174 protein-coding genes, 1 pseudogene and 1 riboswitch (1 of these 176 cut by a window edge) are annotated in these 204,157 nt (G+C 62.1%); of the genes and pseudogenes, 96 read left to right on the forward strand and 79 right to left on the reverse strand.

Annotation, left to right across the window (positions count from 1 at the left end; genetic code table 11):
* The 13 genes from NCT03_RS26895 to NCT03_RS26955 all read left to right on the forward strand — a co-directional run.
* On the forward strand, positions 1-159 hold the 3' portion of the coding sequence (locus NCT03_RS26895; protein WP_244830831.1) for a Flp family type IVb pilin. It extends 18 nt beyond the left edge of the window; only the last 159 of its 177 coding nucleotides appear in the window; its start codon lies off the left edge, out of view; it ends in the stop codon at positions 157-159.
* Positions 160-301: 142 nt separating this feature from the next.
* On the forward strand, positions 302-811 hold the full coding sequence (locus NCT03_RS26900; RefSeq protein ID WP_250469325.1) for an A24 family peptidase: 510 nt from the start codon (positions 302-304) through the stop codon (positions 809-811).
* Complete coding sequence (locus NCT03_RS26905; protein WP_250494552.1) at positions 808-1,284, forward strand: TadE/TadG family type IV pilus assembly protein; 477 nt, start codon at positions 808-810, stop codon at positions 1,282-1,284. Before NCT03_RS26900 ends, NCT03_RS26905 begins: the two co-directional genes overlap by 4 nt.
* Before the next feature lie 32 nt (positions 1,285-1,316).
* Positions 1,317-2,267: a Flp pilus assembly protein CpaB gene (gene cpaB / locus NCT03_RS26910; protein ID WP_250469327.1), complete on the forward strand. Its 951-nt coding sequence runs from the start codon at positions 1,317-1,319 to the stop codon at positions 2,265-2,267.
* A gap of 100 nt (positions 2,268-2,367) precedes the next feature.
* Complete coding sequence (locus tag NCT03_RS26915; RefSeq protein ID WP_250494683.1) at positions 2,368-3,726, forward strand: type II and III secretion system protein family protein; 1,359 nt, start codon at positions 2,368-2,370, stop codon at positions 3,724-3,726.
* The gene (locus NCT03_RS26920) at positions 3,723-5,015 is read left to right on the forward strand and encodes a P-loop NTPase family protein (protein ID WP_250494553.1); all 1,293 of its coding nucleotides are present in this window, start codon (positions 3,723-3,725) and stop codon (positions 5,013-5,015) included. Before NCT03_RS26915 ends, NCT03_RS26920 begins: the two co-directional genes overlap by 4 nt.
* Before the next feature lie 2 nt (positions 5,016-5,017).
* Positions 5,018-6,403 (forward strand): TadA family conjugal transfer-associated ATPase, encoded by a 1,386-nt coding sequence (locus tag NCT03_RS26925; RefSeq protein ID WP_244831002.1) that lies wholly within the window; start codon positions 5,018-5,020, stop codon positions 6,401-6,403.
* Positions 6,396-7,376, forward strand: a complete 981-nt coding sequence (locus NCT03_RS26930) for a type II secretion system F family protein (RefSeq protein ID WP_502800425.1) — start codon at positions 6,396-6,398, stop codon at positions 7,374-7,376. The genes NCT03_RS26925 and NCT03_RS26930 overlap by 8 nt, the downstream gene beginning before the upstream one ends.
* Positions 7,377-7,413: 37 nt before the next feature.
* Positions 7,414-8,382, forward strand: a complete 969-nt coding sequence (locus tag NCT03_RS26935) for a type II secretion system F family protein (RefSeq protein ID WP_502800432.1) — start codon at positions 7,414-7,416, stop codon at positions 8,380-8,382.
* Positions 8,379-9,161: a pilus assembly protein gene (locus tag NCT03_RS26940; protein WP_502800426.1), complete on the forward strand. Its 783-nt coding sequence runs from the start codon at positions 8,379-8,381 to the stop codon at positions 9,159-9,161. The genes NCT03_RS26935 and NCT03_RS26940 overlap by 4 nt, the downstream gene beginning before the upstream one ends.
* 26 nt (positions 9,162-9,187) lie before the next feature.
* Positions 9,188-9,487 carry a DUF3613 domain-containing protein gene (locus NCT03_RS26945; protein WP_250494555.1) on the forward strand — a complete coding sequence of 100 codons (300 nt, stop codon included), beginning with the start codon at positions 9,188-9,190 and terminating at the stop codon, positions 9,485-9,487.
* A 7-nt stretch (positions 9,488-9,494) separates the two neighbouring features.
* Positions 9,495-11,210 carry a TadG family pilus assembly protein gene (locus NCT03_RS26950; RefSeq protein WP_250494556.1) on the forward strand — a complete coding sequence of 572 codons (1,716 nt, stop codon included), beginning with the start codon at positions 9,495-9,497 and terminating at the stop codon, positions 11,208-11,210.
* 5 nt (positions 11,211-11,215) lie between these two features.
* Entirely contained in the window at positions 11,216-12,598 is a 1,383-nt protein-coding gene (locus tag NCT03_RS26955) for a sigma 54-interacting transcriptional regulator (RefSeq protein WP_244830823.1), read from the forward strand.
* Between the two features lie 169 nt (positions 12,599-12,767).
* Here NCT03_RS26955 and NCT03_RS26960 read toward each other — a convergent pair whose 3' ends face one another.
* The 7 genes from NCT03_RS26960 to NCT03_RS26990 form a co-directional block, all read right to left on the reverse strand.
* Positions 12,768-13,667, reverse strand: coding sequence for an EAL domain-containing protein (locus tag NCT03_RS26960; RefSeq protein WP_250494557.1), 900 nt, complete (start codon positions 13,665-13,667; stop codon positions 12,768-12,770).
* Between the two features lie 293 nt (positions 13,668-13,960).
* Positions 13,961-14,932, reverse strand: coding sequence for a Csu type fimbrial protein (locus NCT03_RS26965; RefSeq protein WP_250494558.1), 972 nt, complete (start codon positions 14,930-14,932; stop codon positions 13,961-13,963).
* Positions 14,929-17,358, reverse strand: coding sequence for a fimbria/pilus outer membrane usher protein (locus NCT03_RS26970; protein ID WP_250494559.1), 2,430 nt, complete (start codon positions 17,356-17,358; stop codon positions 14,929-14,931). The genes NCT03_RS26965 and NCT03_RS26970 overlap by 4 nt, the downstream gene beginning before the upstream one ends.
* Before the next feature lie 49 nt (positions 17,359-17,407).
* Positions 17,408-18,202, reverse strand: coding sequence for a fimbrial biogenesis chaperone (locus NCT03_RS26975; RefSeq protein ID WP_250494560.1), 795 nt, complete (start codon positions 18,200-18,202; stop codon positions 17,408-17,410).
* 1 nt (position 18,203) lies between these two features.
* Positions 18,204-18,713, reverse strand: a complete 510-nt coding sequence (locus tag NCT03_RS26980; RefSeq protein ID WP_244830818.1) for a Csu type fimbrial protein — start codon at positions 18,711-18,713, stop codon at positions 18,204-18,206.
* A gap of 152 nt (positions 18,714-18,865) precedes the next feature.
* Entirely contained in the window at positions 18,866-19,150 is a 285-nt protein-coding gene (locus NCT03_RS26985) for a hypothetical protein (protein WP_250494561.1), read from the reverse strand.
* 120 nt (positions 19,151-19,270) lie between these two features.
* Complete coding sequence (locus tag NCT03_RS26990; protein ID WP_250494562.1) at positions 19,271-20,392, reverse strand: ABC transporter ATP-binding protein; 1,122 nt, start codon at positions 20,390-20,392, stop codon at positions 19,271-19,273.
* 261 nt (positions 20,393-20,653) lie between these two features.
* Between NCT03_RS26990 and NCT03_RS26995 the strand changes: the two genes are divergently transcribed.
* The 11 genes from NCT03_RS26995 to NCT03_RS27045 all read left to right on the forward strand — a co-directional run bounded on the left by NCT03_RS26995 (position 20,654) and on the right by NCT03_RS27045 (position 33,027).
* Positions 20,654-22,024 (forward strand): ABC transporter substrate-binding protein, encoded by a 1,371-nt coding sequence (locus NCT03_RS26995; protein WP_250494563.1) that lies wholly within the window; start codon positions 20,654-20,656, stop codon positions 22,022-22,024.
* 39 nt (positions 22,025-22,063) lie between these two features.
* Entirely contained in the window at positions 22,064-22,990 is a 927-nt protein-coding gene (locus NCT03_RS27000; protein ID WP_244830813.1) for a carbohydrate ABC transporter permease, read from the forward strand.
* A 32-nt stretch (positions 22,991-23,022) separates the two neighbouring features.
* Entirely contained in the window at positions 23,023-23,868 is an 846-nt protein-coding gene (locus NCT03_RS27005; protein ID WP_284503485.1) for a carbohydrate ABC transporter permease, read from the forward strand.
* 36 nt (positions 23,869-23,904) lie between these two features.
* Entirely contained in the window at positions 23,905-24,885 is a 981-nt protein-coding gene (locus tag NCT03_RS27010; protein ID WP_244830810.1) for a sugar-binding transcriptional regulator, read from the forward strand.
* 7 nt (positions 24,886-24,892) lie between these two features.
* Positions 24,893-25,642, forward strand: coding sequence for an SDR family oxidoreductase (locus tag NCT03_RS27015; protein WP_250494565.1), 750 nt, complete (start codon positions 24,893-24,895; stop codon positions 25,640-25,642).
* A gap of 32 nt (positions 25,643-25,674) precedes the next feature.
* A complete protein-coding gene (locus NCT03_RS27020; protein WP_250469350.1) occupies positions 25,675-26,712 on the forward strand; it encodes an NAD(P)-dependent alcohol dehydrogenase in 1,038 nt (345 codons plus the stop codon).
* A gap of 32 nt (positions 26,713-26,744) precedes the next feature.
* Positions 26,745-27,818, forward strand: coding sequence for an alcohol dehydrogenase catalytic domain-containing protein (locus tag NCT03_RS27025; protein WP_250494566.1), 1,074 nt, complete (start codon positions 26,745-26,747; stop codon positions 27,816-27,818).
* A 105-nt stretch (positions 27,819-27,923) separates the two neighbouring features.
* Positions 27,924-28,712 (forward strand): aspartyl/asparaginyl beta-hydroxylase domain-containing protein, encoded by a 789-nt coding sequence (locus NCT03_RS34210; protein WP_250494567.1) that lies wholly within the window; start codon positions 27,924-27,926, stop codon positions 28,710-28,712.
* 322 nt (positions 28,713-29,034) lie between these two features.
* Complete coding sequence (locus NCT03_RS27035; RefSeq protein WP_250494568.1) at positions 29,035-29,490, forward strand: (2Fe-2S)-binding protein; 456 nt, start codon at positions 29,035-29,037, stop codon at positions 29,488-29,490.
* Position 29,491: 1 nt separating this feature from the next.
* Positions 29,492-31,726 (forward strand): xanthine dehydrogenase family protein molybdopterin-binding subunit, encoded by a 2,235-nt coding sequence (locus tag NCT03_RS27040; RefSeq protein WP_250494569.1) that lies wholly within the window; start codon positions 29,492-29,494, stop codon positions 31,724-31,726.
* 11 nt (positions 31,727-31,737) lie between these two features.
* Positions 31,738-33,027, forward strand: a complete 1,290-nt coding sequence (locus NCT03_RS27045) for a c-type cytochrome (protein ID WP_250494570.1) — start codon at positions 31,738-31,740, stop codon at positions 33,025-33,027.
* A gap of 6 nt (positions 33,028-33,033) precedes the next feature.
* On the opposite strand, the gene NCT03_RS27050 is transcribed toward NCT03_RS27045, so the two are convergent.
* Positions 33,034-33,303 carry a DUF1488 family protein gene (locus NCT03_RS27050; protein WP_244830795.1) on the reverse strand — a complete coding sequence of 90 codons (270 nt, stop codon included), beginning with the start codon at positions 33,301-33,303 and terminating at the stop codon, positions 33,034-33,036.
* A 478-nt stretch (positions 33,304-33,781) separates the two neighbouring features.
* Here NCT03_RS27050 and NCT03_RS27055 point away from each other — a divergent pair, with 478 nt between their 5' ends.
* On the forward strand, positions 33,782-34,222 hold the full coding sequence (locus NCT03_RS27055) for a DUF3331 domain-containing protein (protein WP_250469359.1): 441 nt from the start codon (positions 33,782-33,784) through the stop codon (positions 34,220-34,222).
* A gap of 307 nt (positions 34,223-34,529) precedes the next feature.
* Positions 34,530-35,003 carry an H-NS histone family protein gene (locus NCT03_RS27060; RefSeq protein ID WP_250494571.1) on the forward strand — a complete coding sequence of 158 codons (474 nt, stop codon included), beginning with the start codon at positions 34,530-34,532 and terminating at the stop codon, positions 35,001-35,003.
* 26 nt (positions 35,004-35,029) lie between these two features.
* Here the strand turns inward: NCT03_RS27060 and NCT03_RS27065 are convergent, their stop codons facing one another.
* From NCT03_RS27065 to NCT03_RS27085, 5 genes are all read right to left on the reverse strand, one after another.
* Positions 35,030-36,490, reverse strand: a complete 1,461-nt coding sequence (locus NCT03_RS27065) for an amidase (protein WP_250494572.1) — start codon at positions 36,488-36,490, stop codon at positions 35,030-35,032.
* 6 nt (positions 36,491-36,496) lie between these two features.
* Complete coding sequence (locus NCT03_RS27070) at positions 36,497-37,435, reverse strand: LLM class oxidoreductase (RefSeq protein WP_250494573.1); 939 nt, start codon at positions 37,433-37,435, stop codon at positions 36,497-36,499.
* 95 nt (positions 37,436-37,530) lie between these two features.
* Entirely contained in the window at positions 37,531-39,012 is a 1,482-nt protein-coding gene (gene mctP, locus NCT03_RS27075) for a monocarboxylate uptake permease MctP (protein ID WP_250469364.1), read from the reverse strand.
* Positions 39,009-39,215: a DUF3311 domain-containing protein gene (locus NCT03_RS27080; protein WP_370652249.1), complete on the reverse strand. Its 207-nt coding sequence runs from the start codon at positions 39,213-39,215 to the stop codon at positions 39,009-39,011. The genes mctP and NCT03_RS27080 overlap by 4 nt, the downstream gene beginning before the upstream one ends.
* A gap of 282 nt (positions 39,216-39,497) precedes the next feature.
* Entirely contained in the window at positions 39,498-40,205 is a 708-nt protein-coding gene (locus NCT03_RS27085) for a YceH family protein (protein ID WP_244830789.1), read from the reverse strand.
* A gap of 422 nt (positions 40,206-40,627) precedes the next feature.
* Here NCT03_RS27085 and NCT03_RS27090 point away from each other — a divergent pair, with 422 nt between their 5' ends.
* Together NCT03_RS27090 and NCT03_RS27095 are read left to right on the forward strand one after the other, a co-directional pair.
* Positions 40,628-42,100: a circularly permuted type 2 ATP-grasp protein gene (locus tag NCT03_RS27090; protein ID WP_244830788.1), complete on the forward strand. Its 1,473-nt coding sequence runs from the start codon at positions 40,628-40,630 to the stop codon at positions 42,098-42,100.
* 56 nt (positions 42,101-42,156) lie between these two features.
* Positions 42,157-43,194 (forward strand): alpha-E domain-containing protein, encoded by a 1,038-nt coding sequence (locus NCT03_RS27095; protein ID WP_250469366.1) that lies wholly within the window; start codon positions 42,157-42,159, stop codon positions 43,192-43,194.
* Positions 43,195-43,202: 8 nt separating this feature from the next.
* Here the strand turns inward: NCT03_RS27095 and NCT03_RS27100 are convergent, their stop codons facing one another.
* Positions 43,203-44,264: a zinc-binding metallopeptidase family protein gene (locus NCT03_RS27100; protein ID WP_244830786.1), complete on the reverse strand. Its 1,062-nt coding sequence runs from the start codon at positions 44,262-44,264 to the stop codon at positions 43,203-43,205.
* Positions 44,265-44,454: 190 nt separating this feature from the next.
* Between NCT03_RS27100 and NCT03_RS27105 the strand changes: the two genes are divergently transcribed.
* The 3 genes from NCT03_RS27105 to NCT03_RS27115 are packed head-to-tail and all read left to right on the forward strand — an operon-like array spanning position 44,455 to position 51,508.
* A complete protein-coding gene (locus tag NCT03_RS27105) occupies positions 44,455-47,946 on the forward strand; it encodes a transglutaminase family protein (RefSeq protein ID WP_250494574.1) in 3,492 nt (1,163 codons plus the stop codon).
* A 29-nt stretch (positions 47,947-47,975) separates the two neighbouring features.
* A complete protein-coding gene (locus NCT03_RS27110; RefSeq protein WP_250494575.1) occupies positions 47,976-50,609 on the forward strand; it encodes a circularly permuted type 2 ATP-grasp protein in 2,634 nt (877 codons plus the stop codon).
* Complete coding sequence (locus NCT03_RS27115; protein ID WP_250494576.1) at positions 50,606-51,508, forward strand: transglutaminase family protein; 903 nt, start codon at positions 50,606-50,608, stop codon at positions 51,506-51,508. The genes NCT03_RS27110 and NCT03_RS27115 overlap by 4 nt, the downstream gene beginning before the upstream one ends.
* 56 nt (positions 51,509-51,564) lie before the next feature.
* On the opposite strand, the gene NCT03_RS27120 is transcribed toward NCT03_RS27115, so the two are convergent.
* Positions 51,565-52,419 carry an oxidoreductase gene (locus tag NCT03_RS27120; protein ID WP_250494577.1) on the reverse strand — a complete coding sequence of 285 codons (855 nt, stop codon included), beginning with the start codon at positions 52,417-52,419 and terminating at the stop codon, positions 51,565-51,567.
* Between the two features lie 121 nt (positions 52,420-52,540).
* Positions 52,541-53,506 carry a LysR family transcriptional regulator gene (locus NCT03_RS27125; RefSeq protein WP_250494578.1) on the reverse strand — a complete coding sequence of 322 codons (966 nt, stop codon included), beginning with the start codon at positions 53,504-53,506 and terminating at the stop codon, positions 52,541-52,543.
* A 248-nt stretch (positions 53,507-53,754) separates the two neighbouring features.
* On the opposite strand from NCT03_RS27125, the gene NCT03_RS27130 reads away from it, so the two are divergent.
* Positions 53,755-54,732: an aldo/keto reductase gene (locus tag NCT03_RS27130; protein WP_250494579.1), complete on the forward strand. Its 978-nt coding sequence runs from the start codon at positions 53,755-53,757 to the stop codon at positions 54,730-54,732.
* Positions 54,733-54,790: 58 nt separating this feature from the next.
* Here NCT03_RS27130 and NCT03_RS27135 read toward each other — a convergent pair whose 3' ends face one another.
* Together NCT03_RS27135 and NCT03_RS27140 are read right to left on the reverse strand one after the other, a co-directional pair.
* Complete coding sequence (locus NCT03_RS27135; protein ID WP_244830774.1) at positions 54,791-56,146, reverse strand: TAXI family TRAP transporter solute-binding subunit; 1,356 nt, start codon at positions 56,144-56,146, stop codon at positions 54,791-54,793.
* Between the two features lie 127 nt (positions 56,147-56,273).
* Positions 56,274-57,131 carry a hypothetical protein gene (locus NCT03_RS27140; RefSeq protein ID WP_250494580.1) on the reverse strand — a complete coding sequence of 286 codons (858 nt, stop codon included), beginning with the start codon at positions 57,129-57,131 and terminating at the stop codon, positions 56,274-56,276.
* Positions 57,132-57,288: 157 nt separating this feature from the next.
* Between NCT03_RS27140 and NCT03_RS27145 the strand changes: the two genes are divergently transcribed.
* On the forward strand, positions 57,289-58,251 hold the full coding sequence (locus NCT03_RS27145) for a D-2-hydroxyacid dehydrogenase family protein (protein WP_250494581.1): 963 nt from the start codon (positions 57,289-57,291) through the stop codon (positions 58,249-58,251).
* On the opposite strand, the gene NCT03_RS27150 is transcribed toward NCT03_RS27145, so the two are convergent.
* Positions 58,252-58,671, reverse strand: a complete 420-nt coding sequence (locus NCT03_RS27150) for a hypothetical protein (protein ID WP_250494582.1) — start codon at positions 58,669-58,671, stop codon at positions 58,252-58,254.
* Positions 58,672-58,826: 155 nt separating this feature from the next.
* On the opposite strand from NCT03_RS27150, the gene NCT03_RS27155 reads away from it, so the two are divergent.
* Entirely contained in the window at positions 58,827-59,978 is a 1,152-nt protein-coding gene (locus tag NCT03_RS27155; protein WP_250494583.1) for a peptidyl-alpha-hydroxyglycine alpha-amidating lyase family protein, read from the forward strand.
* A 9-nt stretch (positions 59,979-59,987) separates the two neighbouring features.
* Here the strand turns inward: NCT03_RS27155 and NCT03_RS27160 are convergent, their stop codons facing one another.
* A complete protein-coding gene (locus NCT03_RS27160) occupies positions 59,988-61,967 on the reverse strand; it encodes an MFS transporter (RefSeq protein ID WP_250494584.1) in 1,980 nt (659 codons plus the stop codon).
* A gap of 254 nt (positions 61,968-62,221) precedes the next feature.
* Between NCT03_RS27160 and rtcA the strand changes: the two genes are divergently transcribed.
* From rtcA to NCT03_RS27175, 3 genes are all read left to right on the forward strand, one after another.
* A complete protein-coding gene (gene rtcA, locus NCT03_RS27165; protein ID WP_250494585.1) occupies positions 62,222-63,247 on the forward strand; it encodes an RNA 3'-terminal phosphate cyclase in 1,026 nt (341 codons plus the stop codon).
* 265 nt (positions 63,248-63,512) lie between these two features.
* The gene (locus NCT03_RS27170) at positions 63,513-65,282 is read left to right on the forward strand and encodes a bifunctional alpha/beta hydrolase/class I SAM-dependent methyltransferase (RefSeq protein ID WP_250494586.1); all 1,770 of its coding nucleotides are present in this window, start codon (positions 63,513-63,515) and stop codon (positions 65,280-65,282) included.
* Positions 65,283-65,505: 223 nt separating this feature from the next.
* Positions 65,506-66,156, forward strand: a complete 651-nt coding sequence (locus tag NCT03_RS27175) for a hypothetical protein (RefSeq protein ID WP_250494587.1) — start codon at positions 65,506-65,508, stop codon at positions 66,154-66,156.
* A gap of 271 nt (positions 66,157-66,427) precedes the next feature.
* Here NCT03_RS27175 and NCT03_RS27180 read toward each other — a convergent pair whose 3' ends face one another.
* Complete coding sequence (locus NCT03_RS27180; protein WP_244830998.1) at positions 66,428-66,802, reverse strand: DUF4148 domain-containing protein; 375 nt, start codon at positions 66,800-66,802, stop codon at positions 66,428-66,430.
* A gap of 216 nt (positions 66,803-67,018) precedes the next feature.
* Here NCT03_RS27180 and NCT03_RS27185 point away from each other — a divergent pair, with 216 nt between their 5' ends.
* Positions 67,019-68,146 carry a YbdK family carboxylate-amine ligase gene (locus NCT03_RS27185; protein WP_250494588.1) on the forward strand — a complete coding sequence of 376 codons (1,128 nt, stop codon included), beginning with the start codon at positions 67,019-67,021 and terminating at the stop codon, positions 68,144-68,146.
* Positions 68,147-68,160: 14 nt separating this feature from the next.
* Here the strand turns inward: NCT03_RS27185 and NCT03_RS27190 are convergent, their stop codons facing one another.
* Together NCT03_RS27190 and NCT03_RS27195 are read right to left on the reverse strand one after the other, a co-directional pair.
* Positions 68,161-69,501, reverse strand: a complete 1,341-nt coding sequence (locus NCT03_RS27190) for a TldD/PmbA family protein (protein ID WP_250494589.1) — start codon at positions 69,499-69,501, stop codon at positions 68,161-68,163.
* On the reverse strand, positions 69,498-70,937 hold the full coding sequence (locus NCT03_RS27195) for a TldD/PmbA family protein (protein WP_250494590.1): 1,440 nt from the start codon (positions 70,935-70,937) through the stop codon (positions 69,498-69,500). The genes NCT03_RS27190 and NCT03_RS27195 overlap by 4 nt, the downstream gene beginning before the upstream one ends.
* Before the next feature lie 131 nt (positions 70,938-71,068).
* Between NCT03_RS27195 and NCT03_RS27200 the strand changes: the two genes are divergently transcribed.
* Together NCT03_RS27200 and NCT03_RS27205 are read left to right on the forward strand one after the other, a co-directional pair.
* Positions 71,069-72,559 carry a mechanosensitive ion channel domain-containing protein gene (locus NCT03_RS27200; RefSeq protein WP_250469393.1) on the forward strand — a complete coding sequence of 497 codons (1,491 nt, stop codon included), beginning with the start codon at positions 71,069-71,071 and terminating at the stop codon, positions 72,557-72,559.
* Between the two features lie 84 nt (positions 72,560-72,643).
* A complete protein-coding gene (locus tag NCT03_RS27205; protein WP_250494591.1) occupies positions 72,644-73,345 on the forward strand; it encodes a dienelactone hydrolase family protein in 702 nt (233 codons plus the stop codon).
* 99 nt (positions 73,346-73,444) lie between these two features.
* Here the strand turns inward: NCT03_RS27205 and NCT03_RS27210 are convergent, their stop codons facing one another.
* The gene (locus tag NCT03_RS27210) at positions 73,445-74,383 is read right to left on the reverse strand and encodes a LysR family transcriptional regulator (RefSeq protein WP_250469397.1); all 939 of its coding nucleotides are present in this window, start codon (positions 74,381-74,383) and stop codon (positions 73,445-73,447) included.
* Positions 74,384-74,575: 192 nt separating this feature from the next.
* On the opposite strand from NCT03_RS27210, the gene NCT03_RS27215 reads away from it, so the two are divergent.
* From NCT03_RS27215 to NCT03_RS27240, 6 genes are read left to right on the forward strand one after another with little or no spacing between them, the layout of a single operon-like run.
* A complete protein-coding gene (locus NCT03_RS27215) occupies positions 74,576-76,621 on the forward strand; it encodes a hydantoinase/oxoprolinase family protein (RefSeq protein ID WP_250494592.1) in 2,046 nt (681 codons plus the stop codon).
* 17 nt (positions 76,622-76,638) lie between these two features.
* On the forward strand, positions 76,639-78,387 hold the full coding sequence (locus tag NCT03_RS27220) for a hydantoinase B/oxoprolinase family protein (protein ID WP_244830748.1): 1,749 nt from the start codon (positions 76,639-76,641) through the stop codon (positions 78,385-78,387).
* Positions 78,384-79,553 (forward strand): CaiB/BaiF CoA transferase family protein, encoded by a 1,170-nt coding sequence (locus tag NCT03_RS27225; protein WP_250494593.1) that lies wholly within the window; start codon positions 78,384-78,386, stop codon positions 79,551-79,553. Before NCT03_RS27220 ends, NCT03_RS27225 begins: the two co-directional genes overlap by 4 nt.
* Positions 79,550-80,362 (forward strand): enoyl-CoA hydratase-related protein, encoded by an 813-nt coding sequence (locus NCT03_RS27230; protein ID WP_244830744.1) that lies wholly within the window; start codon positions 79,550-79,552, stop codon positions 80,360-80,362. Before NCT03_RS27225 ends, NCT03_RS27230 begins: the two co-directional genes overlap by 4 nt.
* A 52-nt stretch (positions 80,363-80,414) precedes the next feature.
* Complete coding sequence (locus NCT03_RS27235; protein ID WP_244830742.1) at positions 80,415-81,776, forward strand: MFS transporter; 1,362 nt, start codon at positions 80,415-80,417, stop codon at positions 81,774-81,776.
* Between the two features lie 15 nt (positions 81,777-81,791).
* A complete protein-coding gene (locus NCT03_RS27240) occupies positions 81,792-82,730 on the forward strand; it encodes a hydroxymethylglutaryl-CoA lyase (protein WP_250494594.1) in 939 nt (312 codons plus the stop codon).
* A gap of 22 nt (positions 82,731-82,752) precedes the next feature.
* Here the strand turns inward: NCT03_RS27240 and NCT03_RS27245 are convergent, their stop codons facing one another.
* Positions 82,753-83,517, reverse strand: a complete 765-nt coding sequence (locus NCT03_RS27245; RefSeq protein ID WP_250494595.1) for an alpha/beta fold hydrolase — start codon at positions 83,515-83,517, stop codon at positions 82,753-82,755.
* A gap of 302 nt (positions 83,518-83,819) precedes the next feature.
* Between NCT03_RS27245 and NCT03_RS27250 the strand changes: the two genes are divergently transcribed.
* Positions 83,820-85,181 carry an MFS transporter gene (locus NCT03_RS27250; RefSeq protein ID WP_244830737.1) on the forward strand — a complete coding sequence of 454 codons (1,362 nt, stop codon included), beginning with the start codon at positions 83,820-83,822 and terminating at the stop codon, positions 85,179-85,181.
* A 46-nt stretch (positions 85,182-85,227) separates the two neighbouring features.
* Complete coding sequence (locus tag NCT03_RS27255; RefSeq protein ID WP_250494685.1) at positions 85,228-86,220, forward strand: D-2-hydroxyacid dehydrogenase family protein; 993 nt, start codon at positions 85,228-85,230, stop codon at positions 86,218-86,220.
* Positions 86,221-86,286: 66 nt separating this feature from the next.
* Here the strand turns inward: NCT03_RS27255 and NCT03_RS27260 are convergent, their stop codons facing one another.
* From NCT03_RS27260 to NCT03_RS27310, 11 genes are all read right to left on the reverse strand, one after another.
* Complete coding sequence (locus NCT03_RS27260; RefSeq protein ID WP_250494596.1) at positions 86,287-87,012, reverse strand: class II aldolase and adducin N-terminal domain-containing protein; 726 nt, start codon at positions 87,010-87,012, stop codon at positions 86,287-86,289.
* Positions 87,013-87,195: 183 nt separating this feature from the next.
* Positions 87,196-88,014, reverse strand: a complete 819-nt coding sequence (locus tag NCT03_RS27265; RefSeq protein WP_250494597.1) for an SHOCT domain-containing protein — start codon at positions 88,012-88,014, stop codon at positions 87,196-87,198.
* A gap of 185 nt (positions 88,015-88,199) precedes the next feature.
* On the reverse strand, positions 88,200-89,399 hold the full coding sequence (locus tag NCT03_RS27270; protein ID WP_250494598.1) for an acyl-CoA dehydrogenase family protein: 1,200 nt from the start codon (positions 89,397-89,399) through the stop codon (positions 88,200-88,202).
* A 19-nt stretch (positions 89,400-89,418) separates the two neighbouring features.
* The gene (locus NCT03_RS27275) at positions 89,419-90,783 is read right to left on the reverse strand and encodes an LLM class flavin-dependent oxidoreductase (RefSeq protein WP_370652258.1); all 1,365 of its coding nucleotides are present in this window, start codon (positions 90,781-90,783) and stop codon (positions 89,419-89,421) included.
* A 17-nt stretch (positions 90,784-90,800) separates the two neighbouring features.
* Positions 90,801-91,640 (reverse strand): TauD/TfdA dioxygenase family protein, encoded by an 840-nt coding sequence (locus NCT03_RS27280; protein ID WP_250494599.1) that lies wholly within the window; start codon positions 91,638-91,640, stop codon positions 90,801-90,803.
* Positions 91,633-93,036 carry an LLM class flavin-dependent oxidoreductase gene (locus NCT03_RS27285; protein ID WP_244830695.1) on the reverse strand — a complete coding sequence of 468 codons (1,404 nt, stop codon included), beginning with the start codon at positions 93,034-93,036 and terminating at the stop codon, positions 91,633-91,635. Before NCT03_RS27285 ends, NCT03_RS27280 begins: the two co-directional genes overlap by 8 nt.
* 10 nt (positions 93,037-93,046) lie before the next feature.
* A complete protein-coding gene (locus tag NCT03_RS27290) occupies positions 93,047-94,036 on the reverse strand; it encodes an oligopeptide/dipeptide ABC transporter ATP-binding protein (protein ID WP_250494600.1) in 990 nt (329 codons plus the stop codon).
* Positions 94,033-95,049, reverse strand: coding sequence for an ABC transporter ATP-binding protein (locus NCT03_RS27295; RefSeq protein ID WP_250494601.1), 1,017 nt, complete (start codon positions 95,047-95,049; stop codon positions 94,033-94,035). The genes NCT03_RS27290 and NCT03_RS27295 overlap by 4 nt, the downstream gene beginning before the upstream one ends.
* A complete protein-coding gene (locus NCT03_RS27300) occupies positions 95,046-95,909 on the reverse strand; it encodes an ABC transporter permease (RefSeq protein ID WP_250494602.1) in 864 nt (287 codons plus the stop codon). Before NCT03_RS27300 ends, NCT03_RS27295 begins: the two co-directional genes overlap by 4 nt.
* Positions 95,906-96,826, reverse strand: coding sequence for an ABC transporter permease (locus tag NCT03_RS27305; protein ID WP_250494603.1), 921 nt, complete (start codon positions 96,824-96,826; stop codon positions 95,906-95,908). Before NCT03_RS27305 ends, NCT03_RS27300 begins: the two co-directional genes overlap by 4 nt.
* A gap of 1 nt (position 96,827) precedes the next feature.
* Positions 96,828-98,396 (reverse strand): ABC transporter substrate-binding protein, encoded by a 1,569-nt coding sequence (locus NCT03_RS27310; protein WP_250494604.1) that lies wholly within the window; start codon positions 98,394-98,396, stop codon positions 96,828-96,830.
* Between the two features lie 251 nt (positions 98,397-98,647).
* Here NCT03_RS27310 and NCT03_RS27315 point away from each other — a divergent pair, with 251 nt between their 5' ends.
* A complete protein-coding gene (locus NCT03_RS27315; RefSeq protein WP_250494605.1) occupies positions 98,648-99,709 on the forward strand; it encodes an LLM class flavin-dependent oxidoreductase in 1,062 nt (353 codons plus the stop codon).
* Positions 99,710-99,830: 121 nt separating this feature from the next.
* Here the strand turns inward: NCT03_RS27315 and NCT03_RS27320 are convergent, their stop codons facing one another.
* From NCT03_RS27320 to NCT03_RS27335, 4 genes are all read right to left on the reverse strand, one after another.
* A complete protein-coding gene (locus tag NCT03_RS27320; protein WP_250494606.1) occupies positions 99,831-101,072 on the reverse strand; it encodes an acyl-CoA dehydrogenase family protein in 1,242 nt (413 codons plus the stop codon).
* A gap of 96 nt (positions 101,073-101,168) precedes the next feature.
* Positions 101,169-102,173 carry an NrtA/SsuA/CpmA family ABC transporter substrate-binding protein gene (locus tag NCT03_RS27325; RefSeq protein ID WP_244830685.1) on the reverse strand — a complete coding sequence of 335 codons (1,005 nt, stop codon included), beginning with the start codon at positions 102,171-102,173 and terminating at the stop codon, positions 101,169-101,171.
* A gap of 43 nt (positions 102,174-102,216) precedes the next feature.
* Entirely contained in the window at positions 102,217-102,960 is a 744-nt protein-coding gene (locus NCT03_RS27330; protein WP_244830683.1) for an ABC transporter ATP-binding protein, read from the reverse strand.
* A complete protein-coding gene (locus NCT03_RS27335) occupies positions 102,957-103,796 on the reverse strand; it encodes an ABC transporter permease subunit (protein ID WP_250494607.1) in 840 nt (279 codons plus the stop codon). The genes NCT03_RS27330 and NCT03_RS27335 overlap by 4 nt, the downstream gene beginning before the upstream one ends.
* Positions 103,797-104,106: 310 nt before the next feature.
* On the opposite strand from NCT03_RS27335, the gene NCT03_RS27340 reads away from it, so the two are divergent.
* Positions 104,107-105,054, forward strand: coding sequence for a dioxygenase family protein (locus NCT03_RS27340; protein WP_250494608.1), 948 nt, complete (start codon positions 104,107-104,109; stop codon positions 105,052-105,054).
* 9 nt (positions 105,055-105,063) lie between these two features.
* Positions 105,064-105,282, forward strand: a complete 219-nt coding sequence (locus NCT03_RS27345) for a tautomerase family protein (RefSeq protein ID WP_244830680.1) — start codon at positions 105,064-105,066, stop codon at positions 105,280-105,282.
* Between the two features lie 283 nt (positions 105,283-105,565).
* Here the strand turns inward: NCT03_RS27345 and NCT03_RS27350 are convergent, their stop codons facing one another.
* Together NCT03_RS27350 and NCT03_RS27355 are read right to left on the reverse strand one after the other, a co-directional pair.
* A complete protein-coding gene (locus NCT03_RS27350; RefSeq protein WP_244830996.1) occupies positions 105,566-106,894 on the reverse strand; it encodes a hypothetical protein in 1,329 nt (442 codons plus the stop codon).
* 559 nt (positions 106,895-107,453) lie between these two features.
* Entirely contained in the window at positions 107,454-109,025 is a 1,572-nt protein-coding gene (locus tag NCT03_RS27355) for a methyl-accepting chemotaxis protein (RefSeq protein ID WP_250494609.1), read from the reverse strand.
* A gap of 335 nt (positions 109,026-109,360) precedes the next feature.
* Here NCT03_RS27355 and NCT03_RS27360 point away from each other — a divergent pair, with 335 nt between their 5' ends.
* The 6 genes from NCT03_RS27360 (at position 109,361) to NCT03_RS27385 (ending at position 115,404) form a co-directional block, all read left to right on the forward strand.
* The gene (locus tag NCT03_RS27360; protein WP_250494610.1) at positions 109,361-111,442 is read left to right on the forward strand and encodes a putative bifunctional diguanylate cyclase/phosphodiesterase; all 2,082 of its coding nucleotides are present in this window, start codon (positions 109,361-109,363) and stop codon (positions 111,440-111,442) included.
* 163 nt (positions 111,443-111,605) lie between these two features.
* On the forward strand, positions 111,606-112,571 hold the full coding sequence (locus NCT03_RS27365) for an O-fucosyltransferase family protein (protein WP_250469430.1): 966 nt from the start codon (positions 111,606-111,608) through the stop codon (positions 112,569-112,571).
* Between the two features lie 155 nt (positions 112,572-112,726).
* A complete protein-coding gene (locus NCT03_RS27370) occupies positions 112,727-113,395 on the forward strand; it encodes an aspartate/glutamate racemase family protein (protein WP_250494611.1) in 669 nt (222 codons plus the stop codon).
* Positions 113,396-113,421: 26 nt separating this feature from the next.
* Positions 113,422-114,129 (forward strand): substrate-binding domain-containing protein, encoded by a 708-nt coding sequence (locus NCT03_RS27375; RefSeq protein ID WP_250494612.1) that lies wholly within the window; start codon positions 113,422-113,424, stop codon positions 114,127-114,129.
* A 13-nt stretch (positions 114,130-114,142) separates the two neighbouring features.
* Entirely contained in the window at positions 114,143-114,571 is a 429-nt protein-coding gene (locus tag NCT03_RS27380) for a RidA family protein (RefSeq protein WP_250494613.1), read from the forward strand.
* Entirely contained in the window at positions 114,568-115,404 is an 837-nt protein-coding gene (locus NCT03_RS27385; protein ID WP_250494614.1) for a hydroxypyruvate isomerase family protein, read from the forward strand. Before NCT03_RS27380 ends, NCT03_RS27385 begins: the two co-directional genes overlap by 4 nt.
* Here NCT03_RS27385 and NCT03_RS27390 read toward each other — a convergent pair.
* The 15 genes from NCT03_RS27390 to NCT03_RS27460 all read right to left on the reverse strand — a co-directional run bounded on the left by NCT03_RS27390 (position 115,387) and on the right by NCT03_RS27460 (position 133,829).
* A complete protein-coding gene (locus tag NCT03_RS27390) occupies positions 115,387-116,349 on the reverse strand; it encodes a LysR substrate-binding domain-containing protein (protein WP_250494615.1) in 963 nt (320 codons plus the stop codon). The two genes, NCT03_RS27385 and NCT03_RS27390, sit on opposite strands and share 18 nt — an antisense overlap.
* A 74-nt stretch (positions 116,350-116,423) precedes the next feature.
* On the reverse strand, positions 116,424-117,311 hold the full coding sequence (locus NCT03_RS27395) for an alpha/beta fold hydrolase (RefSeq protein ID WP_250494616.1): 888 nt from the start codon (positions 117,309-117,311) through the stop codon (positions 116,424-116,426).
* 61 nt (positions 117,312-117,372) lie between these two features.
* On the reverse strand, positions 117,373-119,049 hold the full coding sequence (locus NCT03_RS27400; protein ID WP_250494617.1) for a hydantoinase B/oxoprolinase family protein: 1,677 nt from the start codon (positions 119,047-119,049) through the stop codon (positions 117,373-117,375).
* Positions 119,046-121,166: a hydantoinase/oxoprolinase family protein gene (locus tag NCT03_RS27405; protein ID WP_250494618.1), complete on the reverse strand. Its 2,121-nt coding sequence runs from the start codon at positions 121,164-121,166 to the stop codon at positions 119,046-119,048. Before NCT03_RS27405 ends, NCT03_RS27400 begins: the two co-directional genes overlap by 4 nt.
* 36 nt (positions 121,167-121,202) lie before the next feature.
* Positions 121,203-122,507, reverse strand: a complete 1,305-nt coding sequence (locus NCT03_RS27410) for a TRAP transporter large permease (RefSeq protein WP_250494619.1) — start codon at positions 122,505-122,507, stop codon at positions 121,203-121,205.
* 12 nt (positions 122,508-122,519) lie between these two features.
* Positions 122,520-123,098, reverse strand: a complete 579-nt coding sequence (locus tag NCT03_RS27415) for a TRAP transporter small permease subunit (protein WP_244830655.1) — start codon at positions 123,096-123,098, stop codon at positions 122,520-122,522.
* Between the two features lie 47 nt (positions 123,099-123,145).
* Positions 123,146-124,138 carry a TRAP transporter substrate-binding protein gene (locus tag NCT03_RS27420; protein WP_250494620.1) on the reverse strand — a complete coding sequence of 331 codons (993 nt, stop codon included), beginning with the start codon at positions 124,136-124,138 and terminating at the stop codon, positions 123,146-123,148.
* A 160-nt stretch (positions 124,139-124,298) separates the two neighbouring features.
* On the reverse strand, positions 124,299-127,904 hold the full coding sequence (uca, locus tag NCT03_RS27425) for an urea carboxylase (protein WP_250494622.1): 3,606 nt from the start codon (positions 127,902-127,904) through the stop codon (positions 124,299-124,301).
* Between the two features lie 184 nt (positions 127,905-128,088).
* Positions 128,089-128,730, reverse strand: a complete 642-nt coding sequence (locus NCT03_RS27430) for an urea amidolyase associated protein UAAP2 (protein WP_244830645.1) — start codon at positions 128,728-128,730, stop codon at positions 128,089-128,091.
* Between the two features lie 16 nt (positions 128,731-128,746).
* A complete protein-coding gene (locus NCT03_RS27435) occupies positions 128,747-129,451 on the reverse strand; it encodes an urea amidolyase associated protein UAAP1 (RefSeq protein WP_250494623.1) in 705 nt (234 codons plus the stop codon).
* Positions 129,452-129,465: 14 nt separating this feature from the next.
* Positions 129,466-130,257, reverse strand: coding sequence for an ABC transporter ATP-binding protein (locus tag NCT03_RS27440; RefSeq protein WP_250469446.1), 792 nt, complete (start codon positions 130,255-130,257; stop codon positions 129,466-129,468).
* On the reverse strand, positions 130,254-131,069 hold the full coding sequence (locus tag NCT03_RS27445; RefSeq protein ID WP_244830640.1) for an ABC transporter permease: 816 nt from the start codon (positions 131,067-131,069) through the stop codon (positions 130,254-130,256). The genes NCT03_RS27440 and NCT03_RS27445 overlap by 4 nt, the downstream gene beginning before the upstream one ends.
* 24 nt (positions 131,070-131,093) lie before the next feature.
* Positions 131,094-132,170, reverse strand: a complete 1,077-nt coding sequence (locus NCT03_RS27450) for a putative urea ABC transporter substrate-binding protein (RefSeq protein ID WP_250494624.1) — start codon at positions 132,168-132,170, stop codon at positions 131,094-131,096.
* A 58-nt stretch (positions 132,171-132,228) separates the two neighbouring features.
* A riboswitch (guanidine-I (ykkC/yxkD leader) is annotated at positions 132,229-132,359 on the reverse strand.
* A gap of 189 nt (positions 132,360-132,548) precedes the next feature.
* Complete coding sequence (locus tag NCT03_RS27455) at positions 132,549-132,869, reverse strand: chaperone modulator CbpM (RefSeq protein WP_250494625.1); 321 nt, start codon at positions 132,867-132,869, stop codon at positions 132,549-132,551.
* Between the two features lie 6 nt (positions 132,870-132,875).
* Positions 132,876-133,829 (reverse strand): DnaJ C-terminal domain-containing protein, encoded by a 954-nt coding sequence (locus NCT03_RS27460; RefSeq protein WP_250494626.1) that lies wholly within the window; start codon positions 133,827-133,829, stop codon positions 132,876-132,878.
* Between the two features lie 420 nt (positions 133,830-134,249).
* On the opposite strand from NCT03_RS27460, the gene NCT03_RS27465 reads away from it, so the two are divergent.
* Complete coding sequence (locus NCT03_RS27465) at positions 134,250-136,616, forward strand: sensor domain-containing protein (RefSeq protein ID WP_250494627.1); 2,367 nt, start codon at positions 134,250-134,252, stop codon at positions 136,614-136,616.
* Between the two features lie 133 nt (positions 136,617-136,749).
* A complete protein-coding gene (locus tag NCT03_RS27470; RefSeq protein WP_284503470.1) occupies positions 136,750-138,435 on the forward strand; it encodes a methyl-accepting chemotaxis protein in 1,686 nt (561 codons plus the stop codon).
* Between the two features lie 22 nt (positions 138,436-138,457).
* On the opposite strand, the gene NCT03_RS27475 is transcribed toward NCT03_RS27470, so the two are convergent.
* Positions 138,458-139,396: an SMP-30/gluconolactonase/LRE family protein gene (locus tag NCT03_RS27475; protein WP_250494628.1), complete on the reverse strand. Its 939-nt coding sequence runs from the start codon at positions 139,394-139,396 to the stop codon at positions 138,458-138,460.
* A gap of 219 nt (positions 139,397-139,615) precedes the next feature.
* Between NCT03_RS27475 and NCT03_RS27480 the strand changes: the two genes are divergently transcribed.
* The 4 genes from NCT03_RS27480 (at position 139,616) to NCT03_RS27495 (ending at position 144,384) form a co-directional block, all read left to right on the forward strand.
* Positions 139,616-141,163, forward strand: coding sequence for a UxaA family hydrolase (locus NCT03_RS27480; RefSeq protein WP_250494629.1), 1,548 nt, complete (start codon positions 139,616-139,618; stop codon positions 141,161-141,163).
* A gap of 95 nt (positions 141,164-141,258) precedes the next feature.
* A complete protein-coding gene (locus NCT03_RS27485) occupies positions 141,259-142,551 on the forward strand; it encodes an MFS transporter (protein WP_244830629.1) in 1,293 nt (430 codons plus the stop codon).
* Positions 142,552-142,568: 17 nt separating this feature from the next.
* Positions 142,569-143,375 carry an NAD-dependent epimerase/dehydratase family protein gene (locus NCT03_RS27490; RefSeq protein WP_250494630.1) on the forward strand — a complete coding sequence of 269 codons (807 nt, stop codon included), beginning with the start codon at positions 142,569-142,571 and terminating at the stop codon, positions 143,373-143,375.
* A gap of 37 nt (positions 143,376-143,412) precedes the next feature.
* Complete coding sequence (locus tag NCT03_RS27495) at positions 143,413-144,384, forward strand: amidohydrolase family protein (protein WP_250494631.1); 972 nt, start codon at positions 143,413-143,415, stop codon at positions 144,382-144,384.
* Here NCT03_RS27495 and NCT03_RS27500 read toward each other — a convergent pair whose 3' ends face one another.
* From NCT03_RS27500 to NCT03_RS27520, 5 genes are all read right to left on the reverse strand, one after another.
* Entirely contained in the window at positions 144,385-145,332 is a 948-nt protein-coding gene (locus tag NCT03_RS27500) for a 2-hydroxyacid dehydrogenase (protein WP_250494632.1), read from the reverse strand.
* Between the two features lie 10 nt (positions 145,333-145,342).
* Positions 145,343-146,650, reverse strand: coding sequence for an MFS transporter (locus NCT03_RS27505; protein WP_250494633.1), 1,308 nt, complete (start codon positions 146,648-146,650; stop codon positions 145,343-145,345).
* 39 nt (positions 146,651-146,689) lie between these two features.
* The gene (locus tag NCT03_RS27510) at positions 146,690-147,637 is read right to left on the reverse strand and encodes a dihydrodipicolinate synthase family protein (RefSeq protein WP_250494634.1); all 948 of its coding nucleotides are present in this window, start codon (positions 147,635-147,637) and stop codon (positions 146,690-146,692) included.
* Between the two features lie 177 nt (positions 147,638-147,814).
* The gene (locus tag NCT03_RS27515; protein ID WP_250494635.1) at positions 147,815-149,575 is read right to left on the reverse strand and encodes an IlvD/Edd family dehydratase; all 1,761 of its coding nucleotides are present in this window, start codon (positions 149,573-149,575) and stop codon (positions 147,815-147,817) included.
* A gap of 108 nt (positions 149,576-149,683) precedes the next feature.
* Positions 149,684-150,586, reverse strand: coding sequence for a LysR family transcriptional regulator (locus NCT03_RS27520; RefSeq protein WP_244830616.1), 903 nt, complete (start codon positions 150,584-150,586; stop codon positions 149,684-149,686).
* A gap of 106 nt (positions 150,587-150,692) precedes the next feature.
* On the opposite strand from NCT03_RS27520, the gene NCT03_RS27525 reads away from it, so the two are divergent.
* The gene (locus NCT03_RS27525; RefSeq protein ID WP_250494636.1) at positions 150,693-151,814 is read left to right on the forward strand and encodes a mandelate racemase/muconate lactonizing enzyme family protein; all 1,122 of its coding nucleotides are present in this window, start codon (positions 150,693-150,695) and stop codon (positions 151,812-151,814) included.
* A gap of 61 nt (positions 151,815-151,875) precedes the next feature.
* On the opposite strand, the gene NCT03_RS27530 is transcribed toward NCT03_RS27525, so the two are convergent.
* Positions 151,876-153,120: a DUF1479 domain-containing protein gene (locus NCT03_RS27530; protein ID WP_250494637.1), complete on the reverse strand. Its 1,245-nt coding sequence runs from the start codon at positions 153,118-153,120 to the stop codon at positions 151,876-151,878.
* A gap of 95 nt (positions 153,121-153,215) precedes the next feature.
* On the opposite strand from NCT03_RS27530, the gene NCT03_RS27535 reads away from it, so the two are divergent.
* From NCT03_RS27535 to NCT03_RS27550, 4 genes are all read left to right on the forward strand, one after another.
* Positions 153,216-154,172, forward strand: coding sequence for a helix-turn-helix domain-containing protein (locus tag NCT03_RS27535; RefSeq protein ID WP_250494638.1), 957 nt, complete (start codon positions 153,216-153,218; stop codon positions 154,170-154,172).
* Between the two features lie 85 nt (positions 154,173-154,257).
* Complete coding sequence (locus NCT03_RS27540; protein WP_250494639.1) at positions 154,258-154,905, forward strand: glucose-6-phosphate isomerase; 648 nt, start codon at positions 154,258-154,260, stop codon at positions 154,903-154,905.
* On the forward strand, positions 154,902-155,873 hold the full coding sequence (locus NCT03_RS27545) for a shikimate dehydrogenase family protein (RefSeq protein WP_250494640.1): 972 nt from the start codon (positions 154,902-154,904) through the stop codon (positions 155,871-155,873). Before NCT03_RS27540 ends, NCT03_RS27545 begins: the two co-directional genes overlap by 4 nt.
* Positions 155,873-156,151: a DUF3253 domain-containing protein gene (locus tag NCT03_RS27550; RefSeq protein WP_250494641.1), complete on the forward strand. Its 279-nt coding sequence runs from the start codon at positions 155,873-155,875 to the stop codon at positions 156,149-156,151. Before NCT03_RS27545 ends, NCT03_RS27550 begins: the two co-directional genes overlap by 1 nt.
* Positions 156,152-156,204: 53 nt before the next feature.
* Here the strand turns inward: NCT03_RS27550 and NCT03_RS27555 are convergent, their stop codons facing one another.
* Both NCT03_RS27555 and NCT03_RS27560 read right to left on the reverse strand, forming a co-directional pair.
* Positions 156,205-158,478 (reverse strand): phosphocholine-specific phospholipase C, encoded by a 2,274-nt coding sequence (locus NCT03_RS27555; protein WP_250494642.1) that lies wholly within the window; start codon positions 158,476-158,478, stop codon positions 156,205-156,207.
* A 33-nt stretch (positions 158,479-158,511) separates the two neighbouring features.
* The gene (locus NCT03_RS27560; RefSeq protein ID WP_244830596.1) at positions 158,512-158,670 is read right to left on the reverse strand and encodes a hypothetical protein; all 159 of its coding nucleotides are present in this window, start codon (positions 158,668-158,670) and stop codon (positions 158,512-158,514) included.
* A gap of 257 nt (positions 158,671-158,927) precedes the next feature.
* Between NCT03_RS27560 and NCT03_RS27565 the strand changes: the two genes are divergently transcribed.
* From NCT03_RS27565 to NCT03_RS27575, 3 genes are all read left to right on the forward strand, one after another.
* Positions 158,928-159,569, forward strand: a complete 642-nt coding sequence (locus NCT03_RS27565) for a glutathione S-transferase family protein (RefSeq protein ID WP_250494643.1) — start codon at positions 158,928-158,930, stop codon at positions 159,567-159,569.
* A 178-nt stretch (positions 159,570-159,747) separates the two neighbouring features.
* Positions 159,748-160,527 (forward strand): SDR family NAD(P)-dependent oxidoreductase, encoded by a 780-nt coding sequence (locus NCT03_RS27570; protein ID WP_250494644.1) that lies wholly within the window; start codon positions 159,748-159,750, stop codon positions 160,525-160,527.
* 126 nt (positions 160,528-160,653) lie between these two features.
* A complete protein-coding gene (locus NCT03_RS27575; protein ID WP_250494645.1) occupies positions 160,654-162,189 on the forward strand; it encodes an amino acid permease in 1,536 nt (511 codons plus the stop codon).
* A 25-nt stretch (positions 162,190-162,214) separates the two neighbouring features.
* On the opposite strand, the gene NCT03_RS27580 is transcribed toward NCT03_RS27575, so the two are convergent.
* Complete coding sequence (locus NCT03_RS27580; protein WP_250494646.1) at positions 162,215-163,237, reverse strand: LacI family DNA-binding transcriptional regulator; 1,023 nt, start codon at positions 163,235-163,237, stop codon at positions 162,215-162,217.
* A gap of 148 nt (positions 163,238-163,385) precedes the next feature.
* On the opposite strand from NCT03_RS27580, the gene NCT03_RS27585 reads away from it, so the two are divergent.
* The 5 genes from NCT03_RS27585 (at position 163,386) to NCT03_RS27605 (ending at position 168,666) form a co-directional block, all read left to right on the forward strand.
* Positions 163,386-164,354, forward strand: a complete 969-nt coding sequence (locus tag NCT03_RS27585) for a phytanoyl-CoA dioxygenase family protein (RefSeq protein WP_250494647.1) — start codon at positions 163,386-163,388, stop codon at positions 164,352-164,354.
* 23 nt (positions 164,355-164,377) lie between these two features.
* Positions 164,378-165,229 carry a sugar phosphate isomerase/epimerase family protein gene (locus NCT03_RS27590; RefSeq protein WP_250494648.1) on the forward strand — a complete coding sequence of 284 codons (852 nt, stop codon included), beginning with the start codon at positions 164,378-164,380 and terminating at the stop codon, positions 165,227-165,229.
* Positions 165,230-165,306: 77 nt separating this feature from the next.
* The gene (locus NCT03_RS27595) at positions 165,307-166,662 is read left to right on the forward strand and encodes an MFS transporter (RefSeq protein ID WP_350030178.1); all 1,356 of its coding nucleotides are present in this window, start codon (positions 165,307-165,309) and stop codon (positions 166,660-166,662) included.
* Between the two features lie 22 nt (positions 166,663-166,684).
* Positions 166,685-167,503: a DeoR/GlpR family DNA-binding transcription regulator gene (locus NCT03_RS27600; RefSeq protein ID WP_250494650.1), complete on the forward strand. Its 819-nt coding sequence runs from the start codon at positions 166,685-166,687 to the stop codon at positions 167,501-167,503.
* 17 nt (positions 167,504-167,520) lie between these two features.
* The gene (locus NCT03_RS27605) at positions 167,521-168,666 is read left to right on the forward strand and encodes an MFS transporter (RefSeq protein ID WP_250494686.1); all 1,146 of its coding nucleotides are present in this window, start codon (positions 167,521-167,523) and stop codon (positions 168,664-168,666) included.
* A gap of 48 nt (positions 168,667-168,714) precedes the next feature.
* Here NCT03_RS27605 and NCT03_RS27610 read toward each other — a convergent pair whose 3' ends face one another.
* The 3 genes and pseudogenes from NCT03_RS27610 to NCT03_RS27620 form a co-directional block, all read right to left on the reverse strand.
* Positions 168,715-169,863 (reverse strand): porin, encoded by a 1,149-nt coding sequence (locus NCT03_RS27610; RefSeq protein WP_250494651.1) that lies wholly within the window; start codon positions 169,861-169,863, stop codon positions 168,715-168,717.
* Positions 169,864-170,187: 324 nt separating this feature from the next.
* Positions 170,188-171,693, reverse strand: a pseudogene (locus tag NCT03_RS27615) (argininosuccinate lyase).
* 112 nt (positions 171,694-171,805) lie between these two features.
* On the reverse strand, positions 171,806-172,822 hold the full coding sequence (locus NCT03_RS27620) for a sugar-binding transcriptional regulator (protein WP_250494652.1): 1,017 nt from the start codon (positions 172,820-172,822) through the stop codon (positions 171,806-171,808).
* Positions 172,823-172,945: 123 nt separating this feature from the next.
* Here NCT03_RS27620 and NCT03_RS27625 point away from each other — a divergent pair, with 123 nt between their 5' ends.
* The 9 genes from NCT03_RS27625 to NCT03_RS27665 all read left to right on the forward strand — a co-directional run bounded on the left by NCT03_RS27625 (position 172,946) and on the right by NCT03_RS27665 (position 183,161).
* Positions 172,946-174,448 carry an FGGY-family carbohydrate kinase gene (locus tag NCT03_RS27625; protein ID WP_250494653.1) on the forward strand — a complete coding sequence of 501 codons (1,503 nt, stop codon included), beginning with the start codon at positions 172,946-172,948 and terminating at the stop codon, positions 174,446-174,448.
* Positions 174,449-174,524: 76 nt separating this feature from the next.
* Positions 174,525-175,547: a thiamine pyrophosphate-dependent dehydrogenase E1 component subunit alpha gene (locus NCT03_RS27630; protein ID WP_244830572.1), complete on the forward strand. Its 1,023-nt coding sequence runs from the start codon at positions 174,525-174,527 to the stop codon at positions 175,545-175,547.
* A 1-nt stretch (position 175,548) separates the two neighbouring features.
* Positions 175,549-176,535, forward strand: a complete 987-nt coding sequence (locus NCT03_RS27635; RefSeq protein ID WP_250494654.1) for an alpha-ketoacid dehydrogenase subunit beta — start codon at positions 175,549-175,551, stop codon at positions 176,533-176,535.
* Positions 176,532-177,824, forward strand: coding sequence for an acetoin dehydrogenase dihydrolipoyllysine-residue acetyltransferase subunit (locus NCT03_RS27640; RefSeq protein WP_250494655.1), 1,293 nt, complete (start codon positions 176,532-176,534; stop codon positions 177,822-177,824). Before NCT03_RS27635 ends, NCT03_RS27640 begins: the two co-directional genes overlap by 4 nt.
* 29 nt (positions 177,825-177,853) lie before the next feature.
* Entirely contained in the window at positions 177,854-178,963 is a 1,110-nt protein-coding gene (locus tag NCT03_RS27645) for a sugar ABC transporter substrate-binding protein (protein ID WP_250469709.1), read from the forward strand.
* A gap of 58 nt (positions 178,964-179,021) precedes the next feature.
* Positions 179,022-180,539 (forward strand): sugar ABC transporter ATP-binding protein, encoded by a 1,518-nt coding sequence (locus NCT03_RS27650; RefSeq protein ID WP_250494656.1) that lies wholly within the window; start codon positions 179,022-179,024, stop codon positions 180,537-180,539.
* A gap of 16 nt (positions 180,540-180,555) precedes the next feature.
* Positions 180,556-181,554 (forward strand): ABC transporter permease, encoded by a 999-nt coding sequence (locus tag NCT03_RS27655; RefSeq protein WP_250494657.1) that lies wholly within the window; start codon positions 180,556-180,558, stop codon positions 181,552-181,554.
* A 49-nt stretch (positions 181,555-181,603) separates the two neighbouring features.
* On the forward strand, positions 181,604-182,365 hold the full coding sequence (locus NCT03_RS27660; protein WP_250494658.1) for an SDR family NAD(P)-dependent oxidoreductase: 762 nt from the start codon (positions 181,604-181,606) through the stop codon (positions 182,363-182,365).
* Between the two features lie 22 nt (positions 182,366-182,387).
* Positions 182,388-183,161, forward strand: coding sequence for an SDR family NAD(P)-dependent oxidoreductase (locus NCT03_RS27665; protein WP_250469711.1), 774 nt, complete (start codon positions 182,388-182,390; stop codon positions 183,159-183,161).
* A gap of 74 nt (positions 183,162-183,235) precedes the next feature.
* On the opposite strand, the gene NCT03_RS27670 is transcribed toward NCT03_RS27665, so the two are convergent.
* From NCT03_RS27670 to NCT03_RS27700, 7 genes are read right to left on the reverse strand one after another with little or no spacing between them, the layout of a single operon-like run.
* Positions 183,236-183,661 carry an acyl-CoA thioesterase gene (locus tag NCT03_RS27670; protein WP_250494659.1) on the reverse strand — a complete coding sequence of 142 codons (426 nt, stop codon included), beginning with the start codon at positions 183,659-183,661 and terminating at the stop codon, positions 183,236-183,238.
* A 38-nt stretch (positions 183,662-183,699) separates the two neighbouring features.
* Complete coding sequence (locus NCT03_RS27675) at positions 183,700-183,978, reverse strand: hypothetical protein (protein WP_250494660.1); 279 nt, start codon at positions 183,976-183,978, stop codon at positions 183,700-183,702.
* Entirely contained in the window at positions 183,965-184,945 is a 981-nt protein-coding gene (locus tag NCT03_RS27680; RefSeq protein WP_250494661.1) for a Gfo/Idh/MocA family protein, read from the reverse strand. Before NCT03_RS27680 ends, NCT03_RS27675 begins: the two co-directional genes overlap by 14 nt.
* Before the next feature lie 18 nt (positions 184,946-184,963).
* Entirely contained in the window at positions 184,964-185,815 is an 852-nt protein-coding gene (locus NCT03_RS27685; protein ID WP_250494662.1) for a sugar phosphate isomerase/epimerase family protein, read from the reverse strand.
* 37 nt (positions 185,816-185,852) lie between these two features.
* Positions 185,853-187,022, reverse strand: a complete 1,170-nt coding sequence (locus tag NCT03_RS27690; RefSeq protein ID WP_250494663.1) for a dihydrodipicolinate synthase family protein — start codon at positions 187,020-187,022, stop codon at positions 185,853-185,855.
* Between the two features lie 7 nt (positions 187,023-187,029).
* Positions 187,030-187,809, reverse strand: a complete 780-nt coding sequence (locus tag NCT03_RS27695; RefSeq protein ID WP_244830551.1) for a 3-ketoacyl-ACP reductase — start codon at positions 187,807-187,809, stop codon at positions 187,030-187,032.
* Positions 187,806-188,951: an acyl-CoA dehydrogenase family protein gene (locus NCT03_RS27700; protein ID WP_250494664.1), complete on the reverse strand. Its 1,146-nt coding sequence runs from the start codon at positions 188,949-188,951 to the stop codon at positions 187,806-187,808. Before NCT03_RS27700 ends, NCT03_RS27695 begins: the two co-directional genes overlap by 4 nt.
* 202 nt (positions 188,952-189,153) lie before the next feature.
* On the opposite strand from NCT03_RS27700, the gene NCT03_RS27705 reads away from it, so the two are divergent.
* Positions 189,154-190,686, forward strand: coding sequence for an acyl CoA:acetate/3-ketoacid CoA transferase (locus NCT03_RS27705; RefSeq protein ID WP_502800427.1), 1,533 nt, complete (start codon positions 189,154-189,156; stop codon positions 190,684-190,686).
* A 40-nt stretch (positions 190,687-190,726) separates the two neighbouring features.
* Here the strand turns inward: NCT03_RS27705 and NCT03_RS27710 are convergent, their stop codons facing one another.
* On the reverse strand, positions 190,727-191,410 hold the full coding sequence (locus tag NCT03_RS27710; RefSeq protein WP_250494666.1) for a TetR/AcrR family transcriptional regulator: 684 nt from the start codon (positions 191,408-191,410) through the stop codon (positions 190,727-190,729).
* Positions 191,411-191,603: 193 nt separating this feature from the next.
* On the opposite strand from NCT03_RS27710, the gene NCT03_RS27715 reads away from it, so the two are divergent.
* The 10 genes from NCT03_RS27715 to NCT03_RS27760 all read left to right on the forward strand — a co-directional run bounded on the left by NCT03_RS27715 (position 191,604) and on the right by NCT03_RS27760 (position 203,228).
* Positions 191,604-193,112 (forward strand): aldehyde dehydrogenase family protein, encoded by a 1,509-nt coding sequence (locus NCT03_RS27715; RefSeq protein ID WP_250494667.1) that lies wholly within the window; start codon positions 191,604-191,606, stop codon positions 193,110-193,112.
* Positions 193,113-193,196: 84 nt separating this feature from the next.
* Positions 193,197-194,870: a GMC family oxidoreductase gene (locus NCT03_RS27720; RefSeq protein ID WP_244830543.1), complete on the forward strand. Its 1,674-nt coding sequence runs from the start codon at positions 193,197-193,199 to the stop codon at positions 194,868-194,870.
* 81 nt (positions 194,871-194,951) lie between these two features.
* A complete protein-coding gene (locus NCT03_RS27725) occupies positions 194,952-196,031 on the forward strand; it encodes a sugar ABC transporter substrate-binding protein (RefSeq protein WP_250494668.1) in 1,080 nt (359 codons plus the stop codon).
* 77 nt (positions 196,032-196,108) lie between these two features.
* Positions 196,109-197,047 (forward strand): ABC transporter permease, encoded by a 939-nt coding sequence (locus NCT03_RS27730; protein ID WP_250494669.1) that lies wholly within the window; start codon positions 196,109-196,111, stop codon positions 197,045-197,047.
* A gap of 16 nt (positions 197,048-197,063) precedes the next feature.
* Entirely contained in the window at positions 197,064-198,563 is a 1,500-nt protein-coding gene (locus NCT03_RS27735; RefSeq protein WP_244830541.1) for a sugar ABC transporter ATP-binding protein, read from the forward strand.
* A gap of 7 nt (positions 198,564-198,570) precedes the next feature.
* Complete coding sequence (locus tag NCT03_RS27740) at positions 198,571-199,530, forward strand: ABC transporter permease (RefSeq protein WP_250494670.1); 960 nt, start codon at positions 198,571-198,573, stop codon at positions 199,528-199,530.
* Between the two features lie 30 nt (positions 199,531-199,560).
* On the forward strand, positions 199,561-200,310 hold the full coding sequence (locus tag NCT03_RS27745; RefSeq protein ID WP_250494671.1) for an electron transfer flavoprotein subunit beta/FixA family protein: 750 nt from the start codon (positions 199,561-199,563) through the stop codon (positions 200,308-200,310).
* Positions 200,310-201,242, forward strand: coding sequence for an electron transfer flavoprotein subunit alpha/FixB family protein (locus NCT03_RS27750; protein ID WP_250494672.1), 933 nt, complete (start codon positions 200,310-200,312; stop codon positions 201,240-201,242). Before NCT03_RS27745 ends, NCT03_RS27750 begins: the two co-directional genes overlap by 1 nt.
* A 25-nt stretch (positions 201,243-201,267) precedes the next feature.
* Positions 201,268-202,275, forward strand: a complete 1,008-nt coding sequence (locus tag NCT03_RS27755; protein ID WP_250494673.1) for a Gfo/Idh/MocA family protein — start codon at positions 201,268-201,270, stop codon at positions 202,273-202,275.
* 92 nt (positions 202,276-202,367) lie between these two features.
* The gene (locus NCT03_RS27760; RefSeq protein ID WP_250494674.1) at positions 202,368-203,228 is read left to right on the forward strand and encodes an MOSC domain-containing protein; all 861 of its coding nucleotides are present in this window, start codon (positions 202,368-202,370) and stop codon (positions 203,226-203,228) included.
* Between the two features lie 213 nt (positions 203,229-203,441).
* On the opposite strand, the gene NCT03_RS27765 is transcribed toward NCT03_RS27760, so the two are convergent.
* Complete coding sequence (locus NCT03_RS27765) at positions 203,442-203,711, reverse strand: hypothetical protein (RefSeq protein ID WP_250468353.1); 270 nt, start codon at positions 203,709-203,711, stop codon at positions 203,442-203,444.
* Positions 203,712-204,157: the final 446 nt, after the last annotated feature.

Here is a 204,157-nt window from a genome sequence, read left to right on the forward strand (position 1 = left end):
CAATTCATCCGCGACAGGCGTGGGATCACCGCCATCGAATATGGGCTGATTGCCGGCGTGCTTGCGCTCGGCATCATGACGGCCGTGGGCGGCGTCTCCACTCAGCTCACGTCCACTTTCAACGCGATAAAGGCGGAGCTCGCTAAAACGTCGAGCTAATCCCATCTTTATTCGCTGACGAGATGCCGATTCGCGCGCCGGAGCAATCCGGCGCGCGGACCGAATACATCTTTCGAGTTTCGATTAAACCTCCGTATTACTACGGAGGGCGCTGTCTTATTGCCTGCCGATTTACGCTGCCATGATTTATTTTGAATCCGCGATATTTATCGGCTGGGCGCTGGCGGTCGTCTTATTTGACTGGCAGCGCAGGTCCATTCCGAATTCGTTGGTCGCGGCCGGAGGCGTGTTCGCGCTTGCGTTCGCCGCGCTCGGCATTTCGCCTTTTCAGACGGCGATCGGCTTCGCATTGCTCGGCGCGTTGGCGGGTTTCGTCGCGCTCTTGCCGTTCTACCTGCTCGGCATGATGGGCGCCGCCGACGTCAAGGCGTTCGCCGTGCTCGGCGCGTGGTGCGGCCCGCGCGAACTCGTCGGCGTCTGGGTCGCGGCGAGCCTTGCGGCCGCGGTGCATGCGCTCGTGTTGCTCGCGCGCCGTGAGGACCGCGTGGTGCTGTCGCTGCGCAGTCTTGCCGCGGATGCGAGCGTGGCCGAACGCAGGCGCAACAGCACGCCCTACGGCGCATTGCTCGCGGCGGCTGGGATCGGTCAGCTGGCGCTGCATCTGCTGAACGCAACGGGGCGGCCAGCATGAAGTCCGCGCCATCAATCCAACGGCCACGCCCACGACGAAACCAGCGCGGCAACGTGGCGGTCGAGTTCGCCATCGTGTTTCCGCTGTTCTTCCTGATCTTCTACGCCATTGTCACCTACAGCCTCGTGTTCGTCGCGCAGCAGTCGCTGACGCTCGCAGCGGAAGAGGGCGCACGCGCCGCGCTGCGCTATCAGGCCAACGCGACGAGCATCGACGACGCCCTTGCGCGCCGTGGCAGTGCCGCCTGCCAGACCGCGCAAGGCTTGTCGAACTGGCTTGCGGGACTCGCGCAATGCACCGCCACGCCCGCGCCATGTACCTACGACGGGAGCCTGCGCTGCATCCAGGTGACGCTCGCTTATGCCTATGCGCAAAAGCCGCTGGTCCCAACGCTGCCGTTGATCGGCCTCGCGCTGCCCGATTCGCTGGTGGCGCGCGCGATGGTCCAACTCAATCCGGACAACGTGTTATGAGCGTCCGCCCGAACTTTCACGATTGATCTCACATGGCCAACGTCACACGAACGCTCGCGGTCCTGTTTTTCATGCTGGCCATCGCGCTGGGCATCTTCGCGTTCACGCTGGCGCGCGCCCCGGCGCCGCTGCCGGCAAGCGCCAACGGCGGCGCGCCCGGTCCCGCGCTCGCGGTGGATCGCAAGCTCGCGCCGGTGGTGATCGCCGCACGCGATTTGCAGCCCGGCAAGCCGCTCGATGCCGCGTCGCTCACGGTGCGCATGCAGGCCGAACCCGCGTCCGGCGTGTTCGGCGATACCGCCGCGCTCACCGGCCGCACCACGCGCGTCGCGGTGCCCCAAGGCACGCCGCTCACGGTCGAGACGCTGTCGAGCGGACTTGCCGATGTCGTCGAGCCGGGCGAACGCGCGGTCGCGGTGCGCGTCGACGAAACCAATGCGGTCGGCAATCTCGTGCGCCCGGGCAATTTCGTCGATGTGTTTTTCACGCTCAAGCGCGAAGGCGGCGGCAGCAGCGGCGCCGAAGTAGAGGCGACACAGGCGCGCCTTTTATTGTCGAAAGTGCGCGTGCTGAGCGTGGGCGGCGCGTCGGTGGAGGGTGTCGATGGCAAGGCCGGGGGCGACACGAACCAGGCGACTCGCAATTTGAACGCACAGACCGCCGTGCTCGCCGTGCGCACCGCCGATGTCGATGCGCTCACGCTCGCCGAAAGCTCGGGCCGCCTCGTGCTGGCGCTGCGCAACACCAACGACGCCGAAATGCCGCCGCCGCAGTCATGGCTGCCCCTGCATGCCGCTGCCTTGCATGCCGACGCGGATGGCGCCGCACGCGCGGCCGCCGGGGTATCGCTCGGTGCGCTGTCGGGCGCGCGCGCCGGCCGCGAACCGGTGACGCAGCCGCGTGCGGCGGGCGTGACGCGTGCGCCGCGTAGCAACGAAGTGGAAGTGATCCGGGGTGGCCGTGTCGAGCGAACCGCATATTGAGCGCGCCGATGCCGGCTATCCCGATGAATTCGAAACGAAGCAAGCCATGACGATGACGATAAACCGGCCACCGATCTTGCGGTTCCACACGCGCGCGCTCATGGCGTGCTGCGCGGTTTTGCTCGGCCTCAACGTGAACCTGACGCATGCCGTCGCGACGCCGCACGCGGATGACATCGAGCGTGCATCGACGGGCAGCGCGCAAGACGCTCCCGTGATCGCGCTTGCGACCGGTGCGCAGCGGGTTCTCGCGCATGGCCGCACGGTGTCGCGCGTGGCCGTCGCCGATCCCGGCATCGCGGATGTTCTCGTGCTCAAGAATGGCGGCGTGCTGCTGGTCGGCAAGTCGGCAGGCACGACCAATCTGCTCGTCTGGGAACAGGGCCGCGACACGCCGGCGTCCTATACCGTCGATGTCGCCGCCAGCGCGAACGCCGCGCTGCTCGACCACGACGCGCCGCAAGTGCGCGTGCTCGGCAAGACGGCCGTACTCAGCGGCAGCACGCCGTCCATGGCCAAGCATCAGCGCGCGGCAGCGGCGGCGCGCGCGGCTATCGGCAAGGACGGCGCGCTCGTCGATACATCGACGGTACAGAGCAAGAGCGTCGTGCAGGTGGACGTGAAAGTGGTCGAGTTCAGCAAGGCCGTGCTGAAGGAAGCCGGCTTCAATCTGTTCTCGCAGAATCACGCGGGCTTCGCGTTCGGCAGTTTCGCGCCCAGTTCGCTGGGTTCCTATACCGGCGGCGCGACGACCGCGTTGCAGGTGACGTCCACCTCGCCAATCGGCGCCGCGTTCAACCTGCTGCTCAACTCGGGCTCGCGCGGTTTGTTCGCCAACCTGAGCCTGCTCGAAGGGAACAACCTCGCGCGCGTGCTCGCGCAGCCGACGCTCGTCGCGCTCTCGGGCCAGAGCGCGAGCTTTCTCGCGGGCGGCGAAATTCCGATTCCGGTGCCGCAGGCGCTCGGCAGCACGACCATCGTTTATAAGCCGTATGGCATAGGCCTTTCGCTCACGCCGACCGTGCTCGGCGCCGACCGCATTGCGCTGAAGGTCGCGCCCGAAGCGAGCCAGCTCGACTTCGCGCACGCCATCACCATCGACGGTGTTTCGGTGCCCGCGCTCACCACGCGCCGCGCGGAAACGGCGGTCGAACTCGGCGACGGCGAAAGCTTCGTGATCGGCGGGCTGGTGGATCGCGAAACGGCGTCGAACGTGAACAAGGTGCCCTTGCTTGGCGACTTGCCGATCATCGGCGCGTTCTTCAAGACTTTGCAGTACTCGCAAACGGACCGCGAGCTGGTGATCATCGTGACGCCGCACCTGGTCGCGCCTATCGCCCGGGGCGCCGCCTTGCCGATGACGCCCGGCCAGCAGTCCGAACAGCGCGACGGACCAGTGTGGAAGAGCTTCGTCGGCGGAGCGCTTTCTTCCGACACCGCGCCGGGATTTTCGCGATGAACACCCAAGGCTTCGGACCCGGCAAGGCAGCAGCGGCGGCGGCAGCGGGCGAGCCGCTCACCGCGCGCTTTCTGCTGGCGAGTCCCGAACCGTCGAGGCAAGCGTGGCTGCAGCAGGCGCTGACCAACACGGGCGCGGTGGAAATCGCGCCGTGCGATGCCGTCGCGCTGGTCACGCGCATCGCGGAATGCGCGCCGGCCATCGTGTTCATCGACTTCACCGAGCGCGCCGATTACCACGCGGCCGCACTCGCCGAAGCGGCCCGCGACGCTTTTCCGAACGTGCCGGTCGTGGCGCTCGGCACGCTTGCGACGCCCGCACCCGCGCTCGCCGCGTTGCGCGCGGGCGTGCGCGATTTCATCGATACCGGCGGGCATCCCGGCAGCGTGCTCACGGTGGCGCGGCGGCTCATCGACGAGCGTCCCGAACATGTGCCCAAGCGCGGCAAGCTGACGGTGCTGCTCGGCGCGCGCATCGGCGTGGGCGTGAGCACGCTCGCCGCCAATCTCGCCGTGAGTCTGCAACGGCGCGGTCAGAGCGCGCGCCGCGCCACCGCGCTGCTCGATCTCGGCCTGCCCGCCGCCGACAGCGCGCTTTTGCTCGACACGCGCAGCGAACTGCATTTCGTCGATGCCGTGCGCAACTTGCGCCGGTTCGACGAAACCTTCGTGCACACCGCCTTTGCGCGTCATGCGAGCGGCCTCGCGCTTACCGCGCTGCCCGCCGATCTTGCCGAAATGCGCGCGATTTCCTTTGCCACGGCCGTCAGCACGCTCAACCGGCTGCGCGCATACTTCGACCACCAGATCGTCGATCTCGGCGGTTTTTCGAATCCCGACTTCGTCGCGCAAGTCGTGCAGGCCGCCGACGAAACCTGGCTCGTATGCGATCCGAACGTGGTCTCGGCGGTCTCGGCCGTCACGCTCGTCGAGCATGTGCGCGGCGGCGAGCAAACCGAAGCCGCGGCGCGGAAGATTTCGCTCGGTCTGGTCGTCAACAAGTTCGATGCGGCGCTCAACTTCGGCGCGGATCAACTGGCCGCGCGGCTCGGGCTACCGCTCATCGGCATCTTGCCGGAACGTGCGCAGGCGCTCGGGCGCGCGGTGAATCAGGGAAGCCTGCTCGCGGATACCGCGCCGCGCGACCCTTACGTGCGCGCGCTTTTACCTCTCGTCGCGCGTCTCGCGGATGAACCCGCGCCCGCCGGCCGCCATGCACTGCCCAAGGCTACTGAAAGCCCGGCCGCCGGACTCGCGCAACTTCTTCCCACCTTTCTCAGGCGGTCATGACGATGGTTCAGGACTTCAGCAAGGACATCGCGTTTTCCAACGATCTGGCCGAGGATGCCGTCGCGTTCGCGCACTCGCAGCAGTTCCAGGACGTGGCGAGCGCGGCGCATGAACATCTGCTCACGCGTATCGAGGAACTCGGCGCCGAATTCGGGCGATGGTCGCGCCAGGCCATCCAGCAATTCGTCGATCTGGAGATGGACAGCTTCGTGCGCCTGCGACGCATCCCGCTCAACGAGAGCGAGGTACGCCTCGTCGCGGCCGCGCTCACGAAGGAGCTCGCGGGCTTCGGTCCGATCGAGGACTTGCTCGCCGATGCCGCCGTGGAAGACATCCTCATCAACGGCTATAGCGATGTCTACGTGTCGCGTCACGGCATGCTCGAAAAGATTCCCGTGCGCTTTGCGGACAACGCGCACCTCTTGCGCATCGTGCGGCGGATTCTCGCGCCCATCGGCCGACGGCTCGACGAGTCGAACCCGATGGTCGATGCGCGCCTGCCAGACGGCGGCCGCCTGAACGTGGTCATCGAACCGTTGTCGATCGACGGGCCGGTGGTGTCGATCCGCAAGTTTCGCCGCGATCCGCTGCGCCCCGACGATCTGCTCGCGAACTCCACGTTCAATCAGGAGATCAGCTCGCTGCTCGAAGCGGCGGTGGAGGCGCGCTGCAACGTGCTTGTCTCGGGCGGCACGAGTTCGGGCAAGACGTCGCTGCTCAACGCGCTCGCGTTCTTCATTCCGAAGCACGAACGCGTCGTGACGATCGAGGATACGGCCGAGTTGTCGCTGAACCATCCGCATGTGGTGCGGCTCGAAAGCCGTCCGGGCGGCTTCGACGGCGCGGGCGTCGTGTCGATTCGCGACCTCTTGCGCAACACGTTGCGGATGCGGCCCGACCGGATCATCGTCGGCGAAGTGCGCGGTGGCGAAGTGCTGGAAATGCTGCAGGCGATGAACACCGGCCACGACGGCTCGATGGGGACCGTGCACGCGAGTTCACCGCGCGAGTGCCTTTACCGGCTGGAAATGCTCGCGGGTTTCGCGGGCTTTCAGGGCACCGAGGCAAGTCTGCGGCGGCAGATCGCGAACGCCATCGACTTTATCGTGCAGATCGGGCGGCTCTCGAACGGCAAGCGGCGCATTCTTTCCGTGACGGAAGTCACCGGGCTGTCGGACAACATCATCGCGATGCAGGAGTTGTATCGCTACGACCCCGTCGCCGATGCGAATGGCGAGGAAACCGACCGCTGGACCTCGCTCGGCATTCATCCGAGCTCGCCCAAGCTCGCGAAGTATCGGCAGGCGTTGGGCGCGTCGCTTGCAGAAGGATTCGGCAAAAGCGGCGGCGGCGGTTTCGGCGGCTTCGGCGGAGGCTTCCGTGTCTAGAGGCGTGGCGCTCGTCGCAATGCTCGCGCTGTTGTTCGCGGCCGCCGCGCTCGCCTTGTGGCGGCGCGGCGCGCAAAAGCGCGAACGCATGCTCGCCGCGCGCTTCGTGGAGCGGCAGGTCATGGCGTCGCACGCAACGCCGCGGCCGCGCACTGCACGGCAGCCCGAGCAGTCGCGGGCATCGGCGAACACGCACTCGGGCGTGAGTGTCGAGATTGCGCGAGACATCGTGCGGGCGCGTGCCGCTTATGGACATCTGATGCGGCGTGCGGGAATCGAACGGCCGCGCGCTTTCTTTTTCGTCACGCTCGTCGCCGCGGCGCTGGCCGCATTCTGGATGACAGCGCGCACGAACGCATTGCTCGGGCTTGCGGCCGGCGCGCTCGTGCTTGCCGTGACGGCGGCAGCGCTGTTTTGGCGCGCGCAGAAAAAACGTCAGCGTATCGTGCGGCAGTTGCCCTCGTTCATGGATGGCATCGTGCGGCTCATCGTCATCGGTCATAGCGTGCCGGCGGCGTTTCAGACCGCGCTCGCAAGCGCGGAGCCGCCGCTCGCCGATTGCCTCGACCGCGTGTTGCCGATGCTGCGTACCGGCATGGAGATCGATCACGCGCTCGGCGCGGTGGCGCGGATGTATCGCGTGCGCGAGCTCGAACTGGTGGGCGCGGTGCTGCGCGTATCGGTGAAATACGGCGGGCGCTCGGACGTGATGCTCGACCGCATGTCGGCGCTCATGCGCGATCTGGAACAGGCCGACCGCGAACTCGTCGCGCTGTCGACGGAAACGCGCCTCTCATCGTGGGTGCTCGGTCTCCTGCCCGTTCTGCTCGGCGCGGCGGTGATCGTCACCAACCCTCAATATTTCGATGCGATGTGGACCGATCCGCTCGGCCAGCGGCTCGTGTACGCGGCGCTCGGCCTGCAAATGCTCGGCGTGTGGCTGCTGTTTCGCATGGCGAGGCTCAGGACATGAGCGCGCGCGCCGTAAACGTTAAGAGGACGCGATGCATCTGACGCCCAACCTCGTGGCCGCGTTCGCCGTGCTCGCGCTCGCATGCGCCGCCGCCCTGATCGGCGTGCTCGCGTTGAGCCGCTACGCGCGCATGCAACGCTCGGCGCGCACGCTGGAAGGTGCGCTCACGCAACGTGTCGCGGCAGGCGCGCCGGTATCGACGGATAGCGGGCCCGCGCGCGGCGAAGCGCCGCCAACGGGCCTGTTCGCCGCCATCGGTCGCGCGAGCATCGCGTGGCTCGATACCTCGTTCGGGCGCATCGCCGTGGCCGACGAAGACCGCCGCCTGCTCGATCGCTGCGGCTATCTCGACGCGCGCGCTCGCGGCGCTTTCATGCTGGCGCGCATCGCGGGCGCGGCGCTCGCGCCGGTCGCGCTGATGTTGCTCGCGCGTGGCACGCCGCACGGCGCGCGCTTCACGCTGCTGCTGTTCGTCGCGCTGTCGGGCGGCTTCATGGCGCCGAAGTGGTTCGTGCAGAGCCGGGCGAACGCGCGTCAGCGCGCGGTCGGCAACGAGCTGCCGATGTTCGTCGATCTGTTGCGGCTGTTGCAGGGCGTGGGGTTATCGCTGGATCAGAGCCTGCAAGTGATGATCCACGACTTCAAAACGGTGCTGCCGATCTTGTCGAAGGAACTGGCGGCGGCGCAGGCGCAGTTTGCGACGGGCCGCACGCGCGAGCAGTCGCTCAAGCGCCTTTCAAGCAGCTACGAGAACGAAGACCTCGCGGCGGTCGTGCGGCTCGTGATTCAGGTGGAGAAATACGGCGGCGCGGTGCAGGAGCCGCTCAGGCAGTTCGGCGACCGTATGCGCGAGGCGCGGCGTGCGGCGCTGCGTGAGCGCATCGGCAAAGTCACCGTGAAGATGACGGGCGTGATGGTGCTGACGCTGTTGCCTGCGCTGCTCATCGTCACCGCGGGGCCGGGGTTTCTCGCGGTATTGCATTCGCTTTCGGGGCTTCATCGATGACGCAATCTTCAATCAACCGGACGCGACTCGTCGCGCTTGCCGCTATCGGCGCATGCATGCTGTTTGGCGGATGCGCGAGCAAGATGGAAAGCGGCTACGGCGTCGGCATTCAGGCCGAACGTCAGGCCGCGCTCGATCAGGCGATGCATCGCGATGCCGCGCCCGACACGCCCGGCATGTATCTGGCGCTCATCGACCGGATGCAGTCGCAAGGGTTGTACTTCGCGTCGCTCGCGCATATCGACGCTTACGAGCAGCAGTATGGCGAGTCGCCCGACACCATTCTCTTGCGCGCCGATGCGCTGCGTCAGACCGGCCAGACACAGCCCGCCGAAGCAGCTTATGCGCGTCTCGCCGATACCCCGTTCGCGGCGCGCGGTCTGCGTGGACTGGGTTTGCTGGCCGGCCAGGCGGGCGACTTCCGGCTGGCGGCAATGCGCTTCGAAGCCGCCGCGCAGCGCGCGCCGACCGATGCCGCGACGCTGTCCGACCTTGGGTACGCGAAGCTGCGCGAAGGCGACATAGCGGGCGCGCGCGTGCCATTGATGAAGGCCGCCGAACTCGCCCCGGACAACGCGAAGATCATGAGCAACGTCGCGCTCTTCCTGCTTTCGAGCGGGCAGGCCGCGAACGCGCAGGGATTGATGACGCAACAGAAGTTCGCGCCGGACGTGCAGCAGGCCATTCAGGGCGATGCAAAGCGCGTGCAGCAGGCGGCGCGCACGTATCGCGCGCAAGTGCAGGACGAAGGCGGCGGTAGCCGTATCGCGTCACGTTGAAATCGAATCGAGCGAGGAAGCAGTCGATGAAAGCATCGTCAATGGCAGCGATCTGGTTCAGCGCGATGGCGCTCGTATCCGCAGCGCGGGCCGAGGAAGGCGCACCGGCAGCAAGCGAAGTCGGTCACGCAACCGAAGCCTGGCTCACGTTGCAGTCGAGCAATGCCGCAGCCGGTCCCGCGCGCCCGATGCCCGGCGCGCAAGCGAGTCTTGCCTACGCGCGCTACATGAAGTCGTTCGAGACCGCCATTCCCGAGCGCTACGGCTCGTCGCTGGAACAGGCGGGACGTCCGGCGCTCGATGTCAACTATCACGACGCGGACTGACCGGCCCATGACACGGCCTTTTCGCCATCGACCAGCGCGGCGCGCGCAACGCGGCGTGGCGGGCACGCTCGCGGCCATCTGGCTGATCGTGGCGGTGGCGGCGCTCGGCGCGATCGACGTCGGCAATTTCTTTTTCGCGCGCCGCAGCCTGCAAAGCGCGGCCGATCTAGCGGCAACAGCAGGCTCGCAAGTCGCCGATGCCGCATGCACGCGCGCCACCGCCGCCGCGACGGGCAGCGCGGCGGTCAACGGCTTCGATGCCACCGCGTCGGGCAACGGCATGACGACCGCGTGCGGCCGCTGGGACACGCAAGCGAACGCCGCGCCCGACTACTTCGCGGCGGGCGGCACGCCGATCAACGCGGTGAAAGTCGTCGCGACGCGCACCGTGCCGTACTTCTTCGTGGGGCCGGCACGCACGGTGACGGCGACGGCCGTCGCCAAGGTCACGGATATCGGCGCGTTCAGCATCGGCACGACGCTCGCGAGCATCGGCCCGGGACCGATCAACGGCCTGCTCAACGCGCTGCTCGGCACGAGCCTCAATCTCTCGCTCGCGTCGTATCAGGGACTCGCCGATACCCGCGTGAAAATCGCCGATCTGGTGACGGCGGCGGGCGTGGGCACGGTCGATCAACTGCTCGCCACGAGTCTCACGGCCGCGCAGATCGCGCGCCTGATGGTGAACGCGCTGCAAACGACGAGCGTGGCCAACGCCAATCTCTCGACGGCGCTCGGCGCGATGCAGACCATCGCGAGCGCCAATATCCCGGGCAATCAGACGATCTCGCTCGGCAAGACATCGACGGCGCCGGGGCTGCTTTCGGTGGCGCTCGCCAACACGCAATCCGCGCTCAACGCGACCATCAGCCCTCTGGATGCGCTCTTCGTCATGGCCGAGATCGCGCAGGCCGGGAAGTCGGCGGTGAACGTAGCGGGCGGGTTGAATCTGCTCGGGATTTCCGCCGGGCTGACCGTGCAGGTCATTCAGCCGCCGGTGCTCGCCATCGGCGAAGCGGGCCAGGATGCCAACGGCAACTGGCGCACGCAGGCGCAGACCGCGCAAGTGCGCGCATCGCTCGATGTCACGGTCGGCACGCTGTCGCTCGTGCTCGGTCCGCTCTTCGGCAACATCGCGCCGACCGTGCATCTGCCCGTGGTCGTGGAGGCCGTGGCGGGCTCCGCGTACCTTGCGTCGACGCAATGCAAGGGGCCGCCGCTCGCGCGGCGCTCGGTCATCGGCGTCAACAGCACGGTGGCGAACGTGTGTGTCGGCGACACCCCCGCGGGCACCGCCGCCTGCTCGCAACCGGCGACGCTCGTCAACGTGCTCGGACTGCTGACGGTCACCGCCAAGGTGACCACCGGCTCCGTGCCTTCGGCATCGGGCACGCTCACATTCGATGGCCAGAGCGGCAACAGCGACGACTATCAGACACTTGCATCGCTGCCGGGGAAGACGCTCGCCAACGCGTTGTCCTCGCTCAACACGAGTCTCTCGGCGCCTGGCGGTTTGATACTCGCGTCGCCGCTGCTTCCGTCCGCGCTGCTCAATAGCATCGCACCGCTGCTGCTTGCCTTGCTCACGCCCGCATTGACCACGATACTCGCCGGACTGGACCAGGTTCTCGTCCCCGTCCTGCAACTCCTCGGCGCGCAGATCGGCACGAGCACGATTCACGACTTGTCGCTTACCTGCGGCGAATCGCAACTGGCGTACTGAACGACATGAGACAGATCACCAAAATCGATGGCCTCGACATCCACGTGTGGGAGGGCAAGTCCGACATCGTCGAGCGCGTGGTGCGCTGCATGTCCAGTCACGAAGTGGATGTATTACGCGCGGACGGCACGTCCATCAGCGCGCCGCGCGATTCGTCGCGCCCGGCGATCGCGATCATCAGCGTAAGCGTGATAGACAGCGGCGCGTTCGTGCTGCGCGACTGGGAAGCGCGTCATTCGATGCCCGTGGTCTGGGTCGGCGCGGCGCCGCGCGAACGCGATCCGTCCATGTTTCCCGCCGATTATTCGCACATCCTGCCGCTCGATTTCACCGGCGCCGAATTGCGCGCGATGGTCTCGAAACTCGCACAGCAATTGCGCGCGCATGGCGAGGAAGCGCAGGCGTCGCATGCGTTGATCGCGCATGCCGAATGCATGCAGGCGCTCCTGCACGAAGTCGATACCTTCGCCGATTGCGATACGCCCGTGCTTCTGCACGGCGAGACCGGCGTCGGCAAGGAGCGCATTGCGCAATTGCTGCACGAGAAGCATCGCCGCTATGGCGAAGGTCCGTTCGTGCCGGTGAACTGCGGCGCGATTCCCGATGGTCTCTTCGAGTCGCTGTTCTTCGGGCATGCGAAGGGATCGTTCACGGGCGCCGTGCTCGCGCATAAAGGCTACTTCGAGCAGGCCAACGGCGGCACGCTTTTTCTCGATGAAATCGGCGATTTGCCGCTCTATCAGCAAGTCAAGCTGCTGCGCGTGCTGGAAGATCAGGCGGTCACGCGGCTCGGTTCGGCGACGCCCGTGCGGCTCGAATTCCGGCTTATCGCGGCGAGCAACAAGAGCTTGCCGCAGCTCGTGAAGGACGGCACGTTTCGCGCGGACCTCTATTACCGGCTCGCGGTCATCGAACTCAAGATTCCGACGCTGGAAGAACGCGGCGCGGCCGACAAGATTGCGCTCTTCAAGTCGTTCATCAACGAAGTGGTGGGCAAGGAGAAGCTCGAGTCCTTGCCCGAGTTACCGTACTGGCTGGCGGACGCCGTCGCCGATGTCTATTTTCCCGGCAACGTGCGCGAGTTGCGCAATCTGGCGGAGCGCGTGGGTGTGACGGTGCGGCAACTCGGCTCGTGGGACGAAGGGCGCGTCAAGCGGCTCCTCGTGCTCGCGCGCAATGCGCAACCCGTGGATAACGCCACTGAGCTGCTCGTCGACCGCAGCAAGTGGGACATGAACGAACGAAACCGCGTGATCGCCGCGCTCGAAGCGAACGGCTGGCGCCGGCAGGATACGGCGTTGCATCTGGGCATCAGCCGCAAGGTGCTGTGGGAGAAGATGCGCAAGTTCCAGATCTTCGATGAGGAACCGGAGACGCGCCCGCTCTGAGTGCCGCGCTCGGGTATCGATTCCGGGCGTCCAAAAAAAAACGCCGACGCATGCCTACGTCGGCGAAGTTCTGGCGTTTCGAGGGCTGCCAGAAGCTCTGGGCGGCCGGATGAAATCAGTGGGTCCGGCCTTATGTCCTTTCAACTTTCCATACAGGCGGTGCGCGCCTTCATGCGGCGTCCGCGATACGCATCGCCGAGCGCCGGCTGGTTTGCCGCGTGATTGCATGGGCTCCCTGCATGCCTTGCATGTCCGCGTGAGCATCCACGCCCGGCACGTTGTCCATGCCAAACGTGGGCCGCGCGAGCAGGAAGCCTTGCGCGAGCACATGCGGCCACTGCGCGAGCCATTGCGCCTGCGCGGGCGTCTCCACGCCTTCGACGACGATCGATACCTTGAGCCGCGTGAGCAGCGCGAGCACCGAGGAAAACACCATGCACGCATTCGGGCAGCGCGGCGCTTCCGCGAGCAACTCCTTGGCGATCTTCACGGTGCCGAAATCAATCGGCCCGAGCGCGGCGAGGCACGCGTAGCCGGTACCGAAATCATCCATCGCAATGTTGACGCCTTTATTACGGAAGCGCTGGACGACCTGTTGAATCGACGGAAAGAGCGCAAGATCCTCGCTTTCCGAGAGTTCCAGTTCGATATAGCTCGACGCGATGCCGTGCGCCACGCAGATCGCTTCCATGCGTTTTGCGAAGCCCGGCATGGCGGCGACCGAAGGCGGCACGTTGACCGCGACGGGATAACGCTTGCCGCCGCGCGCGAGCCACGCGGCGATATCGCCTGCGACGGCATCCATGACGAACCAGGTGATCTTCACCATGACGTCCGGGTCCTGCAACGCCTCGCAGAACGCGCCAGGCAAGAGCACGCCGTAGTCTGGATGACGCCAGCGGATGAGCGCTTCCATGCGCGCGAGCTCGCCGCTGTCGACTCGGTAGATTCCCTGATAGGCGATACAAAACTCGCCAGCCGCGAGACCCTGAAGTACGCGACGCCTCAATGCCTGACCGGAGTCGCGCACGACGGTCTCGACCTGCGAGCGGGATGTCGTTGTACTCATGCTTTGCCGCCCTCCCTTAGTGTTCAAGAGAAGGTTTGCAGGAGTCGTGCCAGTTTGGATATACGCGGCGGTTCGGCGTTCGGATGCGGACTTCAGAAAGGGAAAACCCGAATTTTTGCCGGTGTTGAGCGATCCTCGGAATGATCGGGAATAGCGTATCGGTCAAAGGTAACGTTACGTCGAGGCAAGCGTTACGCCCGCATGCGTCGTCACCGTGCACGGCGCCTTGTAGTTTCGAGCCTGTGTGTAATAACTTTTGCAATGCTGACTAGTGGAGAGCGCACGTTCGCGGCTCAGTAAGTGATGGTCGCAAGGATGGTATCGCTATAAGTTCCGGCGGTGGGTGTGGCTTGCGGCAGCACGCGCGCATAGACCGTGATCGCCTGACTCGAACCGGTGCCGGTGCCTGCGAGAGCCGGCGCGGAATTCGTGCCATCGCCCCACGGAGTCGAGTAAGCCGCGTTCTGATAGAGCTGATATCGCACCTGTTCGCTGCCGCCGCCGCGCGTCATGCGCCGGTCCGCGACGCTTGCGCCGCTGCCGCCGCCGGCCGATAACGTTATCGAGTAAGGGTCGTTGTTGGTGCATGCCACGCTCAGTGTGCCCGTTGCCGTCAAGGCGCCATCGAGTAGTCCGGCCGTGCCGAAATTGATGTTGGTCGCGGCAAGCGTGCAATCGTTGATGACGGTCGCGCTCACGGTAAAGGAAAGGGCGTTCGAATTGGCGGTCACGGTCGAGCAGTTGGGCGGCGAAACAACGTATTGCTGATACGTCATTTCGGCCTGCGTCGCGCCCGAGAATGTCGATAGATACGTTCCCGCGACGAGCGTGCTCTGACCCGCCGCGATGCGTCCATAAAACGGCAAGGTACGGCTGCCGGATGCCGTGCCGAGCGCGAGGGTAAGCGGTATGTCGAGCGCCACCGCGCCGTAACTCGCGGAGCGCCGCGAGCCCCAGATCGTGCCGCCGGTCGAATCGGCATAGAGGTTGTATTGCAGCGTGCTGGCGCCGTTGGCCGCCAGGCGCGGCGCGTAGGACGCACCTGCGCTGCCCGTCCCGATGCTGATGCACGCCCGCACCGGCAAGGTCAGCACGAAGCCCGTGCAAGACACCGTCACCGAGCCCGAGACGTTCGCGGACGAATCCGTCGCGGGCGCGATCGATCCGAAGTTGATGCTCGATATCGACGCCGTGCACACTTGCGCACGCACCGGCGTCGTCATGAAGACGAACAGCGCGATAGCCAAGAACCATGCGCGCTTCATGGCGACGCGCTCTTGCAGGTGAATGGGCCGAGCGTCGGCAAGGCGTGTGCTTGCGCCGTGAAGGCAACGTGCGCTTCGCAGGACGTGCCGGATGACGTGGCGTCGAGCGTATTGGTCGCGGCGAGATCGTCGATGAAGGCGAGTCCGTCGTAGCCGACGACGTATCGCTTGCCGGTCTCGCGGTGCGTAAGCGTCGTGCCCGGCGGCAAGGGAGCGCTTGCGGCATCGACGAGCTGCAGTTGTGCGCCGCTGAAACCCCGTATCGGAAAACGCGCGACGACGCCCGCCCGCGATTGCGGCGCGAGATTGAGCTGCGTGGTGGCGATGGAGGTATTGGCGGGAAGATCGAGCGGGTCGATGCCGAGATGATTCGCCTGATACGCAATCAGATCCGGCACCAGCAAATGCCCCGCGCCATTGGTCTTGCCGATCTCGCGGTTCTCGTGCAGCACGGGCACGTTCGCTACGCCATCGGTGGAGACGAGCGCGAAGGCGTCGTCGATACGGCGGCCCGCGAGCACATCGCCTTCCATCATCACGATGGAGCCCGATGCGTCCAGCTCGCCATACACGCGCGACTGCACGCTCGCCACGGTGCCGAGCAAATCGCCATAGCGAGTGCGATACGCGCCTTGCGCAAGCGACTGCTGCACGCCGTTCTGATGCGCCGTCTGCGCTTGCCAGCCAAAGCCGCCGCCGTAGTCGGCCGTCTTCGTCACCGATGCGCCGAAGAGCGGTTTGCCGTGATCGCTGCCTGCATCGACGCTCGCGTTGAGGGCGCCGCCGAGCGCGAAGGCGAGCGCCACGAAGACGCCGGTGTTACGCGTGTCGCCGAAGTCGTGATACACGCTCGCCGATAGCGACGTGCCGCGCGGCAACGTCACCGTGTACGCCAGCGAACCGATGCGCGAGTCGCCGTAGTAGGGATCGGCAAGACCCACGTAACTCGCGCTTGCCGTGCTCGAAGAACCCAGCACGCGCACGGGCGCGGCAAGCGTCGCGCGATACGTCGAACGCGGCACGGGCGTGCCTTCGGCGGACGCCAGATCGCTGTAGTGAGGCGTCGCTTTCTGCGCTTGCAGATCGACGGAAAGCGCGGGCGTGCGCCATTGCCATCCCACCGAAACCTGCATGCCGCTGCCGCCATGCGGCGCTTGCGGAACATAAGGCGGCAAACTGCTATCGAAGCCGTTGTAGAAGCTTGCCGGATAGATATAAAGGGGCGCGGGATTCGAGCCGCCGTTGCCCGCGCTGCCCGCCAGCGACACATTGAAGACGCCCGCTTGTCCGATGCCGAACAATACGCCGGCGCCCGCGTTGTAGACGCCGCGCGTGGCTTCGCCGTGTGCTTCGAGCGTGATGGTATCGCTTAAACCGCGCCTGATCGACGCCGATGCCGACGGGTCGCCCGCATAGTCGAACGAGCGCAGCGCATATGCGCGGCGCACGAAGCCCGCTTCGACGGAGAAGTCCGTGAGGCCGCTTGCGAGCAGACGCGCGTCGATATAGAGCGGCACCGTCGTCATCACGCTGCGACCGAGCACATCGCGGCTCACGATCACCGCTTCGCCCGCGCCGTTGATGGCCGGCACCGCATTGATGACGAACGGTCCCGAGGGCGCCGCGCCGCTGAACTGGCGTACATTGTTGACGTAGAGATCGACGGCGCTCGGCACGGCGGCCGAACCGCCGAGCGCGGGCACGGGATACGTGACGAGATCGGGCCGCAAGCCGAAGTCGCGCGATAGTTGCGCGCCTGCCATTCGCACCGGGCGCGTCCATGTGAGCGATGAGGAAATCGTGTCGCCGATGCGCGTGGTCATGAGTGAAGCGGTGTCCGAATGGCTCCACGACGTATCGAGCCGCACGTAGCGGCGGCTGTCCGCATACCAGTACGCCGTGCCGGTGTTGTCGAAGAGGCCGCCCGGATAGAAGAAGCGTTCCTCGCCATAGAAGCCGTATTGCGCCGGCGAGTTGGTCTGCACGCTCGCTTCGTAGTTGATGACGAGGCCCGTGCCGGTTGCGGCCACCGGCGCGCGTGCCGGAATGTTGGAAAGCGCGGAAGGCACGCGGCGCGCATCGGCGGCTTCGAGGTCGATGCGTTGCTGTTGCTCGAAGTATTGATAACGCAGGCCTGGCACGACACCCAGCGCGATGCGGCCGTTCGCTTGCGCTTGCAGGTCGTCGGTGCGCAAGCCGAGTTCGCGCAATTCGCCGGGCGTCGTGTAGATCATCTCGTCGGTCACGAAGAATTGCGCGATCTTTTGCGTCGATGTTCCGTTGATCGACACTTCGAGATAAAGCTCGCCGCGTTCATGGGGAAGGGCGCCTTGCATCTGAATGGGCGCTGTCGCCGGTGTCGAGTCGTTCGCGTGCGACCACGCGGGCATGGCGGACCACACGATGATCGGCACGAGACGAAGCACATGAGCGCGTGACCGGCTCGCACGCGGGCGCGGCGATGGCATCCACGGCCTAGCGGTCGGAGCCCGGCGGTCCCGGCTCGACGTTCACACGCATGGTCACGGGCTCGCCGTTGACGACGGCGTGCAAGGTCGCCCACGTGCCATTCGCAGGCGCGCCCTGCACGGGCCAGCGGCGCGCGGCGCCGGGCAACGCATAGCCGAGCAGTCCCGCCGAGACTTGCGTGCTCTGACCATCGGACCAGTCAAGATGAACGCGGCTCAGTTGCGCATGCGTTTGCGCGCCGTTCGACACGCGCAGCATGACGTCGGCTTCGTTGTTTGCCTGGCTCTTGCGTTCCAGCGCGAACTTCAACGCGGGCGAGCGCGCTTCGTCCGCGCCCACGAAGACCGGCACCGAGTAGCGCAACTGCATGCGCACGCCCGTGTTCTGCGCGCTTTGTGCGTTCGGAATTTCATCGATCAGCAGACGATACGTCTCCTCGCGCGCAAGCGGCTCGCTTCCCACTCGCAGAATGCGGATGGTCTGATCGCCGTTCGGCGCGATCTGCACGATCGGCGGACTCGCGACGATGGCGGCCGTGCGCTCCAGATGGTCTTCGTCGAGCGACTGCGTCCATGCGAACACGCGTACCTGAGCATTGAGCGGCGCACTGCCGTCGTTATGCAGCGTGAGCGCGGCGGCGGGCCTTTCGGCGGAGAGATCGAGCCGGATCGGCGACACTTGCAAGGCCGCCGCCGATACGTTCGCCGCGTACAGAAGGCACCACCACGAGAAGCCCGCCAGCGCACACGCGAGCGCCCGCCTGCCGGGCCGCGCGGCCCGGTAACACTGCGATGAGCGCATGCTAGAACGTGACGGTAGCCGTGACGACGGATGAATACGTGCCCGCGGCCGGCGTGGTCTGCGGCGCGACGCGGCCATAGACCGTGACCGTCTGCGCCGCGCCCGTGCCGGTGCCGGAGACCGTGTCGGTGCCGACCGTCTGGCCCCAGACGAGCGTGCGCGCGGCATCGCGATAGAGCTGATAGGCGACCGTCGGCAGAGGCGTGCCCGTGCCCGCGAGCAGCCGGTTCGGCACCGTGGAACCCGACACCGAACCCGCATCCAGCCCGACGTTATACGACGCGCCGTTCGAGCAGGTGACGCTCAACGTGGTGGTCTGATCGATGTTCGCCGCGATAACACCCGAGTTGCCGAAATTGAGCGGATTGGCCGCGATCTGGCAATCGTTCTGCAGCGTGAGGGATACGGTGAAGGTAGTGGTTCGCGTGGCTGCGTTCGCTCCGAACGGAACGAGCGGCCCCGATGCCAACGCGATGCAAAGCACGGAAACGGCAAGGTTACGGCGACGCATTGTTCACCTCTTCTCTGGAAGTGTCTTCCGCGCGCCAAACGTTTGCGCTGCTCTCTCAGATTTTTGGCGCGTCGTGACGCCCTGATTATGTGCATTCCTCAGACGTTAAAGCGTAAGCGATTGTAACAATGCGTCGCCAAGGGTTCGACGTTTCAGAACGCGATCTCGACGACCGGCATTTGCGGTCGTTGCGCGGCCTTGATCTCGGCGATGCGGACATCCGCGAAATATTCGCCCGCGAGGATGCGGTACTGGCCGCCTGCGGAACAGGCCACGCTCGGCTGCGTGGCGCCCGTATCGAGCGTGCAGATATCGTAGACGGTCAGCGTCACGGGCAACTCTGCGTTGCCGGTGCCTGCAAAAGCGGAAGGTGCCGCGCTGAGCGCGAACGTCACCACGACGGACCATGCCGTCAGCGAACGGATGCTGGATGCCATGAATTTCACGATGAACAGCGGTGACGGATGCAGCCGACGGCGCGGCCGCGAGCGCCGCTACTTCGGCGCCTCTTTTCGTTTACGGCATCCGCTGAGGAAACTTGATCGAGCGACCCAGCCTCAAGCGGCAGCAGTCTCCGTCACGGGCCGAAGACGTTCGAGCGCACTGCCGTCCTGGTTGAACAGATGCACATGGCGAATGCTGAAGCCCGCGTTCAGGCGTTGTCCTTCGAACGCAGTGGACTCGCCCGAGCCCTTTACTTGAATCACGAGGTCGTTCGGCAATCGCAGATGCAAGAGCGTCTCGCCACCGAGATGCTCGATCACCATCACTTCGCCGGCAAGACCGCTATCGATATCGCCGCCGCATTCCTCGACGAAATGTTCCGGGCGAATGCCGAGCGTGAGCGTCTCGCCCGCCTTTACCGACGAAGCCTTGAAGGGCAGCGTGAGCGCCTCGCCACCGGGCAGTTCGATGCTGACGCCGGCGGCATCGACACGTTGCACGCGCACGTCCATGAAGTTCATCTTCGGCGAGCCGATGAAGCCCGCGACGAAGCGATTATGCGGCGTGCGATAAAGCTCCAGCGGCGTGCCGATCTGCTCCACGCGCCCATGATTCAGCACGACGATTCGATCTGCCATGGTCATCGCTTCGGTCTGATCGTGCGTGACGTAGATCATCGTCGCGTTGAGTTGCTTGTGCAGCTTAATGAGTTCGAGGCGCATCTGCACGCGCAAGGCGGCATCGAGATTCGAGAGCGGTTCGTCGAAGAGAAACACTTGCGGTTCGCGCACGATCGATCGCCCGATGGCAACGCGCTGACGCTGTCCGCCCGACAACGCGCGCGGCCGGCGTTCGAGCAGTTGACCGATCTGCAGGATCTCGGCTGCGCGCTGCACGCGTTCCTTGATCTGCGCTTCGGGCAGCTTCAGCATGCGCAGTCCGAACGCGATGTTCTCGTACACCGTCATGTGCGGATAGAGCGCATACGACTGAAACACCATCGCCACGCCACGCTGCGATGGTTCGAGTTCGGTGACGTCTTCACCGCCTATCAGTATTTGCCCTGAATCGCTGCGTTCGAGCCCGGCGATGCTTCGCAGCAAGGTGGACTTGCCACATCCCGATGGTCCGACGAAGACCATGAACTCGCGGTCCTTCACCTGAATGTCGACGCCCTTGAGCACATCGGTGCCTGCAAAGGACTTGCGGATCTGCTGTAGATGAACGGCGCTCATGCCTGTCTCCGTCTATGGCCGAGCCACGAGTATGTTCATCGCAGCGCAGCATCGAATGGCTTCGTCGATTTAGTTCTTGACAACCTGTTCGGGCCAAAATATACAATTGTAAAACCGAAATTACAAGTGAAACGACACAGACGGTCTTCGCCGCATACGCCGTGTTTTCCACCCGTTTCCCTTCGCACTCGCAGGAACCGAAAGACGCTACGAACGAATCCGCAAGCCATCACTGCTCTAAAAAAATCAAAGGAGACAGGCATGAAGAAGCGCTTCACCCAGGTGAGACAACTTGGTCCCGTCAAGCACGTAGCGGCTGTCGCGCTACTTGCGGCTAGCGCGGCTTTCGCCGCATCGAACGCACAGGCGTGGACGCTCAAGGAAGCCGCGGAGCCGTATTCTGGCACCACCATCAAGGCTATCTTTCTGGATCGTCCCGGCTACAAGGCAGCACAAACCCTGATACCGCAGTTCGAGAAAGAGACGGGCATCAAGGTGCGCTGGGAAGTGATTCCGTACGAGAACACGCGTGAGAAGGAAGTGCTCAACTTCGTGGGCGGCGGCGATCAGGACATCGTGCTCGTGGACGTCGTGTGGATCGGCGAATTCGCGAGTAACAAGTGGCTCGTGCCCATCAAGAAGTTCACGGACGACCCCAAGCTCGCGGACCCGAATCTCAATCTGAAGGGCTTCTTCCCGATTCTGCTCGACTCGTTCGGCACATGGGACAAGGTCACGTATGGCCTGCCGTTCGATAATTACTCGGGCCTCATGTTCTACAACAAGTGCATGCTGAAGGACGCGGGTTTCGACGAGCCGCCGAAGACCTGGGACGAGTTGCTGACAACCTACGCGCCGAAGCTCACGAAGGGCGACAAGTTCGCTTTCGCGTTGCAGTCGCGGCGCGGCGAGACGCAATCGGCGGATAGCTTCATGCGCGTGTTGTGGCCCAATGGCGGATCGCTTCTCGATGCTAAGTTCAAGTCGAACCTGATGTCGCCGCAATCGCAAGCGGGCCTCGAATACCGGCAAAAGCTGATGAAGTACATGCCGCCGGGTATCGTCGATTTCGATCACGCCGAAGCCGTCAACGCGCTTGCGCAAGGGCAGGTCGCGATGATCACCGAATGGTCCGCTTTCTATCCGACGCTCACCGACCCGAGCAAGTCGAAGCTCGGCAACTGTCTTGCGATCACCACCGAACCGAAGGGGCCGGCGGGACTCAAGCCCGCGCTCGGCGGCTTCTCGCTTGCCGTGAATGCAAAGGCCAGCGCGAAGAAGCAAGCGGCATCGTGGCTCTTCATCCAATGGATCACGTCCGAGGCCATGGCGAAGCCTTATCTCGAGGCGGGCGGCGTGCCGGCACGCACGGCGGTCTATCAGGACAAGGCGGTGCAGGACAAGTATCCGTTCGTGAAGCCGATGGTCGAATCCTGGCAAGGCGGCGTGCCGGATTATCGTCCGCGTTTCCCCGAATGGCCGGCGGTGTCGGAAGTCATCGGCGAATGGGGCAGCAAGATCATGCTCGGTCAGGTGACGGTGAAGGATGGCGCGCAGACCATCGGTCAGAAGACCGAGGACATCCTGAAGAAAGCCGGCTATTACGACGGCAAGAAGCCTTTGCTCAAGTAATCGGCTGAACGCTAAACATCAGGAACCGGAGGCGATCGAATGGCAGGCGTGGCAACTTCTCCAAGGCTCGGAAAGCGGACGCGTTACTTTGGCGTGGTGCCGCGAACGCCTGCCTTCTGGTTCCTGATTCCGGCGATATTCGCGCTGGCGGTCATCGGCATTTACCCGCTGCTGCTGGCGCTCTATAACTCGTTTCATCAGTACAAGCTCGCCGATCTCGCGTCGGGCACGCCGTTCGTGGGCATCGACAATTACGTGGCGACGCTCACCGATCCCTCATTCTGGGGCGCGCTCGGCCGCACTGCGTTGTTCCTTTGTCTTACCTTGCCGATCGAGGTCGCACTCGGGCTCTTTGCGGCGTTGATGCTGCACCGTATCGACCTGCGATGGATGCGCGCCGCCGCTCGCGTGAGCCTCGTCATTCCAATGGCGACAACTTACGCGGTCGTGGGCCTAATCGGCCGCCTGATCTTCAACCGGCAGTTCGGCGTGGCGAACTATCTGGCGGGCCTCTTCGGCATTCCGCCGCAAGACTGGCTTGCCGATCCGACGCTTGCGTTCGTCTCCGTGATGATCATGGATATCTGGCAGTGGACGCCGTTTTGCGCGCTGATTCTGCTGGCCGGGCTTTCCATGGTGCCGAAGGAAGCCGAGGAAGCGGCGCGCCTCGAAACGCCGAAGTGGAGCATGATTCTTTGGCACTTGCAGCGACCGTATTTGCTGCCGGGTTTGACGGCCATCCTCATTCTGCGCTCGGCCGACATGCTGAAGATGTTCGATGCCGTCTTCACCATGACGCGCGGCGGCCCCGGCACCGCGACGGAGTTCATCAGCATCTATATCCAGCGCGTGGGCTTTCGTCTCTTCGATCAGGGCATGGCGTCCGCTCAGGCCATCATTCTCTTGATCCTGACTATCGTGCTGTCGCGTCTTTATATCCGCTTCGTGTACCGGGAGGCCGCGTGAGTTCTCCGACTCTGCAAGCCGCGAATGGCGGCATGACCAAGCGTGCCTTGCGTGCGCGTGCCGCACGCAAACGCGCCACCGTATGGCACTTTTTCGGTCTGGCGATCGTCTTTCTGTCGTCCGTGTTTCCGTTCTACTGGATGGTGACGACGAGCCTGAAGAGCCAGTCCGACGCGCTCGCGTATCCGCCGAAGTGGCTGTTCAGTCCCACGTTTCATCACTATTCGGCGGCGCTTTTCGAGCATGACGTGGCGGGCAGTCTGCTCAACTCGCTCATCATCGCGAGCAGCACGACGGTGCTTGCCATTCTGCTCGGCGCGCCTGCTGCCTACGCGCTCGCACGCTTCGAATTTCGTGGCAAGGAAGACCTGTGGTTCTGGTTCATCTCGAACCGCATGGTGAGCCCCGTGGTGCTCGCGGTGCCGTTCTTTCTGATTGCGACCAAGCTCGATCTCGTCGATACGCACATCGTGCTGATTCTTCTTTATCTGACGTTCTCGTTGCCGATCGTCGTATGGATCTGCACCGACCAGTTCCGCAATATTCCCGTGGAACTCGACGAGGCCGCGCGGCTCGATGGCGCGTCGCCGTGGCGCGTGTTCTGGCGCATCAACTTGCCGCTCGCGATGCCGGGCATCGTCGTATCCGCCATCTTCGCTTTCATTTTCTCGTGGAACGATCTGCTATATGCGCTCGTGCTGACACGCACCGATGCCATTACATCGCCGGTCGCCGCGACGAGCTACATGAGCGGTTACGAATTGCCCTGGGGCGAGATCATGGCCACGGGTACGCTGATCGTCCTGCCGATGGTCGTCTTCGCGCTGCTCGTGTCTGGGCGGCTGGTGCAAGGTCTCACGATGGGCGCGGTGAAGTAGACTCCTTCGGCCTTCCATTGTGACCAGACACTCGATATGAGCAAGACAGTACCACCCCTAGCCTTCGCCGAAACCGACGAATCCATCGACTCGGAAGAGGAATTGCAGGCGCGCGTCGCGTGGCACTACTACGTCGGCAACCTGACGCAGCAGGAGATCGCGGAACGTATAGGCAGCAACCGCGTGCGCGTGAACCGGCTGCTCGCGGCAAGCCGCGAGTCGGGTCTCGTGCAGATCACCATCAACAGCAAGATAGCGCCATGCGTCGCGCTGGAAGAAGCGCTCAGCAAACGCTTCGGTCTTGAATGCGCGGTGGTCGTGCCGACCGGTGCGAACACCGAAGCGAACAACGCGGCGCTCGGCATCGGCGCGGCGAGCTACTTTTCGAGGCAGATAGTTGCAGGGCAAACTATCGGGCTTGGCTGGGGACGCACGATCCGCGCCGTGCTGCGCGCCATGCCGCAACGCAGTTATGGCGCGGTGTCAGCGGTGTCGCTGCAAGGCGGCCTCTCGCATTGCCCGAGCATCAACACGTTCGACATCGTTTCCGACTTCGCGGATATCTGCCGCGCGGACGGATATCTGTTCGCCGCGCCCATCTACGTCAGCAGCCAGAAGGCGCGCGATGTGATCCTGCAGGAAGGCACCGTGCGCGAGACCTACGAACTCGCGCGCAACTCCGACCTCGCCCTGTTGACTTGCGGCGATCTGACGGAATCCCTCGTCGTAACCTATGGCATCGACAATCCGGAGCAATTGCGCACGCTCGAAAAAGCAGGCGCGGTCGGCGACATGCTCGGGCATTTCATGGATGAAGACGGCGAGCTGATCGATCATCCGCTGAATCGCCGCACCGTTGCGATCACGCTCGAAGACTTGCGCAAGCTGCGTCGCGTGGTTCTCGTCAGTGGCGGGGCGAAGAAGTTTCATGTCACGCGTGCGGCGTTGCGCGGACGCTATCCGTCGGTGCTCGTGACCGATGAAGACACGGCGCGGCGACTCTGCGACGAACCTTGAAGAGAACATGACCGACACCATCGACCGTAACCGCGAGTTTGCAGGCAAGACCGTGCTCGTCACCGGCGCGGGCAAGGGCATCGGCCACGCGACCGTGCATCTCCTGATCGAACGCGGCGCGCGTGTCGTTGCCTTGAGCCGCAGCGCTGCCGACCTCGTGCAACTCAAGGAAGAGACCGGCTGCGAAACCATTGCCGTCGATCTCGCAAATGCCGATGCCACCCGCGAAGCCGCGCGCGGCGCGCAACCGGTCGATCTGCTCGTGAACTGCGCGGGCATCGCGCAATTGCAGCCGTTTCTCGAGACGACCGCCGAAGCGTTCGATCTCACCATGAACGTCAACGTGCGCGCCGCGATGATCGTCGCGCAGGAGTGCGCGAAGAGCATGATCGCGCGCAATGCGGGCGGGGCCATCGTCAACGTGTCGAGCTTGTCGGCGACCGTCGGCTTGCCGTTGCATGCGGCGTATTGCGCGTCCAAGGGCGGACTCGACGCAATGACGCGCGTGATGGCCGTCGAACTCGGACGGCACGGCATCCGCGTCAACGCCGTGAACCCTGTCGTGACGATGACGCCCATGGCCGAGCGAGCCTGGAGCGACCCCGTCAAATCCGGCCCGATGCTCGCGCGCATTCCGCTGAACCGCTTCGTGCAGCCCGTGGAAGTGGCACGCTCCATCGCCTATCTGCTAAGCGACGATTCCAGCATGGTCAGCGGCGTGAGCCTCGCCATCGACGGCGGCTTTCAGGCGGGCTAGCCAACAATGAACATTTCAAGGAAGGAACGACGATGGAAGCACTGGTTCTCGAAGAAGCACGGCGTATCAGCTTGCGGCCGTTCAGCTTGCCGCAGGTGGTCGGACCGCGCGACGTGCGTATCCGCATTCACACGGTGGGCATTTGCGGCAGCGACATTCACTACTACCAGCATGGCCGCATAGGACCGTTCGTCGTCAATGAGCCGATGGTGCTCGGGCATGAAGCGTCGGGCACGGTCATCGAGGTCGGCGATGAAGTGAGCAATCTCAAGGCGGGCGACCGCGTGTGCATGGAACCCGGCGTGCCGGACATGGAGTCGCGTGCATCGCGTGAAGGGCTTTATAACCTCGACCCCAAGGTGCGCTTCTGGGCCACGCCGCCCGTGCATGGCTGTCTCGCGCCGTTCGTCGTGCATCCCGCGGCCTTCACGTACAAGTTGCCGGACAACGTGAGCTTTGCCGAAGGCGCGATCGTCGAGCCGCTCTCCATCGGCTTGCAGGCTGCGAAGAAAGCCGCGATCAAGCCGGGCGATGTCGCCGTCGTGCTGGGTGCGGGCACCATCGGCATGATGTGCGCGCTGGCGGCGCTCGCAGGTGGATGCAGCCGCGCCATCGTCTGCGATCTCGTGCAGGAGAAGCTCGATCTCATTGGCGCGGTGCAGGGCGTGACGGCCGTGAATATCCGCGAACGCAATGCGAAGGACGTGATCGCCGAACTGACCGACGGCTGGGGCGCGGATATCGTGATCGAGGCGAGCGGTAATGAAAAGGCCTTCGAGGGCATTGTCGATCTGTTGTGTCCCAGTGGCTGCCTCGTGCTGGTCGGCATGCCGCAGCGCGCCATTGCCCTTGATGTGGTCGCCGTGCAGATCAAGGAAGCGCGCATCGAATCCGTATTCCGCTACGCGAATATTTTCCCGCGTGCGATCCAGCTGATCGCATCCGGCAAGCTCGATGTGAAGCCGTTCATCTCGCGCACATTCCCCTTCGCCGATGGTATCAAGGCGTTCGAGGAAGCATCGAGCGGCCTGCCTACGGATGTGAAAGTGCAGATCGTGCTCGAAGAATAACGAACGTCAAAACGATAACCGGAGACACGAACATGACGGATATGACGGCCATTGTGTGCCGCGCGCCGAAGGACTATCGCGTGGAGCGCGTCGCGCGCCCGACGCCGGGCAGAAACGAGATCGTCATTCGCATTGCCGCATGCGGAATCTGCGCGAGCGACTGCAAATGCTGGTCGGGCGCAAAGATGTTCTGGGGCGGCCCGAACCCTTGGGTCAAGGCGCCGGTCATTCCAGGCCATGAATTCTTCGGCTACGTGGAAGAACTGGGCGAGGGCGCGGCCGAGCACTTCGGCGTGAACAAGGGTGACCGCGTGATCGCCGAACAGATCGTGCCGTGCGCGAAGTGCCGCTATTGCAAGTCCGGGCAATACTGGATGTGCGAAGTGCATAACATCTTCGGCTTTCAGCGTGAAGTGGCGGATGGCGGCATGGCCGAATACATGCGCTTCCCGCCGACAGCCATTGTTCACAAGATTCCGGACGGCATCTCGCTCGAAGATGCCGCGATCATCGAGCCGCTCGCGTGTGCCATTCATACGGTGAATCGCGGCGATATTCAGCTAAGCGATGTCGTCGTGATCGCAGGCGCGGGACCGCTCGGCTTGATGATGACGCAAGTCGCGCATCTCAAGACGCCCAAGAAGCTGGTCGTGATCGATCTCGTGGATGAGCGGCTGGAACTCGCGCGCGAATACGGCGCGGATATCACCATCAATCCCAAGAGCGATAACGCGCTCGACATCATCCGCTCGATCACGGACCAATACGGTTGCGATGTCTATATCGAAACCACGGGCGTGCCTGCCGGCGTGTCGCAAGGGCTGGAATTGATTCGCAAGCTTGGACGCTTCGTGGAGTTCTCCGTGTTCGGTGCGGATACGACGGTCGACTGGTCGATCATCGGCGACCGCAAAGAACTCGACGTGCGCGGCGCGCATCTCGGTCCTTATTGCTATCCCATCGCTATCGACTTGCTGGCGCGCGGGCTCGTGACTTCCAAGGGCATCGTCACGCACGACTTTTCCCTGGAAGAATGGGACGAAGCGATCAAGACCGCCAATTCACTCGACTCAATCAAGGTTTTGCTCAAGCCTAAGAGCGCTTGAAGCAGGTGTTGCAAGCGCGCCGCATTTTCTTAAGCAGGCGTTTTCTCGCTGACATAACCCGTACTAAGATGTAACGGTCAACGACGACGCTCGCCGAGGCCGAATGTGAGACGAAAGGATCTGCTCTATCTTGCGATTCTGGCGCTTCTTCTAAGGTTCTTGCCTGTCCTTACGCTCTGTTTCCTGGCAAGCGGCTTAGCGGATTTTCAACGCAGCCGCCAGTTCGATGCAGCCAACTGGCGGCGTTATTTTCTTGGCAATGGCCTGCTTACGTGGGTGCTTTCTCCCTTCAATTTGCTGGTCGATCTCATCTGCGAACGCAATCACGGCGTCTACGATCTCTCGCAGTTACCGGCCGCGCATCAAGACGAGATTCGCTCGATCATCGCCGCTTTCAACGCCCATCTTCCGCTAGTGAACGCGCGCCTCGGAGGGCAAATGGCAAGCAAGCGCCGCGGCATGTGTTTTGTGCGCTGGTATGGCATGCCTGTCGATAGTTCGCTTGACTTACCGGAATTGGCGCGCGACTTCAAATACGTCAAGACCATCGGCATATCGGTTTTCAATGAGCGGCAGAGTACGTCAGTGCATTACGGACCGCTGCGTCTTACCTTGCGTTGTCTTTACAACCTCCGTCCTATCGACGACGAAAATGTCTTTATCGAAGTAGCGGGGCGTCGTCATTATTGGCACGACGATCCGCTATTCATTTTCGACGATACGCTCGTGCATCGGTCGGTCAACGAATCTGATCGCTTGCGGTACTGCATTTTTCTCGATGTCTTGAGGCCTTCGCATTTTGCGCGCGTGCTTGACGTCATGGTCGCGGCGGTGCGTCTTGGCGTCATGTCCATGCGACGTGTGTTCTATGCAAACTGGGAAATGATTCGCTAACTTGCCAATAGGCGAGAGGGCCGTGAAGCAACTCGCCTTAGCTTTTATCATGCAACTAACTGTCGATCGCGCTTGGTACTTTATGTTGACGCCTTAAAGCAAATGCCTCATTCCTTAAGCCTGCAAAGCAACATGGTGCTAAAGCCGTCTGAGCTAAAGGCGTCGCCATCCATGCTCCTTTTTTAATGCGGCGCTACAATCCGCTTGCCTCGTGCTTAGTCGCCTTGCATTCGAGACGCGATGAATTCAAAGACTGACGGCCGGCCCCACGCCTTCAGCCTCATGCGATATCCGATAACCATTAATAAGCCGGAGCCGCCCAATGACCACGCTTTCCATCAACGGCCAGACGCATACCGTCGATGCGCCGCCCGACATGCCCTTGCTTTGGGTGCTGCGCGATCTTGTGGGCCTGACGGGCACCAAGTTCGGCTGTGGCATCGCGCAATGCGGCGCCTGCACCGTTCATCTCGACGGCGTCGCCGTGCGTTCATGCGTGCTGCCTGTGGCGGCTGTCGGTGAGCGCAAGGTGACGACGATCGAAGCCGTCGGCGACACACCCGCTGGCAAGAAGGTGCAAACCGCATGGCGTCAGCTGGATGTGGTGCAGTGCGGCTACTGCCAGTCCGGACAAGTCATGTCCGCGACCGCATTGCTCACGACCGTTCCCAATCCGACCGACGACGACATCGACGCCGCGATGGCGGGCAACGTCTGCCGCTGCGGGACGTATCACCGCATCCGCGCGGCGATCAAGCAAGCCGCGAAGGAGGCCTGAGATGTCGCAAGGCTTAATCGAGGCGGGACGTCATGCGTCGCGCGGGACATTCTCGCGCCGTGCGTTTCTCAAGTTCGGCGTAACGATAGGCGCGGCTGCCAGCGGCGGCTTATTGATCGGCTTTAGTCTGCCGGCCGCGAGCCAGGATCAGAAGAGCGGCAAGTCCGTTATTGCCGGCGATGGTGTCGAAACGCCGCAAGACGGCGTATTCGCGCCCAACGCCTTCGTGCAGATCGACAAGAACGGCAAGGTCACGCTCATCATGCCGAAGGTCGAGATGGGACAGGGCGTTTATACGGCGCTGCCCATGTTGATCGCCGAAGAGCTGGAAGTGCCGCTCGACAGCGTAGCGATTGCGCATGCGCCGCCCAACGAAAAGCTTTTCATGGACCCGTTGCTGGGCGGTCAACTCACCGGCGGTTCAACGTCGATTCGTTATGCATGGGAACCGATGCGCAAGGCAGGCGCCGCCGCACGCATGACGCTCATAGCGGCTGCGGCGCAGCAATGGCAATGCGATGCATCGACATGCAGCGCCGCAGGCGGCAAGGTCACGCAGGCATCGAGCGGACGCAGCGCAAGTTATGGCGAACTCGTCGAAGCAGCCGCCAGATTGCCGGTTCCCAAAGACATCAAGCTCAAAGACCCCAAGGACTTCAAGCTGATCGGCACGCCCGCCAAGCGTCTGGATTCTCCCGAAAAAGTGGATGGCACGGCGGTATTCGGTCTCGACGTGCGCTTGCCCGACATGGTCTATGCGGCCATCGTGAACTGCCCGGTTTTCGGCGGCACGCTCGTTTCCGTCGACGACAGTCACGCCAAAAAAATCCCGGGCGTGAAGCAGGTCATCGAGTTCGATAACGGCGTGGCGGTCATCGGCGATCATACGTGGGCCGCCAAACGTGGCGCGGCCGCACTCGTGATCGAATGGAACGAAGGCGCGGGCGCGAACACATCGACGAAACAACTTGTCGATGAAATGGCGAGCGCATCACGACGCTCGGGCGCCGTGGCGCGCAAGGACGGCGATGTCGACAAGGCGTTTGCCAATGCCAAGACGCGTGTCGATGCCGTCTATGTGCAGCCGTTGCTCGCACACGCGACGATGGAGCCGATCAACTGCACGGTGCACGTGCGCGCCGATGGTTGCGATGTCTGGCTAGGCACTCAGGTGCCCACGCGTGTCGTCGATGCAGGCGTCAAAGCCACGGGCTTGCCGCCCGAAAAGATCGTCGTGCATAACCATCTGCTCGGCGGCGGCTTCGGTCGACGGCTCGAATTCGACATGGCCACGCAAGCGCTCAAGATAGGCAAGCAGCTTGGCGTGCCGGTCAAGGTCACATGGTCGCGCGAGGAAGACATTCAGCACGACATGTTTCGTCCTTGCTATCACGACACGCTGTCGGCCGGTCTCGATGCGAACGGCAAGCCCGTGGCGTGGACGCATCGCATCGTCGGTTCGTCGGTGCTTGCGCGTTTTGCGCCGCCGGCGGTGAAGAATGGCATCGACCCGGATGCGGTGGAAGTCTCCGCCGATCTTCCCTACGATCTGCCGAATCAACTCGTGGACTACGTGCGCCAGGAGCCACGCGAGGTGCCGACCGCATTCTGGCGCGGCGTGGGACCGACGCGTGGCACGTTCGTCGTGGAGAGTTTCATCGACGAACTCGCGGCGCAGGCGAAGATCGATCCCGTGCAGTATCGACGCGATCTGCTCGGCAAGTCGCCGCGCGCGCGCAATGTGCTCGATGTCGCCACGCAGGCGGCGGAATGGGGCAAGCAAACCATGCCGCAAGGTCAGGGGCGCGGCGTGTCGGTCATGCATGCGTTCGGCAGCTACTTCGCAATCGTGGCGGACGTCGCGGTCGATAAAGCCGGCGCGGTGAAGGTCAGTCGAATCGTATGCGCGGTGGATTGCGGCATGGTCGTCAATCCGAATACGGTCGAGGCGCAGGTGCAAGGCGGCATCATATTCGGCATCACGGCGGCGCTTTATAGCGAGATCACGATCAAGGACGGCCGCGTCGAGCAGAGCAATTTCACCGACTACCGGATACTGCGTATTCACGAAACGCCGCCGGTGGAAGTGCATATCGTCAAGAGCAGCGAAGCGCCGGGAGGAATCGGCGAACCGGGCACGGCGGCACTCGCCCCCGCCATCACCAATGCGATTTATGCCGCCACCGGCAAGCGACTGAGGCAATTACCAGTCGGCAACCAGTTGCAAAGCGCTTGACGGAGGCCGACATGAAAGACGTATTCAAGCCTCTCGTGGCTGCCTGTTTTGCAGCGTATGCCGTGACGTCGACACTCGCGCATGCAGCGGATGCATCCGCCGATGCACTCGTCGCACGCGGCGCTTACCTTGCCAAAGCCGGCGATTGCGTGGCCTGCCATTCCGCTCCGCGCGGCAAACCCATGACCGGCGGCTTGCCGATGATGACGCCGTTAGGCGCCATCTATACGACCAATATCACGCCCGACCCCGACACAGGCATTGGCCGCTATACGGAAGAGGATTTTGCTAAAGCCTTGCGCGAGGGCGTTGCCAAGGATGGCCATAATCTTTATCCGGCCATGCCTTATCCGTCTTATGCAAAGATCAACGATGAGGACATGCATGCGCTTTATGCGTATTTCATGCATGGCGTCGCGCCGATCAAGCAGGCTAATCGCGAACCAGACTTCAAATGGCCGCTCACCATGCGCTGGCCGCTCAAGCTTTGGAATATGGTATTTCTCGAGAAGGGCGTGTACCGCGATAAAGCCGGCAAGGATGTCGCCTGGAACCGTGGCGCCTATCTCATTCAAGGCTTGGGCCATTGCGGCTCGTGTCATACGCCACGGGGTATCGCGTTCCAGGAAAAAGGACTCGACGAAACGAGCAGCGTCTATTTAACCGGAGGTTTGCTCGACAACTGGTTTGCATCGAACCTCACCGCCGAACACAACACCGGTCTTGGCCGATGGAGCGAGCAGGATATCGCGACGTTCCTCAAAACCGGCGCGAACGGGCACGCGTCCGCATTCGGCGCAATGACGAGCGTGATCAACAACAGCACGCAAGCCATGAACGACAGCGATGTGGCGGCCATGGCGAGTTATCTGAAGTCGCTGCCGGCAGCGGGCGGTAACGGCAACGCGCCGTATTCGTATGATGCCAAGGCCACGAAGGTGTCCCTGGCGCGTCCGGCTGCATCGGATTCGGGCGCGCGTGTCTACACGGCGTATTGCATGCATTGCCACGGCGTGGACGGTCGTGGCTTTGCGCCGATGCTCGCGCCTTTGGCGGGCAATCCCAACGTGCTGGAAAAGGATGCGTCGTCGCTCATTAACGTGACGCTGAACGGTACTGGCGACCTCGTCATTCAAGGCGTGCCGGCGCCTTATCCCATGCCTCGCTATGCGCCGGTACTGAGCGATCAGCAGATAGCGGACGTACTAGCGTTCGTTCGCGGCGCATGGAACAACAACACGCCCGCCGTCAACGTCGAGGACGTCACCAAAATGCGCAAGTCGACGCAGGCGGCGCGTTGAGCCGCGTCAAGTGGAAAAATCGACGACGTCGAGCGTGACCGAACTCGACGGATGAGCAAGGAATTTACGATGAACGCGAGCGCTGATGCGCTCGTAGCCATCGCTTAACGCTTTGAGCAGACGCTCGTCGGTAGCACCGACGGGCGCCCAAAAATATTGCTCCAATGCCTTGCGCGTGATGTTGCACTGAATGGCCTGCTCGCGCGAGAAGGCAACGAAACTGACGGACGCGCGGTCCGCCGAGACGCTGGCATTGACGTTCATCTTGCTTGTCATGATTCGACAGGGTTGTCCGGTTCGCGGTTTTTATTTTGTCAGAAATTCACCGCTCCGCGCATGCTTCATCGTTCGGCAAACGTGCGCAAGCAGGCAAACGACTTCCTTCATTACGGTGACATGGGAAGCCGCTAAAGTATTCTAAAGGGTTTGCCGAACGTTCGTTCGCTAATGCATTACGCGTTCGCTTTCCCCGCCGCGTCTCAAATGGCGGGCCGGACGGCCCGATCGAGCGACCGACGCTTGTCATTTTCTACAAAAGAATGGAAAGAAAAATAAAAACAATGCATGCTCAGGTGTACTACTCTAGATCGAATGTCCAGAGCAGTGTCTCCACCAAGAGCAGGAGTCGATAACGGTTCGACCTGGCGCGGCTCGCCCCGGTGTCAAAGATGGCGCGTCGTGCATTCCCGAAAGTTCACCAGGCAGCGGTCCGGCTTGCTTCGCGGACGCCTGTTGCCGCCAGCAGGAGCGGAACATGAAGCTTCCATCGACGATGGATCCCTGGAGCCGTACCCTGGCATTGCTCGATAGCCGGTCAAGCCGACGATCGCAGTCTGGCGAGACCCATGGGCTGATGCCGCGTGCCTTCACGCGCGAGCCATCGAACGCATTAGCGCGGGCGGCGGGCGCGGAAAGCGTGAACATTCGCGTGTTGGAGCGCTTGAGCGAATCGACACTGGCGCTTTCATGGCACGATCCCACCTCATTCAATTATTCCGAGCAGGTGTGGGCACTTTGCACGGCGCGTAAGGGCGGAACGTGCGTGCTAAGCGGGCAGGTGATCAGGCGCGGGCAGCCGGTGTACCGGCCAAGGCGCGTGGGCAGTTCCGTGCCGCTCAATAGCGGCGCGATGATTCTCGCGGGAGCGCTCGTGACGGATGTGCACGAGCCTGCCGAGATGGCGCAGGAAAGCTGAGAAGTCGTCAAGAGGGCGTGTGCAATGCACGCCTCGCCACACCGCTTTTTTGATTGTTTCGCCAACGCCATATTCATCAAGCCATTGCGCCGTGCGCGGTTAAAGCACGTCAAGCGCATCGAACGCAATTAGGCCGAAAGCAATAAAAAGTAATCTTTTGAGCGATTGCCGCTATAACAATGGTATCGCTTTAAGATGTCTCGACGGGTGAGTGTGCGCGTCGAGATTAATGCTTCATTGTTTAAGCCTTTATCAATTCTCGTACGCTCATTCCCTAGACCTATGCAGGATATCAAACGGGGGAAGAATGGTTACATTGGCTCAGTTGGAAACTCAGATTCAAAAATTGCAGCGCCGTGCAGATGCATTGCGTGAACGTAAATCGAGCGAGGTCATCGCAAACATTCGCGCGCTGATGCAGGAATATGGCCTGACTACGGCGGATCTCGACAAGAGCGACAGTTCGCCTGGCGTCAAGAAGCGTGGGCGTCCGGTGGGGTCGAAGAATGTGGCTTCGTCCAGGAAGGCCGTCAAGAAATCGAAGATGCCGCCTAAGTATCGTGACCCCGCGAGCGGTCTGACTTGGAGTGGGCACGCGCGTCCACCGGCCTGGATCAAGGATGTAGCAGACCGTAGCGTGTATTTGATCGACGGCGCATCGAACGGCAAAACGGGCGCGCGTCGTGACAGTCCGGCAGGATCGTCTAAGGCAGCGGGCGCCAAGAGCAAAGCTCGTCCGGCAGGAAAGAAAGCGGCAAGCGTGCAAGAAGCAAACACTTGAAATGCGCTTAGCGCGGTTTAATCCCGCTAAGCAAGCAACGGACTGCGCATGCTGGAATAGCCGCTTGCGCGATCGTAGGCAAGCCCGACTTGCAACACGGCAAGATCCATTTGCGCCGGCCCGATTATTTGTATTCCGGCTGGCAAACCCGCAGGACCGAAACCGGCTGGCGCCGACAACGCGGGTAAGGACGCCATGGTTGCGGGCACCACGGTTTCCATCCATCGGTGATAGGTATCCATTGTTCGTGCGCCTATGGAATGAGGCCAGTTGAGCGTGGCATCGAAGGGGAAGACTTGTGCCGCAGGCAGCACCAGAAAATCATAACTTTCGAATAGCGCGTTCAGCGTTTGATACCACACCGAACGGTCCAGTGCGGCGCAGTAGACGTCTTCTCCCGAAAGACCCAGTCCGCGCTCGATTTCCCATACGGCTTCGGGCTTTAGCAATGCGCGCTTAGCGGCATCGCGATAAAGCGGCGCATTAGCGCCCGCAATGGCGAAGCTGCGTAAATCGATCCACGCTTGCCACAAGCGATTGAAATCGAATTTCAAATCTGCCGCTTCGACCGTGCAACCTGCCGTTTCAAAGTGACGCAAGGCGGCGCTACAGGTATCGAGCAAGGACGTCTCGGTAGGCAGATATCCGTTCAGATCGCCAAGCCAGCCGATTCGCGTGCCACGCATATCGCGCTCCAAGGCACTGGCAAATGCCGCCGGTGAATCGTCGCGGCGCGAGAGTGGGGCGCGCGTATCGAATCCCGCTTGCACCGAAAGCAGGAGGCCGAGTTCGGGGACCGTGCGCGCCATTGGACCGGCGACGCTGAATTGCTGATAGAACACTTCGTCGGCGGGGCCATACGGCACGCATCCCGGTGTACTGCGAAATCCGAACACGTTGTTGAATGCCGCAGGCGTGCGCAGCGAGCCCATCATGTCCGATCCATCGGCCACGGGAAGCATGCGCAACGCGACCGCAACGGCTGCGCCGCCACTGCTTCCGCCAGCCGACCGAGATGGATCGAATGCGTTGCGCGTCAAACCATAAACGGGGTTATAGGTATGTCCGCCAAGGCCGAACTCGGGAGAGTTGGTGCGGCCAATGAAGACCGCGCCTGCGCGACGCGTGCGTTCGAAAATAAACGCATCGGTTTGCGTGATTTGCTTGGCTAAGAGGGGCGAGCCTTTGGTCGTCACCATGCCGGCGACGGGCAAAATGTCCTTGGGCGCTTGAGGAAAACCATGCAACACGCCAAGACTTCCGTCACGCGCCAACTGCGTGTCGCGCTCGCTTGCGAGCTTTAGAAGACTCTCGCGATCCTGCATCGCGACAATCGCGTTGACTTGCGGGTTGAGGCCATCCACTTGCGCCAGATACGCGTTCATCACTTCGACGCAAGATACTTCTCGTGCATGGATAGCTTGGGATAGCGCAATGGCGTCGAGTGCAACGATATCGTTGGTGGGCAAGGAAGCAAGCCTGGTCATATGCGTTTAGCGATTAAATTCGGGTAACACGTATCTCGCGACTTCCTCGATGACCGCGCGTGCCTCGCGCCGCTCAGACGAAACGTTCAGCGTGACGTGATGCGTGCCGTTATCCCGCATGGCGCGCAGCAGGTCGATCAACGCGCGATAACCCGTGCGATAGCCAAGAGAAATATCGCTGGCGGGTTCGTCGGGATCTTCGCTCAAGTCGAGACGCATGGCCACGCCGAATGCGCGAAATTCGCCGGGCGACACGCGCTCGACCGCTGCGCGCCACATGCTATAGCGGCCGCGCTGCGCTTGCGGTTCACGGTGATAAGTCATCCAGCCGAGCGAGTGACGCGCAATCCAGTCGACGCTTTGACCGCCGGAGCCGACTGCGATCAAGGGAATCGAAGCGTCCTGCTCAGGCCGCAGAAAGAATGCGGGCGCACCTTCGGGCTCGCGGTCCGGAATGACGCGCGAGGGCACCTCGATGGCCGCAGCGAGCGTCTCCCAATGCCGTTTGTATAAGTCGCGGCGTTCTTCAGGATCGCGCCCGAAGGCCGCATATTCGGGCGGCCTGTCACCGGAGCCGACACCGAGAATGAAGCGTCCACGCGAAAGCGCATTGACGGAAACGGCGCCCTTGGCGATATGAAGCGGGTGTCTCAACGTGAGCACGATTGCTCCGCTTGCAAGCGCTATACGCTGCGTATTCGATGCAAGCGCGCCGAGCAGGACCCACGGATCGAGGTGTCCGACGGGATCGGGATAGTCGATGCTATTGAGCGGGACATCGCGCACCCATAGCGCACGAAAGCCGAGTTGATCTGCAAGACGCGCGAGTTCTAGCTGCTCGCTAAAGTCCACTGCGGTCCGGCCCGACGTTACCAAGGGAAGCGTAAGGCCGATGGAGAGCTTGCCGGGTGCGAACAGCGTGTTCGCGATGGAAGAGGCGGACATGGCACTCGACGGAAGATGAGAAGGGCATGCTCCATCGATACTATCACTCGGCAAAGAAGCCCGACGCCGTCAAGCGCCGGGCTTTTTCCATGGCGCTAAACCGCGGGCACCACGCGGCGATGCGTCACGAGCGATACCGCGAACGTCACGACGATATTCACCGCCAGCGCAATCAGGCCGATATAAAGCGGCCACGATCCCGCGCCTACATGCAGGACATACACCGGCTTGAGCCCTTGCGAGATGGCAAGTCCAGTGCCGAGCACGATACCGACGAGCCAGCCGAGAAAGAGGCCGGGCATCGTCATGCGGCGCGTGTAGAGACTGAACACGATAGCGGGGAATATTTGCAGAATCCACACGCCGCCGAGCAATTGCAGGTCGATGGCATATTGCGTCGGCAGGAAGACGATGAACAGCAGCGCGCCGAACTTCACGACGAGCGATACCACCTTGGCCGTCGCGGCTTCCGAAGCGGGCGTCATGTCCGGCGAGATCAGCGGTCCCCACAAGTTGCGTGTGAAAAGATTCGCCGCGCCGATCGACATGATCGCGGCCGGCACGAGCGCACTAATGGCAATGGCCGCCGCCGCGAAGCCCACGAACCACGAGGGAAACAGCGTGTTGAAGAGCGCGGGCACGACATCCGACGCCGATTTCACATGAATGCCCGCCGCGATCGCCATATAGCCGAGCAATGCGATCAGGCCCAGCAGCAAGGTATAAGCGGGCAGAAAGATTGCGTTCTTGCGCACCGTGGTCGCGGACGACGAAGACAGCACGGCGGTCATGGTATGCGGATACATGAATGCCGCAAGCGCCGATCCAAGCGCAAGCGAAGCATACGCCGTGAATTGCGCGGGCTTGAGCGTGATGCCCGTTGCGCCGCCCTTGGCCTTGAAGAACTGATCGGCGGTATCGAACACATGCGCATAGCCGCCGAGCTTCGACGGAATGACCCACACGGCCGCGATCACGACGATATAGATCATGATGTCCTTGACGAACGCGATCATCGCGGGCGCGCGCAGGCCGCTCGTGTAGGTGTAGAGCGCGAGGATCACGAACGCGACGATCAACGGCAATTCGCCCGTCACGCCAAGTCCCTTGATGACCACCTGCATGCCGACCAGTTGCAGCGCAATATAAGGCATGGTCGCGACGATGCCTGTCAACGCGATGGCAGCAGGAAACCACTTGCCGCCGTATTCGCCGTGCACATAGTCCGCAGCGGTGATGTGATTTTTGGCGTGCGCGATTTTCCAGAGCTTGGGCATTACCGCGAACACGAACGGGTACACGATGATCGTATAAGGCAGCGCGAAAAAGCCGTACGCGCCGACCGAATAGACCAGTGCGGGAACCGCGATCACCGTATAGGCGGTATAGAAATCGCCACCGACCAGGAACCACGAAATCAAAACGCCGAATTGCCGGCCGCCCAAGCCCCATTCATGGAGTTGCGTAAGATCGCCACGCTTCCAGCGCGCCGCAAAGAAGCCGACGACGGTGACCAACAGAAAGAACGCGATGAAGATGGTCATCGCAACCGGATTGACTGGATTGAGATCGTTCATTTGATGCCCCGATACACGACATAAAGCAAAAGCGACGTGAGCGGCACCCAAAGAAACTGATACCAGTAGAAGAAGGGAAAGCCTGCGAACGATGGATGCGTGTCGTTATAAAACGGCAGCCAGAGCAGGGCAATATAGGGAATCAAAAGAGTCGCCCAGAGCCATGGACGGTTCTTGTTTTGGTCGCTCGTGTCGGGTTCCAACGCTGGTTCTCCTCATACGTCGTTGCGGGTTCGAGGCGCGGCGCAGTATCGTCTTTTGTCTGCGCCTGGCGCTGCGAGCGAATTATCCAAGATATTTGTAATTGATGCGCGCATGTCACGCTATCTTCGTTTAATGCTTACGTGTTCCTTTCCGGTTACGTCAAGCATTAGCTAAACCATCGCTTATAGTTGGTCCTGGCACGATGCGCTAAAGCTAAGCCGCCTCGAAGACGATCAGCATTGCACGCCTGACGCTAAAGCCCGCGGGATCGATCGACACACTCATGCTTCGTCGGACGATCCTTCGAGGTCGATTCCCAATTCAGCCGCCATGCGCTGAACCATCGCTCTTAGCTGGTTGACTTCAAGTGTCAGGCGCTTTTGCTCGGCCTTGAGCGATTCGACTTCCGATGGCGACCAAGACTCGCGTTCAGCGACATCGCGCACGGGAAAATCGCTCATGCTCACTTCGCCGCATAGCAAATGCACCCAGCGGCTTTCGCGCTCGCCCGGCACGCGCGGCAGTTTCATCACGCGCGGCGGGTCGTTGGAAGCGAGCTCATCGAGAAAGCTCTCCACGGAGGAGATGTCCGCGAAGCCATGCAGACGCGCGCTGTTCGAACGCAATTCTGCAGCGGTTTGCGGGCCGCGCAAGAACAACGTAGCGAGCAAGGCAACCGATTGGCTCGGCACACCAAGCACACGATTGACGTTATGTTCGAAACGCGGCACGCGGCTGCTGCTGCCTTCCATCACGAGCGAGAGGCGCTTCAATCCGTCGATGGTCGTGAGGACTTCGTCCTCGCTCACGTTCATGACTGGAGCCCGTGCGGTCTTCTGGTTGCATCCCGAGGTGAGGGAGTTGAGCGATAAAGGATAAGTGTCCGGCACGGTATGCTGCTTTTCTACGAGCACGCCAAGGACGCGTGCTTCGAGTGGCGTGAGTTCGCGCAAGGCAGGGCGCGAAGCGGGAGAAGAGGGCGTATTCATAAACTGTCGGAGACTGGCGGTGAGACGCTTATGATACCGGTGGAGCGCAACGATTCATGCGTACGCGCACCGTCGTGCGGCCGTCTGGCTTCCTCAGACTGTGCACTCGTTCGGACCGATGCGCTTTTCTGGTGCATGGATGTTGGCATCGGCGCAATATAAAGGTGTTTTTATTCCGGCTTGTACCATTGGCATTGAAGTTGCTTTTTGATTGAACGGCACTGGGCTGCCCGCGCATTCGATGCAGACGAAAATCGTGGCTATCGTTGGCATCGCGCTTAGAGGTCGCCTAAGAAACAACACGACATACCGGTTGAGTCCGGTCGGCCGCGTCGTTCAGGCTTTCGAGCGTTTGCGAGTGCAACCAGAATTACGAGCGAAGGGGCGCCGCCCCAGCATGCACTTCATATGGAAGACCGGTTATGACGCAAGCATTCTTCAACGAGATGTTCGAGCAAAGCGTGCTGGAGGCGCGCGGTGTGCCAGCGGCAGCCTTCAATGACGTGGGCGATCCGCGCAAGCATTACCGCGATTTCATGACCTGGCTCATCGCGCAGAGCGAACAGCAAATCAGCCTCAAGCGCGCCGAAGCCGATCTCAACTTCCGCCGCGTCGGCATTACGTTCGCAGTCTATGGAACGAGCGATACATCCGGCAGCATTCCCGAGCGCACCATTCCCTTCGATGTCATTCCGCGCATCTTTCCCGCAGACGAATGGAAAGCGCTAGAGCGCGGTTTGCGGCAACGCGTCAATGCGCTCAATCGGTTTATTCACGACATCTACCACGAGCAGAACATCATTCGCGCGGGCATCATTCCCGAGGCGCAGATTCTCAACAATTCGCAGTATCGGCCGGAGATGCGCGGCGTTAAGGTGACGCGCGACATCTATGCGCATATCGCGGGTATCGATATCGTGCGCGCGGGCCAGGGCGAGTTCTACGTACTCGAAGACAATCTGCGTGTGCCGTCGGGCGTGTCCTACATGCTTGAAAACCGCAAGATGATGATGCGGCTCTTTCCCGATCTGTTCGCGCGTAACCGCGTGGCGCCGGTTGCGCATTACCCCGATTTGCTGCTCGATACATTGCGCGCGGCGGCACCCGCAGGCGTTGAAAATCCGACGATCGTCGTGATGACGCCCGGCATGTATAACTCGGCGTATTTCGAACACACGTTCCTCGCGCAGCAAATGGGCGTCGAGTTGGTCGAAGGACAGGATCTCTTCGTCGACCACGACTTCGTGTATATGCGCACGACGCAAGGGCCGCAGCGCGTCGATGTGATCTATCGCCGCGTGGATGACGACTTCCTCGATCCGCTCGTGTTCCGCGAAGATTCGTCGCTCGGCGTTCCGGGCCTCATCTCGGCATATCGCGCGGGCAACGTGTCACTCTGCAATGCGGTAGGAACAGGCATTGCCGACGACAAATCGATCTACCCGTATGTGCCGGACATGGTGCGCTTCTATCTCGGCGAAGAGCCGATACTCAACAACGTGCCGACATGGATGTGCCGCAAGCCAGACGACTTCAAGTATGTGCTCGATCACTTGCCCGAACTCGTCGTGAAGGAAACGCATGGCGCGGGCGGCTACGGCATGCTGGTCGGCCCGGCATCGACGACCGCGCAGATCGCCGAGTTTCGCAAGGTGCTCGAAGCGCATCCGGACAAATACATCGCGCAGCCTACGCTCGCGCTATCGACATGCCCGACGTATGTGGAGGCAGGCATCGCGCCTCGCCATATCGATCTGCGTCCGTTCGTGCTGTCGGGCAACGAGGTGCGCATGGTGCCGGGCGGCCTCACTCGGGTCGCGTTACGTGAAGGTTCTCTTGTCGTGAATTCATCGCAAGGAGGCGGAACCAAGGACACGTGGGTGCTTGAACGCTAAGAGCCCCGGCTCGAGAATCGAGACGCGAACCTCCATATCAACAACCGGGAAAACCCATGCTGAGCCGTACCGCGGATCATCTCTTCTGGATGGCGCGCTATACCGAACGCGCCGAAAACACCGCGCGCATGCTCGACGCGAACTATCAGCTGTCGCTCTTGCCGCAGTCCGACGAATATGCGGAACTGGGCTGGCGCGCGATGCTTTCCATCTCCGAACTAAGCGGCATCTATTCCGCCGCGCACCACGGCATGAAGAGCCACGAGGTCGTCGACTTCATGGCGCGGGACATGTCGAATCCCTCGTCCATCGTGAGTTGTCTGCGGGCTGCTCGCGAGAATGCACGCGCTGTACGCAGTTCGACGAACAGCGAGTTGTGGGAATCGCTCAATACGACGTGGCTCGACTGTCAGCGCATGCTGGCCGATGGCATTCTCGAGCGCGAGCCCTATACCTTCTTCGAGTGGGTGAAGTTTCGTTCGCATCTCTCGCGCGGGGTTCAGCTCGGCACGCTCGTCAAGGACGATGCGTTTTACTTCATGCGTCTCGGAACCTTCATCGAACGTGCGGATAATACGGCTCGCATTCTCGATGTGAAGTTCGAGATGATGGAGCAGCGCGCCGATACCTCCGCGCAGCCGTTCGATTATCACCACTGGACCGCCGTGCTGGGCTCGGTATCGGGCTTCGAGGTGTATCGCCGGGTGTATCGCGATGTCATTACCCCCGAGCGCGTTGCGGGCCTCTTGATCCTCTATGGTGAATGGCCGCGCTCGCTTGCGGCGAGCATTGCCGAAGCGGAGCTGCTCATCCGTCATGTCACCAAGGGTCGCGAGACCGAGGCGTCGCGCCTGGCGGCGCAGTTGAGCGCCGAGCTTAGAACGGGACGCATCAGCGAGATTCTGCAAGCGGGGCTGCACGCGTATCTCGTGAGCTTCCTCGCGCGCGTGAACGATCTTGCAGGCCGTATCAGCCGCGAGTTTCTCTTGCCTATCGCTCCCGAGACGCCGGAAGCGACTCAGGAGCCCTCGCAAACGCAGACGCAAACGCAGGGGACGGGTCAGTCGCAGAGCCAGTCGCAAGGCTCCGCTTGAACGCGTCCCTAGCGTTTCGACGCCGCCGCGACGACGCGATGCACGAAGCGCAGCTTGTCGATCACCGCCGGGGCGAGCGTAAACGGATAACCATCGGGCATGCCCAGGCTGCGGTTCAGGCTGTTGAGCACATAGGTCAACGGAAACCAGCGTTTCATCAGGTTATCGAAGGTGGTTTCCTCGACAGGCGTCTGGTCGGTAAGCGTCGGTTCATGCGGACTGTCGGGGACGAGCGCGAGGCCGCAGGACACGGCGGTATCGAGCGTATCGACGATATGCAGGTAATGCGCCCAGGTCTCGGCCCAGTCCTCCCACGGATGCATCGTGGCATAGCTGCTCACGAAGTTCTCTTCCCAGTTGGGAGGCGGTCCCTCGTTGTAATGGCGCTGGAGCGCGGCGTTGTAGTCTTGCTGCTCGTCGCCGAATGCAGTGCGATATGGCGCAATTCGCGCGGTGTCGCCAATCAGGCGATCGAAGAAATAGTGCCCTGTTTCATGGCGGAAATGACCGAGCAAGGTGCGATACGGCTCATGCAGATCGGCGCGCGTTTTCTCGCGATGCGCATCGTCGGCTTCCGCGATGTTGAGCGTGATGATGCCGTTGTCGTGACCCGTCATCACGCCGTGGCCTTGCGAATCGCCTTCGAGAAAGCGGAATTCGAGGCCGCGTTCCGGGTCTTCCTGCCGCGAGATCACCGGCAGGCCGAGCTCGGAAAGCGTATAGAGCAAGCGCCGCTTGGCCGCCTCGATCCGATACCAGTAGGTACGGTTGTCGGGATTGTCGAGGTTGGGAATGACGCTCGTCAGCTTGCAGGAGCAGCAGAGCGTTTCCGGCGAATCGGCGGGAACCACCCAGTTGCAGACGTTCTCGACCTCGTAGTTATGACACGGGCGGTACAACATGTCTTTCGCGAGGGGATGCAGGCTTTTCCATTGGCCGTCGCCGGTTTCCTCGAATGCGCTGATCTGATTGAGTTCGGGCACGTAGCCAAGCCGCGCGCCGCAATTTTCGCAGTGTGTGTTCTCGAAGAACACGAGCTGATCGCAGCGGTTGCAGTGAAAAGTCTTCATCGTGATAGCCGGAAGGGGTGGAGTTCGCGTCGGAACCGACGCGGTGTTCGTGGATGCGCGCAGTCCACGCAATCATCGTGCCGCGTTAAGCGCTCTTCCCGCCTGGCGTTACAGCAACGCTTAAGCAACAGATAAGACGCGCACGATGCACTGTCCGTGTGCGGCGTCATTTGAATAAAAGGAGTCCGGTGTGTCCATTCGCGTCGCGTTGAACCATGTCACGCATTACCGTTATGACCGGCTCGTCGGGCTGTCGCCGCAAGTGGTGCGCTTGCGCCCGGCGCCGCATTGCCGCACGCCGATTCTGTCGTACTCGTTGAACGTCGAGCCCGAGGAACACTTCATCAACTGGCAGCAGGACGCGTTCGCCAATTATCAGGCGCGCCTTGTTTTCCCGGAGAAAACGCGCGAGTTCAAGGTGACGGTCGATCTCGTCGCCGAGATGGCGGTCTATAACCCGTTCGATTTCTTTCTCGAACCGTCCGCCGAAAAATTCCCGTTCGCTTACGCGCCGGATTTGCGCCACGACCTCGCACCCTACATGATCAAGCGCGAACTGACGCCGCGCTTTGCGGAGTTCATCGCGAGCATCGACCGTACGGAGACGCCGACCATCGACTTCATGGTCGGATTGAATCAACGTCTCGCCGATGAGATTCGCTACCTGATCCGCATGGAACCGGGCGTGCAGACGCCGGAGGAAACGCTCGTCAGCGCTGCCGGTTCGTGCCGCGATTCAGGCTGGCTGCTCGTCGAAACGCTGCGCCATCTGGGACTTGCAGCGCGCTTCGTCTCGGGCTATCTGCTGCAGCTCGCGCCGGATACGAAATCGCTCGACGGTCCGAGCGGCACGGAAGTCGACTTCACGGATCTGCATGCATGGTGCGAAGTGTTTCTACCGGGCGCGGGCTGGATCGGTTTCGATCCGACCTCGGGCCTGCTCGCGGGAGAAGGCCACATTCCGGTGGCGTGCACGCCGGAGCCGGACAGCGCGGCGCCCGTTTCAGGTGCAGTCGATGAGAGCGAAGTCGAATTCACTCACACCATGACCATCACGCGCGTGCTGGAAACGCCGCGTGTGACGAAGCCGTACAGCGAGGAAGACTGGAGTGACGTGCTGCGCATGGGCGATCAGGTCGATGCGCAATTGAATGCTTCCGACGTGCGCCTGACGATGGGCGGCGAGCCGACCTATGTCGCCGTGCGCAACCGCGATGCGCCCGAATGGAACACCGACGCCCTTGGTCCGACCAAACGCGCCTACGCGGTCACGCTAATGGACAAGCTGCGCGCGGAGTACGGCGTGAACGGCTTCCTTCATATCGGCCAGGGCAAGTGGTATCCCGGCGAGCAGTTGCCGCGCTGGGCGCTGTCGCTATTCTGGCGTGCGGACGGCGAGCCGTGCTGGAGCGATCCCACGCTCTTCGCGGACGAACGCGAGCCCGCCAACTACACCGCCGAAGATGCCGAGCGCTTCATTCGCCATCTCGCGGGCAAGCTTTCCTTGGATGCAAAATACGTTCAGGCGGGCTACGAAGACAGTTGGTACTACCTGTGGCGCGAGCGTCGCCTGCCGGTCAACGTGGACCCGTTCGACTCGCGTCTCGACGACGAACTGGAGCGCGCACGGCTCTTCCGCGTGTTCGATTCCGGCTTGCCCTCGGTGACCGGCTACGCGCTGCCCATTGCCCGCGAAGCCGCCGACGGCACACGTCCGGCGCACTGGGCGAGCGGCCCGTGGTTCTTCCGCGACGAGCGCATGTATCTGATTCCGGGCGATTCGCCGATGGGCTACCGCATGCCGCTCGATTCGCTGCCGTGGGTGGCCAAGAGCGACTATCCGTATCAGCACGAGCACGACCCGTTTGCGCCGTCCATGCCCTTGCGCCGGGCGGCTGAATTTCGCATGCAATATGCCGCCGACCGGGATTTTGAATCCGGTGTGCAAAATGCCGAGCCGGGCGCAGATGTTCTCGGCAGCGATGCGGCAGGTCCGGGGAAAGCATTGACCGGATCGTCAGCCTTGGGCGATGCATCGGCGTATTCGGCAAGCACTCGCATGCCCGAACGAGGCGAATCCGCGAAGTGGATCGCGCGTACCGCCGTGTGCGTCGAAGCACGCAATCCGGCGCGCGCCGCAGGTCCGAAAGCCGAAGCCGATGCGCTCAAGAAACATGGCAACGGCAACAAGCTCATGCATGTGTTCATGCCGCCGCTGACCTCGCTCGACGCATATCTCGACTTGCTCGCCGCCGTCGAAGCCGCGGCCGCCGACCTGCGTATCCCGGTGATCGTCGAAGGCTATCCGCCGCCGCGCGACACGCGTCTGAAGGTGCTGCAAGTCACGCCCGATCCTGGTGTGATCGAGGTGAACATTCATCCGGCATCGAACTGGAAACAGCTCGTCGAGCACACCGAATTTCTCTATAACGCGGCGCACGAGACGTATCTGAGCCCGGAGAAATTCATGCTCGACGGCCGTCATACCGGCACGGGCGGCGGCAACCACTTCGTCCTTGGCGGTGCGACTCCGCCCGACAGCCCGTTCCTGCGACGGCCCGATCTGCTCGCGAGCCTGATTGCCTATTGGCTCAACCATCCGTCGCTATCCACACTGTTCTCGGGTCTCTTTATCGGTCCGACGAGCCAGGCGCCGCGTGTCGACGAGGCGCGCAACGATCAGGTCTACGAGCTTGAAATTGCATTCAGGGAACTGCAACGCCAGCTCGATCTGCTGGGCGGTCGCGACAGCGCCACCGTGCCGCCTTGGCTCATCGACCGCATTCTGCGCAATATCCTGATCGATGTGACCGGCAACACGCACCGCGCGGAATTCTGCATCGACAAACTGTATTCGCCCGATGGTCCGACCGGCCGCCTCGGCCTGCTCGAACTGCGCGGCTTCGAAATGCCGCCGCACGCGCGCATGAGCCTCGTGCAGCAGCTTCTGCTGCGCGCGCTGGTCGCCCGCTTCTGGGAAAAGCCCTACACCGCACGCCTTACGCGCTGGGGCACGGAGCTGCACGACCGCTTCATGCTCGGCAGTTTCGTGGAAATGGATTTCGAGGACGTGCTGGCCGACTTGCGCGAAGCCGGCTTCGCATTCGAGAAGAGCTGGTTCGATCCGCATTTTGAATTCCGTTTCCCGCTCGTCGGCGCCTACGACACCAATGGCATCGAACTGACGCTGCGCAATGCACTCGAACCTTGGCACGTGATGGGCGAGGAAGGTGCGATAGGCGGCACGGTGCGCTTCGTCGATTCTTCCGTCGAGCGGCTCGAAGTGCGGGCGCTCGGGCTCAACGGCGCCCGGCATGTCATTACCGTGAACGGCCGCCCCTTGCCGATGCAGCCCACGGGACGCGTCAGTGAATATGTGGCCGGCGTGCGCTTCAGAGCATGGTCGCAATCGGCGTCGCTGCATCCGACCATCGACGTGCATGCGCCGCTGACTTTCGATATCGTCGATACCTGGACGGGCCGCGCCATCGGCGGATGTCAGTATCATGTCGCGCATCCGGGCGGGCGTAATTATCAGACGTTCCCGGTGAATGCATACGAAGCGGAGAGCCGCCGGCGCGCGCGTTTCTTCGCGACGGGACATACGCCGGGCGCAACACAGATCGAGCCGCAGCAACGCAGCCTCGAATTCCCCTTCACGCTCGACCTGCGCTATCGTTAAGAAGCGCTCATTCACGGAACCAGACGATCTTGCCGTTTCAATCGACCTTGCCCTTCGACACGTCCGGTGCGCGTGTCGACGCACTCGCGCTGATGCGCACCTTGCCGGCGCGCGAAGGGCACTGGGACGAATTGCGCGATTCTTCCGGCCAGTTGCGCGAGCCCTGGCGCCAGTTTTTCGAATTGCTCGGTGAAGACGGTATCGAGCATCTGGATGAAGGCGTGGCCGCCGTTGCGCAGCAGATTCGCGACAACGACATCACGTACAACGTCTATGCCGATAACGGCGAGCCGCGCGCGTGGTCGCTCGACCTGCTGCCGCTTCTGATCGACGAAGAAGAGTGGGCCGTGATCGAGCGCGGCGTCGCGCAGCGCGCGCGTCTCATGGAAGCGATCATGGCCGATATCTACGGCCCGCAGACGCTGCTGCATCGTGGTCTCTTGCCCACCGCGCTCGTGTTCGGACATCCTGGCTATCTGCGTCCCGTGAAGGGCTACGTACCGCCTGGCGGGCGCTTTCTGCAGATCGTCGCGGTCGATCTCGCGCGCACGCCGAAGGGCACATGGACGGTCATGGCGCATCGGACCGAGGCGCCTTCCGGCCTCGGTTATGCGCTCGAAAACCGGCTCATCGTCGCGAGTCTATTTGCCGATCCGTTTCGCGCCATGCGCGTAAGCCGTCTCGCGCCCGCTTATGCGCAACTCATCGCGACGCTCGCACGCGCCGCACGCGCCACCATGCGCGACGACGATGGCGAACACGAAGAGACCTCTCCCGATGCACCGCATATCGCGCTCTTGAGTCCCGGACCATTCAGCGAGACTTACTTCGAGCACGTGTTCCTTGCGCGCTATCTGGGCGTGACGCTCGTGGAAGGCAAGGATCTGACGGTGCGGCACGACAAGCTCTATCTCAAGACGCTCGCGGGTTTGTCGAGAGTGCATGCAATATTACGGCGGCTCGACGACGCATTTTGTGATCCAGTCGAGTTGCGCGGAGACTCGACCATCGGCGTGCCGGGACTGCTGCAGGTCATGCGCGCGGGCAACGTGATGGTGTCCAACGTGCCGGGGGCGGGCTTCACCGAATCTCCCGCGCTCAATGCATTCCTGCCGGGTATCGCCGATGCCTTGCTCGATGAGTCGCTCGACTTGCCGACCGTGCCGACGTGGTGGTGCGGCGAGCCCGCCGCGCGCGAGGAAGCATTCGAGCAACTGGACCGAGCGTTGCTCGCGCCGACGTGGCCGGGCGCGCAAACCGACCATCCGCCGGGCATCGACGCGGGCGTGCAGGACCTGGCGGAATGGCGCGAACGGATTGAACGCTCGCCGGATGTTTTCACCGTGCAGGAGAACCTGCAGTTTTCGAGCGCACCGCGTTTCAATGATGGCGCGTTGGGTTCGCGTCCCTGTGTGCTGCGCGTGTATGCCATTGCGAACATCGACGGCGGCTTCAGCGTCGTGCCGGGCGGCTTCACGCGGCTTGCCGCAGACCGGCGAGCCACGGTGTCCATGCAGTTCGGCGGCAGCAGCGTGGATACGTGGGTGCTGTCGAGTCAACCGGTGCCGGCCGCATCGCTGTTGCCTTCGCCGATGAAACCGGGCGACGTGCGCGCGCGCCGCACGGTGTCGAGCCGCGCGGCGGAAAATCTTTTTTGGGCGGGCCGCTACAGCGAGCGCTCGGAGAACAACGTGCGCCTGTGCCGCCTGCTTTTGGGCACGCTCGAAGTCAACGACAACGGCGATCTGTTCCCGACGCTTGCCGACTTCGCGGCGCAATGCGGCCTGATTCCATCGATCGATACGCCCGCGCGCAGTTCTCCGCAAGCCTTCGAGCGCGCATTGGTGATGGGTCTTGCAAACCGGTCGACGAGCATCGGCGGCAATCTCGCGGATCAGGCGCGCGCCTCGGGCGAAATTCGCGACCGTCTTTCCAACGATCACTGGCGCAACATTCTCGCGTCGCGTAACGATTTCCGCGATGCCCTCGCGCGGCTTGCGCTGCCTTCGGCGAGCGGAAGTCCGAATGCGAGCGGAAGCGGCGAGTCCGCGCCGCCGGTCAGCAGGCACTACGACCGCGTAATGCTCGCGAATGCGCTCGAACATCTGGCGACGCAGCTATCCGCCATCAGCGGTGCGCAAGGCGACCGCATGACGCGCGACGAAGCGTGGCGGCTGCTCTTCATTGGCCGGCATATCGAACGCGTCGCCAACATGGCGAGCTTCGTGCGCGTGGCTGCCGAGCACGGCACGTTGACCACACCGGCAGGCTTCGACTTGTTGCTGCAGCTTTTCGACAGCACGTTGACGTATCGATCACGCTATCCGGGACGGCTGGAAGTGCCGGCGCTCATCGACATGATCGTGCTGGATGAAACCAATCCGCGCGGCCTCGTCGGCGTGTATGTCCGCTTGCGCAAAAAGCTCGATGAAATCGCAGCGGCGGCGGGCGGCGCGCGTCGAACGCATTTTGCATTCATCATGCCGCATGCAGAATCATTTCCGAGTCTCGAGTCGCTGTGCGAGACGGACGAAGACGGCCGCTTCGCCAATCTGATCGAACTGTGCGACCGGCTCGTGAGCGCCGTGGGCGTGGCTTCGAACGAGGTAAGCGCGCGTTACTTCAGCCATGCGAACACGCTGGCCTCGCAGGTATCTTCATGACCGTATCCAGCAACCCCGAAGCCACGACACTCGCGGTCACGCATCGCACCACGTATCGTTATTCGACGCCTGTCGAGATCGCGCAGCATCTCGCGGTGATTCGCCCATTGCATTGCCCGTGGCAACAGGTGATCGCGCACACGGAGCGGATCGAGCCGGTGCCGTCCTATGTGCACAGCCGAGTCGATGCGTTCGGCAACGACGTGCTGTACTTTTCGCTCGATGCGCCGCACGAGCGTCTTTCGATGACGAGCGAGACCACGGTGCGGCTCGTGCCGCGCTGGAATGCGTTCGATCCCGCCGAAACGCCGCCGTGGGAAAAGGTCGTGCAGCGCCTGCAATACCACGCGGGCGCGCGGTTCTTCGCGGAGAGCGAGTTTTGCTATGCGTCGCCGAACATCGCGCTCGATCAGGCGTTGCGCGAGTACGGCGCACAGAGCTTCGAGGCCGACACACCGCTCGTCGTGGGTGCAATCGATCTGATGCATCGCATTCATGCGGATTTTGAGTACCGCCCGTCGTCGACTGCGTTCGATACACCCGCCACGCGCGCCTTCGACTTGGGTCACGGCGTATGCCAGGACTTCGCGCAGGTGATGATCGGTTGCCTGCGCTCGCTCGGCTTGCCGGCGCGCTACGTGAGCGGTTACTTGCGCAACGACCCGCCGCCGGGCCAGACCCGGCTGATCGGCGCGGATGCCTCGCATGCATGGGTTTCAGTGCATTGCCCGCAGAGCGGCTGGGTCGATCTCGATCCGACCAACGACGTGCTGGCGGATCTCGATCACATCACGCTTTCCACGGGGCGTGACTACACGGACGTGTCGTTATTGCGCGGGATGATCCTCGGCGGCGGGTCGCACCACATAGACGTGGCGGTGAACGTGCTGGCGTTGTAAGTCTGGCATTCTGCATTCAACAGACCGCATGCAGAATGCCCTATTCATCAGCGCACTCATTCGCCTTCTGGAAAGTCCGCGCCCAGCGTCACCGCTTCCCAGCCATCGAAGTCCTTGCGCAGGGCCTCGACTTTCAGGCGCGCGTTGGTGAGCGCGGCCTTGCCGAGCAAGAGCCGCAACGGCGGATTGTCGCTTTCGACCGCCTTGATGATCGCTTCGGCGGCACGCACCGGATCGCCCGGCTGCTTGCCGCTGTAGTTGCGCACCATATCGACGCGCGCCTTCGCGGTCTCGGCGTAATCGTCGATGGTATGCGGCGCCTGACTCGCCGAGCGGCCCGCCCAGTCGGTGCGAAACGGTCCCGGCTCGACGATGAGCACCTTGATGCCGAGCGGCTTTACTTCTTGCGACAGAGATTCCGACAAGCCTTCGACCGCGAACTTCGTCGCATGATAGAAGCTGATGCCCGGGAACGCGATGATCCCGCCGACCGACGAAATATTCACGATGGTCCCGCTCTTTTTCGCGCGCATGCCCGGTAGCACGGCTTGGGTCATATCGACCAAGCCCCAGACGTTGATTTCAAACATCTTTCGCACTTCTTCGCTTTCGCTTTCTTCCAGCGAGCCGAAGTAGCCGATACCCGCGTTATTCACGAGCACGTCGATGCGGCCGAACTTGGCCGTCGCATCGCGCACTGCGGCTTTGACCTGAGCAGGGTCGGTGACATCGAGCGTGAGCGCAAGCGCCAGATCGCCGTACTCCTTTGCAAGATCTTCGACGGCCGCGACGTTGCGCGCGGTGATCACGGTCGGGTAGCCGAGGCCCAGGGTCTTGGCGGCGAGCTCACGGCCGAAGCCGGTCGAACATCCGGTAATGAACCAGACGGGTTTGTCAGCGGTCGTTGCCATGTGCGATTCTCCGTTAGAAAACGTTATTTCGTGAGCAATTCGCGAGCATGATCCATTCCCTGCTTGTGCGACAGCGTCTGGAGATTCAAGCCCTTATAAGCGCCGCTGACAGACAAAGACTTCAAAGCGCCTGACGAATCAGCATATCGACGCTTGGCCTATGTTCGATGTCTTGCTGCGAAGTCGCGAGCCCGTCACGCTCATCGCGAAGAAAGTCGATGAAGGCGCGCAGCTTCGGCGCGACATGACGGCGGTCCGGGTAGTACAGCGTATAGCCGGGCAGTGGCGGGCTCCAGTCGGCGAGGAGGCGCACGAGCCGGCCTTCCTCGATGAATCGCTCGATATAACCATTGATCATATAAGCGATGCCGATGCCATCCAGCGCCGATTGCACGAGCGCAGCCGAGTCATTGAGAATGAGTCGACCTGTCACGACGAGATCGAGCGATTCGCCATTCTTCCTGAAGCTCCAGCGCTCGATCTGTCCGGTGCTGATCAGACGAAAGCTTATACAGTCGTGCGCCGCCAGATCATGCGGATGCTTCGGAACGCCGCGCCGTGCAAGATAGTCAGGCGATGCGACGATATGCGCTTCGATGGGCGGCCCGATCCGTACGGCCACCATATCGCGCTCGACACGATCGCCAAAACGAATGCCCGCGTCGAAGCCGCGCGCCACGATATCGACGAGCGAATTGTCGATGCACAGGTCGACGCGAATCTCCGGATAACGTTCGAGAAAGCGGCGTAACACGGGCTGCAGCACGATCATATGACCCGAGCGCGCCACCGTAATGCGCAAGGTTCCGGACGGTCGTTCGGCCGCCGCGCCGAGTTCTTCCGAAGCGAGCGCGAGTTCGCGCACTGCGGGCAAGACGCGTTCGAAGAATTTTTCTCCGGCTTCGGTAAGGCTCACGCCGCGCGTATTGCGCGAGAACAACGCGAGGCCCACGCGCTTCTCAAGTGTGCGAATAGCCTGACTTACGGCGGAGGGCGACACGCCAAGCCGCACGGCAGCGGCGGAAAAGCCCTTTTCCTCGGCTACCGCGACGAACGTCATGATGCCGTCCAGCTGATCCTGATGCATGCACGCATTCCTCGAACGATTATCGGCGCTTCCTTGCAAGCCACGCGAGCTTGAACATCTGATAAAGGCGCTTCGAAGCAGGGCATGTTAGCAGCAGCGGACGCTACCGGCAGGAGTGAAGGGATGCGTCAAGCGCGAATCGCCATGCAGTCTTTTAAGACTGGCTGAAAGCGCGCCGGGGCTGCATGCGCTAAGCTAGAGGGCTTGGTTGCCTACACGCTTGTTCGCCTTGAATGGAGAATCACTCGATGGAATACGTGAAACTGGGCTTGACCGGACTCGAGGTCTCGCGCCTGTGTCTCGGCTGCATGACGTTCGGTGTGCCGGAGCGCGGCACGCATCCATGGACGCTCGACGAAGAAAAGAGCCGCCCGATCATTCAGCACGCGCTGGACGCGGGCATCAACTTCTTCGATACCGCCAATACCTATTCGGATGGCACATCGGAAGAGATTGTCGGCCGCGCATTGCGCGATTTCACGCGACGCGACGATATCGTCATCGCAACGAAGGTCTTCAATCGCATGCGTCCCGGTGCGAACGGTGGCGGCTTGTCGCGCAAGGCTATCTTCAACGAAATCGATAACAGCTTGCGCAGACTCGGAACGGATTACGTCGATCTCTACCAGATTCATCGATGGGATTACACGACCCCGATCGAGGAAACCCTCGAAGCGCTGCATGATGTCGTGAAGGCGGGCAAGGCGCGTTATATCGGTGCGTCTTCAATGTATGCGTGGCAGTTCAGCAAGTCGCTCTATCTTTCGCGTGCCAAAGGATGGACCGAGTTCAAGACCATGCAGAACCACTTGAACCTGCTGTATCGCGAAGAAGAGCGGGAGATGCTGCCGCTTTGCGTGGATCAGGGCATAGGCGTATTGCCGTGGAGTCCGCTTGCACGAGGACGCCTGACGCGCGACTGGGATGCGACGAGCGCAAGACAAGAGTCGGATGCATTCGGCAGCACGCTGTATCGAACGGACGATGCGGACCGTGCAGTGGTCGAAGCCGTTGCCGCCGTCGCTCAAGCGCGTGGAGTACCGCGTGCGCAGGTTGCATTGGCTTGGGTTGCGCAGAAGACGCCTGTGAGTGCGCCGATCATCGGTGCGTCCAAGGTGGGACATATCGACGATGCAGTTGCTGCGCTCGAATTGAACCTGACCGACGAGGAAATCGCGCAGCTCGAAAAGCCTTACGTGCCGCACGCGGTGGCCGGGTTCAAGTAAGCGTTTCGGCGTCAATGGCTGCGTTGTCCATGAGATGACGCAGCCATCGTCGAGGATGCTAAACCTCGCTCGCGGCTTTTCGCGTGACGGCCGAAAGGCGCGACCTGACGAAGCCGATATGTTCGCGCAAAACGTAAAGCGCATCCGCATACGCAAGCGGCACTTTGAGCGTGTTCAACGACTCCTCGATGTAATCGAGTTCGACCAGCAGGCCCTTGCGCTCTTCATCGTTCGACATTCGCATGGCGCCGCGTTCGACCGCCAGCAACGCGCCGTAGTAACGATAGATTCGCGACCTCACGCGCCATCGATACAAGCCTGGCACGATCCGCAGCGCCGGAAAAATCAGCACCGCCACGGGCAGCAACAACACGAGCGCGCGATCCGCGATATTCGCAAGCCAGAACGGCAGCACGCGGTAAAAGAAGCCCTTGCCGGAATGGTAATAACGGTTGGCGTCCTCGCTGATCGGAAACTCATGCGCGACGAAATTCGGAAACTGTCCGCCGCGTTGCAAGAGTCCGGGCTTGCCATGCACTTCCTGCGCGGCTTCGATCAATAGATCGGATAGCGCGGGATGCAGCGTTGGACGCGCGACGAGTTCGACGGTTGGCGCAACCAGATGCACGGTCTCGGACGGCACGCGACGGCCCAGATCGAGCACGCCTGGCGGCAGATCGATCTCATCGAGATAGGGAAAAACACGCGTATAAGCGCGCGCTTCCTGAAAGTCCATTACCGAGACGCCAGGTACTTTCAAGATGCGCAGCATGAGTGCGCGTGTGGCGGAATCGCCGCTTAGAAAGACGGCATCGACCTGATTGCTGACGAGTTGCGTGGCCGCGTCCAGGCCGTCTGTTGCAAATAGCTCAGTGCTTCCACCCGGTCTGATGCCATTCGCTTCGAGCAGCTTGAGCGACAGCATGCGCGTGCCGCTGCCTTCACGGCCGATTGCAATGCGCTTGCCTTCGAGTTGCGAAAGCTGCGTCAGCCCCTTGCCGCGATAGAACACGACGAGCGGGACATACGACACGCTGCCGAGCGATATCAACGATGACGCATGCTCCTTGCTCGCCACGCCACCCTGCACGAGCGCGAGATCGATTCTCTCCTTCGGATCGAGCAGACGATGCAGGTTCTGCACCGAGCCATCCGATGGCATTACCTTGAGCGTGACGCCGTTTCTCGCGAGGATCTTCGCGTACTCTTCGGCGTAATAGTAGAACGAGCTGTCGGTTTGTCCCGCGCTTATGGTGATGGTGCGAGGCGGCGCGGGATCGAGGAGCCAGAAGACCAGCGCCCCGGCGATGGCAAGCGCAAGCACGACAGGCCCGGCAGTCCAGGTGAGATCGTGCAGCACGCTATGCGTATGTTCGTGTGGCAGATACGGGCGCTTCGCGTCTTGCCGCTTCATGAGTGAGCGACCCTGAAGGTCCGGCAAGCACAGGCATGATTGACCATGGCGAGTCTCGTTGATGAGCGGCGTTGACCCGCAGTGTACCGCTTACAGGCGGTAAGACATGCCCGTCATGCTTGCCGCATCACGCCCAATGCGCGGGCACCCAGAATCTGCCGACCCAGTGCGCGGGAACCCACACGGCAGGGCGCGGCGCCGGTGCGACATAAACCGTCGCTGCGGGCGGCGGCGGAGTCGCGACGACGGGCGCTGCGATCACCGTCGTCGTGCTGGCCGTTACGGTGCCACCCGTGACCACGGTGGCGCCGTGCGAGCCGCTGCTGGCCACATAAGCACCCGACGTACCCGATGTCACCACGACGCCCGGCGCGACGCTCGTAGCGCTTCCTGAGTGCGTTACGCTGCCGCCGTTCGCGGTGTTCACCGTGCCCGAGCGATTGCAGGTGTAGCCCGCGCAATTCGTAGATGCATTATGCGTCGAGGTGTTGCCGTTGGGTCCGGTCACCGACCCCGTCGATGAGTACTGACCGACGCCGTTGCGCGTGACGGTGCTGTCGGTGGTGGTGGTCTTGCCGTTCGGCGTAGTCATGTTGCCGGTGTGATTGCAGCTGCCGCCCGCGCAGTTCGTATCGCCGGAGTGCTGCACGGATCGTCCTTCCGGACCCACGGCGGTGCCCGAGTTCGCGAACTGCCCGGTGCCGGTTCGCGTGACCGTGCCGGTGTTGGTCGCCACGCCGCCCCACGGATTCATGTAGCCGCCGGCATGCGAGCAACTACCGCCACCGCATGAACCCGCGTGCGCGCCGTTATATTCGCCACGGCCGGTGTAGGCGGAGCCTGAGCGTGTCCAGCCCGCGAAGGCCGAGCTGCTTGCAAATGCGAGCGCCGCGGTGGTGACAATCACGAGTACATGACGCAGCGCGCGAGCAGTCGCATGCGTGCCGGATGGGTTCGATACGGTGATGTCTGATCTGCTTTTCACGGGATGTCCCTTCGATTCGTGGGTGGCGATGCAGATCACTATAGGGAAAACGTCTCGCGCGGTCTCTTCCGAACTTATTTCACGAGATGTCGCGCCGACGCGAAATCGCGCTTTGCGTCACACTAGGGCCTCTTCGTTAGCAGCAGAGCCATTCATCATGTCTATCGCGTCTACTTCTTCTTCGATCCGCATCGCCATACTCGACGACTACCAAAATGTCGCACTCAAGCTCGCAGACTGGTCGCCGCTCGAAGGCCGCGCCGAGATCACCGTCTTCAACGATCACATCGCCGAGCGCGATGCCTTGCTCAAGCGCCTCGAACCCTTCGATGTCATCTGCGCCATGCGCGAGCGCACGCCGCTCACGCGCGACATCATCGAGCATTTGCCAAGGCTCAAGCTGATCGCATCGACGGGTGCGGCGAATGCATCCATCGATCTCGACGCAGCTGGCGACCGTGGCGTCGAGGTCAGGCACACGGGTTACTCGTCGACGGCCACTATCGAGTTCACCTGGGCGCTCATCCTCGCGACGATGCGCAACATTCCCGCCGAGAATCGTTCGTTGCAAAGCGGCGGATGGCAGGTTGGCCTCGGCACCGAACTCGCGGGCAAGACGCTCGGGCTTCTGGGTCTCGGGCGTATTGGTTCGGCAGTCGGCGTGATCGGCCGCGCGTTTGGCATGAACGTGATCGCGTGGAGCCAGAACCTTACCGAGGAACGCGCGCAGGAGAAAGGCGTGCAGCGCGTCGATAAGGAAACGCTCTTTCGCACGTCGGACCTGGTGTCGATTCACTTGCGGCTATCGGAGCGCACGCGGCATCTCGTGAGCGCGCCTGAATTCGCGCTGATGAAGCCGACGGCGCGGCTCGTGAATACGTCGCGCGGGCCTATCGTCGATCATGCCGCCTTGCTCGATGCACTCACGTCGAAGCGAATCGCAGGCGCGGGGCTCGACGTGTATGACGAAGAACCGCTCGCCGCGGACGATCCACTGCGTTCGCTGCAGAACGTGCTTGCAACGCCGCATATCGGCTATGTCACGGAAGAGTTGTATCGCACGTTCTATAAAGACACGGTGCGCAATATCGTCGAATGGATGGATGCAACCAAGGCGTAGTCATGGTTGCTTCGGCGGCTGCGGATTGCGTGCAGGGTTCGTATCGATCTTTCTGATCTCGCTGATCGCTTCGCTGTTCAGCGCGGTCAGGTCGGCTTCGAGTGCATCGGCGAGCCGCTTGTCATAGACCTCTTGCCCTTGCACATGGAAGGTGAACCACTCGATGTACTTGGCCTTCTTCACCGGGTCTTCAATGGTGTCGCGCGTCCATTGATAGAGCGGATAGTGTTCCGTTCCCTCGCGTTCCGCTTCGGCGACGTAGCCCGCAAAGGCATCGAACTGACATTGCAACTCGGCGTCATGCGTTCGCAATAGCGAAGCGAGCGGCGCGAGCGCAACGTCATCCATGTTTTGGCGAGCCTTCGTCGCATAGTCCGGCGCGAGCCTGATTCTTACCTGATATTGCCATGCATCGCTCATGATGCGCTTCTCCGTTTAGTCCTTTCAGATTCGAAAGCCGTTGCGCGAACTGCGTGCGCGTCTCGCTTCAAATACACTACACTTCCTCTCGCATCGTCGGAAGCTTGAAGCGACGATGCCCGTCCATGCAGGCGACGAACAAGAGGAGGGTAACGATGAGCCGTCAGCACTCGATGTTCTGCCCATGCTGCGAAGTCATGCAGCCGGGCGTCGCAAGCCGCCGTCGCTTTCTCGCGATGGCCACGCAGAGCGCAGCGGCGCTCGCACTGTTCCCGCATCTTGCTTATGCAGACGACAGTGTGCCATCTCTATCCTTCGACTCCATACCCGATCCCGTGCGCTTGCCGACCGACATGTACCTCGGCGAATGCTCGGGCGTTGCGGTCAATTCGGCGGGGCACATCTTCGTTCTTTCGCGCGGTAACAGCACAGGTCCCGCGTATGGCGCGGCGGCCGCGCAACTCCTGGAGTTTGATCGCAATGGCCGCTTCGTGCGCGAGATCGGCCACAACCTCTATGCGTGGTCGTTCGCGCATACGGTCAAGATCGACCGGCACGACAACATCTGGGTGACGGATAAAGGCTCGGACATGATCATCAAGTTCACGCCTGAAGGACGCGTGGCGATGGTGTTCGGCCGCAAGCAGGAAGCAGCGGACGAAGAAACCGCGCCGCTCAAGCATCCGAACCCGCCGCTGGCTTCGGAGCCGGGACGCTTCAGGCAAGTGACCGACGTTGCGTGGGACACGGCAGGCAACACGTATATAAGCGATGGTTATATCAACTCGCGCGTGGCGAAGGTCGATAACGACGGCAACTGGATCAAGTCGTGGGGTGAGCGTGGCAAGGCGCCGGGGCAGTTTCATACGCCGCACAGCATTGCCGTCGATGCAAACAACATGGTGTACGTCGCCGATCGCAGCAACCGTCGCATTCAGGTCTTCGACACGGAAGGCAACTTTCAGCGTCAATTCACGATCGACGTACCCGTACCGCCGGATGCGCGTCCTGCTATTGGCAACATGCCGGATGAAGCCGCGATTGCGGCGGGCACTTTCGCGCCCGGATCGCCCTGGGCCATCTGCATCTCACCGGGACCGAACCAGGTGCTCTATAGCGCCGATGCCTTTCCAGGCCGCATCTACAAGCTCTCGCTCGACGGCAAGCTGCTCGGCGTGCTTGGCCGTGCCGGCAAGCAGTTGAAGCAGTTCGGCTGGATTCACGAGATGGCGTGTCCATCGGAGAACACGCTCTTCGTCGCGGAACTGCTCAACTGGCGCGTGCAGAAGCTCGTGCTTCATGCATAGACGCTATGCTCAGTTTTGCTTGCCCCGCATCGACATGATCGGTTTGGGCAGCGGGTCCTTACCGGTTTCACGCCATGCGCGCAGCGTATCGAGCGCGACTGAGTTGCGTACATAGCGATGCCATACGAAGGCGAGATCGAATATCAGAATGGCCAGCCACCACGCATAGAGAAACAGCAGCGCACCGATCACCACGGGCCATAACGGCTTGTTTGCGAGGTCGCCCCAGAGTCGCACGCCGACGATGAGGATTGTCATCAACGTGCCCGCCGCGACGAGCACGCGGCGTCCCCATCGCGGTTTGCGCGGCGCGAACCATCCCGTCAGCGCGACGATCAGCGCGGCCAGGGTGAACATGATTTTCCCGGTGAGCGCGCTGGGCGCATCGCCATCATGCGTGACTGGACTCGCGAGGAACTCGGCAACGCCATTCAGGATCACGAGCCAGAAGATGGCGACACCCGCGACGAATGCAGCTAGCGCGACGAGACGCCAACGTAGCCGTGCAACCGGATGCGTGGCGCCGCTCGCCTTGACGAGCCGCGGTATGCGTGCGGCCACTGTCGTGCCCATCAGAAGACACGCGAGCGCGAACACCGAGCGCGTCAGGTATATAAACGCTGGCGCCGTGCTTGCGCCGCCCGCACCTGAGGTGGCCGTGACTGCCTTGTAGATGAAGAACACGGCCATGAGATGAAGCGCGAAGCTGAGCAGATAAGGAATCGCCGTGCCGACCATGCCGCGTAACGGCAGATTGCCCGGCGCCTTCGCGGTGTTCTTGCGCAGCACCACGTCTTCGATGAAATGGCCGAAGACATTCGAGTCCGTCCAGTAATCCGTATGCGCCTTGCCCGGCAGCCAATAGCGCGAGAAGCCAATGTCGTGCTTGTCTGCATCGAACTCGAAAGCCTCGCAGCCGCGCTGTTGCAGAAAGTCGCGGGCGGTATCGAGCGCGAAGCCGACCGGATCGCCGAAGTCATAGTAGTTGCGCCAGCGGATACGCGAGGGCAGTGTCAACGGCCCGCCCGGACGATCGACTTGCGTGATGCACTCTCCTTGCACTTCGCTTCGAAGTTGCATGCCGTCCCAGAGTCTTGGCCACAAGAGGATGTGTTTGTCGATGGGTGAACCGATCGTCATGAAGCCGCGCAGACTCTGCACCCAGCTCGTATCGATGACTTGCTTGTGGTCTTTGGGGTCCGCTGCCGTCGGAGCGGAAAGCGCCTGCAGAATGCCCAGAAAACTGATCACCGTACCTTCGCTGTGCGCGACGATATACACCTCGGGCGGACACTGACAGCGCTCGGTGACGAGCGCGACGAGACGCTCCATCACGCGATGAAACCGGAACACGATGGTGTCGCGATGCTGCTTGAAATCCGCGACAAGCTGCACGTCGCCCACATAGTCGCGCAGCACGGGCGCCAGATCGAACTTGAAGATGCCGGCCTTCTCGGTCACGGCAAGCAGGCTTTGCATGATGGCGACGGTTTCGACCACTTCTTCCACCACACCCGCGGCGAGCGAGAAATCGGCTGGCTCCAGCTTGCGATCCGCGACGGTCAGCATGTATGCCGCCTGCGCGCGGCTCACGATGGACAACCCCCAGGCCTTGCTTTCTTCGAGCGTGTCGTCCTGTTTGACCACTTCGCGCGGGATGTCGGCCCAATACACTTCCGCGAAGCCAAGCGCGGAATAGAACTCGCGCTGCTCGGCGGTATAAGGACCGCCTTGCGGCAGATCGAGCTGGCGTACATCCACTTCGCCGACACCCGCGATATCGAAGTATCCCAACGGCATGACGGGCAATGGCGGATCGTAGCGTGCGCCGAACTGGCTCGCGACCGAACGCACGGTATCGCTGTGCAGTTGATTGCCGATGCCGTGTATCGCCACGACGATCTTCTGAACGCGCGGCTCCATGGGGAGGTTGGTGGCTTGCTCGGGGTTGCCCGAGTCGGAGGCGGCGGGGCGTGAGGCGTCGTTCATGGGCGTCTCCTGGCGTCGGGGCGCGGGCGCTTGCTGGCTGGACGATGCGGTACGGGCTGTTGCGCCAGATGGAGATTAGTCTATTTTTGTGCGCATGGCTTAGTGTTTTGCATTTTGTGTACCGGCGTGCTGTATGTTGCACGCAAGACCAAAGGTTGTCGCGCGCACGGAGGGTTGCAGGATCACGCTCCGACAGCGGAGAATGCGTGCCGCCGGGGTTTCGGAATGAATTCTAAATACCAAGTAACAAGCAAATGATTGAACTGGATGGATCGGCCGGCGAAGGTGGCGGCCAGGTTTTACGCACGGCGCTCACGCTTTCGCTTTTAACGGGGCAGCCTTTCGGGATCGGGAATATCCGCGCAAGGCGAAGTGAGCCAGGGCTGTTGCATCGACATCTCTTAGCGGTGGCGGCAGCGCAAGCAATATCCGGTGCGCAATGTTCCGGAGCAGAAGTCGGATCGCGGATGCTGATGTTCGCGCCGGGGCCGATCAAGAGCGGCGAGTACAGCTTCGATATCGGTACGGCGGAAAGCTGCACGCTCGTCTTGCAAACGATTCTGCCGGCGCTTTTATTCGCCGATAAAGCATCTACCGTGCGTATACGCGGCGGCACACACAATCCGATGGCGCCGCCCGCGCATTTTCTGCAACGCGCATGGCGTCGCGCGATGGGCGACATGGGCGCGGTCATCGACATTGAGCTCAAGCGCTTCGGCTTCTATCCGGACGGTGGTGGAGAGATTGTCGCCACGGTGCAGCCGTGCAAGGGCTTGCGTCCGTGCGAGTGGATGTCGCGTGGCGCGCTCGATACCGCGTATGCGGAGAGCTTTATCGCGGCGGCGCCCGCCGGCGTTGCGCAACATGAACTCGACGTGGTTCGTCCCGGCATGGGATGGGACGACTCGCAGCTGCTCGTGCGTGGTCTGGAAGCCGAACCGGGGCCGGGAAACGCGTTGCTCGTCACGCTCGAACATGCGCACGTCACCGAGGTATTTACGGCGTTTGGCGAACGCGCGGTATCGGCGGATAAGGTTGCGCAGACCGTGGTTCGAATGGCGGATCGCTATTTGGCATCCGCTGCGGCCATTGGCGAGCATCTCGGCGATCAGCTCCTGTTGCCACTCGCGCTCGCGGGCGGCGGCCGCTTCACGGTCGAGAAAATATCGATGCACGCAAGGACGAATGCGGAAGTCATCGAGCGCTTTCTGCCGGTGCGCTTCGAGTTCCATGAAGCCGACGATGCGACCGCATCGGTCGTCGAAGTCATGCGTCGCTGATCAGCGACGCATGTGAACGCTTCACATGCCCGAGCAACAATGCGGCGCACTTATTCGCGCGAGAGCGGCATTCTTTATGTCGATACCGCCATGACTATTCATTCGCATGGCACTCGGCGCTATCGACAGACTTCTTACGGGCAAACATCGGCGAAAGAATACTTCAGGCGCGTATCAAACGTATTCATGCGCGGTAGCGCCGGAGTGAAGCAGGTGCATTGAACTTGCATCTGCGAGCAAATCAAACACGAAGTTAAAGAGCACTATGACCAAACATACAATCAACGAGTCCGAATTCATCACGCACGACAGTGAGAAGCTTTTCTACCGTCATTGGCCGGCGGCGAAATCGCGTCGTCGTGGCGCAATCGTCTTGCTGCATTGCGGACACGAACATTCGGCACGCGTCGCGCATCTCGTCGATGAGCTGAAGTTGCGTGACTTCTCCTTCTTCGCATGGGACGCGCGCGGACATGGCAAGTCGCCGGGGCCACGTGGATATAGCCCGAGCGTGGCTGCGTCGGTGCGTGACCTGCAGTGCTTCATCGATCATATCCGTGATGCGCACGGCATTGCCGTGGAAGACATCGCTGTTGTCGGACAAAGCGTCGGTGCGGTGCTTGCAGCGACGTGGGTGCATGATTACGCGCCGCCTGTCCGCTGTCTCGCGCTGGCATCGCCCGCATTTCGCATGAAACTGTATATACCGTTTGCGCGGGCTGGCTTACGGCTCGCGCACAAGCTGCGCGGCTCGTTCCATGTGAAAAGTCTAGTGAGGCCCGAGCTGCTCACGCAAGATATAGAACGCATCGCGAGCTATGCGGCCGATCCGCTCGTTACGCGGCCGATCGCCGTCAACATGTTGCTGGATCTGCACGATACGTCGAAGCGTATCGTCGACGATGCCGCTGCCATCACCGTGCCTACGCAAGTGTTGATTTCAGGTGCGGACCGGGTCGTGCAGCGTGCGCCGCAGGACCTTTTTTATGATCGGCTGCGTTCGGCTCGCAAAGAGCGCGTCGTGCTGCCGCGTTTTCGTCACGATACGCTAGGCGAGCGGGATCGCGCCAAGGCGCTGGAACCATTGCGCGCATTTATCTTGCGTGAATTCAATGCGCGCAGCCCGCGTGTATCACTCGTTCACGCGAACAAGCGCGGACCATTCCGCGACGAGTACGAGGCGATGCTGAAGCCTCCAACCAAGCCGTTCGAACGTTTTTATTGGTGGATGAACCGGCTGGCGCTGAGGGCGGGCGGGGCGCTTTCGGAAGGCATCGCGCTTGGTCTTTCGCTTGGGTTCGATTCGGACGCGACGCTCGACTATGTCTACCGCAACGAGGCACGTGGATGCGGTGGCATCGGACGTCTCATCGATCGCTTTTACTTGAATGCGCCAGGGTGCAAGGGTATGCGGCAGCGCAAGACGCATATCGAAGCGCTCCTGGGTCTGGCTATCGCGCGGCTGGTTCGTGAGGGCTCACCCGTGCGTCTCGTCGATGTCGCGGCCGGGCATGGACGCCACGTGCTCGACGCGATAGCAAATTCAACCGACGACGCCAACGTGACCGTCGATCGCATCGTGCTGTGCGATGTGAGTGCGATCAATGTCGAAGCGGGACGTGCTTCGATCGCACGGCGGGGACTCGAGTCGATCGCCCGCTTCGAGCACGCCGATGCCTTCGATGAAGCGTCGTTTACCACGCTCGAACCCCGTCCGACGCTTGCCATCGCGGCGGGTTTATACGAGCTTTACGGCGACAACGCGGTGATCGAACGCTCGTTGCATGCGCTTGCGCAAGCAGTGCTGCCGGGCAGTTATCTCGTCTATACGGCACAGCCGTGGCATCCGCGACGCGAATTTATCGCGCGTTCGTCGAGTACTCATCGCGGTGAGGCAAGCCGGGTCATGCGGCGTCGCTCGCAGGCCGAGATGGATGAACTCGTCAGGCGCGCAGGTTTCCGCAAGCTGGAACAGCGTATCGATGAAATGGGTATTTTCACGGTGAGTCTTGCGCAGCGGGAAGCGAGGCAATGAACGATGCGGCGGTCGCTATCGCTGCGCTGCTTTGTGCTGGCGTGGAGTGACTGTTGGCATCGCGGTGGCGTTTAGCGGACTTTGAGCGTCGTGTAAAGTCGTCGCCTAAGCCACCTTCGCGGGCTAGTGCAAGCGAACAGTGCACAATGACGCCAAGAGCGACTTTAACCGCGCGCGAATGAAGCACCGTCGCTAGACAAGACCCCTTGCCGCAGAGAGACAAATGAAGAAAGGAAAACCCAAGCTCACCCGCGACGACGCCGAGCGTCTCTTCGAAGGTCTGCCGAAATCCAGCACGAGCGAGCGTAAATCCGGCCGGCCCGAGAATCCATTCGAAGCTGGCGCGTTCGAGCCTGTCGAGCGCATCGACGAAGAAGCCAAGCTCTGGAAAGACAACCTGATCACGCTGCCGATGGCGGTCGAGCTGCCCGCTGGCTATGAATCGGTCGCACGCATGCGCGATGCGATGGCACGAGCATGGCGCCTGAGATGGGTGAGGGAAAGCGGTCACGAAATCGTGACGGAATTTCCTGAAGGATGGTCGGCACTTCGCCCGGAGAGCGGTCCTATCGAAGTGCGAGATCCGGCGGGCGTGGTGCGCGCCGTGTTTGGTTGGGCCAAGGATGCCGAGTTGCGAATCTTGCCGCGATATTCCGTTGAATCGCAGACCAACGGTTCAAATGGGCTGGGCAGTTTGCTCGTCCGCGATCGATCGAACGGTCAAATTCTCGAAAGATCGTCGACCTGGTCCGCGCAAAGTGGCACTAACCATCCCGATTGGACACGGCTGTCGACGTGGCTCAACTCGAATTATCCATTCCATCGCGATCCTTTACGGTACTGGGCAGACTGCGAGGGCAATCTTCAAGGCTGAGACGCGGCTTGGCGCTTGATCGAATTTCTTTAGGGAATATCTTGCGACCTGTACGAGCGCGTCTTGCCGGGACACGCTAAGAAAGCACGCGCTTGGCAATAAAGCCCACGCGCCAGGCAAACGAAATCAAGCTATTTCGCTTAGCGCACAAAAAAGCCCAGCCACTAAGCGCTGGGCAATCCAGTGATTGAAGGCCACCGGAGGAGGATCTTGGAGACGAGGCGCACAAGACGATTGCGCGCCAGACCTTGAACGAAAACAACTGAACAGATTAGGAGCCAAAGAATACAGGCTTCATGCCGTCGTTGGCATCCGGACGGACGGAAGCGCTGATCTTGTGTCCCACGCGAGCCACTGCATGGTCGAAATTGCGCAGCGTATGGTGTGCGCCCGAAGCCGATGTGCCATCCGCGGCGCCGCCGACATCCGTTGCGTTATTGCCTTGGGCGTTCACACGAGCTTCCGCGGCTTGAATATTGGCCGGATATTGCGTTTGATCGCCGGTGGGGTTGTAGCCGGCTTTTTCGAGTTGAACCAGTTGCGCCTTCACTTCAGCGCGAGTCACCGGCTGGTTCGTTTGAGCGAACGACGACACGGCAGGGATTGCAAGAGCAGCGGCAACGATGAGCGATTGAACGAGTTTCATGATGCTTATCTCCAGGCTTCGTTTTTGCGCAAACACCCGTTTGCGTTTCAGTGCTTGAAGTCTAGGCGGCACGTGCTTGGGAATTAAGTGCGGACTGAACAAGTAATTATTGTTAAATACGCGTTAACCCTCAATAGCCGATGACGCCGTTGCATCGGACGCGCTCGCGTAAAATCGCCTTGCCGCCGTTCTTTCGTTCGAATGACAGGACACCCTATGTTGCAGCCGTTTGCATCATCAGAACCGTTCACGATTGGCGTCGAACTGGAAGTCCAGGTCGTCAATACGCATGACTACAACCTGACGAAGGCGACCACGGAGTTGTTGAACCGCGTTCGAGAGGAAACCTTCGCGGGGGCCATCGACCCCGAGACGACCGAAGGGATGATCGAACTCTCCACTGGCGTGTGCCGGAACTTCGACCAGGTCAGTAACGAGTTGCAGGTGCTTCGCGATACGCTCGTTCGCGCCGCCGACTTTCTCAACGTCGGCGTATGCGGTGGCGGCACCAACTTCTTCCAGAATTGGTACGACCAACGTTCCGATGGACGCGAACGCTCCGAATATCTCATGGGCTTATACGGGGCGCTTTATCAGCAGTTCACCATCTTCGGTCAGCACGTGCATGTCGGTTGCCCGGACGCCGACTCGGCGCTCGTCCTACTGCACTCGCTCTCGCGCTACGTCCCGCACTTCATCGCGCTCGCCGCTTCTTCGCCGTTCGTGCAGGGCAGCGACACGCAGTTCCAGTGCGCAAGACTCAATTCGGTCGCGCCGTTCCCCTTGTCGGGCCAGGCGCCCTTCGTGACGGAGTGGAGCGAGTTCGAACAGTACTTCGAGCGCATGACCAACACGGGTCTCGTCAAGAGTCTGAAGGACTTTTACTGGGACATTCGTCCGAGTCCTGGATTCGGAACGATCGAAGTACGCGTCATGGATACGCCGTTACGCGTGGAACGAGCCGCCGCCATCGCAGCTTACATTCAGGCGCTTTCGCGCTATCTGCTGATCGATAAACCCTTGACGCTGAGTGAACGCGACTACGAGGTTTATCGGACGAACCGGTTCATGGCTTGCCGCTTTGGTCTGGATGCAACATGCGTGAATCCGGAGACGGGGCAAAGCAAACCGATCAGAGACGACATCCTCGCCACGCTCAATGCGATCAGCGGCCACGCTCAGGCTCTCGGCGGCCAAGCAGGCCTCGAATCGATCAGGCGTGCGGTGACGACCGGCACGAGCGATGCCACGTGGTTGCGCCGCGTCTATGGCGCGCATGACTCCTTGCATGAAGTCGTGCGGCAGCAATGTCAGATATGGCGTGGCGCGCAGACGCTCGAATGAACTCAAGGCAATGACTAAAGCGTTAGCCTGAAACCGCGCACCAGCACTCCTGGCAATTGCAGGCCGCCTGTCGAACGTTCGCCCCACGTCGAGTCGTTCAACAGCAGTTCGGGCGTGGCGCCTATCCGGTCGAGTTCGCTTCCTAGCAGCCGATAAAGGCTGTCGTCGAAGCGCATGGCTTCGATGGGCGCGACGATCTCGCCATGCTCGACCCAGAACGTGGCAAAGCGCGTCATGCCGGTCATGCGGCAATCCATCCGGTCGGAGAAGTTCACGTACCACAGGTTGCCGACATAAAGACCGGTGTCGAGCGCGGCGAGCACGTCGCTGTCGGCGAGATCGCCGCCTTGCATCGAAAGCGATATGGGCATCTCATTCGCGGGCGCGCCGTTGGGACGCAAGCCGTATTCGCGGGCCGTGCGCGCGCTGGTGAGTTGCTGCGCGCCGCGGCCTGCTCGAATGAGCGGGACGGTCTCGCGCTCGTAGCCGTCTTCACTAAAGCCCGGTGTAATGCCGAGACCGATGTCTTCGGTGAGCGTGACGCGTTCGTCCAGCGAAGCCTCGCCGCTATTCAGGCGATGAAACTCGCTACGCGATGTTGCCTGCTTGCGTGCCGAAAACGCCGTAAAGGACGCCGTGCCGATGAGTTCGGCAAGCGCGGCCGGCGCGAGCCATGCACGATAATTCCCCGGCGCAAGCGTGCGCGCGGGCCGGGCCAACACCGGCATGCGCGCCGCGGCCTCTTCGACTTTTCTTGCGAAGACTTCGTCGCTCCATTGCTCGCCCGCGTAGGTCGTCTTGATTGCGCGTCCGCTTGCATCGTAAAGCGACCAGCTGAAGTTGAAGTTGTCGAGTTCATGCCAGTCACGGCTCCCATTCGACGATGCAAAGCCGCGCGCCATCGATCCACCGGCATAGAAGCCGACGAAGTCGAGCCGTGCCGCGCATCGTTCGACCACGCTCAAGAGCGATTCGATCTCCGGCAGCGTGCCGCGTCGTCGAGTGGCCTGGGTCCATGTCGCCGTATCGACGAGCAAATGCGGATCGGCGCTGGCGTCTTCGAGCGCGGCCCGCAGCGCGGCGAGCGTCCCGGCGATGGCTTCGTCGTCGGTATGCGCGTCGCCGCTTATCGTGAGCGTGGAATAGGCCTGGCGCTCGTTCCTGATGAGCCGCAGCGTCAACGCGCCCTGCGAGACGTGCCCGATCTGACGGACCTTGCTTGCATTGAAGCGCACGAAGTCCGATTCCTCGGCGGCAAGTGTGGTCAATGCCACTTCGCCTGTGACGAGCCGACGCTCGACGACATCCGCGAGCCGCATGAAGCGAAGTTCCCAGTTTGCCGCGGCGGCTGTCATCGCGTGCCTCCGAACACATCCACGTTGCTGAACACGCATGCAGGCGATGCATGGCCCACGCGCACGATCTGCATTGGCTCACCCTTGCCGCACATTGCCGTGCCGTAGATGCCGCGCGTTGCTTCGTTGCCGACCGCGACCAGGCTGCGCCAGAAATTCGCCGAAATGCCGCGATAGCCCGGTTGGCGAACCACTTGCGTAAGCCGGCCATTCTCGATCAGTTGCCCGAACTCGCAGCCGAATTGAAACTTGTTGCGATAGTCGTCGATGGACCACGAGGTGTTCGTGCGCATCAGAATGCCCTGTTCGATGTTCGCGATCATCTCGTCGAGCGTACTCTCGCCAGCTTCGATATTGAGGTTCGCCATCTGGTCGATAGGCGGGCGGTTCCAGCTCGATGCCCGCGAATTCGCGACCCCGCCGATGCCCGCGCGTTGTTGCGAGAGCGTGCCGCCGAGCGCGCGTTCGAGCACGCCGTTGCGGATCAGATGGTGTTTGCTCGCAGCGGCGCCGTCGTCGTCGAATGCGTAGGTGGCGACCTCAGCGGCCACGCCGGGATCGAACGTCACGTTCAAGAGCGGCGAGCCGTATTGGTAGGTGCCGAAGAACTCGGGCTTCACGAAGCTCGATCCGGCGAAGTTGCGTTCGTCGCCGAGAATACGGTCGAGTTCGAGCGGATGACCGATCGACTCATGGATTTGCAGCATCATCTGATCGGGCATGAGGAGCAGGTCGCGCACGCCGCTCGGGCAGTTCGGCGCGGCGAGAAGCGCGAGCGCTTCGTTGGCCAGCCGCTCGCCGGCGCCATCGAAAGCGAAGCGATCGAGGATTTCGACGCCGCCTTGCGCGATGGTTCCGTAATCGCCGCCCAGCGTGCGGACCTGCGTATCGCCGTGGGCGTGCGCCGCGACCGCCAATTGCGGCATGGCGAACCGGAAACGCTGCTCGATGCGAACGCCGTCGCTCGTGATCAAGGTTTGTTCGCTTTCGATGACCTGCATGGACGCGGTGCGCTCGACGATACGCGGGTCGATGCTCGCCGCGGCGCATTCTTCCGCGAGCCGTTCAAGCCATTCGCGCCGCGCCGGCAGCGTGGCCTCGATGCCGGGCGACGCGTATTCGCCGCTTTGCGATGGACGCGCGGCGAGCCTATGATCGACGAGCGAGACGCGTGCGCTTGCCTTGGCGCGGCGCGTGGCGAGGTCGAGCGCCGCCTGCAAGCCAGCCGGGGACAAGTCGGCGGTCGCCGCATAGCCCGCGCCGGCGCCGTGCCATGCAGTGAGCATTGCGCCGCGATCGCGCGCGGTGCGAAGTGGCTGGATCACGTCGTTGCGAACCTTGTGATCGTCCGTGCGTTCATCGACGAAGCGCACCGAGTGGAAGTCCGCTTCGCTGGAAAGGGCGCGAACGTGCTCTTCGAGTGATGGACCGTTCATATCGCTTCCGTGTTTTTACCGTCGGGTGCGCAAATGCGTGCGCAGGCAGCGTTAATATGCCATGGCACGGACCAACGCACGCGCGTTTGCGGATGTGTATCCTCTCGATGTCGTCATTCGAGGATGCCCCTGTGAAATACCCACTCATACTGGGCTTCGCTATCGTCGCGCTGGATGTCGTCGTGTGGCGCGCGCGTCTGCCCGCGCAAGACCTCGCGCGGCTGTTCATACGGCTCGCGCTTTTCGTCGCGTTGAGCTGGGACCTCTTTTCCTCTGACCTGAATCCGTTCACTCAGGCGCCTTACGCTGCCGTCGTCGAATTGCACTGGCTTGGACAAGTGCTCGAAATCATCTGGTGGCTGACGGGCGCGCGGTTGCTCACGCTTTCGCTCGACACCTTGCTTTTGCCGCGCGCCTGGCGCAAGCAGCGGCTATTTTCAGATGTGTTCGGTGCGGTGGTCTTTCTCGCAGCGGCCGTGGCAGCGCTCGGCTTCGTGCTCGAATTACCAGTGCGCGGGCTCGTTGCGACGTCGGGCGCGCTCGCCATCGTGCTCGGTCTCGCCATTCAAAGCACGTTGAGCGACGTGTTCGCGGGCATCGTGCTCAACACCACGGAGCCTTATTCGGTTGGCGACTGGGTCTTGATCGATGACGTCGAAGGCAAAGTGATCGAAATGAACTGGCGCGCCACGCATTTGCTCACGGGCCAGGGCAATACGCTTATCGTGCCTAACGCGGTTGCATCGAAAGCCAAGATTTCGAATAACAGCAGGCCGGCGAACATCCACGGAATTTCTCTCATTCTCGAGATCGATCCCGAAGCCCGGCCAAAGACCGTGCTCGATGCCTTGGGCCGTGCCCTGACCGGCTGTAATGTCATTCTCGACAGCCCCGCGCCTTATGCGCGGATGAAGCGCGCCACGCTCAATTCGGTGCAATACGAAGTCGTGGCGTTCGTCGATGACATGAACAAGAAGTCATCCGTGTCCAACGAGTTGTTCGATCTTTGTTACCGGCATCTCGCGGCTTCGTCCGTGGCGCTGCGCGCGCTCGGCATTCCCGCGCCCGCCGTGACCGCGCACGATGCACGAGAGGCCTTGCTCAGACGCGTGAGCCTGTTCGACAGTCTGACGAGCGATGAAATAGAGCGGCTTGCCAAGCGGCTCTTGCGGCACGAGTATCAGGCAAGGCAGCAGATACTCGCGCCTGACACGGTGCCCGACAGTCTCTCTATCGTTCATTCGGGTGTGCTGTCGGTCACTTATCACGAAGCGACAGGAGATCGCGAAGTTGCCCGCGTCGGTCCTGGAGAGGCCTTCGGGGAGGCCGGGCTGCTTGCTGGTTTGCCGATGCACGTATCCATCTCGACGCTCACACCCGTAGTGCTATATCAACTCGGTAAGGACGATATGACGTCGTTCCTGAAAGATCATCGGGACGTCGCGAAGCAGTTGTGTCAGCTCCTCGCTTATCGTCAGGACAAGCTCGGCCAGTTGACGAATCCCATGCCGGTGGAAGAGGAAAAAGGCACATCGCTGTTTCAGTGGTTGTTGGACAAGGTCTGGTTTCGGCACGCGTTGCAAGAAGCTTCTCAGGTCAAGCAGACCGACAAGTCCGCTTAGAAGAGGCGTTTGAGCGAAGACACGTAGTCGCGTTGAACGAGGCCATCCGTTGGCATCTTTTGAAATCTCTTGGAGAGGTATCTCATGGGCGAATATAGGCAACTGCGTACCGACGATGGCACCTTCGCCGTTTATGTCGAACTTCCCGCCAACACGCCGGCGCCCGCCGTCGTGGTGCTGCCTGAAATTTTCGGCATCAACGCGGACATGCGGGAAACATGTCAGGAGTTGGCGAGGCAAGGATTCATCGCGCTGTGTCCCGATCTCTTCTGGCGGCTCGAACCGGGCGTCGAATTGAATAGCTGGTCCGAGGAGGAATGGAAAAAGGGCTTTGCGCTCTATCAGGCATTCGACATCGATCTGGGTGTTCGAGATGTCGGCGCCACGGTTGCCATGGGACGTGCCTTGCCCGAGTCGAACGGCAAGTGCGGGTTGATGGGCTTTTGCCTCGGCGGTCTGATGACTTTCCTGACGACCGCACGCGAGGGTGTCGATGCCGCCGCGGCTTATTACGGCGGTCAGACTGATCAGTACTTGGGCGAAGCAGACAGCATACGAGCGCCGATGATCATGCATCTCGGTACCGAAGACGAATTCATATCGACGGATGCACAGGCCGCAATCAAGGCGGCGATGAAAGACAGGACGAATGTGACGGTGTACGCGTATCCCGGATGCAGTCATGCGTTCGCGCGGCACACAGGTTTGCATTACGATGCGGCCGCGGCAGAGCTTGCGAATGAACGGACCTATGACTTGTTTCGGCGCGAGCTGGCGGGGACTTGAGTTGTCGGGCTGCGTGTTGGTGGAGGTCTTTGGCATCGGTGGAAATGTTCGCCATCATCGCCAGGCACACGCACTCACCGCACGGCTTCGACTTACCACTTACGCCATTGCGTCCCGCTTCGCGACACACAACTCGATGAACCGCTGCACCGGCTGCGTAAGCGTCGCCCCACGCCGCGTGGCAATTCCATAAGGCGCGCCTGTCCTGTCGATTCGTATGGGCAGCACCGCCACCAGTCCATGTTCCTCGAAGTATCTCGCCACCTTGAGCGGCATCAATCCCACCGTCCCCGCGCCGGAGCGCAAGAGCGACAAGGTCGCGAACGTCGATGACGTCTCGATCGCATAGCGCGGGAAGGGCACTTGCGCATCGTCGAATAGCTGTTCGAGAAGCGAGCGCATTGGCAGGGTGGCCTGAGGGACGATCCACGGATTCTCGCCGATGCCCGCGAACGTCACGTTCGCGTCCGTGGCCAGCGGGTCCGCGCCATCGACGACGAAACACACTTCCTCCACTTCGAGCGGAATGAAGTCGTAAGCCTCGGGATGAACGCTGATGCTCGGCCGACCGATCACGAGATCGAGCAGCCGCTGATCGAGCATCGACAAGAGCCGCGCACTGTTGTCCTCCCAGACCTCGACGGAAATATCCGGCTGAATGCCCCGCAACTCTCGCAGCACGGGCGTGAGCCATACGGGGACCGAGCCCATGACCGCGCCGACCGCGAGCGTGCCGCCGCCGCCGCGCAAGAGGGCCGCGAGTTCATCGCGTAATGCGCCGATCTCCGAACGGACCGCGCGCGCATGGCGAATCACACAGCGGCCGAGTTCGTTCGGCACGATGCCGCGCGGCGAGCGCGCGAAAAGCTCCGCGCCGAACAAAGACTCGATCTCGCGCAGCGACTTGGTCGTGGCGGGCTGTGAAAGCGAGACCTGATGCGCCGCCTTGCGCAGCGAGCCGTGGTCGTCCAGCGCGATCAACAACGCAATGTGATTGCCGCGCAATCTACGCAAAATCGCATCGATACTGGTTATCACCGATATAACTCCAGCCTGTCACCTGATCCGAAGGTTTCATTATCTGGCCAGGGCGTTCTCTCCCTACACTGGCTCAGACGTCGCCGCCAATGCTCGGCCACGCGGCTCGATCATAGCCGCATTGATCGACGAACGAGCAAGCGAACAAGCGGGCGGCGTGACGAATCATGCATCCCTATGGAGAGAAGCAAATTGAAAAGAATCGGTATCGACGTCGGCGGCACCTTCACCGATGTCGTGATGGTGGATGACCAAACGGGGCAAATCTGGTCGACCAAGGTGCCGACGACGCCGAAGGATCGCGTCGTCGGAACGATCGAAGGCTTTCTCAAGATTCTGGAGCTTTCAGGCACGCAAAGCGAAGACGTCGCCTTTCTCGGCCACGGCACGACGATGGCGACCAACATGGTCGTGGAAGGCACGGGCGCTAAAACCGCACTCGTCACGACGCGCGGCTTTCGCGACATCCTCGAACTGCGGCGCGTGTCGCGTCACGACCGCGCGGATCTATACGATCTGCTGTTCGACAATCCGCGTCCGCTCGTCGAGCGGCGCTGGCGGCTCGAAGTCGGCGAGCGTCTGCGTTACGACGGCAGCATGGAAATGTCGCTCGATCACGCCGGACTCGAAGCCCTTGCCGCACAGATTCGCGAGTCGGATATCGAAGCCGTCGCCGTGTGCTTCCTGCATGCGCATGTGAATCCGCAGCACGAGCGCGAAGCCGTCGATACGTTGCGCCGCTTGCTGCCCGACCGCTTCATTTGCGCATCGCACGAGGTCAATCCCGAAGCGATGGAATACGAGCGCACGAGCTCGACCGTCATCAACGCAATGCTCGGTCCGGTCTGCGGCCGGTATATCGGCAGGCTCATCAACACGCTCGCGCAACACGGCTTCGCGGGCAAGTTCCTCTTCATGCAGTCGAACGGCGGTCTGGCAAGCCCCGCGATGGTCGCCGACAAGCCGATCGTGCTGCTCGAATCCGGTCCCGCGGGCGGCGTTTCCGCGGCCATTCGCAACTGCGAGAAAAGCGATCTCAAGAACGCGATTCTCGGCGACATGGGCGGCACCACGTTCGACGTATCGCTGATCCGCGAGTTTCGGCCGGAGCTGCGCAACAAAAGCCTGCTGCATACCTATACCGTGCGCTCGCCCAGCATCGATATCGACTCGGTGGGCGCGGGCGGCGGCTCTATCGTCTGGATCGATGCGGGCGGCGGCGTGCGGATCGGTCCCGAAAGCGCGGGCGCCGATCCGGGCCCTGCGTGCTATGGGCGCGGCGGCACGCGTCCGACCGTGACCGACTGCAACCTCGTGCTCGGCTATATCGATCCCGACAGCTTCCTCGGTGGCGAATTCAAACTGGACGCACAGGCGGCGTGGCGCGTGGTCGAAGAGGTCATCGCCAAGCCGCTCGGCGTCTCGGTGCCGGAAGCTGCGCAAGTCGTGCGCTCGGTGGCCAATGCACTGATGGCCCAAGCCATCCGCATCATGACGGTGGAACGTGGCTACGATCCGCGCGAATTTTCGTACATCTGTTACGGCGGCGCGGGGCCGGTGCACGCGGTCGATCTGGCGCACGAGATGGGCATTCGAAGAGTCGTGATTCCGCCGCTGCCGGGGCTTTTCAGCGCATTCGGCATGACGGTCGCGGACCAGCAATACGACTATCAGCGCCCGCTGGAAAGCGATCTCGCGTTGATCGACGACGCCACCTTGCAGCATGCGCTCGACGAACTCACCGCCGAAGGCATGCAAGAGCTGCAACGTCATGGTGTCGATGCAGACGGCGTGAAAGTGGTGCGTCTCGCGGATTGCCGCTATGCCGGTCAGCCCGATGTCATCACCGTCGAAGTGCAGGGCGATGCACAAGGCATTCGCGCCGCGCTTGCGCAAACCTTCGAAACGGCGCATCAGCGGCAATGGAATTTCATCAGCAAGGACAAGCCGGTCGTGGTCGCCAACGTGCGTCTGCAACTCGTCACGACGACGGGCTGGCGCGGCGGCGTCGCAAGCAGCAAGGGCGGCGCGATGCCGAAGCCGGTGCGTACGCGCGAGGTCTATTTCGACGGCGGCGTGCGCACGCTTCCCGTGTTCGCGCGCATGGAGATTCCCATAGGCGCGACGATCGAAGGGCCCGCCGTCATCGAAGAGCACAGCAGTTGCGCCGTGCTCAAGGCGTCGCACGTCGCGCGCGTCGATCCCGATCTGAATCTCGTCATCGAACTGGCAGCCTGATATATACGGACATCCTCATGGATATTGTTACTTACGAAATCATCCGCAGCAGTCTCTTCGCCGTCGCGCGTGAAATGAAGATCGCGATGATGCGCACCGCCGGCAGCCCGCTCATGCATGCGAGCGGCGACTCGTCCGCCGCGATCTTCGACGCCGACATGCAGCTCGTCGCGCAAGGCAACGACATTCCGACGATGCTCGGCTCCGCCGTCATCTCGACGCGCGTCTCGGTGGAGGCGATGGGACGAGAGAACTTGCGCCCCGGAGATGTCATCGTCAGCAACGACGCGTATGTCGGCGGCGGCAATCATCAACCGGACGTGCAGTTCACGCGTCCCGTTTTCGCCGATGGCAAGATCGTCGCCTTCGTGATGACGCGCGGCCACTGGACCGATATCGGCGGGCAGTCTCCGGGCAGCTATACGGTCACCACATGGGACGTGTTCGCGGAAGGTATCCGCATTCCGCCGGTGTTTCTGTATCGCAATGACGAGCCTGTGCAGGACATGCTCAACCTGCTCACGCGCAATAGCCGCAATGCGCACGAGTTACGGCTCGACATTCAGGCGCAATACGCGGGCACGTTCGTCGGCGATCGGCGTATCGGCGATCTGGTTGCGAAGTATGGCGCCGATGCCTTGCGCGACGTGATGAGCCAGAGCCTCGATCACTCGGAGAAGCTGATTCGCGCGGAAATAGCGCGTATTCCCGATGGCGTCTACGAAGCCGAGGAGTATCTCGATCCGATCGAAGCGCCGGGCTGGAAACAGGAGCGTCCGCTTCTCAAGGTCAAGGTGACGAAGACGGGCGATCACATCACGTTCGATTACACCGGCACCGGCGCGCAAGTGCGCGGCGGCATCAACTGTCCGCTGTCGGTCACCTGCAACAGCACCTGGTTCACGGTAAAGGCGCTGACCGACCCGGGCATTCCGATCAATCAGGGTTGCTATCGACCGGTGACGATCATCGCGCCCGAAGGCAGCGTGCTGAACTGCCGCTATCCGGCCTCGGTCGTGTCGGGCAATACGGAAACGTCGCCACGCGTGATCGATCTGCTTCTGAAGGCACTCGCGCCCGCGGTGCCCAAGCGCATCACGGGGCAAAGCAACTGCGCGTCGTGCGCGGGCATCTTCAGCGGACGCGACACGGACCCGGCGCGCATTGGCCGCACCGGCCAGGAGTTCGTCACGATGCACGACGTCCACGCGGGCGGCATGGGCGCGCGCGCCGAGAAGGATGGCGTGAGCGGTGTGCGTGTGTACGTGGGCAACGCGGGCAGCCAGTCCATCGAGATGATCGAGGCGACATCGCCGCTCGTCGTCGAGGAATGGTCGCTCGTGACCGACAGCGGCGGCGCGGGACGCAGACGCGGCGGCCTGACGTCGCGGCGCGTCTATCGCGTCGAATACGACGAGGCGACCTTCACCGTCTCCGGCGAACGCGGACGCTCGGCGCCCGAAGGCCATTTTGGCGGGATGGCGGGCACGCGCTTTCAATGCATCGTGCAGCGGGCGGACGGCAGCGAGCACGCGGTCGCGGCGAAGGGCGGACAGACGGTGGTGTATCGCGGCGATCGCGTGTCGGTGCAGCCGGCAGGCAGCGGTGGTTATGGCGATCCGCACGAGCGCGATCCGTTGCTCGTGGCAGCCGATATCGCCGATGGCTACGTCAGCGCCGAAGCCGCCGCGCAACGTTACGGTCCGAGCGCACAGCCGGCAGCGGAAGAGCCAGCAGTCGCATCGCTCGCGGTGGCGGCGGAATGAGCGCGGGCGAAGCCATGAGCCCGACCTTGCCGCTCGCGGGCGTGTGCGTGGTCGAGATCGGCCATAGTCTTGCCGCGCCCTATGCGGGCATGATCCTCGGCTCGTTGGGCGCGGAGGTCATCAAGATCGAAAGCGCGGAAGGCGGCGACTATGCGCGCGACTGGGGCCCGCCCTTCGTCGATGGCGCCGCCGCGCTGTTTCATGCGGTGAACCACGGCAAGAAGAGCATTGCGATGACGCTGTCGAATCGCGACGACGCGGAGGCATTGCGTGCGCTGATCGAGCGCCGCGCCGATGTCGTTCTGCAGAATCTCAAGGCCGGCGGCACGGAGAAGTACGGCCTAGGCGGCGAGCAGATGCTGCGCATGAAGCCCTCGCTCGTCTATTGCAATCTCGGCGCGTTCGGCACGGCGGGACCGCTGCGCGACAAGCCCGGCTACGATCCGCTCGTGCAGGCGCTCTCGGGTCTCATGAGTTTTCTGGGTCAGCCGGGCGAGCCGCTCTCGCGCATACCGGTGTCGGTCAACGACATGGGCACCGGCTTGTGGGCGGCAATCGGCGTGCTGGCCGCGCTCTTCCGACGCCAGGCGACGGGCGTGGGCGAGGTCGTCACCGTGTCGCTGTACGAAACCGCGATCAGCTGGGCCGGCATTCAGATCGCGGATTATCTCGCCTCAGGCGTGCTGCCGGGCCGCTGGGGATCGGGAACGGCTGCGATCGTGCCGCATCAGGCGTTCGAATGCGCGGATGGCACGATCATGGTCGCGGCCGGTAACGACCGATTGTTCCGCCGCCTCTGCGCCGTACTGTCTATCCCGACACTCGCCGACGATGCGCGCTTCGTGACCAACGGCGCGCGCGTGAGCCATCGCGTCGCGCTCATCGACTTGCTGCATCTCGAGTTTCGCAAGCACGGCACCGCGCACTGGCTCGAAGCGCTCGACGGGGCGGGCATTCCGTGCGGGCCCATCCAGACCATCGATCAGGTGGTCGCGCACGAGCAGACGAAAGCGCTCGACCTCTTGCGCACGACCGACGATGGCGCGGCCACGGTCGTCGGCGTGCCGATATCGTTCGGCGGGGCACGGCCCGCGCATGTGGGCGTCACGCCCAAGCTCGGCGAACATAACCATCTGTTGGCGAAGACGCCACTGGAGACATCTTGAAACTCGCATCGCAACTTGGCGGCGCGCTCGACACGCTGTCGCTCGAAGACATCGATCAGCAAATTCTCGTCGTCACCCTGAACCGCCCGAATGTGTCGAACGCGATCAGCACGACGATGGGACAGGAGATCATTCGCGTTTTCGGCGCGCTTGAAGCCGATCCCACGCTCTATCGCTGCGTCATTCTGACGGGCGCGGGAGAGCGTGCGTTTTGCGGCGGCGCGGATCTCAAGGAACGCGAAGGCATGACCGACGAGCACTTCGGCGTGCAGCACTATCTGTTCGAACGCATGAACCGCGCGATCACCTATTGCCCCGTGCCGATCATCTGCGCGGCGAACGGCGCGGCGGTCGCGGGCGGGCTCGAACTGCTGCTCGCCTGCGATTTCGCGTATGCATCGGAACATGCCGTATTCGGCTTCACCGAAGTGAAGCGCGGCATCATGCCGGGCGGCGGCGGCACGCAGCAATTGCCGCGCACCATCGGCGCCCGCCGCGCGAAGGAACTGATTTTCCGGGGAGCGAAATTCACGGCGCAGGAAGCATTGGCGTGGGGCGTCGTCAATCGTCTTTGCGAGCCGGGCCGCGTGCTCGCCGATGCCATCGACGCCGCCCGCGACATCTGCACGAGCGCACCGCTGTCCGTCGCGCAAGCCAAGAAGGCGGTCGACCTCGGCATGCAGGGCGACTTGCGCACGGGCCTTTATCTGGAAATCGAAGCCTATAACCGGCTGATTCCGACGGCAGACCGTCTAGAAGGCATCAGCGCGTACAACGAGAAGCGCGCACCGCGATTCAAGGGCGTTTAGTTCGAACGCAACAGCCGGCATACCTATACCCGGATAACCGGAGGAGACAGACATGACCCCCAACATCGGCAGCTTCGACATGCCGAAAGCCGAAGCGACGTATGGCAAGATCACGCGCCGGCTCATCCCGTTCCTGTTCCTGTGCTATGTGTTCGCGTTTCTCGACCGCATCAACATAGGCATTGCGCAGCTCGACATGAAGCACGATGTCGGCTTCAGCGATCTCACATACAGCATCGGCGCGGGCATCTTCTTCCTCGGCTACGTGCTGATGGAAGTGCCGAGCAACTTGCTCTTGGCGCGCATCGGTGTGAAGCGGACGTTCTCACGCATCATGATCCTGTGGGGCTTGATCGCGGCGGGCACGGCATTCGTCACGCTGCCTTCGCATCTCTACACCGTGCGCTTCTTTCTTGGGCTTGCCGAAGCGGGGCTTTATCCGGGCGTGATCTTTTATCTCACGCGCTGGTATCCGGTCGAACGGCGCGCCAAGGTCATCGCGCTCTTCACGTGTGCAACGGGCATTGCGGGCTTGTTCGGCGGGCCGCTGTCCGGTGCGCTCATGACGTACTTCAACGGCTACTTCGGTCTGCACGGCTGGCAATGGATGTTCATCGTGCAAGGCTTGCCCGCGACCGTGCTGGGCGTGGTGGCGTTCTTTTATCTCGATGACGGCCCGCAGCAGGCGAAGTGGCTCACGGAAAGCGAAAAGGCCGTCGTGCTCGCGGATATCCGCAAGAGTTCGAGCGTGTCGGCGAAGCACGAGGAGCACACGTTCGGACGCACGCTCACGGACTTTCGCGTCTACGTGATGGGCTTCGTGTGGTTCACGCAGATTGCCGGCGTGTTCGCCATCGGCTTCTGGCTGCCGACGCTCATCAAGAGCGCGGGCGTGTCGAGCGCGTTGCAGATCGGCTGCTATTCCGCCATTCCGTATTTCGTGAGTTGGGTCGCGCTCATCATGCTCAACCGTCATTCGGACCGCACGATGGAGCGCCGCTGGCATTGCGCCATCGCCATGATCTTCGGTGCCGCGGGACTCGTCGTCGCGGCGTTCACGACCGGCAATCTCGCGCTGTCGCTTGCGGCGCTCTCGGTGGCGACCGCGGGCATACTCGCGCCCAACCCGCTCATCTGGGCAATCTCGACGGATTACATCCGTGGCAGCGGCGCGGCGGGCGGCGTGGCGGTGATCAATTGCGTGGGTCTGCTCGGCGGCTTCGTGAGCCCGATGATCATCGGCTCCATCAAGACGATGACCAACAGCATGGCAGGCGGCCTTGGCGCGATTGCCACGCTGATGGTGCTCGGTGCCATCGCGGCTGTCGTGCTTGCGCCGTCCACATCGAGCGCGCCCGTGAGCGAAGGACGCGCCGAAGAAGGCGGTGAACGCGTACCGGATGCAACCATCTGAACGAAGGGAGTGAAAATGAAAGATGTAGCAGTACAGATACGTGAAGTCGGCTTGCGCGACGGCCTCCAGATGGTCCGCACCATTCTCGGCGCCGCGCAAAAGCTCGAATGGTGCGCGCGCATGGTGGATGCGGGCGTGACCGATATCGAAGTGACGTCCTTCGTGCCGCCGAAGATCGTGCCGCAATTTGCCGATGCGGTCGAGGTGGCGACGGGCGCGCTTGCCATCGACAGATTGCACGCGGCAGCGCTCGTGCCGAACTTGAAGGGAGCGCAGCGTGCCTTCGATGTCGGCTTGAACAAGGTCCACTACGTGCTGTCCGCGAGCAACGAGCACAACCTGAAGAACGTTCGGCGCAGCACGGCGGAATCCGTCGAAGACTTCGTGCGCATTGCGGCGGCGCGCGATGAACTCGGCCGGCGCGTCGTGCTGGGCGCCGGCGTGGCGACGGCGTTCGGCTGCACCATTGCCGGTGAGGTGGATGAAGGCATCGTGCTCGGGCTGGTCGAAACGTTGATCGAGGCGGGCGCGCAGGAAATCACCATCGCCGATACGGTCGGCTATGCGAATCCCGCGCAGGTCTATGCGCTCATGCGTCGCGTCATGGAGCTTGCGGGGCCCTTGCCGGTTGCGTGTCATTTCCACGATACACGCGGACTCGGTTTGGCCAACGTTATGGCCGCACTCGATGCGGGTGTGCGTGCGTTCGACTCTTCGCTCGGCGGACTCGGTGGATGTCCGTTCGCGCCGAACGCCACGGGCAACATCAACACCGAAGACACGGTGTTCATGCTCGAAGCGCAGGGCATGACCACGGGCATCGACATAGACAAGTTGCTTGCTATACGCGAGACGATTGCCGCGTGGTTGCCGGGCGAACCATTCACAGGCGCCATTGCGCGTGCAGGCTTGCCGAAGACGTTCGTGCGAGCAGGGGAAGCCGTGGCGGCTTAGGGCTCGCCGCTGGTGTTCACCCTCACGCGTTCAAGGCGAGCTTCTCCAGCAGATCGACGAGCAGATCCGGCGCGAGCACCATCGCGTCGTGTCCCGTGTCGATGGTCTCCCAATTCCACGCGGGCAAACCCTTGATGCGTTCGCGCACGGGTTCGAGCGTCTCGTATGAAGGGTTCGTGCAATGCACGTAGGTACACGGCAGCCCATTGCCGAGCGGATGCTGTAAGTCGAGCGGTGTGGTGTAGGTTGCGAGCGGGTGAGGCGTCAGGCGCCTTTGCACCCACGCGGCGCGTGCATGATCTTCCGGAATTCCGGTGCCCTTCAATCCGTTGACGGGCATCGCCAGTGGCTGATCGCTCGCCTGAACGGATTCCATGCGCTCGCGCACCACCTCCGGCGGTAGCACATCGAAAGCAGCTTGCCCGTTATCGACGAGCAACGCGTCCAACATGACGAGCGAACGTATCGCGTGAGGCATGCGGTCCGCGACGCCCGAAGCCACCAGTCCGCCGAAGCTGTGACCTACCATGACGATGTTCAAGAGCTCTTCGGCATCGATCAGATTCTTTATATCTTCGATGCAGACATCAAGCGACGTCGCGGCTTCCAGCAGATGCCGCCGTTCACCCAGCCCCGTCAGTGTCGGCGCGAAGACACGATGACCGCGCGCGATCAGCTTGTCGGCGACGAAGCGCCAGCACCAGCCGCCATGCCACGCGCCATGAATGAGGACGAAGGTGTATCGCGGTGCGGCGGGACGAACCTGCTCTGCCGATGAATCATGCATCGATGTCTGGCTCCGGAAACGGTCATGCGTGAACGTCAGCACTGAAGGTCGCATTCTGCGACGGCTGCGCGTGAGTTGTAAAGCGCGAATAGCCAGTGAATCCGCGCTGCGTGTCATTACGTTCGATACTGGTTATCACCGATATAACCCGCGCATCTCACCTGATCGGAAGGTTTCATTATCTCGCCTGAGCGCGGCCTCTTTACACTGGACCGGTCCAAGGTTCCGCGCAGCGGCAGCCGATTAAAAGCCGCGCAGACGTCGGGATAGAGAGAGACACTATCGAACGAAGGAGACACGCTGTGAATCGTACCTTTGTTGAACCCGAGCCGGCGGTATCCGACGAATCATCAACCGTCTCGACGTCGAGCGCCGAAGAGCGGGCGCTCTATCTGCGCGTCACGCTTCGCATCGTGCCATTGCTGTTCGTTTGCTACGTCGTGGCTTTTCTGGACCGCATCAATGTCGGCTTTGCGAAACTGCAGATGCAGGACGCGCTCGGTTTCAGCGACAGCGTCTACGGTCTCGGCGCCGGCATCTTCTTTCTCTCGTACTGTCTGCTGGAAGTACCGAGCGCCATGTTGCTCAGGCGGGTGGGCGCCAAGAAGACGATTGCGCGCATCATGATCTGCTGGGGAATCGTCGGCATGTGCACGGCGTTCGTGACGAACGTCACCGAGTTCTACGCCGTGCGGTTGCTGCTCGGCGTCTTCGAGGCGGGCTTCTTTCCAGGCGTCATCTTTTATCTGAGCTCGTGGTTTCCGGAGAAGCGGCGCGGCGTGATCATCGCCTGCTTCATGGTCGGCTTTCCGGTCGCGGGTCTGGTTGGCGGTCCCGTCTCGGGATGGGCGATGACGCAACTCGCGCATGTCGCCAACATGGCGGGATGGCAATGGCTTTATATCGTCGAGGCGTTGCCGGCCGTGGCGCTTGGCATCGTCACGTTGTTCTTGCTGGACGACAATATCGACAAGGCGCGCTGGCTTAGCGAATCAGAAAAGAAAGTGCTTCGCGACGGCTTTCTCGTCGAGACCGAACGCAAGCGCAAGAATGAACATCGCGGTCACGGACGCCTTGCGGATGCGCTTGCGGACCCGAAGGTCTATATGCTTGCCTTCATCGACTTTGCGTTTGTCTGTGGAACGTATTCGGTGACTTTCTGGCTTCCTACCGTCATGAAAGATTCAGGCATCTCGAACCTCTCGCAATTGGGCTGGCTTTCGACGATTCCCTACGCCATGGGCGCTATCGGCATGGTGGCTATCAGCCGCAGTTCCGACCGCATGCTCGAACGGCGCTGGCACGCGGCCTGCGCCGGTGTCGTGGGTGCGGTGGCGTTGCTTCTCGTGTCGCATCCGACAAACTCGCCGGCCTTGACCGTCGCCTTGCTGACCTTCGCATCGATCGGCATCTTCGCGACCAACGTGCTGATCTGGTCGCTCGCCGCGGATTATCTTCATGGCTCGCCTGCTGCGGCGGCAAGCATTGCGTTCGTCAATTGCATCGGCTTGCTCAGCGGCTTTTGCAGCCCATTCGTGATCGGCTGGCTCAAGACGATGACCGGCACGCTCGTGAGCGGCCTCTACGTGATGACGGCGATACTCGTCCTCGGGATCATCGTCATGCTCGTAGGGTTCAAGCCGCAGACAAGCAAGCCGGTTTGAGATGACCGACACGTTCTCCATACATTCTCACGAAGACACGACGCTCATGCACAAGATCGCCATTCTCGATGACTTCCAGAATACATCGCTCAAGTTCGGCAACTGGAACGGCTTGCGAGAGCACGCCGAAATCGATGTGTTCACCGATCATATCGATGACGAAGCGGAACTCATCGAACGTCTTCGGCCGTATGACATTCTCTGCGTCATGCGCGAGCGCACCCGCTTCACGCGGAACGTCCTGTCGAAGCTCGAGAACCTGAAGCTGCTTGCGAGCACGGGGCCGTGGAATGCGGCTATCGATATCGAAGCCGCCGACGAACTCGGTATCACGGTCTGCGCGACGGCTTCTTCGTTGACGGCTGCGGCGGAGCACACCTGGGCGCTCATCCTCGCGGCGGCGCGCCACATTCCCAGCGAGGCGGCTTCGTTTCGCGAAGGAGGCTGGCAAGTGTCGGTCGGCCGCGATCTCAACGGCAAGACGATCGGTCTTCTCGGGCTGGGTTATTCCGGCAGCGTGACCGCCCGCGTGGCACAGGCGTTCGGCATGAAGACGATTGCGTGGAGCCAGAACATGACGCGGGAAGCGGCCGCCAAGCATGGCGCGACCTATGTGACAAAGGAAGAACTGCTTGCACGAAGCGATATTCTTTCCATTCACGTCCGCTTGTCGGAGCGCACGCGAGACCTGATAGGCGCGGCGGAACTCGCCACCATGAAGCCGAATGCGCTTTTGGTGAACACGGCGCGCGGACCCATCGTCAACGAACGAGCGTTGATCGACGCGTTGCAGCGCAGACAGATTGCGGGCGCGGCGCTCGATGTCTACGATATGGAGCCACTGCCCGCCGGGCATCCCCTTCGCTCGATGAACAACGTGATCGCGACGTCCCACATCGGTTACGTGACCGAGGACTCGTACGCCATCTACTATGGCGAATCGGTCGAGAATATTCGCGCGTGGATCGAAGGCAAGCCCATTCGAGTGATCACCGCCGACAAGCGAGAGATTGGTTACGAGCCTGCGGTCGGCGTTTGAAGCGTACTTGCCTCGACGCTGGGCGAGGCCGTTCGAGTTGCCGCGGTGTCGCGAAACGGCTTCATCTCAGTCGGCGTAGGACGGGTCTTCCTTGTCCAGAATGCGCTTCATCTCTTCGAAGTGCGCGAGGGAGAAATCCGCGATGCCTTCCCAGTCGCGCGCCGTCTTCTCGGCGACTTCTGGCGACAGCAGTTTCAGCGGTTGTCCCGTTGCATACGCCATGCACAGAATCTGGCAGGCGCGTTCGAGCGTGTACATGTCGTCATACGCTTCACCAACGGTCGAAGATGTCACCATGACGCCGTGATTTCCCATCATCAAGCGCGACTTGTCACCGAGTAGGCCGGCCAGACGCGCGCCTTCTGCCGCGGTATCGGCCATGCCACCGAAGGACGTATCGAGCGCAACGCGATTGAAGTAACGCGCCGTGTTTTGTTCGACCGGCTTGATCTCCGGGTCGACGAGACATGCGAGCGCGGTAGCGTGAATCGGATGCAGATGCATTGCCACGCGTATATGCGGAGCGAGCTTGTGAAGCTGTCCGTGGATGGCCCACGCGGTGGGATCGATATCGTTGCGGCCGGCCAGGTCGTCGGCGTCGTCGGCATCGAGCAACAGCAGGTCGCTTGCGCGGATGCGCGAGAAATGCACCCACTTCGGGTTCATTAGAAACTTGCGTCCATCTGGCGATACGGCCGCGCTGAAATGATTCGCGACGGCCTCGTGCATGCCCAGCCGGGCGAAGCATCGGAATGCGGCAGCGAGATCGATACGAAGCTGGCGTTCGTTCATGAGTCGGGTATCCGGTGTCGAGGTGAGGGGTTCGAAGTCATGCGTATGAAGGCAAGTGGTCGTGCATGTCTGTCGAGCTCGGCACCCGATCGACGATTAAGCACCTCCAACTACGCATCGCGCGCCCATCGAATGCGTCAAGGCGGGAAGCGTATTCTCCAATCAACAAACACCGCCCGACGCTCACAACCGTCCCAACAACTCCGCCTTCTTCGAAGCGTACTCTTCATCGCTAAGAATTCCTTTAGCGTGCAATTGAGCGAGCTTCTCGATGGTGGCAAATACATCCGACTCTGCCGCCGATGACCGAGCACTCACCGGCGCCTCCTGCACAGGCAAACCCCCGCTTGAGGAGACAACAGGAAGGCTCCCGACATCGACCAAACCGTGCTGGCTTCCAAACGTAAGAGACGCACCGTGCGACTGCTGCTGCGAGAAGCCGCCGATCTCGTGATCGAGCGTGTCGTAAAGCGTCGTCTTTCCGTTCACTTCTATCGCAAGGCGTTTGGCTTGAGAGAAGAACGCGTAGCGCATGCCGTTCTGTGCGCCGGTGCTATTCGGCCAGCCTAGATCGGTGGGCCACCAATTGCCGGAGTTGCTCGTATCGGCGGGAACGAAGAGACTCACCGAGCCGACGGGGCCGGCTGCAGTCTGCTGTCGATGACCATCACCATCGTGATGCTGATGCTGCACGCCCTGGCTCTGCGACTGAAAACTGCCGCTGCGAATCAGGTCGGGCTGACTGGCGATCAGGCCAGAAAGCTCGGAGCACAAGCCGTTCACCTGACCCTTCAGGTGGTTGTTGAACAGGTCCGAGACCATAGTCATGCCACCCAGCATCCACTGGCCGGAACCTCCGAACTCAGGGTGGCTGAACTGCGCCATGCCGCCGTTTCCCCGAATCACGGATTCGAGCATGCTCATCACGGCATCGGTGCTAAAGCCGTGTCGCCGGGCAATTTCTCCGATGATTTGCTCGCCAGCCGGAGTCAGTTTTTGCATGATGTTCGCTCCCAAGGTTTCCTGTGACCTTATCACGCGGGAGAGTCGGGCGTGGTTTGCGCTGGCTTCAACCTCTTGCAACCAAAGCGGCGTCGCGCATCACTAAAAGTGCCGCTACTTCCGGTGGCATCGCGGCGAAATGCAACTACCGGTCCACCCGTTTCCATGCAACAAGCGACGCGCGCCTAAAACGTCCGGCCTTCCACCAAATACGTCTTCACGCCATTGAGCACGTAGTCGCCCACGACCTTCGCCTTATGATGCAGGGGGTTATGGCTGAAGATCGTGCGCAGATTGCGCCAGTGCCGATCGAAGTTATGTTTGCGCGAAGTCGCGGACGCGCCGCCCGCATCGAAGAGACGCTCGCCCGCCTGCAAGGCCAGCTTGCCGACGATGATCTGCGTGCGCGCCGTGGCGAGCGCGCTTTGCAGCACGAGTTCATCCGCGGCCGGATCGGCATTGCGGATGGCGTTCGACGACACATCGAGCGTGCGCGCGTTGTCCCGCACCAGCACATCGATCGTGTGACTCAACGCCGATAGTTCGCCCACCACCTGCTGAATGAACACGTCCTCGCGGGCCGTGGCCGCGGTGGAGTGCATGACCGGCCGCCCATGTCCCGTGACATAGCCGCGCGCATCGGACACGATATTGCGCACGATCCCCGCCGCCACCGCGACGAGGTGCAACTGCCGATACGCGCCGCCGTGCCGGCCGACGAGCGACGGATAGCCTTTCTCGATCACTTCGCTTGCGTCCACCTTCACGTTGTCGAACACCACGCTGCCGCTTGCCGTCATGCGCTGACCCATGCCGTCCCAGTCGTCGAGCACTTCGAGTCCTTCCGTGCGTACCGGAATGATGGCCGTCACGCCCTTGCCGTTTTCATCGACCAGATTGGTGCGCACGAAGTCGGCGTACGCCGTGCCGGTCGTGTAGTACTTCTTGCCCGTGACGCGGAAGTGGTCGCCCTCGCGCCGCAATGCCGTTTCGATTTCGCCCGCGCGCGCCGTGCCCTGTTCGCCCGATGCGCCGCCGAACAACCCGCCTTCGACGATACGGCGCACTTGCCGGTCGTGAAACGGCGTGTGCGGTGCAAGACGCATGGACTCGGCGACATCGAAATGCACGCGCAACGCATGCGCGACGTTCGACTCGGCCGCCGCGAGCGTCGTGACGACGTGAATAGCGTCTTCGAGCGAGCCGCCCAGTCCGCCGTGTTCGGCGGGTATGCGCAACGCGCCGAGGCCCGAACGGCGGAACGCGTCGAAGGCCTCGAACGGCAGTTCCCGGCGCAGCTCGCGCTGGGCGGCATCGGCGCCGATTTCGTCGGCGAGTGCGGGCAGGGCGGCGAGTGCGTCGGAGAGTCGTATGGAAGTGCTCATGGTGGAGTCTTGGAAGGAGTTAGCGGCGAAACGCGGCGCCGGGATGACGCGCGTTCAGGAAGCTGCTTTGCCCGCCGAGCTTCTCGCGCAGGCTGCCCGGCGCATAGCGCGTCTTGTAGCGGCCGCGCGCCTGCAACTCGGGGACGATCAATTCCGCGAAGTCCTCGTAGGCTTCCGGCGTCACGGCATAGCTCAGATTGAAGCCGTCGATATCGGTTTCATCGACCCAGTCTTCGAGTGCATCCGCCACTTCGTCCGGTGCGCCGATGAACACCGGACCGCGTCCGCCGATGGCGTTATGCAACGCGAGTTCGCGCACGGTCCAAACGCGTTCCGGATCGAGCCGTGTGAAGCCTTCAAGCGCCGAGGACGTGCCCGCATCGAGCTGCATGTAGCGGATCGGCTCGTCGGGGTCGTAAGTCGAGAAGTCGATGCCCGTCCAGCCGGAAAACATCGCCAGCGCGGCTTCGGGCGTCACGTAGCGGCGATAATCCTCGTATTTGTCGCGCGCCTCGCGCGAGGTGCGGCCGGTGACGATGGTCGCCATCGTGAAGAACTGAATGTCGCGGCCGTCGCGTCCCGCCTTGACCGCTTCCGCGCGCGTGCCCGACACCACGGGCGTCAGCACCTTCTTGCTCGGCCCGCTCAGATAGATGCCTTCGGCGTGACGTCCCGCGAAGCGCTGCCCGCGCGCCGACGATCCCGCCTGGAACAGCACCGGCGTGCGCTGCGGCGAAGGCTCGGTCATGTGGATGCCCTGCACCTTGAAGTACTTGCCGTGATGATCGACGCGATGCACCTTCGACGGATCGGCGAAGATGCCGGTGTCGCGGTCGCGCACGCTCGCGCCGTCTTCCCAGCTGCTTTCCCATAGCTTGTAGACGACATCCATATACTCGTCGGCGATATCGTAGCGCTCGTCGCGCGAGGCGACGCCGTCCTTGCCGAGCACCCTCACGCTACTCTGTGCGAAGCCCGTGACGATGTTCCAGCCGATGCGTCCGCGCGTCAGGTGATCGAGCGTGGACATGCGGCGCGCGAACACATACGGCGGCTCGTGATTGGCGTTGCTCGTGACGCACAGGCCGAGATCGCGCGTGGCGTAGGCCATCGCGGAGAGCGACATGATCGGGTCCTGCTTCGGCACCTGCGCTCCGTGACGCAAGGCCGTATCGATATTGCCGCCGTGCACGTCGTTCACGCCGATGCTGTCGGCCATGAAGAGCGAATCGATCAGCCCGCGCTCCAGCGTCTTCGCCAGATCGACCCAGTAATCAAGGGTGTTGTATTCGAGCGAGCGGTCGCGCGGATGCCGCCACATGCCTGGCGAATGATGCACGGGGCTGTGCAAGGCGAATGCATTGACGCGGATTTCCTTCTTGATGCGCTGTGCGTCGTGGCTCATAGGAAAGGCTTGTCACCGTTGATCGTTACGCGAAAACCCGAGCGCACTTCCGGGTAGTAATCCCACACGGCGAGATGCTGAACCGCGCGGTTGTCCCAGAAGGCGATGGAATGCGGCTGCCAGCGAAAGCGCACCTGGAACTCGGGTGCGGCGAAGCGTGCATAGAGCAGGCGCAGAATGCCTTCGCTCTCCGCCTCGGACACGCCATCGATGTGCGTCGTGAAGTTCGAATTGACGAATACGCCACGACGTCCCGTTTCCGGATGCGTGCGCACCACCGGATGCGATGCCTTCGGAAAGCGCTTGCCCGTATCGTCGATACCGCGCAGGCGATTGCGCTGCCGATAAGTCGGCTCGCCATCGTGCGTGGCGGTCAGTCCTTCGAGATAGGATCGAAAGCCGGGCGACAGCGATTCATACACCGCGTAGGAACTGGAAAAGAGCGTGTCGCCGCCATACGATGGCAGCGTATGCAGATGCAGGATGCTGCCCATTGGCGGCGCTTCGTCGCAAGACACGTCCGAGTGCCAGTGGTCACCCGCGACGCGTTTGCTACCGGCATCTGCGTGGATCGTCAGGATCTCCGGGTAGCCTTCGGGACCGGGACTATTCGGATGCACGTGCAACGTGCCGAAATGCCGGCCGAGCGCGAGATGCTGGTCCAGAGTGATCGGCTGATCGCGAAAGAAGATCACCTGATGCGCGAGCAGCGCGCGGCGCACGTCGGCCACCTGCTGCGTGGAAAGCGGCTGCGTCAGGTCGATGCCGCCAATCTGCGCGCCAATATGACGCGTGAGCGGCTCGACGGTGATGGTCTCGTATGCGGTATCAAGCATGGCTTTCGTCCTCGATGGGCGAAACGCTGTGAGCGCTTCGGAAAGATGCGGCGGGATGCGGCGCGGCAAGGTGCGCCGCGCCCTCGCCATAGAGTTTTTCGCGCAAGGTGCCTGCGCGATAGGCCGGTTTATAGACGCCGCGACGTCGCAGTTCGGGCACGACGAGATCGACGAAATCTTCGTGTGTGCCGGGCAACAGCGCGTGACTGAGATTGAAGCCGTCGATGCCCGTTTGCGCCATCCAGCTTTCGAGTGCATCGGCGACTTCGGTGGGCGAACCGATGAACACCGGTCCCTTGCCGCCAATGGCGTTGAAGATCGCGAGTTCGCCTATGGTCCACACGCGCTCGGGATCGGCCACGGTGAATGCTTCTATCGCCGACTGCATGCCTTCGCTCTTCACGTAGCGCAACGGATCGTCGGGGCTGTACTTCGACAGGTCGATACCGCTCCAGCGCGAGAACAATGCAAGCGCGCCTTCCAGACTCACGTGGCGCTGAATGTCCTGCCACTTCGCCTGCGCCTCTTCGGCGGTCGGCGCGACGATCACGGTGGCAAGCGCGAAGAACAACACCGAAGCGGGATCGCGGCCGAGCGCGGCGGCCCGTGCGCGCACATCGGCGACATCGCGCGCGACCAGATGCGCGGTCGGCGAGCTCAGGAACACGCATTCGGCATGACGCGCGGCGAAGTCCTTGCCGCGACCGGACGTGCCTGCCTGATACAAAAGCGGTGTGCGTTGCGGGGAAGGCTCCGAGTAATGCGTGCCCTGCATCGAGAAGAATCTTCCTTCATGGCGAATCTCGTGAACGCGCGCCGGATCGGCGAAAACGCGGGTCTCGGTATCGCGTACCGCCGCGCCGTCTTCCCAGCTTTCTTCCCACAGGCGGTACACGATCTCCATGTATTCGTCGGCGAGATCGTAACGCTCGTCGTGCGGCCGCGCGCCGTCCTGTCCTATCGCCCGCGCGCCGCTCTGCCCGAAACTCGTCACGATGTTCCAGCCAATGCGCCCGCGCGTCAGATGATCGAGCGTGGACATGCGCCGCGCGAAGAGGAACGGGGCTTCGTAGCTCACGCTGCTCGTCACCGCGAAGCCGAGATGCTCGGTGACCTGCGCCATCGCGGAAACCAGCAAGAGCGGATCGAGGCGCGGGAACTGCAGGCCCCAGCGCACGCCCGCGGCGTTCGAGCCGCCATAGACGTCGTACTGGCTGATGCCATCGGCGAAGAAAAGCGCGTCGTAGCCGCCGCGTTCCGCCGTCTTCGCGAGATCGGTCCAGAGCGAGAGCGAGTTGTAGTCGAGCGCGCGGTCACGCGGATGCGCCCATAGCCCCGGCGAAAGGTGCGTCGGCGCGAAGGCCAGAAACGCGTTGATGCGGATTTCCTTCGACATGGCGTGCGTCCTATGTCTGCTTCGATGCGATGGGAAAATGACACATCACGCGATGCGTCGCGGACCACTGATAATCGGGCGGCGCTTCCGTGCGGCAGACGTCGCGCACAGCGGGGCAGCGCGTATGAAAGACACAGCCGGAAGGCGGCGCTAACGGCGATGGAATCTCGCCACCAATAGGCTCGACAGCGAACGAATCCGGCTCGGACGCGGCGATCAGCGCATGCGTGTACGGATGCGCCGCGCGCTCGACGATATCCTCGCGCGTGCCTCGTTCCATGAAGCGTCCGAGATAGAGCACGCCGATATGGCTGCTCATGAACGCGACCACGGCGAGGTCGTGCGAAATCAGCAGATAGGACAGGCCGAGCGCATCCTGCAGGTCTTTCAGCAGGTTGAGCACTTGCGCCTGAATGGACACATCGAGCGCGGAAACCGGCTCGTCCAGCACGAGAATCTCCGGTTCCAGCACGAGCGCGCGCGCAATGGCCACGCGCTGACGCTGGCCGCCGCTCAACTCGCCGGGGCGCCGCCGTTTGAATTCCGCAGGCAGGCCGACTTGCGCGAGGAGTTCGTCGAGACGCTTGTCGAGTACCGCGCGAGCAAGCCCGCTGCGCTGAATACGCAGCGGTTCCAGCACGATGTCGCTGATCGTCATGTGCGGATCGAGCGAGCCGAACGGGTCTTGCAAGACGGCTTGCACGGCGCGTTGCCGCCAGCGGACGTCCTTCGCCTGCGTGTGCTTGCCGAAGACGCGTTCGCCGAAGAAGACGTTGCCCTGGCTTGCATCGTCCGCGCCGAGGATGATCTTCGCCAGCGTGGACTTGCCCGATCCCGATTCGCCGACGAGTCCGAAAGTGCCGCCAAGCGGCAGCACGAACGATGCGTCTTCCACGGCGCGCAGCATCTTCGGACGCGCGAAAAGTCCACCGCGCACCGGGAACGTTTTGGCGACGCGCGCCACTTCTATCGCTGAGACTTGCGTGTCGGAAGCGCTCATGTCGTGGCCGTCGCAAGAGGAGGATGCGCGGTGACGTCGTACTCTTGCGGATGCCAGCACGCGACTTCGCGGCCGGCATCGAGCGAGCGCGTCGCGGGATAAGTGCTCAGGCAATCGGCTTGCGCGCGCGGGCAACGCGGCGCGAAGCGGCAACCTTCTGCAATGCTGCCAGGCAAGGGCGGATGTCCGGGAATCACCGTCAGCCGATGCTGCAAGCTGAACAGTCGCGGCACCGCGCCGAGCAGCCCTTTCGTATAAGGATGGCGCGGCCGCGCGAACACTTCTTCCACCGGACCCTGCTCGATGATGCGCCCCGCATACATCACCGCGACGTCGTCGCAATAGCCGCGCACGAGATGCAGATCGTGTGTGACGAGCACGATCGCCGTCCCGCGTTCGGCTTGCACCTCGCGCAACAGGTCGAGTATCTGCAGGCGCACGGTGATGTCGAGGGCGGTGGTCGGTTCATCGGCGATTAGAAGGCGCGGATTACACGCGAGATTCATGGCGATTGCCACGCGCTGGCGCATGCCGCCGCTGAACTGATGCGGATAGCTCTTGAGCCGGCTCTCGGGCGCGGGAATGCGTACGCGCCGCAATAACTCGATGGCGCGCGTCTCGCGTTCGGCGCGGCTCGTCACGCCCTCCCGATAACGAAACATCTCCGTGATCTGCCGGCCGATGGTCAGAAGCGGATTGAGCGAGGTCATCGGGTCTTGCAGAATCATGCCGATATCCCGGCCACGCAGCGCGTTCAGTTCGGCGGGTGTCTTGTCGCGCAAGTCGACGCCATCGAGCAGAATGCGGCCCGACTTCAAGCGCACGCCGCGCGGCGGCAAACCAAGCACGGACAAACACGTCACGCTCTTGCCCGAACCCGATTCGCCGACGAGGCCCAGCGTGCGGCCCGCGTGCACGGAAAAGCTCACGCCGTCGACGAGTCGCACGCGTCCGTTCGCGCCGGGCGCTTCGACCACTAGATCGTCGATCGCGAGCACGGGCTGGTTGCTCATCGCCAGTCCTCCCCGGCGCGTTCGCCGCGTTGCAGACTCTCGCCGATGCGGTTGCTGCATAGAACCGTCGCAATCAGCACGAGGCCCGGCAGCGCGGAGAGCCACCACGCGGTATCGAGATAATTGCGGCCCTCGGCGATCATGCCGCCCCACGAAGGATCGGGCGGCTGCACGCCGAGTCCGACGAAGCTCAACGCTGCTTCCATGAAGATGACGAGCCCGATGTCGAGCGTCAGCAAGACGATGAACGTATTACGCACGTTCGGCAGCAAATGACGCAGCACCACATGAAGCGGCGTGGCGCCGGCCAGTTTCGCGATCAGGATGAAATCGCGTTCGCGCAGACTCAATGCCTCGGCGCGGATGATGCGCGCGAAGCGCCCCCAGTTCGCGAGCGTCACCACGATGACGATGTTTGTCATGCTCGGCCCGCATATGCCGACGATCAGCATGGCGAGGAACACGGGTGGCAGCGCGTACTGGGCATCGACGACACGCATGAGCGCGGCATCGAAACGTCCGCCGACATATGCCGACAAGAGCCCCGCCAGCGCGCCGAAAAAGCCCGCCAGCAGCACCGCGCAGAAGGCGATGGAAAGCGAGATGCGTCCGCCATGGAGTGTGCGCGTGAAGACGTCGCGACCCATCTGATCCGTGCCGAACCAGTGATGCATGCCAGGCGCCTGAAGCGTCGCCGCGAGGTCGATGGCATTGGGATCGACGCGCGTGAGCCACGGCGCGAGCACGGAGCCCGCGACGATCAGCACCAGCACGCCGGCGTTGATCGCGACGCCGCTATCCAGCCATGCCAGGCGGCCCCATGCGTGCTCGCCGCTATTGGAGGGAAAACGCGCGCTCATTGTCGATACCGGATGCGTGGGTCGATGAGCGCATAGAGCACATCGACCGCGAGATTGATCGAGACGAACAGCAGCACGGAAACGATCACGGCCGCTTGCACCACCGTGAAATCGAGCGTGCTGATGGCCTCTACCATGAGGCTGCCGAAGCCCGGCCACGAAAACACGGTCTCGATCGCCACTGCGCCGCCTATCAACACACCGAACTGCGAAGCCGTGAACGCGACAATCGGCAGCGCCGCGTTGCGCAGCGCGTGCGTCACGATCACGACGCGCTCCGGCAAGCCCTTGATGCGTGCCATGCGGATGTAATCGGCTTCGAGCACGCTCAGCATGTTGGCGCGCGTGAGCCGCGCGATGCCCGCCGCCGAATACCACGAGAGCGCGGCGACGGGCAGGATCAGATGACGCCACGAGCCGTGGCCGCCGGTTGGAAGCCAGCCCCATTGCACGGAGAAAAGACGGATGAGCAGCAGCGCGACGAAGAACGGCGGCGCGGCCTGACCGAGTACCGCAAAAAACGACACCGCCCGATCGAAGAGAGATCCGCGCCGCACCGCCGAGACGACGCCGAGCGTCAACCCGAGCGCGAGCGCCACCGCCAGCGACACACCCACGAGCAGCAGACTGGATGCAAGCCGGCTGAGCGCCATGGTGAGCGCCGGCGCGCCGAAGTGAAACGAGTTGCCCATGTCGCCGTGGAGGATGCCGCTCAAGAAACGCGCGTACTGCGCGGGCACGGGATCGGCAAGACCGAGTTGCTCGCGAAAGAGCTGCCGGTCCGCTTCGGTGGCTTCGGGCGGCATCAGCAAGTAAGCGGGGTCGCCCACCATGCGCACCAGCACGAAGATCAGGACCGACATCAGCCAGACCGTGATCAAGGCCGAGCCCACCCGCCGCAGACCGTAGGCGATCATCTCAGTTCCCCGCCACGGTCGGCGCGGCCCATTGCACCGAGCGGAAGTTCAGGAAGCCGCCGCCTTGCTGCGGTTGCCATTGCAACGTCTTCTTCTTCGCATACACGTAGGTGAATTCGGAGATGAAGAACGCAGCGGCGTCGTCGTGCAGTTCGCGTCCGACCTGCTGGAAGATCTCGCCGCGCTTCTTGGTATCGCTGACGCGTGAGGCATCGGCGAGCAGCGCATCGACCTTCGGGTTCGAATAGTCGGACCAGCTTCCATTCGATGCAAACGCGCCGCCCACCGGATGCACCGGGTCGTACAACGCATTGGTAAACTGACTCAGTGCGAGCGGCCCGGACGTGTGTGTATTGTTCAGACGCTGGAAGGTGGCATAGGTGAGGCGGTTGAGCTTGACCTTCACGCCCACTTGCCCCCAGTACGCGGCGATCGCTTCGGCCACGCCTTGCGGCATGTCGCCCTGAATGTTGAGCGTGGTCTCCAAGCCCTTCGGATAGCCCGCTTCGGCGAGCAGCGCTTTCGCCTTTGTCGGGTCGTAGGCATACGGCCTGATCGAACGATCCGCGCCGTACGGATAGTAGTTGGAGATCATCGTGCCGAGCGGCTCGCCCACGCCATAGAGCACGCTCTTGATGATGGCTTGGGTATCGAGCGCATAGCTCAGCGCCTGGCGCACCTTGACGTTAGAGAACGGCGAGTTCTTGTCGGTCGTGTAGACGCGCACGTACACCGGCGACGCGACGCGGCTTTCGATCACGTCCAGCCCGCTTTCCTTCTTGAGCCGCGCATAGTCGGAGAAGGGCAGCGCGACGGAGATATCCACTTCACCGCGCAGCACCGCATTGACACGGCTCGCGGGCTCGGTGATCGCGCGAAAGATCAGCGTCTTCACGCGGGGCTTTTCGCCCCAGTAGTCGTCGAAGCGCTCCAGAACGAGTTCGCTGCCGCCGGGCGCGAGCGACTTGAACTTGTACGGCCCGAGCGACACCGGCTTCTGCGCGAAGGCATCCGGATTCGGCAGACTCGCGAGATAGTCGGCGGGCACGATATACAGATACCCCGCGATCTTGTTCGCGAAGGCGCCGTCCGGCGCCTTGAGCTTGAAGACGACGGTGAGGTCATCGGGCGTTTCCACCGAATCGATCACCGGCGCGAAGAACGGACGGCGTGTGCTCTTGCTGCGTGGATCGAGCACATGTTCCAGCGATGCCTTCACGTCGCGCGACGTGAGCGTTGCGCCGTTGTGGAACTTGACGTTGGGACGCAGCTTGTAGGTGAAGACGCGCGCATCGTCGGATACTTTCACGCTCGTGGCGAGACGCGGCACGAGATCGCCCTTCAGGTCGAAGCCATAGAGCGTGTCGTAAATCTGCCATCCGTAGCGCAGCGAATCGCCGCTGACAGCCACGAGTCCGTCGAGGTTGTAGAACTCCTTCTCGACGCCGATCACGACCGTATCGCGATCGACGGCGGGAGCCGTGCTCGCCGCCAGTGAAGGTTCGATGAACGCGCCGGACAAAGCGGCGGCGAAGACCAGTCCGCGAAGGACCGACGAAAACGTGCGCATGGATGGGAGCTAGGTAGGGAGCGTGCAGGTGAGTAAGCAATGATGACGCGCGCCCGGCCTATTGCGAAGCGAGCAAATCGAATATGCATATGAGCCCTGCGCTCGTGAGGTTTTCTGCGCCGGGCATGAACGAAAGGCATGCTCGCTTAATGCGTTTCGCGCAGTTGCTTATCTTCAGAAATTCGAAAGCGCGCACGCGTGCGGCGTTAGCATGTGATCCCCTTCATTGCGTCTTCTCGCGTATCGAATCGATGTCTTCCAACTTTCCACGCTTCGGCGTCTGGGCGCTCGTGCACGGCAGCCGCGCGGCGCTGCAGGACCCCGCAGAGCCTTATGACGCATCATGGGCGCGCAACAAGGCACTCGTGCTCGAAGCCGAGCGTCTTGGATACGACTCGGTGCTCGTCGCCCAGCACACGATCAATCCGCACGATCCCTCGCTCGATCAGCTCGAAGCGTGGACGGCATCGGCTGCGCTCGCGGCGCTGACCTCGCGCATCGAGATCATCACGGCGATCAAGCCTTATCTCTATCATCCGGTGGTGCTCGCGAAGATGGCGCAGCAAATCGAGCACATCAGCGGCGGGCGCTTCGCCATCAATCTGGTGAATGCGTGGAATCGTCCGGAGCTGGAGCGCGCCGGTATCGGTTTTCCGGAGCATGACGAACGCTATGCCTATGGCCGCGAGTGGATAGCCGTGCTCGACAAGCTCTTGCGCGGCGAGGTCGTGAATCATCATGGCGACAACTTTCGTATCGACGAATACCGCTTGCGTCCCGCCGATCCTTTTCGCGCGCGGCCGCGCTTCTATGTCGGCGGCGAATCGGAACCGGCGCGCTCGCTCGTGGCCGCGCATGGAGACGTGTGGTTCATCAACGGCCAGCCGCCTGAAGATGTTGCACGCCTGATCGCCGATGTCGGTGCGCGCGTGCGTCCCGCTGGCGCCGATGCCTTGCGTTTCGGCTTGTCGGCCTTCGTGATCGCGCGTGAGACGCAGGCGCAGGCCGAGGCGCATCTCGACCATCTCTTTGCGTTGGCGGAACTCGACAAGCCGCTGCGCGAACAGCAGAAGGCCAATACCGATCCGAACACGGTCATGCACAAGACCTTCGCGAAGACGGCGCGCGTGGGATCGAACGGCGGCACGGCGGCGGGTCTCGTCGGCGATTACGATACGGTCGCGCGGCGCGTGGCGGACTTTCACCGGGCGGGAATCGAACTCTTCATGCTGCAGTTCCAGCCGTTCGAAATCGATATGCGCGGCTTTGCGGAAGAGGTCGTGCCGCGCGTGCGTCGATTGCTTGCTGCGTAAAACGAAGGGGTTGCGCTACTGTTTATGCGTAAGGAGCGCTGCGGCGCGCTTTGGCGGACGTGCGCCGCTGGGGCCGCGCAGCGCGTTCCCCCTTGGTGAGCGAGAACGCCGCAGCCCGAGATCAGAAAAACGCGCCCGTCGGCGGCAGTTGTCCGTTCAGCAAGTTCTGGCCAAGCAAGCGCTCCTTGTAGAGCCGCGGATTATGCGACGCGATCACCTTGATGTTGCGCCAGTGCCGGTCGAGAGCGCCCGTGCGCGAGACGACCGAGCCTGATCCCAGATCGATCAGCCACGACGCGATTTGCGGCGCGAGATCGTCGATGACGACCTTCGCTTCGGCCGCCGCGAACGTGGCTGCGAGCGTGGTGTCGTATTCATCGCGTGTGCCATGGCTTTCCGATGCACGCTGCAGCGCCGCGACCGCGCGGTCCGCCGTCGCCTCGACACTCGCCGCATAAGCACGGATGCGCCCGAGCAGGGTCTGCAACACCGGTTCGTCTGCCGGATGCGCGGCCTCGCCATGATAGAAGTTGCGGCCGCGCGAACGAAGCACCTCGACGGCATCCAGCGCCACGCGCCGCACGATGCCCGCGATGCAGTTGGTCAGATAAACCTGATGGAAGGTGTATCCCCAAGGCGCGGCTTCATCCGACCTTGGCGGGTCAGTCGGATAGACATGCGCGGCCGGCACCGTCACGGCGCGAAACCTGGCCGTGCCCGAACCTGTCAAGCGCTGGCCGAAGCCTTGCCAGTCGTCGGCGTCGTCCACGCCTTCGCCACGATCGAGCACGTATTGCACGTTGCGGCCCGCGCGACTTTCCACGGCAAGGCCGATGAACGCATCGTTGTAGAGGTTGCCCGTGGCATAAACCTTGTCGCCGGAGCCGACATAGACATCGCGGCTTGTGTCCCATTCCAAACGGCTCAGAACCTGCGTCGGTCGCGCGCCAGCGGCAGTCACATCGGTCTGCGTGAAGCTCAATCCGACGGTCTTGTTCTGCCTGGCGAGGTCGAGAACGTGCGCATGAAACGGAAGGTCGCGCCGCCTGAGCGCTGCCTCGATTTGCCAGAGATGGTTACGAAACGCGTGCGCGATGTTCGAATCCGCCGCCGCGACATCTCGCGCGACGACGAGCAGTTCGCTCAAGGACAAGCCGAGGCCACCCGCATCGGCGGGCAGACGCGAGCGGCCGAAGCCCGCCGCCTTGAGCCTTGCGATCTCCTCGTGCGGCAGACGATGCGCAAGCTCGCGTGCAGCCGCAGTCGATGCAATGTCCGCGATGATCTCCGCGAAACCGAGCCTTGCTGACAGCGGCGAGACCAGTTTCGGCGCGGTAGGGTCGATGTTCTTCGTATCAGACATGGGATCGCTCTCGTGCGAAGTTGCGCGACCACGCGTTCGACAGATTGCGGCCGTGATCGCAGGCCAGTGTGTATCGCATGTTCATGGCTCGCCTCGTCAGACCTTGATGCTGTAGTCGGCCACCTTGATGCGCGAATTGATGATCTTGCGTTCCGCGAGCCAGTCGGCGGCGCGTTGAAGCTGCGCCATGAAGGCAGCGTCATCGGGTTCATGAAATTGATTCACGCGCTTGAGACTCGCCAGATAATCGCGCACCTGATCGGGATATTTCGCTTCACCTTGCACGAGTTTTTCCGATTCGCTGGAATGACTCGACTGCCATGCGCCTTCGACGTAATACGCGTCGATGACCGCGCGAATCAGCTCGGAGTTTTCCTCGGTGAACTTGCGGCGCGTCACGAGCGAGCTGTAGTCGATCAGAAAATCCAGATCGCGTCCTTCGTTGAAGATGTCCTTCGCGTCGTTGGCGTTGCGCGCAATGTCCACGGCGGGCGACCACATCGACCATGCATCGACCTTGCCTTGCGCGAAGGCGGGCGCTGCGTCGGGTGGATTCAGATAGACGAATTCAACCTTGCCGCGGTCGATGTGATTCTTTTCCAGCGCTGCGATCAACAGAAACTCGCCGAGCCCGGAACGGTTGACCGCGACCTTGCGCCCGGCCAGATCCGCCACCGAATGGATCCCGCTCGTCTTCTTGACGATGATCGCGGTCGAGCGCGGCGAATAGACATCGAACGCATTGAAGACGAGTGGCGAGCCTGCGAGCATCGACGCAAGCGCGGGCGTCGTCGAGCCCCAGAAGCCGAAGTCCGCGCTGCCGCCGACCACGGCCTGTAGCGAGGGCGCGTGATTCGGAAACGGACCGATCCATTCGACCTTGATGTTCTTGGCCGCGAGCGTCTTTTCGAACACGCCACGTTGCCGCGCGATATCGGGGAGACTGCCGTAACCCCAACCTATGCGCACCGTGTCCGTGTTGCGCGTCAGCTTGCGCGGTTCGGCGGCGCGCGCGGGAATCAGGCTGCTTGCGGCGACGCCGGCCACGAGGCCGCCTGCCGCACGCAACCACTGGCGGCGGTTCAGCGAGGAATCGATCATTCTTGTTGGTACCTTTCGAGTTTTGCAGGAAACGATTGGTGGATCAGTGAGACTGGACGCCCAGTTCATCGAGCAGAATCGGCCGCAATTGCAGCGGCGCGTGATCGCCGGGCCGAAACGATGCAGCGATGCGACCCGCGCGCATCACGAGAATCCGGTCGGCGAGCGTGAGCGCTTCATCGACGTCATGCGTCACGATCAGCACGCCCGGCAGATGACGCGCGACGAGTTCCTTGACGAGCCCGTGCATCTTGATGCGCGTGAGCGCGTCGAGCGCCGCGAATGGTTCATCGAGCAACAGGAGCGCGGGGTCGCGAACCAAAGCGCGCGCGAGCGCCACGCGTTGCGCCTGACCGCCGGAAAGATTCCGAGGCCAGTCATCTTCACGGCCCGAAAGTCCGACTTCGCCCAGCGCGCGCGCGGCGCCCGTGCGTCCTACCGTGCTTTCATGGCCGAGCGCGACGTTCTCCCACAACGTCGCCCAAGGCAGCAGCCGATGCTCCTGAAACACGACGGACGGCCGCTCGGGCGCGCGAATCTCGCCGGCATCCGGCCGGTCGAGCCCGGCGAGCGCGCGCAAGAGTGTCGTCTTTCCGCAGCCGCTTTCGCCTAACAACGCGACGAATTCGCCTTTGCGTATATCGAGGTCGAGTGCATCGATGACGACGCGCTTGCCATAGCGCCGCTGCAGACCTCGCACCGATACGGCAAGGGACGCGTGGCTCACGCGTTCGGCGGCGCGCGCGCGGATGTCGGAGTCGCGCGACAGGGCGATGCTCTCGGTCACTGGGTTGCTCCTTTGGCGTAGTTCGCGTGCCACGATAAGAAATGCGCTTCGAGCAGACGCACCAACGCGTCCGCCACCACGCCGATGACCGCGTAGATGACGATGGTCAGCACGATTACATTGGTTTGCAGGAATTCGCGGGCGTCCATGGCGAGGAAGCCGATTCCCTTGGTCGTCGCGAGCGTCTCGGCAATGACGAGCGCGAGCCACGCGTGAGCGAGCGCATAGCGCACGCCCGTGAGGATCGACGGCATGGCGCCGGGAAGAATGATCCGTCGCACGATCGCGGTCCAGTCGAGGCCGATCACCTTGGCGAGTTCCATCAGCTTGGGATCGATCTGACGGATGCCGAGCATGGTGTTGATATAGATGGGAAACAGCACGGCGAGCGCGACCAGAAAGATCTTCGCGACTTCGCCGACACCGAACCACACGATCACGAGCGGCAGCATGGCGAGGAAGGGAATGGCGCGCACCATCTGAATGGAGCGATCGAGAAGCGCTTGCGCGAGCGGCGAAAACCCGACTGCGATTCCGAGCACGAGACCAACCGTCCCGCCGATAACGAAGCCCGTGACGGCGCGCAAAAGCGACACACCGAGGTGAACGAAGAGATCGCCAGAGCGCATCAGACCGAGCGCGGTTTCAAGAACGCTGCTGGGCGCCGGAAGCACTTGCGGCGTGATGAGTCCTGCGCGTGCTGCCGCTTCCCAGATCACCACGACACATGCGGGGACCAGCCACGAAAGCAGCTTGTAGAACGTGCCTTTCGACACGCCGAAGCGTTGCCGTTTCGATGCGACATAGCTGTTGCGAGTGGATGTCAGGTCCGCCATGTCGGTTCCATGAAATGCCGTGAAAGAGGTGCTTGAGCGGTGACGCACTTGGCGCCAAGCGAGCCTGTTATTAAAAGCCGCGCGGCATTGCAATGACAAACGGTTTTTTCTGCTTTGCTTTTCAGGGTCTGGGTGGGGATGTTGTGAGGTCGTGTTCGTCGATGACTGGAATGCAGTTGCCCCGTTGTAGCGAACGATGCATTCCCGCCGTCCGCGATACCATTGCGAGGCAGACGATGGAACTCGGGCAGATGCGTTACTACCGCCGCACCGGCTTGCCAATGAAGCATGAGCCGCCATGGAGACAGCAATGATAGTCAGCAATCAGCAGGAAGTGACCGAAGCCGTGCTTGCCGAACTGAGCCGCGCGCCGGATGCGCGCTTTCGCGAGATCATGTCGGCGGCGGTGCGTCATCTGCATGGCTTCGCGCGCGAGGCGCGGCTGTCCGAGCCGGAGTTTCATCAGGCATGCGCGGTCATCGCGAAGCTCGGGCAGTTGACCACCGAATCGCATAACGAAGTCGTGTTGATCGCCGGATCGCTTGGGCTGTCCGCGCTCGTGTGCCTGCTCAACAACGGCGATCGCGGTCAGACCGATACGACCGCGAACCTCATGGGCCCGTTCTGGCGCATGGACTCGCCGCGCACTGAAAGCGGCGGCAGCATCGTGCGCTCGCCGACGCCGGGCGCGCCTATCTTTGTCAACGCTTGGGTGCGCGATTCGAGCGGGCGTGCGGTGGAAGGCGCCGAGGTGGACGTGTGGCATACATCGGCGGATGGTTACTACGAGAATCAGGATCCCGCGCAGGCGGATATGAATCTACGCGGCAAGTTCACTACCGATGCCAACGGCCACATCGCGTTTCGCAGCGTGAAGCCGGCGGGCTATCCCATTCCGCTGTCGGGCCCGGTCGGCGCGCTGCTACGCGCGCAAGGCCGGCACAACATGCGGCCTGCGCATATCCATTTCATGATCTACAAGCCGGGCTTCAAGACACAGTTTTCGCAGGTCTATTCGAGCGATGATCCCAATCTCGAGACCGATGTGCAGTTCGGCGTGACGCGCGCGCTCGTCGGGCAATATGTGCTGCACGACGGCGAGACCGCACCCGGCGCGGACGTTCAAGGGCCGTGGTATTCGCTCGATCATCACTTCGTTATCGAACCCGGCGAAGCCAGGCTACCGAAGCCGCCTATCACTGGCAAGACAACCGGTCCGCGACCCGAGCAAGCCGTGCTCGAACGCACCGGACATTGAGGAACCGACATGCCTATCGTACATATTTCCCTCGTCGAAGGACGCGATGAAGCCGCCGTCAAGGCCTGCGTGAAGGCAGTCGCGCGCACGGTCCATGAAACGCTGGGCGCACCGCTCGACACCATCCGCGTGTATGCCACCGCGGTGCCCGCCGCGCATTGGGCCGTCGGCGAACGCACCAAGGACGAAATGCCCGCAAGCCCGAACAAGGCAGAGGAGTCACGATGACGCCGCGACTGTTCATAGGAAGATGGATGACGCCATGTCGGGGCGACTGAGATCGCCGGCACCACATCGAACGAGATCGCGTAATGCGCATCGACGATAACGGGACCTTCTGGGGGCTTGGCTATGAAGGCCCGCTCAGTGGCGGTCGTGGCCTCGATGGCAAGCCTGTCGACGACATGCGCTAGCGCGCGCGTTCATGCGGCACGCGTGAAAGATGAACTGAAACAATAAGGCCCACGGCTTTGCGCGATGCGGCAAACCGTGGGCTTTTGTTCAGAGACGCTCAGACATCGGCATGCGTGCTCGTGAAGTTCACATAGCTGTTGTACGTCGGCGTGATCGGCGCACCGTTGATCATGATGCCAAACGTGTGATTGCCGCTGTCGAGCACGTAGTACATGGCCGAGTGAATGTTGTGCGTCTTGCGTGCGTCGTAGAACGATTGCAGGCGAGACTGCACGAAGGTCGCGCGATAAGCATCCGTCTGCTCGGGGTTCGCGTTCCACTCGGTGATCATGAAAGGTACGCCGTAGCGCGCCTTGCAGTACTGCGGCAGATCGAAATGCGGGCCCGCGCCGTCAGAGCCGATGTCGAACAGGTCACCATACACTTCGTAGTTGTGCCACGTCGTGATGTCCCAGCGGACCTTCGGATAGCCACTCGTGCCATCCGGCTGGAAGCCGTCCCACAATGCATCCGATGCGCCGATGTCCGCCACGCAAAAGTTGATGCCGCACTTCGCGTCCGGCTGTACTGCTTTCACGCCGGCGATGAGACCGCGCATGACGCCGCGCATGACGGGCCAGTTTGCGTTGTTGAAGTCGGCTACGTCCGTTCCCGCGCGGTTCGAATACAGCACGGTTTGCGAGCGGCGCGTCAACTCATTGCCGCATTCGTACATGGTCACGCCATAAGGCTTGAGCGCGCTGGCAACCGTCAGGCCGGTGTTGTAGGCGTCGGCGTAAGCGGCGGCTTCGCTGCCATACAGCGCGCCTGAAGCATCGGTCAAACCTTGCTGAATCAGGCAAAGCATGCTGATGCCCGTTCCGTTGAAGGCCGATGCCAGCTTGGCGACGGCGCTGATCTGCTTCGACGTCGAATTGCAGCCCACCCGATACATGTTGCAGCCCATGCCCTTCAGGATCGCGATGAGTTGCGGAGGTGTGTAGGTGTAGTCGTAATGGCCGTTCATCCCGAAGAACATGCCCGGCGTCGCTGCCATCGCAATGCGCGGGTCACGGCAGATGAGCCATTTGTTCGACCACACGTAGAACTGGCCGCTCGTGTTCTTCTGGTAAATCTTGCCGCCCGACCAGAGGAGCATCGAGACATTGGCGATTGAAACAGCCGTCTTGTTCTTGTACACGATGGCGCCGGTCACCGTCCAAACCGCACCGGTCTTGTCCACGATCGACGTACCGCTCGGGATGGTCGTGCCATCGGCGGAAGGCGTGATTACCGCGGCCTTTGCGGTGGAATCCAGTTGCGTGGAATCGTCGGAAGCCTTGGTTGCCGCTTGCGGTAGATCGCTACCGCCGCCGCCACATGCGGAAAGCATATAGGTCCCGGACAACGCGCTCATGCTAGCCAGAAATTTACGTCGATTAATCATCATTTCGCAGTTCCGCTGGTCTGGCGGAACACTCCTTAAGGTCAGAGATCGATATCAATGTCCTATTAAGTAAGGACGACTAACGAATGAGCCAAGGATGCAGCAGTGTTTGCCTTGCCTACCTGGGATGCTTCAAAGTTGGCCGTTGTAGCAGGGAAAGAGCGAACTTCGTGCAGTAACCACCGGCCTGCCGTGTTGCCCTAACTTCGTTCGACACGCGATGCAAAGCCGCCGCGTCTGTGTCTCACAACCACCTTCTTCAAAGTTCATACGATAGGTTGGATTTTACGCAATGTTACAAAAAGCGTGTGAGAATTCGAACGTTTTCGGGCAAAAAGTAACGAACGCATGGCGTTGCCATATGGAAGAGGAAAATAGTGCGACTCTGCTGCAGTGCTTTATAGGAGTATTTGCCCATTTTTCGTTGTTTTGCGCGAGAGTGAACAAATTACCTCTACACATGTACGAACGTACTATTCCCAGTTTTTGCGTTAAACCAGCGTATTTTTGGTGAGCGCAGCGCGACGAGAAAACTCTCCGACGCGCCGCGCCCCGACCATCATCCTGCGACCTGGAAGAACGACACCGCATCCACGAGCTTGCGCCCCTGCTGATCGAGCGATTGCGAAGCCGCCGCCGATTCTTCCACGAGCGCCGCGTTCTGTTGTGTCACCTGGTCCATCTGCGCAATCGCCTGGCTCAATTGTTCGATGCCCCGGCTTTGTTCGCTCGATGCCGCCGCGATCTCGCCCATGATGCTGCTCACGCGCGAGACGGCCTGCAGCACTTCGGCCATCGTCGTCCCGGCTTCGCCCGCGAGCGAAGAACCCTCCGCGATACGCACGCCCGACGCGCCAATCAACTCCTTGATCTCCTTCGCGGCGGACGACGAACGTTGCGCCAGGTTGCGCACTTCCGAAGCGACCACGGCAAAGCCGCGTCCTTCCTCGCCCGCGCGCGCCGCTTCAACCGCCGCATTCAACGCGAGGATGTTGGTCTGAAACGCGATGCCTTCGATGATCCCGGTGATATCCGCGATCTTCTCCGAGCGCGTGCTGATCTCCGTCATGGTCGCGACCATGCGCCCCACGGCGGCATTGCCCTGCTGCGCCACCGCCGATGCATCCGCCGACAACGCATTTGCCTGTTGCGCGTGCTCGGCGTTCTGCCGCACGGTCGAGGTCAACTCTTCGACGCTCGCCGCCGTCTCTTCCAGCGATGCCGCTTGTTGTTCGGTACGCGTCGACAGATCGACGTTGCCCGTGGCGATCTGGCTCGATCCCGTGGCGATGCCATCGGCGCAAGAGCGGACGTTGCCGATCAGACTGACGAGATTGCCTTGCATCGTGCGCATGGAGGCGAGCACGCTGTGTTGCGGGGCGTTATCCGCGTGCGCGACCGGGCTCAGATCGCCGGAAGCGACGCGCTGCGCGACTTGGCTCAGTGCATCGGGTTCCGCGCCCAACGCTCGCAAGATGCTGCGCGTGATGATGAATCCCGCGCCCACGGCCAACGAAGCCGCCGCGATGCACGCGGCGATCAGCAGCATGCGCGAGAACGCGTAATCCTCCGCCGACTCTTGCACGAGCTTCGCTTCGCGCTGGCTCGTCAGGTCCAGGTAATCTTGCGTGGCCTTGATGAGCGCGGCGAGCAGCGGACGGCACTCGTCGTTCATCTTCGTAATCGCTGCCTGATGCTGGCCCTTCAGCGCCAGATCGACGATGGCGAGCGCCACCGGTCCGTAAAGCGATTCGACGCGGTCGATCTCCGCAACGCGCGTCGTTACTTCGGCTGAGACATCCGGCGCGCTCGCGACCATTTCCTTGAAGCGGCGCAAATCGCGCTGCACGTCTTCATGCGCCTGAAGGACGGCTGCTTTCTCGAGTTCGAGATCGGCGGGCTTCGTCACGAGCACGAGATTGCGTGCGGCGATCGCGCGCCGGTCCACTGCGGTGCGAATGCTTTCGGCCAGATGCGCGCGCGCGTTGATGCCGTTGACAAAGGACGTAAAGCGCTGGTTCGCTTCGCCGAGCGTCTCGATTGAGAGCGCGGCGACGATCAGCACTGCCGCCGTGAGCAGGCCGAAGCCAATGGAAAGCTTCGTTTTCATGCGCATGGGTTGCAGGTTCATCTCGTTCTTTTCCTTTTTGATGGCAGTGCTGTCGTTGACGCTCGCCGTCCTTTACGCGGCGAGCGCGGGTTCTTTCTTGCATCGCTTACGGCAGCGTCGGGAAAATATGAAGATGAACGAAAGTATGACGATGTTAGCAAACGTTTTACATCGCCCTGTCCAGGATATGTCGCAGGGTGGGTAAGGCTTTCTTCGACGAATGGGATGAATAGAGCCCGGATTTGTCCATGCCTTGGTTAAGATATGGGCTCCTGTCGATGACAGGTCTCCATTCGTCACCGCGATGCTGTTCTCTACCCGGGAGCGACAACGAAAGCCTGCGAAAATAGCGCTCAATGCTCGCTTACTCATATAACCCTTTGCTTGTCGTCTGCTCGCTTCTCGTGGCAATCCTGGCCGCGTACACGGCTTTCGACATGGCAGGGCGTATCGCGCAAGCCAGGGGGCCCGCGGCGCGCTGGTGGCTCATCGGCGGTTCCTGTGCAATGGGACTCGGCATCTGGGCGATGCACTTCGTCGGCATGCTGGCGTTCAGCTTGCCCATCAAACTGGGCTACGACCCGCTGATTACATTTGCATCGCTTCTAATTGCCGTCGCGGCATCGATGTTCGCGCTCTGGCTCGTCTGTCAGAAGACGCTGCCCGCGTTCAGGATCGTGATCGGGGCGCTATTGATGGGACCGGCTATCGCCGGCATGCACTACACGGGCATGGCCGCCATGCGCATGCGGCCGCCGATCGAATACGACCCATGGCTCACCATTGTGTCGGTGGCCATTGCCATCGTCGCCTCGGGCGCTGCGCTCTGGATTGCCTTTCGCTTACGTCAGCAGGCGTCGCGGCTCTTGTTTTTTCGCGGCAGCGCGTCGCTCCTCATGGGCTTTGCCATCGTCGGCATGCACTACACCGGAATGGCGGCCGCGCGCTTTCCCACGGGCGCGATATGCGGTGCCGCTAAGGAAGGCGCGGATACCGGATGGCTGGCCGTCGTGGTGATCGTCGTGACACTCTCGGTGCTGGCCATCGCGCTGATCATCTCCGTTCTGGACTTGCGGCTCGAATCGCGCACCGCCGTGCTCGCGGCGTCGCTCGCGGAGGCGAACAAGGAACTCGCTTATCTGGCGCTTCACGACAGCCTTACTGAGTTGCCGAATCGCGTCTTGCTCGAAGACAGACTGGAACAACTGGTGCATGGCGCGCGCGATGCAAAGCGCCGCTTCACGTTGATGTTCATGGACCTCGATGGCTTCAAGGCGGTCAACGACGCGTTCGGACATCATGTCGGCGACCTGTTGCTGATCGAAGTGTCGAAGCGCATCCGCGCCAACGTCAGGTCACACGACACCATTGCGCGGGTCGGCGGCGACGAGTTCGTGCTGCTCTCGAACGTCGACGACGCAACCGTGGCCGCGCAAATCGCCGCGAGCTTGACCGAGACCATTGAGAAGCCGTTTCGCATGGAAGGCGAGGAAGTGCAGATTTCCGTGAGCGTGGGCATTGCGATCTTTCCCGACGACGGTGCGACTCAAGAAGAGCTTCTGAGCAATGCCGATACCGCCATGTATCACGCGAAAGCCCTTGGCCGCAGCGGTTTTTGTTTCTTCGAACCGTCGATGCATGCGGACTCTTACGAGCAGATGCAACTTGCGCACGAGCTTCGCGTGGCGTTGACGCGCGGTGAGCTCGCCTTGCACTATCAACCCAAATTCAAGGCGCCAAATGGTCCGGCGGTGGGCGCGGAAGCGCTATTGCGCTGGAACCATCCCGTGCACGGACTGATGGCGCCCAACCGCTTCATTCCGATGGCGGAGAAGACAGGGTTGATCGTGCCTATCGGCGAATGGGTGCTGAGCGAAGGATGCCGGCAATTGAAGGCGTGGCACGATCGCGGTCACACAGAGTGGACCATCGCGATCAATCTTTCGCCATTGCAGTTCGTTCACTCGGGTCTCGTACGAGCGGTTCGCGGCGCGCTTCGTCGCAATGGCCTGCCAGCGGAATCGCTGATTCTGGAGATCACTGAATCGACGGCCATGCGCGATGTCGAAGTGAGCCTCAAGGTATTGCAACGACTGCGGGAAGAAGGCGTGCAGATCTCTATCGATGATTTCGGCACCGGCTACTCCAGCCTGCTTTATCTCAAGCGCTTGCCCGCCAACGAACTCAAGATCGATCGCGGCTTCGTGCGTGAACTAGCTCACGGTACGGAAGACGCGGCCATTGTTTCGGCCATCGTGGCGCTCGGACAAACGCTCAATCTCAGGATCGTGGCGGAAGGCGTCGAAACTACTGCACAGCAGGCGTTTCTCACGCAACTGGGATGCGACATTCTCCAAGGGTTTTTGCTCGGCAAGCCAATGACGGCCAATGCGTTTATCGCTTCCGTCGCCGATGTCGCATCGACAGGACGCCATTGAAACTTCGCCAGTAACTTTTCCCGCCCATCACGTTAGCTAGCCAACAGAACGCCGACGAGGGTCGATCCGTTACACGTTGCACGGTGCTACTCTCCCGTCATAGTTACCGTAGCGCTGGAACATACGGTCATTCCAAAAGACAAATCCGAGTCGGGGACCGCACATGTTGCGAACGGTGGTCGATCGTGTCAGGCGCTTTCGGCGCAGTGAAGGCTTCAAGCATTCTCTCGCCGCTCCAGTGCGTTTGTCGCTGCATGCGCGACAGCGGCTGAATCGCAATGTGTTCGCTATCGAGATCAGGGAAAACTCCGGCTTTTTTTCCGTGATGCAGATGGTGCTCTTCATCCTCAAGCATTGCGAAGAGAAACGGCTGACACCGCAAATCTCGGCACGCGGCGGTCTCTATGGCGACCCGGAAGGCAAAATAGACTGGTTCTCGGCGCTCTTTGAAAGCGTGCGGGCATCCGGCGATGTGAAGTTGCCGCGCAGAGTGCGAACCTCTACCGTGCGCGATCTCGTGCAACTCGGCTTGCGGCAACGCCATGAAGCGGGTCTGCGGTTGCAAAGTTCGAGCGACTTGTTTCGCTCGCATTACCGGCCGGTTGCAGCCATTCGCGATGAAGTCGATGCAACCTGCGCCAAACTCGATATCGGCCAATCGACACTCGGTGTTCACTACCGGGGCACGGATAAGAAGTTCGAAGCGATGACCTTGCCCTGGGCTGACTTCTGCCGGCTGGTCGAGCAGACCCTCGCGCTCAATCCGCATCTGACCAACATCTTCGTTTCGAGCGATGAGCAGGCGTTCATCGACTTCTTCCGCGCGTGGCCGTTCAATCGCCCGGTCAGTGTCGCACCGGCCAAGCTGCTGTCCACAGGCGACATGCCGGTGCACTTCAGCGGTTATCCGGGTTTGGAGATCGGGCGCGAAGCGTTGGTATCGAGCCTGCTGCTTTCGAAGTGCGGATACCTCGTAAAGATGCCTTCTTACTTGTCGGCATGGTCGAAGATATTCAATCCCGATTTGCCGACTACCTTGGCCGTACCGCCAAAGCCTGACGCGTTCTGGTTTCCCGACAGCCAGATCTGGATCGAACAGGAACAGGTGATGGGCGGCAAGGCGGCGTGAGTCGCGCGCTTGTATAAACGCATGAAGCCTGCTGTCGTGACTCTGACTCAACGGGTGTTGATTTCTTTGCGTTGGAATGCCAACGCGTCATTCGCTACGCTTGAATCGATGCCGGGCGCATGACCCGACAGCCGACCAGCGGCGAATCGACATCCATGAGACATGACCTTTCCATCGTGCTGTTGCACGCCACGCCCGTTGCCATCGCGCCGATACACGACGCGTTCCTGCGCGACTGGCCAGTAGCCAGGCTCACTAATCTTCTCGACGACGGTCTGACCTCGGCCAGAGGCGACAGCAAAGAGCTGCCCGACGCATTGCAGACACGCTTCGTGAATCTCGCGCGATACGGGTACGAAAGCGGCGCGGATGCGGTCCTCGCCACGTGTTCGGCCTTCGGTCCCGCCATCGATGCCGCGGACGCGGCGCTTCCCATACCTGTTTGCAAGCCGAACACCGCCATGTTCGCCGATGCGCTTGCAGAAGGCAGAAACATCGCGATGATCGCAACGTTCGCGCCCGCCCTGCCGACCATGGTGGCGGAGTTCTTCGAGGAAGCATCGAACATGAACCCGCACGCTACGCTAGCCACCTTCGTGGTCGACGATGCAATCGACAAGCTGCGTGCGGGCGACCGCGACACACACAACCGTCTCGTCGCAGAAAAGGCCGCGAGCCTGCATGGCTACGACGCGATCATGCTGGCCCATTTCTCAACCGCTCAAGCACTCGATGCCGTGACTTCAGTCGCGAGTTGTCCGGTATTTTCCGCACCGCGCAGCGCGGTTGCCGATCTGAAGAAGCGCCTGCATTTGTCGCGCTGAAGTCTTTTACCTTCATGGATTCAACGATGCCTACTCCATCGCTCGCGCCAGCCGTTTCGATGATGAGCACGCTCGCGGTCAAGAGCGCGCTCGTCGATGTCGTCATTCCAGCGTTCGAACGAAGTAGCGGCATCCGCGTGCAAGCTATGTTCGATCCAACCAACGTGCTGCAAGAGCGCGTGTCTGCCGGTGAAAGAGCGGACGTGCTGATTGCGACTCGCGCCTATGTGAAGCGTCTCGCCGTTGAAAACGTACTGGATGTACCGACGATGCGCGGGTTGGTCAGAACCGGCGTGGGTGTAGCGGCATCTATGCGGGACGTGCCTCGGTCGATAAGAAGCGTTGAAGACTTGCGCGAGGTTCTGTTGAACGCGCGATCGGTGGCATATTCGAAGACCGGCGCAAGCGGCGTTTATTTCGCCACCTTGATCGAAGAGATGGGCATCGCGGAGCAGGTCAATCAGCGCGCGACCATCATCGAGAAGGGCTTTACGGGCGAATGCATCGTGCGTGGCGAGGCGGACGTCGCCATTCAACAGATGAGCGAACTGGCCATGGTGGCGGGCATCGAGATCATCGGCCCGCTTCCGGAAGAGATTCAGTTCCATACCGACTTTTATGTCGGGATGTTTTCTGGTCGCGCACAATCGGAAGGTGCATGTGCCTTGCTGCAATCCCTTTTCTCCGATACAGCGCGCCACGCGTATGAGCGGCTTGGCCTAACGGTTCTTTGAGGAGACGATATTCATGCAGCGCGCAGACGACAAGCAAACGCCCAGTCACCTCATCACGCCCGTTACGGTGTTCGGCAATCTCGCATTCGTGAGCGGCCAGCTTCCGCGCGAACACGGAGCGATCAAATACAGCGGCAAGGTCGGCGCGGACTTATCGGCGGAAGACGCACGAGAAGCGGCAGCGTTATGTGCAAAAGCATGCCTCGATGCACTCGCGCACGCGCTTTGCGGACATGAGCGCATTGCGCAGATCGTGAAGATCACGGGATTCGTCGCATCGGCGGCGGATTTCACCGGACAGGGCGCGGTGATCGATGGCGCGTCCCGCCTATTGATCGAAACGCTCGGAGAACGCGGCAAGCATGCACGAAGCGCGATCGGCGTGCAGCAGCTTCCGCATGGCGCGGCAGTGGAAGTCGAAATGATCGTGGGGTTGAAATGACTGCACGGTCTTCGCGCGTACGCTTCGCGGCTAATCTCAAATGGCTCTTTACCGAGTTGCCATTTCTTGAGCGATTCGAAGCCGCTGCGTTGCATGGCTTCGCGGCAGTCGAATACGCATCGCCATATGGCTACGATGCCACCGAGCTTCGCAACGTGTTGAGCCAGTGGAACTTGAAACAAGTGTTGATCAACACGCCGGCGGGCGAAAGAGGGGCCGTAGGCTCCAACGGCTTTGGCTGTATTCCAGGCTATGTCGATGTTTTTCGCGAAGGTGTCGATCTCGCGTTGAACTACGCTAACGCGCTGGAGTGCAGCCTGATTCACTTGATGGCGGGCCGAGTGCCAGACGGCTGCTCGCCAGCCGAGGCCGAAGCCGTCTTTCGTTCGAATCTCGCGTGGGCCGCAAAGCGCGCGGAAGGGCAGAACGTAACCTTTGTGCTCGAATGTCTGAACCAGCAAGACGTGCCGGGTTACTTCCTCAAGAGTCTCGCTCAGGCGAGCGCCTACGTCCGCGACATCCCGCAAGGCAACGTCAAACTCCTCTTCGATTTTTATCACGCGGCAATGAGCGGCATGGACGTACTGGATGCGTTCGCCATGCATCGTCGTGACGTGGCGCACATTCAGGTCGCCGACGTACCAGGACGAAACGAACCGGGCACGGGCGACATGTCATGGCCCGCGATTGCACGAGCGATAGCCGATAGCGGCTATTCAGGCTGGATAGGATGCGAGTACCGTCCGCGTGAAACGACTGCCGCCGGACTCGATTGGCGTCAAGCCTTTACGCAAGCCGCAGGCTTGAGCAAGCACTCAGAACATCGTTCTTAGATTGGCCAACTCGAATTCAGCTCGAAGCCATTTTTCAAACACGGCCGCTTCGGCCGAATTGCGCAGACTCGACGAGCGCAGCAGATAGTAAGAGATATTTTCGACGTGGAACTTCGGGTCGGAGAATGGCTCGATCAACCGGCCATCGCGTAACTCTTCTTCCGCGAGAATCTCGCTTTCCAGCACCACGCCCAAGCCCTTTACCGCGGCTTCGATTGCCATGGCGGAGCGGTCGAGCCACAAGTCGTGCGCGGGCTTGACGACGAGGTTGCCTATGCGCCGAAAATAATCGACCCAGTTCAGCGGATTATTGGAGTGGATGAGCGTAGCCTTAGCCAGATCCTTCGGGCCTTTCAGGCCGAGCTCCTCCGCGAGTTGCGGACTGCAAAGCGGCCTGAGCCGTTCGATGAGCAATGGCTCGGCAAGCTTCAATCCCGGCGTTTGAGGCCCATGCGCAATTGCTATGTCGTAGCGGTTGGCATCGAGTTCATGTGTGTGAAGCGTCGCAAGTCGAACGCGAAACAGCGGGTTCGCTTTCAGGAAGTTCTGCAAACGCGGTTGCAGCCACTTAACCGAGAAGCTATTGGGCACGGCAATCGACAGATGACCGCCCCACGATTGCGGCGCGATAAGACTCGTCGCAGTGGCGATCATGCCGAATGCTTTTTCCAGTTCGCGCGCATAGGTTCGGCCCGCGACGGTCAGCACCGCGCGCCCGGCATGTCGCTGAAAGAGCGGAACGCCGAGAAAGTCTTCGAGTTGCTGAATGTGATGACTCACCGCCGACGTGGTGATGCCGATCTCCTCCGCGCCTTGCGTGAAGCTGCCGTGCCGAGCGGCCGCTTCGAACGCGATTAGCGACTTGAGCGGCGGAAAGCGCGCACGGCGCGTGTCCGGCACGGCTTCGGCTTCATCGCTTTCCTTCTTTCTCGAACCGGCCGTCATTTATGCCCCCGTGTCCCGATGACGGCAAGGATAAAGCATCGCAGGGCGGAAGACATTCGCAGCATCGATATCGATCAACCGAGACATGTCTCGAAGAAGCGTTTGAGTTCCGCTGCCAGCGCTTGCGGCTGCTCTTCGGGAATGTAATGCCCGCAGTCTTGGATCACACCGCCGCTCAGGTCTTCGCAGAGCGGCTTCATCAGTTCATGGATGGTGGGCGCGCTGCCCACATCGCCTCCAAGCGCGAGCACGGGCTTTTTGATCTTGCTGGCAAAGAGCTTCTGGTTCTGCTTCATGTCCTCTTCGACGGCCCGATAATAGCCGAGCATGCCGCGCAGGCCGCCGAGCGACGCATACGCCTTGACGTATTCGTCGATGTCGGCAAGCTCGAACGTGGCCATTGCGTTGGCGGTCTTCTTGTTGAAGAACCATTCGATCAGCACGCGCTCCTTGCCTGCAATGAGCGCTTCAGGCAGGTCGTCCACCGCGTTGAACAGAAAGTGCCAGCTCTTCCAGTTCGAAGGCGCGGTGACCGATACTTCGGGCTTGAGCGTGATGCCGGGGATGTTGCCATCGATGAACACGATGCCGTCGAGCTCGGCCTCATAGCGATGCGCGTACGGATAAGCAATCCACGATCCGATGTCATGGCCCACATAGAAGTGACGCTCGACACCCAGCGACCGCAAGAGACCATTGATGCGCGCGGCGGCGGTCTCGGTGTCGTAGCCGGTGGTGGGCTTGTCCGAGTAACCTTGGCCGGGCAAATCGATGGCGATGGTACGGTAGGAATCGGCCAGAAGCGGTTGCACGCGACGCCACGCATAAGCGGTCTGCGGGAAGCCCGCCACGAGCACGACCGTCGGGCCGACGCCACCATCCACCATATGAAAGCGGATGTCTCCGCTTCGCACGAAGCGCCTGGTGAAGGACTTGCCGCCAAGGTCTATCACGCCTGACATGTCGGTTCTCTTTCTGAGTGAAGGTGCGTGTTGTGCATTGTATCGGGCCAAAAAGCCGGCTTCACGATGCACCCACGGAGCGCGCGAGCTGACGCGCCTGCCGGGGATAGTTGTCGTCGACGAACTGCGCGCTGATCAGCCCGGCTTCGAGGTCGGCTGCGATGTCATCGAGCGATCTGCGATCCGGGTTGCCGTATCCGCCGCCGCCCGCGTCGCGAATCTCCACGATACCGCCGTCTGGAATGAGCACGCGCGCCTTTGGATCGGTCTCGACATCGTCCACGAAGATGAGCCGATGCGCGCCGGCGCCCGCGCCTGCAAATCCTTTCGCGGCTATCTTGGTCCGCGACGCCATGAACGATGCCTCGATGGGATGACCCGTGTCGTTCCTGATCGCGAAGATCTGACCGTTGCCGCCTTGAAACTCGCCGGGCCCGCCCGAGTCTCTGAGTATCTCTTTCTTGAGGAAGGTGCAGCAAATCTGCTGCTCCCAGAATTCAACCGAGCCGCCGATGATGTTGGCCGGTGCGGGCAAGGCAGGGCGGCCATCGTAACCTGCTAGCGCGCCGTATCCGCCCGCCGAAAAATAGATCGACGAATAGTGCTTTCCCGCGCGCGTCTGGCCGCGAAGATTCATCTGGAACACCATCCCCGAGTCGGCTTGAACGTCGTCGGGGAAGGCCTCGGCCAGCGCATTGAAAATGAGCGGTCCGACGAAATGGCCGAAGACATGCCGCGCACCAGTCGGGTTCGGCCTGAGCGCATTGAGAATGCAGTTGTCGGGCGCCGCTATGGTGACGAAATCGAGTATGGCCTGATTGTTGGGAATGCTGGGCGCGATGAGCACTTTCGTGCAGAAGTAGCAGAACGCGCGTGTATAGCAGATCGGCACGTTGACGCCGCGATTCACCACCGGGTCCGTTCCGGCGAAGTCGTACGCGAAGCCGGAGTCGCTCAACGTGACGGTGACGGAGAGCGAGATGTCGGGGAAGTCCTTTCCGCCTTCGACGGGTATGGTCGCCGCATAACTTCCCTTGGGCATGCGTTCGAGCTTCGCGTTGATCGACTTGCGCGTGAGCGCGAAGATCGCATCGGCGGCGTCGATGGTGGTGGAAAGCTTGTGCTCCACGAGAATCTTGACGAGCCCTTGCGCGCCGACGTTGCATGCCGCGACATTGCAATAGATGTCGCCCAACACGTAATCGACGGTGCGAACGTTGTTTCTGATGAAGTCGAACACGAAGCGATTCTCCACGCCCGCTTCGAAGAGTTTCACGGGCGGAAGCGAGAAGCCTTCCTCGTAGACGTCCTTCGCGACCGAACCCATTCCCACGCCGCCGACATCGGCAAGATGCGAAACGGTCAGGCAGTATCCGGCAATGCGTCCTTCGAAGAACACCGGTTTCACGACGTTGATATCGAACGTATGACCCGTGCCGATCCAGGGATCGTTGGTCACGATGATGTCGCCGTCGCGCAGAGCGGCCGCGTCGAACACATCGAGGATATGAGCAAGCGTGCTGGGGCCGGTTCCCGTGAACGACGGCACACTCGTCGCGCCTTGCGCAATCAGCTTGCCGCGTGCGTCGAAGATCATGCACGAGAAGTCGCCGCTCGCGCGCACCATTGTCGAGAAAGCGGTGCGTTCCATGGCCGAAACCATTTCGTCCGCAACCGAGACGAAACGGGACCAGATGATGCCGGCATCGACCGGGTCCATCTTGACTGTAGCATTCACGACTTGAGCTCCGCGATGAGATCCAGCGTCGATGCAATCCGTGCTTCGGCAAACGCTGGAACGTAGATGGTGGTGTCGTTCTCTTCGATCAGTGCGGGGCCGGAGCGTTTCCAGCCAACCGGCAAGGCGTATCGGTTGAAGACGGGGACTTCGGTCCAGACTTCCGTTGCGCCGTCGCTGATGTAACAGGACCTGGGTTCCTTCTCCATCCTTGCTGAAGGCGTGAGCGCGTCGTAGCTGAAGTCGCGCACGGACTTGAGATGCTCGGGCAAGGAGACTTCGACCACCCACGTGCTGATCTCGATACCATAGTCCGGAAAGTTCAGGCCGAAGATGTCCTTGTAGGCATCGAGGAATCTGGCGCGAATGTTTGCCGCATTCAGATAACGCCCTTCATCGGATATCTCGACAGTCACTTCCGAGTCTTGTCCTTCGTAGCGCATGCCGAGTTTCACGATGGTCCGCGCGCCGCCATCGACGAGCTGGCTTGCGTATGGTTCGGCCTGCACGAGTCGAGCGACTTCTTGCGCGATGACGTCATCGGTGACATCGGCGAGACTCATCTTTCTCGTTTGCTGCAGGATGATCCCTTCGCTGCTCGCGAACTGGCCCATGGCGGAAGCCACGCCCGCGGCGAACGGAAAGATGACGCGCCGGATGGACAGAAGCTGCGCAATAGGCAACGCATGCACGGGCGACGAACCGCCGGTGCAGACCAGCGTGGCGCGCCGGTAGTCGACACCGAGTTCCGCTGCATGCACGCGAAACGCGCGTGCCACGTTTTCGTTGATGGTGCGATGAATGCCGATAGCCGCGCGCTCCACCGAGATGTCCAGCGGCTCCGCGATGTTCTGCTGAATCGCACGCTTGGCTTCAACCCGGGTGGCGTCGATGCCGCTATTGCGAAAGTTCGCCTCACCGAGAAAGCCGAGGAAGAGATTTGCATCGGTGACGGTCGCCGCTTGTCCGCCGCGCGCATAGCATGCCGGGCCGGGAACGGCGCCCGCACTCTTCGGTCCGACGGAGATGGCGCCGCGTTCGTCGATCTCGGCGATGCTGCCGCCGCCCGCGCCAATCTCGATCAAGTCGAGCGCGGGAATGATGAGCGGAAAGCCGCTGCCGGCTTCGAATGCGCCTTCGCGCGCCACTTCGAGGCCCGCTTGCACATCGACCTTGCCGGCGATGAGGAACGCGCCCTTGGCGGTCGTGCCGCCCATGTCGTAGGCGAGCACGGTATCGTCCACGGCACCGCTGTCTTGCGGCGCTGGTGCATTACGCGCGGCGATCTCTCTCGCGGCGAGAACGCCTGCCGCGGGACCCGACTCGATCAAACGGACGGGCGCTCTGACGCAGTGACCGATGGGCAGCGGCAGCCCGGACGACGTCATCATCAAAAGGCGGCCATTGAAGCCCGCGTCGGCGGCTCTCGTCTCCAGGCGCTTCACGTACTGACTCAGCAACGGCTTGGTGAACGCATTCACGGCGCATGTCATCCAGCGCTCGTACTCGCCCGAACGCGGGGCCACGGCGCTGGATGTGGAAATGACGGCATTGGGGAAGGCTTCTGCAAGCCAGCTTTCCACCAACTGCTCGTTGGCGGGGTTTTGAAAGGCATGCAGAAAACAGATGGCGAAGTTCGTCACGCCCGTTTCCTCGACGAGACGGCGCACGTCCGCGATGAGTTCAGCTTGGTCGGGTTGCCGCACGAGATCACCGGTGTAGGCAATGCGTTCACGTACCGATACCTTCAACCGGTGTTTGGTCAGCGGTTTCGGAAAAGCCAGCCTCAGATTCGATACGTTGTAACGATGCTCACGGCCGGTTTCAAGCGTCGTGCCGAAGCCTTCGGTATGCAGCAAAATGAAGTCGTGCCCCTTGCGTTCGATGACGGCGTTGGTGATGACCGTCGTCGCATGCAGGAAGACATCGCAATCCGCGAGGTCCAGTTCCGCATCGCGGCGTAAGTGCTCGAAGCCGGAAAATATCGCTTCTTCCGAGCGTTCGGGCGTGCTCAGGACCTTCGCGGTCGTGAAACTTTTCTTCTTGCTGTCCAGCAATACGAAGTCGGTGAACGTGCCACCGATATCGACTGAGATGGCAAACCTAGACGTCATCATATTTTCCATTTATCAGCGAGATACAACAGCGCATGCTCACTTCAAGCCGAGTTGTTCCGGCAACCAAAGCGCGATCTGCGGAAACACGATCAATGCAATGCCGAACAGAATGAGCAGCACGAGATAGGGCAGCGTGGCCTTGGTGATGACGGAGAGCTTCTCTCCCGTGATGCCTTGAATCACGAAGAGATTGAAGCCTATAGGCGGGTGAACCTGAACGATCTCCACCGCGATCACCAGAAAGATGCCGAACCAGATGGCGTTGAATCCGGCTGCGAGAACCATCGGCAGAACAATAGGCAACGTAATGACGATGATCGAAAAGCCTTCGAGAAACGAGCCGAGCAGGATATAGCCGATGAACAGCACGAACAGCAGCGCAACCGGCGACAGGTGCAGTTCCTGCACGAACGTGGCGGCCGCCTGTCCCACGCCGAGAAACGCGGACGCACTGCCGAGAATGGATGCGCCGAGAATGATCAGCGCGATCATGGAACAGGTCTTTACCGCGCCAAGTCCGACTTCCTTCAGCTTTTCAACGCTCAGGTCCTTTTGAAAGCCCGCGATGGCAAGCGCGCCGACCACACCGGCCGCAGCCGCTTCCGATGGCGTGACGAGCCCGCCGTACATGCTGCCGAGAACCGCGCCGATCAATAACGCGACCGGCGCAAGATGTTTGAGCGAAGCAAAGCGCTCGCGCCAGGGCATGGTCGCGAAACTTTCTTCCTCGGGAATCAGGCTCTTGTTCCAGGTGGTGTGAATCATGATCCACGCCATGAAGCACGACGCGAGAAGAATGGCCGGTATCAGTCCTGCGGCGAAGAGCTTGAGCACGGAAACCTGCGCCAGCACGCCATACACGATCATGATGTTCGATGGCGGCACGAGAAAGCCCAACGTACCAGCGCCTGCCAGACTGCCCATGGATATCCGCTTGTCGTAGTTGCGGCGATTGAGCTCCGCAAGCGTGACGCGGCCCACGATCTGCGTCGTCGCCGCCGACGAGCCAGAGATGGCGGCGAAGATCGAGCATCCGATGACATTCGAATGCAAGAGCTTTCCAGGCAGCAAGCTCGCCCACGGCGCAAGTCCCTTGAAGAGCGACGTCGAGATGCGCGTTCGAAACAGAATCTCGCCCATGACGATGAAAAGCGGCAAGGCCAGCAGCTCCTGCGTCGTCATCACGTTCCATGCGTACTGAGCGATCAGCCGGTCGACCGGAATGGACCTGAAAATGAAGAGCGCGAGCGACCCGGTAATGGCAAGCGTCAATCCAACCCATATGCCGATGGACAGGCCGCCGAACAGCAGCACGGCCATTGTCGTGAGTATCGTTCCCATGTGTCTCAGCCTTCAATGAATCAGGTTCTTGTCTTCGACAGGCTCGTCCAGAAACAACTGGCCGAGGCGGGCGAGTAACTGCAGCGCAAGCAGCATCGCGCCGAACGCGACGAATGCCTTGGGTATCCACAAGGGCGTGCTGCTGGCAAGCGAGCGTTCGTCGGTGAGAAACGCCTGATACGAAAAGTGCGTCATGGCGACCGAGAAGAACGCCGCGAACGCGAAGCCCGCCGCCGCCGATACGCATTCGAGGCCCTTGACGACGCGAGGCGATGCGTTCGACAACAGCACCCTGACGCGGATATGGCCGCCTGCGCGAAGCGTGAGCGCGGCGCCGAACGTGAAGGTCACGGCCATCAGATACGAGCTGTATTCCCATGCGATGGGTATGTCCTTGGGCAACCAGCTCACCACGGTCGACAGCGTCCGCACGACGATGCCGGCAATCATCAAGAGACATAGCAGGCAGAGGCAGAGGGCGCCGAGCCAGCCATCCAGACGGGCGAGCATATCGATGGAGAACAACGCCTTCTGCACGAACGCACGTCCCTTCGAAATCTCGACATGCGCGCTTGTGTCGATGTTTTCCATGGGCATTGACTCCGCTGTGACCGTGGTTTTCGAAGAGCGGATGCGGCTCACTGCTTGCCGACCGCGGTCAGATAGCTTTTGAGGAGCGGCTTGGCGGCGGGCACCGCGTCCTCGAAGGCGGTCCAACTCGGCTTGCCCTTGGCGGCCATGGCGTCGCGCACGGCCGCGGGCGGCGTGTAGATCTCCATGCCCTTCGCCTTGAGGGTCTCGAAGTTCTTGCTGTCTTCCGCTTTTGCCGCGTCCCAGAACACGGGTTCGAGTCGTGCGACGACCTCTTCGATAGCCTTCTGGTTTTTCGCACTGAGCTTGTTCCAGGCGTCGAGATTGACCGACACGCCTTCGAAGTTCGATTGCCAGTTGACGACGTTGCACGCCTTTTGGAAGTCCCAGAACTGGCCATCCACGGCAGACGATGTCGATGTCGACACGCTATTGATGACGCCCGTCGACAGCGCGGGCACGACTTCACCCCAGGGAATCTGCGCCGGCGATGCGCCAAGGCTGCGGAAGAAGTCGCTGCCGTTGCGGTCGGTCGTGCGGATCTTCATGGTCCTGAAGGTGTCCGAGTTCGACAGTTCGACTTTGGAAAAGACGTTCTGGCCGGGCCAGGGAATGGTGAGCAGCAGCTTCTGATTGAACTTCTTGAATTCGGCGTCGTAGTAGGGCTTCGAGACGGAACGGAAGGTCTTCATCTCATCAAAACCGGATACGAGATACGGTACCGACGATGCCCCGAGAATCGGCGATATGCCGACTTGCTGCGCGAACTGAAACGACCCGATGGGCACGAGTCCATCGCGAATCACGCTCAACATTTCCGGGCCCTTGAAACCGAGTTGTCCGCCCGCGTGAATGTTGATCTTCACTTCGTTGTTGGTGGCGGCGGCCACTTCAGCCGCGAACTTCTCGTCCAGTTTCGTCTGGTAATTGCCCGGCGCATTCGCGGTGGCGAAATCCCAATCGACGGCAAACGCAGGAGTTTGCAGCGCGAATGCGGCGCTCAGCGCGAAGAAAGCACCTAGTCTTTTCAGTCCGTTCATTTGAACCCTCTGCGAAGTGAATGCGGTCGCGGCGTGGGTAGCCGCGTGTTCTCAATCCGCGTTCAGATTAGATTCGCAGGGGGAGGGCTGCCAGTTCAAAAAAAAAATGACATGTTGAATGAAATTCAACGGGGACTTGCGGCTTCCTTGGCTACGACATTCAGACGTTCCCGATGATCGCCACGCGCTGTCCCGCCTTCACGGGCGTGCCAGGCGCCACATGAATATCGGCGACGATGCCCGCGCAGGGCGCGCACACGGCGATCTCCATCTTCATCGATTCGATCACGAACATCACGTCGCCTGCCGCAATGCGCTCGCCCGCCTTCACGCGCACCTGCCAGAGATTGCCCGCGATCTCGCTGTCCACCGCGGTCTGACCGTCTTCGAGCGGCACGGTCTCGCCTTCGGTTACAACCGGAGGCTCGAAGCTCTCCTGTGCTTGTCCCGCTTCACGCCAACGCTCGCGTTCCGCTTGAAACGCGGCTTGCTGACGGGTGCGGAATGCATCGATACCAGCCGCCTCGCGTGTCAGAAACGCCTCGTAGTCGGAGAGAGACAGCTCTGTCTCCTCGATCTTGAGCGGATAACGTCCAAGCGGAAAATGCTCGCGAATATGCAGCAGTTCATCGGCCGGGACTTCGTAGAAGCGAATCTGATCGAAGAAGCGCAAGAGATACGGACGGCCCGCGAAATCGGCAATCGAGCGATAACGGTTCCACATCTGCAACGTGCGCCCGACGAACTGATAGCCGCCCGGACCTTCCATGCCATAGACGCAAAGATACGCGCCGCCGATGCCAACGGAGTTCTCCGCGGTCCACGTACGCGCCGGGTTGTACTTGGTCGTCACCAGCCGATGGCGCGGATCGAGCGGCGTTGCAACTGGCGCGCCGAGATAGACATCGCCCAAACCCATCACGAGATAGCTTGCGTCGAAGACGATGCGCTTGACGTCATCGATCGATTCGAGGTCGTTGATACGCCGGATGAACTCGAGATTGCTCGGGCACCACGGCGCATCCGGCCGCACGGTGGTCATGTACTTGTCGATGGCCAGGCGGCAAGCGGGATCGTCCCATGACAAAGGCAAATGCACGATGCGCGAAGGCGCGCGCAAGTCCTTTTGCAACAACACGCGTTGCCACGTCTGCGCGACCGTATCGAGCAACGTTGCAAGCGGCAGGCGCTCAGGCTGATAGTGAACCTGCAGCGAGCGGATGCCGGGCGTTAGATCGATCACGCCGGGCAACTCGAGCGCTTCGAGCGATTGCATCAGCGCATGGCCACGAAAGCGCAGGACGAGGTCCAGTTCCGCGGGGCCGAGTTCGAGCAGCAAGTGCGTATCGCCCGACACACGCGCAACCAGCCGGTCGTGATTCGCGCCGATGTCCAGCACGATGGGCGATGTCAACGCGCGTCTTCCATCAGCGCTTGCAGGCGGTGCTTCAAGCGGCTCAAGCGTCTTCAATTCGACGAGACGCGCCCGTGCCGCCGCGCGCGCCTCATCGATCCGCACAGGCACGAAACGCACCTTGTCGCCCGCCTTCAACTGCCCGATCTGCCACAGGTCCGCTTCGATGATCGTCACGGGACACACGAAGCCGCCGAGGCTCGGGCCATCGGGACCAAGAATCACAGGCATGTCGCCAGTGAAGTCGATCGCGCCGACCGCATACGGATTGTCGTGAATGTTCGACGGATGCAGTCCCGCTTCGCCCCCGTCCTCGCGCGTCCATTCGGGTTTCGGTCCGATCAGGCGCACGCCGGTACGGCTCGAATTGAAGTGAATTTCCCATTCGGTGTCGAGAAAGGTCTCGATGTATTGCGGACTGAAGTACTCCGGCGCGCCATGCGGACCATAGATCACGCGCAGTGTGCGAACCGGGTCGAGCGCGGGCGTGAACGAAAGGCGCACGCCATGTGCGCGATCCATCGAGGGATGCAGATGCAGTACATCGCCCGCGCGCAACGCACGTCCGCCGTGGCCGCCGAACTGACCCAGTGTGAACGTGCTGCGGCTGCCGAGGTACTGCGCGACATCGAAGCCGCCACGCACGCACAAATAGGCGCGTGCGCCCGCTCCACGAATGGCACCAAGTGCAAGTGTCGCGCCTGACGGAATGAAGAGCGTCGTGTGCATCGGCTGCTCGATGCCATCGACGGTCACGCTCAACGCCGCGCCCGTGATAGCGATCACCGCGTCCGTATTGAAACGCAACGTGGGGCCGCTCATCGTGATTTCGAGCGCGGACGCATCCGGCGAATTGTCGAGAAGCCGGTTCCCAAGGCGTAACGCTCGATCATCCATTGGGCCCGAGGGCGGAATACCGACCGCCCAAAACCCGAGTCTGCCGGGAAAGTCCTGAACCGTGGTCTGCGTGCCGCCGCTCACGATCTCGACGGTGCTCGCGCGATACTTGAGCCCTTCTAGACAACGCGTCCACGGCTCGCCCGAAGCGAACGGCGTGTCGTCGATGATCTGCCGCAGATACACGCGATTGGTCTCCACGCCGTAGATGCGCGTGGCATCGAGTGCTTCGGCGAGCGCGTGGCGCGCGGCTTCGCGTGTCGGTTTCCACGCGATCAGCTTCGCGAGCATCGGATCGAAATAGGGCGGCACTTCGCAGCCGGCTTCGATCCATGTGTCGATGCGCAGCGCGCTACCATCCGCTTCGGGAAACGCGACCTCGGTCAGCAAGCCAGGACTCGGCTTGAAATCGCGGCCAGGATCTTCTGCATAGAGCCGCGCCTGTATAGCGTGACCAACGGGCTTCAACGCGGCGCCGAGTTCGTCGAGCGGCGCAAGCGTGCCTGCCGCGAGTTCGATCATCCACTGAACGAGATCGACGCCCCAGACTTGCTCGGTCACGCCGTGTTCGACCTGCAGCCGCGTGTTCACTTCGAGAAAATAAAACTGCGCGGCACCGCTGTCGTATACGAACTCGACCGTCCCCGCCGAACGATAAGCCACCGCTCTGGCAAGCCGCAACGCCGCTTCGCACAATGCCTCTGCCATGCCATCGGGCAACGAAGGTGCGGGCGTTTCTTCGAGCACTTTCTGGTTACGCCGCTGCACCGAGCAATCGCGTACACCGAGTGCAAGCGCGTTGCCGCGGCCATCGCCGAAAATCTGCACTTCGAGATGCCGCGCGCGTTCGATGTACTTCTCGATGAACACGCCCGCATCGCTGAAGTTGTTTTGCCCGAGGCGCTTCACCACGTCGAACTGCGCGGCGAGTTCATCGGCAGTCCAGCACACACGCATGCCGATACCGCCGCCGCCCGCCGTGCTTTTCAACATCACCGGATAGCCAATGCGCCCAGCCGCCTGCAACGCGGCTTCGGCGTCTTCGAGAAGGCCGGTGCCTTCGAGCATCGGCACGCCTTGCTCGGCCGCAATGGCGCGAGCCGTATGCTTGAGCCCGAAGGCGCGCAATTGCGCGGGCGTCGGTCCTATGAACGCGATGCCGGCTGCTTCGCACGCCTCCCCGAATAGCGCGTTTTCCGAGAGAAAGCCGTAGCCGGGATGGATGGCCTGCACGTTTTCGCGGCGCGCGATCTCGAGGATCTTCGCGACATCCAGATACGTGGATGAAGCCGCGCCCTGACCGAGCGAATGCGCGATGGGCGCTTCGCTGACGTGGCGGCTCGCGAGATCGGCTTCGCTATAGACCGCGACGCCTGCTATATCGAGCGAACGCAAGGTACGAAGGATGCGGCACGCAATGGCACCGCGATTGGCAATCAGGACTTTGTCGAACATGACAGGGGCGGATGCGTCGGCGGGTCGTCCCGTCGATTGAAAGATGCACGCCGGGGTCGTCCCCGGCAGCGTCCTCAGACTTTCGTTCGATGAGACTTTAGCGAGTCGCACGAACAGGCGCCGAGTCGTCCCGCGCGAATCATCATCACGAGATAGAACCATTCACGCAGGCGGTTCATTCGCATCATTCCCATATCAGTAACTCCGCGGGTGTCGGGTTGTAGGCGTTGCAGGGGTTGTTCAACTGCGGGCAATTGGAGATGAGCACGATGACGTTCATCTCCGCGCGCAGTTCGACGTATTTGCCGGGCGCGGAGATGCCGTCTTCGAACGTGAGTCCGCCATCGGCTGTCACCGGCACGTTCATGAAGAAGTTGATGTTCGGACTCAGGTCGCGTTTGGAAAGCCGTCCGTCGTGCGCGCAGGCGCGTAGGAAGTTGTCGCGGCAGCTATGCATGTAGCGCTTTTCGAGCGCGTAACGAACGGTATTGCTCTCCTGAGCGCATGCGCCGCCAAGCGTGTCGTGACGGCCGCATGTATCGGCAACGATGGTCAGCATCGGGTTGCCGAGGTTCGAATACAGCACGGTTCCCGTCGTCAGATAGAGGCTCTTCTGGCGGCGCAGGGTGCGTTGCGGATCGAAACGTTCGCGCGGGTTGTCGAGGCTGTAGAAGAGCGTATCGACAGCCTGATTGCCTTCCATATCGCGAATGCGCAGCGTCTGTCCGGCCTTCAGTTCCTTGAGCCACGGCTCGCCGGCGCCGAGCGTTTCGCGGTGGATCGCATCTTCTGCACGGCGGTCGCTGGCGGTGAGGTAGGTCGTCATGTTTGTCGGTCTCCGCTCAAAGATAAAAGCGCTCGGTGTTGATGAAGCCACGCACGTTTTCCTCGCACGAAGTGCGGCAGAGTTCGGCCACTTCTCGATCCGCATTTGCCAACGAGAGCTTCACGGGTTGCGGCGCATAGTTCGCGTTCGGATCGAGCGGATGCTGAATTGCGGTGAGCACGAGGAGCGTGTTCATCGGCGCATAGAGCTCGACGTAATCGCCGGGCTTCGAATTGCCGCTGACGAAGGTAAGCGCCCCCTGGTCCGTCACGTCGACGCGGCTGAAGAGATTCAGCGTCATCAAGAGATCGGAGAGGCCGAGATTCCATTTGCCCATCTCGACGAGCAGGTTGTCCATGCCATTGCGATAAAAGCCGTTACGCAGTTCCTGATAGCGTCCCGCGCCATACTTCTCATGCACTTCCCCGGCATTCGATACCCCGCCGATGCTGTCGTGCCACCCGCATGTATCCGCGACGATGGCGGCAAGCACGCGGCCCATGTCGGAGTAGAGGCAATGGCCCGCGCTTAGTTTGGCCGTGTGCTGGCACTTGAGCGTATCGGGTAAATTCAAGCGTTCGCTTTTTTCGGCGGCGTTGAACATCATGATGCTGACGTTCGCGCCGCCATCGATATCGGTCAGGCGCAACGACTGTCCCCGCTTGACGATCAGCGACGCATGTCCGCCGCCGGGAACGGTTTCTTCGAGTAGCAAGTCCATCTTCCTGGGTTCCTTTAAGCAGGTATCGCTTCCGCACGCGCGGCGCCTTCGACGGCCGCCCGTGCAACGTGGATCGACGAAGCCGAGTCGCGGCTATGGTCGAGCGGAATGTTGTAGGTGATACGCGCGCCATACGCGCCGGGCGCTTGCGGATCGACACGTACCTTGTCGAAGACGAGCACGCGGCTGCCGAGCGTGAAGCCTTCTTTCAGGTCGTGCGTGACCATGAAGATGGTCAGGCCCGACTCGCGCCAGAGCTTGAGCAGCAGTTCGTGCATGTCGCGGCGGATGCCCGGATCGAGCGCGCCGAAGGGTTCGTCGAGCAGCAAGATGCGCGGCTTCATCATGAGCGCCTGCGCAATGGCAAGACGCTGCTGCATGCCGCCTGAAAGCTGATGCGGATACTTGTCGAGCGCGGCGGCAAGACCGACGCGTTCGAGCATCGCCACGGCTTCGTCGCGTGCAGCCTGTCGACGCGCGCCGAAAAGACGGCCCATGAGCCTCGACTCGCGCAACTCGTGACCGAGCATCACGTTGCGCACCACGCTCAAATGCTCGAACACCGAATAGCGCTGAAACACGACACCGCGATGCGCGTCCGGTTCACCCGGCAGCGGTTCGCCATCGAGCAGGATCTCGCCGCGCGTCGCGCGTTCCTGACCGAGCAGAAGGCGCAGAAACGTGGACTTGCCGCAGCCCGACGCACCGACCATCGAACAGAATTCGCCTTTTCCGATCTTGAGATTCAGGCGTTCGAGCACGACCTGGTTGCCGTACTCTTTCCACACGTTGCGGACTTCGATCATCTTGCGCCTCCGCCGTACCAGGGAAACGCCCACAGCGTGATACGGCGCAGGCTCTCGTCGATAAGCCACGCGAGCAGCGTGATCCACGCGACGTAAGGCAGGATCACGTCCATCGCGAGATAGCGGCGCACGAGAAAGATGCGGTAGCCGAGGCCGTCGACGGATGCGATCGCTTCCGCCGCGATGAGAAAGAGCCACGCCGAACAGAGCGCGAGACGCAGTGCGACAAGCAGGCGCGGCATGAGTTGCGGCAGGATCATGCGCAGCATCAGCGTCCAGCTCGTGGCGCCGAGCGTCTGCGCCTTGACCCACAACTCGTCGGGAATCTCGCGTGCGCGCTGCTGAAGATCGCGGATCATCATGGGCGTAATGCCGATCACGATCAGCACGACCTTCGACAACTCGTCGAGGCCGAACACGATGAAGAGAATGGGCAGCACCGCGAGCGGCGGGATCATCGAGACGACAGTGATGAAGGGCGAGAGCGTTGCGGTCACGAGCGGAATGCTGCCCGTCACGATGCCCGCGACGAGCGCGATCACCGCGCTCACCACAAGACCGATGCCAAGGCGCTTAAGGCTTGCGAGCGTATCGGTCCAAAGCAGATATTGGCCCGTGCGCTTGTCTTCGGTGAAGGCGAACTGAGTGATCGCCTCGCTCATCTGGCTCGCGCTCGGCAGCACCTTGTCGCCGGGATTGTCCTTGAGCCGCAGCGACGAACTGGTGAAGTACACCGCCAACAGCACGATGAACGGCATCAAGAGCAGCAGCATGGCGCCGCTCTTGCTCGGGTGTCGGTTGATGAGTCGCATCGCGCAGCCTCCGGTTCGCAGGCGTTAAAGCTTGCCGTCGGCGGCCATGCGCACGTAGGTCGGATCGAAGCGCAGCTTGACGTTGCTCTTGCTGCCGACCACGACGCCCTTGTCGAACGCCATGCCGATTGCGTCCGCGCTCGGCGCGCCTTGACCGAGCAGACCGTGATCGAACGAGAACTTCGCGACGCGCGTCATGGTGCGCGGCAGTTCGGGACTCGTCGCGAAGTCGAGCGCGGACTTAGGCGTGTAGAAGAGCGCGGTGGTCGAGAGCTGGCCCTTGAAGCCCGGCAGATCGGTGCCGGATGCCTTCGCCATCGCGTTGAGGGCGGCGGTGCTGTCGGCGCTGTTGGCGCGCATCAGCGACATCATCTCGAACCATGCGCCCGTCAGTGCCTTGCCGAGTGCGGGGTTCTCTTGCAGCGTCTTCGTGTTGACGACCATCATGTCCATGATCTCGCCGGGAATCTTGCTCGAATCGAAGACTTCGGTCACATCGGGCTTGGCCTTCAGGTCGGCGAGCATGGGATTCCAGGTGACGGCCTGCTTTACGGCGGGTGTCGCAAACGCGGCCGAGATATCGGCATCCGATGTGTTCACCACCTTGAGATCGCGCTCGCTCATGCCGGCGGATTCGAGCGCGCGGGCAAGCAGATAGTGCGATACGGAAAACTGCACGAGGTTGATCTGCTGACCCTTGATGTCGGCGATCTTCTTGCCAGTGCCCTTTACGAGCACGCCGTCGTTGCCGTTGGAATAGTCGCTGACGATAAGCGCGGTCGAGTCCACGCCGCCCGCGGCGGGAATCGTCAGTGCGTCCATGTTGGTCATGGCGCAGCCGTCGAACTTGCCGGCCGTGTACTGATTGATCGACTCGACGTAGTCGTTGAGCTGCACGACATCGACATTGATGCCGTACTTCTTGGCCCACTTGGAAACGATGCCTTGAGTTTTCGCTTCGCCCCACGGCATCCAGCCCGCATAGATGGTCCAGCAGACCTTGAAGTCCTGACGACCGGCGGCGAACGAGGGAGAAGCGGTGGAAGCAAACGCGGCGAGAGAGAGGGCGGCGATGCCGATGAAACGGGATAGCTTGCGCATGAGGTTGACCTCGAAGGGGTTATCGACGGCGGGGAGCGGCGCGACTCTCGATCGCGTTCTCTCCCGGGCTTTTATCCCGCCGTGTAACCTCGCGCAGAACCTTGAGGTCGACAACTCTCGGACCAGCATCGCGCGTATGGATCGTCCCTCATGGACGCTACGCGGATCGGAACCCTAGTTTTCTATTGCAAATTGTTGGTGCTAAACCGGATGAAGCGCCGGCTCCTTGCTGTAGCTATAAGCGATAAGCGTGCCATCGCAAATGAGCGCATGTTTCATGGATTCAGCCATGCGTGTGCACCAAATCCGGATGATCGGCGCACCATCGAAGCGCTCGTGCGACGTTTCGGGGAAAGGTCGCACGAAGGCTCATGCGTATCAACCGCGGTCGCCGTAGCGTGCGAGGCGCGAGCGCAAGACATCGATCTGATCGAGCAGATCGAGTGCAAGCGCCACGCCTTGCGCGTTCAGTTCGAGATCGCTGGTCAGTCGCTGCGCGGTCATGGCGCGGCGCAACGACGTGCCGCTAAAGCGCCATTCCTCGATACGCGCACCTCGCGGCTCGAATGCGCCTTCTTGCACCCAAAGCGCGAGCTGATCTTCCGAAGCGCCCGTGATGCGACACAGTTCGATCATCGTGAACTCGACGTGCTCCTCGACGATATCGCCCTGCAGATAAACCGGCTCGTTTTCATTCATGATGGTTCACCCATAAAAGTGCGCGCGCGGATCGAAGTCGAACGCATCGCGCATGGCGTGATAGGCAGCCTTCCTGGCGTCGGTATCGGCGGGAGGCAGCACGATGCCGAGCATGACGTAGACATCGCCGGGCGGATTGCCGGGAATGCCTCGACCGCGCAACCTCAAACGTCGTCCGGCGGCAGACCCGGCCGGAACGGTCACGGTCACATCGCCGGATGGCGTCGGCACGACCACCTCTGCGCCAAGCGCGGCTTCCCATGGCGCAAGCGGCAATTCGACGGTGACGTCGCGGCCGTCGACGGTATAACGCTTGTGCTTGTCGACCGTCACTTCCAGATAGAGGTCGCCTGGCGGCGCATTGCCCGAACCGGCGCCTCCCTGACCCGCGAGGCGCAGGCGCTGGCCGTCGAGAATGCCCTTCGGTATCGTCACATCGAGCGTGCGCGTTTGATACGTCACGCGTCCTTCATCGTCGATGACGGGCATTTGTAGCCTGAAGGTGCGCTGCGCGCCGGTGTAGGTATCTTCCAGGCTGACGGCGACGCTTGCATGATGATCCTCGCCCGGCCACTCGGGCATGCGCGAACGTGTCCCATGCCGCGCGCGTGCGCCGCCGTGCATGCCGCTGCGTGCGCCGAACAGGTCGCTGAAGAAGTCGTCGGCGTCTTGCTGACTTTCGCCACCGCGATACTCGAAGCCATCGCCGACATCGGGACGCGGACGGATCTCGTCGCCATCTTTGAGCCCGGTGCCGAGGGCATCGAACGCGGCGCGCTTCTCCGGGTCCTTGAGTACCTGATATGCCTCGCCCACTTCCTTGAAGCGCGCTTCGGCGTCCGCGTCCTTGTTGAGGTCGGGATGAAACTTGCGCGCGAGTTTTCTGTGAGCGGTCTTGATTTCCGCTTCGCTCGCCGTGCGCGGAACGCCCATGACCGCGTAGTAGTCTTTGTATTTCATGGTTAGCCCGGATGGTCGATCATTGGTCCCGGTTCGCCGACGCGACGCGTACTCGAGACGCCGATGCGTCCCGTTAATATACAAGCATGTTTGCTGGAGCGTGTCATGGGTGAACGATTCGAGCGCGCAGAAGCGGCTCGACGAATGGCCGCACGCTCGTTTCGAAGCACATGCACGGGCGTCCCTCGGACGAAGAGGACGCACCGGCGCTTCACGTATCGGTAAGGCACGCTTGGAGCCTTGTTCTCGCACCTTCCCTGAAGGCTCCATCGCCCGCACCTTGTATTTCTTCGTCCGCACAGGGCTAAAGCATTTGCACTTGTGCGTCGTAAACCAGGAATCGCCTGATCGGCTCCATCAAGCACGAGGCTTGGTCGACTCGTCCACCACGTCCACCGAAAGCCTGGTTTTGCAATGCCCATGTCCCATCATTCCACCCAGGGTTCAGTCGACCGCGCACGGTCGGAGACTCGATCCGCGCAGAACCAGGGCTTCCTGTCGTTCTTCCTGAAAACTCAGGCACGTAGCGCAACTTTTTCCTCTGCCTGCGTCGTGCAGCACATGCTCGGTGCGGTGGGCGCGTTCGCGCTCGTTTATTGGCCACTCGCGTCCGTGTCGAACGTTGCGGCGTCGTGCGTCGGCGTCTTTGCCGGCGGCGTCGTGCTGACGATCGGTCTTGGTCGTGCATGCCGCGCCGCCGGGCGCGAGAATGCCACCCGCGCGCTTGCACGGGCGCTGTTGGACGCGAATCGCGAATGCCTGAAGCTGCTGGACGAAGAAGGGCGCATGTTGCGCATCTCCGAGCATGGCGCGCAGCTGATGCAGGCGAGCGGCCCGGAACAGCTTGCCGGCGCCGACTGGCTGAGCTTCTGGTCGAACCATGACGCCATCGCCGCTCGCAGCGCATTCGCCGCCGCGCTGCAAGGCGCGCGCACGTCTTTCACTGGCGCGTGCCCGACGACGACAGGCGAGCCGAAGGTATGGCAGTCGCGATTGATCCCTATCGAAAACGGTAGGGGTGGCGTCTACGGCATTTTGTGCGCGTCGCTCGATGTCACTCAGGAAGCCGACCTCGCCGCCGATCTGCGCGCGAAAGACGCGCTGATGACCGAGATGGAAGCGCACGCCGGTCTCTGCTTCTACTCGTATAGCGCGGATTTCAGCCACTTCCATCGGTTGAGCGAAGGCTGCGCGTCCCTGTTCGGCGTGGACGCGCCGACGCTGCTGGAACGTCCGCAAGCGTGGATGGATGTCGTGCTGCCCGAAGACCGTCCGCAAGTCGAAGCCGCGATGCGCCGCATCGTCGACACCGCGATTGGCGGGCGCGTGCAATACCGCATCAAGCGGCCCGGCGGCGGCGTGCGTTGGGTGCAAAGCACGGGTTATCCCGTGCGCGATGCGGCGGGCGGCGTGGCGCGCATCATCGGCATCAGCGAGGACATCACTGCGGAGCAGGAGCGTGTCGCGGAACTGGACCGGCTGGCTTTCTCGGATTCGCTTACAGGGCTCGCGAATCGCGTTGCGCTTTTGCGGGCCATCGAGGAACGCTGCCGCGAGGACAACGTGTTCGCGCTGATGTTCATCGATCTGGACCGCTTCAAGGTGCTCAACGACACGCTCGGCCATACGGCAGCCGACCGTCTGCTCAAGTCGCTGAGCGAAGTGATTCAGGCGGCGCTCCCGGCCGATGCCTTTCTTGCGCGACTCGGCGGCGACGAGTTTGCCGTGCTGATCGACGAGGCACGCGACAAGGAACGGCTTGCGAGCATCGCGCGAATCATTCTCGGCGTGCTCGCACAAACAGGCGATGCGCCTCGCGCCGGCGCGTTCGTCACCGCGTCGATCGGCATTTCAGTGTTCCCCGAGAACGGCGCCGATCACGAGACCTTGCTCACGAGTGCGGACATTGCGATGTATGCCGCGAAGAAGGCCGGGCGCAACGGCTTTCGCTTTGCCGACAAGGACGCAAGCAAGCGTATCGTCGACTTCAACCTGGAGCGCGACCTGCCCGCCGCGCTCGCCAACGGACAGTTCGTGCTGCACTATCAGGCGATTCACGAGCCGCATTCGCTCGCGGTCCGCAGTGTCGAGGCGCTCATCCGCTGGAGTCATCCAACGCGCGGTGTCGTCTCGCCGGGCGTGTTCATTCCGATCCTGGAAGAGAGCGGCTTCATCATCGAGGTCGGCGCGTGGGTCATGGAAGACGCGCTTCGGCAGCTTGCGCACTGGCGCAGAAACGGTGCGAGCGCGCTCAGCGTCTCCGTGAACGTGTCGGCGCGGCAGTTGCGCGATACGGCTATCGTCGATGTCGTGGATAACGCTTTGCGCCGGCACGGACTGCCGCCGTCGAGCCTGCAAGTGGAACTGACCGAGAGTGCGTTGATGGAGAATGCAGAGCTCGCGCAACGCACGCTCTGTGCGTTGAAGGAGCTCGGCGTGCGCATTGCCATCGATGACTTCGGCACGGGCTATTCGAGTCTGCGTTATCTCGCGGATTTCGCGCCGGATACGCTCAAGATCGACCGTTCGTTTGTCGCTCGCCTGGAAAGCGATGCCGCGACGCATGGCATCGTGTGCGGCATCATCCAGATGTCGCATGCGCTCGGCGTGAGCGTCACGGCGGAAGGTGTCGAGCGCGCAATGCAACTGGACATGCTGCGGCAAGCGCAGTGCGACTTCGTGCAAGGTTACTTGCTGAGCCGGCCGGTCGCGCCGGAACTCGTCGTGGGACTTTCGACGCTCGTGCCCGAGCCGAGCGGTGTCGTTGCAGCGGGCGCCGTGACGTAGCAGCGGCCGTCATACCTACATCCTCATTACAGTTTCCCTGCTTCACGCCGATAAGAAGGTGGACAAGCTTGCAACAGGCGTCGATAAGCATCGCGCCTCGTCTCCACCTACGACCACTCTGGAAGCAAAACGAATGAAGAGCCTGACAATCCGGGCGCGGCTCGCGCTCACCATGATTTTTCTTGGCGTGCTGCTCAGCTTGTCCGTGGGAATCGGTCTATACGGCATGGCGACCATCAAGGCGTCCGCAAGAGACGTGAGTCTGAGCACGTTGCCCTCCGTCAACGCGCTGGGTGTCTCGGACGTGTACCTGAACCGCGCACGCGTGCTGCTCGACCGCTTTGCGCTCGACCGCGAAGGCACCGGAGGGGAAGACCTGCGCGCTCGCGCCGAGAAAGCGTTGGCCGATTCGGACGAGTGGTACAAGAAGTACGATGTCATCCCGCGTGGCGCGGACGAAGACGTCCTCGCGAAGGACGTGGTCGAAGGCCGCGCTCAAATGCGCAAGGCAGTCGAAGGTTTTGGCGCCGCCATCGAGAAACGCGATCAGGCCGAGATCATTCGCTATGCACAGAAAGACGTGCCCGATGCCTACAATCGCACGAGCGATGCCTTCAAGAAGCTGAAGGAATTCCAACTCATCGACGCAGCCCGCCAGGACGAGGAAAACGACAGCAGCTACGCAACCGTGCGTACCGTTGGCTTCATCTCGCTCGTCGTGGGTATTGCGGGCGCGGCTTTCGGTTGGTACTTCCTGCGTCGCGCGATCATGTCGCCGCTCGCCGATGCACTCGAGCATTTCGAGCACATCGCGGCAGGCGATCTGACACGCACGGTCACGATCAAGACCCACGATGAGATGGGCCAGTTGCTCTCCGGCGTCGCCGCCATGAAGGAGAAGCTCGCGGCGACCGTCGGCTCCGTCCGCACGAGCAGCGAGGCCATTGCGAGCGCCAGCAAGCAGATTGCAGCGGGCAATACCGATCTTTCATCGCGTACCGAACAGCAGGCCGCTTCGCTGCAGGAAACGGCCGCGAGCATGGAAGAACTCACCGCGACGGTCAAGCAGAACTCCGAGAACGCGATGCAGGCAAGCGGCCTCGCCGACAACGCGAACGCCGTCGCCAACGAAGGCAGCGCTATCGTCGGTCAGGTCGTCGAGACCATGGCGGGCATCGAACAGAGTTCAGCCAAGATCGCGGAGATCATCGGCATGATCGAAGGCATTGCGTTCCAGACCAACATCCTTGCGTTGAACGCCGCGGTCGAAGCCGCTCGCGCTGGCGAGCAGGGTCGCGGCTTTGCCGTCGTCGCAAGTGAAGTGCGCAGCCTCGCGCAGCGTTCGTCGAGTGCCGCGAAGGAGATCAAGGAGTTGATCGAGACGTCGGGCGGCCGCGTGCAGGCGGGCACGGAACTCGTTGCCCGCGCGGGAGGAACCATGCAAAAGGTCGGCACGGCGATACAACGCGTGACGGACATCATGGGCGAAATCGCGTCGGCATCGCATGAACAGACGCGCGGTATCGAGCAAGTGAACCAGGCCATCTCGCAGATGGACGAGGTCACGCAGCAGAACGCGGCACTCGTCGAAGAAGCGGCGGCAGCCGCTGGGTCGCTGGAAGATCAGGCCGAGCAATTGCGCACGACCGTCGCCGTGTTTCGCACGGGCCAGGCTGTCGTTGCCGCGAGCCGTGCGAACGCAGCGCCGGTGCACCGTCCTGCGCCCGCGTCGATCGTGAAGGCCGTTAAGCCTGCCGCGCCGAAGAAGCGCGCAGAACCCGCGGTCGCAGCCGGCGACGGCGACTGGGCCACGTTCTAAGCGATGAAACAGGGCGCTCGCGCTAAACGTTCGCGACGCCCTGCGTGTTCACGTACACCGAATAGATCGACTGCGACGCCGCCATGAAGAGACGGTTGCGCTTCGGTCCGCCGAAGCAAAGATTGGCGCATCGCTCGGGCAGGGCGATGCGTCCGATCGGCTTGCCCGCAGGCGAAAGAATCATCACGCCGTCGAGTTCGTCGCTGCCCATGCCCCAGCCGCACCACAAGTTGCCGTCGACATCGACGCGTATGCCGTCCACCGTTCCCACGCCCGCGTCGTAAAACACGCGTCCCCGGCCGATACCGCGCCCGTCCTCCGACACGTCGTACACGTGGATGAGCTTGTTCGGCACGCCGCGCGATTCGGTCACGTAAAGCAGTTTCTCGTCGGCCGAAAAACACAGACCGTTCGGTCCTTTCAGATCCGCCGTTACGAGGCTCGCTTCGAGCGTCTTTGCGTCGATGCGATAGATCGAATGCGGCAGTTCCGGCTCGGCCTTGTTGCCTTCATAGTGGCCCCAGATGCCCATGGGCGGATCGGTGAACCAGATCGAACCGTCGGACTTGACGACGACATCGTTAGGCGAATTGAGCGGCTTGCCATCGAACGAATCCATCAGCACGGTTATGCGGCCGTCGTATTCCGTGCGCGTGATGCGTCGCCCATGTTCACACGTGATGAGCCGTCCTTGCCGGTCACGCGTGTTGCCATTCGCATGGTTCGATGCAGCGCGATACACGCTCACCGCACCCGTTTCCTCCTCCCAGCGCAGCATGCGGTTACTCGGGATATCGCTGAACAAGAGGAAGCGGCCATCGCCGAACCAGACCGGACCTTCCGTGAATCGAAAGCCCGTTGCAAGCCGCTCGACCGCGGAGAACGCAACGCGATAGCGGTCGAAGGATGGATCGAGCGAAATCACGCGCGGGTCGGGATAGCGTTCGGTCTGTTGCCACATGAGATGTCTCCTTGTTATCAGCGTCGGCGCGGCGGCGGTCCCGGCGCTCCCGGTGTCTCAGCCCGCAGATTAGCGCGCCGGACTAAAAAATTTCTTGCTTCTCAAGCAAACCATAGCAAATCCCCGATCCGTATGATTGGCGCAGCGAGTGGTCCATCCAGTACTTCATGAAGCGGTCCATCAGGCGCGTACTCGCGGCGCATAACTTATACGAAACCCATGATCGAGCAGTCCGAAAAACGCGTCGCCGGCCCGGTGATCCGTCTTCATTCCAATGACAACGTCGTGATTGCCCGCACGGATGTAGCGATGGGCACGCGCGTGGATGCCGAAGACTTCGTGAGCCGAAGCCAGGTCACGGCAGGCTACAAGATCGCCGCCCGCGCCATCCGGCAAGGCGAGCCGATCCGAAAATACAACGTGGTGATCGGTTTCGCCGCCGCCGATATCGCACCGGGCACGCTGGTTCACGGACACAACGTCGAGTTCCGCGACTTCGATCGCGACTACGCCTATGGCAAGGACTATCGCGCGGTCGAGCAGTTGCCTGTCGCGAAGCGCGCGACGTTTCAGGGCATCGTGCGCGCGGATGGCAGCGTGGCGACGCGCAATTACATCGGCATTCTCTCCACCGTGAATTGCTCGGCCACGGTCGTGCACAAGATCGCGGAATGGTTCACGCGCGAGCGACTTGCGGATTACCCGAACGTGGATGGCGTGGTGGCGTTCAGCCATTCGATCGGCTGCGGCATGGAGATGAGCGGCGAGCCCATGCAACTGCTGCGCCGCACGATGGCCGGCTACGCGCGCCACGCGAATCTCGCGGCGGCACTTATCGTCGGACTCGGTTGCGAACGCAATCAGTTGCAAGGCCTGCTCGATCAGGAGCATTTGAGCGCAAGTTCGCGACTGCATACCTTCACGATGCAGGAAACCGGCGGCACGCGCAAAACCATCGAGGCGGGCATTGAAGCTGTGAAGGCGTTGCTGCCCCGCGCCAACGACGTCACGCGCAGCACGGTCGATGCGAGCCATCTGAAGATCGGCCTGCAATGCGGCGGTTCGGACGGCTTTTCCTCGATCAGCGCAAATCCCGCGCTCGGCGCCGCAATGGACATTCTCGTGCGCCACGGCGGCACCGCCATCCTGTCGGAAACGCCCGAGGTCTATGGCGTCGAACATACGCTGACGCGCCGCGCCGTGAGCCGCGCTGTGGGCGAGAAACTTGTGGATCGCATCCGCTGGTGGAAGGAAGAATATTCGGTCGGTCGCGATGTGCAGATCAACGGCAAGGTGAGTCCGGGCAATCAGGTCGGCGGCCTCGCCAACATCTTCGAGAAATCGATCGGGTCGTCGATGAAAGGCGGCACCACGCCGCTCATGGAGGTGTATCGCTACGCCGAGCCCGTGACGCAAAACGGCCTCGTTTTCATGGATACGCCGGGCTTCGATCCGGTCTCCGCGACCGGACAGATCGCGGGTGGCGCGAACCTCATCGCGTTCACGACGGGGCGAGGTTCCATGTTCGGCGCGAAGCCCGTGCCATCGATCAAGCTCGCCACCAACACGCCGATGTATCGCCGTCTCACCGAGGACATGGACCTGAATTGCGGCGCCATTCTCGATGGCGAAGCGAGCATCGAAAGCATGGGGCAGGTCATCTTCGACGCGCTGCTCGCCACCGCTTCGGGCGAGCGCAGCAAGAGCGAACTGCTCGGCCTCGGCGACCACGAATTCGTGCCGTGGCAGATCGGCATCATGAGTTGAGAGTGAGGATTTAGACGCGACAGCATCGGCAAGGCAGGACCTGCGCGGCCGAGGGCTTCATGGCCGCTCCATAACTAAAGCAGTCAAGGAGACATATGAAGACCGGCAAATACCGCTATGTGGTCGCGGGCCTGCTATTCACGGCAGGCGCGATCAACTACATGGATCGCGCGGCGCTTGGCATCGTCGCGCCCATCGTTGGCAAGACGCTCGATCTTTCGCCCTCGCAACTCGGCATCATCTTCAGCAGCTTCTTCATCGGCTATTCCATCTTCTCCTTTCTCGGCGGCTATTTCTCCGACAAGTGGGGCACCGTGCGCGTGTTCACTTACGCCATGGGCATCTGGTCGCTGTTCTGCGGACTCACAGCGGCCGCGACGGGATTCGTCTCGCTGCTCGTATGCCGCGTGTTCTTCGGCATTGGCGAAGGGCCGATGAGCTCCAATACGAATCGCACGATCTCGAACTGGTTTCCGCGTCACGAGACCTCGACGATGATCGGCTTCACGTTCTCCGGACAGACACTCGGCAATGCCATTGCGGGACCGGTGGTCGGTCTGATCGCGTATGCGTTCGACTGGCGCACGTCGTTCATCGTGATCGCCGTGCTCGGCTTTCTGTGGCTCGTGGTGTGGCGCATCTTCGTGACCGACAAGCCCGCGCAAAACGCGCGCGTGCGCGATGACGAACGTCGCATGATCGACGAGAGCCGTTCCATTGCCGAAGCCGCGAACGTGGAGGACGACGGCATGACGCTCGGCGCGTATCTGCGCCGCCCAAGCACGCTCGCGCTCGGCGCGGGTCTCTTCGCCGTGAACTACACACAGTACGTGTTCATCTCGTGGTTGCCGAGTTATCTGACCAACGTGATGCATCTCGACCTCAAGCAGATGAGCATCATCACGTCCATTCCGTGGATTTGCGGCGCCATTGGTTACTTTGGCGGCGGGCTGGTAGGCGACTGGATTTATCGTCGCATGGACGATCCCGTGAAGGCGCGCAAGCTCGTCGCGACGATTCCCCTCGCGCTGTCCGGTGTCGCCGTGCTGTGCATCACGTCGGCCACTTCGCTCGTGGCGGCGGTCGCGCTCATCGCGGCGGCGCTCCTGTTCCTCACCGGTTCGTGCCAGGCCATCTGGGCAATTCAGCACGAGATTCTGCCGCTGCATCGGCAGGGCGGCGTGGGTGGCTTCATCCACTTCTTGAGCAACCTCTCGGGCATCATCGGACCGGCGCTGACAGGGGTTCTCATCCAATACTTCGGCGGCTATCACAGCGCGTTCTTGTTCGGCGCACTGATCGACTTCACCGGCGTCATCGCCATGGTGCTTTTCGTGCATAACCGCCGCGCGTCCGAACTCGGCATCGCAAGCCAATCCTTGCGATAAACACGGAGAGACAACGCATGAAACGGGTTTTGATCACGGGCGCGGCCGGACTCATCGGCCGCGTGCTACGCGCCGGATTCGCGGGCCATTACGCGCTACGCCTTGCGGACATCGCGCCGCAAGCGAGCGCGGGCGAGCATGAGGAAATCGTCACTGCCGACATCACGCGTCCCGAGCGCTTGCGCGAGATCATGGAGGGCGTCGATGTGGTCGTGCATCTCGCGGGCATTCCCGACGAGGACACGTGGCAGAAGATTCGCGACATGAACATCGATGGCTGCTACAACGTCTTCGAGGCGGCGCGCGAGGCGGGCGTGAAACGCGTGGTGTTCGCGAGTTCGAATCATGCGGTGGGCTTCCATCGGCGCGACAGGATGATCGACGACACGGTCATGGTTCGTCCCGACAGCCGCTATGGTGTGTCGAAGGCGTTCGGCGAAGCGCTCGGGCGCTTGTATGCCGACAAGTACGGCATGTCGGTGGCGTGTTTGCGCATCGGTTCGTTTCGTCCCGACGACAAGCCGACCGAGCCGCGCCACCTTTATTCGTGGATCAGCCATCGCGACATGGTGCAATTGACGCGTCGCGCTATCGATGCGCCGGACTATCACTTCGTCATCGTTTATGGCGTGTCCGACAATGCGCGCAATCGCTGGAGCAATGCGAATGCGCGTGCGCTCGGCTATCGACCGCAGGACGATGCGCAGACGCATGCGCTGGAAATATCCTCATCGAGCGAAGCGGAAGACGCGACCGAGGCGCTGTTTCATGGCGGCTTCGGTTGTCTTCGCGAGTTCGAGGGAGACACGCAGCGCATCGATTAATACGTGCAGGCACATTCGAATAAAACAGGAGACAGCCTTGTCGAATTGGAATGGCAAGCGTCGCGAGACGCTGAAGGCGCTGAGTGCGCTCGTTGCATCAGCGGGTGGTTTGGCATTGAGCGGATGCGCAGAAACGCGAGTACAGAGTGACGCGCAGCAAGTGAAATGGTCCACCGGCACCGAGCGCACGAAGCTCGTGATGCCGCCCGATGCGACCGACTGCCATCATCACATCTACGATCATCGCTATCCGTGGGCGCCCGAAGCGACGCTCAAGCCCGGCGATGCAACCGTCGACGATTATCGGCAACTGCAAAAGCGCATCGGCACGACGCGCAATGTCATCATCCAGCCGTCGAGTTATGGCGTCGATAACCGTCTGCTCGTCGAATCCATCGCGCGTTTCAACGGACGCGCACGCGGCATCGCGGTCGTCAATACGAGCGTGACTCAGACGGAACTCGAAGCCTTGAATCGCGCTGGCGTGCGCGGTATCCGCTTCAATCTTGCGCCACCGGGAACGACCACGCTCGATATGGTGAAGCCGCTTGCGGCTCGTATTGCGTCAATGGGGTGGCATGTGCAGGTGAACGCACCCGCTGCGTTTTTGATGCAGGCGCGAAGCACGTGGTACGACTTGCCGTGTCCGGTCGTATTCGATCATCTTGCGCACGTGCCGGAACCCGATGCCGTGCATCAGGCTTCTTTTCAGATGGTCTCCGAGTTGCTGACGAGCGGGAAGGCGTACGTGAAGCTGATCGGCTTCTACAACGAGACGCAGGTCGGGCCGCCTTCGTATGCGGATAGCGTCGCGCTCGCGGCGGGCTTTGCTCGGGTCGCGCCGGAGCGCGTGCTGTGGGGAAGCGACTGGCCGCATCCGACGGAGCAGCCGTTGAACCGCATTCCCGATGATGCCTTGCTCGCGGACCTTTTCGCCAACGTCGTGCCGGATGAAGCGACGCGCAAGCGCATTCTCGTCGATACGCCCGCCACGCTGTATCAGTTCTAATCATTCGATATGGACAGGCGTCAATGCCCGTCCTGTCGTGAAGAACGAGACGACGTTGTCGGCGGTGAGTTTGGCCATTGCAAGCCGCGTCTCATGCGTCGCGCTGCCGATATGCGGGCTCAGCACGACATTGTCCAACTGTCGCAAAGGCGAATCGTTGAGCGGTTCGTGATCGAAGACATCGAGCGCGGCGCCCGCGAGCGCCTTGCGTTCCAGCGCTGCAACTAGCGCCGCTTCATCCACGACAGAACCGCGCGCAATGTTCACGAGCATGCCCTTGGACCCAAGCGCGTCGAGCACGGTAGCATCGATCAGATGACGCGTCGCGCTGCCGCCCGGACAACTCGCGATCAGAATGTCCGACCAGCGCGCAAGCTGAACGGGCGTCTCGAACCATTCGAACGGCAACGCCTGACGCGCGCGCCCGAAGTACGCGATCTCGACACGGAACGGCGCGAGTCTTCGCGCGATCTCTTTGCCGACGCGCCCCATGCCGACAATCCCGACGCGCTTGCCCGCCAGGTTCGAGCCGAGCGGCAGTACGCCGTTCGACCACGCGCCTTCGCGTACGAAGCGGTCGGCGCGCGGCAGTTGCCTTAGCATCGCGAGCACGAGTCCTATCGTCAGTTCGGCGACGGCCGCGTTAAGCAGATCGGGCGTGTTGGTCACGACGATGCCGCGTTCGCGCGCAAACTCGACCGGAATGCGGTCGAAGCCGACGCCGCTCGTCGCAATGATGCGCAGCGCGGGTAATTGTTCGATGAGCGCGATGTCGATGTCGTAGTTGGACCGTGTGACGATAGCGCCGATGCGCGCGCGGAGCGCGTCGTCAGCGCCGATCTCGCCGAGCGTGTGTAGAGCGAGGCGCTCTTTCAGCAAGGCCTCGGCAATGGCAGGAAACTCGCCTATCCGCAAAACGGGTGGCACATTCGTGTCGTTGGCGGTCATCGTCGAATCCTTACTTGTTGACGAGCTTCGCCGGCACGAAGACGAAAATCAGCAACGCCGACAACGCAAGCGAAGCCGCAACCACGAACAGTCCCGACGAAAGCGAATGCGTGATCGATTTGAGCCAGCCGATCACGGCCGGGCTTACGAATCCGGCAAGATTGCCCGTGCAGTTGATGAGCGCGATGCCCGCCGCCGCGCCCGTGCCGCCGAGAAACGCCGTGGGCAGCGCCCAGAACATCGGCAGCGCGGTGATGACGCCCGCAGTCGCGAGCGTGAGGCCGGCCACCGAGATCGCCGATGACGCGCCGAAGAGCGCGCACAGCACGAAACCCGCTCCGGCAATGAGCGCGGGCAGCGCGACGTGCCAGCGCCGCTCGCGTGTGCGGTCGGCGTGCTTGCCGGTGAGGATCATCGCGACAAGGGCAACGGAGTAGGGAATCATCGTCAGAAGGCCGATGATGAACGCGTCTTCTATACCCGTCGAACGCAGGATGGTCGGCTGCCAGAAGCCGATTGCGTACGAACCCATGACAATGCCGAAGAGAATCAGGCACATCAGGTACACGCGCGCCGACGTGAACACCGCGCGCACCGAGCCGTGCGTTTGCGTGGCGGTATCGGCGGCGATTTCATCGAGGATCACGCGCTTTTCGGGTTCGGAGAGCCAGGTGGCGTCGGCGACGCGGTCATCGAGATGCTTCAGGATCACGAAGCCGAGCACGATGGACGGCACCGCTTCGATGATGAAGAGCCATTGCCAGCCTTCGAAGCCACCCACGCCGCTCATCGAATGCATGATCCAGCCGGACGCCGGTCCGCCGATAAGCCCCGACACCGGATTGCCCGCCATCAGGAGCGCAATCATCTTGCCGCGCCGATGCGAGGGAAACCAGTAGGTCAGATACAGCACCATGCCCGGAAAGAAGCCCGCTTCCGCGACACCGAGCAGAAACCGCACGGCGTAGAACTGCATGGGCGTGGAGACCCAGGCAGTGGCCATCGATAACGCGGCCCAGGTAATCATGATCCGCGCGATCCAGCGCCGCGCGCCGATGCGATGCAGCAGAAGGTTGCTCGGTACCTCGAAGAAAAAGTAGCCAACGAAGAACAACCCCGCACCGAGGCCGTACACGGCTTCGCTCAGATGCAACGAGTTCAGCATCTGCAGCTTGGCGAAGCCGACGTTGACGCGATCCAGATAAGCGACCACGTAGCCGACGAACAAGAGCGGCATGAAGCGCAGCGCAACGCGGCGAAAGATGGAATCGGCGTCGTCGGTTGCTATCGATGCGGGAAGTGAAGGGCTGTCGTACAAGATTTGTCTCCGTTTTTATTCGTATGGTTGTACGGCGGTTCAGTGCGCGGGTTCGCGAACGCCGAGCTGATCGGCATGCGGAATGGAAAAGCCGATGGCGTCCAGCGCGTTTTCAAGCTGCACGCGTTGCGTGCCATCGAGTTCGACGAGCGGCGGGCGCAAATTCGCCCAGCCTTCATCGCCGGATTGCCATGCAATGGCCGCTTTCATCGCGGCGATCATCGGGAAGCGCTGGAACACCGCGCGCGTTTCGTCTAGGCGGCGTTGCTGTGCGGGCGCATCGACGGCGCGCCATTCGCGCGCGAGCTTGCCGATGGCTGCCGCATTCACGTTGCCCGTTGCGGTGATGCAACCCGCGCCGCCCGCTTGCAACGTGCGCAACAGGAACGTCTCGCTGCCCGCGAAGACTTCGAAGCCCGTGGACGCGAAAGCATCGATGACGGCCGACGTGTTGTTCCAGTCGCCCGAGCTGTCCTTGATGCCCGCAATGGTGCCCGGATACGCCTTCAGCAAGCGTTCGATGAGCGCAAGGCTCAACGGCACCTGCGCGACCGGCGGAATGTGATAGAGATAAATCTTCAGACGCGCATCGGCGACAGCGTCTATCACGGTGGCGTATGCGCGGAACAGGCCTTCGTCGCTCACGCCCTTGTAGTAGAACGGCGGCAGCATCAGCACGCCGCCACAGCCGTTCGATACCGCATGGCGTGTGAGTTCGATGGTGTCCGGCAACGCACACGCGCCGGTGCCAGGCATCATGCGTGCAGCGGGCAGGCCTGCGCCGATGAGCGCATCGAGCAGTCCGCGCTTCTCCGCGACGGACATGGAGTTGGCCTCGGAATTCGTGCCGAACACGGCCAGCCCGACATCGTCGTCGAGCAACGCGCGGCAGTGGCGAATCAGACGCTCGGCCGAGGGCGCGCCGTTATCGTCGAATGGCGTGAGAACGGGCGACAGCGCGCCCTGAAAGGTCTTTGATGTAGTCATGGCAAGCGTCTCCGGTGTCGTTCGAGGGTCGCGCCAGTATCGCCGTGGGTTGGATATGGAAGAACAAGGGTGCGCTTGCTTCAAAGACAAAAAATTCTTGTGTCTTATGCGGACGCTTCCCGTGAACGCAAAAAAGGCCGCTCGAAAGCGGCCCTGGCGTGCTTCAGCATGACGCGTCTAGCTTCTTGGCGTCGTGCCGCGCTTCTCCGTCGCGCGCAAGAAATCGAAGTCGACGCCTTTATCCGCTTGCGTCACCGTATCGAGAAACAGCTTGCGGTATCCACGCTCCGCTGTCGGTATCGTCACGGCATGTCGGGCCGCACGCGCCGCGAGTTCCTCGTCGCTGATGAGCAGGCTGATCTCGCGCTTCGACACGGACAGGCGAATGCGGTCGCCCGTCTGCACGTGCGCGAGCGGCCCGCCGATCGCCGATTCGGGCGTCACGTGCAGCACGATCGTGCCGAATGCGGTGCCGCTCATGCGGCCATCGGAGATGCGCACCATGTCCTTGACGCCCGCCGTCGCGAGCTTGCGCGGGATCGGAATGTACCCGGCTTCCGGCATGCCGGGCGCGCCCTTCGGACCGATGTTCTTGAGCACCAGAATGTCATCGGCGTTGACGTCGAGATCGGCGGAATCGATGCGCGTGGCCAAGTCCGCGCCGTTCTCGAACACCACCGCGCGGCCCTCGTGCTCCATGAGTTCAGCGTTCGCCGCCGATTGCTTGATGATCGCGCCGCCCGGCGCGAGATTGCCTTCTAGGACGGCAATACCGCCTTGCGGATAGATCGGGTTGTCGAACGAGCGCACGACATCCTGCACGAAGGCCGGACCCGCCGCTTCGATCTCCTCGCCGAGCGTGCGGCCCGTGACGGTCAGCGCGTTCAGATTGAGAAGCGGCTTGAGTTCGCGCAGCAGCGTGGCCATGCCGCCCGCCTTATGAAAATCCTCCATGTAATGCGAGCCGGACGGCTTCAGATCGAGCAGCACGGGCGTCTCGCGGCCCATGCGGTCGAGCGCTTTCAGATCGACGTCGTAGCCCATGCGTCCGGCAATGGCGGTCAGATGCACGATGCCATTGGTCGAACCGCCGATAGCCAGCAGCACGCGCATGGCGTTCTCGAAGGCATCGGCGGTGAGGATCTTGTCGATGGTGAGGTCGTCCTTCGCCATCCGCACGGCTTGCGTGCCGGTCATTTCGGCGACGCGCATGCGGTCCGATGTCACCGCGGGCGGCGCGGCGCCGCCCGGAACGGTCATGCCGAGCGCTTCGGCAATACACGCCATGGTGCTTGCCGTGCCCATCACCGAACACGTGCCCACGCTCGCGACGAGCTGGTTGTTGACCGCCGCGATTTCCGTCTCGTCGATCTCCTCCGCGCGAAAACGTCCCCAATAGCGCCGGCAGTCGGTGCATGCGCCCACGCGCTCGCCGCGATGCGCGCCCGTCAGCATGGAACCGGTGATGAGCTGGATCGCCGGGATATTCGCCGATGCCGCGCCCATCAGTTGCGCGGGCACGGTCTTGTCGCATCCGCCGATCAGCACGACGGCGTCCATGGGCTGCGCGCGAATCATCTCCTCGGTGTCGATCGACATGAGGTTGCGCAGATACATGCTGGTGGGCTGCGAGAACGATTCGGCAATGGAGATGGTCGGGAAGTCCATTGGCAGGCCACCCGCGAGCATGACGCCGCGCTTGACGGCCTCGATCAGCTGCGGCGCGTTGCCATGACACGGGTTATACGCGCTGCCCGTGTTGACGATGCCGATCACCGGCCGGTCGAGCGCGCTGTCCGTATAGCCCGCGCCCTTGATGAAAGCCTTGCGCAGAAAGAGCGAGAAGCCGCTGTCGCCGTAGCTCGTCAGCGATTTGCGCAGGCCGCCGGGTTGCGGGTCTTGTTCAGCGCCGGACTTTTTCTTGAATGTGTCGCTCATGTTGCTGGCGTCTCCTGTAGGTGTGTCCGCATTATCGCGGCTGGCTTGCGTTGCCGCGACACGCTCGCGCTTGCTTCAAACCATAGAACTTCTTGCTTCCGGACGTGACTATTGCTTCGGTTTGCCCGACCCGTGCCGCGTCCGTTCGATAGAGTCCGCCGCGCCGAGAAACGCCTGCACGAGCCGGATGCGCGCGCATGAACGTCCCCATAACAAGCCGACGAGACGCTTGGGCGCCGCGTTGGGGAGCGCCCACTTGCGCACGGAAATGCCCGGATACTCGTGCGGCGCCCAGTCCGGCACGAGCGAGACGCCCAGCCCGCGATCGACCAGCGTGGCGATGGCCGCGAGGCCATCGAGTTCGCAGCGCTGATTCGGCTTGATGCCTTGCTGCCGTAAATACGCATCCGCGAGTTGGCCGCCGACCACGTTACGGTCGTATCGAATGAAGGGTTCTGAAAGCAAGGTCGCGTGGACGTCGTTGACGTTCATCGCGGCGGGCGTCAGAAGCACGAGCGGCTCCGTGCGAAACGTATGCCAGTCGCAGCTTTTCGGGAGATTGAAAAGCGGTTGCGCGATCACGGCGGCATCGAGATCGCCTGCCGTCACCTTGCGATAAAGATCGAGCGACGTGCCCGGCTCCAGATAGAAGTCCATCTGCGGATGATGACCGAGCAGCACCGCGAGCGCGTCGGGAATGAGGCTGCCCATCATCGTCGCCATGCCGCCAAGACGCAGTTGACCGCCTAATTGATCCGTGTCCTCGATGTCCGAACGCAAGTCGCGAATGTCGTGCAGCACCGCTCGCGCCCGCGCGAGAATGCGCTCGCCGGCTTCCGTCGCGCCCACCGTGCGGCCCGAGCGACGCACGAGCGTGGCGCCGAGTTCGGCTTCCAGCATCTTGACGCGTTGCGCGACGGCGGCGGGCGTCAGATCGAGCCTGCGCGCGGCTTCCGCGATCGAACCCAGTTCGACGACGAACACGAAGCTCTGCAGATAGCGCGAGTCCATCGATAAAAAATTTTGGGTTTGAAGAAGCCAAAGGATACTTCTTCTGCGGCGCGCATGTCATCAGACTCGTTCTTGCGGTTCTTGACGACAATACAGGGAGACAGCCATGCCTATCATCGAATCCATCGCCGTATGCGCGGCCGCGGTGCCGCTCGATCGCGTCACGTCCTTTTCGACGCGCACGGTGTCCACGCGTCATTACGGCCTCGTCAAGGTGCGCTCGACCGATGGCGTCGAAGGCATCGGCTTTTGCTATATCGGCAGCGCAGCGGGCGAATTGCTGACCGTGGCGGTGGAGCAGTTGCTCGCGCCGGTGCTGATCGGCCGCGACTCGTACGCTGTGGAAGGACTCTGGCAGACGATGTATAACGAAGCGCTGTTGCAAGGACGCGCGGGCACCGTGATGCGTGCGCTGTCCATTCTCGATGTCGCGCTGTGGGATCTCAACGCGCGCACGCATGGCGTGGCCTTGCACAAATATCTCGGCGCGAACGAGCTCGAAAGCGTGCCGGCCTATGCGAGCGGTGGCTACTATCTCGACGGCAAGACACCTGAAAAGCTCGGCGAGGAAATGGCCGGCTACGTGGAGATGGGTTTTCGGGCGGTGAAGATGAAAGGCGGGCGTTTGTCGCCGCAGGAAGAGGAGCGGCGCGTGAAGGCGGCGCGCGATGCCGTCGGGCCCGACGTCGAACTGATGATCGACATGAACAACGGCTGGACCGATCTCACGCAGGCCTTGCAGCATGTGCGCCGCATCGAGCAATACGATCCGTACTTCATCGAAGAGCCCTTTTCGCCAGACGATGTCGACAATCACGCGAGGCTTGCGAAGGCCACGCGCATTCCGGTGGCGACGGGCGAGATCGGCTATGGCCGCTGGTATCACAAGGAATTGCTCGACCAGGGCGCGGCCGCGATTCTGCAATCGGATGCGGCCGTGTGCGGCGGCATTACCGAATGGCGCAAGATCGCGGCGACGGCGGCAAGTCATGGTGTCGTGATGTGTCCGCACTGGTTCCACGACCTGCATGCGCCGCTCGTTGCTGCCACGCCGAACGCGCGCTACGTCGAATATTTCTGGGACGATCAGGTGCTCAACTTCCGCCGTCTGGTGGACCGCCAGTTGTCGCATGAGAACGGGCGCGTCAAGCTGCACGACGCGCCCGGCCTCGGCTTCTCCTTCGATGAATCGCAGGTGGCGAAGTACGGGCAGTGGAAGCGGATTTGAAGGCTTTTATTCGGTCCTGGTTGCGATGGCGTGCGCCCGTTTTATCGACGACTCATGAGCTTTAAAGATCGAACCCGAGTTGCGCTTTGCCGAGCGGCGTCAGGTCTTGCATCGTGGCGCGTCCGACGAAGTCGACTTCGAAGTGATCGGCGGGAAAGTCGGGCGGGCTTCTGCCTTCGAGGAAAGCGGGCAACTGGCGTTTGAGATATTCGTCGTTCTTGGCGCACGCAGGCGCCGAAGCGATATACATCACGTTGCTGTAGCCCGCGCCGCGATGCGCGTCTTCCACGGCGTGGATCACGTCGCTGTGCCAGAAGACGGTGTCGCCCGCCCGCATGTGCGGGATCGAAGACAACGCTTCGAAAAGCGGTGCATGAAATTCGGGCTTGATGGAAAGCGCGCGGCCGGGCATGGCGCCGCACAGGTCGTCGTCGGCGACATCGTCCTGAAGGGCGCGCAACAGGATATACGCCATCGAGTTCGCAATCGGCACGAGCTGCAACGTGCCGTCGCCCGGACCTTGCGGCGTGAGCGCGGTCCATCCTTGAAACGTGCGGAACATGGAGCACACCGCGGGCGACGCGATCTCCTCGACATCCGGCCGGAACGCGGCGTCGAATGGGTCGTATTGACGCCAGTTGCCGTCGAACACATGCCGGTACACCTTGCGGAAATTTGCTTCGATCCATCGTTCGACCGAGCCGCCGTCGCAATGCGCGGACAGACCCAACGACTCGGAGCCGGGCGGACGTCGGCGCATGCGGTCGGCATACACCGGCACGCGCTCGGGATCGAAATGAACGCGGCCTTCGCTCTCGACGCGCCACAAGCGGTTGAGGAACACGCGCGCCGCAGTCAAGGAAGGCGCCTGCCGTGCCAGCACCTGCGGCTTCGACCAGTACACGCCGTAAATCTGCGGCTTGCTCGAGGCGAGCTGGCCGAAGTATTTGTCCTCGGCGCGGTTCTGCAGTCGCGTATCGAGGTCGTTGCGCTCGACATACTCCGCGATATCGCGGTCCCATTGTTCGACGAGCGATGCGTCGAACACATTGCGGATCACGCACGCACCACGCGACTTGATGAGTGCGATCTGCTCCGCGCTCACCCGCTGCTGCGCGATCTCGGAGAACTGGATTTCAGGAATGACGTTCTCGCCGCGATTACGTCGCTCGGCAATCTCGCTGGCCTCGGCGTGGATTGCTTCTTCCACTTCGGCGAAGACTTCGCGATAGTTCGGCAGCCGCTCGCGAAGCGCTCGTTTGGCCTGCCGGATGGTTGCCGGCAAATCGTCGATTTCAAGTGCCATGGTTGTCTCCGTATGGGTTTTGGCATACCGGCAGAATAGGCCGATCACGCCTGCAGAAGTGATACCATCCGGACAACTTCTTCGCGCGTTCTGCCATGAAACCCGCATACGAACACGTCGAATTCGGTGATGAATGTTCGGTGAGGGTTTACCACCGGCGTCTGCCGCGCATTCCTTTCGAATGGCACCATCATCCCGAATACGAGTTGACGCTCACGCTCAACAGCCACGGCAAGCGTTATATCGGCGATTCGATCGAGGGTTACGCCGACGCGGATCTGGTGCTCGTGCCGCCGAATCTCCCGCATACGTGGGCGTCGAACCGTTCGATCGATTCGAGCGTGCCTCAGGTCGCCATCGTGATCTGGTTCAGTGGTGAATGGGCGCGGCGGCTCGCGGATGTCTGCCCCGAATACACACCCTTGCGCGACCTCTTGCGCCGAGCAGCGTGCGGACTGGCGTTCGGTGAGGAAGTCGGCGCCGCGATGCGCACGCAACTCGACAAGCTGCTTTGCAACGCGCCCCGCGAACGCCTGGGCGCCGCGCTGAACGTGCTTTGCTCGCTGGCGGAAGCGCCTGGTCGACCGCTTGCATCGCCTGCTGCGTTCAACGAGCGTACGGACGGTCCTTCGGGTCACGAACCGGAACGCATCAACCGCGTACTCTCGATGATCGACTCGCGCTTTGCCGAACCGCTGCGTCTTTCCGAGCTTTGCGAGGCGGCCAACGTGTCGGAACGTTCGCTTGCGCGCTACTTCGAGCAGCACATGGGCGAGAGCGTGGGACGATACATCACGCGGGTCAGAATCGGACATGCCTGCCGCATGCTCGCGCATACGTCCGCGCCGGTGTCCGTCGTCGCGGCGCGCTCCGGGTTTCCGAATGTCGCCAACTTCAACCGGCAATTCAAGGCGATGAAGGACCTCACGCCCGTCGCTTATCGAAGACAATTTGCAGCCGGTGATGTTGCCGAGGCGCACGCCGGGCCGCGTATCACCGAGCGCTCGCCTTCGTTGCAGCGCAATCCGCGCATGCCGAAGTCGATTGCGTGACGGCGTCATGCGTCACGGTCACGCATGACGCCACTTAAGTTAGCATTGACCCTTCCGCTTTTCCAACCTTCCTTGGAGATGGCTCATGCAATGGCCTGAACCGCGCTCATTCGATGTGAACCTGAATACCGGGCTGATGGAAGGCACGGGCACGCGCTACCAGAAGCGCCTCGACGATCTCGCCGGCTTGTACGCCGATGCAGCCGCCTTCGACGCGCTGGCTTCCGCTCGCGGCAAGGATGTCGTGTACGACGTGACCGATCATCGCCCAAGCGATCAGCCGGGCGACCTCATCACCGGCGTCACGCGCATGTCGCCAGGGAAGGTCGGCCGCGAATACTTCATGACGCGCGGGCATATTCACGCGAACATCGACCGGCCGGAGTTGTATTTCGGTCTGAAGGGCGACGGGCTCATGTCGATGGAGTCGCCGGACGGAGAGACACGCATCGTCGAAATACACGCGCATACTATGTGCTACGTGCCGCCGCGCTGGATTCATCGTTCCGTCAACACGGGCGCGGAAGACTTCGTGATGCTGTTCTGCTATCCGGCGGATTCGGGGCAGGACTACGCGATCATCGAACAAGCGGGCGGCATGCGCTTGCGTATCGTCGATGACGGTCAGGGCGGCTGGCGCAGCGAAGCGAATCCTGCGTATCGCGAGCGTTCGCAAGCCGACGTGGAAGCGCTGATCGCGCGCGGCGCGCGTGCCGAAGGAGCGGCGCGATGAGTTACCAAGCCGCGCAACGGCCGACGTTTTACTTCATCGGCGTGACGACCGCGCAAAGTTCGATCATGCGCGTGTTTCCCGCATGGGCAAGGCATCTCGGGCTCGGTAATGTCGAGATGAAGGGCATCGACTTCGAGCCGCATTCGCCGGCGAATGCGTATCGCGAAGCCGTCGAGTTTTTGCGCGACGATCCCTTGTCGGTTGGCGCGCTCGTCACCACGCACAAGATCGACTTGTACGCTGCGTGCCGCGATCTCTTCGATGAGATCGATCCTCACGCGCTCATGATGAGCGAAACGAGTTGCCTCTCCAAGCGCGATGGCAAGTTCGTCTGTCACGCCAAGGACCCGATCACTTCCGGCTTCGCGCTCGACGGCTTCCTGCCCGAACAGCATTTCGCAACGACAGGCGCGGAAGCGTTCTCGATGGGCGCGGGCGGCTCGACCATTGCGATGACATGGCATCTGATGCGACCAGGCCGTGGCGCGAATCGGCCGTCGAAGGTGATCGTATCGGACCGTTCCGCGGCGCGGCTCGAGGAGATCGAGCGGATTCATCGAGAGGTCGGCGCTGGCGTTGCATGCGAGTACGTGCTCGTGCAGGACGCAAAGGACAATGACGCGGTGCTCGCGCGAATGTCGCCGGGCGCGTTGGTGATCAATGCGACGGGACTTGGCAAGGACGCGCCAGGTTCGCCGCTCAGCGACGCAGCCGTGTTCCCGGAACGCGCCGTGGTTTGGGAGCTGAATTACCGCGGCGATCTGGTCTTTCTCGAACAGGCGCGTGCGCAGGCGCTTCAAAAGCAATTGCAGATAGAAGACGGGTGGACTTACTTCATCTACGGCTGGACACGCGTGATGGCCGAAGTGTTCCATGTCGAGATTCCGTCGCGTGGACCCGCGTTCGATGAGCTATGCCGGATCGCGGCGGAAGCGGGCAAGCCGGCGCCTGCGCGCCCGGTTGCGTGATGAGCGTATCTACGCGGGACATCGAAAATTGCGCGCTGGATTTGCTTGGCGGACGTGCCGCGACTTCTTCCATCTGTCCGTCGGATGTGGCACGCAATCTAGTGAGCGACGAAGAAGGATGGCGCGCGCTGATGCCTTTGGTCAGGGACGTGGCCGCGCAAATGGCGCGTGAAGGCAAAGTGCTGATCACACAAGGGGACGTGACACTGGACCCCGATGCAATGATTCATGGGCCCATTCGCTTGCGGCGCGGGCCGGCTTTTCCGGTATCGGCATAAGAGCGTAAGCGGTCCGCGTCATCGTCGAGCCGACACGGACCGGTTCATGCACGTTAAGAAGCCATCCCCATGGCCGGATCGGAAACGAGGTCCTTGCCATTCTCCACACGTCCCGCGAAGCGTCGCTTGAACGCGTTCAGACCGCTGCACGTGACCATGAAGTCGTACCAGTTGCCGCTATCGGCAATTGGCCAGGTCACTTCGACGACCGAATTCGCAGCCACCGTCGTGACCCACGGACCATTCGTGAGATAGGCCAGCGCTGCCGTCGTGAACGTGCACGACTGATTGCCGCGGTTGTAGAGCTTCACGCTGACGAGCGACGTATCGCACGGCTGATAGCAAACCTGAATCTCGGCATTCGCGGATGCGCTCACTTCCTTCAGATTGCCCGCAAACTCGCGGTGGTAACCATTGGGTCCAAGCACCCACAGATCGTATCGTCCTGCATCGCTGGCAGGCACGGTCCACGTTCCCGTCAGCGACTTGCCCGCCTCGACGACGAAGCGGCGCGGCACGAGTTCGAGATGGTTTCTGTCGTACACATGAAACACCGCGCCCGCGTTGTTCGTGCTGCCATTCGCGAATTCGAGCGCGACCGTGCTTGCGTTGGCGTTCACATGCGCGGTCGTGTGCAGCTCGTAAGGCAAGGCGCGCGACAAACGTGTACCGGTAGCCTGCGCGGGCAACGGCGAACTCGCCGTCACGGACTGCGCCTGAATCGCGGATGCCGCCGCCTGCGACTTGGCGAGCGCATCGGCCGAGTCCTTCGTCGTGCGCCCGGAGAGCGTCGGCAGCGTGGCATCGTTCGGATTGACGAAGTTGAAGCACGAGGTCAGGTCGCCGCAAATCGCACGCCGATAGCTGCTGATCTGCGGTTCGGTCACGCCGAAGCGCTTTTCGAGGAACATGAGCGTCGAGGTGTGATCGAAGACTTGCGAGTTCACAAAGCCGCCACGGCTCCACGGCGAGATCACCCACATCGGCACGCGCGGGCCGGGGCCGTATGGTCGTCCGTCGGTCTTCGGCTGATTGCTCGTTGCCGGCGCGAAGTTGTGATATTCCACCGCCATGTCGGTGTCGGACAAGGTGCTCGCACCCGCGAGCGTGCCATCGCTTGCGTGCGACGGCGCGCTCGGCGGCGGAAGGTGATCGAAGAAGCCATCGTTCTCGTCGTAATTGACGAGCAGCACGGTCTTGCTCCACACATCCGGGTTCGCGGTCAGCGCATCGAGCACTTCCTGCACGTACCAGCCGCCTTGCGTGGGACTCGACGGACCGGGATGCTCGCTATACACGGACGGCGGGATGATCCACGATACGGCAGGCAGCGTGCCCTTCTGGATGTCGTCGCGAAACGTTTCGAGAAAGCCCTGTGGCATGGTGTTGCCGAAGCCTTTCGCGAGCGGACTCAGGGCGTCGTCGATCGATGAATCGTAGAACGCGCCCGCCGCCGTCACGGGTTGCGTGATGTCCGTGTTCGCCACGTACACCGGTCGCCGTGCGGCGGGCATCTGCTCGATTGCGGTGCGCCAGTGGCGAAAGCTCATCATCTCGTTGCAGCCGAAATTGTCGATGAGGCTTTGATACACCTTCCAGCTCACGCCCGCGTTTTGCAGACGGTCCGCATAGGTCGTCCAGGTCCAGCCGGTTGACGACGAGCCAATGTCATTGCCGCCATTGAACTCGTTGTTCAATGCGGCCACCTTGACCGGCGCGTTGGTCGACGGACTCAAACCGTTGGGACCGTTCGTGCCGGTCCAGTAGAAGAGACGGTTTGCAATCGTGCCGGTGTGCATGCCGCAGTGATACGAATCGCACAGCGTGAAGGCGTCGGCGAGCGCGCGATGAAAGGGCACTTCGACCGTTTCGTAATAGCCCATCGACAAGGGCTTCTTCGCGGTCGGCCATGCGGCCATGCGGCCGTTGTCCCATGCGGCCTGCGAGTCGGACCACGTATGCGGTGTGCTGCCCGCGCGCAGTGCGTTGCCTTTCGACTCGTCGAGATGATAGGGAATCAGCGTGCTCGTCGAGCCGGAACTCGTGTAGTTCTGATAGAAGACGTTTGCGCCGTTCGGCGAGGGAATGGCAAAGCGGTCGCCATAACCGCGCACGCCCTTGAAGGTGCCGAAATAGCTGTCGAACGAACGGTTTTCCAGCATCAGCAACACGACGTGCTGAACGTCCCTGATCGTGCCTGTGACGTTGTTCGCGTCGATGGCGAGCGCGCGCCGAATAGCAGGCGGGAACGTCGAAAGCACGGCGGCGGAAGCGGCGGTGCCAAGCGACGTCTTGATGAAGCTTCGTTTAGATGGACTGAATGTCATGCCATTGATGAGTTTTTGATGTGGGAATGCGACTCAGGGAGCCGGCGCGCAGTGGCTGATCTTGCAGGACGACGCGTTGGTCGAGGCGGGCGTTGCCGACTTGTCGTCTCCTCCGCAAGCGGCGAGCGTAAGCGCGATGCAAATCAGCGCGCTTGCCAGCGACGGTCTGCCGAGCGCAGTCAGGTGGGGCATGGTTGTCGTCATCAGAAAAAGAACGAGTGAGAAACTGGATGGAATTTTCCGGCCGGATATTCCATGTTCGTAAGCAGGCGCCTAATTTCTGACGGAAATGTAAAGGTAATTTTTGGCAGAAATATGAAGGTTCAAGAAAGTCGTTCGAAATTCGGTAGGCTTGATGCCTTTCGGACGGCGGGCGCCAGGCTCGCTGCTTGCGCTGCACGCCAGGTTCATCGCGCTTCGACTTCACTCGTACTCAAGGAAACTCACTCATGCTGAAAATTCATCACCTCGGGCACTCGCAATCCGAGCGTATCGTCTGGCTGTGCGAGGAGCTCGATGTTCCATACGAGCTCGTCAAGTACACGCGCGATGCACGCACCATGCTGTCACCGCCCGAACTCGTCGCGTTGCATCCGCTGGGCGCGGCGCCGCTCATCGAAGTCGATGGCATGTTGCTCGCCGAGTCCGCGGCTATCGTCGAGTTCATTCTCGCGCGCCATGGCGACGGCAGATTGCAGCACGCGCCGGATCATCCCGACTTCGCGCCCTATCTCTACTGGTTTCACTTCGCGAACGGCAACCTGCAGCCGGTCATGGGACGCTCGATGATGATCGGCCGCGCCGGTTTGCCGGTGGATCATCCGGTGCAAACCGCCGTGCAGGGACGGCTCGATAAAGTGCTGGCGCTCATCGAAGATCGGCTGGGGCAGGCGGACTATCTTGCGGGCAGCGACTTTACGGCCGCCGACATCATGAGCGTATTTTCGTTGACTACCATGCGTATTTTTCAGCCGCTGGACCTTTCGCCGTATCCCAACATACGGGCTTATCTGCAGCGAATCGGCGAACGCCCGGCGTATCGGCGAGCGATGAAGAAGGGCGATCCCGACCTGACGCCGATGCTTACCTAGGGACATCGATGAAGCGCCGGGCGCAGGCCGGTTCCGGCGTTGTCGTTCCTCGTTGCGCGGTCTCGCCCAAAGCCCGCTACGCCGAAAATCCAGTAGTAGATCGCATTTTGGCGCAGTAACGTCGATGCACGGAGCGACCCTCTGTCGGACGCAGCTCAACGTTACCGAGGACAACGATATGGTTTCCAGAAGCGACGGCCGCCTCGCCGGCAAGGTGGCGATCATCAGCGGCGGCGCGGGTGGATGCGGCGCGGCGGCATCGGAACTGTTCGCGCAACAGGGCGCGAAGGTCGCCATCATCGACCGGGACGTGGATGCCGCCATTGCGCTCGCTTCCCGGCTCAACGAAGCGGGATTCGAAGCGCTAGGTCTGGGTGCGGACGTCTCCCGTCAAGCCGATGTCCAGAAAGCCGTCGCAGCCGCGAAAGAGCAATATGGCAACGCGGACATCCTCTTCAATCACGCCGGCACGCTGATCGTCAAACCGTTCCTCGAAATAGAGGAATCGGAATGGGACTGGCTGATGGGCGTGAACGTCAAAAGCATGTTCCTCATGACACAAGCGGTCCTGCCGCAGATGCTCGAAAAGGGCAAGGGCAGCATCGTGTGCACCTCGTCGATCTCGGCAGTCTACGCCACGCCCGGCGAAGTGCTCTACGACGCCACCAAGGGCGCATGCCACATGTTCGCCCGCGCGATAGCCGTCGAATACCGCGATCGGGGCATTCGCTGCAACGCCGTGGCGCCTGGATTCATTCGCACGCCGCACGGCATGCGCGAGCTTCGCGACCTGCAGGCAATGGGTGTCGATGCCACTGAGGCCGCCATCGCGCTTCAGCAGGGCAGGCTGTGCGAGCCGTCCGAAGTCGCTGCTGCGGCGCTCTTTCTGGCATCCGACGAAGCAAGCTTCGTCAACGGAACGCATCTCTTCGTGGATAACGGCTTCTCCGCCGTGTAAAGAATCCGGTAGCGCTTCGAAATTTGGCTACTTACCGTGCCTGTTGCGCGTCGCGCGTCAGCGTGACAGGCAATACGGACGTCGAATTCTGGTTCCTTCCCGGCAGGCATTCGTGACGGAGTGAATATGAACGCAAAGCACCAGTCTGAAGCAAGCAGCGACAGCGACGTGAGCCTGTTGCACAAGATGGGTTATGCGCAGGAGTTGTCCCGGCGCATGAACGGCTTCTCGAACTTCGCGGTCTCGTTCTCGATCATCTGCATCCTGTCGGGCGGCATCACCGCTTTCCAGCTGGCGCTTTCGGCGACGGGCGGCGCGTCCGTCGGGCTCGGGTGGCCGCTTGGCGCGTTGTTCGCGTTGATCGTCGCGGTGTCGATGGCGCAGATCGCGTCCGCGTTTCCCACAGCGGGCGGGCTGTATCACTGGGGCTCGATCCTCGGCGGCAAGCAGTTGGGATGGCTCACGGCATGGCTCAACCTGATTGGTCTGATCTTCGTCATCAGCGCGATCAACTTCGGCACCTACGATCCGTTCTTCAAGACGCTGATCGCGCCGATGTTCGGCGTTGCGCCCGAAAGCCTGACGTGGTGGCACCAGACCGCGTTCCTCGCGATCATCACGTTGTCGCAGGCGCTGCTCAATGCACGCGGGATCAAGATCGCCAGCAAGATCACCGATCTCTCGGGCTATCTTATCTTCGTCGTCACCATCGTTCTGGTCGTGGCGCTGCTCTATTACTCGTCCGTGCCGCTCGATCTGCATCGGCTCGTCACGTTCACCAACTTCACGGGCGTCGATGGCGGCGCGTGGCCGAAGCAATCGACGCCGCTCGCGTTTCTCGCGGGCCTGCTGCTCGTGACGTACACCATCACCGGCTTCGACGCTTCCGCGCACACGTCCGAGGAAACGCACGATGCCGCGCGCAACGTGCCGAAAGGGATCATCGGCTCGGTGTTCTGGTCGGCGGTCTTTGGCTACGTCATGGTCTGCACCTTCGTGCTCGTCATGCCGGATCTCACGGCGGGCATGAAACAGGGCACCGGTTTCTTCGAAGCCATTCTCGCGCCGATTCCGACGACGTTGCGCGTGTGTCTCGAACTCGCGATGTTCTTCATCAACTATGTCTGCGGGCTTGCGGCCATCATGTCCACCTCACGCATGATGTACGCGTTCGCGCGAGATGGCGGGCTGCCCGGCTCGAAGTTTTTGCGTCACGTGAGCCCGAAGCATCGCACGCCGGGCGCGGCGATCTGGACTTGCGCCATACTCGCCATTCTCATCACGCTGTATGGCGATGCCTTCTCCGTGCTCAGCGCCGGCAGCGCGGTCTTCCTGTACATTTCCTACGCGATGCCGATTGCGCTCGGCATGTTCGCCGAAGGCCATCGCTGGACCGAGAAGGGACCGTTCCAGCTCGGCCTCTGGTCCAAGCCGCTCGCGTTGCTGGCGACGGTCGGCGCGTGCGTGCTCGCGTATGTCGGCATTCAGCCGCCGAACGAAAAAGTGCTGTACGTGCTCGTTGGATTCGTGATCGCGTTGCTCGTCATCTGGTACGGCTTCGGGGTGCGCAAGACCTTTGCCGGTCCGCCGTCGATGAAGTCGGATGCGGATATGGCGCGCATCGGCAAGCTCGAAGCCGACGTCGATCAGGCAGTGCGATAGTGCTGCATGCCCGTCATGTCCCGCTTCATGCGCTGCCTCGCTCGACAATGGTAAAGCCCAGGTCGATACGCGGATTCGCGGGGCGCTTGCCTTCGAGATAATCGAGCAGCATGTCGCCCGCCAATTTGCCGATTTCAAGCGATGGAACGCGGATCGTCGTGATGCCCGGATGCGTCGCCGCCGCGATGGGCAAGTCCACGAAGCCCATGATGGCGACGTCTTCCGGCACGCGTATGCCGCGCCGCTGACACTCGAACAGCACGCCCGCGGCGAGCATGTCGCTGGAACAGAACACGGCGTCTAGGTCCGGGCGGCGTTCGAGCAGCCTGTCGAAGATCTCGGGCGCGTCGTTGATACCCATTGGCCGGTCGAGCGTGATGGCCTCGATCTTGTGAAGCCCCGACTGTTTCGCGCCCGCCCGAAAGCCTTGCAAGCGGCCGGTCGAACGGACATCCATGCTGCCGAGAAAACCGAGATTGCGTCGTCCCTTGCTTGCGAGATAGCGCGCCACTGCAGCACCGGCATCGCGATGCGAGAAACCGATACGCATGTCGATCTGATCGTTGGACGTGTCCCATGCCTCGATCACCGGAACGCCGCAACGGCGAATGCGCTTGTCCACTTCCGCCGGCGTCGATGTGCGTATGAGCATGATGCCGTCGACGCGTCGCCCGACGAAGGCATCGATGAGCCGCATTTCCTCGGCTGCGTCGTAACGGCATTGACCGAGCAGCAACTGATAGCCCTTGTCGGCCAGCGCTTGCGACAGCCCGCTGATGGTGTCCGAAAAGAACGCGTTCTCGATAGTCGGAATGACCGCGCCGATGATCTTCGACCGGTTCGACGCCAGGCTTCCTGCATTCAGGTTCTGCACGTAACCGAGTCTTTCGATGGCGGCCTGCACCGCCGCCAACGATTCGGGCGATACGAGCTCGGGCTGATTCAACGCGCGCGAAACGGTCATGCGCCCGACCTTCGCCTCGCGGGCGACGTCTTCCATGGTGGGCCGGGGCAAGGTGGGTTCGGACGCGGTGGCGCTTGTTTTCATGGTGCTTCGTTTCGTTTCGTTGGTGATCTGTGTTTCGTGCGCGAAGGGTCGATCAGGGAAGACCGCTGCTTGACACTCCGACGGTTCCACTTTACCTTAAATGGGAGCGCGCACATAGCTGGTTGCGAACCGAGCATGATGCAGTGCAATGACGTTGCCAACGCGCCGCGTCGGCGCTTGCGAATGGGAGCGCTCCCAAAAGGCAGGTCCGTTCTTTCAGGAGATGAAAGTGCTTACGAACGAGCAAGTAGAGCAATACGCCAAGGAAGGATACGTAGTCGTCACCGACGTTTTCAGCGATGACCTCGTGGAGCGCATGCGCCGCGTCACGGATGAACTCGTCGAGCAGTCTCGCGCGCTCACGGCATCGAACGATGTATTCGATCTCGCGCCCTCGCATACCGCGCAAAAGCCGCGCGTTCGGCGCATCAAGGACCCGATCAAGGTCGATCCGGTGTTCATGGAAGCGCTCAAGCATCCCAAGCTGATCGCCGCGCTGACGAGTCTTCTAGGGCCGAATCTGCGCGTGCGCAACACCAAGCTGAACCTGAAGGAAGCGCATGTCGGCGACCCGGTTGAATGGCATCAGGACTGGGCGTTTTACCCGCACACGAATCAGGACGTGCTCGCTGTCGGCGTGATGCTCGACGATTGCGAACTGGAAAACGGCCCGCTGCTGATCATTCCGGATAGCCACAAGAGCGAGATTCATAGTCATCACACGGACGGCTATTTTTGCGGCGCGATGGACCCGACGACGTCCAACGTCGACTTCGGCAAGGCGGTGCCGTGCACGGGCAAGGCGGGATCGTTCTCGATTCATCATGCGCGCGCAATCCACGGTTCCGCGGAAAACACGTCGAACCGGCCGCGCCGCTTGTTGCTGTATGAGATTGCCGCCGTCGATGCCTGGCCGCTTATCGGCGGTCCCACGCAGGACAAGAGTCTCGCGGAGTTCAACGAGCGGATCATCGCGGGCGAGCCGACTATCGTGCCGCGCATGGAGAACGTTCCGGTCATCCTGCCGCTGCCGCCCGCGCCGAAGCAAGGCTCGATCTACGAGAACCAGACATCGCTCAAGAATCGCTTTTTCGCCACGACAGCAGAGGCGATGTAGCGCGGCGTCGGAAAGGAAACCGCATGCAGCAACTCAAGGTGTATCAGTCGCTATGGGCCATGGAACGACGCCGCCCGGACGGACATGAGTGGCCGCTCGACGAGCAGTTGCGCATGGTCCGCGATGCCGGCTTCGACGGCGTGGGCGTGCGCTTCTTCGACTACGCGTATGCGAGCCGCGTCACGCACACGCTGAAGGAATACGGCATGACGTGGCAGGCGCAGTGTTATCCGCAAACCGTGGATGACCTGAAGCCGATCATCGAGCACGTGCAGGCGCTCGGTGCCGATCACATCAATCTTCAGCCGGACGTGCGGCCGTACTCGATCGAGGAGTGCATTCCGCTTATCGAAGGGTGGCGCCGGCTTGCGCACGATGCGGGCATCGCGGTTCATATCGAAACGCATCGCGACCGCATGACGACCGATTTGCTATTCACGCTGCGTCTGCTCGATTGCTTTCCTGACCTGCGTCTGACCGGCGACATCTCGCATTACCTCGTGGGCCGCGAGTTCGCGTGGCCGGTATCGGATGACAACCATCGGCTCATGCATCGCATTCTGGACAACTGCTGGGGCTTTCATGGACGCGTGGCAAGCCGCGAGCAGATACAGGTGCAGATCAGCTTTGCGCATCACAAGGAATGGCTCGATCTATTCCTCGGCTGGTGGGAATACGGTTTTCGCAGCTGGCGAAAGCGTGCTGGAAGCGATGCCGTGCTCACGTTTCTCTGCGAACTCGGCCCGAAGGAGTATGCGATGACCGATAGAAATGGCTACGAGTTATCGGATCGTTGGGAAGAAGCGCAATTGCTCAAGGGCTTGGTCGCGGACATGTGGACACGGCTCGAAAGAGAGGAAGCAACGCCGGTATAAGCAAAAGTTTGAACGAAAGAAAGCGATGAAGTGCGTCATGCCCGAACGCATCGAGGACAGCAGACAAGCCCGCCCCAATCACAAGCAGCCGAAGAAGTCTCGAAGACACGAGACGAAGGAGACAAGCGATGAAGGATGCAGCCCTCGAGAGAGCCGAGTCATCGGGTTCAGCTCGCTGGATCAGGATCACGCTCGTGATCTTTCTCATGTACACCATTTCGTATTTCGACCGGACCAACATCGGCCTCGCGCTGCCGTTGATCCGGCGCGATCTCGGCATGGATGCGACCCACGCCGGCCTTGTCGGCGGCATCTTTTTCTGGGGCTACGTCATCACTTTTCTGGCGGGCGGATGGCTCGTATCGCGCTTCGGCGCACGCAAGGTCGTGCTCGTGTGTCTCATCTGCTGGGGCGCGGCGGCGATGGCCACCGGGCTCGTGCGAACGATGAATGAGTTGATGGCGGTGCGGCTCGTGCTCGGTGTGGCGGAAGGGCCGGTGTGGGCGTCCGCTTCGAGTCTCACGGCGTCGTGGTTCACGCGGCGCGAACGCGGCAAGGCTTTCGGCTTCTGGACTGTCAGTTCGCCGCTCGGCGCGCTGCTTGCCGGACCGATCTCGGGCTTTCTGCTCGCGCATCACGACTGGCGCGCGATGATGATCATCGAAGGCTTGCCCGCGTGGATTTGGGCAGTGGTCTGGTGGTCGAGCATTCCGAAGAACATCACGGCCGCCAAGTGGCTCACCAACGAGCAAAAGGCCGGACTCTCGCGCGTGCTCGCCGACGAGCAGGCCGAATTCGTGGATGTCTCATCGCAATCGGGCATCCGTCGTGTCCTGGGGCTGAAGGCGACGTGGTTCCTCGGATTCGGCTTCGCGATGATCAACCTCGTGGTCTATGGCTTCATGCTGTGGCTGCCGAGTTCGATTGCTGCGGCGGCGCCGAACCTGGGGTCGGTGGAAGTCGGCTTGCTTTCGGCGTGCCCGTGGGCGGCGTGCATCGTCGGCATTCTGGTGGCGACGCGCAGTTCGGATGCGCGTCAGGAGCGGCGGCTGCATGCGGGCGTGCCGATCATCCTTGCGAGTGTGTTGTTGCTTGCGGCGGCCAACGTGCCGGCGACATCGCTCGTGTTGCGAATGTCGTTGTTCACCGCCATGGGCTTCTTCCTCGAAATGTTCCTTCCGCTCATCTTCACGTACGTGACCGAGCTTTTGTCGGCCGCCGATGCGATCGTCGCGACTGCCGTCATTGGTGCGTTCGGCAATCTCGTCGGGGGTTTCGTCGGGCCCACGCTCGTCGGAATGCTCGCGGGGAAGGGCGGTGACTTTCAGTATCCGTTCTCGGTCCTGGCGTGTTTCGGGGCGCTCGGCGGCGTGCTGATACTCTGCGCGCGGCCGCATCGGGAAGTCGCCGCGGAGGTGCTTGCTACGAGATAAAAGAGCTGAGTGATGCACGTTCATGCACGTTTACATTCTTGTTCGTGCACGGTATGCTGCGCGCATGAACCCCGATCTCCCACTCGCCCGTCGCGACGAACTGGCCAGCCGTCTGTCTTCTGGCCAGTCGCTCGTCGCCGCTAATCTCGCCGTCGAATTCGCCGTATCTGAAGACGCCATCCGCCGCGATCTTCGGGCGCTGGCGTCCGAAGGCAAATGCCGTCGCGTCTACGGCGGCGCGCTGCCGGTTTTGCCGGCTGCGCTTCCCATGGCGGCGCGCATCGACATGGACGCCGACCGCAAGCGCATCCTCGCGCAAACGGCCGCGTCCCTCATTCAGCCGGGCCAGTTCCTGTTCCTCGACAGCGGCAGCACCAACCTCGCGCTTGCGAACATCCTGCCTGCGGAATTCGAGCTCACGGTGGTCACGAACTCCGTCGATATCGCTGCTGCGGTGTTGCGACGAACGGACCTGCAACTCGTCATGACCGGCGGCTTGGTCGATCAACACGTAGGCGGCAGCGTCGATCCCACTTCGGTGGAGTTCGTCAGGCGCATGAGCTTCGATATGTGCTTCATCGGCGCGTGCGCGGTATCGACGTCACGCGGCATCAGCGCATTCGGCTTGAGCGACGCTGCGTTCAAACGCGCGGTCGTCGCTGCAAGCGCGCAGAAGGTCGTGCTCGCCACGACCGCGAAACTTCATGCGCGCGCGCCTTATAGCGTGGCGAACATGAAGGAAATCGACTTCCTTATCATTGAGGAAGATGCACCGGGTGATGTGCTCGCGGCGTTGTCGAAGTCCGGCCCGACGGTGATGACCGCGGTGGAAAAATCATGAGCGAGGCCAATCTGGGGGTGTCGTCCAATCGCTCCGGGACGCGTCTTGCCACACGTCTTGCGTTTCTCGTGGCCGGCTTCAGCATTGCGTCGTGGGCGCCTCTCGTGCCGTTCACGAAGAGCAGGCTCGGTGTCGACGACACCACACTCGGCCTGCTGCTTTTGTGCATCGGCTTAGGCTCGGTCCTGGCGATGCTTCTCGCGGGCATGCTCACCGCGCGCTACGGCAGCAAGCCGGTAATCGTGGCCGGAGGCGTGGGACTCATCCTGACCTTGCCGTTTCTCGCGGTCGTCAATACGCCGGCTGAATTAGGCATAGCGCTGTTTTTGTTCGGTGCATCGCTAGGCTCGCTCGAAGTGGCAATGAACGTTCATGCCGTCGAAGTCGAACGTGACGCGGGACGGCCGCTCATGTCGGGGTTCCATGCCCTGTTCAGCGTAGGTGGGTTCGCCGGATCGAGTCTTATGACGTTCCTGCTGTCGATGCATGTCGGCACGCTGGCGGGCACCCTCCTTTGCTCGGCACTCGTGCTCGGAACGTTGGTCCTTGCAACGCCCAGACTTCTGCCTTATGCAAAGAGCGAAGGCGGGCCTATCTTTGCCGTGCCGCGCGGCATCGTGCTGTTGCTCGCCATTCTCGCTGCCATCACGTTCCTCGCCGAGGGCGCGGTGCTCGACTGGAGCGCGCTGCTCGTCTCGGACACGGGTCTCGTCGGCAAGAACGAAGCGGGGCTCGGATACGTCCTCTTTTCGATTGCAATGACAGGCGGGCGTTTATGCGGCGATGCCGTCATCAAGCGGCTCGGCGAGCGCGCGGTCATGTTCTGGGGCGGCGTGCTGACCATCGTCGGGTTCGTGCTTCTGCTCACGGTTCCCATCGCCTTCGTTGCGCTGGGCGGCTTCGTGCTGGTGGGGCTTGGAGCATCGAACACGGTCCCGATTCTTTATCGTCGAAGCGGAACGCAGCGGCTCATGCCACCCGCGCTTGCGGTAGCCGCGGTGACGATAGTGGGTTACGCCGGGATTCTGTCAGGGCCTGCGGGAATCGGTTTCATAGCGGGACAAGTGGGCCTTCCCGGCGCCTTCTGGGTCGTCGTCGTTTTGCTGTGTCTCGTGCCGTTATGCGCGCGGACCGTGACGGCCAAGCAAAGCGACGCTCGATGAAGATGCAGCCAGCTATCGTGGCTGCATCCCGACGAGCGCTCGAACCAATCAGAACCGATGCCGCAGCCCAACCGTTCCGACCACCTGGTTGGCCGTGGACGAAGCGCCGCCCGAGGTATTGATGAAGGCCACGTATTGCGCGCCGATTGCGTGCTGATACATCGCTTCGGCGTACACGTCCGTGCGCTTGGAGAACGAGTAGATGGCTTGCAGATTGACCTGGTTGTATTTCGGATCGTCGCCGAAAGTGCGGCTGTTGGCGGCGTGGCCGTCGGTATAAGTATCGGCTATACCGAGACTGATCGCGGGCGTCAGCGCATACTTCGCGTTCACTTCGTAGTTATAAAAGCTCATCGCGCCGTTCACCGAGTTGAACGATGTCGTGCCTTGATAGACGCTGCGCGTGAACACGAAGCCGATGAGCGCCGGACCGTACGCATAGTTCGCGCCGGCGCCGAGCACCCATTCGCGCGATGCGCCGACCACGAAGCCGCCGGTCCCATTGGCGGTCGCTTCGGCGACATCGATGGCACCGGCCGTGTTCGCGCCGTTCGAGCCATTGATCTGCAGATAGCCGACCGCGACGTTGAACGGTCCGTAGCTGTAACTGCCGCCCGCGCTGTAGGCGCGATTCATCGAAAAGTCCGTGCTGTTGGAGAACGCGTACAGTGCTCCGAACTTGAGTCCGGCGTACGAACTGCTCATGTACTTGACCGCGTTGCTCATGCGGACCGAGTGATTGAGGTTGTCGTTATCGAACGGATGGGCGAAGCCCGTGTCGCCGAACGAGCCTGCGGTTGCGGACAGCGGCGCGACGAAATCGACGAGCGAATCGTACTGGCGTCCCAGCGTCAGCGCGCCATAGTCGCTCGATGCAAGGCCCACATATGCCTGACGGCCGAACTCGCGTCCGTTCTGGCCCAGGCGGCCGGTCTGCAGGTTGAAGCCGTTCTCGAGCACGAAGATGGCCTTCAATCCGCCGCCGAGATCTTCCGAGCCACGCAGTCCCCAGCGGCTGCCGTTGATATTGCCGCTCGTGGCCTGCCAAAGCGAGCCTTGCGAGCCCCCTTTGGCGACGTTATTCGTGTACATCAGGCCGGCATCGATCAAGCCGTACAGCGTGACCGAGCTCTGCGCCCGTGCGTTAGCGCCGATCAACAGCAATGGCAGCATCCATGCGATTCGCGTTTTTTTCATGCCTGCACTCCGGACGAGTTGACGGGGACTCTGTCGAGAGGTTAGCGACCGAATCGTCAAATGCAAAATAGCCGCTTGAACACATGATGAAGATGTTGCGATATCGCCGATTCGGCTCGCGGTCGAGCGCGCTGTCGTAATGACGAAATATTGAAGGACTATCGTTTTCGCGCGTTTCGGGCAAACGCGGGTACAAGCGCATTTACCGCATTCATCAGATGTACGGATTGGCGAAAGCCGTTGCAGAGCGCCCCAGAAAGAAGGATTGTCACCGGCAAAGCGACAAGCCGCACCAGTGCGATACGCTCGAGCATGTAAGCAGCTTCAATGCCCGACCATCTTGCCGAAGTCATTGTCGAGCCGCGCCAGCGAACTCGCGATATGCGCGCGATTGCTCTTGATCCACTTGTCCTGCTCGGCGATACGCGCATTCGCATCTTTCAGCATGCGCGTCATTTCCGAAGGCTGCGGGCCGCCCACGGTCGCGCGATCGTTCACGATCGCCACCGGGTCCAGCGTCGAGCGGAACTCGGCTTCGCTCATCGGAAAATCACCGGCGTAGGGCGTGCCTTCGACCGTTTGCCTGTAGATGCGCTGCGCATCGGCGTAAGGAAAGTCGAGCGGCTTGATGTCCTTCTGCCGCGCATATTCCACCACGTTCGACGCAAAATGATGGCCGACCCGGAACGGCAGTTTGTACTTGCGCATGAGGACATCGGCGACTTCCTGCGATGCCGTCCAGTCGCTATTGAGCTCTTCAAGTGCGCGGTTCGGGTCGATGACGAGCGAGTTCAGCACCTCGTCGAAGCCCTTGAGCGCTGCAATGCCGCTTTCGATCATCTCGTTGTTGGCCTTCACGTCCTTCGGATCGCTCATGCCCGGCGGCAGGTTATGCGCTTGCATCACGACGCCTTCCGCCTGCGAGATTGCCGTCGATGCGTCCGAGCGCGTGCGAATCAAAAGCCCCGGGTTACGCTTTTGCGGCATGGCGCTCGATACGTACGTATTGGCGCCGCCTTCCTGCAAGAGAATCCAAGGGCGCGACTCGGCGTATTACGTCATCACGTCCTGAATGAAGGCGCCGGTATGCAGCGCCACGCTCGTGACGACCGCACCAGCCTCCACGGGTTCATCGACGGAAGAAATCTGCGACGCGTCGTACGCGTTGTCGACGAGCGCATTGAAGCCGAGATACTGCGCCATGCGCTCGCGATCCAGCGGCCAACTCGTACCGTTCAGCACTGTCGTTCCCATCGACGAACGGTTCACGCGCTTGTATGTCTCGCGAATTCGCTGCGCATCGCGGTCGAGGCCGGCGGCGAAGCCTAGCAAGTAATGGCCATAGCTGTTGGGCTGCGCGGCCACGCCGTTCGTGTAGTTCGGCACGACCACGCTCTTGTATTTGTCGGCGAGGCGCACGATGGTGGCGGTCGTGGTGTTGAGCTGATCGGCGAGATTGAGCAGGTCGTCGCGCAGGATCGCGGAACGGTAAGTCGCGTGCATGTCCTGACTGGAGCGTCCGGCGTGCAGTAGCGTGATGTCTTCGCCCGCTGCCTTGATCAGAAGCGGCTCGAAGGTAATGACGGTTCGCGGTCGCTTCGCGCCGGGCTGGTCGCCATCGGCGATGACCTTGGCGACGCCAGCGGCCAGGCGCGGCGCCATCGATTTGTCGAGCAAGCCTTCGCTCGTGTTGATGACGACGGTCGCCTTGTTGATCTCGCCGAGCCAGAAGAATTCATCGTGAGGTGGAACCTGCTGCGCAAACGCCGGCGACGCGGCAAACATGGCAAACACGACAGCAGCAATCGATGCGCGTCCAAGCAATCTCATGGTAGGAATTCGCGGATTGGGAAGTCGCGATTATAGGAGCGCAACGGCTTTGTTTGCTGGGCGCCCGGCTTGGACGGATTGTTCTGCCTTCCCCGAGCGCCCAATTCACGCGTCATGCCAATCCGTCAGTCAACTGCATCGACTTCGCCAGCGCGAGCGCCGTGTCGCCGTCGATAACGAGCCCCGTGACGATGCCACTGCGCAGCAACGCAATCGTCGCGCGTACTTTTTCCAGACCGCCCGTCAGAAGCACGACATTGCGACCGCGTAATTCGTCCGTGGCGATGGCGACCGTCCGTTCGCTGAGCGGATGCTTGATCTCGCGGCCGTCGATATCGAACAGCTTGCCGAGCGAATCGCAGACGGCGCCGCTTTCCTGGATATTTCGCAGCTCGTCCGCCGTCATGATGTCCTGTGTCCGCAGCACCGACGTTTCCTCGAGTTCGCCCACGCTGATGAGATAAAGATCGGCATTCTGCGCGAGATGCATTGCGTCCTGCACGATGCGCTGCTCGAAAAAGACCTTCCGGTCCGCCACCGAATTGGCGATGAACGGAACGGGCAAAAAGTGCACCTCGCCGCCGGTGCGCGCCGCGAAGAACTGCACGACTTCGAACGGGTTCGATGTCGAGTTCCGCTTGAGCGACCCGAGCAGCGAGACGAATCGCGCCTGCGGATTGCGCACGCCCGCAAGCTGCGTCGCCACTTGTTCTATCGTGCGTCCCCAGCTCACGCCCACGGTAATGGGCCCGTCCAGCAGCTTGCCCTTCAGAAAGCTCGCGCCCGCCGCGCCGACCGCGCGCCGGCTGATGGCCGCGCGAATGCGATCCGCTTTGGGATCGGCGGGCCCGTCGGCGAATCCCAAGGTCGGCGTGGCAATGCAGAAGTCGAGGCCGAAGCAACGCGCAATGGCCTGTTCGACTTCGATATCGCGCGCGGATTCGTGATTGATCGTCACGTTGATGAGCCCGCGATCGCGCGCCTCGGACAGCAGGCGATTCACGCGGCTGCGATGCAGACCGAGCCGCGAGGCCGTCTGCTCCTGATTCAAACCACCGACGTAATACAGCCACGCAGCGCGGACGATCAGCGCGTCGTCGGACTCGTGCGCAAGGTTCAGCTCCAGCATCAGGTGTTTCCCCTCTGTTTATGCACACCATCTTGACAAAGCCCACCCCGAAAATCAAACTCATCACAAATGTCGCGAATGACGACAAATGTGCAAAACGACGGTTGGAGACACGGAGACAGCATGAGCCACGTAATCGGCGTCGATGGTGGAACGGAAAGCATTCGTGCACGCGTGTTCGATTTGACCGGCTCCTGTCTTGGATCGGCCGCGCAGCCGTACGCCACGCAGTTTTCGGCGGGCGCGCGCGCCGAGCAGAATCCGGAAGACTGGTGGAATGCCATGGGCACGGCGGTTCGGCAGGCCGTGAAGGAAGCGGGTATCGCGCCCGCCGACATCGATGCCATGGCGCTTGCCACCACGAGTTGCAGCGTCGTCGCGCTCGACGCGCAAGGCGCGGCGCTACGTCCGGCCATCATCTGGATGGATGTACGCGCCGAAGCCGAAGCCGCCGACGTGCTCGCCACCGGCGATCCGGCGCTCGTCGTCAACGGCGCGGGCGAAGGTCCGGTATCGGCGGAATGGATGATCCCGAAAGCATTGTGGATCGCGCGTCACGAGCCCGAGATCTACGAGCGTGCGGCGACCATCTGCGAGTATCAGGACTTCATGAACTTGCGGCTCACGGGCCGGCGTTGCGCGAGCCTCGATAACGCGTCGATCCGCTGGCATTACTCGACCGAGCGCGGAGGTTACGCGAAGAGTCTGCTCGCGGCGCTGAAGCTCGATTCGCTGCTCGACAAGTGGCCCGACGCCGTTATCGCGCCGGGCGAAGTGGTCGGCACGTTGAGCGCGCGTGCCGCCGAACATTTGCAGTTGCCGCAGGGCGTCAAGGTCGTGCAAGGCGGCGCGGATGCGCTGATCGGCATGATCGGAATCGGTGTTGCGAAGCCGGGACAAGTGGCGCTCATCACCGGGTCGTCGCATTTGATGTTCGGTGTCTCCGACCGCTCGGCCGCCGCCAAGGGCCTGTGGGGCACGTATGCCGATGCCGTCTATCCCGGCCGGCACATCATCGAAGGCGGACAGACATCGACGGGCTCCATCGTCAACTGGTTGCGGCGGCTCGCGGGCGGCAATCTCGATCTCAAGGCTCTCAACGACGAAGCCCGCGAGATCGCGCCGGGCTGCGACGGTCTGCTCGCGCTCGATCATTTTCAGGGCAACCGCACACCTCATGTCGATGCGCTCTCGCGCGGCGCCTTCGTCGGACTGACGCTCGCGCACGGCATGCCGCATCTGTTTCGCGCGACCATCGAAGGCATCTGCTTCGGCTCGCGCCTGATCTTCGAGCGCATGGCGCAGGCGGGCTTTCCCGCGAGTGAAATCACCATCGGCGGTGGCGTGGTCGCGTCCGACCTGTGGCTGCAACTCCATGCCGATATCGCGGGCTTGCCGGTGAGCGTGCCCAAGGCGAGCGAAGCGCCGTCGCTCGGCGCGGCCATTCTTGCCGCGACGGGCGTCGGCCATTTCGGCTCCATCGACGAAGGTATTTCGGCCATGGTGAAACCGGGCCGCCGCATAGAACCGAGAGCAGCCGAAGCCGCCCGCTACGACGAGATTTACGAACGGTATCAGAAGCTTTATCCGGCCCTGCGCGGCTTTAGCGAGCGACCTTCCGCGTAAGCGAGGCCGGTCGAAGCCCGCACGCCGAGATACCGGTCCGCGCATTCATCGAGAACCCTCCATCAGAGTCGAAACCATGCTTTCGCAATCCAAGCCTCCATTGCTAGACCTTTATCGCACGATGCGCCGCATCAGAACCTTCGAGGAACATGTCGCCGAGCTGTATGCGCGCGAGCTGTCGGCGGGGTCGATGCTGCATCTGTCCATCGGCGAAGAGGGCGCGGCGGCGGGTGTCGTCGGCGCGTTGCAGCCGCAGGACAGCTTCACGACGCACCATCGCGGCCACGGCATCTTTCTCGCGCGCGGCGCCGAGCCCAACCGGATGATGGCGGAAATCGGCGGCAAGGCTTCCGGGTACTGCCGTGGAAAGGGCGGCTCGATGCATATCGCCGACATGGCGTTGGGTCACCTCGGCGCGAATGCGATCGTCGGCGGCGGCATCTCGCATGTGGTCGGCGCGGGCCTGAGCTACAAGCTCCTGAAGAAAGACGCGATATCGGTGGCGTTCTTCGGCGATGGCGCCATGCAGCAAGGCATTCTCTACGAGAGCATGAACATGGCGGCGCTGTGGGACCTGCCGGTGCTTTTCGTGTGCATCAACAATCAATATGGCATGGGCACGCGTATCGACAAGGCGACACGCTCCACCGCCTTCGACAAGCGCGCCGAGGCGTTCGGCCTGCGCACCGGCATGGTGGATGGCGAGGATGTCGAAGCCGTGCTCGACGTGGCGGAAGACCTGGTCTCGGGCGCGCGCGCTGGCAAGCCCGGCTTCATGGCGATCTCGTGCTTCCGCTTCTTCGGTCATGGCCGCATGGACAAGAGTCCGTACCGCACGCCCGATGAAGAAGAAGTGGGACGCAAGCGCGACCCGATCGTCCGTGCGCGCGGCACGCTGATCGAGCGCCACGCGGTGACCGCCGCCGAGATCGACGCACTCGATGCCGAGATCAGCCGCGAGATGAGCGACGCGATCGACTTCACCGCGAACTCCGCCGCGCCCGCGCTCGACACCATGTTCGAGGATGTCTACGGCGTCGGCGAGCCGCAACCGGAATCCGTTCGCTCGCGTCTGGAACGCGTGCTGGCAAGGAGCTGATATGTCCAGTCTGACCAGAATCACTTACCGCGACGCGCTGCGCCAGGCGTTGCGCGACGCCATGCAGGCCGATGACACCGTCGTCGTGATTGGCGAGGAAGTCGGCGTGTACGGCGGCGCGTATGGCGTCACGAAAGACCTCATCAAGGAATTCGGCGCCGCGCGTTTGATCGATACGCCGATCAGCGAGCCCGCCATCGTCGGTGCGGCCGTGGGCGCGGCGATGACCGGCCTGCGACCGGTCGCGGAACTGATGTACGTGGACTTTCTCGGCATGACGATGGATCAGGTCGGCAATCAGGCCGCGAAAATCCGCTATATGTTCGGCGGACAGATCGGTGTGCCGATGGTCTTGCGCACGCAAGGCGGCACGGGCCGGTCGGCAGGCGCGCAGCATTCGCAGAGTCTCGAAGCGCTCGCCATGCACACGCCCGGCTTGCGCCTTGCCATGCCCGCCACGGCTTCCGATGCCTACCATCTGCTGCGTCACAGCCTGACCTTGCCGGACCCCGTCGTGTTCATCGAGCACAAGGCGCTCTATGCACGCAAGGAAGACGCGGACCTGACCACGCCCATCGCGCCATGGGGCAAGGCAGCGGTGCGGCGCAACGGCAAGGACGTCACGCTCGTCACGTATTCGCGCATGGTGTATGTCGCGCTCGAAGCCGCCGAGGCGCTGGCGCGCAATGGCGTCGATGTCGAAGTGATCGACTTGCGCACGCTCAATCCGCTCGATATGGAAACCGTGGTGGCGTCGGTGAATCGCACGGGGCGCGCGGTCGTCGTCACCGAGTCGGCTTCGACGTGCGGCGTCGCCTCCGAGATTGCGGCGCGTATCTCGGAGGAGTGCTTCGACTTCCTCGAGGATCCGGTGCTCAGGCTCGCGGGCGAAGACGTGCCGATCTCGGTGTCGCCCGCGCTCGAAAGCGCGAGTATTCCGACGGCGCAGCTCATCGTCGACATGATCTCGAACATGGTGCCGGCATGAGCAAGTCCCTGTTGCTGCCGCGCCTGGGCGAAACGATGGAGCAGGGGCGCGTGGTCGAGTGGTTCAAGAAGCCGGGCGAGTCTTTCACGCGCGGCGAGACGCTCGTCGAAATCGAAACGGACAAGACGGTCGTGGAGATGCCCGCGCTCGCCGATGGCGTGTTGCGCAAGATCGTCGCCGAAGTGGGCGAGGATGTCGATGTCGGCGGCATGCTCGGCGAATACGACGTGATCGGCGAAGAGAGCAGCGCCGTGCCCGAGGAGGCCGCCGCCGCCGCGCCTGCCGTTGCCGCTGCTCCTGCGCCTGAAATGCGTTCGCAGGCAGCGAGCACCCGCCAGGACGTCACGACCGGCTTGCGCGCCACGCCCGCCGCACGACGCGTGGCGCGGCAAGGCGGTATCGCGCTCGACGACATCGCCGGAACGGGACGACGCGGGCGCATAGAACGCCACGATGTCGAAGCACGCGTGAACGACACAGGTTGCGTCGGCGACGCAAATCAGGCACGCGAAGTCTCGGCAGAAGGCGTGCTCTATCGCAATCTGCCGCGCGGTCGCGTGGCGTATCGCGAATGGCGCGCACCGAACGCGAGCGGCGCCCCGCTCGTGCTGCTGCACGGTTTCTCCGGCGACGCGCAAGTATGGTCCGCGCTCGCAAGCCAGTTGCAGCGGCGTGGCAAGCACGTCATCGCACCGGACTTGCCTTCTCACGGCGCCACCGATTTCGACAGCGCCGACGTGGATGGCATGGCTGCCGCGATCGTCGCGCTGATCGAGGACTTGGGGCTCGGCGGCATCGAACTCGCCGGGCATTCGCTGGGCGCGGCGGTCGCCACGAAAGTCGCAACGGCGCTCAAGTCGAAAGTGCGGCGCCTGACCTTGATCGCGCCCGCCGGATTCGGCACGGAGATCGACGACGACTTCATCGACGGCATGGCGCACGTGCAAAAAGGTGGCGGGCTAATGCATCTGCTGCGCCGCTCGGCGCTCAATCCGCCGCTTCTGTCCGCGCAACAACTCGATCAGATGGCGGGCGCCATCAGCAAGCGCGGCGCGCTGGCGGCGCTCGCGGGCAATCTCGTCAGCAGCGGGCGTCAGCAGATCGATATCCGCTCCGAACTGTCCGCGCTCGACGCGCCTTCCCGCGTGATCTGGGGGCTCGACGATCAGATCATCCCATGGCAGCACGCGAGCCGCGCAGGGCCGGACATTCCCGTGCACTTCATCCCCCAGGCGGGTCACATGCCGCATTGGGATCAACCGCAGAAGGTGGCGGCGCTCTTCATATAACACGCAGTCGAATAGAACAGGAGACAAACATGGAAGACAGCAACAGCCAGGAACCGGAGTTCTCGCGCCGCCGTCTGCTCGGCATGGCGGCCGCCGTCGGCGGTACGCAGTTCGCCCAGATGCTGTTCGGGGCGACGAGCGCCCAGGCGCAAACGCCGGCATCGTCGCCGCAAGGCGGCAAGCCGCTGAAGATCGCGGTGGTGGCGCAGCAGATGTCCGCGCAATCCGACCAGCGCTCGTGGAACGGCCTGCAGCAGTGGCTCAAGAAGTCGGGTCTCGACAAGACCTGGCAGATCAAGCAGACCGATGCAAAGGGCGATCCGGGTCAGCTCGTGAGCCAGATCGAGGATGCGATCACCGCGAAGTCCGATGCCATTCTCGTGCTGTACGGCACGTTGACCGCGGCGAAGAGCGCGCTCGATCACCTCACGGCATCGAAGATTCCGTTCTTCAGTCTCGACTCGGGATGGCAGGCGCCCGCCATTGCGGACATCACCAGCAACAACTACGCAATGAGCGCGCAGACCTCGCAGTTCATGATCGATACGTTATTGGCCCAGGGCAAGACCAAGGCCAACATGTGCGCGATCATTGCCAACTTTCACCACGGTACGCGCAAGCGCGGCAAGGTGATGAAGACGGCCCTCACGGAAAACGAATGGATTTCGCTCAAGAACGAACGCGTGATCCAGTATTCCGGTTTCTACGAGGCGACGCAGAACACCGTCAACGACTGGCTCACGACCTACGGCAAGGATCTCGATGTGATCTGGTGCCCGTGGGACGAACCGGCCATGGCGGCGGCAGAAGTCGTCATGTCGCGCGGCATGCAGGACAAGATCATGGTGATCGGCCACGACGGGCATCCCACGGCACTCGACCGCATGCGCAAGCCGAACTATCCGTTGATCTGCACGACGGCGCAGGCCTTCGAAGTCTGGGGCGCCTACACGGGCTGGCTTATCAACGAGATCGTGGCGAAGGGTGGCGACGCGAAGAAGCTCGTGCCGGTTCCAACCGTTGAATTCCCCGCGCCTCTCTTGGTGCGCGGTGTGAATATTCCCGGGCCGAACGAGCCGACCTATAACGCGAAAGATCTCTACTACATCTATCGCGACCGCGCCGTGGCCGGCATGTGATGGGCGGCGGGCCGGCCGCGCGTATCCACGCCGGCCCGCCGTGTCAGGAGACAGACACATGAATGACAATCTGGCGAAGGGAACCCCTCGCCTGAGCGCCCGTGGCGTGGAAAAGAGCTTCCACGGCAACCCGGCGCTGCGCGGCGTCGATCTCGACTTGTGGGGCGGCGAAATGCTCGCGCTCGTCGGCGCGAACGGCGCGGGCAAATCCACGCTGGTCAAGATCATTTGCGGCGCGCAGCAAGCCGATGCAGGCACGCTCTCTATCGACGGCAAGCCGGTCTCGATGAAGAGCGTCGGCGACGCGCTCGCCTCGGGCATCGCGGTGGCGCATCAGCAGATCGCGGTCATCTCGACGCTGACCGCCGCCGAGAACATCATGCTCGGACGCGAACCGTTGAGCGGCGGCCTGATCCGCTCGCGCGCCTTGCGAGTCGAAGCGAGCCGCTTTGCGCAGCGCTTTGGCATCGATATCGATCTCGACCGGGAATGCGGCGATCTCACGCTCGGCGAGAACAAGATTCTCGACATCCTGAAGGCGCTGGTGAGCGAGCCCGCCATTCTGATTCTCGATGAACCGACCGCCTCGCTCACGCTCAACGAAAGCCGCAAGCTCTTCAGCTTTCTGCGCGATCTCAAGTCGCACGGCTTGTCGATTCTTTTCATCTCGCATCACCTGAACGAGATTTTCGAGCAGTGCGATCGCGTGGCCGTGCTCAAGGACGGCGCAAAGGTGCACGATGGCCTCGTCGCCGAAACGACGTTGCAGGAAGTGGTGCATCTGATGGTCGGACGCAGGATCGAGGATCAGAACTGGTCGTCTTCCGCGTCTCGCGACACCGTCACGACGCGCATTCAAGACGCGCGCATCGGCAATCTCGACGTGCCCGATCTCGTCGTGCATGCGGGCGAGATCGTCGGCATTGCAGGCGTGATGGGCGGCGGGCAGACCGGCGTGCTGGAAGCGCTCGCGGGATCGATGAGCGCGAAGGTCACGGGCGAATGCATCGTCAATGGCAAACGCGGATTGCCGCGCGATGTCGCCGATGCAATCGGCCGTGGCGTGTACCTGGTCGCCGATGAGCGCTTGCGCAAGGCGCTCTTTCCGGGATTGACCGTCGAAGAGAATCTGATGACCGGCACGCTCGAACAAACGAGCCGCGGCGGCTTCATGCAGCACACGCTCATGCGCGGGCTCGCGCACGACACCGTGAAGCAACTGGGTATCAAGTGCAGCGGCATCGGGCAGGACGTGCTTCAGCTATCCGGCGGCAATCAGCAGAAGGTCGCGTTCGGCCGCTGGCTGATTCGCATGGGCCGAAGTCACGCGGCGAAGCAGCCGCTGCTGCTGCTCGACAATCCGACCGAAGGCGTGGATGTCGGCAGCAAGGCGGAAATCTATGCGCTGATTCACGAACTGGTCAAGGCGGGCGCGAGCGTGCTGATTGCGAGCGCCGAGTTCGAGGAAATGCTCAAGCTATGCGACCGCATTTACTGCATCGCCGATGGCGTGGTGGGCGAATGTCTCGACCGCACCGAATTTTCCGAAGCAAGACTCTTGCTCGAGGTGAACTGAAATGAAAGGACAGACCTTGGCCGCCAAAAGATCCGAAGACCCCGCCGCTCACGCGCCACGCAGCTTCGACTTCAGTCATCTCGCGAGCCGCTGGGGCACGGTCGCGGCGGCGGTGATCATTTTCATCGCGTTCGCGCTCGGCACCGACCGCTTCGTGTCGATCGACAACATCAGCAATGTGCTCGTGCAGATCTCCGTGCTGATGGTCATCTCGTCGGGGCTGACCGTGGCAGTGGCAAGCGGCGAATTCGACTTGTCTATCGGTCAGGCAGCGAGTCTCGCGGGCGTACTCGTCGCCGGCATGCTCGTGCTGGCGCACTTGCCAGTGCCGCTTGCCATTGCGGTGGCAATCGTATCGGGCGTCGTGATCGGGCTCGTCAACGGCCTGCTCGTGACCATGCTGCGCATTCCCTCGCTGATCGCGACGCTCGCGATGGGACCCATCGCGCTCGGTGTCAATTACGCGTACACGGGCGGCGATTCGATCTATGCGCAGATGCCCGACAGCTTCTACGCCATTGCCAAGGGCACGGTGTTCGGCGTGATCCCGATGCCTATCGTCATTGCGCTCGTTACCGTGTTCGTCTTTTACGTGCTGCTCAATCGAACGCGGCTCGGACGCAGCGTCATCGCGACGGGCGCGAACATTCAGGCGGCGCGTCTGTCGGGCATCAAGGTGGACCGCGCGCGTGTCACGGCGCTCGTGCTGTCGGCGGCGGGCGCGGCGCTCGGCGGCGTGATGCTGACCGCGCGACTCGGCACGGGTCAATCCGGTGCGGGCGATGCTTACCTCATGGACAGCCTCACCGCCGTGTTCCTCGGCATGACCGCATTCAAGCCGGGGCGCGCGACCATTCAGGGCACGCTGGTCGGCGTCGTCATCATCGGCATGCTGGATAACGGCCTGAATCTGATCGGCGCGCCGTTCTATTTGCAGAACATCGTGCGCGGCATCGTGATGATCGCGGCTGTCGGGCTGGCGGTCTTACGCGGCGAGATTCGCTTCTTCCGCTAATCGCCTCACGTGCACGAATACCTCACGAAAAAAGGAGTCGGACATCATCATGAGCAAAGCATCGAATGGACGGGTGGCGCTGGTGACGGGCGCGAGCAGGGGCATTGGCCGGGCGCTCGCGTTGGGACTAGCCGACGATGGCTTCGATGTCGTCGTCAACGATATCGAACGGCAGCGCGATGCGCTCGAAAGCGTGGCAAAAGAGATTCGCGGCAAGTCGCGGCGCGCGTTCGCGCTCTATGCCGATGTCAGCGACAAGCAGCAGGTAACGGACATGATCGCGGCGGCCATCGCTCAGGCGGGTCAGGTCGACGCCGTCGTCAATAACGCGGGCATTCTGATCGCACGGTCGGTCGATGAACTCGCCGAGCACGAATGGGACGCGGTGCTCGATGTCAACGCGAAAGGCACGTTCCTCGTGACGCAAGCCTTGTTGCCGCACATGAAGGCGCGCGGGTACGGACGCATCGTGAATATCGCGTCGATTGGCGGCAAGCATGGCGCGCCGCTGCAAGCGCATTACTCGGCATCGAAGGCGGCGGTCATGGGCTTCACGCGCGTGCTCGCGCAGGAGATCGGCCCGTTCGGCATCACGGCCAACGCGGTGTGTCCGGGCATTATCGTGACGGACATGGGGCGCACGAATCTCGAGGACCCTGCAATCGCGAAGCAGTGGGTCGACAAGACCGCGCTCGCGCGGCTCGGACAACCCGAAGACGTGGCCGGGCCGGTGTGCTTCTTTGCCTCCGATGCCTCCGCTTTCGTGACCGGACAATCGCTCAACGTGTGCGGCGGGATCGTGCTGAGTTGACTCGTTTCTCAAGGCAGATTCCATGTATCTCGACAAACTCAGACTCGATGGCAAGCGCGCGGTCGTAACAGGCGCGGCGCGCGGCATCGGCCAGGCGACAGCCGAAGCGCTGGCCGAAGCAGGCGCCGAAGTCGTGCTCACCGATCTCGATCCCGCCGCGCTCGCTGCCGCCGTCGATGCTTTGAACACGAAGGGCTTCGCGGCTCACGGCGTGCCCTTCGACGTGACCGATCCGGCCGCGCCGCAGCGCATTCACGATGACATTGCCGCGCGTATCGGCGCGATCGACATTCTCGTCAACAACGCGGGCATCGCCATCTCAAACGAGCCGGCGGAAACGATGTCGGATGAGGTGTGGAACAAGGTCCTCGACGTGAATCTGAATGGCTTGTTTCGCTGTTGCCGCGCGTTCGGTAGATCGATGCTCGAACGCGGCAGCGGGGCAATCGTGAACGTCGGTTCGATGGCGGGGTTCATCGCGACGCGACCGCAGGAGCAGGCGAACTACAACGCGTCGAAGGCGGCGGTGCATCATCTAACGCGCTCGCTCGCGGTGGAATGGGCATCGCGCGGTGTGCGGGTCAACGCGGTTGCGCCGACGTATATCGATACCGATCTCGTCAGGAAGGTATCGATGGACCCGAACTTGCGACAGTATTGGGTAGGCGGCACACCGATGGGCCGCCTCGGACGCGTGGACGAAATCGCGTCCGTCATTTTGTTCCTTGCCAGCGACGCCGCAAGTTTGATGACTGGGTCCATCGTCGTGGCGGACGGCGGTTATCTTTGCTGGTGAGATGCGGTCGCTGTCTTCAGGTAACGCTCTGGCGCATCAAGCCTTGGCAATGCGCGCGGCGTGGATTTTCAAGGTCAATCCTGCGCCGCGAACTGCATCATGCGCTGCCTCAAGTCTTCCGGCAGCGCGACCGAAGCCTGATCGTCGAACGAAAACAGCACGACGGTCTGCTCGATTTTCGCGCGCAACTCATCTTCGACAGCAGCTTCAAGACTGAGTTTGATCGAACTTCTGCCTAGATCGCGGACCTTCAGGGAGCAACGAAGCGTCTGTCCATGCCTGCTCGGCGCGACGAAATCCGCCTGAATATGCACCGTGGGAATGCCGAGTCTTTGCGTGCCGATGAAATGTGCGTAATCCACGCCCAGTCCGTCATTGAACCAGTCTTCGAGCACCTCATGGAACAGGACGAAGTATTGCGGATAGAACACGATGCCGGCAGGATCGCAGTGCTGAAACCGCACGAGCTTGTCGCAATGAAAGGTCCTGTCTGTCGTCATGTCGCGGCTCCGGTCGAAAGTAGATGTCGGCGACATCATCACATGAGAGAAAAACTGGAGCTATCCTTGGCAATGCGGATGGCTTCATCGAACGATGCAGCCGTCGCCACGTGCCGATGGTTCACACTCACGAGCCAGCCCTCCGAGGCAAGGCACCAGCGAATCTTTCCGCTGTCCATCAGCGCCGAAAACCAGCGCCACAGGGAAGCGTCGTCCGCATTGGCGCAGGCGGCGGCCAGCGCGCGCGTCTCGCGAAGTTGCTGAACGTCGAACATCGACGTCGCTTTCTTGGTCATGGTCGTGCTAGCGGTTGGCATGAGAGAGCACCTCGTCGATCACAAGCTGGTTGCCGAGCGAATTTTCGAGCGTAAATGCAAGCGGTTCGCCCGGCCGAAGCACCGCCGCGCCGAAGTTTTCGACCATCGACTGATATTGATCGACATCGCCGAACTCGACGGTCTCCGCTTTGCCCGTTCCATCCAGACGGATATGAACCTTCGCGTCGCCGTACACGCCGGGGTTGAACGGCGCATCGAGCGAGAGCCAGCCTTTCGATCCATGAAAGATCATATGCTGGCGGCGCGCGAGTTGAGTGCCGCAGTAAAAGTGTAGATCGAAGCCAGCAAACGTGAGGTCGCAGACCGCGAGCTTGTCGGTGCCGTAACGCGGATCGATGGTGATGTCCGCGCCGATCGCAAGCGGCTCGAGACCAGTCACCATGCGCGTGGTGACGACCGGATAGACGCCGATATCACGCACACCGCCGCCGCCCAATGCGAGATCGTTTTTGAGTGCATGGGGATCGTCGTTGAAATACGTGAAGGAGCCTTCCACGAGCCGCAGTTCACCAAGTGTCCCGCGCGCGATGCACTCCTGCACGAACGCCCATTGCGGATGGTGCGCCACCATGAACGCCTCGCCACAGACGAGACCCGTCGAATCGCGCAGCGCGATCAACTCCCGAACTTGCGAAGCCGTCATGGCGATGGGCTTTTCGCACAGCACATGCTTGCCGGCGAGAAGCGCTTTTTTGCACCATTCGAAGTGACTCGCCGTTGGCAGCGGAATGTAGATGGCATCGACCTGATCGCTGGCGAGAACTTCGTCGTAACTTGCATATGCGTGTGCGATGTCGTGTCGTGCAGCGAAAGCGGCCGCGCGCTCGCGATCGCGTGCCGCCACGCACACCACGCGGCCATTGGACGACCGCTGAATGGCGGGCACCACGAACTTGTCGGCGATTTTCGCGGCGCCGAGCACGCCCCAACGAACTGTCTCTTGCATGATGATTGTCCTTCGCAGTCAGCACACTGTTTGCAGGCGATCCGCGCAGATGCGCAGCACTTCGTCCGGATCGCGCCGCCACCAGTTTTCTTTCGAGAAGATCTCGACTTCGACGAGTCCGTCATATCCGGCTTGCTCGACGTCACTGCGCACAGCCGCCAGGTCGATGCCGCCATCGCCCATCATGCCGCGATCGAGCAACAGATCGCGTGTCTCGCGCAACCAGTCGCATACATGAAACGCGAGCAGGCGATCGTCTTGTCCCGCCCGCCCGATCGATGCCTGAAGCGCCGGGTCCCACCAACAATGATAGACATCGACGGCAACGCCGAGAAAGCCGCCATGTCCGGGATCGACCTGCGCGCAGATGTCGAGCGCCTGCGCGAGCGTGTTGAGCACGGCGCGATCCGCCGCGTACATCGGATGAAGCGGTTCGAGCGCGAGCGGCACGCCGCACTCGCGCGCCGTATCCAGCAATTCGGCGATGCCTTCGATCACCTGCGCGCGTGCGCCATTCAGATCGCGACTGCCCTCGGGCAAACCACCGACGACCATCACGAAGCAGCGTGCGCCGAGTGTCGCGGCATCGCGCAGGGCTGCCTTGTTCGATTCGATGTTCGCCTTGAATTGCGCGCGATTCGCCGCCGGCACATATGTCGAACGGCAATAGCCCGTGACGCTCAACCCGAGCGCCCTGATCTGCCGCGCGATGTCGGCGACGTTCGCGTTCTCCATCTCGTGACGCCACGGCGCGATGCCGCCAAATCCCGCTGCGGCGATGCGGTCGATCGTGACGCTCAACGCCTCGCGATGGCCAAGCGTCGCCGTGTTGATCGAGCACAGATCGAGTCTTCCCTGCAGGTTTCTCATGTTGATCCCGTATGATGTCGAAGACGATCCGCCGCGATTACTCGGCGCAACCGAGCGCTGCCATGACTTTCCGCACGCGGCCGATGGCGTCGTGGGGATTGCGCAGCAGGCCGGCCTGATCGGCAAGACGAAAGACCTCGGCGAGATAGGCGGGCGGACGCATGCCGTGATGGCCGCCAAGCATGAAGAAGTGGTCTTGAAAGCCGTTCAGATACGCGAGGAATACGACGCCGGTCTTGTAATACTGCGTCGGCGCACGAAAGATATGGCGTGACAGCGGCACGGTCGGCGCGAGCAGCGTGTGGAATGTATGGAGGTCGTCGTTGGCGAGCGCGGCGAGCGCCTGCGAAGCGGCTGGGGCAATCGCATCGAAGATGCCGAGCAGCGCATGCGAGAAGCCTCGTTCATCGCCCGCAATCAGACTTGGATAATTGAAGTCGTCGCCGGTGTACATCTTCACCTTGGGCGGCAACTGGCGGCGGAAGGAAATTTCCTTGGCGTCGTCGAGCAGGGAAATCTTGATGCCATCGACATGATCGACGCTGTCGCCGATCACATCGAGGCACACTTGCGCCGCGCGCTCATACGACGAATCGCCCCAATAGCCGGCGAGTTCCGGATCGAACATCTCGCCGAGCCAGTGCAGAATCACGGGCTCGTTACACATGGCGAGCACTTCGCGATAGACGCGCCGATAGTCGTCGGTCGAGCGCGCGACTCGCGCGAGCGCGCGGCTTGCCATGAGGATGACGCGTCCGCCGACGCGCTGCACGGCTTCGAGTTGCTCGGCGTAGGCGCGAATGACCTGATCGCAGTTGGTGATCGAACCGGGCGAGACGTGATCGGTGCCGCAGCCCGATGCGATCGACGCGCCGGGAATATCGCGCGTGCCTTCCACGGTACGCGTGATGAGTTCGAGGGCGCTGTTCCACGTCAGACCCATGCCGCGTTGCGCGGTGTCCATTGCTTCGGCAATGCCGAGGCCTTGCTTGATGAGGTAGCGCCGATAGTCGAGCGTGCGTTCCCAGTCGATGGCGGGTGGCGCGTTCAGTTCGCCCGCGCGCAGCGGATCGGCCACGACATGCGCCGCCGAATATGCGATGCGATTGAACGGCCGCGCGGGCGTACGCACATCGAGCGGTGTGCCTTGCAGACGGTAGCTTTCTATCGTGCCGAGCGAGGTCGGCAGCTTGAGCGTTGAGTTCATATGCGGTTCAGTATTTGTTGACGAGTAAGCCGCCATCGACACGGATGGCCTGTCCGACGCTGTATGGCAAGCCGCCGGTCGCGAGCGAGCGCACGGCCGTCGCCACTTCCCGCGGCGTGCCCCAGCGTTTGATGGCGGTGAGCCCTTGCTCCATTTGCGCGTCGTAGCGCGCGCGGGAAGGCGCTGTCATCTCGGTCTCGATCAGGCCGGGCTGCACTTCGTAGACGGCGATTCCGTGTTCGGCCAGGCGCAGCGAAAACAACGTCGTGGCCATAGACGATCCCGCCTTCGACACGCAATATTCGCCGCGCAAGGGCGACGCCGCGACCGCATTCGACGAGGTGATCGTGATGACGCTCGGATGCGCCGCCATGCTCTTGCGTATGCGAGACAGAAAGTGCCGCGCAAAAGCCTGCGTGAGAAAGAACGTGCCGCGTGTGTTGATGGCCATGCACCGGTCGAAGCTCTCGGGCGTTACATCGAGCAGATCGCCGCGCGACATGACCGACACGCCCGCGTTGTTCACGAGGCAATCTATAGGAGCGTCGAGCCGCGTTTCGATATCGTTCAGCGTGGCGTGATGCGAGGCGATATCCGCTAGATCAGATACGACGGCAATGGCACGCGCGCCGGTTTCTTCGACATCGGCGACGGCTCGATCGAGTTCGTCGGAAGCCACGGCGTCGGTCAGCGCGATATCGAAGCCCGCGCGGCCCAGTTCGACGGCAATCGCATGGCCGATGCCGCGCCGGCTGCCCGTGACGAGCGCAACAGGACGCGCGCTCATAACGATGCTCCGTTCGCAATCAGATCGCGCGCAATGATCGTGCGCTGAATCTGGTTCGTGCCTTCGTAGATCTGCGTGATCTTCGCGTCGCGATAAAGCCGCTCCACTTCGTAGCCGCGAATGTAGCCGCTGCCGCCGAATATCTGCACGGCGTTGGCGCTGTGCTTGACGGCCGTGTCGCCCGCGAAGCACTTGGCCATCGAGCAGGCGATGCTCGCGCGCTCGCCGGATTCGAGACGCGCGGCGGCATCGTGCACGAGCAGGCGCGCGGCCTGAATGTCCTTCGCCATGTCGGCGAGCATCCACTGAATGCCCTGGAATTCGGCGATATGCGTGCCGAACTGCTTGCGCGTCTGCGCGTATTCGAGCGCCGCTTCGAGACCCGCCTGCGCAATGCCGACCGCGAGCGCGGCGATGCCCACGCGGCCCTTGTCGAGTGCGCTCATCATCATGTGAAAGCCGCGTCCTTCTTGTCCGAGGAGCGCGTCTTCGGCAAGCTTCACGCGGTCGAAATGAAGCTCGCCCACCTGCGATGCGCGCTGTCCCATCTTGTGTTCTTTCGGCCCCTTCGATACGCCCGCCAAGTGGCAATCGACGATAAAGATGCTCATGCCGCGCTTACCCGCAGCCGGGTCGGTACGCGCGAGCACGAAGGCGAGGTCGGCGACGGGCGCGTTATGAATCCACAGTTTCGCGCCGCTGAGTTCCCAGCCGTCGGCGGTGCGCGTGGCCGTGGTGCGGATGCCGGAAACGTCCGTTCCCGCGTCGGATTCGGTAATGCAGTAGGCCGGACGCAACTCGGCGCGCAGCAAAGACTCCAGGTACTTCGCACGTTGCGCGTCGCTGCCATGCGCGCTCAACAACGTGCCGACGAGTTCGAGCAGGCCGCATTGATCCGCCACCGACGCATAGCCGCGCGACAACTCTTCCATCACGAGCGCGTAAGCCGTGACATCCATTCCCGCGCCGCCGAACTGCTCCGACACGGTGATGCCGAAGAGTCCCAGTTCGCCCATCTGCTTGTAGATCTCCGCTGGAAAACGCTCTTCGCGATCCAGTTCCTCGGCCAGCGGCCGGATGACTTCCTGCGCAAACCGCCGCGTCGTGTCGCGAATTTGCTCGTGCGTTTCCGAGAGTCTCATGTTGTCTCCATGCCTATCGTCAGATCAGATATTTGCGGCAGGACTTGCGTTGAAGGTTTACCCGCAGCCAGTCGAAATACCGCTTGAATTCAGAGGTTTCGTGTGCCAACATTCGCAGCAAGTAACCATCTGGTGGGTTATTTAAGACCAACGAATGGCCGCTGTCAATGGCTTTTGCGGCTGCTTCCCAAAGGAGCTTTCAGTGAACAAGTGGACGGATGCTGCCGCTGCGGTCGGGCAGATTTTCGATGGCGCGACCATCGCACTCGCGGGTTCCGGCGGCGGGCTGCTCGAAGCCGACGCCGTGCTTGCCCAACTCGAAAAGCGCTTTCTCGAGACGGGACATCCGCGCGATCTGACCATCGTCCACGCGCTCGGCATCGGTGACGCAAAGGGCAGCGGCCTCGGCCGATTTGCGCATGAGGGCATGGTCAAACGCGTGATCGGCGGACACTGGAGTTGGGCGCCCGCCATGCAGAAGCTCGCTCGCGACAACGCCTTCGAGGCCTACAGCTTTCCCGCCGGCGCCATCAGCACGTTGCTGCGCGAGATTGGCGCGGGGCGGCCCGGACTCGTCACGCATGTGGGACTGCGCACCTTCGTCGATCCGCGTATCGATGGCGGGAAGATCAACGAGCGCGCAAGCGAAGACCTCGTCGAGCTGATCGAACTCGATGGCCGCGAATTCCTGCGCTACAAGCCGTTCAAGGTGGATTTCGCCATCGTGCGCGGTTCATCGGCGGATGAGAGCGGCAATGTCACGCTGCGCCGCGAACCGGCCGACCTCGATGTCTACGCCGCCGCGCTCGCCGCGCATAACAGCGACGGCCGCGTGATCGTGCAGGTGAAGGAGCGCGCCCCGGAAGGCTACGTGCCGGCGCGGCTCGTGCGCATTCCGGGCATTCTCGTCGACACGCTCGTGGAGACACCGGAGCAAGTGCAATGCGTGGTGTCGGACTACGACGCGGCCTTGAGCGGTGAAGCGCTGTGTACCATCGGCGAAGGCTTCTACGAAGTGCCGACGGGCATTCGCCGCATCATCGCGGCACGCGCGGCGCTCGAACTGCACGAAGGACAATCGGCCAACTTCGGCTTCGGCATTCCGGGCGGCATTCCCGCGCTGCTCGCGGAGCAAGGGCGTCTCGGCACGTTTTGGGGATCGGTCGAGCAGGGCATTCACAACGGCGCGATGCTCGACGGCCCCATGTTCGGCACCGCGCGCAATGCGCACGCCATTCTGTCGAGTGTCGATCAATTCGATTTCTACAGCGGCGGCGGCGTCGATGTCTCCTTTCTCGGCATGGGCGAAATGGATGGCGCAGGCAACATCAACGTGTCGAAGCTCGGGTCGACGGTCGTCGGACCGGGTGGCTTCATCGACATCACGCAAGGCGCACGCAAGATCGTGTTTTGCGGGAGTTTCGAGGCGAAAGGGCTGGATGTCGAGCAGGCGGGAACGCGCTTGAAGATCGTGTCGCCGGGCAGCGTGCCGAAGCTCGTCGAACGCGTGCAGCACATCACGTTCAGCGGCGAGCAGGCATTGCGTAGCGCGCAGGAAGTGCTTTACGTGACCGAGCGGGCGGTGTTCCGGCTGGAAGCCGAAGGCGTGCGGCTGATCGAGGTTGCGGACGGCGTGGATATAGAGCGCGACGTGCTGGCGCGCATGGCGTTTCGTCCGCTCGTCGATGCAGCGTTGCTCGCGCGTATGTCGGCGGCGCAAGAGAAGGTGGCGTGACATGGCAACGCCGCTTCCCAAGCTGCTCGCCGTGCCGTTTTCAAGGCCGCACGAGCCTCAGAATGGTGTCGATATTGAAGTCGAGACGGCTCTTGAGTGCCGCCTTGTCCATGAAGTCGATGTCGAAGATCACGCCGCTCGTGAAGCGATTCGTGAGGTAGTAATAGCCGATGGCGGCCATGGTGATATGCAGTTGCCGCGCATCGACGCCACTACGAAACACGCCCGCTTCGACGCCGCGATCGAGGATACGTTGCAGCATCGAAATGAAGCCCTGATGCAATTCCTTGAAGCGCTGCGACTTCTTGACGTGCCGCGCGCGATGCAGGTTCTCGCTGTTCACGAGCGTCATGAACTCGGGGTTCTTCAGGTAGTAGTTCCAGGTATGCGTGGTGAGCGCGACGATGGCTTCCTCGGGCGAGAGATGGTCGAGGTCGAGCTTGAGTTCGGCGGAGCGGATGTCGGCATACACGTCTTCGAGCACCGCGACGAACAACTCCTCCTTGCTGCCGAAGTAGTGATAGATCATCCGCTTGTTGGCCTTGGCGCGCGTGGCGATGGCTTCCACTCGTGCGCCCGCCATGCCGAGCTTGGCGAACTCTTTTTTCGCGGCATCGAGAATCCGGGCCTTCGTTACTTCGGGGTCCCGCTGTCTGGGTTGACGGGTGGCGACGGCTTCGGCGGACTTGGATGCGCTTCTCGGCGTAGCGGGGGTGAGGGTCATGTGCGTGGTCGAAGGATGAGCGGTCGGGATGCCGGAAGGCACTCGGTATGTCAGCGACTATAAACCAAAAATCGGCTTGTACGGAAGTAACCGGATGGTGCAGAATGGGTTCCGTTGACGTGAGGCAGTGACCTTGTTCTCACGCTTGCAGCGAATGCCGGGCGCACCGCGGAAATGTTGAATGGAGACGGATATGAGTGATTTGAGCGAACTCGCAGCCTCGCTGCATCTTCCCGACGAGCCGCTGCGCACGCCGATGTACATCGACGGAAAAAGTCATGCGGGCTCATCCGCCGAATGGGTGACGCGCAAGAGTCCGGGGCACGGCGTGGGCGTCACCGCGACGCTGCGTGCGTCATCCGGCGATCTCGATACAGCGGTTGCCGCTGCCCGCCGCGCTTTCGACGATGGCCGCTGGTCGCGCTTATCCGGCGAGCAACGCGCAACGGTCCTCTTGAAAGCCGCGCGCCTGATTCGCGACAACGTCGAGACGCTGGCGTATCTCGAAACGCTCGAAAGCGGTAAGCCTGTAGGCCAGTCGCGCGGCGAAGTCACGGCGGCCGCGGGCATCTGGGAATATGCGGCGGGCCTTGCACGCGTGGTCCATGGCGACTCGCACGACACGCTCGGGGCCGACATGTTCGGGCTGGTCATGCGTCAGCCGGTGGGAGTCGTCGGCATCGTCACGCCGTGGAATTTTCCTTTCTTCATTCTTTCGGAGCGTCTGCCCTTCGCGCTGGCTGCGGGATGCACGGTGGTCGTCAAGCCGTCCGAATTGACATCGACCACGACGCTCAAGCTCGCCGCGTTGCTCACCGAAGCGGGTCTGCCGGACGGCGTGGTCAACGTCGTGACCGGTCTCGGTCCGGTGGTCGGGCAGGCGCTTGCCGAACACATGGACGTCGACATGATCTCGTTCACCGGTTCGACGCAGGTGGGCCGTTCGGTGCTCGCGGCGGCGGGCGGCAACATGAAGAAGGTCGGGCTTGAGCTCGGCGGCAAGAATCCGCAGATCGTGTTCGCCGATGCCGATCTCGACGACGCCGCCGACGCCATCGCCTTCGGCATCGCGTTCAACGCAGGACAGTGCTGCGTGTCGGGCAGCCGGCTCGTGGTGCATCGCTCGGTCGAAGCGGAGCTCGTCGAACGTATCGGCGCGGTGCTTGCCAAGGTGCGCATGGGCGATCCGCTCGACGCGTCGAATCATGTCGGTGCAATCGTCGAGGCGCGGCAGTTCGACAAGATTCGCGGCTTTATCGATGCAGGCACGCACGACGGCGCGCAACTCGTTTGCGGCGGTAACGCCAGCAGCGATGGCGAGCGCTTCTTCATCCAGCCGACGGTGTTTCGCAACGTACAGCCGGGCAGTTCGCTCGCGCAGGACGAAATCTTCGGGCCGGTTCTTTCAGTGACGCCGTTCGACGGTTTCGAGGAGGCTATCCAACTCGCGAACGGCGTGCCGTACGGTCTCGCGGCGAGCATCTGGACGCGCGACCTGCAAGGCGCGTTCAAGAGTCTGCGCGATGTGCAAGCCGGACGCATCTGGGTCAATTGCACGATTACCGGCGGACCGGAAATGCCCATCGGCGGATTCAAGCAGTCGGGTATCGGCCGCGAGACGGGACGCTACGGCGTCGAGGAATACACGGAGATCAAGTCCGTGCATGTGCAGCTTGGCAATCGGCCGCGCTGGATCGCATAGCGCGAGTGGTTCACGAGAGCGGCCTTCGAGAGCCGCGCGGACGGCCACGCGCGACTCGTGGCGAACAAAGAATCGGAGACAGCAATGTATGACTTTGTGATCGTTGGCGGAGGCGCGGCGGGTTGTGCGCTCGCGGCGCGTCTGAGCGAAGACGCGAGCAGCCGTGTGCTGCTGCTCGAAGCCGGTCCCGCCGATACCGACCCGTACATCCATATGCCGGTCGGCTTCTTCAAGATGACGAGCGGCCCGCTGACCTGGGGCTATCGCACGGTCGCGGCGGCGGAAACGCAACGGCGGCAAATTCCGTTCGCGCAAGGCCGCGTGCTCGGCGGCGGCGGTTCCATCAACGCGATGGTCTACACGCGCGGCCAACCCGCCGACTACGACGCATGGGAACGCGAAGGCTGCACGGGCTGGGGTTTTCGCGATGGCGTCCTGCCTTACCTTCGGCGCATGGAAGACAACGAGCGCTTGTGCAACGAGTATCACGGCGTGGGCGGGCCGCTCGGCGTGTCCGATCTCATCAGCGTCAACGAACTGACCAAGGCCTTCGTGCTGGCGGGTCAGGAAGCGGGCCTGCCGTATAACAGCGACTTCAACGGCGCGCAGCAGGAAGGCGTCGGCGTGTATCAGGTCACGCAGCGCGGCGGCAGGCGTTGCAGCGCGGCGGTCGGCTATCTGCAACAGGCGCGCTCGCGCGGCAACCTCACCGTGAAGACGAACTGTCTCGTGTCGCGCATCGTGATCGAAAACGGTCGCGCGGTGGGCGTCGAATATGCCGATCAGAACGCGCGCTCGAATGTGATCGTGGCGCGCGCCGAGCGCGAGGTGATCGTGACGGCGGGTGCAATCGGTTCGCCCAAGATACTGATGCTCTCGGGCATCGGCCGCGCGGCGGATCTCGAACGCGTCGGCATCGAGCCGCTGCATGCACTCGACGGCGTCGGCGCCAATCTGCAGGATCACTTCGACATCGACATCGTCTATGAGCTGAACGGTCCGTACAGTCTCGACAAGTATGCGAAGAAGCACATGATGCTGCTCGCCGGTCTCGAATACAAAATCTTCAACAAGGGACCGGTGACATCGAATATCGCGGAAGGCGGCGCCTTCTGGTATTCGGCCAGCGACGTGCCGACGCCCGACCTGCAGTTCCATTTTCTGCCGGGCGCGGGCGTGGAAGCGGGCGTGCCGCCGGTGCCGTCCGGTTCGGGCTGCACGCTGAACTCGTATTTCCTGCGTCCGAGGAGCCGTGGAAACGTCACGCTTCACAGCGCCGATCCCGCCGATGCACCGGTCATCGATCCTGCCTACATTCGCGATCCCCACGATCTCAAGGTGGCCGTGGAGGGCATTCGTCAGAGCCGCGAAATCATGAGTCAGAACGCGCTCGCCAAGTACATCAAGAGCGAGCACTTTCCGGGCGGTTCGGTACGCACGCAGGCCCAATACGAGGCGTACGCGAAGCAATACGGACGCACGGGCTATCACCCGGTCGGCACCTGCAAGATGGGTATCGACGAAATGTCCGTGGTCGATCCGCAGTTGCGCGTGCATGGCATCGAAGGGCTGCGCGTGGCGGATTCATCGGTGATGCCGCGTATCGTCAGTTCGAACACGAACGCGCCGACGCTGATGATCGCGGAGAAAGCCTCGGACCTGATTCGCGGACTCGTTGCGGCGAAGGCGCCCGCGACGGGCCAACTGGCGGCGCACGCGGGCCGCTCGCTGCACGACGTCACCGTGAGCGTGGCGTAGGCGCCTGAAGGGTTCGGCACCATCGGATTCTTCGAGCCATAAATAACTATCCGTCTATTTATTCCATTCGTGGGAGACATCATGTCTGAACAACATCAACGCACGGCTTTCTCGCGCCGGGACTTCATGAGGCTGGGCGCCGGAGCCGCATTCGCGGTGGCGGGCGGCGGCTTGTCGAGCCTGTCGCTCGGCGCGGACAAGACGACGCTCGCCTGTTCGTTCCGCTCGCTCACCAATCCCTATCACGCGGCATTCAACAAGGGCGCGCAGGGCTTTGCCGCGAGCGCCGGCCTGCCTTATGTACCGCTGACGACCGAAGGCAGTTCCGAGAAAGGCATTGCCGACATTCGCGCGCTCCTGCAACGTACCAACGGCAACCTCGTCCTCAACGTCGATCCCAACGACTCCGCCGATGCCCGCGTGATCGTCGAAGCCTGCTCGAAGGCGGGCGCGTTCGTGACGACGATCTGGAACAAGCCGAAGGACTTGCATCCGTGGGACAACAACCCGAACTACGTGGCGCATCTTTCTTACGATGGCGTCGCGTACGGCGAGGAAGCGGCGACGCAACTTTTCAAGGCGATGGGCGGCAAGGGCGGCGTCGTCGCGCTCGGCGGCATCTTCAGCAATGTGCCGGCAATCGAGCGCAAGGCCGGTCTCGAAGCCGCGCTAAAGAAGTTCCCCGACATCCAGTTGCTCGACTTCCAGGTGGCCGACTGGAATTCGCAAAAGGCGTTTCCGATCATGCAGGCGTGGATGACGCGCTTCAACTCGAAGATCAAGGGCGTATGGGCCGCGAACGACGACATGGCGCTCGGCGCCATCGAAGCGTTGCGCGCCGAAGGGCTCGCGGGCCAGATGCCGGTGACGGGCATGGACGGCACGCCGCCCGGACTCGCCGCGATCAAGGCGGGCGAACTGATCGCGTCGGTGGACTGGGACCCGTACTGGCTCGGCGGCATCGGCTTGTCGATGGGCTTGCAGGCGAAGGACAAGAAGATCGACGTGGCCGCCCTGCCGAAGGACCGGCGCGAATCGTATTGCAAGGCCACGTTCGTGACGAAGGCGAACGTGCAGGACGTCATCAAGCGGGCGGCCGCGCCTGGCGGTGACTGGAACAACCTCTATGCCCGCGTGTCGGGTCCGGTGGTGTATCGATGAACAAGTTGACCGTGGCGCCCACCCGGCAGGCCGTCCGCATAACAACAACCGGGACTCCATTGGTATCGAAGCAGGCTTTGCTGCGACGATTCGCACCCGTTCTGGTGCTGGTGGCGCTCGGTCTTTGCATCGGCGCGCTGAACCACGATTTCTTCGATCCGATGAACCTGTCGCGAATCGCGGTGGGCGCGGCGATTCCGTTGACCATCGCCTTGGGCGCCGCGTTCGTGATTCAGCTCGGCAGCATCGACCTGTCGGCGGAAGGCATCGTCGCGGTCGCGGCGATTGCCGTGTCGATGCTGGTCGAGAACTCGTACAACGATAACCACTACGGGCTGTGGGTGCTCGCCGTGGCGATCGCGGCGGGCGCGCTGCTCGGCCTTGCCAATGGCGTGCTGCACGTGTTCCTGCGCATCCCTTCGTTCATCACGACGCTTGCCGTCGGCTTCGTGGCGACGGGAATCGGCACTGCGTGGCTGTCGGGAAACACCATCCGCGTGAGCGACCCGATGTTGCGCGCCATCTCCATCACGCGTTATTTCGGCTCGCCTTTGTCGGTGTGGATCGCGGTGCTGGTGCTGGGAATCGCGTGGTTCGTCTACAAGCACACGCTGCTCGGCCGGCATACGCTTGCCATCGGCGGAGGCGAGGACCTCGCTCGTCTGAGCGGCGTGCGAGTATCGCGCGTGCGCATTGCGGTCTTCGCGCTGGCCGGTGCGTTCTATGGCGTCGCGGGCATTCTGGCCGTCGCGCAATACGGTCAGGGCCACGCGCGTATCGCCGATGGTCAGTTGTTCGTGGCGATCACCGCAATCGTGGTCGGCGGCACGTCGCTCGCGGGCGGCAACGGCAGCCCGATGAACACGCTCGTCGGCACGCTCATCGTCATCGTGCTCGGCAATGGCATGGTGCTGCTTGGCGTTCCGCCTTACGTGCAGCAGGGCATTCAAGGCGTGCTGATCATCGCGGCGGTAACGCTCGCGCTGAATCGTTCGCGCCGGCGCATCGTCAAATGAGCGTGAGGAGATGAACATGCTGTCACTCAAGAATGTCACCAAGCGCTTTCCGGGCGTACTTGCGCTCGACGATGTGTCCATCGACGTGCGGCCCAACGAGATCGTCGGTCTGATCGGCGAGAACGGCGCGGGCAAGTCCACGTTGATGAAGCTCCTGACCGGCGCGTATCGTCAGGATGCGGGCGAGATCACGCTGAACGGCAAGCCGCTCGTGATTCGTAATCCGCGCGATGCGACCTCCAAGGGCATCGCCATGGTGTATCAGGAGCAGTCGATCCTGCCGAACCTGACGGTCGCGGAGAACCTGTTTCTCGGGCGCGAAGAACAGTTCGTGACCTTCGGCCGCATCAACTGGTCGAAGCTCAAGCGCGCGGCGCAGAAGGAACTGGCGACCGTGCGTTTGAATATCGATCCATTGACGCTCTGCGAAGACATGTCCTTCGGTCAGCGGCAGATGGTGGAACTCGCGCGCGCCTTGTCGCTGGCGAGTCGCACGGGCGGCACGCCGATCATCTTGCTCGATGAGCCGACCTCCGTGCTCGAAGCAGGCGAGATCGAGATTCTCTTCGGCCTCGTGCGCGAACTGAAGTCGCGCGCCTCGTTCGTGTTCGTCTCGCATAGGCTCGACGAGCTGCTGTCGCTTTCCGATCGCGTGTATGTCATGAAGGACGGCAAGGTCGTGTCCGAGATGGCGTCGGGAACGGCGTCGGTGACGAAGCTGCATGAACTGATGGTGGGCCGTACGCTGCATGGCGAGTATTACCGCGAGAATCTGCAGAAGCCTTGCCGCGACGATGTAGCGCTTTCGGTGCGTCACGCGTCGCTCGGACATGTGCTCGATGACGTGTCCTTCGATGTCCGCTGCGGCGAAGTCTTCGGAGTCGCGGGCGTGGTCGGCTCGGGGCGCGAGGAACTGTGCCGCGTCATCGCGGGACTCGAAAAGCTCGATCGCGGCGAAGTGCTGGTGGGCAGCACGCATCTGAAGCCGCATGCGAATCATGCCGTTGCATTGGGCATTGGCTACGTGCCGCGCGAGCGCAAGGTCGAAGGTCTCGTCACGCAAATGAGCGTCGCGCAAAACCTGACCTTGCCGCGTCTCAATGCGGTGAGCCGTGGCGGCATCGTGAAGAAGGCGCGCGAGCGTGCGTTCGCCAACGAATGGATCGAACGTCTGCACATCAAGACGCCCGGCGCCGATGCGTCGTGCCGCAATCTCTCTGGCGGCAATCAGCAGAAAGTGGTGCTCGCGAAATGGCGCTTCGCGGGCAGCCGAATCCTCGTGCTCGATCATCCGACACGCGGTCTCGATGTCGGCGCGAAGGAAGAGGTTTATCAGCTGATCCGCGAACTGACGGCGGACGGCGTGGCGGTGGTGCTGACCGGCGACACGCTCGAAGAGATTCTTGGTCTCAGTCATCGCGTGATGGTGATGCGCGACGGCCGCGCCGAAAAAATCCTGCCGTGCGAAGTCGGGCGCAAGCCTTCGCAGGTCGAAATCGTCGAACACATGGTCTGAGGTCGATATGCCACAACTGAACGCTCCCCTTGCGGCGAAGCTGCGCGACAACGCGCCGTTTCTCGCACTCGTCGTGCTCTACGTGTTGATCGAGCTTGCACAGCCGAGCTTTCTCGCGCCATCGACACAACTCGGTTTGCTTGCCGATAGCTCGACGCTTTTCATCATGGCGGCCGGCACGACATTCGTGGTTTTGCTCGGCAGCATCGACCTTTCGTTGCAGGCGGTGGCGTCGTTGTCGAGCGTGATCGTCGCGATGCTGCTGCCGCGTTACGGCGCGATGGCGGCGGTGATCGCGCTTGCGGCTTCGTTCGGCATCGGGCTTTTGAGCGGCGTCATTCAGACCGTGCTGCGCATTCCCTCGTTCATCGCGACGCTCGCGGTCGGCGGCATTGCATCGGCGGCGGCGTTGACGTTGTCGGGTACGCGTGCCATCGGCATCAGCGACGAGATGCGCAATGCATCGCTTGGATGGACCACGGGTACGTCGTTCGGCGTGCCGCATGAAATCCTGCTTGGCGTGGCCGTGTTTTTGTTCTGCCTGTTCCTGCATCGCTCGACGGTGTTCGGCCGTCGCACCGATGCCATCGGCGCGGGCGAACCCGCCGCCATTGCCTCGGGCGTGCGCGTGTCGGTCACGAAGTGCCTCGTGTTCGGCACCTCGTCGTTCTTCGCGGGACTGGCGGGCGTCGTGATGGCAGGGCGTCTTGGAAGCGGTTCGCCCACGCTTGCCGATCAATTCCTTTTGCCGGCCATCGCCGCCGTGATCGTCGGCGGCACGGCGCTGACGGGCGGCGCGGGCGGCATTGGACGGACGCTCGTCGGTGCACTGCTGGTGTCGGTGGCGCGCGTGGGCATGACCTTCGTCGGCATCAGCGTATTCGCGCAGCAGATCGTGTTCGGTCTGATCCTGATCGTCGCCGTCACGGTGGCTTTCGATCGGTCGAAGGTGTTGATCATCAAGTGAGACTTGCATTCGTTGAAGGACGGTTAGCTCATGAAAATCCTCGTGGCAGTGAAGAGAGTGGTGGATTACAACGTGAAGGTGCGCGTCAAGTCCGACGGCAGCGGCGTCGAACTCGCCAACGTGAAGATGTCGATGAATCCCTTCGACGAGATCGCGATGGAAGAAGCCGTGCGCCTGCGCGAAGCAGGTGTGGCGACGGAAGTCGTCGCGGTATCGTGCGGCGTCGCGCAGTGCCAGGAGACTTTGCGTACCGCGCTGGCGATTGGCGCGGATCGCGGCATTCTCGTCGAGTCCGGCGATGAACTGCAACCGCTCGCCGTGGCGAAGATACTGAAGGCGCTCATCGACAGGGAACAGCCGCAGCTCGTGATTCTGGGCAAGCAGGCTATCGACGACGATTGCAATCAGACCGGCCAGATGCTCGCCGCGCTGGCTGCGTTGCCGCAAGCGACGTTTGCATCGAAGGTGGTGGTGACGGACGGCAAGGCGACGGTATCGCGCGAGATCGACGGCGGCGCCGAAACGTTGACGTTGAAGCTGCCTGCGGTGGTGACGGCCGACTTGCGCCTGAACGAGCCGCGCTATGTCACGCTGCCCAATATCATGAAGGCAAAGAAAAAGCCTTTGGAGACTTTGAAGCCCGCTGATCTTGACGTTGACGTGACGCCGCGACTGAAGACGCTGAAAGTCGCGGAACCGCCGAAGCGTTCGGCGGGTGTGGTAGTGCCCGATGTCAAGACGCTGGTCGAGAAGTTGCAGAACGAAGCGAAGGTGATCTGATGACGATTCTGGTAATTGCGGAACACGACAACGCGTCCATCAAGGCCGCGACGTTGAACACGGTAGCGGCGGCGGCAAAAATCGGCGGCGATATCCATGTGCTGGTCGCGGGTGCGAACGCGCAAGGCGCGGCCGATGCGGCAGCCAAGATCGCAGGCGTTTCGAGAGTGCTGCTTGCGGATGCGCCTCAACTCGCCGAAGGTCTGGCTGAGAATGTCGAGGGCACGGTGCTGAATATCGCGAAGGACTATTCGCACATCCTCGCGCCTGCTACTGCCTATGGCAAGAACATCGCGCCGCGCATCGCGGCGCATCTGGACGTCGCACAGATCAGCGACATCACCGCCGTCGACAGTGCCGATACCTTCGAGCGTCCATTCTATGCGGGCAACGCTATCGCGACGGTGCAATCGAGCGATCCGATCAAGGTCATCACGGTGCGTGCAACGGGCTTCGATCCGGTGGCGGCAGAAGGCGGCAGTGCATCGGTCGAGAAGATCGAAGCGGCAGCCGACGCTGGCATCTCGTCATTCGTCAGCCGCGAAGTCACGAAGCTGGATCGGCCGGAACTGACTTCGGCTTCGATCATCGTGTCGGGTGGACGCGGCCTCGGCAATGGCGAGAACTACACGACGGTGCTCGAACCGCTCGCTGATAAACTCGGTGCTGCGCTGGGCGCATCGCGCGCGGCGGTCGATGCCGGTTACGTGCCGAACGACTATCAAGTGGGTCAGACGGGCAAGATCGTCGCGCCGCGGTTGTACGTGGCGGTCGGCATCTCGGGCGCGATTCAGCATCTAGCCGGCATGAAGGACAGCAAGGTCATCGTCGCCATTAACAAGGACCCGGAAGCGCCTATTTTCAGCGTCGCGGATTATGGTCTGGCTCAGGATCTTTTCGAAGCCGTTCCGGAGCTGACGACAATCGTGTGACACATCAACGCCCAAGGAAGGCTCGATGCGCAAAATTCGAATCGCGATGGTCGGCGCTGGATTGGCTGCAACGCCTCACGCGCTCGCATTGAATGAATTGCGTGAGGAAGTGGAGGTCGTGGCGGTCGTCGGCCGTTCGCCTGAACGAGTAGAACGGTTCGCCAGCGCGCACGGGTTTCCTGTCGGCGCGTCTGTCGATGCAATATTGAACGACGCGACCATCGACGCCATGCTCGTCCTCACCCCACCGAATACGCATCTCGAACTGGTCGAACAGGCCGCCGCAATGCGCAAGCACGTGATGCTGGAGAAACCGCTCGATGTGTCGATGTCGCGCGCCACGCGCATCGTCGATATCTGCCGTACTGCGGAATGCAAACTCGGCGTGGTGTTTCAAAATCGCTTTCGTCCCGCCGTGCAGCGGCTGGCGGAAGTGAAGGCGAGTGGCGCGCTTGGTTCGATTGCATGCGCGGGACTCGATCTGCGCTGGTGGCGGCCGCAATCCTATTACGACGAACCGGGCCGTGGCACTTATGCGCGCGATGGCGGTGGCGTGTTGTTGACGCAGGCAATTCATTCGCTCGACATTCTTCTGTGGCTGGCGGGCGATGTGTCCTCGGTCGCGGCGGCTACCGCGACCACCGCGTTGCACACGATGGAGTCCGAGGACTTTGCAAGCGCTTCGCTTACGTTCGCGAGCGGCGCCGTGGGTCATCTTCTTGCAACCACGGCGGCGTTTCCGGGCTTTCCGGAGCGCATCGAGTTAATCGGCGATAAAGGCACGGCAACGCTCGAAGGCGGGCACTTGCGCGTGTTTTTCCGTGATGGAAGCATCGACGAGTTTCGCGATCCTTCGTCGTCGGGCTTCGGTGCGAAGCCGATGGACTTCTCGCACGCCGCGCATCGTGCATTGTTGAAGGACTTTTTCGATGCCGTGCGGGATGATCGCGCGCCGAGCGTCAGCGGCGATGATGCGCTTCGTGTGCAGCGGTTGATCGAGCGCGTCACGGCGGATGCGGGGAAACGGTTATAAAGCGTATGAACGCACCGCTTGCCGGAACAATATGAGCACGGGACAATGGCGCTTTTCCAGATGAGCGGTTCGCGCCATCGAACACCCCGATCATGCCTACCATCAGCGCGCTATTCGTCTATCCAGTCAAGTCATGCGGCGCAATCGCACTCGATTGCGTGCAGCTCGCCGTTCACGGGTTTCCGTGGGATCGCCACTGGATGGTCATCGACGAAAACGGGCGCTTCGTCTCGCAACGCGAATTCCCGGCGATGGCGCGCATCATTCCAACGCTCACGGCAGATGCGCTCGTGCTGAATTCCCCCGATGCTGCCGAACCGCTCGAAGTGCCGCTTGCGCACGAGAAAGACCCGGCGCGCGTCGCCGTGAATGTCTGGCGCGATCACTTCGAGGCGTTAGACGAAGGCGTGAGCGCCGCGCGCTGGTTCTCCGCACGCCTCGGCGTTCCCGTGCGGCTCGTGCGCTTTGCCGACGACGTCACGCGCCTCGCGAGCAAGACGTGGACGCGCGATGCCGACGCACCCACGCAATTCGCCGATGGCTTTCCGCTGCTCGTCGCCAACCACGCCTCGCTCGACGATCTCAACGCGCGTCTCGAAGCGAAGGGCGCGCCGCGCGTGCCGATGAATCGCTTCAGGCCCAATGTCGTCTTGAGCGGTCTCGACGCCTTCGAGGAAGACTTCATCGATACGATCTCGGTCGATGGCATCGTGTTGCGCATGGTGAAGCCGTGCGCGCGCTGTCCGATCACGACGGTCGATCAGACGCACGGCGTGCGCGACGCGCAATGGCCCAACGAACCGCTCGACGTCATGATGGGCTGGCGCGCTAATGCTCGTGTAGATGGCGGCCTCACGTTCGGGCAGAACGCGATTGCTCTTGACGGCGCGGGCCGTGAGTTGCGCGTGGGCGCGAGCGTCGACTATGAACTGAGTTTCTCCGACGACTTTTAAGGCGCGTCCCTCTTCCTCTTAAGCGCGGCATTGCGCGTGCTAGTTTTTGGCGGCGCGAAGGTGCGCGATGCATCGAGCAATGCGAGGGCCGTTTTCGCGCTCGCACTTGAGCGGCCTCTGAGTGAAATCGTTGTCCTGCGCTTGTCGTCGAGCAGCTACACCTAAAGTGATGCACGCGTCGCAAACGTCGAACACGCTGCTTCGCGCGTGTCGTCAGAACGCGGTGGCCGTTGCATTGTCGCAGCGCGAGCCACCGTCGATCGACCCACGAATGTCCCGCTGAACCCGTCTTCCGGGCGACGTGCATGGTTTGTCCGACGACGCGCTGACCGGCTGCGCCAGTTGCGGATTTGCGTTCATCTGCGAATTGCCGACGACACTCGAAAGGTACATGGCCGAGTCTTGTGGCGAAGCCGGATTTTCTGCGCGTGCCGTACAGGTCAGACAGGTCGTGAGTGCAGCCAGCAGGATGGAAAGTCGCATGACGGACCTCGAAGATGAACGTTGAGCGGCGTGACGTGTATTCCTGGCTTCTGCCGCGATTCAGCCAGATTGGTGCATTGCACAACGTCAGGTTTCTCTGGCCAAAAAGCGTTGTCAACCGGATAAATTTGCTGGCGGATTATCTTCGACGCGGTAGACGATTCATCGCTCGTGGTTTTCGAGGGAGCATGTCGTACCGTCGCTTTGATCGGACGCAAAAAAAGCCCGCTAACAAGCGGGCTAAAACTCTTCACCCAGAGGGCCGCAAGGAGATACGGTCCTCTCGTTGAGGCTCGGACGTTACCGGCAAGAATCAACGAGAGAGGAAGGCACGTGGTCCTTCCCTCTCTGAGCCTGCGAGGCCTCAGACCTTCATGCCGACGAACATGCTGCCGAGCGCATCGACCGACTTGGTGATGCTCTTGACGTCCACGTTCGTGTGTTGC

The sequence above is a fragment of the Caballeronia sp. GAWG1-1 genome (assembly GCF_023631465.1).
GTDB lineage: Bacteria > Pseudomonadota > Gammaproteobacteria > Burkholderiales > Burkholderiaceae > Caballeronia.

Bases quoted from the DNA above. Each gene is read 5' to 3' on its own strand.
- NCT03_RS27420 (WP_250494620.1), bottom strand. From the start codon at position 124,138: ATGAACGGACTGAAAAGACTAGGTGCTTTCTTCGCGCTGAGCGCCGCA.
- NCT03_RS27100 (WP_244830786.1), bottom strand. From the start codon at position 44,264: ATGAAGACTTTTCACTGCAACCGCTGCGATCAGCTCGTGTTCTTCGAG.
- NCT03_RS27135 (WP_244830774.1), bottom strand. From the start codon at position 56,146: ATGAAGCGGCAAGACGCGAAGCGCCCGTATCTGCCACACGAACATACG.
- NCT03_RS27025 (WP_250494566.1), top strand. From the start codon at position 26,745: ATGACGGATATGACGGCCATTGTGTGCCGCGCGCCGAAGGACTATCGC.
- NCT03_RS27320 (WP_250494606.1), bottom strand. From the start codon at position 101,072: ATGTCTGATACGAAGAACATCGACCCTACCGCGCCGAAACTGGTCTCG.
- NCT03_RS27355 (WP_250494609.1), bottom strand. From the start codon at position 109,025: ATGAACCTGCAACCCATGCGCATGAAAACGAAGCTTTCCATTGGCTTC.
- NCT03_RS27700 (WP_250494664.1), bottom strand. From the start codon at position 188,951: ATGAGACTCTCGGAAACGCACGAGCAAATTCGCGACACGACGCGGCGG.
- NCT03_RS27130 (WP_250494579.1), top strand. From the start codon at position 53,755: ATGGAATACGTGAAACTGGGCTTGACCGGACTCGAGGTCTCGCGCCTG.
- NCT03_RS27070 (WP_250494573.1), bottom strand. From the start codon at position 37,435: ATGTCCGCCTCTTCCATCGCGAACACGCTGTTCGCACCCGGCAAGCTC.
- NCT03_RS26900 (WP_250469325.1), top strand. From the start codon at position 302: ATGATTTATTTTGAATCCGCGATATTTATCGGCTGGGCGCTGGCGGTC.
- NCT03_RS27740 (WP_250494670.1), top strand. From the start codon at position 198,571: ATGCCACAACTGAACGCTCCCCTTGCGGCGAAGCTGCGCGACAACGCG.
- NCT03_RS27665 (WP_250469711.1), top strand. From the start codon at position 182,388: ATGTATCTCGACAAACTCAGACTCGATGGCAAGCGCGCGGTCGTAACA.
- NCT03_RS26980 (WP_244830818.1), bottom strand. From the start codon at position 18,713: ATGCGTCGCCGTAACCTTGCCGTTTCCGTGCTTTGCATCGCGTTGGCA.
- NCT03_RS27325 (WP_244830685.1), bottom strand. From the start codon at position 102,173: ATGATCGATTCCTCGCTGAACCGCCGCCAGTGGTTGCGTGCGGCAGGC.
- NCT03_RS26920 (WP_250494553.1), top strand. From the start codon at position 3,723: ATGAACACCCAAGGCTTCGGACCCGGCAAGGCAGCAGCGGCGGCGGCA.
- NCT03_RS27045 (WP_250494570.1), top strand. From the start codon at position 31,738: ATGAAAGACGTATTCAAGCCTCTCGTGGCTGCCTGTTTTGCAGCGTAT.
- NCT03_RS27750 (WP_250494672.1), top strand. From the start codon at position 200,310: ATGACGATTCTGGTAATTGCGGAACACGACAACGCGTCCATCAAGGCC.
- NCT03_RS27710 (WP_250494666.1), bottom strand. From the start codon at position 191,410: ATGACCCTCACCCCCGCTACGCCGAGAAGCGCATCCAAGTCCGCCGAA.
- NCT03_RS27560 (WP_244830596.1), bottom strand. From the start codon at position 158,670: ATGCCCCACCTGACTGCGCTCGGCAGACCGTCGCTGGCAAGCGCGCTG.
- NCT03_RS27485 (WP_244830629.1), top strand. From the start codon at position 141,259: ATGAAGACCGGCAAATACCGCTATGTGGTCGCGGGCCTGCTATTCACG.
- NCT03_RS27005 (WP_284503485.1), top strand. From the start codon at position 23,023: ATGACCAAGCGTGCCTTGCGTGCGCGTGCCGCACGCAAACGCGCCACC.
- NCT03_RS27010 (WP_244830810.1), top strand. From the start codon at position 23,905: ATGAGCAAGACAGTACCACCCCTAGCCTTCGCCGAAACCGACGAATCC.
- NCT03_RS27245 (WP_250494595.1), bottom strand. From the start codon at position 83,517: ATGCATGATTCATCGGCAGAGCAGGTTCGTCCCGCCGCACCGCGATAC.
- NCT03_RS27195 (WP_250494590.1), bottom strand. From the start codon at position 70,937: ATGAACGGTCCATCACTCGAAGAGCACGTTCGCGCCCTTTCCAGCGAA.
- NCT03_RS27350 (WP_244830996.1), bottom strand. From the start codon at position 106,894: ATGATTAATCGACGTAAATTTCTGGCTAGCATGAGCGCGTTGTCCGGG.
- NCT03_RS27450 (WP_250494624.1), bottom strand. From the start codon at position 132,170: ATGCGCAAGCTATCCCGTTTCATCGGCATCGCCGCCCTCTCTCTCGCC.
- NCT03_RS27585 (WP_250494647.1), top strand. From the start codon at position 163,386: ATGACGTTGCCAACGCGCCGCGTCGGCGCTTGCGAATGGGAGCGCTCC.
- NCT03_RS27120 (WP_250494577.1), bottom strand. From the start codon at position 52,419: ATGGCAACGACCGCTGACAAACCCGTCTGGTTCATTACCGGATGTTCG.
- NCT03_RS27340 (WP_250494608.1), top strand. From the start codon at position 104,107: ATGATAGTCAGCAATCAGCAGGAAGTGACCGAAGCCGTGCTTGCCGAA.
- NCT03_RS27385 (WP_250494614.1), top strand. From the start codon at position 114,568: ATGACTGCACGGTCTTCGCGCGTACGCTTCGCGGCTAATCTCAAATGG.
- NCT03_RS27545 (WP_250494640.1), top strand. From the start codon at position 154,902: ATGAGTTACCAAGCCGCGCAACGGCCGACGTTTTACTTCATCGGCGTG.
- NCT03_RS27190 (WP_250494589.1), bottom strand. From the start codon at position 69,501: ATGACAGCCGCCGCGGCAAACTGGGAACTTCGCTTCATGCGGCTCGCG.
- NCT03_RS27240 (WP_250494594.1), top strand. From the start codon at position 81,792: ATGAAAGATGTAGCAGTACAGATACGTGAAGTCGGCTTGCGCGACGGC.
- NCT03_RS27635 (WP_250494654.1), top strand. From the start codon at position 175,549: ATGTCCAGTCTGACCAGAATCACTTACCGCGACGCGCTGCGCCAGGCG.
- NCT03_RS26965 (WP_250494558.1), bottom strand. From the start codon at position 14,932: ATGAAGCGCGCATGGTTCTTGGCTATCGCGCTGTTCGTCTTCATGACG.
- NCT03_RS27525 (WP_250494636.1), top strand. From the start codon at position 150,693: ATGCCTATCATCGAATCCATCGCCGTATGCGCGGCCGCGGTGCCGCTC.
- NCT03_RS27265 (WP_250494597.1), bottom strand. From the start codon at position 88,014: ATGCAAAAACTGACTCCGGCTGGCGAGCAAATCATCGGAGAAATTGCC.
- NCT03_RS27465 (WP_250494627.1), top strand. From the start codon at position 134,250: ATGTCCCATCATTCCACCCAGGGTTCAGTCGACCGCGCACGGTCGGAG.
- NCT03_RS26990 (WP_250494562.1), bottom strand. From the start codon at position 20,392: ATGAGCGCCGTTCATCTACAGCAGATCCGCAAGTCCTTTGCAGGCACC.
- NCT03_RS27290 (WP_250494600.1), bottom strand. From the start codon at position 94,036: ATGAGCGCTTCCGACACGCAAGTCTCAGCGATAGAAGTGGCGCGCGTC.
- NCT03_RS27270 (WP_250494598.1), bottom strand. From the start codon at position 89,399: ATGAGCACTTCCATACGACTCTCCGACGCACTCGCCGCCCTGCCCGCA.
- NCT03_RS27625 (WP_250494653.1), top strand. From the start codon at position 172,946: ATGAGCCACGTAATCGGCGTCGATGGTGGAACGGAAAGCATTCGTGCA.
- NCT03_RS27530 (WP_250494637.1), bottom strand. From the start codon at position 153,120: ATGGCACTTGAAATCGACGATTTGCCGGCAACCATCCGGCAGGCCAAA.
- NCT03_RS27380 (WP_250494613.1), top strand. From the start codon at position 114,143: ATGCAGCGCGCAGACGACAAGCAAACGCCCAGTCACCTCATCACGCCC.
- NCT03_RS27415 (WP_244830655.1), bottom strand. From the start codon at position 123,098: ATGGAAAACATCGACACAAGCGCGCATGTCGAGATTTCGAAGGGACGT.
- NCT03_RS27550 (WP_250494641.1), top strand. From the start codon at position 155,873: ATGAGCGTATCTACGCGGGACATCGAAAATTGCGCGCTGGATTTGCTT.
- NCT03_RS27675 (WP_250494660.1), bottom strand. From the start codon at position 183,978: ATGCCAACCGCTAGCACGACCATGACCAAGAAAGCGACGTCGATGTTC.
- NCT03_RS27370 (WP_250494611.1), top strand. From the start codon at position 112,727: ATGAGACATGACCTTTCCATCGTGCTGTTGCACGCCACGCCCGTTGCC.
- NCT03_RS27175 (WP_250494587.1), top strand. From the start codon at position 65,506: ATGAAGAAAGGAAAACCCAAGCTCACCCGCGACGACGCCGAGCGTCTC.
- NCT03_RS27755 (WP_250494673.1), top strand. From the start codon at position 201,268: ATGCGCAAAATTCGAATCGCGATGGTCGGCGCTGGATTGGCTGCAACG.
- NCT03_RS27390 (WP_250494615.1), bottom strand. From the start codon at position 116,349: ATGACGGCCGGTTCGAGAAAGAAGGAAAGCGATGAAGCCGAAGCCGTG.
- NCT03_RS27645 (WP_250469709.1), top strand. From the start codon at position 177,854: ATGGAAGACAGCAACAGCCAGGAACCGGAGTTCTCGCGCCGCCGTCTG.
- uca (WP_250494622.1), bottom strand. From the start codon at position 127,904: ATGTTCGACAAAGTCCTGATTGCCAATCGCGGTGCCATTGCGTGCCGC.
- NCT03_RS27680 (WP_250494661.1), bottom strand. From the start codon at position 184,945: ATGCAAGAGACAGTTCGTTGGGGCGTGCTCGGCGCCGCGAAAATCGCC.
- NCT03_RS27610 (WP_250494651.1), bottom strand. From the start codon at position 169,863: ATGAAAAAAACGCGAATCGCATGGATGCTGCCATTGCTGTTGATCGGC.
- NCT03_RS27095 (WP_250469366.1), top strand. From the start codon at position 42,157: ATGCTGAGCCGTACCGCGGATCATCTCTTCTGGATGGCGCGCTATACC.
- NCT03_RS27580 (WP_250494646.1), bottom strand. From the start codon at position 163,237: ATGAAAACAAGCGCCACCGCGTCCGAACCCACCTTGCCCCGGCCCACC.
- NCT03_RS27055 (WP_250469359.1), top strand. From the start codon at position 33,782: ATGAAGCTTCCATCGACGATGGATCCCTGGAGCCGTACCCTGGCATTG.
- NCT03_RS27205 (WP_250494591.1), top strand. From the start codon at position 72,644: ATGGGCGAATATAGGCAACTGCGTACCGACGATGGCACCTTCGCCGTT.
- NCT03_RS27475 (WP_250494628.1), bottom strand. From the start codon at position 139,396: ATGTGGCAACAGACCGAACGCTATCCCGACCCGCGCGTGATTTCGCTC.
- NCT03_RS27515 (WP_250494635.1), bottom strand. From the start codon at position 149,575: ATGAGCGACACATTCAAGAAAAAGTCCGGCGCTGAACAAGACCCGCAA.
- NCT03_RS27520 (WP_244830616.1), bottom strand. From the start codon at position 150,586: ATGGACTCGCGCTATCTGCAGAGCTTCGTGTTCGTCGTCGAACTGGGT.
- NCT03_RS27440 (WP_250469446.1), bottom strand. From the start codon at position 130,257: ATGATCGAAGTCCGCAACGTGTGGAAAGAGTACGGCAACCAGGTCGTG.
- NCT03_RS26905 (WP_250494552.1), top strand. From the start codon at position 808: ATGAAGTCCGCGCCATCAATCCAACGGCCACGCCCACGACGAAACCAG.
- NCT03_RS27445 (WP_244830640.1), bottom strand. From the start codon at position 131,069: ATGCGACTCATCAACCGACACCCGAGCAAGAGCGGCGCCATGCTGCTG.
- NCT03_RS27470 (WP_284503470.1), top strand. From the start codon at position 136,750: ATGAAGAGCCTGACAATCCGGGCGCGGCTCGCGCTCACCATGATTTTT.
- NCT03_RS27060 (WP_250494571.1), top strand. From the start codon at position 34,530: ATGGTTACATTGGCTCAGTTGGAAACTCAGATTCAAAAATTGCAGCGC.
- NCT03_RS26950 (WP_250494556.1), top strand. From the start codon at position 9,495: ATGACACGGCCTTTTCGCCATCGACCAGCGCGGCGCGCGCAACGCGGC.
- NCT03_RS27335 (WP_250494607.1), bottom strand. From the start codon at position 103,796: ATGGCGGACCTGACATCCACTCGCAACAGCTATGTCGCATCGAAACGG.
- NCT03_RS27490 (WP_250494630.1), top strand. From the start codon at position 142,569: ATGAAACGGGTTTTGATCACGGGCGCGGCCGGACTCATCGGCCGCGTG.
- NCT03_RS27555 (WP_250494642.1), bottom strand. From the start codon at position 158,478: ATGACATTCAGTCCATCTAAACGAAGCTTCATCAAGACGTCGCTTGGC.
- NCT03_RS27225 (WP_250494593.1), top strand. From the start codon at position 78,384: ATGAGCGCGGGCGAAGCCATGAGCCCGACCTTGCCGCTCGCGGGCGTG.
- NCT03_RS27690 (WP_250494663.1), bottom strand. From the start codon at position 187,022: ATGAACTCAACGCTCAAGCTGCCGACCTCGCTCGGCACGATAGAAAGC.
- NCT03_RS27685 (WP_250494662.1), bottom strand. From the start codon at position 185,815: ATGAGAAACCTGCAGGGAAGACTCGATCTGTGCTCGATCAACACGGCG.
- NCT03_RS27180 (WP_244830998.1), bottom strand. From the start codon at position 66,802: ATGAAACTCGTTCAATCGCTCATCGTTGCCGCTGCTCTTGCAATCCCT.
- NCT03_RS27500 (WP_250494632.1), bottom strand. From the start codon at position 145,332: ATGACCGCCAACGACACGAATGTGCCACCCGTTTTGCGGATAGGCGAG.
- NCT03_RS27160 (WP_250494584.1), bottom strand. From the start codon at position 61,967: ATGAACGACGCCTCACGCCCCGCCGCCTCCGACTCGGGCAACCCCGAG.
- NCT03_RS27480 (WP_250494629.1), top strand. From the start codon at position 139,616: ATGATCGAGCAGTCCGAAAAACGCGTCGCCGGCCCGGTGATCCGTCTT.
- NCT03_RS27305 (WP_250494603.1), bottom strand. From the start codon at position 96,826: ATGATCGCCTACGGTCTGCGGCGGGTGGGCTCGGCCTTGATCACGGTC.
- NCT03_RS27360 (WP_250494610.1), top strand. From the start codon at position 109,361: ATGCTCGCTTACTCATATAACCCTTTGCTTGTCGTCTGCTCGCTTCTC.
- NCT03_RS27115 (WP_250494576.1), top strand. From the start codon at position 50,606: ATGACCGTATCCAGCAACCCCGAAGCCACGACACTCGCGGTCACGCAT.
- NCT03_RS27040 (WP_250494569.1), top strand. From the start codon at position 29,492: ATGTCGCAAGGCTTAATCGAGGCGGGACGTCATGCGTCGCGCGGGACA.
- NCT03_RS27150 (WP_250494582.1), bottom strand. From the start codon at position 58,671: ATGAGCGATGCATGGCAATATCAGGTAAGAATCAGGCTCGCGCCGGAC.
- NCT03_RS27565 (WP_250494643.1), top strand. From the start codon at position 158,928: ATGCTGAAAATTCATCACCTCGGGCACTCGCAATCCGAGCGTATCGTC.
- NCT03_RS27375 (WP_250494612.1), top strand. From the start codon at position 113,422: ATGCCTACTCCATCGCTCGCGCCAGCCGTTTCGATGATGAGCACGCTC.
- NCT03_RS27255 (WP_250494685.1), top strand. From the start codon at position 85,228: ATGCACAAGATCGCCATTCTCGATGACTTCCAGAATACATCGCTCAAG.
- NCT03_RS27600 (WP_250494650.1), top strand. From the start codon at position 166,685: ATGCACGTTTACATTCTTGTTCGTGCACGGTATGCTGCGCGCATGAAC.
- NCT03_RS27630 (WP_244830572.1), top strand. From the start codon at position 174,525: ATGCTTTCGCAATCCAAGCCTCCATTGCTAGACCTTTATCGCACGATG.
- NCT03_RS27590 (WP_250494648.1), top strand. From the start codon at position 164,378: ATGCAGCAACTCAAGGTGTATCAGTCGCTATGGGCCATGGAACGACGC.
- mctP (WP_250469364.1), bottom strand. From the start codon at position 39,012: ATGAACGATCTCAATCCAGTCAATCCGGTTGCGATGACCATCTTCATC.
- NCT03_RS26945 (WP_250494555.1), top strand. From the start codon at position 9,188: ATGAAAGCATCGTCAATGGCAGCGATCTGGTTCAGCGCGATGGCGCTC.
- NCT03_RS26940 (WP_502800426.1), top strand. From the start codon at position 8,379: ATGACGCAATCTTCAATCAACCGGACGCGACTCGTCGCGCTTGCCGCT.
- NCT03_RS27640 (WP_250494655.1), top strand. From the start codon at position 176,532: ATGAGCAAGTCCCTGTTGCTGCCGCGCCTGGGCGAAACGATGGAGCAG.
- NCT03_RS27460 (WP_250494626.1), bottom strand. From the start codon at position 133,829: ATGAAATACAAAGACTACTACGCGGTCATGGGCGTTCCGCGCACGGCG.
- NCT03_RS27570 (WP_250494644.1), top strand. From the start codon at position 159,748: ATGGTTTCCAGAAGCGACGGCCGCCTCGCCGGCAAGGTGGCGATCATC.
- NCT03_RS27015 (WP_250494565.1), top strand. From the start codon at position 24,893: ATGACCGACACCATCGACCGTAACCGCGAGTTTGCAGGCAAGACCGTG.
- NCT03_RS27295 (WP_250494601.1), bottom strand. From the start codon at position 95,049: ATGAGCAACCAGCCCGTGCTCGCGATCGACGATCTAGTGGTCGAAGCG.
- NCT03_RS27410 (WP_250494619.1), bottom strand. From the start codon at position 122,507: ATGGGAACGATACTCACGACAATGGCCGTGCTGCTGTTCGGCGGCCTG.
- NCT03_RS27185 (WP_250494588.1), top strand. From the start codon at position 67,019: ATGTTGCAGCCGTTTGCATCATCAGAACCGTTCACGATTGGCGTCGAA.
- NCT03_RS27695 (WP_244830551.1), bottom strand. From the start codon at position 187,809: ATGAGCGCGCGTCCTGTTGCGCTCGTCACGGGCAGCCGGCGCGGCATC.
- cpaB (WP_250469327.1), top strand. From the start codon at position 1,317: ATGGCCAACGTCACACGAACGCTCGCGGTCCTGTTTTTCATGCTGGCC.
- NCT03_RS27660 (WP_250494658.1), top strand. From the start codon at position 181,604: ATGAGCAAAGCATCGAATGGACGGGTGGCGCTGGTGACGGGCGCGAGC.
- NCT03_RS27065 (WP_250494572.1), bottom strand. From the start codon at position 36,490: ATGACCAGGCTTGCTTCCTTGCCCACCAACGATATCGTTGCACTCGAC.
- NCT03_RS27760 (WP_250494674.1), top strand. From the start codon at position 202,368: ATGCCTACCATCAGCGCGCTATTCGTCTATCCAGTCAAGTCATGCGGC.
- NCT03_RS27455 (WP_250494625.1), bottom strand. From the start codon at position 132,869: ATGAATGAAAACGAGCCGGTTTATCTGCAGGGCGATATCGTCGAGGAG.
- rtcA (WP_250494585.1), top strand. From the start codon at position 62,222: ATGATTGAACTGGATGGATCGGCCGGCGAAGGTGGCGGCCAGGTTTTA.
- NCT03_RS27085 (WP_244830789.1), bottom strand. From the start codon at position 40,205: ATGAATACGCCCTCTTCTCCCGCTTCGCGCCCTGCCTTGCGCGAACTC.
- NCT03_RS27670 (WP_250494659.1), bottom strand. From the start codon at position 183,661: ATGACGACAGACAGGACCTTTCATTGCGACAAGCTCGTGCGGTTTCAG.
- NCT03_RS27395 (WP_250494616.1), bottom strand. From the start codon at position 117,311: ATGTCAGGCGTGATAGACCTTGGCGGCAAGTCCTTCACCAGGCGCTTC.
- NCT03_RS27260 (WP_250494596.1), bottom strand. From the start codon at position 87,012: ATGAACGAACGCCAGCTTCGTATCGATCTCGCTGCCGCATTCCGATGC.
- NCT03_RS27145 (WP_250494581.1), top strand. From the start codon at position 57,289: ATGTCTATCGCGTCTACTTCTTCTTCGATCCGCATCGCCATACTCGAC.
- NCT03_RS27725 (WP_250494668.1), top strand. From the start codon at position 194,952: ATGTCTGAACAACATCAACGCACGGCTTTCTCGCGCCGGGACTTCATG.
- NCT03_RS27745 (WP_250494671.1), top strand. From the start codon at position 199,561: ATGAAAATCCTCGTGGCAGTGAAGAGAGTGGTGGATTACAACGTGAAG.
- NCT03_RS26995 (WP_250494563.1), top strand. From the start codon at position 20,654: ATGAAGAAGCGCTTCACCCAGGTGAGACAACTTGGTCCCGTCAAGCAC.
- NCT03_RS26925 (WP_244831002.1), top strand. From the start codon at position 5,018: ATGGTTCAGGACTTCAGCAAGGACATCGCGTTTTCCAACGATCTGGCC.
- NCT03_RS26955 (WP_244830823.1), top strand. From the start codon at position 11,216: ATGAGACAGATCACCAAAATCGATGGCCTCGACATCCACGTGTGGGAG.
- NCT03_RS27650 (WP_250494656.1), top strand. From the start codon at position 179,022: ATGAATGACAATCTGGCGAAGGGAACCCCTCGCCTGAGCGCCCGTGGC.
- NCT03_RS27315 (WP_250494605.1), top strand. From the start codon at position 98,648: ATGTCTTCCAACTTTCCACGCTTCGGCGTCTGGGCGCTCGTGCACGGC.
- NCT03_RS27430 (WP_244830645.1), bottom strand. From the start codon at position 128,730: ATGACGACCTACCTCACCGCCAGCGACCGCCGTGCAGAAGATGCGATC.
- NCT03_RS26960 (WP_250494557.1), bottom strand. From the start codon at position 13,667: ATGAGTACAACGACATCCCGCTCGCAGGTCGAGACCGTCGTGCGCGAC.
- NCT03_RS26915 (WP_250494683.1), top strand. From the start codon at position 2,368: ATGGCGTGCTGCGCGGTTTTGCTCGGCCTCAACGTGAACCTGACGCAT.
- NCT03_RS27310 (WP_250494604.1), bottom strand. From the start codon at position 98,396: ATGCGCACGTTTTCGTCGGTCCTTCGCGGACTGGTCTTCGCCGCCGCT.
- NCT03_RS27220 (WP_244830748.1), top strand. From the start codon at position 76,639: ATGGATATTGTTACTTACGAAATCATCCGCAGCAGTCTCTTCGCCGTC.
- NCT03_RS27720 (WP_244830543.1), top strand. From the start codon at position 193,197: ATGTATGACTTTGTGATCGTTGGCGGAGGCGCGGCGGGTTGTGCGCTC.
- NCT03_RS27155 (WP_250494583.1), top strand. From the start codon at position 58,827: ATGAGCCGTCAGCACTCGATGTTCTGCCCATGCTGCGAAGTCATGCAG.
- NCT03_RS27540 (WP_250494639.1), top strand. From the start codon at position 154,258: ATGCAATGGCCTGAACCGCGCTCATTCGATGTGAACCTGAATACCGGG.
- NCT03_RS27300 (WP_250494602.1), bottom strand. From the start codon at position 95,909: ATGAGCGCGCGTTTTCCCTCCAATAGCGGCGAGCACGCATGGGGCCGC.
- NCT03_RS27365 (WP_250469430.1), top strand. From the start codon at position 111,606: ATGTTGCGAACGGTGGTCGATCGTGTCAGGCGCTTTCGGCGCAGTGAA.
- NCT03_RS27125 (WP_250494578.1), bottom strand. From the start codon at position 53,506: ATGCATCAGGATCAGCTGGACGGCATCATGACGTTCGTCGCGGTAGCC.
- NCT03_RS27405 (WP_250494618.1), bottom strand. From the start codon at position 121,166: ATGATGACGTCTAGGTTTGCCATCTCAGTCGATATCGGTGGCACGTTC.
- NCT03_RS27765 (WP_250468353.1), bottom strand. From the start codon at position 203,711: ATGCGACTTTCCATCCTGCTGGCTGCACTCACGACCTGTCTGACCTGT.
- NCT03_RS27715 (WP_250494667.1), top strand. From the start codon at position 191,604: ATGAGTGATTTGAGCGAACTCGCAGCCTCGCTGCATCTTCCCGACGAG.
- NCT03_RS27020 (WP_250469350.1), top strand. From the start codon at position 25,675: ATGGAAGCACTGGTTCTCGAAGAAGCACGGCGTATCAGCTTGCGGCCG.
- NCT03_RS27620 (WP_250494652.1), bottom strand. From the start codon at position 172,822: ATGCTGGAGCTGAACCTTGCGCACGAGTCCGACGACGCGCTGATCGTC.
- NCT03_RS27050 (WP_244830795.1), bottom strand. From the start codon at position 33,303: ATGACAAGCAAGATGAACGTCAATGCCAGCGTCTCGGCGGACCGCGCG.
- NCT03_RS27435 (WP_250494623.1), bottom strand. From the start codon at position 129,451: ATGGACTTGCTACTCGAAGAAACCGTTCCCGGCGGCGGACATGCGTCG.
- NCT03_RS27575 (WP_250494645.1), top strand. From the start codon at position 160,654: ATGAACGCAAAGCACCAGTCTGAAGCAAGCAGCGACAGCGACGTGAGC.
- NCT03_RS26985 (WP_250494561.1), bottom strand. From the start codon at position 19,150: ATGGCATCCAGCATCCGTTCGCTGACGGCATGGTCCGTCGTGGTGACG.
- NCT03_RS27285 (WP_244830695.1), bottom strand. From the start codon at position 93,036: ATGTCGAAGGAAATCCGCATCAACGCGTTTCTGGCCTTCGCGCCGACG.
- NCT03_RS27535 (WP_250494638.1), top strand. From the start codon at position 153,216: ATGAAACCCGCATACGAACACGTCGAATTCGGTGATGAATGTTCGGTG.
- NCT03_RS27345 (WP_244830680.1), top strand. From the start codon at position 105,064: ATGCCTATCGTACATATTTCCCTCGTCGAAGGACGCGATGAAGCCGCC.
- NCT03_RS27000 (WP_244830813.1), top strand. From the start codon at position 22,064: ATGGCAGGCGTGGCAACTTCTCCAAGGCTCGGAAAGCGGACGCGTTAC.
- NCT03_RS27090 (WP_244830788.1), top strand. From the start codon at position 40,628: ATGACGCAAGCATTCTTCAACGAGATGTTCGAGCAAAGCGTGCTGGAG.
- NCT03_RS26975 (WP_250494560.1), bottom strand. From the start codon at position 18,202: ATGCGCTCATCGCAGTGTTACCGGGCCGCGCGGCCCGGCAGGCGGGCG.
- NCT03_RS27235 (WP_244830742.1), top strand. From the start codon at position 80,415: ATGACCCCCAACATCGGCAGCTTCGACATGCCGAAAGCCGAAGCGACG.
- NCT03_RS27510 (WP_250494634.1), bottom strand. From the start codon at position 147,637: ATGACTACATCAAAGACCTTTCAGGGCGCGCTGTCGCCCGTTCTCACG.
- NCT03_RS27280 (WP_250494599.1), bottom strand. From the start codon at position 91,640: ATGCTTGATACCGCATACGAGACCATCACCGTCGAGCCGCTCACGCGT.
- NCT03_RS27035 (WP_250494568.1), top strand. From the start codon at position 29,035: ATGACCACGCTTTCCATCAACGGCCAGACGCATACCGTCGATGCGCCG.
- NCT03_RS27735 (WP_244830541.1), top strand. From the start codon at position 197,064: ATGCTGTCACTCAAGAATGTCACCAAGCGCTTTCCGGGCGTACTTGCG.
- NCT03_RS27170 (WP_250494586.1), top strand. From the start codon at position 63,513: ATGACCAAACATACAATCAACGAGTCCGAATTCATCACGCACGACAGT.